Raw genomic sequence first — 230,686 nt, 5'->3', positions numbered from 1 at the left:
AATAGATCCTCGTTTGGTGATGGCTGTCATTTCTATTGAGTCAGGATTCGATGTTCAGGCGCAGTCACCTAAAAATGCGCAAGGTTTAATGCAGCTGATTCCTGCAACCGCTGAGCGCTTTCAGGTAAAAAATACTTTTGATGCAGAAGATAATATCAGAGGAGGTATGGCTTACTTGCGCTGGCTGCTGGCTTTTTTTAAAGGCAATGTTGCGTTGGTTGCTGCCGCCTACAATGCGGGGGAGGGGGCTGTTGAAAAGTACCGTGGCATCCCTCCTTATCCAGAGACTCAGGATTACGTGCATAAAATTAAATCGCGATATAAAAAGACGACACATCCTTATCAACTGAATATTGTAAATAGGTACTCATTTGTTACATTGTCGGCAAATGACAGCGATTAATTTCGTATGTATAGGTATTGGATTTACACTGTTCTTGATTTTATATCTGCTCCGTGGTTTTTGAGTGCTGTTCGTATAAAGCGGCTAACAGGTCATTTCTATCATTGTTTCGCAGTTCGGAATATTTAAACCGGAATAATTTAGAAATTAACTGGAAATATTTATCTACTGAGAGAAAAATATGAGACGAACAAATCGCTTGAGATTATTTTTCTTTTTCATGTTAATCATGGTTACATTACTAATTGTAATTTCAAAAGATGTGTATACGCAAGACTGGCGATCCGCTAGTCGTGCATCGGTTGGGCTGGCGCCAGATCCAGCAGTAACCCCTGAAGCACTGATACAGGTATACGGTGCAAGGGCTTTTAGCTGGCGTGGCTATTTTGGTATTCATACATGGATTGCGGTAAAACCGACGCAGGCGACAACCTATACTGTTTATGAAGTAATTGGGTGGCGTCAGCGCCAGAATCAATCAGTTGTTGTTACCGAAGATCGTATACCAGACGGACGTTGGTATGGCAATGTGCCAGAAATTCTGGCGGAGAAGCGGGGTGATGGCGTTGATGCCTTGATTGCAAGGATTGATGCAGCTGTTCGTGATTATCCTTATGCGCGTGAGTACACCATGTGGCCCGGTCCGAATTCAAATACTTTTACTGCCTGGGTTTCGCGTTTACTTCCTGAGCTTGAAGTTGATCTGCCTCCTACTGCGATTGGGAAAGATTATTTGGGGAGTAAGCTTATAGGGTTGCCGCCTAGTGGCAGCGGTTTCCAGTTTTCGCTGTATGGATTGCTGGGCATGTTGACGAGTGATATCGAAGGTTTGGAGATTAACTTACTTGGTTTGACGTTCGGGGTGGATCCCAGTCCGTTTGCAATCAAATTGCCGATGCTGGGACGTGTTGATTTAGTCGCACAAAATACGCATGATCTAGAAGAAAGGGTAATCGGTGATTCACATTCACAATTTCACTGATAAAACAGAGTTAGACGATTGGATTGTCGTATTTATCTGCCCAGATTAAATAGTCCAATAGTTATTGCGTGCTGGATTGTTGTTATCAAAGTATATCGTTGTGGGAAAGATATTTGTTTTTGAAGTATTGCATGTTATGTAATGTAATGGTTATCGGCAGTAACCGGGGCAGAATTTTTCCTTATCATCGCTAATGGTTTTGGATCTACGTGCTTTCAATTTTAAAGCGAAGTCGTAACTTGGTGGTGGGAAGATAACTGAAGATATTTGATTGATAATTATTCCTATTCGTAATATAGTTATTAGCGACTTTGGCTGCCTTGATTATTTTATTTATTTCCTGGAAATTTGTAATGCTAATACCTCGTTCGGGTTATTGTTTTGTAACAACCTGTTGCTTAATCTTTCTATTGGTTGCGGGCACAGTTCATGCTGAGCAGGTAGTTGTTTATTCCGCGAGAATTGAGCAACTTATTAAACCCATGTTTGACGCCTTTACTGAGGATACCGGTATCGAGGTTAAATTTACAACAGATAAGGAAGGGGCCTTGCTTGCCAGGCTTAAGGCAGAAGGAAAAAATACACCCGCTGATATGTTGATTACGGCAGATGCAGGTAATTTATGGGAGGCTGCGCGTACTGGGTTACTAAAACCGGTAAATTCAAAGATATTGGAAGCGAATATACCCGCGCATCTGCGCGATCCTCGGAATCAATGGTTTGGCTTGTCAGTACGTGCTCGTACAATTGTTTATAATACACAAAAGGTGAAGCCTGCTGATCTTTCTACATATGAAAATTTAGCCAATCCAGAATGGAAAAATCGGCTTTGTTTGCGCACTTCCAAGAAGGTATATAATCAATCACTGGTAGCTATGATGATTGCTGAACATGGCGAAGCTGAAACTGAGAAAATCGTCAGAGGCTGGGTTAGGAATCTTGCTACGGACCCTTTATCTGATGATACAAGAGCTATGGAATTTGTTGCGGCAGGGCGCTGTGATGTAACCTTGGTGAATACCTATTATTATGGTCGTCTGATGAAAAAAGAGCCTGATTTGCCTTTGGCGATTTTCTGGCCAAATCAGATGAATAGCGGAGTGCACGTTAATATTTCCGGTGCAGGTATTACGCAGCATAGTAGAAACGAACGCGCTGCAATCAAATTATTGGAATTTTTATCATCTAATAAAGCGCAAAATCTCTTTGCTGATATTAATATGGAGTACCCGGCTAATCCTGCAGTAGCACCTGATCCAACCGTTGCTACGTGGGGAGGTTTTAAGCAAAATTCCATGAATGTCGCAACAGCGGGAGAATTGCAGGCTGCGGCCGTCAAACTGATGGATCGTGTGGGCTATCGCTAAATATGCAGACTGAAAGTGAAGGATGAAACTCTGCGAGCAGGAATAGAAAGTAAAAAGACAAAAACTGGCTATTTATATTCTTTATCCCCTTTGTATCGTGTGATGATGAGCTGGCGGCTCGTTCCTTTTTTTATTGCTGCTTTGGTGCTAGTCCCTATTAGTGTTATTGTTTCATCGTTTTTTACTCCTGCCAGTGATATCTGGCAACACCTGGTAGAGACAACGTTGCCGATTTTACTAGCTAATACTTTCTGGCTAGGATTAGGTGTTATTATGGGCACCGGGTTGTTGGGAGTTAGTCTTGCTTGGTTTACAGCAGTATACGAATTTCCGGGGCGGGAGTTTCTCTCATGGGCTTTGCTGTTGCCACTTGCGATGCCTGCCTATGTGACCGCATTTGTCGCTTTGGGGCTATTTGATTATACCGGCCCAATACAAACAACATTACGTGCCTGGTTCGAGGCAGATCTGCATTGGTTTCCAGATGTACGCAGTAGGTTAGGCGTTATTATTATTATGACGCTGGCATTTTATCCCTATGTTTATCTGTTGGCTCGTAATGCTTTTCTTACTCAGGGTAAGCGCTCATTGGAAGCAGCCCAATCATTAGGTTTTAGCCGTATACAAGGATTTTTTAAGGTTGCATTGCCAATGGCGCGTCCTTGGATAGCGGGTGGCATGATGCTTGTCTTAATGGAGACCTTGGCTGACTTTGGTACTGTTGCAGTATTTAATTACGATACATTTACTACGGCCATTTATAAGGCCTGGTTTAGTATGTTTTCCCTGTCTGCTGCATCTCAGCTTGCTTCCTTGCTAATTATTATTGTCTTCATATTAATTTTTCTGGAACAGCAATTTCGCTTACGCATGCGTTATGCTGAAGCTAAGAGAAGTCAACGTGCAGATCGGATTCAGCTTACTGGCTGGCGTGTTTGGTTGGTAATGAGCATTATCTTGGTGGTCTTGTTTTTTGCATTTTTGTTACCGGTGATACAACTGAGTATTTGGGCCGTACAATCATTTGTACAGAGTTTTGACCACCGCTACTTAGAATTTCTTTGGCATTCATTACTGTTGTCTGGGCTTGCTGTTTTAATTACTTGTTTAGCTGCGATACTCATGGTTTATGCTACGCGTCGTTATCCCGGTAGTGCGATATATTTTGCGGTACGTATAGCTACGATTGGTTATGCATTACCTGGCGCGGTATTGGCAATAGGTGTTTTTGTACCTATTGTCTGGCTAGACAATCAGTTAAATGAATTGATTATGGAGCTATTTCATATTGAAGCTGGATTATTGATTCAAGGTACACTTGTTATCATGTTGATTGCCTATATGATACGTTTTCTGGCAGTTGGCCATTATCCCATAGACGGTGCAATGCAACGCATTACGCGCAGTATCGATGAAGCCGCGATGGGATTGGGTCTGCATGGATGGCCGATGATACGAAAAATACATTTGCCAATATTGAAAACAGGTATTTTTACGGCAGCCACACTGGTGTTTGTAGATGTCATGAAAGAAATGCCGATTACCTTGATGACGCGTCCTTTTGGCTGGGATACGCTTGCCGTTCGAATTTTTGAAATGACTTCGGAGGGAGAGTGGGAGCAAGCCGCATTACCTTCTATCACAATTGTGCTGGCAGGGTTGGTGCCAATCATACTGTTTATGCGACAAACTGAGAAATAATAGTATGAGTAGAATCTTACTTAAGCTTGAACATATCCGCCATACCTACGGCAAACAAGTTGTAATTAATGACTTATCATTGACATTGAAAGAGGGCGATATTGGTTGTTTGTTAGGTCCAAGCGGATGTGGTAAAACGACGGTGTTGCGCTGTATCGCCGGATTTGAGGCAATATCGGCAGGAGAGATTCTACTGAATGAGATGAGAGTAAGTAGCGCAGCTTCGTTTTTATCTCCAGAACAAAGACATATGGGTATGGTTTTTCAGGATTATGCTTTGTTTCCTCATCTTACGGTTGTTGAGAATATCGGTTTTGGTCTGCATCGTATGCTTAAGGCAGAACGTGAACAGCGTATAGCTGAGTTGCTAAAAATAGTAGGCTTAGTGGATGTGCCTAGCAAATATCCACATGAATTATCTGGCGGCCAGCAGCAACGTGTGGCGCTTGCGCGTGCTTTGGCTCCTAGACCTGATCTTCTGTTATTAGATGAACCTTTTTCCAATCTGGATGTGAGCTTACGTGAGCGTTTAAGCTTGGAAGTTCGTGATATTTTAAAAAATCAAGGTATGACGGCTATTTTAGTAACGCACGATCAGGATGAAGCGTTTGCTATTGCTGATGAAATAGGTGTCATGTATGAAGGTGAGATCCAGCAATGGGATACTGCATATAATCTTTATCATCGACCGGCTAACCGTTTTGTTGCGAATTTTATTGGCCAGGGAATATTTGTTCCTGGAAAAATAATTGATTTACAACAGGTCGAGATTGAGTTGGGTGTTTTGAAAGGTGAGATTTCACATCAACCTGTATCAGATTGCGATGTATACAAAAAAGGCGGTATTGTGGACGTATTGCTCCGCCCAGATGATATTGTTCACGATGATACGAGTCCTTTGCAGGCATCGGTGGTACATAAGGCTTTTCGTGGTGCGGATATTTTATATACATTGCGCCTGGCTGACGGTGATATTGTATTATCACTGGTACCCAGTCATCATAATCATGCTATCGGTGAGAAAATCGGAATTAAGCTGGAAGCAGATCATGTGGTTGTATTTAATCGATTTGAATCGTAATCCACTTGTTTAATTTCATATAATTGGAACATCAGCTTTAACTAAAAATTTAAATTGAATCACGGAATTTATCATTATTTTTTCTTCTCTGTTGTCCACAGAAGAAATGATGCTTCCCTTTTATCTGTTTTTTCTATAGCATACTGAGCTAATAGGTTTTATACTCAGTTGCTACAACATTATTCTTACTCATTCCAGCTGAATTAGATTCGGGATAATGTTGTGGCATGTCGCTATCTTTACTAGATTATTAAAATGAGGTTTATATGAGTCAGCATATTCATTACGTTACCGATGCTACTTTTGATACGGAGGTATTGCAGTCAGCTGCTCCCGTACTGGTAGACTACTGGGCAGAGTGGTGTGGTCCATGTAAAATGATAGCGCCGATATTGGATGAAATAGCGGGTGAATACGCTGATCGTCTCAAGGTAGCGAAGCTTAATATCGATGAGAATCAGGATACACCACCGAAATATGGCATTCGTGGTATTCCGACATTGATGTTGTTCAAAGGCGGGAGTATTGTAGCAACTAAGGTTGGCGCTCTGTCAAAATCTCAATTAACTGCATTTATTGACAGTCACATATAAGTCAAATTAGCCTTGCAGACAAGCGAATATGTCGGCTAAATAACCTGATAAAAGCCGTAACGTCTGTTTTAATCATCCCGTCAGCAGCAACTTTCCTCCCAATGTTGTTACCTTTCATGTAAAGTTTTTATTATCTACGAGCTTCTTCATGCGTTTATCTGATCTTAAGCATCTTCATGTTACTGAATTAATAAAAATTGCTGTCACTAATGAAATTGACGGCGCTAATCGTCTGCGAAAACAGGATTTAATCTTTGCACTGCTTAAGAATCAGGCACGTAAAGGTGAAAGTATTTTTGGTGAAGGAACCCTGGAAGTTCTACAGGATGGTTTCGGTTTTTTACGTTCGCCCGATACGTCATATCTTGCGGGACCTGATGATATCTACATTTCTCCTAGTCAGATTCGGCGCTTTAATTTACATACGGGCGATTCGGTGGATGGTGAAATTCGTCCGCCCAAGGATGGCGAGCGTTACTTTGCATTGGTAAAGGTTGATAAAGTAAATAGTGAGTCTCCAGAGCATTCGAAACATAAAATCCTGTTTGAGAATCTGACGCCGCTATTTCCAACTGAGCGATTGATGCTTGAACGTGACATTAAAGCGGAAGAGAATATTACGAGCCGTATCATTGATTTGATAGCTCCGATTGGAAAAGGGCAGCGTGGTTTGCTAGTCGCCAGTCCAAAATCAGGTAAAACTGTGATGCTTCAACATATTGCCCATTCGATTGCGGCTAATCATCCTGATGTTATTTTGATGGTGTTATTAATAGATGAACGTCCCGAGGAAGTGACTGAAATGATTCGTTCAGTCAAAGGTGAAGTGATTTCATCGACCTTTGATGAATCAGCCATGCGGCATGTGCAGGTAGCAGACATGGTAATTGAGAAGGCTAAACGATTGATTGAGCATAAAAAGGATGTCGTGATATTGCTTGATTCAATCACACGCTTAGCGCGCGCATATAATACGGTGGTGCCTGCTTCTGGAAAAGTATTGACAGGTGGTGTTGATGCACATGCATTGCAACGTCCTAAGCGTTTCTTTGGTGCTGCGCGTAACATCGAGGAAGGTGGTTCCCTGACCATTATTGCTACTGCATTGATTGATACTGGTTCGCGTATGGATGATGTAATCTATGAGGAATTTAAAGGTACCGGGAATATGGAAATTCATCTTGACAGGCGTATGGCTGAAAAGCGGATCTACCCTGCCATTAATGTTAATCGATCCGGTACACGTAGGGAAGAACTGTTGATTAAACCAGATGATCTGCAAAAGATCTGGGTGCTGAGAAAATTATTGTATCCTATGGATGACATGGATGCGATGGCATTCCTGCTGGATAAAATTAAAGCGACAAAAAATAACGCTGATTTTTTTGATTCAATGCGTCGGGTATGACTGTAAATTGTTGTGGTTGCACCCGTACACACATTAAAGGATAATATCGGGCTTCTGTAACCTGCACTTGCGGGATAGAAGTAACTTAAGGATACAAAACATGAAAACAGACATTCATCCAGATTATCAAGAAATAACCGTAACATGTAGTTGCGGCAGTGTTTTTAATACACGTTCGACTATGAAGAAGCCATTGAATATTGAAGTATGCTCTATCTGCCATCCGTTCTATACAGGTAAACAGAAAATTGTCGATACTGCCGGTAGAGTTGAGAAGTTCCGCCAGAAATATGGCAATCAGATGCCAAAATAAACAATCGCTTAATTTGTTTTATATTATTGACGAACTTCTCAGTGAGGACATCCATGGTGTCTGATCCCTGTTATGCTGATGTTATTCCGTCGAAATAAGTATGTCGTTTATATGAGCTATTGCGACGTACTTTTAAATGGCAACCATCCGCATCAGTAATGTACAGCTAACCAGATGGTCTCATGATCTGGATCTGTCCAGTCGACTTTATGTTTTTTATGAGGGGGAATACTAACAAAATCTCCCTCATTGAGATGCATCGGTGCTTCGTTTTCAAAAGAAAGTATTGCCCTACCTTTCAAAACTAAAATCCATTCGCTTTTTTCCTGATCATACCAGCCGAATGCTGGAGATCTGTGGCCTTTTGAAATAATCCTTTCTATTTTTACGTCTTTATTTTTCACAAGTTGCTCAAATAATTCCTGCTCAGGATGATAAGGTGTCGCTGCATATATGTTCTTTGGTTTCATTATTGTTTAGCCTTATAAATTGAGAGAGTGGAGCTTGGTTATGATGTATTATTTTGGATCATCATACTGGCCATTAGAAGATTGATATGAGAGATGGTGTGAGTATATCGGATGTGTGATCGTGGTTTGTATTAAACCGGAATAATAATGATTTTTTGGTTAGTCCATGTTCTATTCTCATAGGAAGAATCGGTTTTTCTATATTACCAAAGCGTTGTTGGATAGTCGTGAGCGTAATCATTTTATTTGATCATGAGATTATTTTGCACAAAAATGCAGTTTTTTCTTATTTGGTTCTGATGCTTGTTGCTCTTCCGTTACGAAGAGATTGGTTTTTTCTTTGATGGGATGAGAGAGATTTTTATTAGCTATGAAAATAATGGGTTGTCCGTGCGGCAGTAGAGAAGTAACGATAAAACGGCCGAGGATCGATCGAGGGTCTTCTTGCGGGGATAATAACAAAAAATATATTGATTGTTGTGGACGCTATTTAGATGCCGGAGAGATTGCTCTCACGGCAGAAGTATTGATGCGCTCGCGTTACACGGCCTATTCATTGGGCCGTGAAGATTATCTACTTGCGACTTGGTACCATAGCACACGTCCAGCTCTCTTTGAACTGAAAAATGGATCATGTAACACATGGCTGGGATTAGAAGTGAAGCGTCATGAACAATTGACGCTGGATTATGCAATCGTGGAATTTGTGGCGCGCTACAAGGTGAATGGTCGTGCTTGTCGTTTGCATGAAACCAGTCGTTTCGTGCGTAAAGTGGGGCAGTGGTTTTATGTCGATGGAGATATCGCCTGAGATCGACGGATATAGTTATGAATTCGATTACTAGCTGCTGAGTTGCTGTCACTTTTGAAAGGAACCTTCCTGATCTAAATCTGATTGTCCTGGCGCGACAGCGTTTTAGAAGGTGTTATGAGTAATGCTTCTTTAACGGTGGTTGTAGTGCTTGTCTATTTACAACCCGTATCGGATGATAATTTATCTGGATTGTCAATGCGAGTCACCAACAATTGATCTACCTTATAGGCGTCGATATCGACTACTTCAAATTTAAACCCGGCATAGTTAACAAAGTCGGTGCGCTTGGGAATTTTACGCAACATATACATCATAAAACCAGCAATTGTTTCATAGTTCTGGCTGTGGGGAAATTCTTCAATACCGAAGGCACGCATAACATCCGTAATGGGCGTCACGCCATCGACCAGCCAAGAGTTGCTATCACGGGCAATGATCTGTTCTTCACTTTCATGCAATGACCAGGCGCCCATTACTGCGCGTTGCAGATCATTGGTAGTCGCAATACCAACCACTAAGGCATATTCATTCATCACTACTGCAAAATCGGCACGGCTATTCTTAAAATACTCCATTGATTCAGATAAACTTAAGGTATCAGGAATGATTAGACAATTATGTACCAGCGAGTTATCTTTGAGTGTGATTTTTTCACCATTAATGACCCTGATCAGCAGTTCTTTGGCATCAACAAATCCTCTAATCATGTCAAGTTGACCATCACAAACCAAGAATTTTGTATGTGGTTCCTCAGCAATTTTACGTTTGATATCGGCTTCACTGTCTTGTAGTAGAAAGTAAACTAAGCTCTCCCTCGCTGTCATGGCAGAAGTGACGGAAACGGTTTGCATTTCAAATGCATTCTCCATTATTTGCTGCTCACCCTTATCCAGTACGCCCGCTTCAGCACCTGCATCCATTACGGCATAGATATCATCTGAGGTGATTTCATCGTTACGCGTTGTTTGTATTCGAAATAAATGAAATATTCCTGTTGCTGCGCTATTAAATAACCAAACTAGCGGTCTGAGCACAACAATGCACCCCATCATGGGGCCAACAAGAGTTACCGCCACACGTTCAGGAATCGCCATGGCAATACGCTTAGGCATAAGATCAGCAACTAAAATAAACAAGCTGGTTACCAGCGTGAAGGAAAGAACAAAGCTTAACTGTGTTAGCCAGGGGTCATTTAGCCATGGTACGAGTAATATGTGAAAATAGGGAGTGAATGCTGATTCGCCCACAATGCCACCCATAATCGCTACGGCATTGAGTCCAATTTGTACAACAGTAAAAAAATTGCCCGGATGTGCTTGTAAATGCAATACTTTCTCTGCTCTAGCATCGCCTTCATCCGACATTTGGCGCAAACGAATTTTTCGAGAGGCTGCCAGTGCAATTTCTGACATGGAAAAGAAGCAACTGGTACCGATCAAACCCGAAATAATTATTACGTTATCAAAAAAGTTCATTTAACACCTTATTGGTCCTAACAATCTCGCTTGAGCAGTATAGCGAGCACCTGCAATTTGAAATATCATTTCTTGGTCATTTGCTTACACAAGAAAATCAGCATTGCTTGATCGGTTAAGGACTTCTCCTCTCGTGATACGACAATGGTAAACAATAATGTATGATGCCAGCATATGAGACATTGATTATATCCGCTTATCCTTTGTCGCTATATGCTAATTGGCTGTTTCAAAATACCTTCGAGTCCTGTCGCCTAATTTAATTGTTCGCGCTTTGATGTAAAAGATTGGCTATTTTTAGAACCGTAGTCTGAATACTGCGTAAGCAGTGATTAAATTAGTGTGGCAAGTGGATTATCGTATCTGGCGAATGGCGTCAGGTGCGATACTGTTATATTTAGTAATGATAATGTGCGCCAATACCGAGATATTCAACTTTATCAATATAAAATTGGCCGGTGGGGGAGTTGCCGTTAAAATATTCCAGCAAAAATTGCAGTTTTCTGCCAAATATCTGAAAGTTTTCAAATTGAACGCCGGCTCTGGCAGAGATATCTGTGTTCCAACTGTTTTGTTCATGATTCTTGAAATCAACGGCTAGTATGGGTTTCATTTTTGCAAAATGGATGCGCCATGGGCTATTGAATTCAACACCGTATTGAATTGACCAGGGTTTAATTGTTGAGGGCTCTTTGTGGAAGATGCCGCCCCCGCCGCCATAAATACGTATTCCGTATGGCAAGTCATACGAAAGTCTGAGATCCATCCCTTCATAGCTTAGATTGATACGCTGCAGGTCAGTCTGAGTGCGCAGTAAGAATTCATCTCCAAGATGCGAACTCTGATGATAAATACGTGCAAAGGCAGAAAATTTACCCGTTCGCATGCTGGAATAAATCGATGCAATAAAGTCGCTGTTGATCAGGTCAGATGATTCTGCGTCAAGATTAAAATCACTGAAAACAGCAGCTTGAAGGCCAGTTTCCCATTGTACGGTGGATTGATCTAAGGTGGCACGATAGAATGGGATCGTTTCACCAAAACTTACCGATCCATTATTATTTCCATCCAGATTATTTCCAACATAATTACGATAAGCAGCTGAAAAATGTGCCCATCTCGGATCAGCTAACAATGGTTTGAATAGATGGCCTGTAGGTAGCAGGCCTGTCGGAAAAAGTACTGAGTCTGTCGTCGCGAGGCTGACGGGCACTTTTAAATCTTCTGTTGCTAATGGAGGCTTGCCAATTGGTGGGTTGGCAGGGTCCAATAACTCTACTGCAATTACACCAGGGATTGCTGACAGTATTTGTAGCACCTGAGCCTGGTTTTTAGTTGTTAAAACACCATCTGGTATAGTGATGACCCCATTATTTACAACTATGGAAGAAAGATCCAGTGTGAAATCACGGCTGAGAGCTCCAGCTGCATAACCGGCGATATAAACATCATTGGGTATCACCGCATTGGAAACGGAAGGCATCCATAAGATAACCACTGTGAAGAAGATAATAAACCGTACCGTATTCTTTTTAAACATGCTTCCCTTGTCTAATGTTTTTAGTCAGTGTATCGCTTGTAACAAAGCAGCCATCATCAGTTTTTTCTGTAACAGTTATAGTAGTGAATGGAGCATTCAGTATTGGTACACGCAGAGATAATTGTTTTAATACCTATTGCAAATCAATATTGTCAGTTATCAGTACCATGTTTATTGTACTGCATGCAATTTCCAGTTGCTAAGGGAAAAGGCAGCCGTTTTCGATATCAGTCTGCTAAAGGTTGGTTGTGATTAAGTTTTTGGCCAACGTATAAATTTCAATGCAGACCCAAACCGGGACCCGAATTTTCATTAGAAAAGCACACATTGTTCTGATGGCGGTTTATCTCGGTGTTTATTCCTTCGGAGATAAATCTGTATTAAGAAATTCAGTGTACTCTAACGTAGTGTCGCGCGTTGTAAGCTGATTTATTGACTTTATTTGGCTGACGGTCGTTGTTATAAATATATAGAACTGTAAAATAAAATATTGCCTGAGTTCGTGAACTTACCTGAGTCTACGGGTTGGTTAAAAAAGATCAGTTTTTAAAAATCATGCCGATAATTCTATTTTTGTTTTACAAAAACGAGGTTCTGCAAGAATATCAGAAATACAATAGGGCAATACCCTGTTGTAACCTGCTTACAGCAGTTATGTATAGGTTTTTTGAAGGAAAGAAACCTTTGCAAAACTCTAATGGCTTAAAAAATCAATTATTTATAATCAATAGGATAGGACTTCTGGCAGGGGATTTTGCAAAGGTCCCAGGAAATATACCTATTCTTGCTGGTGAATGACCTATTTTAAGACCGCTGCATAACTGTGTTTTTAAGCTGTTCTGATTACTTGCAGCATTGATAAATCAAACACTTAAAAATCTTGCCCAACCCGAGATAACCAGTTATGCAGCGGTCTTATTTTGAGAGTTAATGCATCATTATGAAATTTATTACGTTACTATTATTGCTATTCACTCCAATAATATCTTCTGCAGAGAATTTTCTGATCAATAGTAATAAGCTATTTGATTTTGCTGAAAAATCCTATCCTGAATATTTTAGTCCTGCTGGCGTGACAACGACTACCTTGGACCAGTATCTAGTCCGTTATTATCCAGATACTGATAACTATATCGGCACTAAAGGCGAAGAAGTCTATGTTTATGGAAATATTTTTAATGGATTGTTGAGATCGGGCGTCATTTCGGATCATATTGAATTAGAAGCTGATGGGGATGAACTATTAGCTCAATTATTTGCAAATATTCAAGGTGATGTACAAGTTTATGGTAATGGTGTTGTCGTTTCTATTTTATCGGATGATCTTGTTGGCAGCCGACATCAGAGATTTATCGTTGAATTAAAATCAAAACAAACACTGTTGATTGCTCATAATATAGATTTGGCTCCAAGAATTGATACGTTATCTTTAGATGACCAAATTGAATTTTATGGTGAATATGAATGGAATGATAAAGGCGGCGTTATCCATTGGACGCATCATGATCCTGAAGAAATGCATGTGAATGGTTGGATTTTTCATAATAATATTATCTATCAATGATTCGATATTAGAAAAATTTTTTCAAATAGCTCGCGCCCATTTTCTAACTTTTTATTTCACCGAGAAAAACAAAATTACAACCGATAAAGGTGCGCTATCGTTATTAGATTTGTAATACTTGTATCAATAAAAAACAGGTTAGGTGAGACTACAGCTTTTCAATGAAGAAGATTGATACGTTTGTGCTCAATGTGCTGGGCTGATAAGGCTTTTGATCTCAAGCCGGTGAAAATAGTGCTCGCTGATATGAACCCAGATTTTCCATTAGGAATTTCCCAATAACGAAAAACTAATGGAATGAATAGCCTACATCAAAACAATCAGGAAGAAAAACTTGCAAATTAAAGCAACCATAATTTAGAGAATTCCAAATGTATTCAATAGGTTCTCCTAATGGAAAATTTGGGATGAAAAGCGAGGACGACGGATTAGCAAAACTGACCATCGAGCTGGAAGTAATCAAGAGCGCAACTGAACGGCGTTATAAAGCAGTTAAAAAAGTTTTTTCCGCTGAATTTTTCATTATTAGATTGTTGCCACAAGATGCAGGCCAGGAAACAGGAATGACTGATTTGGATTGCAGGATATCGTTATTAACAGCAATTATCCGGAATCAAACAAAATTAGTTTTGAGTTTTTACTAAAGCGTTACGTTTGAAACTACTGGATAAGACAAGCGGCTTCGGAAAAGAATACTTAAAACTGCCGATGAGTGAGATTCAGATCAGATACAGCTAGAAAGAGATTGCCGATATTTAATCTGTGTTTGCACATGCTGTTGCAGCATAAAAATAGATATTTTCAATAGAATGTCCAGATTTGCACCAAATTAAATTGGCTCCCCGACCAGGGCTCGAACCTGGGACCTGCGGATTAACAGTCCGTCGCTCTACCAACTGAGCTATCAGGGATCTGGAAAGGTTGTTATCATAGCGTGTTGAGTTACGTTGGTCAACCTTCTTGTACATATCGGTATTACATGTGTTTCAAGAATTCAAATGGATCGTTTTTTCCTAAAAAATAGGGGTAGTGCCCATTTACCATTGATCCAATTTTGGAACCATGAAACTGTAGCAGTATGGTACCTTGTTGCCGGATTTCTTATTCCTGATAATCCATTGCGGTATATTAAGAGATCTGCCAGTATTCGCATGATTATTTGCACCAGATGAGTTAGATTGCTATTACCAATTTGAACAATACAATTATGTTATTCAACAATTAGATATGGATGCTTCTTTTTCGAAAGATCGGCCACAACCCGATCAGGTGTTAGTGGATATTGCACGTTATGTAGTGAATCATCGTATTCAAAGCAATTATGCTTATGATATCGCACGTAATTGTTTGATGGATACATTAGGGTGTGGCCTGGAGGCGTTATCCTATCCAGCATGCACTCAATTATTAGGACCCGTCGTGTCAGGAAGCGTTGTACCTAATGGTGCCAGAGTTCCCGGAACACGGTTCCAACTTGACCCAGTACAAGCTGCATTTAATATTGGCACAATGATTCGCTGGCTTGATTTCAATGATACTTGGCTGGCTGCAGAATGGGGGCATCCATCGGATAATCTGGGTGGAATACTAGCAACGGCTGACTGGCTTTCACGTAATGCACGTACAACTGGCGGAAAATTATTGACGATGCATGATGTGCTAACCGCAATGATTAAAGCACATGAAATTCAAGGCTGTTTAGCATTGGAAAATAGTTTCAATCAAGTGGGGCTGGATCATGTATTGCTGGTAAAAGTTGCTTCTGCGGCAGTTGTGATGCATTTGCTGGGCGGTGATATGAATCAGGTTATCAATGCGCTCTCTCAGGCGTGGGTGGATGGGCAACCACTGCGCACTTATCGCCAGTTCCCCAATACGGGTTCGCGTAAATCCTGGGCTGCAGGTGATGCGACGAGTCGCGCAGTATGGCTCGCATTAATCACCCTTAAAGGTGAGATGGGTTATCCTTCCGCGCTAACGGCCCAAACCTGGGGTTTCTATGATGTGCTATTCAGAGGGAAACCATTCCGTTTTCAACGGCCAATTGCTCAATGGGATGCTTATGTAATGGAGAATATCTTATTCAAGGTTTCATTTCCTGCTGAATTTCATGCTCAAACAGCGGTGGAGTGTGCGATGCAGTTACATCCACTGGTAACAGCACAAATAGACCATGTTAAAAAAATTACGATCCGCACTCATGAAGCCGCGATACGTATTATTGACAAACAGGGGCCACTGAATAATCCGGCTGATCGCGATCATTGTATGCAATATATGGTTGCTATTGCATTGCTATTTGGCCGGCTTACCGCAGTTGATTATGAGGATAAGATGGCTGCCGACCCGCGCATTGATCAATTGCGTGAAAAAATATTCTGTATGGAAGATCAACAATTTACTCGGGACTATCATGATCCAGGGAAGCGTTCCATTGCCAATGGAATCATAATAGAATTAAAAGATGGCAGTACTCTGGGAGAAGTTGTGGTGCACTATCCTGTGGGACATAAGCGGCGTCGTGACGAAGCGATTTCATTGTTGGAGACTAAATTTAAAGCGAATCTTGCCCGTTGTTTTCCGTTTGAACAACAACAAGCGATCTTTAATTTATGCCGAGATGCAAAAAAACTGGAGGTAACGCCAGTGGATGAGTTTGTCGATATGTTTGCAGCCGGATGATAAGACGCTTTATTACCAGGAGGGCGGTGAGATACTAAAACGAGTTGCATACTTGATCGCAAGATCATCGAATGTATGCATATCGTCACAGAAACGATGGTATGCAAATAATAGATTCCACATTTCTTCAATTCCTGAGCTACTGTCGGCTGTCTTTTCCAGATTATCGATAAAGCGAGCAATCCCTGTTATTTTTAATCGGATACGATCATGCGGTAGTTGGGTGAAGAGATTTGTTAGTGCCTTGATGCCACTGATATCAGTACTTTGTACGCGGGAAAAATCTAATACAGCGCCATCCCGTGATGTGCAGGCTTCAAGTATCGCTGGAATTTCTGGTAGTGATTGACATGTAATTCTTTGGGGTATTTCGAAGGTTATATCGGATGAATCCGGGGGTTGTTTTTCTTGACCAAGCTCGGCGAATATGGGGGTTTTGAAACAATTTTCATATCGACTCTTCAAGGCGCTAAAGTCATTTATGCGATTGGTGCCCAGATAAAATGAAGCTAGCAATTGCCAGCCCGCCTCCTTCATAACGTTAGTTTCCAGTGCTTGTTCAAGAGTACGAATAGAGGTTTCAATTTCGGCCGTAATCTGTCTGATCAGATCTGTTGAGTCGGGAGGGAGTGCTCCTGGTGAAGTAAAATCCAGTGCAATCTTATTTGCTCTCATCATGGCTACTACTAACCTGGAAAAATTATTCTCATCAATCTTTAACTCGGTTTATTTTGACTACTTCTTTAATGCGTCTCAGGCCTCGCATCACTTGCGCAAGATGTAATCTATTTTTGGCTTGTAGAATAAAACGCATGGCCGTATAGCCTTCTTCGCTTTCCATAATAACATCGTCAATATTTGAATGGGCTTTAGCAATTTCTGCCGCAACTCTGGCTAGTACGCCTCGTTTATTAGCTGTAACAACTTTTATGCCGACTTTGAAAATCCTGTCGATATCTTTGCCCCAGGTTACGCCCAGACAGTTGTCTGCATTTTTCCGACTGTTAGCAATAATTGGACAATCATCGGTATGAATGATCAATCCATGATCTTTCTTGATAAAGCCAACGATGATATCTCCTGGGATCGGATGACAGCATTTGGCAAACTGCACTGACATACCTTCCGTGCCGAGTATGGTGATAGGCCCATTTGTTTCGTTTCCATCAGAAATAGATTCTCCTGGATTTGCCAAACGCTTTGCAGCAACGACAGGCAACTGCTTGCCAAGCGCCATATCGGCCAGTAGTTCTTTTTTGGATTTAACGCCGCTATCGCGGACTAGCTTTTCCCATTGCGCTTCATTGATGCTCTCCGGATCTGTTTTGAAGGAAAGTAGTGCTTGATTTAATAGGCGTTCACCGAGCTTAATTGATTCATCATATTGAATTGTCTTGAGAAAATGGCGAATATGCGAACGTGCTCTGCCAGTAGCAACATAGGTAAGCCAAACAGGGTTAGGCTTGGCGTAAGGAGCGGTGATAATTTCTACTCGATCGCCATTTTTGAGTCTGTTGCGTAATGGTGCATTTTCGCCGTTGATTTTAACGGCTACGCAACAATTACCAACATCGGTATGTACTGCGTAAGCGAAATCCACCGCTGTTGAGCCTCTCGGCAATGTTAATATCTCTCCCTTAGGGGTGAATACATAGACGTCACCCGGAAATAGATCAATTTTAAGATGCTCTAGGAATTCTGAAGAATCAGCAGAGTCGCTCAAGGTTTCCAATAGGCTTTGCAGCCATTGGTTGGTTTTCATGTATAGATCATCAAGATCCGCATCGGAGCTTTTATAGAGCCAATGCGAAGCAACCCCGGCTTCGGCAATTCGGTGCATCTCTGCAGTACGAATCTGTATTTCTATCGGGAGACCATAGGGTCCGAATAATGTATTGTGTAATGACTGATAGCCGTTGGCTTTAGGAATGGCAATATAATCTTTAAATTTTCCCGGAATGGGCTTGTATAAACTGTGCAAAGCTCCCAGCGCTACGTAACATGAGGTAATATCCTTCACAATAACGCGGAACCCATAAATATCTAATACTTCAGAAAACGTTAAATGTTTCTCTACCATTTTATTGTAAATACTGTAGAGATGTTTTTCGCGTCCGCTTACTTTTGCATCTAATCCTGCTGTTTGAAGACGTGATTTAATGGCTTCAAGTATTTTTCCTACGATTTCTCGGCGATTACCGCGTGCTGCCTTGGTCGCTTTGATCAGTACCTTGTAGCGCGTAGGGAAAGAATAACGAAAACCCAGTTCCTGCAATTCTTGGTAGATATTATTAAGGCCGAGTCGATGCGCAATGGGCGCATATATTTCCAGAGTTTCACGTGCAATACGGCGTTTCTTTTCTGATCGCATCACCTCAAGTGTTCGCATATTATGAAGTCGATCAGCTAACTTGATCAGTATGACGCGTACATCCCTCGCCATTGCTAGCAGCATTTTTCGAAAATTCTCAGCTTGTGCATCAGCATGCGTTTGAGATTCGATTTTGTCTAACTTAGAAACACCATCAACTAATTCTGCTACTGGTAGGCCAAATCTCTCACTGATTTCAGCTTTGGAAATGTGGGTATCTTCTACTACATCATGCAGCAACGCAGCAGTAAGTGTGCGTACGTCAAGATGTAGTTTTCCGAGTATTCTTGCTACGGCTAGAGGATGAGAAATGTACGGTTCACCAGATTTTCGGAATTGCCCATAATGTGCTCCTTGGCCAAATGCATAGGCACTCTTAAGTTGGGAAACATCCTCTGCCTTAAGATATTTAGAAGTTTCAAAAAATAGCAGCTCCGCCTCAGACATAGCGAGTAATTAATTTGGCAGGTATTTAACAGAGATCAGTTTTTTTTTCATTTCTTAATATAAAGTTTTTATCAATGCTAATTTTAAATTAAATTATGAGTTTCTAGTTAGTGTATAAGGATGTGATATTGCTGTGTTTATCTAAGATCCTATAAAATAGTTTCGAGGTAATCAAAAATACAATATTGTGTAAAACGATTAAATAGCTAATTGTAATTATCGATAGCGCTATCAGCATCTTCCGATCTGGGGCCGGTGTGCCAACATATTCCTCTGACTAATAGAATTGTCTGAAATTATATATTTTTAGAATTAAGTATATCGATACCTATCTTACCTTGGGCTATCTCGCGTAAAGCTAATACAGTAGGTTTGTCGCGATCAGACTCCACCATAGGAGTAGAGCCTATTGCAAGTTGCCTTGCTCGGGTGGTGGCAACCAGGGTCATATCAAATCTATTTGGAATTTTTTTTAGACAGTCGTCAACAGTAATACGTGCCATAATTTTATTCTATGATAGGTTAACTAAATGAGATTACAGTATATCAATTATGATGTGGCTTTTATCAAGTTGGCTATTCAATAAATAGCTGCATGATCAAATTATTGATGAATATTTTATTCAAGTTGCGCAATCAATCTATGATGATTTACAAGTTGCCGTGCTTTTTTTAAGCGTTCTGCCCGTACAATACAGACAAGATCACTGACGGCTTCTTCCAAATTCTTATTGATGATAACATAATCAAACTCATGGATATGTGTTACTTCTTCGCATACAGCAGCGAGTCTTTTCTGCATAACTTCAGGACTATCCTGTCCACGCGCCATTAAACGTGTTGCGAGTGTGTCTGCGGATGGTGGCAAGATAAAAATTCCGACTACCTGATGGAAAGTTCGCCGTACTTGCTGGGCACCCTGACAGTCGATCTCTAGCAAAATATCATGACCCGATGCCATCGTTTCATTAATCCATTTTTTTGAGGTGCCGTAGAAATTCCCATAAACCTGGGCACTTTCTAAAAACTCACCCTGTTGCAACATCTGTCTGAAAGTATCTTTGCTGATGAAATGGTAGTCTCGCCCATTGACTTCTCCTGCGCGGGGTGGGCGCGAAGTATGAGAAATCGATAAGTTAAGATTGAGGTCATTCTTTAACAGTGCTTTGACTAGACTGGTTTTTCCTGCGCCAGAAGGCGCGCTAATAATAAATAAATTACCTGCTATTGTAGTCATATTAATTCGCTATGTATGTCAGTGGATGATGTCGCACTGAATGTAATGTAGCTTGTATTCGGTTTTCTAATATTTTAATAGTATTGTTTTCTCTGGTGCGATATTTTTACAGTTACCATGAAATAAGAGCGCGCTATTTTTTGATTGCTGGATGATTCATCTGAAAAGCAACTTGATCTGATATGCTCTAGCTCGATCTTTATTATCTATAATGCATAGAATCGAAAGAATCCTGTCGGTTTTTGAGTGAGAATTTTTTCGGTTGACGTTATTTACAGTTGGTTCTATCGACATTGATAGAGAAAATGTGCTCGTTTTATTTGAGCTGATATTATCCCAGTCTGAGAGAAATGCTTGATAATAGACTATCAGCGTAAGCCTTGTTTTTCGAGATAGCGTTGATGGTACTCTTCTGCTGGATAAAATGTGACAGCCGGCAAGATTTTCGTTACGATTGGTTCTTGGTAGCGTTTATCTTGCTGTAAGATTTGCAGAGAGAGTTTTGCTGCTGTTTCTTGTTCTGGCGTCAGAAAAAATATAACAGAGCGATATTGTGTTCCAACGTCCGCACCCTGTCGATCCTGAGTAGTCGGATTATGACAATTCCAGAATACATCGAGCAATTCTTCACATGAAATTTCTAATGATTCATATGTTACCTGTACGACTTCAACGTGTCCGGTTCTTCCTGTACAAACATCAGGATATGTAGGGTATTTGGTATGTCCGCCTGAATAGCCGCATATAATATTGCTGACGCCTTTTAGCCGGCGAAATGTTGCTTCTACACCCCAGAAACAACCTGCTCCAAAAATTATTTTTTCTACCATGAGTCTAATGCGATGCCTTTGTGATCACTGTTGGATGGTGTCTTGTGGTGTTCCATTTATTTTCTCACTGGTTAGATATTGACCATCAACAACTAATGTAGGAGCATCCGATAATTTATACTGTCGTGACATTTGTGTTGATTTAGCAACCTGGTTTTGTACCGTAAAGGAATTATACGTATGAATAAGTTTGTCTTGATCGATACCTTGTTCTTTGATCCAGTTAAATCATACAGATTCTTCAGCTAAATTGGTTTTTTTTCGACATATGAATACGATGTATTGTGCTGACGAATTAATGTCTTAAAATAACAATAGCATTATCAAGACCGCTGCATAACTGTTATCTCGGGCTGGATAAGATTTTTAAGTGTTTGATTTATCGATGCTGCAAGTAATCAGAAAAGCTCAAAAACACAGTTATGCAGCGGTCTTTTATCGTGTATTTTCGCGAACTTTGATAAAATTGGCCTTTATGCCATTTTTCTGTAAGGATGTGCGAACCTGATTAACTTCATTTACGTCTGTAAAAGGTCCGATCCGAACTCTATGCCAGATTCCTTTCTCTGATAAATCTGCAGATTGGATTGATGACACCATGCCGAGTAATGCAAGCCTTGCTTTTAGATTCTCCGCTTCCTCTGCTCTCTTAAAGGATCCAACTTGAAGAAAATAGTTTTCTACTGAGCTATTTTGACTTTTAATTGGAGGCGGTTGTTGTACTGCTTCTTTAAATTCCTGCTCCGTGACAGGCTCCTCAATACCTGGCAGTATTTTGTAAAAATCAAATCTAAGTTTTTCATCGACTTTGGCTACTTTTTCTTCAGGGGTAATAGAGGGCTGTATTTTAGATGGCGCTTTACTGATGTCTTGTTTTGTTGATGGGCTATCGGTTAGTTTTTCATTGGATAGAAATGGACTAGGGGCCTGACTCAGGTATATCCATACACCGATAGCGCTTATAAGACCCATTGCATAACCTATAAAAAGCCCCCAAATCAGCGAGCTCCCATTTTTACTGGTTGTCGATGACTTGCGGGATTTGTAATCTCGGCTCATGGGAATCCTTATTTATTAATCTGGTTACATTTTCTCTGGAGCATTCACACCTAATAGCGCCAGCCCATTATTCAATACTTGCCGTATTGCAATAATCAAGATCAGCCGAGCATGTCGGAGTGTAATGTCAGACACCAGAAAACGTGTTGCATTATAATAACTATGAAATTCACTCGCTAGCTCTCTGAGGTAAAAAGCAATCAAATGCGGAGAAAATTCTTTTGCGGCCGCTTCTACAATATCCGGGAAATCAATTAGCTTTTGCAGTAGTAATAATTCGGCAGGACTTGTGAGTGCTTCGGTGTTGGTATGGGCCAGTATGCTTATATCCTCATTCCATTGATCCAGTACGCTACACACTCGAGCATGGGCATATTGTACGTAATACACTGGATTGTCGTTACTCTGTGATTTTGCGAGATCCAGATCAAAATCAAGATGCTGATCACTTTTACGCATGACATAAAAGAATCGTGCTGCATCTTTTCCTACTTCCTGGCGTAACTCTCGAAGTGTCACAAAATCTCCTGAACGAGTGGACATGGCTGCTTTTTCCCCATCTCGGTAGAGCACTGCAAACTGTACCAGTGCAATTTCTAGCTTTGCCGGGTCCAGTTCCAATGCCTGGAGTGCGCCCTTTACCCGCATGATGTAGCCGTGGTGATCTGCACCCCATACATTGATAACTTGTTCAAAGCCCCGTTCAAATTTATTGAGATGATAAGCAATATCAGATGCGAAATAAGTAAACTGTCCGTTTTCTCGTTGCACAACCCGATCTTTCTCATCACCAAAATCAGTTGAGCGAAACCATGTAGCACCATCCTTTTGATATAGAAGTTGCTTTATTTCGAGTAAATGAACAGCATGCGCTACCAGGCCATTGTCAAACAGTGACTGCTCAGAAAACCAGATATCGAATTCCACACCGAATTCCATTAAATCGTTACGACAGTCACCTAATTGTTCGGTAAGTACAAAATTATGTATGTATGCGTAATCTTGTCCCAGCAGCTTTTTTACATGGATAATTAATCGGTCTAATTGTGCATCCAAGTCAATCGCCGTTGTAGTCGCTATATGAGAATTCTGTAACCATGATTCAGACTGATGAACGTAGCGTTTTCCATGAGCTTGCTGTATGAGCCGTGCCATATTCCGAACGTATTCACCCTGGTAGGCATTTTCCGGGAATGGTATTTTAGAATCGTAAAGTTCCATGTAACGTAGCCAAGTGGAAAGTGTCAAAATGTCCATTTGACGTCCTGCATCGTTAACATAATATTCACGTGTGACAGAAAAGCCAGTGGCAGTCAGTATGTTAGCAAGGCTTGCACCAAATGCTGCGCCTCGTCCATGACCGACGTGTAATGGCCCAGTTGGATTAGCTGAAACAAATTCTACTTGAACTTGTTTTTTCTGACCAAAGTTGCTGCAACCAAATTTATCGCCACTTTGCAGCACGTAATGTGGAAACTGTTGTTTGGCAGCAATCTTGAGAAATAAATTAATAAATCCTGCTCCCGCGACCTCAACCTTTTCCAGATAAGGCGAGTCTGGTATCGCATCAATTAACAGGTTAGCGATATCACGAGGATTCTTACGTAAGGATTTTGCTAATTGCATGGCCAGATTACAGGAATAATCACCATGACTAGCCTGTTTAGTACGAGCCAGTTCAATATGTACCGATAAGTCTGGTGGTATTATTTTTTCCGCAGCGTGATGTAGAAGTTTGGCAAGATGAGCTTTAAAATTAGATAGATCTGGCAGAATCATGGTAGAAAATTGTCTATATAGTTTGTATTATGATGAGATTGGAAGAAATTATATTTATCATTTTTCGCATGATTAAAGATATCGCTCATGTCTTCTTTATCTAAGTGTTGATTTTATTCTGCCTACTGAGTGGGCTTAATTGAATGACAATGAACAAATGAATGTTAATCAGAAGAGGCTGATTTTATCGTTGCTTGCTGGCGATAAGTTTCAAATAAACAAATTCCCGCGCTGACTGAGACATTAAGACTTTCTACGCTTCCGAGCATGGGAATGCGGATTAATTGGTCGCAGGTCTCCCGTGTGAGGCGTCGCATGCCTTCGCCTTCTGCCCCCAGTACCCAAGCGATTGACCCACTTAGTGTAACAGAGTTTAGATGATTATCTGCATCCGCCGCGGTTCCGACTATCCATATGTCGCGTTGTTTTAGTTTTCTTAAGGTCCGCGCCAAATTGGTGACGGCTATGTAGGGCACCGTATCAGCTGCACCACTGGATACTTTGTGAACGGTAGCAGTCAGCCCAACTGCTCGATCTTTAGGCGCGATTACTGCATGGATACCAAAAGCATCCGCTACGCGTAGGCATGCGCCTAAATTATGTGGATCCTGAATGCCATCTAATACGAGTAGCCGGGCAGGTTCGGATAGTGTATCCAAAATATCATCAATGTCGACATAAATTCTTGTTGTATCAATAGTTGCGGCGACGCCTTGATGATGTCTGGCTCCAGCCATATTTGTGAGTCTTGTATTGTCACAGGAGATCAAGCGAATTCCCTGGGTTTCTGCAAGTTTTATTAGGTCCCGTGTACGCTGATCATGACGTGCAGAGTCAATGAATATTTCCCTGATACTATCCGGATGTTGCCGCAGGCGACTAACGACAACGTGGAAACCAAAGATTAGGTGAATATTAGACATATTTATTTATATTTAAACGTGAGTACTTAATTCAACGTAAGAACGATGCTTGACGAAGGGCGATATGGTGTGAATTATAGAAGTTTATAACAATTGTGTTCTGATATTTAATATGGATTAGCGATATATACTGGTAGATAGATGAAATCTCACGGAACGGTTTTAAATCGTTTCTTTTTTTTGGTTTCTTTTTTAAAACCAGATTTGTCAGCGGTCTGGGTTGTTTCGGATAATACAAAATCAATTTTGCTGGTTTCCAGATCTACGCGTACGAGCTTGACACGCAGCCGGTCACCAAGGCGGTACTGCTTGCCGCTACGTTCGCCTTGTAATGTATGTTTAGCAGCATCAAAATGAAAATAATCGCGGGGTAGCTCAGAAATATGTACGAGTCCTTCCACATAAACATCAGCTAATGCGACGAATAACCCAAATCCTGTGACACCGCTGATAATTCCATCAAAATGTTCCCCAATTCTATCCTGCATATAGAAGCACTTTAACCATGATTCGACATCACGGGTCGCCTCATCAGCACGTCGTTCAGTTTGTGAGCAATGTTTACCTAATTCGTGCCAATCGCCTGGCGAATACTGATCGCCATTTAATACAGCTTTAATCGCACGATGTACCAGTAAATCTGGATAACGACGAATAGGCGAGGTGAAGTGTGTATAAGATTCGTATGCTAATCCAAAATGACCAATATTATCAGGGCTGTAAATAGCTTGTTGCATAGATCTTAACATCACGGTTTGCAGTAGTTGTGCGTCAGGTCTATCTCTTATACTCAATAATACTTTGGCATAATCCTTAGCGCCAGGTTTATCTCTTCCGCCTAATCGTAAGCCAAACTCTTTAAGAAAATTCCGCAATGATTCAAGTTTGTCTGGGGTTGGCCCTTCATGAATACGGTAAATAGCGGGTTGGTTGTGTTTTTGTAGCAGGTTTGAAGCACATACATTTGCAGCCAGCATACATTCTTCGATAATACGGTGAGCGTCAGTACGTTGTACGGGTTGAATTTTCTCAATTTTACCCTCGTCATTGAAGATCATTTGTGTTTCAATCGTTTCGAAATCAATCGCACCACGCTTTTTCCGTGCTTTTAATAGTGTTTTATATAACTTGTATAGTAACTGTATATGCGGGAGAAGCTTTATGTTTTGCTGTGCTTCTTTTCCTTTTGAATTAGTTAATATCGCTGTGACTTTATTATAAGTCAGCCGTGCGTGCGAGCGCATAATCGCAGGATAGAAACGATAACTAAGGAGTTCACCATTGGATTGGAGGTGTATTTCGCAGACCATACAGAGGCGATTTCTCTGCGGATTAAGCGAGCATAGTCCATTGGAGAGTATTTCCGGCAACATAGGGATGACTCGTCTTGGAAAATAGACTGAGTTACCTCGCTCGAATGCTTCCCGATCAATAGCATCATTACTATGCACATAATGACTGACATCAGCGATGGCAACGTATAGTTTGTAATCCTTGCCGACGCTCTCACAATATACAGCATCATCAAAATCACGTGCTGTTTCGCTATCAATTGTTATCAATGGCAAATGACGAATATCTTCTCTGTCAATGAGCTCTTTTTTTAATAATCGCTTGGGAAACTTTACAGAAAGCTGTTCTATTTCCGGTGAAAATTGATGAGGTAGATCATGTTTGCGTAACGCAATTTCAATTTCCATCCCGGGTGCTGTGTAATCACCCAAAATCTCAATAACATGGCCGATAGGCTGAATTTTTCTGCTGGGTTGCTGGATAATCTTTATAATGACGACTTGTCCGGCTTTTGCATGCAGAGATTCTTCCTTGGGTATGAGAATATCCTGACTGATACGCCGATTTTCTGCGACTACAAACAAGATGCCATGATCAATATGCAACCGACCAACCAGTTGTGTATTGACGCGCTCTAAAACCTCTACTATGGTTGCTTCTTTTCGGCCACGCCGGTCTACACCTATTTCACGTACCACTACACGATCACCATGTAATGCCTTATGCATTTCCTTGGCGCTCAGAAATAAATCGGTATTACCATCATCTGGCAGCAAAAAACCATATCCATCGGCATGGCCTTGCACTCTTCCTTTGATTAAGGCAAGTTTCTCCATGACACAAATATCACCCTTGCGATTACGCATTATCTGACCTTCACGTACCATTGCAGCCAGTCGATGACGAAAGATCTCATGTTCCTCTAAGGTAATGTTCAGGAGTTTTTGCAATGCCTGTTCGGTAATAGGGATACCTTGTTCTTTCATGATCTGTAGGATATATTCTCGGCTAGGCAATGGGTTGCCATAACGTTTCTTCTCACGCTCAAGATAGGGATCCAGATTGCGCAGTTTATATTTCTTCTTAATTGACAAAACAGTGATTTCCTATAGAATGGCGAACTTCCCGCCATCCTAGATAGACTAGACAGGATGCGGGTGTATATGTGCCCAGATGGCGGAATTGGTAGACGCGCATGGTTCAGGTCCATGTGCCTTCGGGTGTGGAGGTTCGAGTCCTCTTCTGGGCACCAGCTTTCATTATTTGTGATACGCTGAATAATAAAAACAGCTTTTAAACGCCTGTATCAGGAACGATACCGATCAGAGCGACACTGCTATTTCTTGATATTCTGGACAGTTAGAATATCGGATATCTAATTATTTCTTATTTCAGTATCCAGCTTATATCACACTCCCCTCCATATTTCTATCGTTCAAGGAATGCAAGAGAAAATCCGCTTGCGCTTAAAGTAACCTGCGCTTACGCTTAAAGTAACCTGCTTAAGCATTTTTCTTTATAACGCCTTTATATCATAGTCTTTCAAGTAAAGATATTGCACCACTATGGTATTCTAAACCTTTTATTCTTTGTTTCAATAGATGATTGGTATCTGACTGGGAACATGTAATCTTAAGATCGTATAAGGGATAGATCGATCGAATTAAGGTGTATCAAGCCAGGTTTGTTATATTGAGCAAGTTCAATTGATCTCGGAAAAGATTTTTGACTATATGGCATGGGGAGAGCAGGGCTCATGTATTGAGACTTTTGCAAAAGTCCTCTCCAGAAGTTTTCTACTATTGATTATAAAGGGTTAATTTTTAAATTATTGGGGTTTTGCAAAGGTCTCGTATTTTTCATGTAATCTGGATTCGGGCTTTGATACATTACTTATAATCCTGACAGTTCTTTATTAATAGCGACTAAGCTTAATAATAATACTGGCGCCATTCATTTCATTCTGACTAATTGATAGTTCGCCAGCATACACATGAACAATATCGCGGACAATCGCAAGTCCAATGCCGTGACCTGGTGTTGATTGATCTGCACGCACTCCTCGTTCAAGAATTCTTTTTACTGCATTTTGCTGAATACCAGGGCCATCATCCTCTATCCGAATAATAATTTTATCTTGCTGATATTTGGCAGAGAAATGGATAACACGGTGACACCATTTAAAGGCATTATCGACGAGATTGCCAAGCAACTCCATTAAATCTCCTTCGTCAATACGTAAATTAATCGTATCATCTACTTCAATTTTTATTTCAGGATGCTTGCTGTAATGTGCTCTTTTAACGGTGTTGATGATTCGATTAACGATTGGGCGTAACGTAATTAAGCGTGTTCCAGGAGAGCTTCCGGCTGTTGCTGCTCGACGTAAATGATATTGGATGATATTGTCCATACGATGGACTTGCTCATTGATAGCCGTTCTTTTTTTCTGTTCATTATCTCCTTCAATATTGATTATTCCATAAAGAATGGTCAGTGGCGTTTTAAGACTGTGTGCCAGATCGGCTAGTCCATTGCGGTAACGTTTTTGTTGTTTGCGCTCATGGTTAATTAAAGAATTAATGCTATCCGTCAGTAGCTTCAGTTCGGGTGGATAAATACCTTTCACATTTTTCTGTAACCCAGATTCAATTGCAGCGAGTTCAGTGGAAACCTGACGCATAGGTTGTAGGCCCCAGCGTAATACCAGCATTTGGGTAATTAATAGTAGCAACGCCATCACACCAAGCCATCCCCAGAGATCCTCACGATAACGTTCAATCTGAGCATCAAATAATGTCATATCCGTAACGACATTGAAAGTCAGTGGGTAGACGTTGGTTTCTGTTGTCCAGGCTACGCCGAAGCTGTATATGAAATGTGCTTTTCCATCAATTTCTACCTGTTTAAAGTTTCTGATTCCTTGTTTTAGTGGTCTTTGAGCCGGTATTGATTTATTTAAAGCTGAAACAGATTGCCAGGCAATGGTTTGAGCCTGGTTCATGATGAATGCATAAGTTCCGGAATTCGGTCCGCTCAACTCAGTGTCAAGTAGATGACTGGGCATATGCAAAACACCCGTTTCATCAACTTCTGCGTCACCCATTAATAAGAGTGCCTGTGCAAGCATGCGATCTTGCACGCCTAAACGAGCGCTATCATAAAACGCACGATCTAAGGTTAAAGCAATGCCTACGATAAAGATCAACAGAACCAGCGTAGCACTTAATAAAATACGCTGATTTAAGGACATCATACTGTGTTTTTATGATTTGATTTAAAACGATAGCCGCGACCACGCACCGTTTCGATAGGATTAAGGTTCCCGTTTGGGTCAAGCTTGCGACGTAGTCGTCCTACCATTACTTCAAGCACATTGCTGTCGCGGTCTTCATTGTGAGGATAAAGGTAGTCTGTCAGTACCTGTTTAGAAAGAATTTCTCCCTGATAGCGTATCAATTGTTCGAGCAAGCGATATTCAAAAGTAGTTAAATCGATTTCGCTACCTGCAACGGTTACTGATTGAGTATCGATATTAACCAGGATCGAGCCGTACTGCAATTGCGTATTGGATGTACCCATCGAGCGACGTAACAGGGCTTTGATTCTCGCCTGTAGTTCCTCCATTTGAAAAGGTTTGGCTAGATAGTCGTCAGCACCGGTTTCCAAACCTTTGACTTTATCTTGCCAGCTATCTCTTGCTGTTAAAATTAATATTGGTAATATGCTGCCTTGTTCGCGTAATTTCCTTATAACTTCTAAGCCTGATATTCCTGGTAATCCGATATCTATAATAACCGCATCTATTGGATATTCACTGGCAAAGAATAATCCTTCTTCTCCATTATTACAGGTATCTACCATATAGCCATCCATTTCTAATTTCTGGCGGATCTGTACTTGTAACTGAATCTCATCTTCAATAATTAGAATGCGCATCTTATATTTCTTGGAGTTTGAGGTAACAGATAAGAATAGGAACAGGGTAGGGGGTAGTTTTACTGGGGCAATATACCGCGGTCCGTGTTCTTCCCATCAATGAGAAGACACAATGGTTCCATCAATGGCGTGTATCATAAGAATATGTACACTACCTTGATGACTGAGTATTTTGATCCGATACATGTTATCGATACGGTTTGCTGCTAGCACTCGACCTTTTATATGCTGCTGCGCGATAGTGACCGCTTTTTGCTGAGAAATGCCCGATTGATGGCTGCTGGCTAGTAAAATATTATTTTTTTCATCCGCTACGACGTATGGCGTGAAACTGGTCGTTAGAACAACGATTAATAAGATACCTCGAAACATACTCATGATAATGCGACCTGTCGTACAGATATGAAGAATATGGAGGACTGGTCGGTAATGAGCAATTGATCATTGCCCATTACCAGGCTCCATTATCAATAGCGTAACATAAAGCGCGCATTTCCTGTATCTATGCCCAGCATAACATTGGGAGGATAACCATAATATTCTGGGGATGGGCCTGAATACTGGTTATTGGTATAAGTGCGATTATCAATATATCTTGGCTGAGAATTGATATATCTGGGTTGTTGATAAGCTGGCCTTGGTTGTGGGGTGGATTGATAGATGTATGTGTTATATTCGTAGTGTTTGTGCTGTTTGTGTTGTTTGTGACGCTTACGATGTTTGTGTTTGTGATCGTGTCTATGGTGGTCGCGATCATATCTATGATGATCATGTCTATGATGATCTCTTCCCGCCGTGGCAGTGACTGGGATCGCCGTAATTATGCCCGCTAATACCAACATTAAAAGCGTTTCTGGAATCCTTTTTTTGATTATCATTATGATATCTCCATCATTCATAGTGTTTATTTGCTCAGGCCTATTCCTGATGATGGGTATGCTACACAAGTAATAATGAACGTAAGCTGAACGGAGTGATTAGAACCGGAAATACAGAAATAAGCGGAATTTGATTGAGAGATTGAGGAAATATAGGCACAGAAACTGTGCCAGGAGAATTGAATCAATTGCAATATTTGCCAATCAATACAGACTTTGATTGGCGTCCCCAAGGGGATTCGAACCCCTGTACTCACCGTGAAAGGGTGATGTCCTAGGCCTCTAGACGATGGGGACTAAAGGATTTTAATCAGTGATCGTATTTTATCTACCACTGGCGATAACTGGTGGAGATAAGCGGGATCGAACCGCTGACCTCTTGCATGCCATGCAAGCGCTCTCCCAGCTGAGCTATACCCCCTGATCAAAGGAAAAGGGATTATACTGATGCGGTGTGCTAATGTAAAGTCAAGATCAGTCAGGAAGACTACTTATTTTCTTTTTCATGCGGTGAAGTGTCTCTTCTTGACCCAATAGATCAAGTACCGCATCTATTGAAGGCGTCTGTGCTTCACCCGTTATTATGACTCTTAGTGGCATTGCTAACTTAGGCAGTTTAATACCATGTTCTGTTGCGGTTGATTTAATTTCATTGTGGATAGTTTGGCGGTTCCATTTAATAGTGGCAAATCTTTTCATCAAGTCCGTTAATACAGGTTTTACCTCCTTATTCAAATGTTGTATCTTAAGTTCATCTGAGGGCTCCAAAGAACGAAAGAAGTAGACCGCTGCATCAGCAAGTTCCTCGATAGTATTGACTCGTTCCTTGAGTAAATCAACTACCAGTGATAAGTCGGGCCCTGCTTTGATATTACATTCATCGGCTTCAAGAAAGGGTACAGCTAGTTTTGCTAAGCGGGAATTATCTGCTGTTTTGAGGTATTGCTGATTTAACCAGCATAGTTTTTCTGGGTTGAATCTTGCGGGTGAGCGATTGATCGATGTTAAATCAAACCATGCGATCAGTTGTTCTTGACTAAATATTTCTTCGTCACCATGAGACCAACCCAGTCTTGCTAAATAATTAATCAGTGCTTCAGGTAAATAGCCATTATCACGATACTGAGTTACTGAAACTGCGCCATGTCTTTTGGATAAACGCTCACCATCAGTGCCCAATATCATGGGCACATGCGCATAGTATGGTAATGGTGCGTCTAATGTCTTGAGGATGTTAATCTGGCGCGGCGTATTGTTCACGTGATCATCGCCACGAATAACATGGCTGATATTCATGTCAAGATCATCCAGCACTACGCTGAAGTTATAGGTGGGAACGCCATCACTCCGTATCAGTACCAAATCATCTAGTTCATGATTGGCAACGGCGATTCGACCTTTAACCAAATCATTAAATACGACATGACCCTCTCTGGGGTTTTTGAATCGAATGACCGGTTTAACTCCGGTAGGGGGTGTTTTTTTTGAATCACGCCAGCGGCCATCATATCTTGGCTTCAGACCTGCAGCTAATTGTTGTTCGCGCATCATATCGAGCTCTTCCTTGCTGGCGTAGCAATAGTAAGCCTGATTAGTTTGTAATAACTGTTCTGCTATTTCTTGGTAACGTGCTAATCGTTGCATTTGGTAGAGCGGACCTTCATCATAATCAAGCCCTAACCATGCCATGCCATCAAGAATTTCTTGAGTGGATTGTTTTGTAGAACGTTCAAGATCGGTATCTTCAATTCGTAGAATGAATTTCCCACCATGCTTGCGCGCATAGGCCCAGGAAAATAACGCGGTACGGGCACCACCAATGTGAAGATAACCAGTTGGACTAGGTGCAAAACGAGTACGTATCATCATGATGAATGTGTCAATGAATGCGAGTTTAAAGAGTAGGACAGTTTACGCGATTCTGGAATAGTAGTGTTTTTCTTGGCCATTTCTATAATGTGAATGTGCAAATTAATATTGGGAAATAGTTCTTGTTCAAAGAATTAATTGATTCGTAGATGATATTACTTAATGGAATGATGATGCGGGAATTATTATCTGAGTATTAAAACTATCCGTAAATTCAACAAATTATACCTTATTTAAATTTTCCATTTTTATCTATGATTACCCGGTTTCATATCCTACCTGATCGTTAAACTGTATTATCTGGCTTATTTGTCTGGTTTATGTGAATTCAACAGTAAGCTAGCTTGATAGATTTTGTTTTTTTTATGTAACAATTAGTGTGCAGTTTTTAAGTAATTTATGTTTGTTTGGCTGTGATATCGCGTTGGATAGTCAAATTTTGATGATTCTGGGGGATGTTTTAATCACTACTGGATATTAACGCAATTGAATCGAGACCTTTGCAAAGCTCCTATAGTTGAAAAATTAGCTATTTATAATCAATAGTCAGAAAACTTCTGACGAGGGCTTTTGCAAAAATCTCGGATCATTGAGGAGATATGGATGAAAAATATTAGCTTGGTAAATGGCTGGCGAGTTTGCGTCATGTTTTCTTTATGTTTCATGAAACAAACTGCTTTCCTTGGGCTACTTTCTCTTACTTCGTTGAGTCATGCTCAACTTGTTCAAACTATCAAGCAGATCAAACCAGCTATTGTTGGAATAGGGTCCTATCAAAAAATGCGTGCTCCACCGGTTAATTTCTTGGGGACAGGTTTTGTGGTTGGAGATGGTATTCACGTGGTTACCAATGCTCACGTTGTGCCGAATAATTTAGATAGGGAGAGGATGGAATCATATGTTGTGATAACGGGTAAGGGAGAAAATCCTGGTCTTAGAACTGCAACGATAGTTGCATTGGATAAAGAGCATGACCTGGCTTTGTTGAGAATAGAGGGTACTGCTTTACCTGCGATGAAACTTGGAGATGCAGATATGATTCGTGAAGGAAGAATGATGGCATATACCGGATTTCCGATAGGTATGGTGCTTGGATTTTATCCTGTCACACATCAGGCGATCATCTCTTCTATTACACCGATTATATTGCCTGCGCATAACTCACGACAGCTTGACGCAACAATGATTAAACAATTAAAGAAATCTCCATTTATGGTGTTTCAACTGGACGGTATTGCATATCCCGGCAGCAGTGGTAGTCCGCTTTATGATTCCGAGACAGGTTTGGTATATGGTATTGTTAATATGGTCTTTGTTAAGAATAAGAAAGAATCGGCACTCAGTAATCCAAGTGGCATAAGCTATGCTATTCCTGGAAATTATATTAAGGATTTGTTGAGCAGACAAAGATTGTGAAAGTGGATCGGTGCTCAATTTGTGACTGTTTGGTGGCTCTTGTTGTAATTGAAACTAGATCGATGAGAGATTAAAGTATTGAATGAATGGATAAGTAAAAAAATAAATTTGTATTAATAAACAGGAGTGATAAGAGAGAGTGTTTGACTCATAGGGAGGAGAAAACATGCAACCGATTACTGTGGCGGTAGTAGACGTAGATCAAAAGAAGCGTAAACAACTAGAACAGTTTCTACGGCAAGATAGGCAAAATATAGCAGTACTCACAGATCTGCGATCCAATCAAACGAACATGACGAGTGCTCGCAGAATCCAGTCGCGCGCCAATATTAATCTAGTTGAAGATACAGTAACAAGGATCAAGAGATTGAGGCCGCAAATTCTATTGGCTAATGTATCCTTATTATTAGATAAGTATTGTGGTTTATTGGCTGCTCTGCGCGATAATTGTCCAGAGACATTTGTGGTTTTATTAATTGATGAAACGGTCGAAGAAAAACAGATTCTAAAAGCATTGGCTAATGGTGCGCGTGGTTTTCTAAATTATGGTGTAGATCTTCTTGGTTTCTCAAAGGCGGTATATGCAGTTGCACAAGGTGAGGCATGGATTCCACGTAAGATGCTGGGAAAGATTATGGATAAGATACTGTGCGTATCTCATGAGAACTCAATTGAGAGTGCATGACGATAATCTGCCGTAATCTGATATTGGGAAACTGTTGTTGTAGATGCTGCAGAATTGAATACAGAGAGAAAAGCTGTTGTATTTATTCCTGATGAAGCGTACAGATAAGATATGGTGAGCATTTAATAGGAATTTTACAGGGGCTCATTTTGATTCTGCTTGCAAGTTCGCGAAAAAAAATCCTTACTGGTTGGAAGCAGGGGTTACTTGGTTATTCTCCTATATTTTTTGCAGTTAGTCTCGATATACTTAAAGATAAATTAGTAAAAACTAAACCCGATGTCCTTTTGCTTGATTATAGTTTGCCGGGGCTAGATGCTCAGAAGGATATTGTAGGCCTTGCAAAGTTAAATACTAAAACGAAGGTTGTTGTATTTAGTCCTGAACTTTCGGATGAAATGGAATGGGAGTTGTTCAAGTCAGGTATAAAAGGCTGCTGTCGGGATGATATTCAATCAGAGCAAGTCAGATATGCTATTAAAGCCATTCAACGAGGCGAATTATGGGTTAGACGAACACTTTCTCGCTATATGCTGACTGAGTTAGTTGAAGTGACTCAAGAGAAAAATCGGATTGAACAGGCTGTTAATGAATTGCTCGCTAATCTCACTCGGCGTGAATATGAAATTGCTATGCTTGTAGGACGTGGAGAAAGTAATAAACGGATTGCCCGCCAGTTGGCTATTACTGAACGAACTGTAAAGGCACATTTAACTGAAATTTTTAGAAAACTGAATATCTCTGATCGACTCAGACTGGCACTTATCATGAAAGATACAGTCATGTCATTGAGTCAATCCCAACCAGATCCTCATAATGATCCCCCATCTGTTGCATAACTATCTTAAAGGTTCTTTGACTAAACGAATAATGTGTTTGGGTTCGGAAAAAATATTGTGAATGTGTTGATTGAATGGATGGTCTAATATACTTGGATAACGCAGTTAAGAGAAAACATTCTTAACTGGAGGAAAAAGGGGTAACAAGAAAGCAGTGCTCAAAGGAATTCAAATTAGATGCAATCAGCCTGGTTCTGGATCAGGGATATACAATAACGGAAGCGGCACGCGGCTTGGATTAACGCTGATATGCTAAAGCGCTGGATTAAAAAATATGAGGCAGATGATGATGGGCAATCGTTCAGAGGCAATGGGAAGTTGGCGCCAGAGCAGCAAGAAATTCGACGTTTGAAGATACAGATCAAGCAACTCAAACTGGAGAGGCAAATATTAAAGTAGGCGTGGTCTTCTTCGCGAAAGAAACGAAGTAAAATATTTGTTTGTCACCCAAAAAAAGAAGCTCTGCCCGGTTAGCTTGATGTGTCAACTCATGGGCGTGAGTTGCAGAACCTATTACAAGAGATCTTTGCAAAACCCCAGTAATTGAAAAATTAACCATTTATAATCAATAGTAAAAAACTTTTGGCGAGGACTTTTGCAAAAGTCTCTATAATTATATTTGACGCGTTCGTAATCGGTATGAGGCATCGTGTCATGAAAAAAATACTCGGGGAGATTCGAGACATAGCGAAATCCAGCAATAATACATACGGTAATCGCGGAATAAGAAAGGTGCTGAATGCTTTGGATTATCCGGTTGGTCGCTGGAAAACTCGAAGCCTGATGCGAGGGCTGACCCGCAAGCGAGACATCGGAAGCAGTATAAGGTGACAACTAGCAGCAATCACAAGCAGCCGGTGTTCGAGGAGTATGATGTTACAAACCAGAATCAAGCCTATGTTGGCGACATGACATGCACCTAGACACAGGAAGGATGGTTGTATCTGGTTGTTGTCATCAATTTGTTTTCCAAGAAGATTGTTGGTTGGATGGAGCATGAGTTCAAGAATGAAAACGAGGTTAGTATGTGATGCGTTGAGAATGGCTATTTGGCTGCGTCAATCGTAAGCTAGATTGATTATGTATTCGGATCGCGAATGGCAATATGCCAGTAAAGAGAATACCGGAGGCTACCGAAAGCCCCTAGCTTAATCGGTGGTATGAGCCGTACTGGAGATCGTTTCGATAATATTGTAACAGAAAGTTTTTTCGGCGGCCTTAAACAGGAACCAGTCCAGTGGCAAAACTATCAAACCTGTTATGCAGCACAGCAAGGTGTATTGCAGCTTATTTCTGTATTTTATAATGTTCATCGGCTGTATTCATGCCTGGGATATAAAAGCCCAAATCAATATGAAGCAGAAACTGAAAAAAGTTGCTTATGCTTAACTGGATTGTCCAGAATTAGTTGATCACGTCAGAGTGTGTAAGTCCGGTATTTTGATTTGTTAAGCGTCGTAAAAAATAGAATGGAATATAAACGTTATTTCAAAATACGAATCGGGGAGAAGTATATTGCTGAAAATATATAATCATTATATCTCTAGATTTGCAGCTCTACTTGTTTGTATGGAGTTGCTGCTGTTGATAGCTATGTTTTATTTGGGGATAAATATCCGCTTTATGGACTGGAATGAATCTTCATCTATTTCATTCCTTTCATTGCTTCCACAGGCGATAACCTTTGTTTTTGTCATGATTTCAAGCATGGCATTAATGGGAATGTACCAACTTGATTCACAGCTAGATTTTAAGGCTATTTTATTTCGTCTGATGCCCTCGATGGTTTTGGGTTTTGGTCTGATGACATTAATATTCTATTTGATACCTGAGATCTATCTGGGTCGCGGCGTCTTGATTATCATAATGTTTCTTTCTTTGTTTGGCGTACTGCTAGTGCGGTCTCTTTTGTTTAAATGGCCGAGCATGGGAATGCTGCAACACCGCATCTTGGTGTTGGGTATAGGTGGTAGTGCAAATGAATTGATTAACCAAACAAAAAATATGGATTATCGTAAATCCAAGATTGTTGGTTTTGTTCCATTCTATGATGAGGAGCGTTGTGTTCCAGATTCCGTGGTATTACCTAAGAAAGATTCTTTAATGGCATTGATTAATCAGTATAGTGTAGCGGAAATTATTATCGCGACACAGGAACGACGTGGGGGAAATTTTCCTATTCAGGAATTACTGGAATGCAAGATGCATGGCATTAAGGTGACTGATATTGCTGCTTTTTTTGAGCGTGAGCAAGGACATATTCGGATGGATTCTTTTCATCCAAGTTGGCTAATATATGGGGGAGGATTTGATCAAAGCCTTTTGAGATCGAGCATCAAGCGAATTTTTGACTTGGTTGCCAGTGGAATTTTATTGATCGCAACTTTACCTATTATGTTGGTTACTATTTTTTGTATTCTGATTGAAGATGGCTTTCCAATTTTCTACCGGCAAGAAAGAGTCGGCAAGGGAGGGCGAACATTTATGATCTTGAAGTTTCGTAGTATGAGTAAAAATGCGGAAAAAGATAAAGATCCACAATGGGCTATGGCAGATGATCCAAGGGTAACTTGGGTGGGTAGAGTGATTCGTAAATTGAGAATTGATGAATTACCTCAGATTGTTAATGTATTAGAAAATGATATGAGTTTTGTTGGCCCTCGTCCGGAACGGCCTTATTTTGTTGATATTCTTTGTACTAAAGTGCCTTATTATAATATTCGACATAGCATTAAACCGGGAATTACTGGTTGGGCGCAAGTCCGCTATCCGTATGGGGCCTCAGTAGAAGATACTATAGAAAAACTTCAGTACGATCTTTATTATGTGAAGAATCATAGCTTATTTCTTGATGTTATTATTCTGATTCACACTGTTGAAGTCGTTATATTAGGTAAGGGTGGGCGATGAGACCAGACGTCCATCGTACTCGATAGTCTGATTTACTTTCTTTTTCTTATTTCTCCGAGTGACCGCTGGAATCGATCAGATTCTAAGAGATGAATAACGTAATATGCTGACGAACATTGCCACAATTAGTTATGCGATAGCAGCGATAGCCTATTTATTTTTATCAATTCTTTTGCTGACAAGCTGGCGTGGACGTCTCTATGGCATGATGTTGACAGTTGCTTGTTTATTTTCTGCACTTTGGGCGACGGCACTTGCGTGCCAAGCTGCTTGGGGTTATCCAACCTCGTATTTTACTAATATTCTGGAAATACTGCGTAATGCGAGCTGGTCTGCTTTCCTGATACTGGTGTTAGGACCTTTCCAATATGAGGCAAATAATACATCTCATCTAAAAACCAGATCTTCAGTAGTTATCATTGCCTTATTTTATCTTGTTTTTTTTATCATCGCGCTTTTTTCTTATAAAGCAACATACCCACTTTTCGATGGTGCTATTACTTTTTTAGGTAGTAGCATAGGTGGTGTAGTAATGGCGATTATTGGCGTGATATTGATTGAGCAATTTTACCGGAATACGCCTATTGAGAACCGTTGGGGAATAAAATTTATTTGTTTGGGTATTGGTGGCGTCTTTATATATGATTTTTATTTGTATAGCGATGCATTGCTGTTTCGAAGCGTAAATGTAGATATTTGGGCTGCACGCGGAGGAATTAATGCTTTGATTGTTCCGCTGATAGCTATATCTGCTGCACGTAATCCAAGATGGGCCGTTGGGATTGCTGTGTCACGTCACATTTTGTTTTATTCGACGGCTCTATTTGGAACCGCTATCTATCTGCTTGTCATGGCGGTTGCTGGTTATTATTTACGTTTTTCTGGAGGAAGCTGGGGAACCGTCCTGCAGATGACCTTTCTATTTGGTGCGGTAATATTGCTTATAGGCATACTATTCTCCGGCACGATAAGATCTTGGCTTAAGGTATTTATCAGCAAGCATTTCTTTAGTTATGAATACGATTATAGAGAAGAATGGCTACGCTTTACACGTACTCTTTCAGAAGGAGGACATGATTTGAGAGAACGTGTAATTGAGGCTTTGGCTCAGCTGGTGGAAAGTCCTGGTGGTGGCTTATGGTTAAATCGAGAAGCGGATAATTTTGAATTGACAACACATTGGAATATAGCTGTGACAAATCAATCTGAGGCAGTCAATAGTCCATTTTGCCAATTTCTGGAAAATAAAGAATGGGTTGTTGATTTGCTGGAATATAACGCTAATCCAGAAAAATATGCAGCCATTATTTTGCCTCAGTGGCTTCATGATATACCTAGAGCATGGCTTGTAATTCCGCTGATTTTACATCGGAAGATGCTGGGATTTGTCATACTGTTAGAACCGAGAAGCCGGATAAAGGTAAATTGGGAGGTAACGGATCTATTGAAGGTGGCGGGTAATCAAGCTGCAAGTTATCTTGCGCAAGATGAGGCAACGAGGGCGCTTTTGGTCGCCCGTCAGTTTGAATCTTTTAATCGTATGTCTACGTTTGTAGTGCATGATTTGAAAAATTTGATTTTTCAATTATCACTGCTACTTTCGAATGCAGAGAAACATAAAGATAACCCTGAATTTCAGAACGATATGATTCAAACAGTAAATCTTTCGATTAATAAAATGAAGCGACTGCTGGAGAAATTGAGTAATGTTGGTTCTACAGAGGAATCGACACCGCTTCTCTTAGATCAATTGTTATTGGGAATTGTGGAGAATAAATCAGTTTTTGAGCCAAGACCTGTTCTTGAAGTGTATGATCACCATTTAATCGTATCTGCCAATCGATCACGCTTCGAACGAGTATTAGGCCATCTTATTCAGAATGCAATTGAAGCAACGCCCAAAAGTGGTCAGGTTCGGATTCGATTAATGAAACAGAACAAGCATGCAATAGTTGAGATCCAGGATACGGGACATGGCATGAGTGAAGAGTTCATTAGTGATCGGCTTTTTAGGCCTTTTGAATCCACTAAATCAGCAGGTATGGGTATTGGCGTTTTTGAAAGTCGGGAATATGTCAATGAAATTGGCGGGCGGCTAGAGGTTACGAGTACAGAATCGATTGGCACAGTGTTTCGTTTGGTGTTACAACTTCAGCAACAGGATTGTACAATGAACACAGTTACTTAAAAAGTTTGCCAGATTGTATTGTGATTTTATACCGGATAGTAAGAGGTTTAATTAATCGGGGAAGATGTCGTATAACAGTTTTTGAACGCGCTTTTTTCTTTATAAGTAGCATAAAAAGCGGAATATTGATTATGTTCGGTTGGACAATTATAAGTAGGTAAGTGTATGCAGGTGAGTCAGACTAAAAAAAAACTATTAATTGTTGAGGATGACCTGGGTTTACAGAAACAGTTACGTTGGAATTTCGATGCTTATGATGTGTTATTGGCAACAGATCGTGAAAGTGCGCTGACTCAGATTAGACGACATGAACCAGCAGTTGTTACTATGGATCTTGGATTACCGCCTGATCCAGATGGATCATCCGAAGGATTGGCTACGTTACAACAGATACTGGCGCTTTCGCCCGATACCAAGTTAATTGTGCTGACTGGAAATCAAGATCACACCAATGCTTTAGAAGCGATTGAAATGGGTGCGTATGATTTTCATCAGAAACCGTTTGATCCAGAAATGTTGGGGTTGGTTGTAAAAAGAGCATTTTATTTACATGCATTGCAACAAGAGAATCGCAACTTATTGTTGGCCCAAGGAGATTCTACTATTGCCGGTATTATTACGCGCGACGCCGTTTTGATTAAAGCGTGTCGTAATATAGAGAAGGTGGCTCCCTCAGATGCAACAGTCATGCTACTTGGTGATAGTGGTACAGGGAAGGAGGTTTTGGCCCGCGCCCTTCATCAATTGAGCGCAAGAAAAAAGAAGCGTTTTGTCGCAATTAATTGCGCGGCTATTCCTGAGACACTTTTGGAAAGTGAGTTATTCGGGTATGAGAAAGGTGCTTTTACTGGTGCCATGAAGCAGACATTAGGCAAAATTGAACTGGCTAATGGGGGCACTTTTTTTCTTGATGAGATAGGTGACTTACCTATGTTGCTTCAGGCTAAGCTTCTGCGTTTTTTACAGGAAAGAGTAATAGAAAGAATCGGGGGGCGTGAAGAAATTTCTGTGGATGTACGTATTGTATGTGCAACGCATCAGAACTTAAAAAAATGATAGAAGCTGGACGTTTCAGAGAGGATCTTTTTTATCGGCTTTGTGAACTTGTTATTACAATACCTCCTTTAAAGGATCGGGTAGGCGATGCTGTACTATTGGCACATCATTTTAAGAATAAATTTTGTATTAAAGAAAAACGCGCTGCGTTGAGTTTTAGTCAAGAAGCATTAGCTGCAATTGATCAATACTCGTGGCCAGGTAATGTGCGTGAAATGGAAAATTGTATCAGGCGGGCTGTAATTATGGCTGAGGGGCCTCAAATCGGCGTTAATGATCTTGGAGTGCAGGCGACTGAGACGGAAATGGAACCGATTAATCTACGTCAGATACGTGAAAAAGAAGAATGTAGAGCTTTAGTAAAAGCTTTGGCAAGGGTAGACGGAAATATTGCTCAAGCGGCAAGATTATTAGGTGTCAGTCGTCCTACCATTTATGATTTAATGAATCGCTGCGGTTTTAAATAAACTGATGCATTGTCTTACTATTTCCTTTTTAATAAAGATAATTATTGATGACTGATTTAGTACATGAGTTGATTGCTGAATCCGCTGAGCGCACGCCTGACGCGGAAGCGTTAGTGTATCAAGGCCACCGAATGAATTATGTCACCCTGGCTAGCGAAGTTGATGCTATAGCGGGCGGCTTGTCTAATAGGGGCCTTAGCCAGAATGAACGAGTCGCGGTTTATCTGGAGAAACGCCTAGAAGCTGTTATTGCGTTATTTTCTGCAGCAACAGCGGGTGGCGTATTTGTCCCCATTAATCCACTTCTCAAATCAGTACAGGTAGCCTATATTCTGACTGACTGCAATGTGAGAGTTTTGGTAACTTCGGTCGAACGACTAAAGTTACTTGTGACTACTTTAATAGCTTGTCATGATCTTCATACTATCGTGGTAGTCGGTGCGGAGGATAAATTGCCAGTTATTTCTGGTCTGAATATCGTGAGTTGGGAGGATCTTCGCTCTTCTGATAGGAGTTATAAGGTATATCATCGTATTGACAGCGATATGGCTTCGATCCTTTATACTTCAGGCAGCACGGGTAAGCCAAAAGGGGTTGTGCTTTCCCATCGGAACATCATAGCAGGAGCTAAAAGTGTTTCCAAATATCTGGAGAATAAACCGGATGATCGGATTTTGTCAGTACTTCCATTGAGCTTTGATTATGGATTAAGCCAATTAACGACTGCATTTTATGTTGGTGCCACCAATGTTCTGATGAATTATTTATTACCGCGTGACATTATTAATGTTGTGGAGGAAGAAAATATCAGTGGTCTTGCTGCTGTTCCGCCACTATGGATTCAGTTAGCACAATTAAATTGGAAAACAATTTCATCATTACGTTATATTACCAATTCCGGTGGCGCAATGCCGCGGGCTACACTGGATTTGCTACGTCTTGCACTGCCTGATACAAACGTGTTTCTGATGTATGGTCTCACAGAAGCATTTCGTTCAACATTCTTGCCGCCAGATGAACTTGATAAACGTCCTGATTCCATAGGCAAAGCTATTCCTAATGCAGAAATACTGGTTTTACGCGAAGATGGCTCACACTGTGCTCCTGGTGAGCCTGGAGAATTGATACATCGTGGACCATTAGTGTCCATGGGGTATTGGAATGATGCTGAGAAAACTAAAGCATGTTTTAAACCACTTTCATCACGCCAGACTGGATTGACTATTCCTGAATTGGCAGTATGGTCTGGTGATACGGTACGCATGGATGAGGAAGGCTTTCTTTATTTTATTGGTCGGCGTGATGAAATGATTAAGACCTCAGGGTATCGTGTCAGTCCTACCGAAGTAGAAGAAGTGATTTATGCAACAGAATGTGTAGGAGAAGCCGTCGCAATTGGTGTTCCTCATCCTGTGCTGGGTCAGGCTATTGTTGTAATCGCAACCGCTCGTGAAGGGGTGAAGCCCGATGTAAATGTGCTGCTAGCGGCTTGTAAGCATCAACTACCTGCTTTTATGCTACCTAGTTTTGTTGATATCCGCGAGGGGAATCTTCCGCGCAATCCAAATGGTAAAATTGACCGGAAATATTTATTTCAGGAATTGCAGCAAATTTTTATGGAAAATAATTCGTGAAAAAAGCGCATCCAAGGCATGCCCTTTTAAACCAGTTTTCATTACATGATGATTGTCTCCAGATTGGCGGCATGGAACTTACCCGGTTAGCACAACGCGTAGGTAAAACACCATTTTATGCCTATGATAGACAAAAGGTCACGGAACGGATTAGATTTCTCCGTCAGCATTTACCTGCCGAGATCCATCTTCATTTCGCAATGAAAGCGAATCCCATGCCCGCAGTCGTACAACATTTAGCGAGCTTAGTAGACGGGATCGATGTTGCGTCAGCAGGAGAAATGAATATAGCACTTGATACAGTAATGCCCCCCGAAAAAATTAGCTTTGCTGGACCAGGAAAAAGTGAATTTGAGCTTTCCTGTGCGATAGCAGCAGGTATTGTACTGAATATCGAATCTGAACAGGAAATGGAGCATATTGCTAGATTGGGTGAACATCTGGGTATTTGCCCTAATGTAGCTGTTCGTGTGAATCCTGATTTTGAGCTGAAATCTTCTGGCATGAAAATGGGGGGAGGGGCCAAACAGTTTGGTGTTGATTCGGAGCGTGTTCCGGCTATGCTGGCTCGAATGGGTAAGATTGGCCTAAATTTTTTAGGCTTTCATATTTTTAGCGGCTCACAGAATCTAAAAACCGCTTCTATTCAGGAAGCGCATGAGAAAACATTACAACTTGGCATGCGGCTTGCGAATAGTGCTCCAGCGCCTGTTCGTATATTAAATATTGGCGGAGGATTCGGCGTACCTTATTTTCCTGGAGAGGAGGCGCTGAATTTAGCTGCTATAGGTGAAAATTTGCAGCATTTATTACTGAAAGTAAAGCAACAGCTACCCGAATCTCGGATAGTAATTGAGCTGGGTCGTTATATCGTAGCAGAGGCGGGTATTTATGTGTGTCGTGTATTGGAACGGAAATTATCAAGAGGCCAGGTATTTTTGGTGACAGATGGTGGATTACATCATCATCTGGCTGCGTCTGGTAATTTTGGACAGGTCATTCGTAAAAATTACCCCGTTGTCATTGGTAACAGAGTGCACAATAGTGAGCGAGAAATTGTATCGGTGGTGGGACCACTTTGCACGCCATTAGACTTGTTGGCGGATCAGATGGAAATGGCTAGGGCAGATATTGGTGATTTGGTTGTGGTGCTGCAATCAGGCGCATACGGGTTAACGGCGAGTCCGACGGCATTCTTAAGTCATCCAGTACCGATTGAGGTATTAGTTTAAGAGATTGTGAATGCTGGCGGTTATGGTATGCCAAATAGAGAAGAGTAGAGGGATAGATTGTTTTGATTGTGATGTATACAATGAGTCGCTATTGGTTAATAGTGGAAACACTATAGGAGACCTTTGCAAAACCCCAATAGTTGAAAACTAATTCTTTGTAATCAATATTATAAAGCTTCTGATGAAGACTTTTGTAAAAGTCTCTATAGATTTGTTATTTTGTGCGCCCACCGATGTATAACTTGCTTAGGTACTCAATGAATGCGTATTACCTGTCGGATTCTTTCTGGTTCATATTCATTTGGAATTAGAAAATAAATTAGATATAAAATATCGAGAAAAATAAGGAAGTCATTATGAGTGGATTGTGTGGCTGGATAGGACACGATGGAACTGCCGTCGAGAATCGGCAACTTATTGAGCAAATGCTCAAGCCAATTGTTCGATTTGATAGCAGCAACGCTCAAACACTGATTGGAGCGCGTGCTGGGTTAGCTGTTGCTGCTAATAATAATGGTATGCATTTGTATCAGAAGGCAGGCATTTTGGTTGGATTATGGGGCCATGTTAAGTTTCAGGATGCTAGTTTGAACCAGCTCATACGGACTGAAGGTGTTGCTAAAATATTGGCGGATAACTGGCAAGTAAAGGGAGAAAAGATTCTAGCAGGCCTTGTGGGAGAATTTTCTCTTTGCATATTGAATGAAGATAGCGGAGAGGTTGTTTTGGCAGTTGATCGTATGGGAACACGATCACTTGTTTATCAGATTTCGAGAGAAGGGTTGGTCTTTTCTTCATCGACGGATTCGATTATTCAGCACCCATTGATACAGCCAGAGATTGATCCACAGAGCTTCTTTAATTATGTTTATTTTCACATGGTACCCGGCCCAGGCACGATATATAAAGGTCAGCAGCGCCTTCTATCTGGCGAATATCTGGTTTTTCAGAAGGGAACAGTCAAAATTGGGCAATATTGGAAGGCAAATTTCAGTGAAATGGAGAGTTGTTCATTTGCTGAACTAAAACAAGATTTTCACGATTTATTACGGTCGAGTGTACGTGAAGCTGCAGGTAATCAATCGGTGGGTGCATATCTTAGTGGCGGGACTGACAGTTCCACCATCGCAGGTGTGTTAGGAGAAGTAAGTAATGAGCCCGCTCGAACCTATTCAATTGGTTTTGAAGCGCGTGGTTATGATGAAATGGAATATGCTCGTATTGCAGCCCGACACTTTGCCACTCAACATCATGAATATTACGTGACACCAGATGATGTGGTAGCTGCCATTCCTCATATTGCGGCCGTTTTTGACCAACCTTTTGGTAATGCTTCAGCTATACCTGCCTTTTATTGCGCGCGCATGGCTAAAGCGGATGGGTTAGATAAATTATTAGGTGGTGATGGCGGAGATGAGTTGTTTGGGGGCAATGTGCGTTACGCAAAGCAATATTTGTTTTCTCTGTATGAATATTTTCCTCCGATGTTACGTGAAAAAATTATTGAACCGCTATTCCTGAAAATGGCGGGCGGTATTAATCCATTACCGATACGTAAGGTGCGCAGTTATATAGAACAGGCGAGATTGCCAATGCCCGCGCGTATGGAAACATATAATTTGCTTGGTCGTTATGGTTATCAGAAGGTTTTTACACCGGAATTTTCTGCAAGCATTAATTCAGAGCAGCCATGCATTCTGATAAATGATACTTATCGTCAGGTTCACGCAAGCAGTTTGATCAATCGGATGTTAGCTTTTGACTGGAAATTCACATTAACAGACAATGACCTACCTAAAGTAATTAAAGCCTGTGAATTAGCGCAGATGGAAGTGGCTTTTCCATTGATCAGTAATGAAATGATAGACTTTTCTGCACGACTAGAGCCACGACTTAAGTTAAAAGGAACAAGGTTGCGCTATTTCTTTAAAGAGGCATTACGCGGATTTTTGCCAGACGAGATTCTCGCTAAGCAGAAACATGGTTTTGGTTTGCCTTTTGGGATTTGGCTTCAGGATCATAAACCTTTACAGGATTTGGCGGCGGACAGCTTGATTGATTTGAAATTACGTAACATAATCAGTCCAGAATTTATCGATAAGCTATTAAGTCAGCATTTAAATGAGCATGCCAGCTATCATGGCACCATGGTTTGGGTGTTAATGATGTTGGAACATTGGCATAAGCAACGTTAAATGCGCGGGAAACGGTATTCTGTTTAGTTATGGTATATTTAAAGAAAGCGCAGAGAGGTTATGCTGAATCCGGACATGGCGAATAACTGGGTATGATGCTTAATTACTGGGTTTGTAAAATTAACACATTAATCAAGCAGAAATGAGCAAGTTTGTGTTTGTATATCGTTGATATGGCATCCCTGCCTGTTAAGATATAAAATTTTCGGATTTCTTTTAAGTTTGGCTGATTGATATGATGAAAATAATACAGGCAGTTTATAATGAACGATATATATACCGCTTTCAATGAATTCTTCGAGCTGGTTATGGCTGACTCGGAAGAATTATTGAAGGAGGTCTATCGCTTACGTTATCAAGTGCTGTGTATAGAAGAGCGTCTGCCTGGGTTTGATTCATCACGCTATCCGTATGGATTAGAGGAAGATGAATATGATCGTCACTCATCCCATATTCTATTGCGGCATCGTTCGTCAGATTCCTTTATTGGCACGGTTCGTTTGATTCTTCAGGATCCTTTAGATCCGGGTAAGCCATTTCCAATCGAGCTACATGCTCAGATAGATTCTGATATCGTTGATATCAATCATTTGCCGCGCCAGCATGTCGCCGAAATTTCCCGCTTTACCATTGTTGGCCAATTCTCCAAACGAAGAGCTCAGTATGCTAGTGTAGATGCCGAGCTAAGGACGAAAGGCATAACGAACCGCCGGCGCTTTCCCAGTATTTGTGTGGCATTAATTGTCGGTATTGTACGTATGTGCGCTAAGCACAATATCAGTCATTGGCTGTCCGTAATGGATCCGGCGTTGAATCGGTTGCTGAGCTGTTATGGCTCGGATCTTCATCCTATCGGGCCGCTTATTGATTATCACGGCATACGCCGACCCTACTATATTAAACTGGTAGATGTATTGGATAGAATGTACGAGAATCATCGTGAGATTTGGGAGCTGGTTACTGATTACGGTAGAATTTTCTCTCTTCCTATGAATGATGTAAAAAAATAGCACTTTAAGAAAATTATAATTTTATTACATCAAGCTATGTGGGTGTATTACTAATACAGTTTAGGGCGGATTAGTGACATAATTTTTCCCCGAATATTTGTATTTTGTTCACTGAAGAAGAGAACAAAAAAATGATCTTAAAATTTGATGTATGGATAGAGACCTTTGCAAAACCCCAATAGTTGAAAAATTAACTTTTTATAATCGATGGACGAAAACTTCTGGCGAGGGCTTTTGCAAAAGTCTCGGATAATCAGACGACTGTCAGTTTTTGATCTCCCGCTTCATTCCTCGCCGCTGTGCAAATCAGATGCACGGCTCTCTGGGCAAGTATCTGATGATTGCACTATCTAGCCATTCCTCTCCAAACGCCTTGGCGGCCAAGCAAATGAGTCTCAAGTAGCGCCCATACTTCGTCTGATATATCATGCCTGCGGTGTGAATGTGTCATATGAGATTTTTTCGTTTTTATAAGAGCCTCATATTTTTCATAATTAAATTTCTTATCCCTTAATAAAAACTTCAAGTAAATGTGGGTAATATATTGTTTAATATAGCTTTATTTTTGTGTATAAACTTCTGCTTATTTAAGCTAACGTGTGTGAAAGAAGTAGAGAAAATTATGGCGGGACGATGACGAATGTGTTTTGCCGATGCATTGTCCAGATATTTATTTTTTTCTATATACAAAGCGCTGCGTGTAACGTTTGGGCAGATGGTCAATATGAAGTAATTATTCATCCAGATGTTAGCGATAAGAATCTGTCTATAAAATCCTTGCGTGCTATTTTTGGTATGCGACTGCACACCTGGTCAAATGGAGCCATGATCAGAGTTTTTGTGATGTCCGATGATGCTTCTCTGCATCAGAAATTTTGTAAAGAAAAATTGAATATATTTTCTTACCAGCTTCGTCTGGCTTGGGATAGATTGGTGTTTTCAGGCACCGGCCAGGCTCCAATCAAAGTAAATTCAAGTGAAGAAATGCTTGCAAAAGTTGCTAACACACCTGGTGCAATTGGTTATTTATGGAAAGCAGATATTAATAATGATAGAGTTGATGTACTCCAGATTCAGTAACAGCATGCTCGGCCATTATAAACGAATAATTAGTCCGATTACTATATTGATTATCTTGGGGAGTTTTTCCGTCCAGGCTGAAGATCTCGATAAATCTTTCAAGGATACTGGTTTTGTTAGCTCAGCGATAGAATGGCTGCGTGAGGCAGAACGCCAAGGCGATCTGCAGATTCATGGGTTTGCGAGCCAAGCATACATAAAAACATCAGGTAATGATGTTTTTGGCGATAGTGACAAGAAAGGTAGTTTTGGTTTTACAGAAATTGGATTGAATGCTTCGTTACGGATTTTACCCAAATTACAAATTTCGGCACAAGCGCTTTCTCGTCGTGCAGGTAAAGGGAATTCTGGGATTCCTCGTCTTGACTATGGCTTTCTTGATTATCGGTTAATCTCACGCGAAACAAATCAATTTGGTTTGCGTATTGGCCGATTAAAAAATCCGTTGGGTTTTTATAATGACACGCGTGACATGGCTTTTACGCGGCCGAGTATTTTATTGCCACAATCTATTTATTTTGATCGTACACGTAATCTCGCACTTTCTTCAGATGCCGTACAACTTTATGGAGAAACTTCTAGTACAAATATTGGCAATTTCTTTTTTCAATTCGGATTTATAAGACCAATAGTGGATGATAAAGATACTGAGCTGGCACTGCTCAGTAATGATAGGCCGGGTGACCTGACACCGAAATTATCATATATTGGTCGTGGCTCGTATGAAAGTAATGATGGGCGGTTGCGTTTTTCTGTTAGTGGTGCACAAGTTAATATTGGTTATGATCCTGGTAAGTTTGACGCAATCAGTGCAGGATCAATTCAGTTTTCTCCTTTCATCTTTTCTGCACAATACAATACTGAACATTGGAGTTTGACTTCTGAGTATGCACTGCGACATTTTAAATATAATAATTTTGGAGTAATTCCAGATACAGATTTTTTTGGGGAAAGCTATTACTTCCAAGGTACCTATCGTTTTAATCCGCACTGGGAAGGCGTTTTGCGCTACGATCTCCTTTTTACAGATCGGGAAGATCGGGATGGGAAAGAATTTGCTTCAAGGTCTGGTCAACCAAGGTACAGTCGTTTTGCAAAGGATATCACGGTAGGTTTGCGTTGGAATATCACACCTGAGTTTATGTTGCGTACCGAATATCATCGCATTAATGGGACAGCCTGGCTTTCCGTTCTGGATAATCCTAATTCTGTAGATACTCGTCAGCACTGGAATCTTTTCTCCGTTCAGGCTTCTTATCGTTTTTAAGTACAAATTCTGATGAAACAAAATTCTGTAGAAGTTATAGCTGAATCCTATCCTATTGGTAATACTAAGGATAAGGTATTTCTTAGTTTGAAGTGGAAAATTTCACTACTGAGTAGCTTAATCCTACTAGCGATTGTGATGTTGTTTTGTATTGTGAGTTATTGGGGATTAATCGCTGACTTTGAGAATCAACGGGATATAGGGTACAAACGTTACGCAAGAGAAGTTGATCGGTTACTTGAAGATACTTCGCAAGATTTGCATAGGGTAGCGGAAATGATTCCATTTTTAGATGGAATGGGTGCGGTTTTGCTCAAGGGTGATGAAAGTGAAATTGGTGAGGTATTTGATCGGCACTGGACATTGTTACAATTTCATAATGGGGTTGAGTTTGTTCGTTTCTATAATCAGTCAAACCAACTAGTAGCGAATTGGGGGGGGGTTGAATCCGCTGTAGATAACAATGATGAAGTATTGGATTGGGTTGCTCGTGTGAATCATCAGGAGGTACCGATTAATCCCTTGGTTTGTGGAAAAAGCTGTATGCAATACACCATTGCTCCTTTATTGGTGGAAGGCCATAAGGCCGGGGTGGTGATGATTGGAATTTCTTTAGCTGATGCTCTCTTGGCATTTAGGAAAGTATCGGGTGCTGATATTGGTCTGTTTGTAAGAAATCCGAATGGTTTATCCAATCAAAACGATGACAAACGAATCTCGCAGTGGGGTGTTCGCATAACGGCTCTTACTAATAGGGACGAGAATCGTAAGATCCTTGCTAAGGTCGTGCGGGAGTATCCGGAAATTAGTAAGTTAAACGATGGTGTTCAGGTTAAATGGAATGAGTTGTATAGACAAATCAAGTTATTTCCCTTAGCTGGTTCTGTTGCGACCGATGCTGGATATTTAGTGGTTATTACTGATGTGACTGCCGCGGTGAATAATATTCACGAATTGATATGGCAGATAGCCATAATTGGTTTATTTGGGCTCATATTTTCTGGAGTTTTATTATACGTTATTTTTACGGGATTATTATCTCGGCTAAAGGATGTGGCTTTTACATTACCTCTTCTGGCGAACGGTAAATTTGAAAGTTTTCGTTCGACTCTTTTTTCTGCTGAGTTGAAAAAAAAATTCAGAGATGAAATTGATATGCTCTATGAAGCCGCAATGACTCTATCACTTCAATTAGAGAGGCTTGAAAACGAGGTTTCTTCGCGAACCAAAATCTTGATTCAGCAAAGAGATGAGTTGAGTAAAGAGCGGGATTTTATTGCACATTTACTTGATTCCGCTCAAGTCATTGTGCTGACACAGGATTTGAGCGGGAAAATAATTTCATTGAATACGTATGGAGAGATGCTGACGCACTATACCGAAGGAGAATTAAAAGGTGTTCCTTTTTTGAGCATTCTAGATCCTGGAGGCGGATTGCGAGATTTATTTGTTTGCTTTGAAGAAATACGTCGCGGACAAAAAGCACAATTCCGACATGAGGCAATTACTTATTGTAAGGATGGATCAACTCGTCATGTTGTTTGGATGCACTCCCGCCTTACCTGGTATTCCGAAGATGGTCCATCAGTCCTGTCGGTAGGCCTCGATATAACTGAATATAAACGAGTAGAGGGACATTTGGCTTGGCTGGCGGATCATGATCCATTAACTAACTTGTTTAATAGACGCCGCTTTAGTGAAGAGTTAGAGCAGATATTAAGCCGGGCTGGTAGATATCGCCACTCTGGTGCACTGTTATTTTTTGATTTGGATCGATTTAAATATATAAATGATACAAGTGGACATCAAGCCGGCGACACCATACTCAAAATGGTTGCAGGTATATTGTTTCATGCGGTTCGTACTGACGATATAATCGGTCGCCTGGGTGGAGATGAATTTGCAATTATATTGCCTGAGATCAATGGAGAGGGCGCACTTGTTGTTGCAAGAAAAATTCTTGATCATCTCGGTGAGGTGCAAATAACCATAAACAATCGAACACACAAAATATCGGCTAGCATTGGTATTGCACTTTTTCCTGAGCATGGAAACAATGTGCATGATTTGTTAGCTGCCGCGGATCTCGCCATGTATCATGCTAAGGATACGGGACGTAATGCTTGTTACTTATTTTCAAGTAATGATCGCAGTCTTGAACGTATGCACACACTGGTATATTGGAAGGAACGGATTGAATATTCCCATCTACATGACAATTTTCTACTTTATTTACAACCTATTATGGATATCCGTAGTAGAAATATTACGCATTATGAAGTGTTATTGCGTATGCGTGATATAGATGGCACGATACTTCCTCCCGCAGGTTTTATTCAGGCTGCAGAACATACCGGGCTCATTCATGCCATTGATCATATGGTATTGCGTAAAGCGATTGCACAAGCAGCTGCAATTAATCAAGGTGGACATCATGTCAATTTCTCAATTAATTTATCTGCACATGCATTCAATGATTCTGAGTTATTGCCTATATTAAAGCAAACGCTTGCTTATCATGACTTAGATCCAAGAACTTTAATGTTTGAAATTACAGAAACGGCTGCGCTGGAGAACTTGCCGAGGGCTCGTGGACTCATGGTTGAAATCAAGAAACTGGGGTGTGGCTTTACATTAGATGATTTTGGTGTCGGTTTCTCCTCTTTTTACTATTTAAGAGAGCTTCCTATTGATGCAGTTAAGATCGATGGATCATTCATTCGAAATTTAACAGACAGTAAGGATGATCAGATTCTGGTAAATGCCTTGTGTAGCGTAGCGAGGGGATTTGGTAAGAAAATTACAGCTGAGTTCGTTGAGAACGAGGGGGTGTTTTCTTTGATTGAGAAGATGGATATAGATTATGCGCAGGGTTATTTTATTGGCAAACCAGCGCCTTATAATAAATTTTTTGATGAAAAAACCAGGTAAATATCAGTAGAATTCTGAATTTTCTTAATAAATTGATAGAATGTAGGCTATAAGTCTTATAGTATGATACGATTATTCTAGGGCAGATTGTTGATTTCAATCCTAATGTGGCCCAATCATCGTTCCCCCCGTGCTCTTAATCATCAAGCCGTGTGATTGAATCTGTTTGCTGATAGAATTAGAGGGATGCCCAGCCAGTCGTCGATTATCCGGTAGAGACCTTTGCAAAACCCCAATAGTTGAAAAATTAATCCTTTATAATCAATAGCCAAAAACTTCTGACGAGAACTTTTGCAAAAGCCTCGTAATATTTCTCAGCCAATGATGGCATCAATATTTATCAACACACTGCCTTGTCTCAACGCTGTTTCAATTTCAGTGACTCAAAGAGACCTTTGCAAAACCCCAATAGTTAAAAAATTAATACTTTATAATCAGTAGTATAAAACTTCTGGTGAGGACTTTCGCAAAAGTCTCTCAAAGTTTATTTTTATTCTTGTTATTTCATTATTTATTCAGCTAAGGTGGGAAGGTTTCATGCTGTTTTGTTTGTATGAAAGGATGTCAGCCTATTTTTAAGCTAGTCCTGATAAATATTTATTGCTCATTGTCTTGAAATTTTAGTTAATAGACCCTATTATTAGCACTCGTTAGCAGTGAGTGCTAATATTGATTTTTTGTATCGTTATCGTGAATATCTTTGAATTAATTTAATCGTTCATACGTACGAAGTACAAATTATTTTACAAATTCCGAATTATTAATTTTCTAATGGGAGAAATAGGCATGAAAATTCGTCCTTTACATGATCGTGTGATTGTCAAACGCTTGGAAGAAGAACGCAAGACCTCGTCAGGTATTGTTATTCCTGATAGTGCGGCAGAGAAACCTGATCAAGGTGAAATTATGGCGGTGGGTAAAGGTAAAGTGGGTGATGATGGTAATGTGCGTGCACTGGAAGTAAAGGTGGGTGACAAAGTATTGTTTGGTAAATATTCTGGACAATCAGTAAAAGTTCAGGGAGAAGAACTCTTGGTCATGCGAGAAGAAGATATTATGGGCGTAATTGAAGGTTAATCTTTTCAATTGATAGCTTAAACAATAACTTGGGTAATTAGGAGAAAGATTATGTCGGCAAAAGAAGTGAAATTCGGTGATTCAGCTCGTCACAAGATGGTGGCAGGGGTTAATGTTCTGGCAGATGCGGTCAAAGTTACATTAGGACCAAAAGGTCGCAATGTTGTTCTAGAGCGTTCTTATGGTGCTCCCACAATTACAAAAGACGGTGTTTCGGTAGCAAAAGAAATCGAATTGAAAGATAAGTTCGAAAACATGGGCGCACAGATGCTCAAGGAAGTGGCCAGTAAAACATCAGATGTAGCGGGTGATGGAACCACTACAGCGACGGTACTGGCGCAATCTATTGTTAAGGAAGGTATGAAGTTTGTCGCTGCCGGGATGAATCCAATGGATCTCAAGCGCGGCATTGACAAAGCAGTGACTGCGGCAGTTGAAGAGCTCAAGAAACTTTCTAAACCATGTGCTACAGCAAAGGAAATTGCACAAGTCGGTAGTATTTCCGCAAATTCGGACGCCGAAATTGGTAAGATCATAGCTGATGCGATGGGCAAAGTTGGTAAAGAAGGCGTGATCACGGTAGAGGATGGTTCTGGCCTGCAAAATGAGTTGGAAGTGGTTGAAGGTATGCAGTTTGATCGCGGTTATCTCTCACCTTATTTTGTGAGTAGTGCGGATAAACAAATTGCGTTGTTAGAAAATCCTTATATCTTATTACATGACAAGAAGATTTCTAATATTCGTGATTTGCTACCGGTATTGGAGCAAGTGGCTAAGGCAAGTAAACCACTATTGATCATTGCTGAAGATGTTGATGGCGAAGCGCTGGCTACTTTAGTTGTGAATAACATTCGAGGTATTCTTAAAACCTGTGCGGTTAAAGCACCTGGTTTTGGTGACCGTCGCAAAGCAATGTTAGAGGATATTGCAATTCTTACGGGTGGTACTGTAATTGCCGAAGAAGTCGGCTTGTCTTTGGAAAAAGTCAAACTAGAAGACTTGGGACAGGCTAAGCGTGTAGAAATTGGCAAAGAAAATACGATTATTATTGATGGTGCAGGTGACGCAAAGGGTATCGAAAGTCGTGTTGGGCAGATTCGTAAGCAGATCGAAGAAGCGACCAGTGACTACGATAAAGAAAAGCTGCAGGAACGAGTAGCTAAGCTTGCCGGCGGGGTGGCTCTCATCAAAGTAGGAGCAGCTACCGAAGTAGAAATGAAAGAGAAGAAGGCACGTGTTGAAGATGCGCTGCATGCAACACGCGCAGCAGTAGAAGAAGGTATCATTCCAGGCGGTGGTGTTGCGCTGTTACGTGCTATTACGGTGGTAAGCGGAACTAAAGGTGATAATCATGATCAGGATGCAGGTATTAAGATTGTGTTGCGCGCATTAGAAGAGCCACTGCGTCAGATTGTTACAAACTGTGGCGATGAGCCTTCAGTCGTTGTTAATAAGGTTATTGAAGGTAAAGGTAACTTTGGTTATAACGCTGCTACTGGTGAGTATGGTGATATGGTCAATATGGGTGTGCTGGATCCAACCAAAGTTACACGTTCAGCTTTGCAAAATGCTGCTTCGGTTGCAAGTTTGATGTTGACGACTGATGCAATGGTAGGGGAATTACCTAAAGAAGAATCTGGTGGCGCTGCTGGTATGGGCGGTATGGGCGGTATGGGCGGTATGGGCGGTATGGGCGGTATGGATATGTAACATACTCAGACCAAAAAACCCTGGTTTGCTAACGGACCGGCAAATCCTGTTTTGGTTACAGGATTTGCCGGTTTGGTATGTTACGGAAATTGATATTGATCTGCTTTTTATTTTTTTATTATTTGTTTTTGATATGGCAGATAAAGTATCATACTTCAAACAGTGCGTCTAAATTTGTTAGAATATACTGAGTTTGAATTCTGTTTGGCTTATTCTGGGCTTATTCTGGATGGTCAAGGTGTGAATGGCGAAATCAGAATGATGAAATTAGAAAAATTAGAATGTAGATGGGTCAATCTTTTTACAAATGCTGAGTTTTTTAATCGAGTTGTAATCCAATATATATCAAATAGTTATATATATTATTGCACGCCAGGTAATAAGAAGCAGGCTGAGAGAACGAGTGTATATTTAAATACTAATTTATTGAATACATGCTAGTCTTTCTCTATCAGATAATCTGTGATTAATGATTTGCTGAGTATTCTAAACGGATACGGGCCAGCGAATATTATATGCGATGCATTTATTCAAAATCTGAATTGTGATTCGAGTAAGATCAAATATTCCAGAGGATAAATAATTTACGTTACTGTCTTTTGGAGAAATCATTTGTTGCTTGAACACTTTCAGGTTCAGGATAAATTAGAAATAAACTCCGATATTACCGATCGAGACTTTTGCAAAAGTCCTCGATAGAAGCTTTATACTATTGATTATAAATGGTTAATTTTTCAACTATTGGGGTTTTGCAAAGGTCTCCGATCATCTTCTGATGGAATTGAGGAAGAGAGTTCGATATCAGATTAGTCAACATTTACGAAAATGTATATATCAAATTAATTTTGACGAAATAATATCAGGTTGTCAGAGAAGGAAAGGGTGGTTTCTTGCTGAATATTAGAGTTGGCGATCAGAGTTATGGAATAAACAAAATAATAGTTTCTCATAATGAATGTGAACGCGATGTTTCTGGTTAATTCTGTAAGCATATACTGAAAATTTATCAACGCACAGTTTTAAGTATGAATAAAATTAAGGGCTATTCAGCAACGAAAGATCTACTGAAAGATCGTGTAATTCTTGTTACCGGCGCTGGCCAAGGATTGGGTCGTGCTGCAGCATTAACATACGCTGATTATGGTGCAACTGTAATTTTACATGGACGTCAGGTTGAGAAGTTAGAACAGGTTTATGATGAAATTGAAGCAACAAATAAAGCACAGGCGATTATCTATCCGCTTGATCTAGAAAAAGCTGAGGACAAAGATTTTAAAGTGATGGCTCAGGCAATTGATCAGCAATTAGGTCGATTAGACGGTATTTTGCATAATGCAGCATCTGTTTCTGGCTTGAGTCCACTGGAAAATCAGACGCTTGAGCAATGGCGATCCATGCTACAAATTAATTTGATTGCACCATTTGCATTGACGCGTGCTTGTTCCCCGTTACTTAAAGCTTCTCCTGATGCTTGCGTTATTATGACTGCTACTACTTTTGGCCACAATCCGACTGCTTATTGGGGCGGATTTGCCGTAGCAAAGGCCGGCATTGAAGCATTGGTAAAAATTCAGGCAGATGAATGGGAGGTATTGCCAGATATACGTATTAACGCACTTATTCCAGGCCCTGTTAATACGCCTCAGCGTGCTAAAACGCATCCAGGTGAAGTCAAAGATACATTGATTCAGCCAGAAGATCTGATGCCCGCCTACTTGTATCTGATGGGACCAGATAGTAAAAAAATTAGTGGTCAGATAGTGTTTTGTCAAAGTAATGAATGGTATGACTGCGACGGTTTGTAGAAAAAGGTATAATTAAAAAGTTGAAACTGAGATGTTGAGACGAAGGTAGTATGCGAAAGTGGCGGAATTGGTAGACGCACCAGATTTAGGTTCTGGCGCCGAAAGGTGTGGGGGTTCGAGTCCCCCCTTTCGCACCATGGCAATAAGTAAATAATTGCAGTAATTTTATGACCAAAAATTCTGGTTGCTGTAATTTCTAGTTGTTGCAATATTAAATATTGAGAATTAGTCAGGAAATTTAATGCGATCAAATGTAGAAAACTTAGGTGCATTGAAGCGCCGTCTTGATATCACGGCTTCTCAAGAGAAAATCCAAATAGAAGTCGAGAAACGCCTAAAGCGTTTGGCAAAGACAGCTAAGATACACGGTTTCCGCCCTGGAAAAGTGCCATTAAAAATTATCGCGCAGCAATATGGTTTGCAGCTTCAACAAGATGTCTTGAATGACATGTTGCAAAAAGAATTTGATGATGCTGTGAAAGAACTGAATTTACGTATTGCAGGTTATCCTCATTTTGAGGCAAAGCAAGCAAGCGAAGAAGAGACTCAATATACATTTAGTGTGATATTTGAAGTCTATCCTGATATTGTACTTGGTGATTTAAGTCAGAAAAGTATTGAGCAACCTTTAGTACAAGTGAATGCTGATGATATTGACAAAACGCTAGAAATTGTACGTAAGCAACGAGTGGAGTATAGATCCGAGGCGCGCCCAGCTATGAAATTGGATCGGGTTAATATTAATTATCACGGTGTTATTGATGGTAATGATATTGCTGATGGCAAAGCTGAGAATGTTAACTTGATTCTGGGAGAGGGTAAGTTTCTCAAGGATTTTGAAGAATCGCTGATTGGTATGGATGTGGGACAAAATAAGTCATTTGAAATTACTTTTCCAGAAAATTATCATGGTAAAGAAATTGCTGGTAAAACAGTCACCTTTGAGGTGAAGATCAACGCAGTGGAAGCTCCGGTATTACCAGAAATAGATGCTGAATTTGCTAAGTTGCTGGGAATTGAAGGTGGTAGTATTGAAAAAATGAGAGAAGAGATTCAGTCGAATCTGGAAAGAGAAGTATCGAAACGAGTGAAGATAAGACTTAAGGAACAAATAATGCAATCTTTACTGGATACCACTCAGATTGAAGCGCCTAAGTTTTTAGTTGACCAGGAATTAGATCGATTAATGCAGAATACTCGTGATGATCTTGAAGCACGTGGTATGAAAACTAAAGAGATGCCTATATCGCGGGATTTATTTCAAGATAAAGCGGAATACCGTGTAAAGTTGGGTCTAATCCTGGCGGAATTAGTGAAGATTCATGAGTTGAAAGCACAATCGGAGCAAATTCGCAGAGTTGTGGAAGATGCCGCGCAAGGTTATGAAAACCCAGATGAAGTTATTAAATGGCATTATGCCGCTTCAGAACGGCTTAAAGAAGCTGAATCAATTGTACTGGAAGATAATGTAGTGAACTGGGCGTTACAAAAAGTTAAAGTGGTGGATAAAGCGATAACATTCGACGAATTGATGGGGATATCCTGATATGGTGCAGCAATTCGAACTACAGCGTGATTTAGAACCCAGGAATCTGGGTTTAATACCAATGGTCATTGAAACAAGCGGGCGAGGAGAACGCGCGTATGACATTTATTCTCGTTTATTAAAGGAGCGGGTGGTTTTTTTAGTCGGCCCGGTTACTGAGGCATCTGCAAATTTAATCGTAGCACAGTTTTTGTTTTTGGAATCAGAGAACTCTGATAAAGATATTCATCTTTATATTAACTCACCCGGTGGTTTGGTATCGGCTGGATTAGCAATTTACGATACCATGCAATATATTAAGCCTGATGTGAGTACGTTGTGTATGGGGCAAGCTGCAAGTATGGGGTCATTATTGTTGACAGCGGGGACAAAAGGGAAACGCTTTTGTTTGCCAAACTCGCGTGTGATGATTCATCAGCCAATGGGGGGGTTTCAAGGACAGGCTTCTGATATTGAAATACATGCGAAGGAGATTCTATATCTTAAGGCTCGTTTGAATGAAATTATGGCAAAGCATACGGATCAGTCTGTTGATGTCATTGAAAAAGATACCGATCGAGATAATTTTTTAAGTGCGGCAGAGTCAGTAAAATATGGACTCGTTGATGCAGTATTAACTCATAGAGATAAAGATACGAGTTAATTTTGTATAAACAGGTAAATGATATGACGAAGTTTTATTTGGAATTTAATTTCGAGTACATAAATTCGATGAAAGCGGGATAAAAAATATGTCAGACAAAGCTAGTGGTGAGAAACTGCTTTACTGTTCTTTTTGTGGCAAGAGCCAACATGAAGTAAGAAAGCTTATTGCCGGTCCTTCGGTATTTATTTGCGACGAGTGCATTGACCTTTGCAATGATATTATTCGCGAGGAAATGCAAGGCGATGAAGCGACTAGACTAGTGAAATCAGATTTACCGGTGCCGCGTGAGATATGTCAGATATTGAATCAGTATGTAATCGGACAGGAGCCAGCTAAAAAAATTCTATCAGTAGCAGTTTATAATCACTATAAACGATTGAGAAATGTAGCTAAAGTTGATGATACAGATGATATTGAGCTTTCAAAAAGTAATATCCTGCTAGTTGGGCCAACTGGTTCGGGTAAGACATTATTGGCACAGACATTGGCGCGACTTCTAGATGTGCCATTTATAATGGCAGATGCTACTGCTCTGACTGAAGCGGGTTATGTCGGAGAAGATGTAGAGAACATTATTCAGAAATTATTGCAGAAATGTAATTATGATGCAGATAAGGCTCAACGTGGGATTGTTTATATTGATGAAATAGATAAAATTTCACGTAAATCGGATAACCCATCCATTACTCGAGATGTTTCAGGTGAAGGTGTACAGCAGGCACTATTAAAACTAATAGAGGGAACAGTTGCATTAGTTCCACCTCAAGGCGGACGTAAACATCCTAATCAAGAGTTTGTCCAAGTTGACACTACCAATATTTTATTTATTTGTGGTGGTGCATTTGATGGTCTTGATAAGGTGATTCGGGCACGATCGGAAAAAAGTGGCATTGGTTTTGGAGCTGACGTAAAGAGACACAATAATAAAGATATCAGTAAGATACTGAAAGAAGTGGAGCCCGAAGACTTGGTTAAGTTTGGCTTGATTCCAGAGTTTGTTGGCCGATTGCCGGTGGTTGCGACATTGGAAGAACTAGATGAGTCTGCTTTGATTCAAATTTTAACTGAGCCAAAGAACGCTCTGGTTAAGCAGTACTGGAAAATGTTTAATATGGAAGGAGGGGTAGATTTAGAGTTTCGTGAGCCAGCGCTTAAGGAAATCGCTAAAAAAGCGTTAATACGAAAAACAGGCGCGCGTGGTTTACGCTCAATTCTTGAGGAAATACTATTGGATATTATGTATGACCTCCCCTCTCTCGAAAATGTCACCAAAGTTGTAATAGATTATAATGTAGTTAATAATGATATTAAACCAATCTTGATTTATTCAGATCAACCGAAAATGGCTAAAAACGCTAAATAGCTAATTTATCAGTTGCTCAATATTTCTATGCGCCTTGATAAGCTATTTCAATCTTTATTATTTAGACGAGCCTTGACTAAAATCGAAGAGTAATTTTATATCTAAAGATAGATCAATTCTGTTTGATTATTTTAGTTCGATGAATGTGATTTTGTTGTGTATCAGTATTTTTTATCTTGAATTTTCTTATGATATCCACATATTCATCTTAATCAGTAATTTTATAAATGAGCAGCTATGACTTCTACGGTTAACGAATCTGAACAACTAGAACTTCCACTATTGCCGTTACGTGATGTGGTCGTATTTCCACATATGGTGATTCCCTTATTCGTGGGGCGGCATAAATCTATCAAAGCGCTGGAACTCGCTATGGAGTCGGATAAAACTATTCTGCTTGTAGCGCAGAGGATTGCGGCGAAAGATGATCTTAAGCCTGAAGATCTCTATGATGTATGTAGCGTTGCTAATCTGTTACAAATGCTAAAGCTACCGGATGGAACTGTAAAGGTGCTAGTGGAGGGGAATTATCGTGCCAAAATCTTAGAGGTTCTTGATTCTGACACTCATTTTTCTGGAAAAGCATTGCAAGTATCGCTTGATACTGTAGGTAATCCTGAAATTGAGGCTATGCGTCGAGCGATATTGACGCAATTTGATCAATACGTAAAGCTGAATAAGAAAATTCCTCCGGAAATTATCACCTCGCTTGGAGGAATTGATGAAGCGGGGCGCCTTGCGGATACTATTGCTGCTTATTTGCCACTTAAGCTTGAACAAAAACAGGAAGTTTTGGAGATTTTTGATGTACCAAAACGACTAGAACATTTACTGGGATTGTTGGAAGCTGAATTGGATATACTTCAGGTAGAAAAGCGTATTCGTGGCAGGGTCAAACGCCAAATGGAAAAAAGTCAGCGTGATTATTATCTCAATGAACAGGTTAAAGCAATCCAGAAGGAGTTAGGTGAAGGTGAAGATGGCGCTGATTTAGAGGAAATTGAAAAGAAAATTAAATCAGCTCAGATGCCAAAAGAAGCCCGTGCTAAAGCTGACGCAGAATTAAAGAAGTTACGTTTAATGTCTCCTATGTCAGCTGAAGCAACAGTAGTTCGCAACTATATTGACACATTGATCGGACTGCCATGGAAAAAGAAAAATAAAATAAGTAAAGATCTTAAGGTTGCTGAAACTATTCTGGAAAAAGATCATTATGGTTTAGAAAAAGTCAAGGAACGTATTGTTGAGTATCTAGCAGTACAACAACGTGTAGATAAGATGAAAGCGCCGATTTTGTGCCTTGTTGGTCCGCCTGGCGTAGGTAAGACATCTTTGGGACAGTCAATCGCTCGTGCTACGAATCGGAAATTTGTGCGTATGTCATTAGGTGGTGTACGAGACGAGGCAGAGATACGTGGACATCGTCGCACTTATATTGGGTCTATGCCAGGTAAGATTCTACAGAATATGGCTAAAGTGGGCGTCAAAAACCCGCTGTTTTTGCTGGATGAAGTAGATAAGATGGGAATGGATTTCCGTGGTGATCCGTCTTCTGCTCTACTGGAGGTGCTTGATCCTGAACAAAATGATTCATTCGTTGATCACTATGTCGAAGTCGAATATGATTTGTCGGATGTAATGTTTGTTGCAACCGCCAATACATTAAACATACCACCTGCCTTATTGGATCGATTGGAGGTTATTCGGCTGTCAGGGTATACAGAGGATGAAAAATTAAATATCGCTACACGTTATTTATTACCTAAACAAATGAGTAATCACGGTATCAAGAAAAATGAATTAACGGTATCTGAATCCGCATTACGTAATATTACGCGTTATTACACAAGGGAAGCAGGCGTACGTGCAATGGAACGTGAAATATCAAAAATTTGCCGTAAGGTAGTGAAAGCATTGTTACTTAAAGAGGGAAATGGCAAGATATCAGTTACCTCACGTAATCTTGATAAATATCTAGGTGTTCGCCGCTTCACGTATGGTACTGCAGAGGAAAAAAATCAGGTTGGACAGGTTACTGGTTTGGCGTGGACTGAAGTGGGTGGAGAACTGTTAGCTATCGAAGCAGTGGTACTGCCGGGAAAAGGAAAGACAATCACTACTGGTAAATTAGGTGAAGTAATGCAGGAATCGGTTCAGGCGGCGCTTTCAGTTGTTAGAAGCCGTTCTCAAGCGCTGGGTATTTCGGAAGACTTTTATCAAAAAAATGATATTCATATCCACTTGCCGGAAGGTGCCACACCTAAGGATGGGCCAAGCGCAGGTATTGGTATTTGTGTTGCGATAGTGTCAGTTTTAACAAATATTAAGGTAAGAGCAGATGTGGCAATGACTGGTGAGATTACCTTGCGTGGGGAGGTACTGCCGATCGGAGGCCTCAAGGAAAAATTACTTGCGGCACATCGAGGTGGTATTAAGAAAGTTCTAATTCCAGAGGAAAATGTTAAAGATCTGATTGAAATTCCAGAGAACATAAAAAATCAATTAATTATTAAATCGGTAAAATGGATTGACCAAGTTCTGGATTTGGCATTAGAGCATAAACCAGAAGCACTTGTAGCGCCCATTACTTCAACACCACTCCAAACGGTAACCGAAGATAAAGGCCCTGATACGGTTATTAAACACTGAATTATCTCGATTTTTTGCCAACTATCTAAAGACAACTGGGTAGTTGGCTGCTTGGCTTTTACAATGCCTGATTTTGATTATTCTCAGTCTGATGGTAGCGAAGATGGGTTCAGCTGGAGTGATGGTTTCAGGTTGCTGCTTTGATATACCTCCGGTTTTTTGCAGGGTAGTCATAGAAGGCTATTATGGGGTTTTACCTTTGACATTTTTTTCGAGATATTAGCCGTTTTATGTGCCCAGTAACGTTGCTGATTGGCTTCAGGACGGAATTTGGTTTAGTTGCGGTTTTTTACCATAAACCCAGCAGACAGTCACTGATAACTAATTTTGGTTGTAAGCCTGCGGCTACGTTGTTTCAACTTGAATAATACTTTTCTACATTCAGTTTTAATGATTCTGTCATAATCTTATTTTAAATAAATAATCTTGGTTGCTGATAACTCGGCCGCATTGCGGCCCCCAGCAGATGTTTCAGTGCCTTGGAAAAATCATCTGTTCAGATACCTCTCAGATATCACGAAGATAAAAATTTTTTATATTTTGAGGGACTTTTGCAAAAGTCTTTACCAGAAGCTTTCTACTATTGATTATAAAGAGTTAATTTTTCAACTATTGGGGTTTTGCAAAGCTCTCTCTGGGTATGTTTCGAATATGATGTTATCAAGCTGTTGCCAAGCTTGATAATTGACTTAAAATAATCTCGAATTTTAAACATTTTGATTGAGATATGTCTGAGTTCTGCTTGAATTACTCTGCTCTGGCTTATTTAGTTTAAAACTGTTACCTGCTGTCATAACGATAACGATATTTTTTGAGATTTGATCTGCGAAGATTTTCGCCAGCAGATTACACTGCTTTTTCTCCGGTCATGCGGAAAAAATGATCATAGCTCCCGTAGCATTTACAGTATTGAGCCCATTTACTTACTACGATTATCTTCCATGTTCGGCAGGTAGCAAAGATCTTATACTGGTCCAGTCTTCTTTTATTGAATCATCTCAACTCATGGTAAATCCTTCGAGACCTTTGCAAAACCCCAATAGTTGAAAAATTATCCATTTAAAATTAATAAGTTGAAATTTCTTTCGAGGGATTTTACAAAAGCCTCTGAGAGTCTTTTGTCCGAACATCTAGGGGCATTCTTTATTGTTAACTTCTCTATATATTGAGAATAGTGATCTGTTTTCTTCAGATTATTGTAAATAAATAGAAACCCAAGATGTTCAAGCAATATCCTTACCTATGAGATGGAAATTTTATGACAAATTACTTGACTTTAATCCCCAAGGTCGACTAGCCTGTCGGATGTAGCTAGCTGGCGAGCAAAATTTGCTTGATCAGGTATAGTTATCAATTTGAAGTGATGGATATCAATTATCTTTTATGACTAATTGATATTAAAGATAAAATACTGATTGTTTAGTAATAGTTTTGATTAACAGGAAGAAACAGGAGGAACAAATATGGCAACAACAATGGGAACAAGTAGCGCGGCCAGCGCAAAAGTTGACTATGACATGACAGAATGGTACGACTCAAAGTATTATAAAATCGGTCTAGGGACAATGCTTGCTTTAGCGACTTTCTGGATTTGGTATCAACGTACATTTGCTTATTCACACGGTATGGATTCAATGGAGCCGGAATTCGAACGCGTCTGGATGGGACTGTGGCGCGTACATATGACCGTTATGCCATTATTCGCGTTAGTTACTTGGGGTTGGATTCTGAAGACTCGCGATACCAAAGAGCAGTTGGATAATCTGGATCCGAAACTGGAAGTCAAGCGTTATTTCTATTTTCTGATGTGGCTGGGTGTCTACCTGTTTGGTGTTTACTGGGGCGGTAGCTTTTTTACTGAGCAAGATGCATCCTGGCACCAAGTTATTATCCGTGACACCAGCTTTACCCCAAGTCACGTTGTAGTGTTCTATGGTTCATTCCCGATGTATATCGTTTGTGGTGTTGCTTCATACCTATATTCAATGACCCGTCTGCCACTGTATAGCCGCGGCACATCATTTCCGCTGGTTATGGCAATTGCAGGCCCACTCATGATTCTGCCAAACGTGGGTCTTAACGAATGGGGTCATGCTTTCTGGTTCATGGAAGAACTGTTCAGTGCACCATTGCACTGGGGTTTTGTGATATTGGGCTGGGCTGGACTGTTCTCAGGCGGCATTGCAGCACAGATCATTACGCGTTATTCCAACTTGACAGATGTGATCTGGAATAACCAGAGTAAAGAAATTCTCAATAACCGGATTGTTCCTTAATCTCAGGTTGTGATGGATATCCTCGTATCGTGTTTTGTTGAAGTGAGGATATCCGGAAATTGTAATGACGTTAGTTTGTATTTGGGGGAGAAGTCAATACAAACTAACGGTGTAGTAAATCGTAGTAAAAAGTAGTAAAGGAATCATCATGTTTTTAAATTTAATATCACACGAAACAATCGAAGGGAGGATCTAGTGAGCAGAACAGACGAAATTTTAAAGGCAGCAAAAATGCCGCCTGAGGCGATCAAGATGTCGAGAATGATCGACGCGGTATATTTTCCAATTTTATGTATCCTTCTGGTCGGAACCTATCACATGCACTTCATGCTATTAGCTGGAGACTGGGATTTCTGGCTTGACTGGAAGGACCGTCAATACTGGCCTGTGGTTACCCCGATTGTCGGAATTATGTATTGTGCGGCAATTATGTACTATCTGTGGGTTAACTATCGTCTGCCGTTTGGCGCGACACTCTGTATCGTTTGTCTGCTAGTAGGTGAGTGGCTGACACGTTACTGGGGTTTCTACTGGTGGTCACATTACCCCATGAACTTTGTGCTGCCATCTACCATGATTCCTGGCGCGCTGATGCTGGATACAGTCATGTTGCTGACACGCAGCTGGTTGGTTACTGCATTGGTTGGTGGTGGTTTCTTTGGGTTGTTTTTCTACCCAGGTAACTGGCCCATTTTTGGACCAACACACTTGCCTGTAGTGGTTGAAGGTGTATTGCTCTCATTGGCGGACTATACTGGTTTCCTTTATGTTCGTACTGGTACACCTGAATATGTACGATTGATTGAACAAGGCTCGTTACGTACCTTTGGTGGACATACGACCGTGATTGCCGCATTCTTTGCAGCCTTTGTTTCCATGCTGATGTTCTGTGTATGGTGGTACTTTGGCAAACTTTACTGTACAGCGTTTTACTATGTTAAAGGTGCAAGAGGCAAGGTGTCCATGAAGCACGATGTCACTGCATTTGGTGAAGAAGGTTTCGCAGAGGGGATTAAATAATGAGTATAAAAAACATATTTAAGTTGGGCATCATTGGTCTCTATGGAGTGGCGTATGGTGTAGCAACACTGGCATTAACAGTAGTATTAGATGTTTCACCCGTAGCGGCACACGGCGAGCGTTCGCAAGAACCTTTCTTGAGGATGCGTACCATACAATGGTATGACCTGAAGTGGGGTCCTCAGACGACTAAAGTGAATGATATCGCTACGATGACAGGTAAATTTCACTTGGCGGAAGATTGGCCACGTGCAGTTGGCAAGCCTGAACGTGCGTTCTTCAACGTAGGTAGCCCTAGCCCTGTGTTTGTACGTTTGAGCACTAAGCTGAATGGTGAACCTACCTTCATCGCTGGACCACTTGTCATTGGTCGTGACTATGAATTTGAAGTCAAGCTGAAAGCGAGAATTCCGGGACGTCACCATATGCACGCTATGGTGAACGTGAAAGACGCTGGTCCGATTGCGGGTCCTGCATCTTGGATGAACATCACCGGAAGCTGGGATGACTTTACCAACCCAATTAAAACACTGACAGGCAAGACCATTGACACAGAAACATTCAATCATGGCAATGGTGTATTCTGGCATGCTTTGTGGATGGGTCTGGGTGTTTTCTGGATTGGCTACTTTGTAGCACGTCCGATGTTCCTGCCACGTAGCCGTGTATTGCTGGCTTATGGGGATGAGTTGTTGCTGGATCCGATGGACAGGAAAGTTGGTTTGGCGGTAGCAATACTGACCTGTGCAATCGTCTGGGGCGGCTATCGTTATACAGAAACCGTACATCCTTATACCGTACCGATTCAAGCGGGTGAGTCTAAAGTAGCACCGTTGCCAATCGCACCTAATCCGGTAGCGATTAAAGTGACCCATGCTAACTATGACGTGCCTGGTCGTGCATTACGTGTGACCATGAGCATCACCAATAACGGAGATACCGGTATTAATATCGGCGAGTTCACCACAGCAGGTGTTCGTTTTGTTAATGCGCTGGGTCAAGAGCATCTGGATGCGTCTTATCCGAGAGAACTGGTGGCGACCGGTTTGTCGATGAATGACGACTCAGCAATTGAACCAGGCGAAACTCGTGAAGTTAAAATGGAAGCCAAAGATGCATTATGGGAAGTTCAGCGTCTGATGGCTCTGTTGGGTGATCCGGAAAGTCGTTTTGGTGGTTTGTTGATGACTTGGGACGAAGAAGGTAATCGTTACATCAATAGTATTGCTGGCGCAGTTATACCGGTATTTACTAAGCTTTAATCTAAGGCCGGAATAAAGAACCGGTATGTCACCGTCGCGAGACAGAGATGTACCGGTTTTTTGTATAAGAATTGGCGGAAGATAACTGCAACGTTGATGAAGTTATTTGAAATATCTAGGTATTTTAAGTTGTTAGATTATTGCTGCTTATAGGTGATGGGGATCCATAGGCTAACAAATGAATTCCTATATATTCAATACACTATGACAGTATTTTAATTATATAGGCTGGTTTTTTTCATTTGTTTCAGAAAAAGAGGCAGCATTAAGCCTATTCCATCAAGCAGAATAAGGTCTGCTTTCGTCATGCCGGATAGAGGATGGAGAGAAGATGTCTTACGGAATTTCTGTTTATTTATTGATCAGGTACATTGTACGGAATTTAAATTGTTGTGCGCCTTTAATAAAAATTTATCGTAATGGCGTTTTAGCTCACTATATTACAACTCAAACCAAATAAGAATATCTGGAAAAATAAGCTATCCAAAAGATTGTTTGCTGTACTTGGGTATTCAGTTTAAAGAATCTAATTTCTGGAAAATTTTCCTTGGATGTGCGTGGGATGACGCTCAGAGCAATTATTACATAAGGTACAACGGCAGATTGCAAATAAGCAGATCAATTGGTTTAACGAATCGGATTTATGTACAAACGTTACCGTGAGCAGATAAAAAAGGAGGAACGAGGGCTGTTATTTCGTTCAGGAAAACTGCCTCGGAGTATCGGACAACGAGAAATATGGTGCAAACTAAAATCTAGCGCCAGTACCAATTAACTCAGCGGAAGTTATTTTGTAGGAGAATTTTACTGGGTCCAGGCTATCTAGCAACAGATCGTCTATTTCAGCGTGGGGAAACATAAAGAATGGTAGCGTTCCAGCAATACTATCGCGCGATAAGGTGATATCTTCAGCATGATTAAATGTTAGCCAGTTCATTTCCCAGAAACCAAAAAGATTTTCTCTTAATGAAGTTATTTTTGGATGATTCGGAAGCAAATTTTCCTTCTGAATTACTTCACAGACATCAGCAGGATCTACCGGTATCCAGCCTAAATCATGGAGATAAAATTCAGCGCGACAATGCTGTGCCTTGCTAATATCACCAAAGCTACCTAAACTTGCGTGTACCTTTGATTCGTTTAGCCGAATGCCATATTGATGACGTGCTGGGATACCCATCGCGCGTGTTAACCCAACAAATAGTGAATTCAGGTCAGCGCATTTGCCGCTAAGCATATTATTTGATAGCATGAATTCGATATCACCTTTCCCGCGGCCTGGAACTGTTTCATCATGGCGGGTGTTATCTATAATCCAATCAAAAATGGCGCGTGCCTGTTCTAGGGCTGTGCGGGCACCTGCATTTTGGATAATTGAAACAGCTGTTTTTCTGACAATGCCATCAAGCGGCATTTTTTTGGCAGGATGGAGGAAACGCTTTATATGTGATGGCGTTATAGCTTTGCCGTTTGTAACATGATTCTTTAAATCTGTAGAGCGATCTGTTGTCTTGATGATGCTGTTGACTGTTACGCTTCTTGGTCCGGAACCATGCCATTCAGCAGTAAAAACAGGGAAGGTTGTTCCATTGATATGACTGAATTCAGCCTTTTTGGCATTGCCATTCCAGACACTACCTTGGGTGAACTGAAAAGCGGTATCGTTTGTGTCTGGCAAGGGGAGCCAAATGCGTGCTTTTTTCCCCATAGCAGGCAGATCAACTTGATAGGTCAACCGATAGCTGTTCCATTGCTGTAAACTTGTTTGTTGAGCTGAAAATAATGAAGTCGTAGGAAAAACTAACGGACTGGCACTGACCATTTTAATAAAATCCCTGCGCTTCATGAATTTCTCTCGCTCTAAATAATCATCAATTAGGTAATCACGCTTACCTGCTAATTTTATCTTACCGCTTGCTTAAGTCAATGCCATTTTAAATTATGACTATACTATCGACCAATTATTTGCCTGCGATAAAATTAGAGACCGGAACCAATGTCACCCATACAGTTCTTTGGATGCATGGTCTCGGAGCAGATGGGAATGATTTTGTTCCCATTGTCAAGGAACTTAAGTTATCGCCAGAAGTACATGTCCGTTTTATATTTCCTCATGCACCTGCTCGCCCGGTAACCATTAATAATGGATTTGTAATGCGTGCCTGGTATGATATTTGTCGTTCCGACCTGAATAGTCATGAAGACAAGCTTGGTATACGTGATTCGCAGAAAGCAATTGATGCGCTGATTGAACGAGAGATTCTAAATGGTATTGCATCTGAACGTATCATATTGGCTGGTTTCTCGCAGGGTGGTGCGATGGCATTACACGTTGGTTTACGTCATGAAAAAAAGTTAGCGGGTATTATCGCCTTATCATGTTATTTACCACTTGCAGAAATGCTTTCGGTTGAAGCACATCCGGCTAATGCTTCTGTGCCGATACTTATGATGCATGGTACTCACGATTCGATTGTGCCGATTTCGCAAGCCAGAATGTCAAGAGAATTATTACTTGCCGCTAATTATCAGGTGAAATGGCATGAGTATACAATGGAACATTCTGTGTGTATCAATCAGATTGAAGATATCAGTACTTGGTTAAACTGGATATTGCAGCCACTATAGGGTAAGTATCTTGGCACATATTATTATGCTTAAATTAATAACGTTCAGAAGTAAGCTTTATGCCTAGAAAAAAGATTAATGGGACTATGCTTCACTATGAGGAGTCTGGTACAGGCCCTGAAACAGTCATTTTTGCACATGGCTTATTATGGAATAATCGCTTGTTTGACAGTCAGGTTGCAATGCTTAAAGATCATTTTCGTTGTATTACGTTCGATTTTCGTGGTCAGGGTCAGAGCGCAGTGGCTGAATCTGGGTATGATATGGATACCTTAACAGATGATGTTGTTGCTTTAATTGAATCAACTAATTCTTTTCCTTGTCATTTTATAGGTCTATCAATGGGAGGAATGATCGGGATGCGCTTAGCGATACGGCATCCTGAATTATTAAAATCGCTGGTTCTTATTGGTACTTCTGCTGATTCTGAGCCAAAAGAGAATTTAGGTCGTTATGCGCGGCTTAACTTCATTGCACGCTGGTTTGGTTTTGGATTGATTGCAAAGCAGGTTATGCCTATCATGTTTGGGCAGAAATTCCTGAAAGATCCGGCGCGAATTCAGCAAAGAAATGAATGGCACCAGCATCTAATGGCTAACCATCGCATGGGTGCTACTCGAGCAGTCAAAGGCGTTATTGCTCGGGCTGCTGTCTATGAGCAATTGGATCGGATTACGATACCGACTTTAATCATGGTTGGCGATCAGGATGTTGCGACCTCCCTTGTTAAATCTGAGCGTATGCATGCACGTATTCAGGGATCTCAACTAAGAATAATTTCTGGTGCTGGCCATACTGCGACTATTGAAGAACCCGAAAGTATTAATATAGCATTAAAAACTTTCTTACTTGGTTGATGATGTTGTTATGAAACTCGCTACATGGAATGTTAATTCACTAAAAGTTCGGTTGCCACAGGTACTTGATTGGTTGGGTGCCCACCAACCTGATGTATTGTGCTTGCAAGAGACTAAGCTACAGGATGAAAATTTTCCACGAGATGAAATTGAAGCTGCGGGATATCAATCAGTGTATGTGGGGCAAAAAACTTATAATGGCGTTGCAATATTGAGCAAGCAGACAGGTAGTGAAGTTGTTACCACTATACCTGGTTTTGATGATGCGCAAAAAAGGATGATAGCTGCAACCTATGGTGATATACGAATAATCTGTGTTTACGTTCCTAATGGCGAAAACGTTGAGTCGGATAAATATCAATATAAGTTGAAATGGTTACCTGCTCTGACCCAATGGCTGCAGAATGAGGTACTTCATTATCCAAGGCTGGCATTGCTGGGAGATTTTAATATCGCGCCGGATAATCGGGATGTATATGATCCGGAAGCGTGGGCAGGACAGGTGTTATGTAGTCAACCGGAACGTGATGCTTTTTATAAATTGTTGAGTCTGGGACTCGTTGATAGCTTTCGTTTATTTGATCAGCCTGAGAAATCATATACATGGTGGGATTATCGTATGATGGCATTCCGCCGTAATCGGGGAATGCGAATAGATCACATTATATTAAGTAACGAACTCGCTCGTATTAGTACTGCATGCTTGATTGATAAGGCTGTACGGAAACTGGATCGTCCATCAGATCATGCGCCAGTAATCGTGGAATTATCAAAAGAATTAGAGTATTAAAATAATACGCTCTAATATTTATTGAGAACTGGATGAATGCTGAAGTTCTTCATCGAACTTTTTTAGATTCTCTTCACGCATACTAATTTCTTCTTTGAGTCGCGTCACCCTATCAAGATATCGCTGGTAATTTCTTTCGCTACCTAAACGATCGGGCATTCCATTATTGTATTCTCGTTTTATTTCTTCTAAGCGACTACTCTCATTAGAAATTTTATCTTCAATCGCTTTACGTTGTTCTTCAGATCTGGATAATTCTGTTCTTCTTTTTATTCTCGAATCTACATCTCCCGAGTCGATGGCTGGAACAACAACGATTGGGGGCAGATTGATTTCTTTTGCATTTTCTGAGCGAATATTTGAATAAGTAATATTACCCTGCTCATCGACTTGCTTATAGATTTCAGATAATGCCGAGCAAGAAAGGGTAGCTAACGTGATGAATACTATGCTGTTGATTCTCATGGGCCACTACTATTTAAATCTTTAACAAAAACCTTATAAATGGGCAAGTTCCTTTTTCAGCGCTTTTACATTTCTCTCGTGTGCTAATATTTTGTCCTTTATTGTCTGTATTCTTTTTTTATATTCGATTGTTTCATACTGAGATTGGTTTATGTTAGTTTCAGAAAATGCAGGATAGTTTCTGATTTCGGATAGCATTCTTTGAGTGTCAGCTAGCAGTTTTGTTTCGATAGCGAGTTCATTTTCCAGAATTTTCCGGCGCTTAGAGTCTCGCTTTTTTTGTGTGTCCGTACTCACCCTGGGAAAGTTCACCGATATTCTTGTTTTTTTAGAGTTGGAGGTAGGGGAGGATGGAGAAACCAGGAGTTTTTCTCCATCTTTTATTGACGTGTTAGAGTATGTGATGTGTCCATTCTCATCAATATGTTTGTAGATTTCGGCGTGAGCATAGGTCATGGGAACAAGACAATATACTAATAAAATTAAAATCAGGTTTCTCTCCCCCATGCTATCTGACTAATATATTTTATAAGATATAAATTCTGGCTGCTTTTGTCGAAGTGAAGATTTGAACGGAAAGTAATTCTATCAATCAATTTTAGCTGAAAAAATAAAGTAAAAGCCAGTAATCTGATGCTATTTAAAGACTGTAATACATATCAAACTCAACTGGATGGGTGGTGGTGCGTAACAGAGTGACTTCTTCCATTTTTAAATCAATGAATGCATCGATCATATCATTGGAAAATACACTGCCTCGGATTAAGAAATCGCGATCTTTATCTAGGCTTTCCAAAGCTTCTTCTAATGATGCACAAGAGTTTGGAATTTTTGCTGCTTCTTCGGGCGGTAGATCATATAGATTCTTATCCATGGGATCACCTGGGTGTATCTTGTTCTGGATTCCGTCTAATCCGGCCATCATGAGCGCCGTGAATGCAAGATAAGGGTTGGCCATAGGATCTGGAAAACGCACCTCAACTCGCCGTCCTTTAGGGTTATTAGTATGAGGAATACGAATAGCTGCAGAACGATTACTCGCTGAATAAGCCAGATTGACGGGTGCTTCAAATCCAGCAACTAACCGTTTATAAGAGTTAGTGCCGGGATTGGCGATAGCATTTAAAGCTTTAGCATGTTTAATGATACCGCCAATATAGAACAATGCCATTTCAGACAGACCGGCATAACTGTTGCCTGAAAACAAATTTCTGCCATCTTTCCATATTGATTGGTGTACATGCATCCCTGATCCATTATCGCCAACGATAGGTTTGGGCATAAAAGTCGCTGTTTTTCCATATGAATGAGCAACATTATGTATTACATACTTGAGTACTTGATTCCAGTCTGCACGTTTTACTAAGCTATTAAAACGAGTTCCGATTTCACATTGGCCAGCTGTCGCTACCTCATGATGATGCACCTCAACACCGATCCCCATTTCTTCTAAAGTGAGGCACATGGCAGAACGAATATTTTGCAGAGAATCAACCGGTGGAACCGGGAAATAACCGCCTTTTATAGCAGGCCTATGACCGATATTTCCACTCTCATACTTAATAACCGAGCTCCAGGCTGCTTCTTCGGATTCGATTTTTACAGAACAGCCGGACATATCTGTATGCCAATAAACTGAATCAAAAATAAAAAATTCAAGTTCAGGGCCAAAATATGCGATGTCACCAATACCGGTTGACTTGAGGTATGTTTCGCCCCGCTTGGCGAGTGAACGGGGATCACGACTGTAGCCTTTACCATCAGAAGGCTCAACGACATCACAAGTGATGAGTAATGTTGCCTCATCCATAAATGGATCCATTTTTGCGGTATCAGGATCGGGCATAAGCAGCATGTCAGATGCCTGAATACTCTTCCAGCCCGCAATGGATGAGCCGTCGAAAGGATGGCCATCTTCAAATTTGTCTGCATCAAGAGCATGGGCAGGAACTGTTACATGCTGTTCTTTCCCATTAGTATCCGTAAAACGTAGATCAACAAACTTTACTTCATTGTCTTGAATCATTTCCAAAACATCAGTTACCACCATTTCTTTCTCCAGACTATGATTGCAAATTTTATAAGCAAAATAAAAAGTATGACCCGGTTAAATTATATCAATACATAACGGTTTCATTGCTTGAAACAAGCTATATGGAATTGATTAGACTAATTTGATTGTGTCATTAGCATACTGACATTTTACTGTACTATCGTTGAATAAGTTTAGTTGATTCCTGAAATAATGGGATCATGTTTAACATTTAATTTGATTAGCATTATGCTAAGAGATGCGGAGACATACAGTTTATGTCAAAGAAGATTGGCCTATTTGCTGGCCTCAGTTTTTTATTGATAACAATTTTATTTCCAGCTCCAGTCGGCATGCCGGTTTCGGCTTGGCATACAGCAGGTATCGCGTTTTTGCTGGCCGTTTGGTGGGCAACAGAGGTTTTGCCAATTCCAGTGACATCATTATTGCCTATTTTGTTGTTTCCTGCATTAGATATTATGACAATTGAGGATAGTACCGCGCCATATGCAGCCCCGACGATTTTTTTGCTGCTGGGCGGATTTATTATTGCAACGGGGCTTTCACGATGGAATTTACACCGCAGGCTTGCTCTAAACATTCTGGTGCGCGTAAAAGAAAGTCCAACCATGCTTATTGCTGGCTTTATGGGTACAACTGCGCTGATTTCCATGTGGATCAGTAATACAGCTAGTGCCATTATGATGATCCCGATTGCAATGTCTTTAGTGAATGAAATTTTTAAAGATGATACCAAGAGAAATCAGGATTTTATTCTGTGCTTAATTCTAGGTATTGCTTATTCCGCCAGCATTGGTGGTCTTGGAACGATTATCGGCACACCACCAAACTTATTTGTGGTTAGCTTTATGAAGCAAACATACGGCATCGAGATTAGTTTTGCTGACTGGATGATGTTTGGTATCCCGGTTGTTGTAATTATGGTAGGCCTTGCGTGGTGGGTGCTAACAAAATGGGCTTGCCCTTTTGACTCAAGAAATGTTCATATCTCAAAGTATCTGATTTTGGATGAGCTAAAGAAAATAGGGAAGCTGACTCAAGCTGAGAAACGTATTACATTAGTGTTTCTGTTGGTTGCTATTGCCTGGATTATACGTGTTCCTGTTCAGCAAAATTTCTATATCTTATTATGGTTGAATGATGCGATGATTGCCGTTGGTGGTGCGGTATTGATGTTTATGATTCCATCAGGTCAGATACAAAAGAAACAAGCGGCATTGCTGGACTGGGAGAGTGCAAGCAAAATACCTTGGGGTGTTTTACTATTATTTGGTGGGGGACTCAGTCTTGCTGCGGCAATTAAAGATACCGGGCTTGCTATTTGGATAGGAGGGGGCTTATCGGGTTTTGCTGAATGGGAGCTAATATTAATAATGTTAGGACTGGTTACCCTGGTTATATTTCTGACAGAACTGACCAGCAATACGGCTACAACGGCAACATTACTACCGATTCTGGGTGCGTTTGCGGTTACATGTGGTATTGAGCCAATGCTATTGTTTGCACCCACAGCGCTTGCAGCAAGCTGTGCTTTCATGCTGCCTGTTGCAACTGCTCCCAATGCCGTTGTTTATTCAACGGGAAGTGTGACCATTGCTCAGATGGCTAGCGCCGGCTTTAAGCTAAACCTTGTTGCAATTGTGATTATAACCACATTATCCTATTTATTAATTCCTATATTATTTTAATAATCAGTTAGTTTCGAATTTGTTTTCCTTGAAGATGTACGGCTTTTGGATGATATTGTGGCGAATAGGAAATTGCTCTTCTTATGGGTGACAGGCGAGACGATCGCGCATATTACAAAGAGGAGGATTCTATTAAAGAAATCTGCGCCCTTTGATAATAAAAGGCGCGAAGAATTTTAATTCTAGGATAGAAAATGCTTGACGTTGTAAAGAGCAAAGTAATTAAAACAGTTATCTAACAATTATCACTGTTCGAGCAGTAGATTAACCATAAACGTAAAAAACATCTAGAAATTCTATATTGCGATGGGTAATAGCGCTATTTCCTGTCAAATTCAAATCGCTGTGATAACTTGTTGTACAAATACAACATAATTGTTGCTTACCTTGGAGAAATTGTTTGTTTCTCTTGCAGCACTCATCTGTGTTGGGCACAATCCACTCAAACCTCCCGATTCGGGAGGTCGGAACAGCGGGGTGCATTCCACCGGAGTGTAGATGGGCTAATATGACGACCCCCAGTCGTTTTAACATTAAAGGAGAACTTCCGTATGAAAAAGAATCTTATTTCGTTGGCAGTAGCCGGTGCACTCGCAACTCCGATGGTTGCGCTTGCACAGGATACGAATGTGACAATTTTTGGTAGTGTTCAAGCTGAATATAGCACGGTTGATATTGAAGGCCATTCCAGCCAGGCACTGATTGGTGATGATACCAATCGTTCAAGATGGGGACTGCATGTCATCGAGAATTTAGGCGGTGGTTTGAAAGCAAAGGCTCATATCGAATATGGTCTGAATACCGGAAGTGGTAATTTGGGTGTCGCGCGTGAACGTTGGGTTGCGCTTGCTAATGATGGTTGGGGTGAAGTGAAATTTGGACGTGTTCAATCGCCATTCAAGGATTTTGCAGGTGGTATGACAATTGACCCATTTGCTTATACCAGTTTGCAGGCGGGCGGTAGTGGCGGCACGATGTACTCACCGGCTAACGGTCTGGGTTCAGCTGCAAATGGCTTTGTGAACAGCGCTGGCCGTTATGATTCACCAACAGTAGAAGGTTTTGCTTTTTCAGCCCTGTTGATGCCAGGTGATGCAAATAAGTTAGATCCGACTTACTTAGGCCCTGGTGCTGCCAACCCACTTAATCCTGCCTTTAGTTCCGGCAGTACTAACAGTGGTGGCGAGGATGGTGAATGGGATTTCCAGATTGCTGCTAAGTATCAGGCTGAATTTGAAGGACACGGGTTTGATGTGTTTGGTGGTTATTCAAGAGATAACGTCAGTACTCGTCAGAGGGCTTTAATTGGTGGTGATATCGATGATGAAGAAGTATGGCGTGGTGGTGCTTCTTGGAGTTTTGAGAACTTCCGTTTAAGCGGGCAGTATGAAAATATTAACAATGCAGTGGGTGCTGCAACTTGTACCACAGCAGCTTCTTTAGGCTCTATAGGTGATGGCCGCGGTCAGTGTAATTCAGCAATGAACCTCAATGGTGATGGCGAGATCTGGTTTGCTGGTGCTGAATATACGCTGGGCAATACGACATTGGTTGCACAAGGTGGTATGACGCATGCGAAGAAAGTTTCTGGTTTTGCAGCTAGTAAAGATGCCAGAAGTTTCACGGTTGGTGCTATTCATCATCTGAGCAAACGTTCTAGTTTATTTGGTGGTTACCAACGAGTTGATGTGCGCGATAACACACCCGGTGTAAGTGATTCTGATCGTAATACCTATACTGTAGGGGTACGTCACAACTTCTAATCTGATTTAGATAAAAAAAGGCACCAATTGGTGCCTTTTTTTATGGATTAAAATAACTGGAACAAAGCGGATTCTATTTGCTTATTTTACATAGAATTGACCTAAACAGGCTTGTCACGTAGAGTTAATACGTTTAACTTTGTTAGAAAGAATTTTTCGTTCTAAATAAAACCAATATGATTTTAAGGGAGATCCAGTTGTTATGAGTATGAAAAAATGGACCGATGAAGAGCTTGCTTCAACGCGTGACAAGTTGGATGCATGGAATAGTCGGCACAGCAGTTCGGGCTGGGGACCTAAATTATGGTTATTGACTGCATTTTTAGGTGCCTTTGCTATTTCAACTGGGTTTGCCTTTATTTTTTTTGATGGGGTAACTGCACTGAGTATCATTCTAATGGTTCTTGGATCAGTGACTTGTTTTTCCTGGTATAAGAGTGAGAAACAACGTAAAGACAATATCACCTTCCTTGCTGAGATTAATAAAGAGATCGACCATCGCAGAAAACGCACCGAACCAAAATCGAAGACTAAGAATAACGAGGATACAAAGATAGATAAGAAAACCGAAAATGAATCATCTCAATAAATAAGCTGAATTCATTGAGATAATGTCGTGACAAGATAAAAATATGAGATGAAATGTTTGTAAAAAGATTTGCTATGGCACATCTTAGAAATGATATTTAAGACAAAATATGAAATTGCTAGAGCCGTATTTGTCTGGATAAACGGGTAACTGGGGCGGTGTAGTAAAAAAATGGTCCTTTATTTGCAAATGTTATTCTGAATTTTGCATACAGGTGTGATGTAACGTGATTGCGCCCAGAGAAAACCGCAATATCTAATAACGAAAGTATGGCGAATTCTTACATATTAAGCTATTTGGATAGGTATTCTGTGACTGCGTTAGTCAGAATAGCCAGGAATTTTATTGAAAAGGCATCATGCTTCATTTAGACCCTGAAGACGCCGCCCTTTTTAAAATTTTCTCTCAGTTTATATGGGTTCAGGGCGGACCCTTAGCACTCATTCTTGACGTAGAGGATGAAGTTTATACGAAACAGGGCATTACTTCATTAACATTAAGACACTTAGAAAAAATTGGCTTAGTAATCGTTGATCCAAAGGGTTATGTGAAGGGAAAATTTGGGAAACATACGCGCTTATTTTATAACGGCAAACCGACTAAGATAGAATTTCCGAATAAAGCGAATAATTATTTGAATCTAGGTTATGTTCTCCTGACTGATCCTGGAAAAAAACTAGTGATGACTTGTGGAACTTCCAGAAATCAAACGTTCTATGAATATGTGACCCGACAATGGTTTGAGCAAGGATTAATTTTGTCATCCATACAACTGAATACCTGTAAATAATAATAATTAATTTTATATTTTTACAGGAGGTGGATTGAGTATTGTATGCAAATAATGGCCGGTAAAACTTGCTTTGTTTGCAGCAACATCTTCTGGCGTACCCTCAGCTATTATCTGGCCCCCTCCATCGCCACCTTCAGGACCCAGATCTATGATCCAGTCGGCTGTTTTGATTACATCGAGATTATGCTCAATGACTACGACGGTATTCCCATGATCGCGCAACCGGTGTAAAACCTTTAATAATAGATCGATATCCTGAAAATGAAGTCCGGTAGTCGGTTCATCAAGAATATAAAGTGTACGCCCGGTATCACGTTTGGAAAGTTCTAGTGATAGTTTTACTCGTTGAGCTTCACCACCTGAAAGTGTTGTGGCTGATTGTCCCAAGGTAATGTAGCCCAGGCCGACATCCAATAGTGTTCGTAGCTTTCGTGCGATGACGGGTACTGGATTAAAAAAGTCGTATGCATTTTCTACGGTCATTCGTAGGACTTCGTTTATATTTTTACCTTTGTATAGAATTTCAAGCGTTTCACGATTATAACGCTTACCATGACAAACATCGCATGTTACATAGATATCCGGCAGAAAATGCATTTCTACTTTGATGACGCCATCTCCCTGACACGCTTCGCAGCGCCCGCCTTTAACATTGAATGAGAATCGGCCTGGCGCATAACCCCGTTCACGTGCCTGGGGTATACCGGCAAACAGTTCTCTGATGGGTGTAAATAAACCGGTATAGGTAGCAGGGTTGGAACGTGGTGTGCGGCCAATTGGACTTTGATCCATATTAATTACTTTATCAAAAAAATCCAATCCTGCAATATGCTGGTATGGTGCAGGTTCAGCATTACTGGCGTAAAGATGCCGTGATACAGCGCGATGAAGTGTCTCATTGATAAGGGTCGATTTACCGGAACCAGATACGCCTGTAATACAGACAAATAGCCCTATCGGTAGATTGAAGTGAATATTTTTTAGATTATTTCCCGATGCGTTATGAATGCTGAGCATGCGCTCGCTTTGGGGTTGGGTGCGTGTTTTGGGTGATACGATACTTAATTTACCAGAAAGGTATTTTCCGGTTAATGAGGCTTCATTTTCTCGAATGCTGTGAGGGCTGCCTTGGGCAACGACTAATCCGCCATGTTCACCGGCCCCGGGACCCATATCTACAATATAATCCGCTAGCTGTATCGCATCTTGATCATGTTCTACTACAATGACGCTGTTACCTTGATCACGCAGATCCTTAAGTGTGTCAAGCAGGCGTCCATTATCGCGCTGATGTAAACCGATAGAAGGCTCGTCCAGTACATACATTACTCCAGTTAATCCTGAACCAATTTGACTGGCGAGCCGTATACGTTGAGACTCACCTCCAGATAAGGTATCGGCAGAGCGGTCTAATGATAAATAATCGAGTCCGACGTTATTAAGAAATTGTAAACGACTGGAGATTTCCTTAACGATCCTATCCGCGATAGATTGCTTATGCCCGGATAGCTTTATTTCATCAAAAAATGATTTGGCTTGTTTTAAAGGTAATGCATTAATCGTATAAATAGCTTGCCCGCCAATCTGTACATGACGGGCTGCTCGACATAAGCGGGTACCTTTGCATTCTGGACAGGTCTGGGCATTCAGATATTTCGCGAGTTCTTCACGTACCGCCTGCGATTCCGTTTCTTTATAGCGTCGTGTCAGATTGGGGATAATGCCTTCAAAAGAATGCGTTTGTTGATATTTACGGTCCTTTTCATCAGGGTATGAAAAACGAATCTTCTCTTTACCGGATCCATTCAAAATAATATTCTGGATACTTTTTTCTAATTGCTCAAATGGCGTTTCCAGATTAAAGCCATAGTGTTCTGCAAGATTAGTTAAAATATGGAAATAGAATTGATTGCGTCGATCCCAGTTTTTGATTGCACCCGAAGCCAGTGATAAATGAGGAAAGGCAACGACACGTGCCGGATCAAAAAATGTGATTTGCCCCAGGCCATCACACTGATTGCACGCTCCTAATGGATTGTTAAAAGAAAATAACCGTGGCTCTAGTTCTGATAGTGAATAACTACAGACTGGGCAGCTGAATTTAGCAGAAAAAAGATGTTCATGGCCGCTATCCATTTCTACCGCCAGGGCACGTCCATTGGCATGGTGTAACGCGGTTTCAAATGATTCAGCCAGTCGTTGCTTGACATCCTGTGATATTTTTAATCGATCAATTACTACTTCCACTGTATGTTTTTTGGTTTTTTGCAGTTTGGGTAATGCATCGATTTCATATACAACATTATTGACACGTACACGAACAAATCCTTGTGCGCGTAATTCATCAAATAAAACCGCCTGTTCACCCTTACGCTCGACAATCAGTGGTGAGAGAATCATTAAGCGCGTATCGGCAGGTAACTGTAATACATGATCAACCATTTGAGAAACACTTTGTGCAGCCAAAGTAGTGCCATGTTCTGGGCAGTGTGGTTCGCCAACTCTGGCGAAGAGTAAACGCATGTAGTCATAGATTTCTGTAACCGTACCCACAGTGGATCGCGGATTGTGTGAGGTTGCTTTTTGCTCAATGGCAATGGCGGGGGAGAGCCCTTCGATCGAATCGATGTCTGGTTTTTCCATCAGCTGTAAGAATTGCCGAGCATATGCAGAAAGCGACTCGACATAACGTCGCTGACCTTCGGCATAGAGCGTGTCAAACGCAAGTGAAGACTTACCCGATCCAGATAGCCCCGTAATGACAACAAGCCGGTTACGCGGTAGATCAAGATTAATGTTTTTGAGGTTGTGGGTGCGTGCACCCCGAATTTTGATAAATTCCATTGGCTATCTATGTATGAGTCAACCTGCTAATATACCCAACTTTCCAGAAAACTCACAATTTGATTCATGTCTGCCTCATTATCCTCTGAAAAAATGTCTCCAACAGAATTACGCGCTACGGTTGGTTTGGCTGGTATTTATGGCTTGCGTATGTTTGGATTATTTATCATTTTGCCGGTATTTGCTTTCTATGCGGAGCATTTGCCCGGTGGCGATAACTTTACACTGATTGGTATTGCGTTAGGTGCGTATGGACTGACCCAGGCGATTTTACAAATCCCTTTTGGTTGGCTATCGGATCGTATTGGACGTAAACCCGTAATCTATCTGGGTTTGATTTTATTTGCCATCGGTAGTTTTACCGCGGCAATTGCTGTTGATATTTACTGGGTAATTTTAGGTCGCGTTATACAAGGAGCCGGTGCGATTTCAGCGGCAGTAATGGCGCTTGCGGCTGATCTTACTCGGGAAGAACATCGGACTAAAGCGATGGCTGTCATTGGTATGACTATTGGCACTACTTTTGCTGTTTCATTGATTGTTGCGCCGGCGTTAAATCAATTAATTGGCGTGTCAGGAATCTTTGCCATGACTGGTGCGCTGGCATTGTTAGCAATCATAGTTGTACACAAAATTATTCCTGATCCACTGATCAGTCGTTTTCATTCTGATACGGAAGCATCCGCATCGAAGTTCAAAAATGTATTGAGTAATATTGAATTATTACGTTTGAATTATGGTATTTTTGCATTACATGCAACACTCATGGCGTTATGGCTGGTTATGCCGTTATCGTTACGTCAGGCTGGATTAGAGGCGGATGATCATTGGCAACTCTATCTGCCCGTTCTGCTGATGTCTATGGTATTGATTATCCCAGCGATTATTTATGCTGAAAAGAAAGCTAAACTTAAAACAATATTTATTGCAGCAATAGCGTTATTACTGCTGGGGCAGATTTCACTGGCACTTACAGCCGATTCAATATGGGGTACAGCCATAGCGCTGCTGGTTTTCTTTACCGCCTTTAATCTATTAGAGGCGAGTTTACCATCGCTCATTTCCAAAATTGCACCGGTTGGTGCAAAGGGTACCGCGATTGGTGTCTATAGTAGTACCCAGTTTTTGGGTGCTTTTGTAGGGGCAACAGTAGGCGGTTATCTGTATGAGCATCATGGGAGCAACGTATTATATATATTTTGCGGACTTTTATTGTGCATATGGCTGATGTTTGCTGCGACTATGAAAGCGCCTGCTGCCGTACGTTCCAAAATGTATCATGTGAAGGAAATGGATGTTGGCAGAGCGAGTGGGTTATCTCGAGAACTGGCAGCATTGTCTGGCGTGTATGAAGCTTTGGTGCTGGCAAATGAACGAGTTGCCTATTTAAAAGTTGATTTAAAAGGTTTTGATGAAGAGAGCGTCGTTAAGCTACTAGGAGAAAACACATAAATGGCATCAGTCAATAAGGTCATACTCATTGGTAATTTGGGTAAAGATCCAGAAACCCGTTATATGCCAAGTGGCGAAGCCGTCACCAACATTACTTTGGCAACGACAGATATCTGGAAAGATAAAAATGGTGAAAAACAGGAAAAAACGGAATGGCACCGAGTTACATTCTATCGAAGACTGGCTGAGATTGCGGGCGAGTACTTAAAAAAAGGTCGCTCTGTCTATGTTGAAGGACGGCTAGAAACACGAAAGTGGACAGATAAGTCAGGAGTCGACCGCTATACTACCGAAATTATTGCCAGCGATATGAAAATGCTGGGTAGTAAATCAGATGGTGGTAATTTCAAACCAGCGGATAAAGAAAATGGCAGTACTGCTCCAAGTCAATCTGCTCATGGCAGGCAGGGAAGTGGGTTCGATGACCTGGATGATGATATTCCTTTTTAGGAATACATGATTTAAAAATTTGATTTATTCTCTGATAAGTCTACTGAAAACTCCGTATTACGGGGCTTTATTTGTTTTAAATGACTGTAAAAAGATTGTAGTTTAGTTTGTAGAGTTAGTGCAATATAAAAAGAGGCCTTTGCAAAACCTCGATAGTTGAAAAATTAGCCCTTTATAATCAATAGTAAAAAACTTCTGGCGAGGGCTTTTGCAAAAGTCTCTGGCTGGCATCGAACTCATGCGCATGATTCGCAAAGGTCAGATGATGATGGAAGGGGCTAAAAAATTATTTTTTTGCCGAACAATTTTACGCATTAGCAAGATAATTGTGTACCAATCCAGCTGTACATCCGATAAAGAAGACCGCTGCATAACTGTGTTTTTGAGTTTTTCTGATTACTTGCAGCATTGATAAATTAAATACGCAGATTCAATTTCGAAGTGCAACGCTTAACGGTGATTTGATGTAGCGAACCGTCTTTCCGAAGAATACCTCAAACGGGGTTCTGAATCCAAGCACTTTGCGTGATCTATGGTTGAGTCTATCCACCGCCCATTGCACTTGTTCTTGAATAGCCTCAACCAATTCCATTCCCTTGGGGAAATACTGTCGCAGTAGCCCATTACTGTTCTCATTCAAGCCACGCTCCCATGAATGGTAGGGATGGGCGAAATAAACATCCGCATTGAGTTCCGCCGCGATGGTTTGATGCTCCGCGAACTCTTTCCCATTGTCGAATGTCATGGTGTAGCACTTCCCTTTGTGAGGGCGCAGTAGCCGCGTTACTGCCGCCGTCACACCCGACGCATGTTTGTTGGGAACCTGGGCTGCCAGAATGTAGCGCGACTTCCTTTCGGCCAATGTGACCAATGCGCCTGGGTGGTTCTTGCCGATTACGGTGTCGCCCTCCCAGTCGCCTATGCGACTCTTCTGTTCCACGATCACCGGACGTTCGTCAATGCCAATCCGGTTCTTGATTGTGCCTCGGCGCTCTTGACCACTCGCGTAACGTTTCCTGCGCGGCTTCTGACAGCGCAAGTGCCGCCACAGGTCGCCACCACGGCGCTTATCTGTATAAATGTGCAAGTAGATCGATTCATGGCTGATTGGCAACCCGCCTTCCAGAGCAAGCCGCTGTGACGCTTGTTCCGGACTCATGTCCTGTCGAATCAATCGCTCAACTTCCGCCCACTCCAACAATGAGTGGCGCTGTGCATTGGCGTAATTCTTTCGACGTTCGTCCTGCAATTCCTGAGCCTGCTTGGGATGCCAACCACGTCGACCCTTGTTCCGTCTGAATTCCCGAGAAATCGTCGACTTGTGTACGCCCACTTCATCCGCAATTTGTGATTGGCTCAAACCTGCCTTCTTCAAGCCAGAAATCTGGTATCGTTGCTCTCTGGCGAGCTGCTTGTAGTGATTCATCTGTGCTCCTTTTACTTGGTCGTTTAAGTAGCTCCGATACTACCGCAGCTTGCCTATAAACTTCCTTACAAAAGTTGCACTTCAAAGTTGAATCCGCCCTTTATTTGATGAGAGAAAAGGGTATGGATATCGATGCCGTCACTGACATATTGAATTATAAGTCCGGTTTGCTGGGTGTTTCGGGTATCAGCGATGATATGCTCGAACTCTTGGTCGATGGACAACTCACATACTGTAGAAGTTATTGATTTATTTGTGTACTGTGCAGGCCGAAAATTGGGTTCATTGGTCGCAGCTCTGGGCGAATTAACCAGGACCATAGTTTGCATTGTTTGTTGGAGTACTTAGAAATATCCTTTTGATCGCTGTGCTTTTTCTTTAGGCCATAGAAGAGAAACTAGAGCCAGACTAATTTCAAATTGTAAGGAGCAATAATTGATGAAACCGGAAGCCCAATTAATTGACCAAGTGAGCCCTTTGTCTACTGAAGAGTTACGCAAAATCAACGCTTATTGGCGTGCGGCAAATTATTTATCCGTTGGTCAAATCTATCTATTGGATAATCCGCTATTAAAACAACCCTTAACGCTTGAACACATCAAACCAAGATTGCTCGGCCATTGGGGCACCACGCCGGGTCTGAATTTTATTTATGTGCACTGCAATCGTATTATCAAGGAACAAGATTTAAGCGTCATTTATATCACAGGCCCCGGTCACGGTGGCCCGGGCCTGGTGGCTAACACTTGGCTGGAAGGAACGTATAGCGAGGTCTATCCAGATGTGGCGCAAAATGAAGCGGGTATGAAAAAGTTATTTAAACAGTTTTCATTTCCCGGGGGTATCCCCAGTCATTGTGCGCCGGAAACACCGGGGTCAATTCATGAAGGTGGAGAACTTGGTTATTCTGTTGCACATGCCTATGGCGCTGTGTTTGACAACCCTGATCTGATTGCTTGCTGTGTAGTTGGCGATGGCGAGGCAGAAACCGGTCCGCTTGCTACCGCGTGGCATTCAAACAAGTTTTTAAACCCGATTCATGACGGCGCGGTACTGCCTGTTCTGCATTTGAATGGTTACAAAATTGCCAGCCCAACGGTGTTGGCGCGTTTAAGTCACGAGGAATTGGAGAGCCTGTTCATTGGTTATGGTTATAAACCTTATTTTGTTGAAGGATCAGATCCCGAGATCATGCACCAGCGTATGGCGGCCACGCTAGATATTATTATTGCAGAAATAAAAACTATTCAACGCGAAGCACGTAGGAACGGCGTTGCTGCCCGCCCGTGCTGGCCGATGATTATCCTGCGTAGCCCAAAAGGTTGGACCGGCCCTAAGAAAGTCGATGGCCAGAAAACGGAGGATTATTGGCGCTCGCACCAGGTGCCGTTCGCCGAGATGGCGACAAAACCGGAACACGTCAAGTTACTTGAACAATGGATGAAGCGTTACAAACCAGAAGAGCTATTCGACGAGAGCGGCGGACTGATACCGGAACTGCTGGAATTGGCGCCCAAAGGCGTGCGCCGAATGGGTGCTAACCCGCATGCTAACGGTGGTTTGTTGCTCAAGAATTTAAACATGCCGGATTTTCGTGATTATGCTGTCGAGGTATCCAAGCCTGGGCAGGTAATGGGTGAAGCGACCCGTGTAATGGGCACTTTGTTGCGGGATGTCATGCAGCTTAATGAGAACACCCGTAATTTTCGTGTTATGGGGCCGGACGAGACTAAATCCAATCGTCTCGGTGCTTTGCTCGAAGTAACTAATTTTACCTGGATGGCGGGAACACTACCAGAAGACGAACACCTTGCGCCAGATGGTCGCGTAATGGAAATTCTGAGCGAACACACCTGCCAAGGTTGGTTGGAAGGATATCTGCTTACCGGTCGTCATGGCTTGTTCTCTTGTTATGAGGCATTCATCCACATTGTTGATTCAATGTTTAATCAACATGCGAAGTGGCTTAAGGTGAGTAAAGAAATTCCCTGGCGTCAGCCCATCGCTTCATTAAATTATTTATTGACTTCCCATGTCTGGCGACAGGATCACAACGGTTTTTCACATCAGGACCCCGGTTTCATTGACCATGTTGTCAATAAGAAAGCTAATATCATTCGTGTTTACTTGCCACCCGATGCCAATACGTTGTTGGCTATTACTGATAAATGCTTGCGCAGCCGCGATTTTATCAATGTGATTGTCGCAGGTAAACAACCGCAGCTGCAGTGGCTAGATATGGATGCTGCGATTAAACATAGTATGGCAGGTATCGGCATTTGGGCGTGGGCGAGCAATGATCAAGACGCCGAACCGGATGTGGTGATGGCTTGTGCAGGCGATATCCCTACCCTAGAAACGCTGGCTGCGGTGGATTTATTGCGCCAGCATATTCCAGATATCAAAATACGCGTGATTAATGTCGTGAATTTGATGGCGATGCAACCACAGGAAGAGCACCCCCATGGCCTGTCAGGCAAGGATTTCGACGCCTTGTTTACCATCGACAAGCCGATTATTTTTGCTTACCACGGTTATCCTTGGTTGATCCATCGGTTGACTTACCGTCGCAACAACCACAAAAATTTACACGTGCGTGGATACAAAGAGGAAGGCACCACCACCACGCCATTCGATATGGTCGTACTCAACGATTTGGATCGTTTTCATTTGATCGGTGACGTGGTCGACCGGGTGCCAAGACTCAGCCGTGTCGGCGCATATGTAAAGCAGTTTGTCCGCGACAAGCTCGTTGAGCACCGCCAATACATCACTACCTACGGCGAAGATATGCCTGAAATCACCAATTGGAAATGGCCTTACTCATAATTTACAAGTGCTAACAAACATTTAACCCGTAAGGTGGGGGGTATAAATCGGTTCTGTCGCATTAAGCGAGGTCACCGATGCCTTGACTGTCAACATTGAAAAGATGATGAGGCTACATGCTGGTTGTAAAAGGAATGGGATTTCCGATTGAGGTAATTTTGGTCTGCATTCGCTGGTATGCGGCGTATCCGTTAAGTTGTCGGCACCTGGAATAAATGATGGAAGAGCGAGGTGTATCAGTGGATTATTCTACAGTGAGCCGTTGGGTGATCTGGTTTTTACCATTATTGGAAAATATTTTCAGAAAATATGAAGTGGCCTCCTTTAACTAGACAACCTGAAGATAAATTAAGCTCTAACATGGCTGGTTAATCAAGCTCAGGCAGCTTGAGGAATTGCATACTTCTGATAGTAAACTTCATCTGGTGTTAGATTATCAAGACTTTGATGAAAACGTTCTTGATTGTACCAGTTGAACCAAACATTTAAACTTTTTCTTACCTCCTTTAGGTTATTGAATTCCTGGGTATATAAATGTTCGTATTTGACTGTACGCCATAGTCGTTCAACAAAAATATTGTCATAGCAGCAGTCCTTGTCATCCATGCTGATCTGTATACCATTGGTTTTTAGTATTGATGTAAATGCCTCACTGGTAAGCCGCACACCTTGATCACTATTCATGATTTTCGGACAGCCATGATCCTGGATGGCAGCTTCCAAAGCCTGGACACAGAAGTCAGCGTCCAGTGTGTTGGATAAGCGCCAGCTCAGTACTTTACGCGAATACCAGTCCATAATAGCAACAAGATAGCCAAAACCTTTTTCCATCGGCACGTAAGTGATATCAGTCGCCCAAACTTGGCTGGGACGACTAATGGAGACTTTTGCAAAAGCCCTCGCCAGTAGTTTTTTACTATTCATTATAAAGGGTTAATCTTTCAACTATTGGGATTTTGCAAAGGTCTCTAATGGGTCTTACTTTTGAGCAGATAAGGATATTTCTTGTGCTGCTTGGCCGGAATACTGGTTTTGGGCTTTGGTGCTGTGCTAATAATGCCCAGCATCTTCATCATTGAAGTTGCTTTCTTGCGGCCTATCATCATCCTCTGGCGCCTGAACCACGTGGCATAACTGCGTGAACCATACTGTGGTGTTTTCAAATACTGCTCATCCATTTGACGCAACAAGATTAACTCACTCCCATCTGTGGGTTGTGGCTGATAATAATACGACGAGCGTGCAACACCCAGTAAATGGCATTGACGCGATTGACTTAGTTTCTCGTGGTGCTCGATCATTGTTTTGCGCTCAGCAACACTTAATGATCGAGCTTTCTGGCTAAAAAATCGCGTTCCACCGTCAATTGCCCAATCACGCGATGTAAATCGTCGGCACTATGACCATTCTAAGACCTTTGCACAACTCCCCCGTCAGCGCGATAACCGACTAAAATAGTGACAAGCAGAAGACATTTGGAGCAAGAGATGCAGATAAGTTTTGGAACACTGGAATTGGCACAGCGATTGAGACGAGACAGTGTGCTAATGAAGATTGATGTCCTGATTGACTGGCAGGAGTTACGTTCGAAGCTTACAGGTTTATACAAGCGCGAGTTATCGCATGGTGGAGGACGGGAACCATTTGATAGGTTAATGATGTTCAAGGCGATCCTGCTGGGACAGTGGCATAGTTTGTCGGATGCTGCGTTGGAGCAAGCACTGTATGTTCGGATTGATTTTCTACAATTTTGTGGTTTGTCCTTGTCGGATGCGATACCGGACGAAACCACCCTGTGTCGGTTTCGCAACCGATTGGTGTCCGGCGATCGGTTAGACGATCTGCTAGCCTCGATCAATGAACAGCTTCAATCACACGGATTGATGATCAAAGGCGCAATGGGAGCGGTAATTGATGCCACGCTGATTGAGTCAGCGGCACGCCCCAAAAAGGTTATCCTGCTTGAGGTGGATGCCGAAGGTAAGGCTGTTCAATTTGAGGATGGCAGCCAACCGGGAATCACTTTTATTGAAGAACAAAGCGCGGATCCGGATGCGACCTGGCTAAAAAAAGGCAAGAAGTCGCAATTTGGCTATCGCAGTTACCTGGTAGTGGATTCGCAAGACGGCTATGTGCGCGGAGTTCACACTGCCCCTGCCAACCAGAGCGAAATGATACATTTCGAAGCAGCTATCGAGGGTGCGCACATCGAGGCAAATCGGGTATATGCCGACAAAGGATCAGCCAGCAACGCCAATCGGCAGTTTCTAAAAAATCACAAAATCAAGAGCGCAATCATGCATCGTGCGTACAAGAACAAACCACTCTCGGCACGCCAGAAGCTGGCGAATAAATTGATCAGCAAAAAACGCTATATTGTTGAACAGTGTTTCGGCACGGCCAAACGTCTATTCGGGATGGGACGCGCCAGTTACTTCGGCACGGCGAAAGTCAACGCCCAAGTTATGCTGAAAAGCATCTGCATGAATTTAAAAAAAGCTGCCAACAAAATTTTCGTGGACAAGCCACCAAGGGGAGTAGTCCGTCTAAATGCCACATAAAGGGAGAAAACTTCCTTTAAAAGGAAGAAAAGCTTCACTTTCTGCCAAAATAACACGCATAACAAATGTCATTTGGACATTTCTCCCATTATCACAGCAAATTTACGCGGTTGTGCAGAGGTCTTATTCTTATTATTGGCGTCACTATTCTTGCCAAACAAATCACTGGCTTTTTCAATCAAATGACGTTTCCAGCTATTAATCTGCGTAGGATGGATATGATAACGAGCGGCTAGTTGTGGTACCGTTTCTTCTCCACGTATTGCTGCCAAGGCTATTTTGGCTTTGAATTCTGTTGAATATTGCATACGTTTCTTGCTCATGATTATGTCTCTCTATTTATTTCATATCAGAGCTTAACAATTTGTCCAGTTTTGCGGTACCACTTCACCAAACGCTTCTTTGACAAAGCTATGCAAGCCAATGGCGTTCCTGAAAAGATCAAGATGGATAAAAGTGATGCCAATAAAGCGGCGATTGGTGAGATCAATGTCAGCAAGGAGATGTCCATGGTGGTTCGTCAGTCAGGTAAAATATCTCGATAATATTGTGGAACAAGACTATCGAGTGTCGAAGCGAGTGACGAAACCAATGCTCGGATTCGAATCTTTTCAATCAGCTAGAAATATTCTAGCTAGCATCGAACTCATGTACATGATTCGCAAAGGTTGGGTGATGATTGATAAGATATCTTTTGCTGAGCAATTTTATGCATTGGCAGGATAAATCCGTCTAGTTATAAAGGGATGGCATGTCAATTTATCTGAAATATGCGTTTTGCGTTTAATACAACGGAACCCATTATTTTACTTTTCCGACCGAAATAAACTCCTGAGAAGAAACTGTTATCTATTATTTATATCAGCAGGCTGATTCTTATTTCAAGCGTGATTGCCTAGCAATTAATATATCCGATATTTAATCTTATTATTGTATTAAAATGTTCCCTTTGATTCTGAAATAACAGAATCCGGGTACTGAGGAGATGACATAAACTCAACACTATTTATACGTCCACCCACCGTTTCGGCTAAATGTCTGAACTCTGTTGCAAGAATATCCTGATGAACAATGAATATCTGCTTGGCACCAGATTTAAAGTTAACAATGATTCCCATAATGTCATTCCTGATTAATCCTGTTGATCTGAAAATTCAGTATCTGGATTGATTAATATTGGCTCTACCAAACCGGATATTGACTAGTTGTGGTCATTCATCGACAGTAGGAATTTAAACTTTAGGTATACTTGGGTTCATGCTAGATAGGCTGATTGTTTCTCAATCATTAAATAATGTAGTCACAAAATGAGGAGTATGAGATTCTTATAAAAATAAAAAATCTCATATAATACATTCACATCGTAGGCATGATGAGATTTTTGCAAAAGTCCTCGTAAAAAGCTTTCTACTATTGATTATAAAGAGTTAATTTTTCAGCTGCTGGGGTTTTGCAAAGGTCTCGATATATCAGACGAAGTATGGACGTCGTTTGAAACTTATTTGCCTGGCCACCAAGGTGTTTGGGGGGATAATCAGAGATAACCGCCAGTTCATTAATGTCGTTTTCTGGATTATGCGCACGGGCGCACCGTGGCGGAATTTGCCGTCGGATCATGGGAGTTGGAAGAGTACGCGCAGCCGTTCTATCCGTTGGTGCGGCAAGGGCATTTGGCTGTGGATGCGCATTGGTATGTCGGCCAGAGTTTTTATTACACAAGGCACCACAACAGCGGATTGCACGCGGGTTGATGGTATGATCAAAGGACTTGATGCGGAATTTGTTGGTGGATTGCGGTTATGACAGCAGTGCAATTATTAAACAGACAAGGAGGGAAGGCATGGAAATCGTAATCCCCTCAAAGAAGAGCCGTACAGCACGAAGGTCTTACGACAATGAGCGTTATAAATTACGACATCTTGTTGAAGATGCTTCCCTTAATCTCAAGAGATGGTGTGGCATTGCCACAGGATACGTCAAAAATATTGTTTCATTCCTCGTCGCTGTACAAGTCAGATGTATCACTCTCTGGGGAAGCATTTCATGACTAAGTTATCTAAAAAATAAAACAATAAGTGACACCTATCTCAGAGTGTTCCGGTATATGGCTATGGCTGAGGTCTTATAAGACATTTGGGTCAGAATCAACCCAATCCCGATCTGTATTGATTAGTCTGAATTGGTATTGACGTGCCAGCGTGTGGACATTCCTGCGATCATGTGATCATTGACATGGCAGTGAAATAACCAGTTGCCAGGTGAGCGGGGAGTCATGTCTACTGAAACCATACTGGCAGGCAGTACTTCAATGACATCGGTACGGTGTCCATGTTTAAGGACGGTCTGAGCGTGCCAGTGTACAGTATGATTATCGACTTCATTACCCAACGCGACGAGATGCCAGCGTACGCGTTCATTCAGATTGGTTTCGTAGCCTTTAAGATTGCCAAAAATACGACCGTTGATGGTGTGTTTAAGACCACTTTCTTCATCATTCTCTTCATTAAAGATCATAAACAGAGCAGTAAATTCCTGATCTATATCCTGAGGTTTAAGGTCGGAAGCAGAACGTGCGCGATCTTTTTGCGTAACAATGATGGTGCCGACTAAACCGAGGTTCATTTCCTCTTCGGCCATGACATGAGAATGATATAGCCAAACGATTGATGAAGGATCGTCGGGCCCCGGGCCTGCATCTTTGTCTACAACCCAAGTATAGGTATAACTTTCGCCGGGCGGTATGCTGGCACCTTTGCCCCCATCGGCTCCTTCGCTGTCCTTGTCATATAACACACCATGTGGATGCATAGAAAGTGCTCGATCTGTTTTGTTCAGAAAATGAACCTTTATGGTATCACCGACCACGGCCCGTAATTGAGGCCCTAGAATTCCCATCCATTCTGGTTGTGATACCGGCTGAGTATAAGTGCTATCCGTATAGCCAATATACCGGTACTTTGTGTATATGCGTGTTTGCCCCCAAACGCCCAATGTTTCATCGGGATTAATAAGATTTTTCTTTGAAGGTGCATAATCCCAGGATAATTTCTCTGCCGCAACCCAGTATTCTCTTGTGGCTGCTTCGAGTGGCAATGAGAAAAAGATCGCAATAGAAAAAATAGCCAGAATACGGCTGGCATGATGGAAATTCATTTTTTCTCCTATTCAATAGTTGCAACAATAATGATAAGCCGAATAGCTTATTAGGCCTCATAGGACTGAGAAATTAATGTTGGAGTTGGGATATTGAGTTTTCTGACAGAATGGGTTGTTTTGTAGCTATCATGGCTAGTATTTCTATTCCTTTGCGGAAAGTCGCTATTTCGGATCGCTCTAACAATGCACAAGGTTTTCCCGAATGTCTACAGTAATGTTGCACTGTGAGATAAGCGTCGTGATTAACGCAGTCAACAGGACAGATAACCATGTTGGTATAGGCTAATAGCTTGAATAATCGCTCTATATTGTCACTGGAATTTCCGTGAAAAGATAAAAAAATACCACCAGAAGTTTCGACTAAATAACGATATCGTGGGTACAGTGCAGCGCGTCCGCCTACGCATAAGACAGATTTTCCGGATAATCGCTGATGATGATCATATCCAGACGGATTCTGCTTGGAAATGTCATTATTTTTTATGTGTGTTGTTGCCTTGATCAGCGATAATGGACTTGTAACGGAGGCCGATTTTCTGGACGCCCTGTTTATTTCAGAGACTGGTTTTATAACATCATAGCGCTGTTTTCTGAATAGCCGGGGTATATGGGTGGAATCGAAGTGATTATGGCAATTGTCATTAAAGATAGTATGGTACAAATGACGGTACAGTCGATCTGCGCCACGCAGGCAAGCAGACAAGAGATTGTCTGTATGTGTTGTGTTGGGAAGGTGGATTAAGGAAACGATACTCAAAGGAGAAATCACACTTAAAGTTGATTTTTTCAGTATTCTCATAATCCAGGTCCCAACAAGTCAGCAATAAAAAAGTAGCTGGCTTGCCGACATAGGCTGGCTGGCTAAAATGCCGCTGGAGTAGGAGGAGGAAACCCAGCGGCAGCTAGAAACTATATCTGGCTTTGTAACCAGTTTTGGATACCGATTTTCTGCATCACATCCTGCTGCGTTGCCAGCCAGTCAATGTGCTCTTCGGTATCTGTTAAAATATCTGCGAAAATTTCCCGTGAAACATAATCTTTTGCCACTTCACAGGCCGTGACTGCGTCGACCAGTGTTTTATGTGCGGTTGTTTCCAGCTTAAGATCGCAAGCGATACATTCTTCGGCGGTCTCACCAATCATGAGCTTACCTAATTCCTGTAAATTGGGCAGGCCTTCTAAGAGTAAAATCCGTTCAATTAATTTATCAGCGTGTCTCATCTCTTCACAAGATTCTTCGTATTCATGCTTGGCTAAGCTGTTGAATCCCCAGTTCTTGTACATGCGTGCATGAAGAAAATATTGGTTGATAGCGGTTAATTCATGTTGTAACTGGCGATTTAACCAGTTGATGATATCTGCATTACCTTTCATTTTGCCTCCTCAGGCGGAAATCTCGTGTATACGAGTGGGTTTAGAAGGAGAGTGTCGCGTCAGCATTTTTTTGTGTCAGCGTTTGTTCTAGCACCATTTTCGCGTGACAAGCACAAACACCACACTGCTCGGCTACACCCAAGCAGGTTCTCAAATCTCGCATTCGGCCAGCGCCTTGCTTAATAACAGCCTCACGAATTGCGTTATCTGTGACTCCTTTGCAAATACAAATATACATGATTAAGCCCTAAAGTCCATTATTTAGTCAGAATTAACTTACCGTTACGTGTCCGGCGTAAACGATATTGCTCTCCTTGATGCTGGATAAATATCACATCATTATTCAAAAACAGGTGATCGCTACGAATAGATCTGTTTTTATCCATTGCAATAAACTGGGAAGGATTGCTCATGCTTAGCGAGGCTATACTTGAATTATTCATCATTGCATTACCCTTAATATAGTTAATGAGAATGATTCTTATTATAATTATTTTTTTATAAAATGCAACGTTTAATCTAAAATTAATTACGAATTGGTACGCGCTGAGCAATTGCGATTACTTTAATCGCGTTGTTAAACTAATTGGATGAGTGTTGACTACAGGACACAGAATGAAGCGGGCTAATTTGATATGTGTGTTTCTGGAAGCGTAATTGGTTATTAATTCAGGGGGTGAGATTAACGACTAATTGTTCGAAGAATGGGATTGATAATGTGAATCTGCATACGGCATTTAAATTAAAGAAGCATCTATTTTTAATATTCTAAGGGCAGGACATGCTCAGCTCGCCTGCCAAGTGAACGATGCAGTAATGTCGTCAGCAACAGAAACTCGCCGAAGTCATCTACCCCGTTCCGGGGTAGAGACAGCAGGAATCCCCTGTTTTTAGGCGAGGGGGGATGCCAATTAAATCATTAAGGATTTTTCAAGCAGATGGCACCGGAAAACTTCATGTCAATACTAGCCAAGCAGTTAATTGTGCCTTTAATCTGAATCTCGCCACGTTCTACATCGGTAAATATTCCCCGACCGGTTCCAGGCATAGGAACAGACGTTTCTTCAAAAGTGCCCGAAATTGCCGTTTGTGGTAAGTCAGGCGGACAAGACTGTAGGTTAATGAATCCGGTTGTATTCAGAGTAAGCTGAGAATGGACTGTGTCTCCGGTCAATGGAGAGGTGACTTCATCATCGCAGACAAAGGTATGGATAAAATTAATTGAACCGTTATTAACAATAGCGCCCTGACCGAATATTCCACATTTCATCTTATCTTTATGGAGATTGAGATGTGCTGTTCCCAGGGTTGCGCCAGTTTGTAGAATATTATTAAAGATTTTTCCCTTGACAGGTGTGAGTGTTTCATCACTGTTACAGATTGCACCTTGTGCAATTAAAGGTTGCAGCATAACGGACACGAGCAACCCTATCCAAATGAAGGTATTACGATTATTGTTCATTTTGTGCTGCCTTTTGTTGTGATTAAAATACTGAGTGTACATGAAATGAGATTATCCCGAAATATCTGAAAAATTAGACCATTGTTTAATAACTAATTGATTATTATAGCTAAATTTGTTCAGGTTTATGTTGTCGAGGCAGCTTATAAGCCGTGTGAACAAAGGGTTTAAGTCATATCGTTATGCTACCTCAAGCATGGAAACAAGGAATAAAGTGGTGGTTCTATCGTGGCGTGTCGCGTTACAGTGGTGTTGCTTGAGGAATCCCAGGTATTGCTCGATGCCATTTCCATTTTTATAGCGTTTCTTATTGTGGCTGATGGGCATTTTTCGGTTTTAAGGGGGTGGAACAACTAGCGCTTGTGTTTGGCAGGCAACAGAGACTCCATACGGGTCCCGTCTTTTTTCGTTAAATTATCCTGGCTCATGGGAAATCCTTCATAAGCTGTTGAATCATATTAGAGGTAGATTAAGAATTTTTCATCTGCACGACCCGATTAGGTGGCGTCATGTCTTGGTTTCGCTCGGAGATTCGGTGGTGCTATCTCAGATTACCGATGCATGCAATTTCATGGGTAACTTGGCTTATTAAAGCAGGTTAATCGGTATTTTGAAATATGCAACCCCATTTGTTTCTGCCGGGGGCATTTTTCCTGCTCTGATATTGGTCTGAATTGAGGGAAGCAAGAGGGTTGGCATATCAAGCATGGTATCCCGTGCACGACGCATCGCTACAAATTCATCTTCGCTGATGCCATCATGGACATGAATATTATGCATGCGCTGTTGCTCTACGGTGCTTTCCCACTGAGCTGCCCGATTTTCAGGGGGGTAATCGTGACACATGAATAACCTGGTTTCTGGTGGATACTCAAGCAGGTTACGTATAGATAGGAATAATTGATTTGCATCTCCGCCAGGGAAATCTGCTCGTGCGGTACCGATATCTGGCATAAATAAGGTGTCACCAATAAATAGGGCATCACCAAACTGGTATACCATATCGGCAGGTGTGTGGCCGGAGACTGAAATGGCTTTTGCGTTTAATTTCCCAACCTGAAATCTTTCATTATGGCTAAATAAATAATCAAAATGTCGACCATCCGGTATAAACTCATTACCAAGGTTGAAGATTTTTTTGAAGGTTTTTTGTACCGCCGGGATTTTATTACTAATTGCAATATAGCCATTTAATTGGCTCTTGAGATAATCAGCTGATGAAAGATGATCGGCATGTGCATGTGTCTCAAGAATCCATTTCAAAGTCAGTCGCTGATCTTTTATAAATTCAATGAGCTTGTCTGCAGATAGGGTATGTGTTCTGCTGGATTTCGGATCATAGTCCAGTACCGGATCAATAATAGCGCCGCTCCCACCCGGTTCATCAAAAACAATATAACTGACGGTGCAAGTAACAGAATCATAGAAGGCATTAATATTGGGTGACATGTTGTGCGCTCTTTATCCTTGAAGATTAATCTGGTTTGTCAGTTGCTGATCCGAATAGCCATCGTATTTTCCAAGTTCGTATTGCAATGGAAATAGTTGCATTTTAATGCATCTGAGTAATTCCATGTTGTTACTGGCTGACTAATGCGCCAGAAATATAAGTTAATCGGGAATGTTATGTGATGCTTGCCAGTTATTGGTCTGATGGTGATTCATGATGCGGCATAAGAAAAAACTGATAGTAGTCGATGACAAGCGCGAATTTATTTGTCGTAGTGAGTGAGCGCTGAAATAGCCAGAATTATGGAAATAATATTTAGCACATTACTGTGCAGATACGGATAAAGATGTGGTAACAATTGGCATGATAGGAATTACGATATGATTTTGAGAAGGACGGAAATTAATTGATTTTAAATCTAATTATCTAATACGGGAGAGAGGATAATGCGTGTAGTTACGACTGAATTTGATAAACAAGGTGACGTATTCATAAGGCGTGTCTTTCAATTACTGAAGCGAATTTTTGCATCACGTGGCTTAGAAAAATATACTGCAACCTTATATCACTCATCAAAACATGAAGATGCTGATAAAAGTGGCGGAAGCGACAAACAAGAATCGACCTCGGCAACTTGTAATTGGGATAATCTATTCGATGTTGTTGTGATTGGCGGGGGAGCAGCTGGTATCGGTGTTACAGCGAGTCTTTTGAAGCGGCGGCCATCTTTGCGTATTGCCATCGTTGAGCCTTGTGATAAGCATTATTATCAGGCGGCCTGGACACTGGTTGGTGGTGGTGCATATAACATTAACGAAACCGTGCGGGATATGTCTGAGGTTATTCCAAAGCATGCTCAGTGGATTCAGATTGCAGCGATTGGTTTCGATCCGGATGCTGATCTAGTTCATTTAGCTGATGGGCGGGCGATTGGTTATCGGCAATTAGTCATATGTCCTGGTCTTCGCCTGGCATGGGAGAAAATTGAGGGATTGGAAGAAACCCTTGGTAAGAATGGGGTAACTTCAAATTATCGCTATGATTTGGCACCCTATACCTGGTCGTTAGTAAAGGAACTGAAGGCAGGAAAAGCGATATTTACTCAGCCATCCATGCCGATTAAGTGCGCTGGAGCACCACAGAAAGCAATGTACCTTTCATGTGATTATTGGTTATCTCACCATCTTTTGGACAAGATTGAGGTTGAATTCGATGCTGCGGGCGCAGTACTTTTTAGTGTTGCTGATTTTGTACCGTCTTTAATGGCATATGTGAAACGCTATCACGCTAAACTGATGTTTAACTCGAATCTGGTGAAAGTAGATGGTCCCAATAAAACGGCTTATTTCAACGTTAAAGATGAACACGACAAGATTACATGTGTCGCTAAGCCGTTTAATCTGCTGCATGTAACGCCTCCTCAGATAGCGCCCGATTTTGTCCGTAACAGCCTTCTGGCGGATGCCAATGGCTGGTGTGAAGTGAATCAGGAAACGCTGCAGCATATTCGTTATTCCAATATTTTTTCATTAGGGGATGCTTGTTCATCTCCGAATTCGAAAACGGCTGCTGCAGTTAGAAAACAGATTGTTATTGTTGCAGAAAATCTATTGGCAGAGAAAGAGGGCAGAGATTTGGTCGCGATATATGATGGTTATGGCGCATGCCCACTTACTGTGGAGAATGGCAAAGTGATACTGGCTGAGTTCGGGTTTGGCGGTAAATTATTGCCGACTTTTCCGCTCGACCCTACTGTGCCCCGAGCCCTGGCCTGGATGCTCAAGATTAAGTTTTTTCCATGGTTGTACTGGAACGGGATGCTCAAGGGCCGAGAATGGCTGGCTCGGCCTGCTAAATCGGATTGAGTGAACAGACCTGATAAGCTGGGTGATTCGTGTTTTATGGACTCATTGACCTGCTGGCATAACGTTGTGCTGGCAGGAATTGTTCCCGTCATTGTGTGAATGATGATGCGTTGCGATTATCTTACTGGGAGAGGGATGTTGGAGTAATGGTTAGATCCCGTCTGCTGAGCATTTTACAGGGCCGGGATGATTGCAACGTTTTGTCATATCGCCAATCTGAGTACCGTTCGAGATGCTTGTCAAAATAATACAACTGCTGATCTATCGGTGAGAACGGTTGTCAGTTCAAAATAATTCTACTTAGTGCTTAGTAGCTGTGGTCGCTATATCTCTTTGAGAGAGATATGGATGATGACATTATTGCATCGAATCGCTTATTAGATTCTTCTCTGCCTTCGAAAATAAAAAGAAGACGCAATATCATGTCAGTTTCTATCCATGATATTGCGCGGATAAATCACCGCCTGTTCCAAATAGTTTATCTTGTGTTCTGAAAAAATTATTTACACTATGAATGATAATCGTTATTATTCGCATTAATAAGTAGGCTGTTGCAAGAATTGGGTGCTGATTAAAGTTGGCTATTACACGGTTACGGCGCACTAACAACAAACCTGTCGGAATAAACGGATAAAGGGATATCATGGATACGTCTATTTTACTAAAACAGCTGGTACCAAAGGTATTTTCACCAGAGGAATCGGTAGTCGCGAATAACTCCCCAACGATAGCGATGTCTTCATCTATAAAAAGGCATGCCAAGCTTTGGGAATTGAGTGAGACCTATCATTGTCCCATTATCGGGACTTGTTTATCCATCAGTGATTTGGAGAAATTCGCGCGCTCATTTAATTTTACTGCATCATTGCGTAATGAATTTGCGCTGCATGTTGAAACTGTGAACCGTGTTAGTACACGTAATGAAGTGTCTAAAGCAATTCATAAGTTTTTAAATAAAAAATATCAAACTTATGTTACCGATTTTGAGGTAGCCAGAAGCGATACCGATGTGCTGGCCTTATGGAGAAAATATAGCATACATGGTGAAGTGGCGGGTGCTTTGTGGGCGGGATTTACTCATAAAGCAGCCAGTAATGAAACCCGAAAAATAATCTATGCAGATATGCATATGTTATCTCATCAGGTGGGTGCGGGTCAGGCCACCGATATGCGCCGATTAGCCAGATTGGAGAAGGAAAATACTGAAATTAAATTTGCCCTGAAGCAACAGCAACAACAGCAAACTCGTAATGAAGTTAGATTACGCAAACAATTACATGCCACCGAGAGCGAACTAGAAAACCTGCGTCAGTCTGGAAATGAGGTAGCGGTACTACGGGCACGGATTGCTGCGCTTGAATCCGGAGTGGCGATGGTTGAGATGGGGCAACGTTTAATGAGTCTGACGATGGCGAATGAACAGCTGCAGATGACATCAGAGCGGGTTAGTACGTTAGCAAAATTACTTGAAACAACCAATAATAAGGCGGCCATACTATTGCGCGAACGTAATATGCTGGTTTCTGAGAAAAAAACGCTGGAGCAGTTTTTGCTGACAAAAAATACGCCTGATGAATCCAAACGTAAATCATTATTGCCTCATATGCACTCAATGCGAAATAGCTGCATTCTTTGTGTCGGTGGTCGAATTACTTTACTTCCACAATACCGTATGCTGGCTGAGCAGCTTGGGATTCGTCTCATTCATCATGATGGCGGTCAACAGAAAGCACTTTCGCGTCTACATAGTATGGTAGACAGCGCGGATGCGGTTATTTGTCCTACTGATTGTGTCAGTCACGCCGCCTATTATCAGCTAAAGCGGCATTGCAGGCGAACCGGTAAACGTTGCCTGCTGTTTAAGGGAGCGAGTGTCTCTGGTTTCACCACCGCCTTGGCAACATTATCTTCTGACCCAACCAATGTCAGTAGAAGTGCCATTAAATGTGTACCAGAAATAATAGAAAAATAACTTTGCTTGCGTTATTTTAGGTTTGAATGTAAGTTTCGAGATAGTCCTGTCTTATAATTAATATTTCAGTGTAGCCTTAATCTTAGCTTCCATATCTGGTTGCATTCCTGCTGTACGGCCTTCTTCAAAAGCAATGTCTGGCGCGATATTTTTACTGATGCGATAGGCTGTCCAGAGTGCACCGGCTCGATTGCCTGAAGCGCAATGAACCAGTACAGGTTTTTCTGCTTTTTCAATCATATCTGAAAAGATCACTAACTGGCGATCACTGATGCCTGCGCCTGTAACCGGTATATTGATATAGCGCATACCGGTTGATTCAACGGCTATCTTTTCATCTTCAATACCTTCTGCTTCCGTACGTAAATCAATAACGGTTTTAACACCTTGTTCAGCCAATGCCTTTACGCCAGTGTTGCCGACTACACCAGAAGTGGCAATCTGTGATGTGGCGCGATTATAATTCTTGATCGTATTCACCTGGTTACCAAAAGGTACCTGATTAGTGGCATGGGCTGTGCCTGCAGATAGCACAACAGTTAGTAACGTCACAGTAGCGATAGTGTATCTCATGAAGATCCTCATTTATTATGCTGATATTGAAGAAATAGGCTGTAAAGATTGATTATAGTTTATCTGATGGCCTATGCCAGATATTTTAAGAGATAATCGTTGTGGGTATAGATCAAGTTATTTTCTATATTCGAAATAATGTCATTGTATCCAGTCTGATCCTGTTAGTAATAGGCGCAAGCAATACTAAACTTACATTTACTCATGATGCGTTGAAGCAGAAACACGAGCTGTTTAATGATGAAATGGGGAGAAATAAATGATAAAGCGAGTACAGCTATCCGAATCAATTAAAAACTGGGCGTGGCACAGTGATTCACCACAGGAGGTGTTGGCAATATTAAAGACCGATCATGCGGGTCTTAGCCGGGAGGAGGCTGCTCATCGGTTGGAATCCTATGGCCCAAATCGGTTAAAACCGCCGCAACAGCGAAGTGTAGTGGTTCGATTTCTATCGCAATTCCATAATGTGCTGATTTATGTATTACTGGTGGCTTCGGCGATAACTGCTTTTCTTGGGCACTGGGTCGATACCAGTGTAATTTTAGGCGTTGTTGTCATTAACGCTGTGATTGGCTTTATCCAGGAAGGTAAGGCGGAAAAAGCACTGGATGCGATTCGTCAAATGCTCTCGCTGAATGCTGTGGTGTTACGCGATGGCAAACGTAAACAAATTCCTGCTGAAAAACTGGTTCCTGGTGATATCGTATTGCTGCAATCCGGAGATAAGGTGCCTGCCGATTTGCGATTATTATACTGCAAGAATTTACGCATTGAAGAGGCGGCACTGACGGGTGAGTCAGAGGCAGTAGACAAGTCATTTGAAGCCGTCGCAAAATTGGCTGCCATTGGAGATCGATTTTGTATGGCGTATTCAAGTACCTTGGTTGTTTATGGCCAGGGAACAGGAGTCGTGGTTGCCACTAGCAATGATACTGAAATTGGGCGCATTAGTATGATGCTGGCACAGGTGGATAAATTGATTACGCCGCTGATGCATCAAATGGCAATATTGGGACGCTGGCTGACTGTTGTGATCTTAATTCTGGCCAGTAGTATTTTTATCTATGGGTTGTTATTAGATAGTTATAGCCTGGATGAAATATTTTTGGCTGCAATTAGTATTGCTATTGCAGCCATCCCGGAAGGATTGCCCGCTATCATGACGATTACGTTGGCACTGGGAGTGCAAAGCATGGCACGGCGTAATGCTATTGTTCGCCGTTTGCCTGCGGTAGAAACACTGGGTGCTGTAACCGTAATCTGTACCGATAAGACCGGCACTTTAACTCGAAATGAAATGACCGTTCAGCGCGTTATAACGGCTGATTATCTGTTGGAAGTCAGTGGCGTGGGCTATGCACCAGAGGGTGCTTTAAGCCAGAATGGTAAGGAATACTTAATGGATGATTGTGCCGGAATGCTGGATTTGTTCCGGGCAGGGCTGCTTTGTAATGATGCCTCATTACATCAACATGATAATGAGTGGGTGCTGGAAGGTGATCCAACGGAGGGAGCGCTTGTTACGTTGGCAATGAAAGCAAAACTCGATCCGGTAATTGAGTGTGAATCTTATCCACGCATCGATGTGATTCCTTTTGAATCGGCGCATCGCCTGATGGCAACATTGCATCATGGCAAGGGTGAACAAAGTGTTGTTTTTGTCAAGGGTGCGCCGGAGGAAGTGCTGGCAATGTGCAATTACCAGCGTAGTTTTAATGAAAACCATCCATTAGATTTAGACTATTGGCATGCCGGTTTACAGGAAGCTACTGCATCCGGTCAACGCATGCTTGCCATCGCGGTCAAATTGATTGGAGCTAAACAGCAATCACTTGAATTCTCCGATATCGAGACCGGTCTAACCCTACTGGGTCTGATTGGAATTATAGATCCCCCACGTGAAGAAGTCATTGTTGCAGTGAATCAGTGCCATTCGGCAGGTATTCGTGTAAAGATGATTACCGGTGATCATCGCGTGACTGCCTGCGCTATTGGCGCAAAGTTAGGCATCGGTGATGGCCAGACTGTGATGAGTGGCGCTGAATTAGATCATATGAATAGCGCACAGCTGCGCGAGGCCGTCTCAAAGGTAGACATTTTTGCGCGGGCGAGTCCCGAGCATAAATTACGTTTAGTAACTGCTTTGCAGGACGATGGCGAGATTGTAGCCATGACTGGTGACGGAGTGAATGATGCACCGGCTTTAAAGCGAGCCAATATCGGCGTAGCCATGGGACAGAAGGGCACCGAAGTAGCAAAGGAAGCGGCTGAGATGGTGTTGACGGATGATAATTTTGCTTCTATTACGCACGCGGTAGAAGAAGGGCGCACTGTTTATGACAATATCAGAAAAACGCTTGTCTATATTCTCCCGACCGGCGGGGGTGAAGCAGGTATTATGATTCTGGCTATTTTCCTGGGTATGGCGCTGCCCATTACGCCAATACAGATATTATGGGTGAACATGGTTACGACAGTAACACTGGCTTTATCGCTTTCATTCGAACGACCAGAAAAGGGAGTCATGCAGCGCCCGCCGCGTGATCCGAGCGCGTCTATGTTATCTGGCTTTCTGGTATGGCGTATTGCTTTTGTTACGATATTAATGGTTGGTGGTGGTTTCGGTTTATTTCTTTGGGAAATGCTTGATGGGGGCAGTGTTGAATTGGGTCGAACAATCGTTGTTAACACACTGGTGATGGGAGAAATCGTTTATCTGTTTAATTGTCGCTATTTACTGGCTCCGGCATTTTCGCGCGAAGGATTATTTGGCAATCACTATGTTTTGCTTGCAATAAGCCTATTACTGATTACCCAGTTGCTCTTTACCTATGCGCCGATTATGCAGCAGATATTTGGAACCGTTGCATTGGACGCCGTAATGTGGGGGCGTATTTTTGCATTTAGCCTATTTTTGTTTGTAGCCGTAGAGGTTGAGAAATATCTAATCCGGTGTAGCGGCTTCAGTAATCCGTGATTGTGTCAGGTGATCAGCATGCCTATGCTGATCATTAATTCTATCGATAAAACTATTCACCACCATACAGATAAAGTACATAGCCATTCAATAGATAAAATGCGAATAGACTTAAACTAACCCAGTCCCAGCCGACACGCATAAATAAACGTGTATTGGGTCGATACACTAATCCAATAATAATGACACCGCTCATGATTACAGCAGACATAGCAGAAAAAGCATGCAATGTGGAAATATTCGCCAATAACGGTTCCTGTAGAAAAATGATATCTTCCAGTGCCAGGATAACAATATTGAATAGATTACTCCCCAGTAAATTGGCAATGGCCATATCAAATGCGCCAATACGAGATGCGGCTATGGTTACAGCCAGTTCTGGTAGAGAGGTAATCCCTGCGATTAATAGTGTGCCTACAAAGGTTTCATGCCAGCCCATCACTTCAGCCAATTGTACGCCGATAAAAGGTAAATAAATGCCAGCAGTCATTACGATGATGGCTGATAAAACATAGCGGAAACTGGCTTGATGCAGTGTGATATCGGGATAGCGCCCAGTTGTCATCAGTTCAACAAATTGTGATGTTTGTGTGCGTTCATGCATAAATAGCGCGCGTATTGCGATAAGATAGCACGCTATAATAGCTGGCGTATAAACGCCGATATGCGTAGTATATGATGTCGTTATCTTATTGGTCAGCAGTATATTCAATCCCACGAAACCTATCAGTACGATTCCGAATGCTGCGGAGAGTATATGGCTCTGACTGGCGCGGCGGTAGAGTGATTCACCGCGAATCAGAGAACTCAGTACAGTAAAAATGGCCAGATTAAATACGCAGCTACCGAGCACGCTGCCAACGGCAATATCTGGCGCATCAGCAAGTATCAATGCGCTGATGCCCGTAATTAATTCAGGTAACGAAGTAACCGTAGCAAGCAGAATTAGGCCAGCCCAGCTGCCGGACAAGCCGGTCTTGTCTGCAATGACATCAGCATGATGGACAAGTTGGGTACCTGCAATTCCAATAAATAATGCGCAAATTGAAAACTCAAACCAGATGATCAGGATATTGACGGACATGATGTCTGAATTGTATATCAATCGGTTAGATATTCAGTCAAGAAATCATAAGTGAACGGGGTAGCGTGCACTTTTTTAGATGGCAGAGTTAAAAACCTGTTAATCCAAAATTAGTTTTTTATTTCAGGTATGCGATATTGCCACGCTGCTATTATGCTGATTCAAGCATCAATGCCCAGATTATTCATTGTTTTACTTGATAGAGTATTTTATTAACGTCGCCCGTCATACCATATTGGCAGGTGTTTTTTATTTTGTAGTGATCGACGCGGATTTAATATACAGTGCAAAACTTGCTTGGCTATTTCCAATTCAGAATAAAGCTGTATTTTACGTGATGATGTTTCCAGCGGATGCTTTCTTAAGATGAAAAACTTCAGATTACGTTTGCGCCCCCATTTTTTTAGCTGACGACTCAGATCGATTTCGTCCGTAGCGTAAAGTTTTTGATTAAATCCGCCTACTTCACGAAATGCATCAGAACGGCACACAATGAGTGCACCCGATGCCCAGCGAAACAGGATTGATATCCTTGTCCATATTTGTAAAGTGCAGTTTGTCCACCATGGTAGATTCTGCATGCGCATGGTGCTGCCGCAACCAACACTTTTTCCATTCCCGATCATCTGTACAATATCTGCCATCATGCCAGGATTTAAAAGACTATCAGCATCTACAAATAGTAGCCAGTCACCAGAAGCTGCTGCTGCACCGGTATTACGCGCCCGCCCGATTTGGTTAATTGGCTCAAAAATAACACGCGCTCCTTTTCGTTTTGCCAAAAGAGCGGTGCTATCGGTGGAATTGTTGTCTACAACAATAACTTCAGAAGTAAAACCAGGGTAATGATTAGCCGCAAGTGATGTTGCAATAGACTGTAGACATTGTTCAATCAGACGCGCTTCATTGAACGCCGGAATGATAATTGAAAGATGCATGGATAATAATAGATTTAGATTGATAAATTATAGTGACTATTATCCTCGAAAATGGGAAAGATAAAAAAATAATGAGTGCTGTTTTGAGATAATGAGGTTATTGCTAAATAATATTGCTTGGTAAGGCAAAGCGAAACAATGTGGATACCCTCGAGGATTTCTTAATTCTGTTATGGCAGGAATGGCCATGTTGATTGAATGTTGGTTTGTTAACCGATTGATATTTAGAATTAATGATTATTTTGATTAATTCAGGTCTTGGATTATTTTATATTTCAATGAATTTGTGTTGATTTATTATTTTATTAGGTGTAGTGTTTTTTAGGAGAAGAAAATTATTTTTCTTCTTTGGTATCAGGCTAATCTCATCAATCGAAGTAGGAGAACTATGATGAGCTACTATCCACCTCTTTCTGCTCAGTTTCTAATTGGTGCTGTCCAGATTTCTCGTCCAGCTGCGCCTAGGAAGGTGACTATGGATTCATCGGCTTTAGACGTGATGACGGATATGAGGCGCGTATATGCTGCGGTAATCCAGCCTTATGTAACCATGGAACTGGCTAATACGTATATGATACAGCGTGGTATACGCTCATTATTTGTGATGAATCAGGATCATCTTCTTGAAGGTATCATTACTGCAACTGATATTCTAGGTGAGAAGCCATTGCGCTTTATCCAGGAACGACGTATTAAGCATAGCGAAATACTGGTGTCGGATATAATGACTCCACTTGAGAAACTGGAAGCGATTCCTATCGAAGAAGTAGAAAAAGCTAAAGTTGGTAATGTTGTAGCTAGTTTGCGTGATAGTGGTCGGCAGCATACTTTAGTGATAAGGCGATGTGTTAACGCTACAGCGACGATATGTGGTATTTTCTCACTGACCCAGCTTGAGAAACAATTGGGTGTTGCCATTATTCCGACTAATCTTGCCAGAACTTTTGCAGAGATTGAAACGAGGCTGATTGCGAATTAATGAAGATAATGGTATTTCCTGGCGCCATATAGTCTGGGACATTTGCAAAAACCCTCGTCAGTAGTTTTCGACTATTGATTATAAAGGGTTAATTTTTAAACCACAACAATTGTTTTTATTAATTTAAGAGAAGCTGAAAATTTCTGATTGTGCGTCAGTTTTTTAAGAAGGTGTAGCTGATTAGCTTAAGCACCCAATAAATTTGTTGCAGACCTTTATGTTTCTACTCAAATTTGCTATCTAATCCTTCTTCAGCAATTTCTGCTGCGCGTAATAGTGCTCTTGCTTTATTTTGCGTTTCAATCCATTCATTCTTTGGAATGGAATCAGCAACGATGCCAGCCCCCGCTTGTACATGTAGCTTGCCATCTTTGATAACACCCGTACGAATGGCGATAGCCAAATCCATATCGCCGTTAAATCCCAAATAGCCTACGGCACCAGCATAGATACCCCGTTTGGAAATTTCTAATTCATCAATAATTTCCATCGCACGAACTTTAGGTGCGCCACTGACGGTACCGGCTGGAAAAGTAGCGCGGAGTACGTCCATCGCACTTAAGCCAGGCTTAAGCTTGCCGTCTACATTGGAAACAATATGCATGACATGTGAATAATTTTCAATGCGCATATTTTCGGTCACTTTGATCGTGCCGGTTTGTGCGACACGTCCAATATCATTGCGGCCCAGATCCATTAACATAACATGCTCGGCCAACTCCTTTGGGTCGGCCAGCAAGTCTGCTGCCAATTCAGCATCTTCCTGTATGTTTTTTCCACGCGGACGTGTGCCGGCAATTGGACGAACGGTAACCGTATCTTTCTCAAGACGCACTAGAATCTCTGGAGAAGCACCCACGACATGAAAATTATCGAAATGATAATAAAACATATAAGGTGATGGGTTGAGGCTGCGTAATGCACGATATAATGCCAGTGGTGATGCATCATAGGATTTACTGGTGCGCTGTGATAATACTACCTGCATAATATCACCATCAAAAATATACTGTTTAGCGCGTTCTACTGCAGCTATAAAATCAGTTTCAGCAAACTCGAGAATAGTCTGGCCATGCTTGACCGGTTTTTCAGCCGGGATTTCTAGTGGTTGACGGAGCCGTGAGAGCAATGCTTTCAATCGATCCTGACCTAACTGATAGGCTCCTGTAACAGCCGGATCAACATAAACAATGAGATAGAGTTTGCCGGAAAGATTATCTACTACAGCCAGTTCTTCAGATAACAACAAGAGTATGTCGGGGGTATCCAGTTTGTCGGTATGAGTCTGGCCAGTAAGTTTGTGTTCAATATAGCGTATCGTATCATAGGAGAAATAGCCGACTAAACCGCCACAAAAGCGGGGCATCCCGGGATAGGGCGCAGCTTTGAATCGCGTCATATAGGATTCAACGAAAGACAATGGATTATCAACTTCTATTTCTTGTGATTTCTTATCACTTATGACACGGATAGAGTTGCCCCGTGCTTCAATACGGGTTGCTGCTGGTAAACCAATGAAAGAATATCGCCCAAAGCGTTCGCCTCCTTGTACCGATTCTAATAAATACGAATAGGGTTGATTGGCGAGTTTAAGATAGACTGACAGGGGTGTATCAAGGTCGGAAAATGTTTCGAGTATGACCGGTATGCGGTTATATCCTTGTGCCGCCAGGTTATTGAATTCAGTTTCAGTCATGTTTTAACTCCACAAAAATAAACAGGAAAAAGAAAAATAAATGGATGTCTATACACATCCGTAAGTGAAATGTGTGTGAGAAGAACGCCATCGCCGACTTATTGTTCCAGTTCCCGTATTTTTGTGGTTCACATTATAGTTTTTTGACCAGTTTCGCAGCATCATAAAGCGATTCCACTATCGCGTCACAATCGAGCTTATGCACATCCCGTCCTTCATTGTAACCATAGGGTACACAAAAAACATGACAGCCTGCAGCACGCGCAGCGATAGCGTCATTGAGTGAATCGCCAATTAACAATGCTTCGCGAGGAAGAACATCAAAATAATTACAGATATGCAGCAGTGGCATTGGGTCAGGTTTCTTTTTTGGTAAACTGTCGCCTGACAGGACGATTTCAAACTGATCCAGTAAGCCAGTAGCACGCAGCAATGGTAAAGTAAACACTTCGGATTTGTTGGTAATACAGGCAAGTCGTAAACCCGAGCTCAATAAACTGCTGAGACCATCAATGACACCTGGGAAAGGATGTGTTTTTACACATAAATTTTCCGCATAATAATGTTGGTATATTGGCAAGGCTTTAGCCAATAATGCGGCGTCTGGTTCGCCATTTGTATCACCGGTCAGTGTACGTTTTACTAATCTTTCTATGCCTTTTCCGATATATGACTGAATGATAGTGGGCGATAATTCGGGTTTACCCAGTTCTCGTAACATCATATTAGCGGCAAGCGCCAGATCGTCAGCTGTATCCAGTAATGTACCATCCAGGTCAATCATGACGACCTTAATTGGTAACGGAAATTCGATTTTATCTACCGTTGTATTGGCGTAACGGAAAAGATTATTATTCATGGTAGAAAATAAGATAGATGAAATTGAGTCAAAATTTTCTTTGCAGAAAGAAGAGCTATACAACTATACTTTTGCTAGCTCGGAGCGCAATGCAGCTATGACGGTATCATAATGATGTGGGTCACTGTCTTTGCCTGCATTGTATATGGCTGATCCTGCAACAAAAGTATCCGCACCTGCGCGCGCAATTTCAGCAATATTCTCAATTTTCACGCCGCCATCAATTTCCAGCATGATATCTTTGCCGCATGCGTCAATACGTTGTCGTACTGCCTTGAGTTTCGCAAGGGCTTCAGGAATAAACGTTTGTCCACCAAAACCGGGGTTCACTGACATAATCAATACCAAATCCAGTTTGTCCAGTACATGGTCAAGGTAATCGAGTGGTGTCGCTGGGTTAAATACGAGACCGGCTTTGCAACCTTGTTCTTTAATGAGTCCAATGGTGCGATCAATATGCTTGGATGCTTCCGGATGAAATGAAATAATATTAGCGCCTGCTTTAGCAAAATCGGGAATGATGCGATCCACTGGTTCTACCATCAAATGTACATCAATGATCGCTTCAGTTAATGGGCGAATTGCTTCGCATACGAGTGGGCCAATGGTAAGATTGGGCACATAGTGGTTATCCATGACATCAAAATGGATAATGTCCGCGCCAGAATCAATAACAGCGGTGATTTCTTCACCTAACTTAGCAAAATTTGCTGAAAGAATGCTTGGTGCAATACGATACATGAGTGACCTCTCTATAATCAAAGGTGCTATTCTACCTGTAAATGGCCTTTACGCGTTAATAGCGCGCGTTGCTGATACGGCTAATCAGGGCAAGCTGGATTGTTTCTCTTTGATACAATATAAAAAATAGTGTGCAATATCGATATGACTGAAAGTAAAAAATATGAAATTGATGTGACCATCCGTACCACATACCTTCCTGATCAATCGAATGAAAAGATGGATCGGCATGTATTTGCTTATACCATTACGATTGCTAATATGGGTACAGTGGCAACACAGCTGATTAGCCGCCACTGGATTATTACAAATGGAGATGGCAGTGTGCAGGAAGTGCGTGGTTTAGGTGTTGTTGGTGAACAGCCTTTGCTTAAACCGGGTGATAGCTTTGAGTATACGAGCGGGACCGTTATTTCCGCATCGGTCGGATCCATGAAAGGCAGTTATCAGATGGCGGCAGAGGATGGTTTTCATTTTGACGTTGCTATTCCTGAGTTTATTTTGAGTGTACCAAGAGTGTTGCATTAGTTTTATTAGAAATGTGGACGCTATCTTATAACAAGGTTTAATCGTGCGATGACCGGCACACTTTATCTTATTCCAACGCTATTAAGTGGTGAGGATATTAACTGGGTTATTCCTAGTACGGTTCAGAAGCATATTGCAGATATCAGTTATTATATTGTTGAGCATCCGAAAACAGCCAGACAATTTCTGAAATGCATTAATTGTAATTTACCGTTGCAGAAAATTCATATGGAAATTCTGAATGAGCATACTCAATCCCATGAACTGCTGCCTTTACTTGATCCATTGCTGGCTGGTCATGATGTAGGCATTCTATCTGAAGCAGGCTGCCCTGCAGTTGCTGATCCTGGTGCAGAATTGATACGACTTGCTCACCAACAGAATATCCGGGTGATGCCTTTAGTGGGACCATCTTCTATCTTGCTAGCATTGATGGCCTCTGGATTAAACGGCCAGCGTTTTTCTTTTCACGGCTATTTGCCTGTGGAAAGAGATGTTCGGGTTAAGAAAATTATTGAGTTAGAGCAGCAATCCATAGCATATGATCAGACTCAGATTTTTATTGAGGCACCTTATCGAAACCAGAGGTTGTTGGAGTCATTAATTAAAACTTGTCATGATAATACTGATTTATGTATTGCTGCTAATCTTACATTCGTCAGTGAATATATCGCCACTAAAACAATTAAAGCGTGGAGATGTGCATTACCTGAAATCAATAAAATACCCGCAATTTTTCTATTTCATGGAAAATAACTGAATGGGTATTGGAGCTAAGAAAACGAAAAGAAACGATTGCACTGACGATTATTTGAATTATTTTTTCTGAATAAATTCGATTTTGTATCCATCTGGATCTTCCACAAAAGCAATGACAGTCGTGCCGTGTTTCATGGGACCAGCCTCTCGTGTTACTTTTCCACCCAGTTTCTTGGTTTCTTCGCAGGCCTGCTGTGCGTTCTCAACCTCAATGGCAATGTGTCCAAATCCTTCACCTATTTCATATTGAGTGATATCCCAATTATGAGTCAATTCGAGTACGGTACCGTTGGCTTCATCTTGATAGCCAACGAATGCAAGGGTGAATCGGCCATCAGGATAGTCCTTGCGGCGCAATAATTTCATTTTTAATACTAGAGTATAGAAGTCGAGCGATTTTTCAAGATTACCGACTCGTAGCATGGTGTGTAGGATACGCATCTATATTTTCACCATTTCAAAATCTTCTTTGCGCGCACCACATTCAGGACATGTCCAATTGATCGGTACATCTTCCCAACGCGTGCCGGCGGGGATACCTTCTTCCGGAGATCCTTCGGCTTCGTCATATATAAAGCCACAAATAAGACACATATAACGGTTGTAAACATGATTCTCTTCAGTCGGCATGATAGATAGGAGCCTCTTTTTAGGTTAAAATAGCATTTTACGGTATTAATGCATGTTACAGCCACCCCCTATTGTACTTTCTTTTGCCGCAAACGACCCAAGTGGCGGAGCCGGCATTCATGCGGATATTCTTACGATTGCCAGTCTGGGTTGTCACCCTTTGTCGGTAATTACGGCTATTACAGTACAAGATACAGTCGGTGTAGAAGATATACTGGCACTTGATCCGGAATGGGTAGCGGACCAGGCACGAGCGGTATTAGAAGATATGCCTGTGAATGTTTTTAAAATCGGACTATTGGGCAGTGTCGAAATTATAGCGGCGATTGCTGAAGTGATTTCAGATTATCCCGATATCCCGTTGATATTAGATCCAGTCCTTGCGTCGGGTCGTGGTGACGAATTGGCTAACGAAGAGATGGTACAGGCTATGCGTGAATTGTTGCTTCCGCAAGTGACTATTCTAACACCCAATAGCTTGGAGGCTCGGCGTTTGGCGCAGGATGATGATGACGATGATTCATATCTGCTGGATTTTGATCAGTGTGCAGAAAGGCTTTTACAAATGGGCTGCGAGTATGTATTGATTACCGGTACGCATGACTATACATCTCGGGTTGTCAATACACTGTATAACTCTGACGGTATTGTACGTTCGGATGAATGGCAAAGATTAGCCGGTTCTTATCATGGATCAGGATGCACATTGGCATCTGCTATCGCTGCCTCAATTGCGAATGGATTATCTGTCGATGAAAGCGTGTATGAAGCGCAGGATTTTACCTGGCGGGCATTGAAAGCGGGTTTTCGTCCAGGTATGGGGCAGCATTTACCAGACAGGCTTTTTTGGGCAGATGATGAAAATACGGACTTGAATAAGGATAAAAGTTAAGGTAGCTGCAAATGGTATGCCCTGAAATCGGCGGATTGTACGCCATTACACCGAATCAGATCGATACAGAAGGCCTGTTGATAATGACTGAGCAAGCACTTGCTGGTGGTGTTCGTCTGATACAGTATCGTAATAAAGCAGCGGGTACTGAATTGTTACGCGAACAGGCGCATGCATTGGCTCATCTTTGTCAAAAATATAGTGTTCCGCTGATTATTAACGATCATCTTGGTCTTGCTATTGAAGTGAAAGCGGCTGGGCTGCATATAGGTCAAACGGATATTTCTATTAGAGAAGCACGATATTGGTTGGGCAAGAGAAAAATTATTGGCGCTTCTTGTTATAATTGCCTGGATTTGGCTATTAGAGCTGAAGTGCAGGGCTTTGATTATGTGGCTTTTGGTGCATTTTATGCTTCAGTCACGAAGCCAGAAGCAGTGCCTGCTTCAATCGATTTGTTGCATCAAGCAAAGAAAAGACTATTGACACCTGTTGTTGCCATTGGTGGAATTAATTTAATCAATGCTGAGATCTTAATAAAAAATGGGAGTAATGCCATAGCGGTTTGTAGCACTTTATTTTGTGCACAAAATATACAATCTACCGCTAAACAATTTTCACGATTATTTTATTAAAGTAAAAATCTGCTAGATTTTTACAATCTGGGCTGGCGAGGGAATAGGTAATCATCTCTTGATCATCGGAAACACCGTTACTATTGATAATGCAGTGTTGAGATAATACCCGCGGTTTTCCCTATGTACATATTAAATTGGTTTTTATCGGAGCTGCTTCCAGATGCAATCCACTATTTTTAATCATACTGACGAGTTATCAAATGACTTCACGTAATCATCAATTGTTTGAGTTGTCTCAGAAATATATTCCCGGTGGCGTTAATTCACCTGTGCGCGCCTTTAAATCAGTGGGTGGTGAACCCATATTTTTTCAGAGGGGACAGGGAGCTTATGTATGGGACGTAGATGGAAAGGCTTACATCGACTATGTGGGTTCTTGGGGGCCATTAATTCTAGGTCATGCACAAACAGAGGTAATCAACGCAGTACAAACAGCCGCGCAGAATGGCTTAACTTTTGGTGCGCCTACTGAAGCAGAGTTGAAAATAGCGGAGCTGATTTGTCAATTAATCCCTTCAATCGAACAAGTTAGGCTGGTCAGCTCGGGCACTGAGGCAGGGATGAGTGCTATCCGTCTGGCGCGCGGTTATACAGGTAGAAGCCATATTATTAAATTTGAAGGGTGTTATCACGGTCATGATGATGCTTTGCTAGTGAAGGCCGGTTCTGGTGCCTTGACTTTTGGTCATCCTAGTTCTGCCGGTGTTCCTGCGGAAACAGTAGGGCATACTATTGTACTGGACTACAATGATCGAGCTGGATTGGAAAAAACATTCGTTGAGCATGGTGATAAGATTGCTGCGGTTATTGTTGAACCGATTGCGGGTAATATGAATCTGATTATGCCGGAATCAGGTTTTCTGGCTACTTTGCGTGAATTATGCACCCAGCATGGTAGTGTGCTGATTTTTGATGAGGTAATGACGGGTTTTCGTGTTGGTCTGAGTTGCGCTCAGGGTCTTTATCAGATTAAACCGGATCTCACTACGCTGGGTAAAGTGATTGGTGGTGGTATGCCAATGGCAGCCTTTGGTGGAAGGCGGGATATTATGCAATGCCTGGCACCGTTGGGGCCAGTATATCAGGCAGGAACACTTTCTGGTAATCCCGTTGCTGTTGCAGCAGGATTGGCTACTTTGAAACAGGTACAAGCAGTTGGGTTTTATGAGAGACTTGCGAGCAAAACTCAACAGCTTACGGAAGGTATTGTTGCTATCGCAAAAAAGCAAGGGGTTGCTTTTTGTGCTCAGTCAGTGGGTGGAATGTTCGGACTCTATTTTAGGGAGAAAATCCCAGCCAGTTTTTCTGAGGTGATGGAGTGTGATAAAGATGCATTTAATCGATTTTTTCATGCCATGTTAAATGAGGGTGTTTATTTTGCACCCTCGGCATTTGAGGCGGGTTTCGTTTCCTCTGCCCATGGCGATATGGAAATCGATAAGACGCTAGTTGCAGCAGAAAAGGTATTTGACACTTGGTGAGTTTCGTTTCGGTGTGATAACAAAAAGGCAGCCATGGCTGCCTTTTTGTTATCTGTTAGCAATTAACTAGAAGTTGGTAGAAGTTAGCGCAGTTTGGAAATATATTCAGCTACGGCTCTCTTCTCTTTTGAGCTCATGCGGGTAACAATTGTCTGCATGACGTGGCCATCATTGGCGCGATTGCCATTACTGAACGCCTTTAACTGAGCCGTTGTATATTCAGCATGCTGTCCTGCTAGAGCAGGATAATGGGGTGGAATGCCAGAACCATTAGGAGAATGGCAACTCGCGCACGCAGGGACACCATTTTCCAAATTACCGCCATGATAAATGATTTTCCCTGCTTTTAGTAATGCTTCATTCTGAGCTATATTACTTGTACTTGGCTCTGTTTTTTGTTGAGCATAATAAGTGCCAAGACTCTTCATGTCTTCCAGTGAGAGTGCGGCGACCATGGAAGTCATGACAGGACTGTTACGTTTTGCTGGCGATGTATCCGTTACCTTAAAATCAATCAATTGCTTGGTAATGTATTCTGCATGTTGCCCAGCTAAGATAGGATTCAACGGGATGAAACTGTTGCCGTCAGCATTGTGACAGCCCGCACAAACACCGGCCGCAATATCTTTACCTTTAGTAGCGTCACTATTAGCAGCTGTATTGTTTTCAGCGAAGATTGGAGCAGATAATGTCAGAGCAATGACTACTGCCGTATTCATAAATATTTTCATGTTTTGCATTCCATTTTCTTTAGGGCTTCCGAAAACTTGGTACTGATAGGATCAACTGTGCATTTTAACAAGGCGAGAGATTATTAACAACAAAAAAACCGTTAACATGTGTAGCTGGAATCCGTATTATTGAAGGAACTTGTCTTTTTTATTTGTATTGAGTGTTAGAGGTGCTTTTATTATCTAGATCATTGCACAAGCGCCATAATTATTTCGCTCTGGAGGAGCTTGTCTGTTGCCTGTGAATATCGATTATTTTTGGCAAGAGTACCTGCTGTATCCGGAAGTAAGTGCATTTTTGTTGGGTAAGATGCTAAGGTAACGGTTGTTATTTTATATTGAATTAACATATTCAAGTTAAAGTATATGTTTGCTGAATTTATGAATTATCATTGTTACATTTATTTCTTCGCTGATTTTGCAAGCATTGTCAAAATGTTATCATATAATTGTTGACTATTTAGCTAACTAAAAATCATTATGACAGTACATATAAAATCGTTACAAGAAATAGAAAAGATGCGGGTTGCGGGTAGACTTGCTTCAGAGGTTTTAGATTATATTGCTCCTTTTGTTACACCTGGAGTTACGACTGGTGAGCTTGATGGGTTGTGCCATCAGTATATGACTGAGGTGCAAAATACAATCCCTGCACCCCTCAACTATGCGCCACCGGGACATTCGCCCTATCCAAAATCGATTTGTACTTCAGTAAATAATCAGATATGCCATGGCATACCCGGCAAAAAAAAGCTGAAAAATGGCGATATTGTCAATATTGATGTTACCGTTATTAGTAATCGTTATCATGGTGATACGAGCCGCATGTACTACGTAGGCGAACCATCAATTCAAGCCAGACGCTTATGCGAATTAACCTATGAAGCAATGTGGCGAGGTATAGATGAGATTAAACCCGGTAAACATCTGGGAGATATTGGCTACGCTATTCAGAGGCTGGCCGAAAGCGTGGGATATAGTGTGGTGAAAGAATTTTGTGGTCACGGCATTGGTTTAAAGTTTCATGAAGACCCACAAGTACTTCACTATGGTCGTATTGGTACTGGTTTGCGGCTTGAGCCGGGTATGATTTTTACGGTTGAGCCTATGATTAATGCTGGTAAAGCTGCTATTCGCCATTTACCTGATGGATGGACTATTACAACTAAAGATAGTAGCTTGTCAGCGCAATGGGAGCACACTGTATTAGTTACTGAAGATGGATATGAGGTGCTAACCCTTTCTGCTGATGCCCCGCCAAAACCAATATATCGTTTTTCCAGCTAATAATAAGAGGCCTTCGTATAAATCGTATTTTGAAAATTTTTGTGCTGGTATATGACCGATAAAATTAATAACCTGAAAATACCAAGCTATCGAAAAAATCAGTTATGCAACGATTTTTATAATTAGCTATTTGCATCAATAAGTGTAATGTTATAGATATCATTAAAAAAATAGTACGTTCTGATACTGCTTAATATTACGCCCTAACTAGATATAAGGTCTGACAGAGTGATGCGTCCCGATAATCGTAATCCTGATCAAATGCGTCCCGTACAAATATTTCGCCACTATACCAAGCACGCTGAAGGCTCTGTGCTAATTGAATGTGGTGATACCAAAATTATTTGTACGGCCAGTGTAAACGAAAAAGTTCCTCAATTTCTTAAAGGCAAAGGACAGGGCTGGTTGACTGCTGAATACAATATGTTGCCATGCTCCACCGGTGAACGTATGCAACGTGAAGTAATTAAGGGGAGGCAATCCGGCCGTACGATGGAGATTCAACGATTGATCGGACGCGCATTACGCTCGGTGGTAGATATGAAAAAGTTGGGTGAACGGACGATTCAAATTGATTGTGATGTTATTCAGGCAGACGGTGGTACTCGAACGGCCAGCATTACCGGTGCATTTGTGGCGCTACATGATGCAGTAGATAAGCTATTATGCAAGCAATTAATAGAGCATACACCCATATTGGACCATATTGCAGCCATCTCGGTTGGTATCCATAAGGGTGCGGCCGTACTCGATCTGGATTATCAGGAAGATTCTTCCTGTGACACGGATATGAATGTGGTGATGACAGGGAGTCTGGGCTTGGTCGAAGTGCAAGGAACGGCAGAAGGAATCGCTTTCAGTCGAGAGGAACTGAATATCATGTTGGATAAGGCACAGCAGGGAATTAAAGAATTGGTCGCAATTCAGAAAACTGTGCTGGCAGTAAGTTGAATGAGTATGCATGATATAAAGAAGCTTGTTATTGCGAGTAATAATCAAGGTAAATTAAGTGAAATAGGCGCTTTGTTTGCGCCACTAGCTATTGAAGTGCTGCCACAATCCACGTTCAACATTAATGGGGTGGACGAACCCTATCACACCTTCATTGAAAATGCTTTGGTCAAAGCGCGTCATGCCAGTAGATGTTCTGGTTTGCCTGCCTTGGCGGATGACTCAGGGATTTGTGTTAATGCATTAAAAGGTGCGCCGGGTGTTATTTCAGCACGTTATGCTGGTGAACCTAAATCAGACAAACGCAATAATTTAAAGTTAATTAAGGTACTCAAAGATCAATCGGATCGAAGTGCCTATTATTATTGTATTATGATATTGGTCCGGCATGCAGAGGATCCTCAGCCGATGATTGCTGATGGTATCTGGCATGGTGAGATTGTTTTACACCCACGGGGTGAAAGTGGGTTTGGTTACGATCCTTATTTTTTTCTGCCCGGATCGGGCAAGACTGCGGCAGAGTTGTCCTCAGACCAAAAAAATTTGATCAGTCATCGTGGTAAGGCACTGACACGGTTAATTGAAAACTTTAGATGAAAATAGATTGAAGCACAATGATGAGGAATAAAACAGCCTCGAAAAAAATGCATACACGTTTTCCGGAATAATAGAACGTATACTTGCGGCTCAAAAAATCGAGTATCTGAAATATGAAATGAATGTATTGATACCAGATAAACATATCCGGGAACTAAAGACTGGTTTTCATATTCAATGTATTGTAGGTATACATCCATTACTGTAGCGCAGCAAATCATAAATTAGAAATATAACTAAACAAAACTTGTAAGAGGATTATTCTGATGAAAACACGCGCTGCGGTTGCCTGGAAAGCTGGGCAACCGCTTGTTATTGAGAATGTTGACCTGGAAGGTCCCAGAGCGGGTGAAGTATTAGTTGAAATTAAAGCAACCGGTATTTGTCATACTGATTACTATACCTTGTCAGGGGCTGATCCGGAAGGCTTGTTTCCTGCTGTTTTGGGTCACGAGGGCGCTGGTATCGTTGTTGATGTCGGACCAGATGTAAGACATCTGCGTAAAGGGGATCACGTGATTCCGCTCTACACACCAGAGTGTCGTGAATGTAAATTCTGTTTGTCACAAAAAACTAATCTTTGTCAGGCGATTCGTAGCACGCAGGGGCGCGGTCTCATGCCGGATGCAACTTCACGTTTTTCTCTCCATGGAAAACCACTCTTTCATTATATGGGTACTTCTACTTTTTCAAATTACACTGTGGTGCCGGAAATTGCGCTGGCAAAAATTCGCGAAGATGCGCCTTTCGAAAAAGTATGTTACATCGGATGTGGTGTTACTACAGGTATTGGCGCGGTATTATTTACAGCTAAAGTTGAAGCCGGCAGTAACGTAGCTGTATTCGGCCTGGGGGGCATCGGTTTAAATGTAATACAGGGCGCAAAAATGGTCGGCGCTGACAAAATTATCGGTATTGATATTAACTCGGAGCGAGAGGCCATGGCGCGTGAATTTGGCATGACGCACTTTATTAATACTAATGAAGTTCCCGATATTGTAGATGCGATTGTTCAGCTTACAGATGGTGGGGCCGATTATAGTTTTGAATGTATTGGCAATACCCAAGTTATGCGTCAGGCGCTGGAATGTACCCATAAAGGTTGGGGGCGGAGCATTATTATCGGCGTGGCGGAGGCAGGTGCGGAAATCAGTACACGCCCTTTTCAGCTTGTGACTGGCCGGAAGTGGGAAGGCTCGGCTTTTGGCGGGGCGCGTGGACGCACGGATGTGCCAAAGATTGTCGACTGGTATATGGAAGGAAAAATTAATATCGATTCATTGATAACGGATATTTTGAAGTTGGAAGATATTAATGAGGGATTTCGCTTAATGAAAGCGGGTAAGTCCATCAGATCTGTGGTGGTTTATTAATGAAAGCAGTATTGGAGACGGTTAGTCAGCATCGTTGTTTTGATGGTATGCAAGGCTTCTATCAACATCATTCCGAAATTATTGGTTTGCCCATGCGTTTTTCGGTATATCAACCACCGCAAGCGCAATATAGTTCTGTCCCCGTATTGTTTTTTTTGGCTGGTCTTACTTGCACAGAAGAAACTTTTATGATTAAAGCAGGTGCGCAGCGTTATGCTGCCAAATATGGATTAATGCTTGTAACAATGGATACCAGTCCGCGTCAAACAGGGCTTCCGGGGGAGAGTGTGGATTGGGATTTGGGCGCGGGCGCAGGATTTTACCTGGACGCTACTGTAGCGCCGTGGTCGCAATATTACCGTATGGAAACCTATATTACACAAGAATTACGAGAAATAGTTCTTGCGCAATTTCCAGCAGATAAAGACCGGATCGGTATTTTTGGACACTCTATGGGCGGTCATGGCGCTTTGACTTTAGCACTCAGAAATCCGGAAATATATCAGTCTGTATCTGCTTTTGCTCCAGTTTCTTCCCCTATGTCTTGTCCGTGGGGACAGAAAGCATTTACTCATTATCTCGGTGAGACGTGTGAACGCTGGCGTGGTCACGATGCGACCGCTTTAATTGAAGATGGTTGCCATCATGCATCCCTACTGCTGATTGATCAAGGTCTGGATGACCCATTTCTGAGTGAACAACTGCATCCGGATCGCCTCGAAATGGCTTGTAAGAAAGCGAAACAAAAATTGATACTACGTTATCATGAAGGCTACGATCACGGATATTATTTTATCAGTACTTACATAGCGGATCATTTAAGACATCATCGAGATCTCTTGAACAGTTCCCATTAGGCCGGCTTAGTAATCAATCCATCGCGTAGTCGTTTCTGCCAGTCTTTCATCCAATCAAGAAAATCGTCGGCTAAGAGAGGGCCGGAGATGAAATATCCTTGGGCAAGGTTACATCCTGTTTCACGTACAAGTTTCCAATCATCCTGGTCTTGGACGCCTTCAGCTACAACTTCCATATTCAGTTGCCTTGCCAGGGCCAGGCTGGCGTCATACATTGCGCGCAAAGTTTCATCGGCCCAAGCGCGGTGCACAAAGCTCTGATCAATTTTGAGCTCATCAAAAGGAATGTCACGTAACTGAGCGAGTGAAGAATGCCCTGTCCCAAAGTCATCTATTGAAAGACGAAATCGTTTTAATCGGAGTCGAGTCAGAATTTCGAGCGGGATTCGAGTGTCTCCCATTAGCTGACTTTCAGTGACTTCCAATACGACTTTCTGGGGTGGTACTCCTGCTTGAGTGACAAGATTAACTACTAAATCCTGGAAGTCCAAAGAGGTTAAATTATCCATGGATACATTCACAGCTACCCGGAACATTAATCCGGCTTGATGCCAAACTCTAGCTTGGGCGAGGGCATTGGTGAGAACCAGACAGGTCAGGTCATTGATTAAATCATGTGCTTCTGCAACAGCGATAAACTGATCAGGTGTTACCAGACCATCATCAGAATGCTGCCACCGCACGAGTGTTTCTACGCCCGCCACCTCGCCCGTAGCTACCACCACTTTGGGCTGATAATAATTGATCAGTTCTCGATTCGTGATGGCGGCCCGTACTGCCTCCATGCTATATGTTTTTTTCTTTTGTGGCTGATTGTGGTGTAAAGAAGGGGGTACCCATTTCTTTATTAATGCAGTCAATGCCTGGGGTTTTACCGGCTTATGTAAATAGCCCAACATGGGTATCTCATGAGCATGAACGAGTTTCTCGGCCGTTTTCAATATGCGTTCATCTTCACCGCTGACCAAAATGAGACTGCCTGCATAATGTCGCTCAACTAGGTGACGTACAAACTCAATTCCATCCATTTCTGGCATATTAAGATCCAGCAATATTACGTCAGGTTGTGTATCTGGATTGCCGATCTGTTTAAGTGCATCGCGCCCATTGTCACAAAAATTAACAGAAGTGAATCCCTGATTTGAAAGCATACGAGACAATAATCCGAGCATGAAAGTATCATCATCAAGTATCAGAATCTTAATTTCAGATAGTTCAGGCATAACATTCTTTTTCTTCGAGTGATAGGATAGATATCATGAAAAACCATGACTCTGAGTAAATTATTAGGAGATAATACACCGAATGTTCTTTATTCTCAGAGAAATTTGGGAATTAACGCTATATCAGAATGCATTGCATTTCATTGTTGTGAGTGATATTCCTTGGATATTTGATTTGCATGCTTCATATCGTATGGTGAAAAAATGAAAGCAAGAGGAATTCTGTAATCTGATTGAAATTATCTGGAATTTATAGTATGTCTTTCTATACAACTGCCTATAAAGTCTATAAACAAGATAAGACCGCTGCATAACTGGTTATCTCGGGCTGGGCAAGATTTTTAAGTGTTTGATTTATCAATGCTGCAAGTAATCAGAAAAGCTCAAAAATACAGTTATGCAGCGGTCTTAAGATAGAAATGCATTAATCGGTTCTAATGCAGAAATTAATTAGAAATAAAATACCCATTTAGTTCCATTTTAAATATAGGTGCCGATCTTTGTATTGATGAAGTAATTATGCTGGTACTTAGGCCTGGTTGCCATACTGCTTAGAGTTGATATGATTGATACGTTAACATATTGAATATGTGAAATTTTTTTAATTTTTCATAATGATCCACGACAATATTTGCTGACCGCTTTAACGGATAGATTAATTTTTTATCTACTTCATTGGTATTCAATATTTTTAATATAATAGAAGAATTCATGTTTTATTTATAGCGCATCATATTCAGATTCTGTATTAATATCTGTTGTATTTTTAATACAATGGTGAGTGCACTTCATATTTTGACAAAAAGGAAACTCGAGTGAATGCTCTATATATTAGTATTATGAGACGATCGACTTGTTTCATTATCATATTATTATTTTTTATTTTAGGTGGTTGTACGACTTATCCGCCGCTGACCGATACGATGGGAAGTGTTTCTCACGATTATCTGGTTGGTCCGGGGGACACTGTAGATATTATTGTTTGGCGTAATCCCGAGGTTTCAATGTCGGTGCCGGTTCGCCCAGATGGAAAAATTACCACACCACTGGTAGAAGACTTGCCAGCCAGCGGAAAAACATCAACAGAGTTGGCCCGTGATATTGAAGGCGCATTATCTAAATACATTCAACAGCCAGTTGTGACAGTGGTCGTGACTCAGTTTGTTGGGCCATTTGGTGAACAAATTCGCGTTATCGGTGAAGCGACGCAGCCCCAGGCTTTACCTTATCGTGAGAAAATGACATTAATGGATGTTTTAATTGCAGTGGGTGGCATTACAGATTTTGCAGCAGGCAATAGAGCTAGAATTATTCGAAATGTAGATGGAAAGCAACAACAATTTAGTGTTCGGTTGAATGATTTAATCAGAGATGGCGATATATCAGCGAATGTGCCGATGTTTCAGGGTGATGTACTGGTAATACCCGAGAGTTTCTTCTGATAGTTGTATTTGTGATCAAATTTAAGATAGATAGATCATCTCATAGAGGGAGTAACTACTAAAATGGAAGAGCTGATAACCCAACTATACGTGTATTTAAAAGGTATATGGAAATATCGTTGGGTATCGATGATTATTGCCTGGATTATTGCTATTACAGGGTGGGTAACCGTTATCAATCTACCGGATAGCTATCAATCTTCGGCTAGAATTTATGTTGATACACAAAATATTTTAAGACCGCTCATGGCTGGTATGACAGTTTCTCCTAACTTGCAACAACAGATCTCTATAATCAGTCGTACGTTAATCAGCCGCCCAAACGTAGAGAGAATTATACGCATGGTCGATCTGGATATTAAAATTGTGAAGGAAGCTGAAAAGGAGAGATTGGTTGCTGAATTGATGAAAGAAATAAAACTGGGTGCTGCTACCGGAGGCGATAATATCTTCACTATTTCTTATGATAATAAAGATCCATTCCTTGCAAAGGATATCGTTCAGTCTTTGCTCACCATCTTTGTAGAAGAGGGGCTTGATGGAAAGAAGGATGATTCTTCATCAGCACTACGATTTATCGATCAGCAGATTGCAGCTTATGAAGAAAGATTGGTTACGGCAGAAAATGCCTTGGCAAATTTCAAACAAAGAAATATTGGATTGCTACCTGGGCAGGGCGGCGATTATTATTCTCAACTGTCAATGGCTACGGATGAACTTAAGAAAGCACATCTTGCATTAAAAGAAGCTGAAAAGGCACGTGATGCAATCAGAAAGCAAATTAGTGGTGATGAGCCTGTTTTGATGTTGGATCCATCTTCTTTGGCACCTGAGTCTATTGTAAATCCTGAACTTGATGCGCGCATTAGGGTGCTCAAAGAAAATCTGGACACACTCCGGCTCAATTACACAGAACTGCATCCAGATATTATTTCAACAAATCGTTTAATCTCGCAGCTCGAAGAACAGAAGAGAGAGGCACTAAGATTGGCTTTGCCTGGTAACGATTTCGGTAAAAATTACAGTCCCATGTTGCAGCAGTTGAATGTTGCATTAACAGATGCAGAAGCAATCGTTGCTTCTATGAATGCTCGCGTGGAAGAATATACTGCGCGTTACAGCCAGTTAAAATCCATGAGTAAAGCCATACCGGAGGTGGAAGCGGAGTTCACTCAACTTAATCGTGATTACCATGTAAATAAAGCTAATTATGAGAAGCTGCTTGAGCGTCGTGTTTCTGCAGAAATGTCCGGTGAATTAACTTCTAATTCAGGCTTGCTGTCATTTAAGATCATTGATCCACCAAAAGTTCCCGAGATACCCACAGGCCCTGATCGTACGAAATTATTTACTTTTGTATTTTTAGGCGCATTATTAGTCGGAGTCGGCGTTGCGTTTATTATCAGTCAAATTCGACCGGCCTTTCATAGTTCTAATGATTTGCGTGAAGTTACTGGAATAACCGTTCTGGGTGCTATACCGATGGTTTGGACTGATCAGCAAAAATTAAAAAGTAGAAATCGCCTCTACATATTTGGCTTTTCATTGTTATTCTTGTCAATTTTATACATGGTTTTAATCCTGTATGTAAAGCAGATAATTCAGCTCGTTGCCAAGCTGCCATTTTAGATTCTGCATATGTTTCTACATATGTGTGCTTTAAATAATAATGGATTCATGGATAGACGCCATTGGGAGATAACGTGAGTATTATTGAAAAAGCAGCCGGAAAAATCGAAGCAGAAGCGCGTATTGATACGAGACGGGTATCGCATGATGTTAATATCAAGTCTGATATCAAACAAAGACCGCCCTTAGATAACGAAGTTCTTGAAAATGAGGTTAAGCAGGCTCAGCTGCATTCTTCCGTTACCAAGTCTGCTGCGGAATCAGTGCAGGTCACCATTGATCACGATAGATTGCATCAACTGGGTATCGTTACACCCAGTCAGGGGAAAACACAAATTGCTGAGCAGTTTCGAATAATCAAGAGACCGTTACTTACAAAGGCAGTTAAGCAGAATGGCAATCCTGTAAAAAATGCTAATTTGATTATGCTCACTAGCGCGCTTGCTGGGGAGGGGAAAAGCTTTTGCGCTGTAAATCTGGCGATGAGCATTGCTTCTGAAATGGATCATCGAGTTTTATTGATAGATGCGGATGTGGCTCGTCCTACCGTGCCAAAAATCCTGGGAATTGGTGCTAAAAAAGGTTTGCTAGATATCCTTCTGAATGAGAAGCTTGATGTCGCTGATGTAATGCTTAAAACCAATGTTGAGAAGTTGACAATCATTACTGCGGGAAGTCCGCACTCACATGCGACCGAGTTGTTGGCAAGTCATGGAATGAGCGTGTTACTCGATGAACTATCACAACGCTATCATGATCGGATTGTGATATTTGATTCGCCTCCTATTTTGTTGACCAGTGAAGCACGTGTTTTAACCGCTAGAATGGGGCAGATTGTTTTAGTAGTTGAAGCTGAGAAAACGACGCAACAAGCAGTCAAGGAAATGCTTCGGCATATTGGATCGCATGACAATATCAATTTAATTTATAACAAAGCGAAGGCATTTTCAGGTGAGGAATATTATGGGTATTATTATTCATGAGATTAACCGAAGATAGTTATCAGGGCCAAGATTTATTTTTAATCGTTTGTCCTACTATCATTGCAATATTTTTGTTTTTCTCATCTGTTGCTGATGCGGCTGAATGGAGCATTGATCCAAGGCTGAATATAAGAGAAACATATACTGATAATGTAAGATTAGGGAGTGGGTTTAGAAGAGCCGGTAGCAAGCCGGATGATTTTATTACACAAATTAATCCTGGTCTATCATTAACGGGTTTAGGGCGACGTGTGAATGTCAATGCATCTTACACAATGAATAATCTTATCTATGCTAGAAATAAGGATCTAACCAGAATAAGACACCAGCTTAACGCCAAAGCAACAACGGAAATCATTGAAGATCTGTTCTTTTTAGATGGAAATGCTTTAATGTTTCAGCAAAACACCACATTATTGGGACCGCAAGCCATTGATAATACTAATGTGACAGGCAATAGAACCAGCATTAGAGCCTATAACATAAGCCCTTATTTGCGTCATCGATTTCAGAACTTTGCTTCCACCGAGTTACGCTATGCGCATGGCATCGTTGAGTCGGGTACAAATGGATTACGTAATAGTCAGCGGGATAGTGTTTTATTGAATTTAAATAGTGGTGATTCTTTTAAAATATTCACTTGGGGCTTGAATTATAGTTATCAAAAAATCCATTTTGACGGTAATACGATTCGTGCTGGTCGGAATGTGGAATTAGAGCGTTCTGTTGCCAATTTTCGTTATAACATAACGCCTCGATTTGGTTTAACGGCAACAGGAGGCTATGAAAGAAATAGTTTTGTTTCAACCAGAGGAAATCCGTCGAGTCCTACCTGGTCGGTTGGCTTTGCCTGGTTGCCGAGTGAAAGAACGGATATCAGTGCAAGTGCCGGGCAAAGATTTTTTGGTGATACTTACGCAGCTCAAGTCAATCATCGCACACGTTCGACAACATGGAGTGCGAGTTATAATGAAGATATAACGACTTTTAATCAACAGGCACAGCTTGGCGGGACATCCGGTACAAGTGCGATCGATACATTACCTGTTTCCGGTTTGTCGAACACTTTCTTGTCATCGGATAATCTTCTGTCAGCTAATAATTTCTTAACTAACCGGCTTTTTCTACAACGGCGCCTGCAAGCTTCTGTCACTGTAAATGGGGTCAGGAATACCCTTTCTTTAAGAGTATTTAATATGTCACGTAAAGCATTTTCGCCGGCCGATCTGGATATCGATCTGGTTGGAATAGAAAATCTTTTGTTGCTTAACAATACGAGGCAAACGGGCGGCAACGTGTCGTGGAGTTACCGATTTTCTCCTCGCACTAGTGTCAATATGAATGCCAGCTTTATTCGATTTAAATTCTTCTCCGTTAATCGAATTGATGATAATCAAATTCTGATGATGAGTCTGATAAGGCAGATTCAGCCCAATTTAATGGGTGTGTTTCAATTACGGCGTATTCAGCGAGATTCTAACCGACAAGGGAGTGACTTTAATTCGAATTCTGTTATAGCATCTCTAAATATGAACTTTTAGTGGGAAAATTGATGTACGAATCATATTATGGTTTCAGAGCTAAGCCATTTCAATTAAAGCCCGATCCGGACTTTTTCTTTAGTAGCAAGGGGCATAAACGTGCTATGGCCTACTTGGAATATGGCTTATCTCAGAAAGAAGGGTTTATTATTATTACTGGGGAGATCGGGGCAGGTAAAACAACGCTCATGCGTAATCTTTTCAGGAAAATTAAAACGGAAAAGATTGTTGCAGCACAGATCGTTAATACTCATCTTGATGCATCCGATATCTTGAGAGTGGTCGCAGCTGCTTTTGGTTTGTCTTACATAAATGTGACTAAGGCTGCACTATTGCTGGAGCTAGAGCAATTCCTTCGTCAGTGCGATCAGCAGGGTAATCGTGCATTGTTAGTGGTCGATGAGGCCCAAAATCTTTCTGGGCATACATTGGAAGAATTAAGAATGTTATCTAATTTTCAAACTGATGATCGACCTTTGTTACAAACTTTCTTACTTGGTCAACCAGAATTCAGAAAAATATTATTTGGTAATAACATGCAGCAGCTACGGCAAAGAGTGATTGCTACATATCATTTGGGACCTATGAGTGAGTTGGAAACAAGGGCCTATATCGAGCATCGTTTGAATGCGGTTGGTTGGCAGGGTAATCCCGTTATTAGTGATGATGCGTTTATTATGATCCATGAATATACTGAAGGAATCCCAAGAAGAATCAATTTACTGTGCGATCGTATGTTGATAATGGGGTATTTGGAAGAGTTGCGGGATTTTGGTGGTGCGGAGATCCGCGATGTAATTCAAGATTTCCAACAAGAATCCTGCTTTTCTGCGGCTGATTCGAATGAATCCGGTTCGCTTACAGGTACGTCTGATAAATAACTTCGATCAAATATATTAATCCGAGATCTGTATCAGCTACTTGTGAGCGTGGAAAAAAGAAAGTAGTTCCTATGCAAAACTTGTTTAAATAAATCGTGTTGTTATCCGATAACAGAGTAGCTTTAAGTAGGATGAGGCTAATGTATACGGATTCATATTCTGATTCTGCTAATTATTTGAGTGCGATGAATGAAATCTAAGCTTATATGTAACGCTATGACAGTCGATGTGGAGGATTATTTCCAGGTTTCGGCCTTTGCATCCCATATTCCAAGAGAATCGTGGGAAACATTGCCGTGTAGAGTTGAACGTAATATTGATCGTATTCTTTGCTTGTTTGATGAAAAACAGATAAAAGCTACTTTTTTTACTTTGGGTTGGATTGCACAACGTTATCCGGCCATGATAAGTCGTATCGCTGCACATGGTCATGAGCTGGCCAGTCATGGTTGGGCGCATCATCGTGTCTCAGATCTTAAACCCGAAGAATTTCGTGATGATATTATTCGCAGTAAAGCAATTCTAGAAGATATTGGTGGTCAGATTGTGGTCGGCTATCGCGCACCCAGCTTTTCGATTAATAGCAACAACCTTTGGGCATTAGATTATCTGGAAGAAGCGGGTTATCGTTATAGTTCGAGTATTTATCCAGTGCATCATGATCATTATGGCATGCCGGACGCACCTCGTTTTGCTTTTTATCCGAGAAAGAATGGTGGGCTGCTTGAGTTGCCTGTTTCAACCGTATGTTTATTCGGTAGGAATATTCCAGTAGGAGGAGGAGGTTACTTTCGGTTCTGGCCTTATTCACTATCTCGTTGGTTTATACAGAGACTTAATTTGACTGAAGCTCACGCCGCAATTTTTTATTTTCATCCTTGGGAAATAGATGATGACCAGCCTCGCCAGGTGGGTATTGGCTTAAAGACACATTTTCGCCATTACCTTAATCTGCATCGTATGGAAGGAAGGATTAGAACGTTGATTCGTGATTTTAATTGGGGGCGTATGGATCAGATATTTCTGAAAGAAGCAATATGAATCACTCGCCTGGCCAGTTGAATGATGTGTCTGATATTGATTTGGTTACTACTGCACCATCTGTACATCAGTTGCTGTCAGAAGATGCTGATAAATGGGATGATTTTGTCTTCACTTGTCCGACTGCAACTTTTTTTCATCGAGCAGGCTGGAAAGAAGTGATTGAACGTGCTTTTGGACATAAAACCTGGTTTCTTTACGCGGAATCCGAAGGTAAAATTCAAGGGGTGCTTCCCTTAGCTGAGGTTGATAGCTATCTTTTTGGACATTCTTTGAGTGCATTGCCTTTTTGTGTCTATGGCGGTATTGCTGCAGTTACCAATGTTGCCAGAGAGGCACTGGATCATGCTGCTCAGGAACTTGCCGCTCAGCTAGGGGTGGATTATTTAGAGTACCGAAATCTGGGGGTGTTTCACTCAGAATGGCCGAGCAAAGATTTATATGTCACTTTTCGTAAAGCAATTGATCCTGATATTGAGAAAAATATGCAAGCTATTCCACGGAAACAACGTGCAATGGTTCGCAAAGGCATTAAGGCCGGGTTGCAGAGTATTGTAGATCAGGATATCGAGCGTTTTTTCTTGGCCTATGCTGCTAGTGTGCATCGGCTGGGCACGCCGGTATTCTCGAAAGATTATTTTTCCTTACTGAAAGAAATATTTTCTGATGATTGTGAGGTCATGACGATCATTAAGGATGAACGGACTATCAGTAGTGTAATGAGTTTCTACTTCCGTAACGAAGTATTACCCTATTATGGTGGTGGAATAAATGAGGCAAGAGACCTGGCTGCAAATGATTTCATGTATTGGGAATTAATGAGACGTTGCTGTGAGAAGGGCATCAAAATATTTGACTTTGGGCGGAGTAAACGTGATACCGGTTCTTATCATTTTAAGAAAAACTGGGGGTTTGAACCACAACAACTTTAAACTTTACTATGAATACCAGCTTGTCAAAGCTAAGACGATACCTGATCATAATCCATTGAACCCTAAGTATCAGTTTTTTATTAAAGCATGGCAGAAGCTGCCGCTTCCATTAGCGAATCTGATTGGTCCGCATATTGTGAAGAATCTGGGTTAGATTATATATATTATGCAGGAGTTACTTTATTTAACTCATAGAATTCCTTACCCACCTAATAAAGGTGACAAGATACGCTCTTATCATGTACTCCAATACTTGAGCCAGCATTATCATGTTCATTTGGGAACTTTCATTGATGATGCAGAAGATTGGAAACATCTGGATAAGATAAAAGACCTTTGCGGTGAGACCTGTTTCATTAATCTTAATCCTAGAATTGCTCGTATACGTAGTCTTTCCGGGTTGTTTACAAATAGTCCTTTGACTTTGTCCTATTATGGAAATAAGGAATTGCGGGCATGGGTCAATACGCAGCTAGAAACCCGTTCCATCGATAAAATTGTGATCTTTTCATCAGCCATGGCGCAATATGTGCGTGATGCTCAATCTGTTCTTCGCATTATCGATTTTGTTGATATAGATTCCGATAAATGGAAGCAATACGCGCGTACTAAATCTTGGCCTTTCAACTGGATTTATCAACGTGAATCCAATGTATTACTTAATTACGAAAAACAGATTACTCGAGAATTTAATAGTGCAACTTTTGTTTCTGAGAGAGAAGCTGCGCTTTTCAAACAACTTGTGCCGGAAATTGCAGATAAAGTTTCTTATTTTAATAATGGTGTTGATACTGATTATTTTTCACCACAGAATAAGCATCCTAACCCTTACTTAAATGATACCCGTGTTCTTGTATTCACTGGCGCCATGGATTATTGGGCAAATATTGATGCTGTAACATGGTTTGCACATCACGTTTTTCCAGTTATTTATTCTCGTTTTCCGCGCATACAATTTTATATTGTTGGCAGTAGACCAACTAACCAGGTTAAAGCGCTGGCCGCCATTCCGGGGATCATCGTAACGGGCTCAGTGGTTGATGTCAGGCCCTACCTGATTCACGCATCTCTGGCCGTAGCACCGTTACGTATTGCTCGTGGGGTACAGAATAAAGTATTGGAGGCGATGGCGATGGGGAAAACTGTTATTGCTTCTCCACAAGCCATGGAAGGGATACATGCTTTACCGGGCCGGGAATTATATGTTGCCGGCGACGAAAATGAATTTATACGTCAGATCATGATATTACTTACGGGGGAAATAGATGCTGCTATGGGATGTGCGGCCAGGATGCGTGTTTTAGCTGACTATAGTTGGTCAAAGAATCTAGCGCGAATAGATGAATTACTCGTTCAGTCATTAGAGGTACCCGTAGCATGAATACATCAGTCTTATCCGAACATACTCGTGTTGCTGTAGCCGAAAACAATTTAGGTCGGTTAATTTTGATTGTTCTGATCGCCGTCGTTGGGATTCTGGCTATTTATCATCAAACGACCTGGTCAATGGTTTCCGTGTGGTATCGCTCTGAAACTTATGCACATGGTTTTTTGATTTTACCATTCACTATTTACATGATCTGGAACAAGCGTCACTATCTGGCTACCCTCCAGTATCAGCCTAATCTCTGGGCGTTGTCAGTCTTTTTTTTACTGGGACTGGGGTGGGTTGTTGCGGCGCTGGCGAGTGTGCAAGTACTCGCTCAGTATATCCTGGTTGCAATGGTGCCGGCTGCAGTATGTGCGATATTAGGGCATCGCTTTTTTATGGCGACTGCTTTTCCCTTGGCGTATCTTTTTTTTGCCGTTCCTTTCGGCGAAGTGCTTATTCCGCCTTTAATTGATTTTACAGCTAATTTCACAGTTAGTGCATTACGATTAAGCGGTATCCCCGTTTATCGTGAAGGTACCTTTTTCTCAATTCCCAGTGGAAACTGGTCTGTAGTAGAGGCTTGCAGTGGCTTACGTTATTTAATTGCATCCATGACACTTGGAACTTTCTATGCCTATTTGACTTATCACAGTTTAAAGCGTCGATTCATATTTATTGTTCTTTCGATGATTATTCCTATCATTGCTAATGGAATTCGTGCTTATCTGATTGTAATGACGGGCCATTTAAGTGATATGCGCTTGGCTACGGGCGCAGATCATCTGGTTTATGGCTGGCTTTTCTTTGGCATAGTCATGTTATTACTATTCGGGATAGGATCACTGTGGCGTGAAGATAATGAAAGTAGCGTGGTTAAAATTAACCCATGTCCAAAAAATGGAATTACCACCAATGATGGCATTTTATTTAAAAAAACCATCTTAATGGCTGGTACAGTACTTTTTATTGCTTTGATCTGGCCAAGTTATGTCGTTTATCTGGAAAAACAAGCTGTACATGATAGAGATCCCAAAATTGAAATTCCGATCGCATCATCAACATGGGTTGTTCATTCGAATCCCGTCTCTGATTGGGAACCTGTATATGTTGGCACGCCTGCCAGGTTTCAGCAAAGTTATCAGTATGCGGACCACTTAATCAGTCTTTATATTACTCGTTACTATAATCAGCAACAGGGAAATGAATTAATTAATGCTGGGAATTTTCTTGTGCAGGAGAATGGTGCGGATTGGAAAAATATTAGTGAAACGAAGCACTCAATTACGCTGGGTTCAAGAAAAATAGTAATTACCCAGAACCAATTGTATTCGAATTCGGTTAAATTATTAGTTTGGAGGTGGTACTGGCTGGGTGATGATGAAACTACGAATCGTTATCTTGCAAAGGCAATGCTTGCGAAAAACAAATTATTTGGCAATGGCGATGCGGCTGCTGAGATTATAGTTGCTTCGCCCTATGAATATACACCAGATGAGGCGGTTCTGGCATTGCAGGCATTTTTGGATGATATGTTGCCTGTCATTGAAGCTGCTCTTCGTAATGTGAATAATGATTAGCTATAAATAGTTCTTTCAATTTCACCTGACATTTTTTCTGATTAATTTAGACTTGGATGAAATGAAGCATACTAAAATAGTCGTATTTACTGGTGATCTTTCATATTCTGTGCGTAAAGGCATTCTAGTCATTAATCAGTCGATTCCGAACTTGACATGGTTAGTTGTCATCCATGCGCCGGTTAAAAAATCTTGGGAATTATTAGGAAATCAATGGCGAAATTTACATCGTAATGGCTTGAGGTGGATTCCATATCAGTTAATTGACATTTGTCAGCGTATTTTTCTGAAAAAACCACCACTGATTAGTACTGAGTCACCTGGATACCGATATAGCCTGGAAGCTTTTAAGGATAATAGAAACATAATATTACTAGTGGTATCTGATATCCATGCACAGGAAACCTTAGACGCTATTCATCAATTTATTCCTGATTTAGGGCTATCATTGGCATCACCGATCCTTAAAAAGGAATTGTTTTCAATACCCAGGCTTGGCACGCTTAATTTACATAAAGGAAAGCTGCCGGAATACCGAGGAATGCCTCCCGCATTTTGGGAGCTATGGAATAATGAGGATGCGATTGGCTGCACCATTCATTGGGTAGATGAAAAATTAGACAATGGTGCTGTAGTAAAGGAGCAGGTTATTTCAAGACAGACTTATTCCACATTAAAAGGCTTACAATTAACGCTTGACCAGGTTGGCATTAACTTAATGGGTACGGCGGTAAGGGCGGTTCTCACAGAAAACATACATACTTCTCCCCAATCTGATAGCGGGAAAGTGTACAGGAAACCGACCTTAGCACAGATAGCATGCCTTGAACGGAAAATGCGGACAAAACTTGCCATGCCAGGGTCTACACTAAGACGCTGGTTAAAGAACAGCTTTTTTCTTGTGCAGATTTACTGGCAGCGTATGTTGCCACGGCTTTTCAAAAAGCCAAAGATAACTGTACTGCTATATCATCGAGTTACTGATTGTACCCGTGACAATCTTTGTGTGGGAATTGAACAATTTGACCGGCAGATGGCTTTGTTAAGGCGCCACTGTAAGGTATTATCAATACAGGATATTATTAATCGTTCCTGCATTGAATCATCATCAAAACCGGTTGTTTGTGTTACTTTCGATGATGGTTATCTGGATAATTACGAAAACGCCATTCCAATTCTTATAAAGCATGGTATTCCGGCTGCGTTTTTTGTATCCACAGGTATCATATATAAGAATGGTATTTTTCCGCATGATTTGAAACGGAAAAATAAAAAACTTCCGGTGATGACTTGGGATCAATTGCGGATGATGCACCAGGAAGGATTTACTATTGGCTCACATTCTGTTAGTCACATAGATTGTGCGAGCGAAAATGAAGACATCGTGTTTTCTGAGCTGACACAGTCTTTAGCGGATATCAGGAAGGAGTTGGGAATACACGATGTGATATTCGCTTATCCTTATGGTGGTCGCCAGCATATGACACAACAACGACTTCAGTTAGTGAAAGAGATAGGTTATACAGCCTGTTTATCTGCTTACGGAGGAACCAATGACGGTATGGTGGATCGCTATAATATATTACGCTGTGGCATTCACTATGAATTTTCGGATTCGGCGTTTCTTTATCGCTGCCATGGGTTTTAGATGATTACGCCGCAATCACCTTTAATTTTGCATGTTATACATCACCTTGTGATAGGCGGTATGGAAAATGGGCTGGTTAATTTGGTAAATAAATTACCTGCTTCTTGCTTTAGACATGCAATTGTCTGTATTGATCATAGTTCTGATTTTAGTCAGCGTATTATTCGTAAAGATATTAAGGTATATGCTCTGAATCGTTCGGAAAGAGGAATTTGGCCGGTTAGGCGAGATCTGTTTGGATTATGTAAAGCATTAAAACCCAAGATTGTGCATACGCGCAATCTTTCTGGGTTAGATGCATTACTGCCCGCTCGCTTGGCTGGTGTACGTTATTGTCTCCATAGTGAGCATGGCAGAGATGTCAATGATCTGAAAGGTGATAATCAGAAGTTAAGACTACTCAGACGCTTACATAACCCATTAATTAATCAATTTATTACGGTATCGAAAGACTTGCAGCAATATTTGATTAATATTGGAATCAGATCTGAGAAAATTACTCAGGTTTATAATGGCGTTGATACGGAAAGATTCTCCCCAGCTATGAGTAAGCCGCAAAGATTGTTACCTGAGTTTCTTTTAGGGTCTGACAAAATTATTATTGGTACAGTCGGAAGAATACAGGCTGTCAAAGACCAACACGCTTTATTACGGGCCTATCAGGGTTTGCTGGCAAAATACCCTGATCTTGGCCAGAAAGCCTATCTGGTTATAGTGGGTAACGGACCATTGCTTGGTGACCTGAAGGAAAAAGCGATTTCTCTTGGGATATCTCATCGTGTATGGTTTTCTGGAAGTCTGGATACTATTCCTGAAATTTTAAAGACATTTGATATCTTTGTCTTGCCTTCTTTGGCAGAGGGTATCTCTAATACTGTTCTGGAAGCAATGGCAACAGGCTTGCCCGTCATTACTACCAATGTAGGTGGAAATGTTGAGCTGGTTACTGAGGGGTTGAATGGGCGTTTCTTTAGACCGGGAAATATCGAACATCTAAGTGAGTTGATAGCCGAATATACCGCCGATAAAGCACTTTTGAAAAAACATGGTCATGCGGCCCGACAAGCTGTACTGACGCATTTTAGCTTAGCCGCAATGATATCTGGGTATCAAAGAATTTATGAAGCTAACTGCTGATATGAAATAAAAAAAGAAAAGGGGAAGGGTATGTGTGGCATTGTTGGCTTGTTTGATATGCGTGGTAAAAACGAAATTGATCGGCAACAACTCGGACGCATGAATCAGACTCAACTGCACCGTGGGCCTGATGAGGGGGAAATTTATACTGAACCCGGTGTCGGTTTAGGGCATCGTCGCTTGTCTATTATGGATGTTTCTACCGGACAGCAACCGCTTTTCAACGAAGATGCTAGTGTGGTGGTTGTTTTTAATGGTGAGATCTATAATTTTCGGGAACTTAAGGAGGAGCTGCTGTTATTGGGACATCGGTTCCGAACACACTCGGATACTGAAGTAATTGTACATGCCTGGGAAGAATGGGGTGAGCATTGCGTCGATTATTTTCGTGGCATGTTCGCATTCGGTTTGTGGGATCGGAATCAGGAAATTCTTTTTTTAGCACGCGATCGTTTGGGAATAAAACCGCTCTACTATGCGGTACTTGAGAATGGCTTATTTATTTTTTCTTCTGAACTGAAAGCATTGCTTGCACATTCTGATTTTGATCGGACAATGGATCCGTATGCGATTGAGGATTATTTTGCCTATGGATATATCCCGGAACCAAGAACCGTATTTAAACAGGCACTGAAGCTTTCTCCAGCTCACACCCTGAAAGTAAAATGTGGACAGGTTTTGTTAAAACCACATCAATACTGGGATGTTCCATTCGTGCTGCATGATTCAATGGCAGTAGAAGAAGTACAGGAGGAATTGACGATTCGTTTGCGGGAAGCCGTAAATCTGCATTTAATGACTGAGGTACCTTTGGGTGCTTTTCTCTCGGGTGGCGTTGATTCAAGTGCTGTAGTAGCCATGATGAGTGGCTTAATGAAAGAACCAGTCAATACCTGTTCAATTTCTTTTGGCGACCCGGCTTTTAACGAATCCCGATACGCACAAATGGTAGCAGATCGCTATCATACCCGGCATCATATGGAACAGGTAGAACAGGACGATTTTGATCTGATTGATAAACTGGCATCAATATATGATGAGCCTTTTGCGGATAGTTCAGCTATACCGACCTATCGAGTTTGCAAACTGGCTCGAGAACGAGTGACTGTTGTTTTGTCTGGAGATGGCGGTGATGAGAATTTAGCCGGTTACCGACGTTATCGCTGGCATTTATATGAAGAGCACTTACGATCTTTATTATCTTCTGGTATCCGAAAACCTTTGTTTGGTTTGTTGGGAAATATTTACCCCAAGGCTGATTGGGCACCTAGAGCATTTCGTGCGAAAGCAACCTTTGAAGCGTTGGCCAGAGATTCTGTAGAAGGTTATTTTCACAGTGTTTCTATTACAGGGGATAAAATGCGGCAACGTTTATTCACAAATTCCTTTAAACATAGCCTACAGGGCTATCAGGCAATAATGGTATTGCGGGATTATGCGAATAAATGTCCTACGCAAGACCCCTTATCTCGCGTGCAATACCTGGATATGAAAACGTACCTTGTGGGTGATATTTTGACCAAGGTAGATAGAGCCAGTATGGCTCATGCGTTGGAGGTAAGAGTTCCTCTGCTTGATCATAAACTGGTCGAGTGGATATCTGGACTGCCACCTGCACTTAAGCTAAATGGCGGTGAAGGTAAATATATTTTCAAGAAGGCATTGGAACCCTATCTTCCAAACGATATCCTTTATCGAGATAAGATGGGTTTTTCTGTACCTTTAGCAAGTTGGTTTAGAGGTGCGTTGAGCCAGAGAGTTCGTAAGGCAATACTTGGCCCAGTTTTGACTGAGACCGGTATTTTTAATATGATTTTTCTAGAAGAGATGCTTGACCAACATCAATCAGGAAGGCGCGACTATAGTGCCCTTTTGTGGGCATTATTGATGTTTGAGTCTTTTTTACGTAATGTGCTCTATGGAGACAATATGCTGGATTATGGGAAAGGATTTGGAGTAGCTTGATTATACTGATTCTTTATATATTTTTGATTGCAGGTCCAATGGCTTTTTAACCCAGATTTTCCATTAGGAATTTCCCAATAACGAAAAACTAATGGAATGAATAGCCTACATCAAAACAATCAGGAAGAAAAACTTGCAAATTAAAGCAACCATAATTTAGAGAATTCCAAATGTATTCAATAGGTTCTTCTAATGGCTTCCATTAGGAAATTCTCCTAATGGAAAATTTGGGTTTAATATTGCTTGATTATTTCCAGGTACGTTTATTTTAGAATCGATCAGCTTTTTAAGGGTTTATACAGGAGAGGAATTTGAATGGGAAATAAATCGAATGGTCATAGCTGGGATCCCAGTAGGCATTATAAGGATGTTAAAGTAGCAAAAGACTATGATCGAATCCGTTTCTCAAGCTTATCGGGACGCGTATTTAATAATCAAGAGAAACAGATCATTCGGGAATGTTTTCAAGATTTGCCACGTGATACGGTTGTTTTGGATTTGCCGTGTGGTACGGGTCGCCTTGCGGATATACTGCTTGAATCTGGTTTAAGAGTGCATGGTGCAGACATTTCAGATGAAATGCTTGTTGTCGCAAATGAGCGCTTGGCAAATTATGGTGAATTTTTTACGACTGAAGTAATCGATGCATTTAAATTGAGTGGAAAAGAACCTCAATTTGAAGCAGCGTTATGCGCGCGCGTTTTGATGCATTTTCCGCTTCAAACACAAATTGAATTTTTACGAGGGGTGGCATCCATTACGCGTAAAAGAATAGTGATTAATCATTCCTTGAATTCTCCTTATCAACGCTTCAGGCGTTGGATAAAAAAATTACTGGGTCATCCAAGATCGGCAAATTATCCTGTTTCAAATAGCGAAATTAAACAGCTGTTAGCTGAATCAGGATTTGTTGAAGTGAAGCGTAGGCGAATTAACTCTTTAATTAGTGAAGCCGTATATATTATTGCGGAAAGATCCACTGAATGAAGCAGTTTGTTTCGCGCTGGCTTTGTAGGAGTTATGCCTTTTGGGATCTGGCGTGTTATGCCTGTGATAGTCATGATGGCTGGGATATATCGTATTGCGACTGGCGTAATAATTCAATTGTCGCAATTGCAACCTGTCGACGGTGTCATGCGAAGCAGTTTCTAAAAAAAAACCGTCGCTTCGGGGTTGAGCATAACGGTGATGCCAGATTGGGGTATGAGACACTGCGTCTGGTACACAGCCGATACGTAAATATGCCGCCTTTTTTATTACCCCAGGCTTATCGCTTTTCATTTGGATCTTCCGCATTCTCAATGGAATATATTCATGGGGTCAGCATGGATGAAAAGATACGACAGGCAGGAAAAATAGAAGATTTTAATGACTGCTTGCGACTATCCGCAGCGTGGTTACGAGAATTACATCATGCTCCACTTTCCAATGACACAGTAATTGGAAACAATCCTGCAACAATGCTACAAACGCTTGAAAAAGATTGTGATTTGCTGATAAATCGGAATAAAGCGGTAGTGCAGGCATTGATATTAATGCGGGATGGTTTGAGCTGCCTTAATGAGAAAACGATAAAATACGTACCGCTACACGGTGATTTTAAGGCGTCAAATCTAATATGTACGCCACAAGAAAAAATATATGGTATTGATTTTGTACTAGCTTTCAGAAATTCTGGAGGAATGGATATCGCTCAGTTCTTTATTGATATGCTTCTTAATCGACGTGCTATAAAGACAATGACTAGTGCCAGTGGTGATTTGGAACAGATTTTAGATGTATTTTTAGAATCTTATGGTGATAATAGTCAGAAAAATAAACGACATATTGCCTGGTGGTTATTGTATTTTTTATTTTCTCGTTGGAAGGCAGATCTGAATAGTTTTAAGTCTTCGTTATTCGCAGTCAGAGGCTATGATCGAGTGCTTTCTGACATACTGAAGGTGTATGGTATCTAAAGTTATGTGTAGTATGAATTTCCCAACTTATTTGCAAATGTGTTCAAGTAATCCTTGGCTTGCCATTTCTACCATATCCAATACATTCTCAAAGCCGTGAAGTCCGCCATAATAAGGGTCTGCGATTTCTCTACAGGAATGGGAGTGCTGACAGTATTCCATTAACAAAGCGAGTTTATAATTGTATTGTATCGGACAGCGTTCCTGAAGTATGGCAAGATTAGCATTATCCATCGCAAGAATATAATCAAAATCAATAAAATCGTGTGGTTGGATAGCTCGTGCGCGTAATGCATGCATGCTGTAACCACGTTGCAGTGCCGTATTCTGTGCGCGTTGATCAGGCGGCTCACCAATGTGATAGGCATGCGTGCCGGCAGAATCGACATAGATTTTATTTTCTAAACGACTATCCTTGATTTTCTTCCTGAATACGGCATCTGCAGTAGGTGACCGGCATATATTACCCATACACACGAAGAGAACCTTAATTATCTTACTTTCTTTAACTGTCATTATCGCTCTACTCTATAGCGTGCTGTGAATTTAGTATATTATACCGTGTTCTAATGGGCTGCTGTTTTATTACATTTCTGGATATTCAGAGATAGATACTATCATTCATCACTTGTAAGATAATAAAATTGGTTTTTCAGGTATTTCAAAATAGCTCTGTCGAGTAATCCGCATTATTCCTTTAAATTAATCAACGATTCTGTTTAATCAATAAAGTGACAAGATAGATGCTGATTAATTCTGGGAATCCAGATTCATGAAGATTGTGCTCAGACGATCAGTGAAATGTTGAATTTGCGACTGGTTAATGGGTCATGTAATATTGCATGCCTTCGTTTATGACAAGATTAAGCTAGCCTAACGACACGCTTCTTTCTTTATATCTCAGGGGTTTTTATATAACTATGCGACCAATATTGAAATCTAGCAAACTTGCCAATGTCTGTTATGACATTCGTGGTCCCGTGCTAGAGCGTGCCAGACAGATGGAAGAGGATGGTCACCACATTATAAAGCTTAATATTGGTAATCCTGCGACATTTGGTTTTGATGCGCCTGAGGAAATTTTGCAAGATGTCATTCGCAATCTGAGTGCTGCTTCAGGTTACTGTGATTCCAAAGGATTATTTGCTGCGCGTAAAGCGATTATGCATTACACGCAAGAGAAGCAAATTCGTAATGTACAAATGGAAGACATTTATATTGGTAACGGTGTTTCCGAATTAGTTGTCATAACCATGCAAGCTCTCTTAGAGGATGGCGATGAAATATTGATCCCGGTGCCTGATTATCCACTATGGACCGCTGCGGCTGTGCTCTCAGGCGGCGTAGCACAACATTATTTATGCGATGAACAATCGGGCTGGTTGCCTGATCTGGATGATATTCGCGCTAAAATCACGTCTAAAACGCGTGCCATAGTTATTATCAATCCTAATAATCCAACCGGTGCACTTTATCCAAAGGATTTATTGTGTGAAATAATTGAGATCGCTCGTCAGCACCAGCTCATTATTTATGCAGACGAGATTTACGATAAGATATTATATGGCGATGCAGTGCATACTTCAGTTGCTTCACTGGCAGATGATGTATTGTTTATTACATTTAATGGATTGTCGAAAAATTATCGTGCTGCAGGATTTCGATCTGGATGGGCCGTTGTTTCAGGCGAAAAGAGCCATGCTCAAGATTATATTGCAGGATTAAATATGTTGGCTTCAATGCGTTTGTGTGCCAACGTTCCATCACAGTTTGGAATTCAAACGGCACTGGGTGGTTACCAGAGTATTTATGATTTGACTATGCCTACCGGGAGACTCATGCGTCAGCGTGATGTGGCTTGGAAATTGCTCACGGATATTCCTGGTGTTACCTGCTTTAAGCCTCAAGCGGCATTATATTTGTTTCCGCGATTGGATCCGAAAATCTACCCCATCACAAATGATCAGCAGTTTGTGCTTGATCTATTGTTAGAAGAAAAGGTTTTACTGGTGCAAGGCAGTGGTTTTAATTGGCCATTTCCAGATCATTTTCGTTTGGTCTTTTTACCAAATGTTGATGATCTTACGGAGGCGATTGATCGTATTGCCCACTTTCTCCAACGTTATCGTAAGCGTCACGGAACATGATTTTGGTATTTTTAATAGCTGTGCATATTTCATAATGGCTTGTTTTATCAAATATTACACATTTTTATCCGTCTTTTTTTTTAAAATTTAAAATATGAAACCCATTAATATTGGTTTGTTAGGAATAGGTACAGTAGGTAGTGGCACGTTTGCCGTCCTTAAGCGTAATCGAGAAGAGATTGCGCGTCGTGCAGGGCGCGAAATTGTTATTAAGATCATTGCAGATCGTGATTTAGAAAAAGCGCGCTGTCTAGCAGGTGATGGCATTGTTGTTACTGATAATGTTTACGAGGTCATTGAGCACCCTGATATTGATATTGTGGTAGAGCTGATAGGGGGGCTGACGATTGCCAGAGAATTAATACTTAAAGCTATCGCACAAGGTAAGCATGTTGTTACTGCCAATAAAGCATTGTTAGCCTCATACGGCACAGAAATATTTGCGGCGGCACATGAGAAAGGAGTGATGGTTGCATTTGAGGCGGCAGTAGCAGGGGGTATTCCTATAATCAAGGCATTACGGGAGGGACTTACAGCTAACCGGTTGGAATGGATCGCGGGTATTATCAATGGTACTGCGAATTTTATTTTGTCAGAAATGCGTGAGAAAGGCTTGCCATTCGAAACCGTATTAGACCAAGCAAAACAGCTTGGTTATGCCGAAGCTGATCCTGCGTATGATATTGAAGGTATTGACGCTGCGCATAAGATCACGATTATGGCAGCGATTGCGTTTGGTATTCCCGTGCAATTTGATAAGGCTTATATTGAGGGAATCACGAAACTGACTCGAGAAGATATCCGTTATGCAGAAGAACTGGGATATCGTATAAAATTATTAGGGATCACTAAGCGTGTTAGCAGCGGTATCGAGCTGCGTGTTCATCCTACCTTAATTCCTGTCAGACGATTGATTGCTAATGTGGAAGGTGTGATGAATGCAATCGTTGTTAAAGGTGATGCAGTGGGTACTACCTTGTACTATGGTGCTGGTGCCGGTGCTGAACCAACTGCTAGCTCTGTAATTGCTGATCTAGTGGATGTAACACGTATGCACACTGCCGATCCTATGCATCGGGTTCCTTCACTTTCTTTTCAGCCCGACTTACTATCAGATACGCCCGTTATATCTATGGACGAAGTAGAGACTTCCTATTATCTGAGGATGCATGCAGTCGATCAGTCAGGCGTGCTTGCAGATATCACGAGGATACTGGCCAATTTCGATATCTCCATCAATGCCATGATACAGAAGGAACCTGATGAGCATGAAGATAAGGCGAGTATTATTATCCTGACTCATTTAACAATAGAGAAAAATATTAATGCGGCTATTGCCAAGATTGAGGCATTGCCTGTGATAATGGGCCAGGTAATACGCATTCGTATAGAAGAATTAAATAATAAATGAAGTTGAGAAAATGATAAGTGTGTTATTTTCAAGGTGAGCATCTTTTATGATGCTTCCATTTATTGCGATACGATTGGAAAAGGTATTTGTGGAGCCGATGGCGTATTTTAGTCTATTGACTTATTAGATGAGGATGTAGCTTGAAAATATTCGTTCTTTACACATCTAGTTTTCATGATAAGCAATGGGACTTGATAACGGTGACCCATCGTGATTTTTAAAATGGTTAGTACGGATATAATTGCTCTTGTTCCGTATCATTCTATTTTCCAGGATTATTATGCACTATATTTCTACCCGTGGTGGAATGCCACCAAAGTCTTTTTCTGACATACTTCTGAGTGGTCTGTCCCCTGATGGTGGATTAGCTATTCCTGAGCTATATCCACGAATCGATGCTGCTGAGCTGGAAAGATGGCGTAAGCTGAGCTATCAATCACTTGCATTTGAGATATTGACCCGCTTTATTGATGATATTCCAGAGACTGATTTACGCGGTATCATTGAGCGTACTTATACGCCCGAGTTATTTGGTAATGCTGACATTACTCCCCTGAAAACATTGGAGCCAGGGCTACATATTCTGGGTTTGTCTAATGGACCTACGTTGGCATTCAAGGATATTGCGATGCAATTACTTGGCAATCTTTTTGAGTATGCACTGGAGAAAACGGGTGATGCATTAAATATTCTTGGCGCGACCTCGGGTGATACTGGTTCCAGCGCAGAGTATGCGATGCGTGGAAAACAACGTATTCGCGTATTTATGCTTTCTCCATTGGGGAAGATGAGTCGCTTTCAGACCGCTCAGATGTTTTCCTTACAGGATCAAAATATTTTTAATATCGCCATACGTGGTGTATTCGACGATTGTCAAGACATCGTTAAAGCGGTTAGTAACGATCATCAGTTTAAACAGAAATACCATATTGGCACGGTTAATTCCATTAACTGGGCCCGTATCGTAGCTCAGATCATCTATTATTTTAAAGGTTATTTTGCAGCGACTCATTCAAATCATGAGCAAGTTGCATTTGCAGTGCCTTCCGGAAATTTCGGTAATATTTGTGCAGGTCATGTGGCACGCATGATGGGCTTGCCCATTAAGCAGCTAATATTGGCGACTAATGAAAATGATGTGCTGGATGAATTTTTTAGAACCGGGATTTATCGTCCTCGTGCTACCATGGAAACGCATCATACAAGCAGTCCGTCGATGGATATTTCCAAGGCGTCTAATTTTGAACGTTTTGTTTTTGATTTAACTGAAAGAAGGGCAGACAAGGTTGCTGAGTTGTGGCGAGGGGTGGATAGAGGAGAGGCCTTTGATCTTTCCGCCACCCCCTTCTGGGACAATATACGCCGCTTTGGTTTTGTTTCTGGTAGCAGTCATCATGCGGCACGTATTGCTACGATACGAAAATTTTATCAACAATATAATGTAATAGTAGATCCACATACTGCAGATGGTTTAAAAGTTGGACTGGAACATCGCGAAACAGATATCCCACTTATTTGTCTGGAAACAGCACAACCAGCAAAATTTTCTGAAAGTATTGTTGAAGCTATTGGATGTGAGCCGGATTGCCCGGCTGGTTATGATAATTTAGAAAATCTATCACAGCGATATGATGTAAAAGATGTCGATATTAGTGCAATTAAAGCTTATATTGCGGAACGATGCGAATAAATTTAGCCTAGCTGCTCTTGCTTAAGTTATTGTGCTGCAAAATTAAATCTATTATTCTTGATCGTCAGTTTGTTAACCAACTCATCAGGAGGCCGTTATGAGATTTTCAATCTATCGCTATGATCCCGATAAAGATAGTGAACCCTATATGCAAGACTATGATATCGAGTTGGGGGCAACCGATAAAATGTTGTTGGATGCATTGATACGGATCAAATCTGTAGATGATAGTTTAAGTCTGAGACGTTCTTGTCGTGAGGGTGTGTGTGGTTCTGACGGGATGAATATTAACGGTCGTAATGGATTAGCTTGTATTACTCCGATTAGGAGTTTAAAAGAGCCAATAGAAATACGCCCATTACCAGGACTGCCTGTTATTCGTGATTTGATTGTAGATATGAGTCAATTTTTCAAGCAATATCACTCAATCAAGCCTTATCTAATTAATAATGATCCGCCGCCGGAAACTGAACGGCTTCAGTCACCTGAAGATAGAGCTAAATTGGACGGGGCCTATGAATGTATTTTATGTGCATGCTGTTCCACGGCATGCCCTTCATTTTGGTGGAATCCCGATAAATTTGTGGGGCCTGCAGGATTATTACAAGCTTATCGATTTCTCGCGGATAGTCGAGATCAGGCGACCGCTGAACGACTGGACAATTTGGAAGATCCATACCGTTTATTTCGCTGTCATTCGATTATGAATTGTGTGGATTCTTGTCCCAAGGAGTTAAATCCAACCAATGCTATCGGGAAAATAAAAGATATGATGGTTAAAAGAATGGTATGAAGGAACTCGAACGTGCTCGCTGGCGCTGTCGACGCGGGCTGCTTGAATTGGATATTGTTTTGCATCGTTTTATGGATGAGTACTACATTCAGCTGGACGAAACGGAATTGAAGCAATTTGAAAATCTATTATTGCTTTCCGATAATGATTTGTGGGATATGATTACTGCCAAAAAGATAATAGAAGATCGTAATTTGCAGTCAGTTTTAGGACTTCTGCAAAAGAGCTAATCTGGGTATGATGGGAATTTACAGCATAAACGAGATATTGGGGTAATAGTTTGTTACTGATATCGCTTGTAATGAGAGATAGTCCTTGCTCTGATAATTTTCTGATCTGGCTGTAGATATGGATTCTCTTATACTGAGCAGTGCTTATTAACAGATTAAAATGCAATAAGTGGAGAATGACATGGTACAAAAAGGTACAGCAACCTTAGATTTTGGGAAGGGTGGTCAATCAATAGAACTTCCTGTCATATCTGGTACTATGGGACCAGATGTAGTAGATATTCGTACACTGCATGCTAAGAGCGGTATGTTTACTTATGATCCTGGCTATATTTCTACTGCTAGCAGCAGCTCTGAAATAACATTTATTGATGGTGACGAGGGAATATTGCTGTATCGTGGATATCCGATTGAGCAGTTGGCAGCACAATGCGATTTTATTGACGTCTGTTATCTGCTGATGAATGGTGAATTGCCCACAAGTGAGCAAAAAACTTCGTTTGATAACACCATCAAGAATCACTCTATGCTGCACGAGCAGCTGGTTAAATTTTATACGGGTTTTCGACGTGATGCGCATCCAATGGCATTAATGGTCGGTGTGGTTGGCGCATTGTCTGCGTTTTATCACGAAGCAATGGATATTACTAATGCTGCGCATCGCGAGCAATCCGCCTTTCGCTTGATCGCAAAGCTGCCAACGATTGCTGCTATGGCTTATAAGTACAATATCGGCCAGCCTTTTATCTATCCTCGTAATAATTTAAGTTATGCTGAAAATTTCTTGCATATGATGTTTGCGGTGCCAACGGAAGAATATAAGCTTAACCCTGTCCTTGTACGCGCTTTGGATCGGATTCTGATCTTGCACGCTGATCATGAACAGAACGCTTCTACGTCTACCGTACGTCTGGCTGGATCCAGCGGCGCCAACCCCTATGCCTGTATTTCGGCAGGCATTGCTTGTTTATGGGGGCCAGCACATGGCGGTGCAAATGAAGCCTGCTTGAACATGTTAGAAGAGATTGGTGATGTTTCACGGATTGATGAATACATCCAACGTGCTAAAAATAAGGATGACCCTTATCGATTGATGGGGTTTGGTCACCGAGTGTATAAAAATTTTGATCCGCGTGCAAAACTGATGCGGGAAACCTGCCATGAAGTATTAAATGAATTGGGTTTACAGAATGATCGTTTATTCAAATTAGCGCTTCAACTGGAGAAAATAGCGCTTGAAGATGAATATTTTATTTCCAGAAAGCTCTATCCGAATGTGGATTTTTACTCGGGTATTGTACAGCGTGCGCTGGGAATCCCGACCTTTATGTTTACTGCTATCTTTGCCATGGCGCGCACTGTAGGCTGGGTAGCTCAGTGGAGTGAAATGATTTCCGATCCGAACCATAGGATAGGACGTCCTCGCCAACTCTATACTGGAATCACCATGCGCAATATCCCTTCAGCTGCATTACGTAAATAGCTTTATTTCCAAGTGGGGCTGCCGGCCATGAATAAGCAATTATTCGAAGATTCCCTGTTATTTGGTTCGAATGCACCTTTTATTGAGGTGCTTTATGAAAAATATCTGCATAATCCAATGTCAGTAACGCCGGCCTGGCGTAATTATTTTGACAGGATTCAGGATACACAAGAGACGATTACAGAGAATCAATCACGTGATGCAATAGTGAGACCACAACTCATGTCTCATGTTGATCAGGATTATAGTTCAGAAGTTATACGTATTGATACGAATGACCGCAAACAGATCGCGGTATTGCAGCTGATCAATATGCATCGGTATTTAGGCGTGCGTCAGGCCCAACTGGACCCCCTCAGATGCATGGAAAGACCAGACCCTCCAGAGCTTGACCCATTCTATTATGGATTGGCTGATCATGATATGGACACGGTATTTAATACGGGTTCGTTAGTGGGTCCCGATTATGCAACGCTACAGGAAATATTACGGTTATTGCGGCAAACTTACTGTGGTACGGTTGGTGTTGAATATATGTATATTGCTGATGTTGAGCAGAAACGTTGGATACAGGCTCAACTGGAGGGAAAACGCTCTCGACCTAGTTATTCTCCAGAGTATAAACGCCATATTCTGGAGCGACTGAATGCGGCAGAAGGCTTAGAGAAATACTTGCATACCCGCTATATGGGACAGAAACGTTTTTCGGGAGAAGGTAACGAAAGTCTGATCCCACTGCTGGATTGCTTGCTGCAGCGTGCAGGTCAAATGGGTGTACAGGCAATTGTGATGGGTATGGCCCACCGTGCAAGGCTGAATGTATTGGTTAATACCCTGGGAAAAATGCCTGCTGATCTTTTTCGGGAATTTGAAGAAGACCATATAGAAGAACTCCCTTCGGGTGATGTTAAATATCATCAAGGATTCTCCTCAGCAATTATGACTCCTGGAGGTATTGTTCGTTTAGCACTTGCCTTTAATCCTTCGCATCTTGAAATTGTTAATCCGGTTGTCGAGGGTTCGGTGCGGGCTCGTCAGTATCGATTGAACGATAAACTCGGTAACCTGGTATTGCCCGTATTACTTCATGGCGATGCAGCCTTTGCCGGGCAGGGCGTTGTGATGGAAACACTCAATCTATCACAGACACGAGGTTATGGTACGGGAGGTACCGTCCATATCATCATCAATAATCAGATTGGTTTTACTACTTCTGATTCTAGTGAAAGTCGTTCTACACTTTACTGCACTGATGTAGCAAAAATGATAGAGGCGCCAATTTTTCATGTTAATGGCGATGATCCAGAAGCAGTGACTATGGTGACCGAGATTGCGCTGGACTTTCGAATGCGGTTTCATAGAGATGTGGTAATCGATATGGTATGTTTTCGTCGTCTTGGCCATAATGAGCAAGATGAGCCCATGGTGGCCCAGCCAGCAATGTATAAAATTATCAGGGAACATCCTGGTACACGTAAGCTTTACGCAGATAGACTGGAAGCTGAAGGTGTGATTCAGGCGGGTGAAGCGGATGATATGGTGCAGGCCTATCGCAATGCAATGGATACAGGAATTAATCCCAACAAAAGTGTTTGTTATAAATATAAATCACCTTATTCAGTAAATTGGGCCCCCTTTCTGAAACCGACTAAGTGGAATCAGAAGGTAAAAACAGGATTACCTATAAAAGAACTGAAATATCTGGCACTACGACTGACTGATATTCCGGATAAATTTAAATTGCATGCCCGGGTCGAGAAGATTATCGATGACCGCCGCTCGATGGGCGAAGGGACACTCCCTCTTGACTGGGGTATGGCAGAAAGCTTGGCTTATGCTGCACTCTTGCAGGATGGTTATCCGGTACGTATTTCAGGACAGGATTCCGAACGGGGTACATTTTTCCACCGACATGCTGTTTTACATAATCAAAGCCCAGAACGTGAAGATGATCGTATTCATGTTCCTTTGTACTATATTTCACCTAAACAAGCCGATTTTGCAGTGATCAATTCATTGCTGTCGGAAGAAGCTGTATTGGGTTTTGAATATGGTTATGCTACAGCTCAGCCTAATGAACTTATAATTTGGGAAGCGCAATTCGGTGATTTTTCCAATGGTGCACAGGTTGTCATAGATCAATTTATTGCCTCTGGGGAAGCTAAATGGGGTCGGTTATGTGGTTTGGTAATGATGCTGCCACATGGCTATGAAGGACAGGGGCCTGAACATTCCTCAGCGCGATTAGAACGTTATTTGCAATTATGTGCAGATTACAATATTCAGGTTTGTATTCCATCAACGCCTGCACAGATGTTTCATCTGTTGCGACGTCAGATGATTCGGCCGATCCGTAAGCCACTGATTATTATGAGCCCGAAAAGCATGTTGCGACATAAACAATCTGTGTCAAGTCTTAATGAGCTTGCTAGTGGCGTCTTTCAGCCCGTGATTTCAGAAATGGAAAAGCTGGATACTAGGAAAATCCGACGTGTTATTGTTTGCAGTGGAAAAATTTACTATGAGTTGCTGGCTTATCGTCAGGAGAAGAAAATCACGGATATGGCCATCATTCGTATTGAGCAACTTTATCCATTTCCACACGAGGATTTTCAAGCTGAAATAGAACGCTATGCTGAGGCAGACGAGGTGGTTTGGTGCCAGGAAGAACCCGGTAATCAAGGAGCCTGGCATCGGATTCAACATTATCTTTTACGACACACGCGGCCAAATCAGGTTCTTGGTTATGCGTTGCGTCCTTCATCTGCATCACCGGCTGATGGCTATCTAGCAAGACACAAATTCAAACAGAATGAATTAATTGTAGCCGCATTCAGAGAGAAAATTTAGAGAGAGGAAAATACTATCATGCTAGTTGAAGTCAAAGTACCTGCGTTATCTGAATCAGTGGCGGAAGCAACGTTGGTTTCCTGGCATAAGAAACAGGGTGAATATGTAAAACGAGATGAAAATTTAATTGATGTTGAGACCGACAAGGTTGTCCTCGAGCTACCAGCACCACAGGCGGGTGTATTGATAAAAATTATTAAGGATGATGGTGCAACCGTGGTAGGTGGAGAGGTCATAGCTAAAATAGATACCGACGCGCAGGCTGAGATCGTATCCGAGCCGACTGAGTCGTCTGTTGCGCGTACGGAATCATCGCAATTAAAGTCTGCGGCTACAGCAGATGAACATGATGATGCCCTGATCGCTCGAAATACCGATAAAAATATGCCCGTGATGATGCCGGCAGCGAAGAAGATCGCGGCAGAAAGTGATCTGGAAGCGACAGAAATAGACGCAATTAGAGGTACAGGACGGGGTGAACGTATTACTAAAGAAGATGTGCAGGCGTATGTGCAGAATAAATCTGACCGGTCTTTAAAAGATCAGGTAGCGTCGGTTCCGGTTGATACTGATGAATCAACGGGTGAGCGTGTTGATAGAAGGGTGGCTATGTCGCGTTTGCGAATGCGCATTGCGGAGCGCTTGGTGCAGTCTCAAGCTACTGCGGCCATACTCACTACTTTTAATGAAGTCAATATGCAGGCGATTATTGACTTGCGTACGCGTTACAAGCATGAATTCGAAAGAGAATATGGTGTAAAACTTGGCTTTACCTCATTTTTTGTTAAAGCCGTTGTTGCGGCACTGAAAAAGTTTCCTATTATTAATGCTTCGGTAGAAGGTCATGATATTATTTATCATGATTATTATGATGTTGGCATTGCTGTTGGGAGTCCACGTGGTTTGGTCGTGCCTATTATTCGTGATGCGGATCGTTTATCACTTGTCGAAATTGAAAGGCAAATAGCTGATCTTGCTAAACGTGCTCAGGATGGTCGACTGACTATTGAAGAGCTGACAGGGGGTACTTTTACCATTACCAATGGGGGCGTATTTGGTTCAATGCTGTCTACTCCGATTATTAATCCGCCACAAAGTGCCATTCTGGGTATTCATGCAACGAAGGAGCGTCCTGTCGTTGAAAATGGCCAGATAGTCATTCGGCCTATGAATTATCTTGCACTATCTTATGATCATCGGATTATAGATGGCCGCGAAGCAGTATTGTCGCTCGTTGCAATGAAGGAAGCATTGGAATATCCGATGAGCCCGCTGCTGGAATTGTGATAAATGAGATTGATGTATTGAGACCTTTGTAAAAGCCCTCGTCAGAAGTCTTAGTATATTGATTATAAATAATTAATTTTAAACTATTGGGGGTTTGCAAAGACCTCGTGTCTTGGAAATCAATTGGCTTGTTATCCTTGATATGCGTGGAAAGTGCGCGGGCTTGATCGATCGGGACGCATAAGGTTTTTTAGCAATATTGCGATTTTGTATCGGATGGATGTTTGAATTTAATAAATTATCTGGATATTTTTTTCCTGAAAGTGGACAGATAAGGATTGTAGTAAATCATCGTGTAGGCTTACTTTCCAGTGAGAACCTAGTTCAAGTTCACAAACCGCACTTTGATTTTGATAAACGATCGAGATAGGGCAGTATAGGCGCTCATTATTTGTATTGTTTTTATCGAGACCAGGGGTATTATTCTGATCACAGTAAGGCGTGAGTAACGCTTTCAGCCTGGAAGTCGGAGTTAGGGATAATTGATCGCAATATAATTTGATCTGTTTGGCATAGCGCGAGCGGGCGCTTGCGAGATCATATAATTTCTCGGCTGTGATTCTTAACTCGTTGTTATTATCATTATTATAGCCTCTATAATTGATTTTAGCTTCTACTATGAGGAGCTGGTCTTCTTTCAATCGGTCTCGGTTAACACTGAATAGCTCGTTAAAAACAACCAATTCTATACGCGTATTGCCATCATCAAGAACAATAATACCCATTCTTCCCCGACGAGTCATTTGTGTGCGCACAGAGTAAACAATGCCGGCCAGAAGTTGCGATTCTCGTTGAGAATTTAGACGATCTAGTCGAGTAGGTATAAACTGTTTGAGTTCTTCCGCATAGGTAGTAAAAGGATGTCCGCTTAGATAAAAACCCAGCCCTAGTTTTTCATTTTGTAATTTTTCTCTGTCGGACCACTGGACTATGTCATTTAGTTGAGGGCGCAATAATGCGTTTTCACCATCCGTAAACAAGCTAGTTTGACTAACTGTGCGACTAATCTGTTCAGCTGATTCGATGATAATGTCAATGGATGCCAGCAAACTGGCACGGTTGGGATTGCTGGCATCAAATGCACCAACGCGAACGAGCGATTCCATGACACGCCGATTGACAATACGTCTGTCTACCCGACAACAAAAATCGAATAAATCAGTAAATAACCCATTCTGATCGCGTTCTTGGGTAATACTTGCAATGGCTGTTTCACCTGTTCCTTTTACCGCTCCCAGGCCATATCTGATCGTGTTCTTATCGACGGGTATGAAGCGATAGCTGGACAGATTGATTTCTGGTGGGAGAATGATAAGTCCATTGGACAGGCTATCTTCAATGAATGTATGTACTTTGTCGGTGTCATCCATATCAGCTGACAAAGAGGCGGCCATGAACTCGGCCAGATAATGTGTTTTAAGATAGGCAGTCTGGAATGCGATTAAGGCATAAGCGGCGGCATGAGATTTATTAAAGCCATAACCTGCAAATTTCTCCATCAAACCAAATAGTTCGATTGCCTTTTGCTCGGTTAAATCGTTAGTCATTGCACCTGAAACAAAGATATCGCGCTGTTGTGCCATTTCCTCAACTTTTTTCTTGCCCATCGCACGGCGCAATAAATCGGCACTGCCAAGGCTGTAACCGCCGATTACCTGTGCGATCTGCATGACCTGTTCCTGATAAATCATCACTCCATAGGTTGGACTCAGTATGGGTTGCAAACGAGGATCAAGATACTCAACTCGTTTTCCATGCTTGCGTTCTATAAATTCGGGAATGAGATCCATTGGTCCTGGGCGATATAATGCTACCAGCGCTATAATGTCCTCGAAACAATCCGGCTTTGCCTTCTGCAATAGATCTTTCATACCACGTGATTCGAACTGAAAGACGCCAACGGCATTGCCTTGTCGCAGTAATGCATAAGTTGCGGCATCATTTAATGGCAGGTTTTCCAGTGTAAAAGGTTCCGTACGCGGTGTGGTGAGGGTATGATGACGTATTGCTGAGTCTTGCTGCCTGATGTACGCGACTGCGCGATCCAGGATTGTCAGAGTGCGTAATCCAAGAAAGTCAAATTTTACCAAGCCAATTTTCTCAACATCATCCTTATCTAATTGGCTAACAACTGAGTCGCCCGATTCAGTGCAATATACAGGACAAAAATCGGTAATTTTTCCTGGTGATATTAATACCCCGCCAGCATGCATGCCGACATTACGGGTAAGTCCTTCAAGATTTTCGGCGAGCTCGAGCAGATTACGCACATCTTCCTCTTCATGTGCGCGTTGATTTAATTGTGGCTCTACGGCACGCGCTTTTTTTAATGTCATGCCCAATTCAAACGGTACTAATTTTGCTAGCTGGTCGACAAAATTATAAGGTAAATCGAGTACACGGCCCACATCACGGACCACTGCTTTTGCTGCCATGGTGCCAAATGTGACAATCTGTGAGACGCTTTCAGTGCCATAACGTTGCTTGACATATTCGATGACGTGTTCGCGTCTGTCTTGGCAAAAATCAATATCAAAATCTGGCATCGATACTCGTTCTGGATTGAGGAAACGTTCAAACAATAAATCGTAACGCAATGGATCAAGATCAGTAATGCCCAAAGAATAGGCAACCAGAGAGCCTGCTCCGGAACCCCTGCCGGGACCAACCGGCACATTATTCTTCTTAGCCCAATTGATGAAATCAGCCACAATCAGAAAATACCCGGCAAAGCCCATTTGTATAATTGTACTCACTTCAAAATCTGTTCTTGCGCGATATTTAGGCCATTGTGTGCTACGTTCATTAGCATCTGGAAAGCGCGCTTCGATGCGCTCTTTTAATCCGATCAGCACCTGATCGCGTAAGTAGTGTTCCAGACTTTCATTATTAGGAGTGGGGAATAAGGGTAATTGATTAACACCTAGCTTCAGTACAAGATTGCAACGTTTTGCGATCTCTACGCTATTGACAAGTGCAGCGGGAATATCTGCGAATAAGGTAGCTATTTCTTCCTGTGTCTTGAAGTATTGTTGCTCAGTAAAATTTTTTGGACGTCGTCGATCCCCCAATACGTAACCCTCTGCGATGCATACGCGTGCTTCGTGTGCTCTATAGTCATTTGGATTTAAAAACTGTACTGATTGGGTTGCGACGACAGGTAAATCCAAATTTGATGCTAGCATGAGCGAATGCTGTACGAGTGCCTCTTCATTGAGGTAGCCATCTCTTTGTATTTCAATATAGAAGCGCTCAGGAAACAAATCTGCCCACTGTTGGGCCTGTTCTACGGCTTGTGACAGGTTATTCTGCATTAGAAGCTGGCCGGTATCACCAAAACGTGCACCTGATAAGGCAATCAGTCCATCGGTTCCATGTTCATTCTGATCAAACCATGATCGCTTGATTTCAGCTCTCCCACGATATTGGTTTGTGCGATAAGCATTGGATAACAAGCGACATAGCAATAGATATCCGGAATAGGACTGACAAAGAAGCAAAAGACGTGCAGGTTTATCACGATTAACTTCATTGCTAATCCAAACATCGCATCCAATAATCGGCTTTATCCCTCTTCTGCAGGCACTCTGGTAGAATTTTACGAGACCAAATAGATTGGAAAGATCAGTCAGCGCCAGTGCTGGCATACCGTCCGCAGTTGCTTTTGAGACAGCTTCATCAATACGGATAGTGCTGTCCAGAATAGAGTATTCGCTATGTAATCGTAAATGAATAAAAACAGGATTGATAGACATGATGTTACAATTCAAAATGGAGTAGTTGATTTTCTGTATGTTGCAGCAAACAAGATGCGGTTATTTTGATATCGCATCACTGTCGGCTTATAGACTGGTCATCACTCAAATTCCCTGAAAACCAATATCAATTTTACACCATGTTGAAAGCTCCTGAACTTTTACTACCTGCTGGCTCATTAGAGAAAATGCGTGCCGCTTTTGCTTTTGGCGCGGATGCTGTTTATGCGGGTCAACCACGTTATTCCATGCGCGCTCGTAATAACGAATTTGATCTGGAACGACTTGAAATAGGTATTGCTGAAGCGCATGCGATGAATAAAAAGTTTCATGTCGCTAGTAATATCATGCCACATAACGCAAAGATTAAAACTTATGTGGCAGATATGACACCGGTGATTGCCTTGAAGCCGGACGCACTGATTATGGCTGATCCAGGATTGATTTTACTTGTGCGAGAGAAATGGCCCGAGATTCCTATTCATTTGTCTGTCCAGGCGAATACGGTTAATTATATGGGTGTAAAATTCTGGCAAAAAATAGGCTTGACACGCGTGATTTTGTCACGAGAACTCTCACTTGATGAAATTGCACAAATTCGGGATCTCTGTCCGGATATGGAGATAGAAGTATTTGTTCATGGTGCCCTGTGTATTGCTTATTCTGGACGTTGCTTATTATCCGGTTACTTTAATCACCGGGACCCTAATCAGGGGACCTGTACTAATTCATGTCGCTGGGATTATAAGGTTAAATCAGCCGAGGAAAATGCAAGCGGTGATATCCAGCCGACAGAAAAAATTGATTTTGACTTTAACCAGGCACTCATGCAATCGAACAGTCAGTCAGATTTTACAGATCAGGGCGCTGGACGTGAAACATTTCAACGTCATCCTGCTGCTGATCAGGTCTATCTGATAGAAGAAAAGGAGCGGCCTGGTCAGTTGATGCCTATTCTGGAGGATGAGCACGGTACCTATATTATGAATTCCAAAGATCTACGGGCAGTAGAACATGTTGAGCGATTGGTCAGTATCGGCATAGATTCACTCAAAATCGAAGGTCGTACCAAATCGCTATATTATGTTGCACGAACTGCACAGGTTTATCGTCAGGCTATCGATGATGCGCTGGCAAAGCGACCATTCGATCCATCATTGCTGGGTGAGTTGGAAGGGCTGGCAAATCGTGGCTATACCGATGGCTTTTATCAGCGACACCATACTAATGAGATGCAAAATTATCTGCGTGGACATTCGGAATCAAATCGCAGTCAGTATGTCGGTAATATCACGGGTTTCGATAAAACCAGTGGTATGGCTGATGTATTGGTAAAAAATCGTTTTGAGGTGGGTGACCGCTTAGAAATTGTTCATCCTTCCGGCAACCAGATTATCGAATTATCACACATGCAAGATAGCAATGGTAATGCGGTTAGAGTAGCGCCTGGAAGTGGCCACCGAGTTAAAATCCCTTTGCCCGGTCAGATGGATAATGCATTTGTGGTTAAGTTTTTATGATTAGTAGAGAATGATGGCAATATCTTATTGTTTTAATCAGATTCATTTTTTACTTTCAAAGCGGCCCCGCATTCATGGTAAAAGAAACTGATAACACGTTTAGGTAACCAGGTGAGTTTGCCAGGGAAGGGTGCATTCATGAAACCAGCGTGTCCTCCTTCTTCAGGAAATTCTAATGTCACAGCAGAAGAAACATCTTTCTGTGTGGGCAATACGGAAGCGGGCATAAATGGATCATTCCGTGCATTAATAACGAGTGTGGGTACTCGAATATGTTCGAGCCAAGGCTTACTGCTGGATTGTTGCCAGTAATCTTCTGTATTACGGAAACCATGTAATGGTGCCGTGACGGAGTTGTCGAATTGATGCAACGTGGAACAGGCCAATATCGCATTGGCATCAAGCAGTCCAGGGAAACGATCCAGTTTTTCCAATGCTTTATATTTTAAAGTGCTGAGAAAATGGCGTGTATATAACTGATTAAATCCTGAGTCTAGCGCGGAGCCGGCCGCAGTAAGATCCAGGGGAACGGAAATCGTGACTGCGCCTGCTACTAGTTTGTTTGCGTGTTCGCCTTGTTCTCCCAACCACTTCAACAAGACATTGCCACCTAAAGATACACCGATTGTATACAGTGGTTGATTTGAATCCAATAGACCATTCTGCTGCACAATACGTTTTAGTATCCAGTCAACTTCAGCGGAATCTCCGGCATGATAGGCGCGTGGTAATCGATTAGGTACTCCAGAGCAACCACGAAAGTGTATGACGATACCATGCCAGCCCAATTCTTGTAGTGAGCGCATAATATTTATCGCATAGTGACTGCATGATCCCCCTTCAAGTCCATGAAAAAAAACAACGAATGGATTGCCACTAGTTCCATCTACCCAGTCAACATCTATAAAGTCACCATCATTGAGTTCCCAGCGCTCTCGTCTATAAATAATTGTTTTTGCTGGTTTCATTAAATATGGATAAATCGTTTGTACATTTCCTCCGGGTAGCCAGGTTGGTGCAATATAAGGTTCGGTGTGTAATGGATATGGAATTATTTTCATATGAATTCTGAGAGATATAATGGGGTTAAGCTATCTTAAATCTGTTGGTCACGAACGGTAGTATAATCTATTGATTTTTATTGATATTAAAAATATTGGTTATTTCGATAGATTGTAGAGTATTTGAGCATGCTTTAGGCATACTGATTCATGAAATGAAATTTTTGCAAAAGCGCCCACCAGAAGTTTTCTGCTATTGATTATAAAGGTTTAATTTTTAAAATATTGGGGTTTTGCAAAGGTCTCAATCAATATGTCGGTGGTGTACAAAGCGAATTGATAAGGAGGTCTTTTACGTAAATAGGCAGTCTATTCGCCAAATTGAGACTAGTCATGTTTGTGGACATATCTCAGGAAAAATGTCTCTATAATCCGATTATGGGAATGTGCTTCCTGCGATAATTACTACGATCGAGAGTAAATCTGATAAAGAGTCTCTTCAATACGGTTGAGACGATGTTGGCTGAGGCAAACTTCTAAGGATGAGCGGAAGAACACGGTAGAGACGTACTTCAATTCGTTATGATGGGGGCTTCAAATAATGAAATGGGAAGGAATCTTTATCCGTTAGAACGAATATTAACTTTTCAATATATTTTGCTTTTTCATGCGCAACAATTATATTGAAATAAAGCGATGCGTCGGAGTGTTGCCTTGCATTACTTGTCTGATCGTACAATTCTCTACAGTCTGTCTTTATACAAACTGTAGAGAATAAATAGCTATAACTGTCTAATTAAGGAACAATCCGATTATTGAGAATTTCCTTGCTTTGGTTATTCCAAACAACGTCTGTCAGGTTGGAATAACGTGTGATGATCTGTGCTGCAATGCCTCCTGCAAACAATCCAGCCCAGCCCAATATCACAAAGCCCCAGTGCAGTGGTGCGCTGAACAATTCCTCCATAAACCAGAAGGCATGGCCCCACTCATTAAGCCCTACGTTTGGCAAGATCATAAGTGGTCCCGCAATTGCCATAACCAGCGGAAATGATGTGCCGCGACTATATAGTGGCAGACGAGTCATTGCGTATAGATATGAAGCGACACCACAGACAATGTACATCGGGAATGAGCCATAAAACACGACTACATGACTTGGGGTAAAGCTAGTATCCCGGATAATGACTTGGTGCCAGGATGCATCTTGTTCAGTAAAGAAGCTACCACCCCAATAAACACCAAACAGGTATACACCCAACCACATCATCCAATAGAAATATCGTTTGATCTCCAGCTTTGGATCCAGATTATCTAACTGTTCCTGGGTATCGCGAGTCTTCCAGATCCAACCCCAGGTTACCAATGCAAATAGTGGCATGATAGTCATATGAACACGCCACAATCCCATCCACACACGTTCGAATTCCGGTTCCATTGAATCCATGCCATGTGAGTAAGCAAATGTACGCTGGTACCAAATCCAGAAAGTCGCTACACAAAGCATTATCACTAAGCCGATTTTATAGTACTTCGAATCGTACCATTCCGCCATGTCATAGTCACCCTTAGCGCTTGACGCGCCACTTGTTTCTGTTGCTATTGCCATTTTACTGTCTCCTCTACTCAAATTTAATTGAAAATCGAGAGATGTGTTTAAACCCAGAATTCGTAAATAATTCGGCTAAACACATAAAGCTGAGAGGTTTGTTTTAAAAAAAAGTTCCGATTATTTTTAGATTAGATTAAATAAATAGGCATGCCTGGAGATTAGAAGGTTTTTTTGTTGTGATGGGAATAAAATATATTATTTTCAGTTGTTTATAAACATACCCTGGAAAAATCCCATAATGGTAATGGGTTTTTATGTAAAAATGCTTCTTTCGCTGTTGCAGATGCCCATGGCTATGAGTAAATAAAATACTTTCTTATTCCCCATTATGGAGAAGAAAATATGATGATTTTAGTTTGGGTATGGGAGTATCGGTCTGCCAAGATAACCTGACATATAATTAGGGACTTTTGCAAAAATCTCAATTAATTCCAGCAGCATATTTGGATTGAGTAAATAGGTTGCTTCGAGTTTGGTGGCAGAGGGTATCAGGAAGGATGCGGATCGATGAGATCATGCATTGGTGGAGTGGGTATAAGATGGTCGTGGTCGGGCGATTCCAGTGCGGAGATTCAAAATATTTTAGATAATGAAAAAATATCTGGAAGAGAGGCTGGTTGAGCTTTTTCATGAAAATAATGAAAGCAGCTCAGTGTATAATTATTTTTTTGTCTTATGAGTATTTATAAAAATGCCTAGAACGGGTGCATTGCTTCCACTATCGCGCGAACATCATGCTTCGCTAGTGTTGGCACGTACTGCTCGACGTGCGGCGGATAGTAAAAATATGACGGCTTGCTCGGCAGCAATGATCGAGGTAGAAAACCATTGGCATACGCTGCTGGCCACACATTTTGAAGAAGAAGAACGATTAATGCGGCTTGCGGTAGATGTTCTCGATTCTGAATCAGTTCTGCGTATTTCCGCTGAGCACGCTGAACTTCGTATGCTTGCCTGCGGGCCCTGCCAGCTTGGGCCTGTTGCGCGTTTATATCGATTTTCTGATCTTATTGTGACTCATGTGCGTTATGAGGAACGTACACTATTTCCACAGTTGCAGTTATTTCTTGGAAAAAATGAAAGACGATGCACAAGCTAATGATTTCGGTGAGACATTGTCAGGTTTTTTACGCTGATGCTAGCTAGGCTTGAGTTGCAGTTATCCCGAATCAGGTGCGGATGAGGGAAAGTTAGAACGGAAATGGTTTGATAAAGACATTAATTCGTGTGCCGTATACTTGGGTATTAGTGTGCGATGATGGAAGAAGCGATGACGAATATAAGGTATCTTTTATTGCCGTACGATTAAACTTATTTTTATCATAGAATGATCGTATTCTGCCTTCTGTTAATCGCTGCCTAACATCCGGAGGATTTGAAAAGGCGGCTATTTTAGTGTAGGGTGTTGATTATTCATGGTATTAAAATAGGTGTAATCAAATAGATAGAATCGTATTTGTGTGTCATCCTCTGATCGATAGCAATATGGATTAATATTCTCGAGACTTTTGCAAAAACCCTCGCCAGAAATTTTCGACTATTGATTATAAAAGGTTAACTTTTCAACTATTGGGGCTTTGCAAAGGCCTCTTATCATTAGATCTTAGAATAAATAGATATTTATGAAATTAAAAAAAATGATGAAGAATTTTGTTTTTATTTTATTGGGTATCGCGGTATCTACTTTGATATCGACTCATTTTGTTAAAGATAAATCAGTTTACGGTTATATAGAGCCGGTTACGTTGTTGCCGGATGCGATTCCGGTCATGGCAAAACTAGATACCGGTGCTGTCACAGCCTCCATTTCTGCAAAAGATATTCATATTTATAAAAAGAATGATAAAGAATATGTAAAGTTCGAGGTTTCCCATCCGGATATTCAACAGGCGCCGGTTTATAATCTTCCTGTTGTCGGTTTTTCTAAAATTAAGAATCGTGCGAGTGAGGGAACCATGGAAGAAGGAGAACTGGAAAGTTATGATTTGCGTCCGATTGTGAAAATGTCGATTTATTTTGATGGGGAGCCGCATAATGTGAAGGTTAACCTGATTGATCGTTCGCATTTCTCAACCCCTATGCTGCTGGGTAGAAAGATTTTAGAAAAACTTAATGTAGTTGTGGACGGAGCTATAGAGAACTCGATCTGATTGAATCAAAGTAGCCTGAATCAGCTATGATATATTTTATGGCTTAAGATGATCAGATCGTGACTTGAAGAAGTATGCCGACGTTTTGTTAGTCAGTGCTAAAGACCGCTGCATAACTGGTTATCTCGGGCTGGACAAGGTTTTTAAGTGCTTGATTTATCAATGCTGCAAGTAATCAGAAAAGTTCAAAAATACAGTTATGCAGCGGTCTTTGCTATCGAGTATATTTTTGATATGTGTTAACGTCGTATTTCTCTCCAGACTACTCGTAGTCATCTGAAAGTTATTTTAATTCTAGGGTTATTCATTCGTGGCAGCTATTATTTCTCCTGCATCCATACTCGGTTCACAGTCACCCAGATTAAAAGCGCTGCCGCCTCTGAGCCTTTATATTCATATTCCTTGGTGTTTAAAGAAATGTCCTTATTGTGATTTTAACTCTCATGAAGTTCGTGGCGGAGATAGTGGAATACCGGAAGATGAATATATCTCTGCACTGATTCATGATCTAGAAGCTGCTTTGCCAAATATCTGGGGACGTAGTATAGCCAGTATATTTTTAGGTGGAGGGACGCCGAGCTTATTGAGTGCGCAATCTATCGATACCTTACTTACTGCGGTAAGAACATTACTGCCATTGGAGCATTTTGCTGAAATTACAATGGAAGCTAATCCGGGCACATTTGAGGCAAAAAAATTTGCAGATTTTCGTGCGGCGGGCATCAATCGCCTTTCCATCGGTATTCAGAGCTTCAATCCTGGACACTTGCGCAAACTAGGGCGCGTGCATAATGATCTTGAAGCATATCGTGCTGTTGATATCGCATTGAAAAATTTTGATAATGTGAATCTTGATCTGATGTATGCATTGCCTGGTCAGACTCTAGAAGAAGCGCGGTCGGATATTGAAACTGCCTGCACTTTGGGTGTTTCTCATATTTCTGCCTATCATCTGACACTGGAGCCGAATACCTTGTTTCATCGCTATCCTCCACCGTTGCCGGATGATGAGTTGTCAGCATCGATGCAGGCGACGATTGAGCAATTAGCCGCAGACAGTCGCTATATTAACTATGAGATATCTGCATTTGCGCAACCGGGGCGGGAATCACGTCATAATATGAATTATTGGTTATTTGGGGATTATCTGGGTATTGGAGCGGGTGCACATAGTAAAATTAGTTTTGTAGATAAAATCGTGCGGCAAATGCGTTTTAAGCAGCCCAAGGAGTACCTTGCCAAGGCGGGGCGAATGAATACGATTGAAGATCCACCTATACAAACTCAGCATGAGCTAGATCGTGCTGATCGGGGGTTCGAGTTTATGATGAATGCATTGCGGTTAACCGCGGGCTTTGAAACAGAGATATTTTATGAACGGACAGGCCTGCCAATCACAACGGTACAACAACCGCTTATGGAAGCCGAGCGGCGTGAGCTAATTTTGCGTGATCACCAGCGCATTGTTCCCACTATGAAGGGCAGGCGATTTTTGAATGACTTATTGCAGATTTTTTTGCCGGAGGAGAAGGCTAATAGAGAAATGGTAATAAGTTACTTGGAGAACTCTGCAAAACCCCAATAGTTGAAAAGTTAACCTTTTATAATCAATAGTCGAAAACTTCTGGCGAGGGCTTTTGCAAAAGCCTCGCATTGTCTCAAAACCATATTTCTGATAATAGTAATCTGCCATTTGTAATTATGCATGGCCTACTAAGAAATAGCACAGTTTACATTCCGATTAGATGGAATAAGATATGGTTATCTAATTTTTCTGGAAGACCAAATCCCATACGTTATGTCCTAACCGTAAGCCCCGCTGCTCGAACTTGGTCAGCGGCCGGTAACTGGGTCGAGGTGCGTAGTCTGTAGCCGTGTTAGTGAGTTGTGCCTCACTACTTAATACCGTGAGTATTTGTTCGGCATAATGCTCCCAATCAGTTGCAATATGGATATAACCATTGTTTTTTAAGCGTTGGCATAAGAGCGATATGAGCTTAGGCTGTATCAGACGACGTTTGTGATGTTTTGCCTTTGGCCATGGATCAGGAAAAAAGACATGTATTCCATTCAAACAATTGTCCGGTAACATGTGTTGTAATACAGCAACGGCATCATGTTGTATGATACGGAGATTATTCAATCTAAACGTCTCGATTTGGTTGAGCAGGCTGCCTACGCCTGGGGTATGGACTTCGATAGCAAGATAGTCATTGTCAGAATGGGTCTGAGCAATAACAGCGGTACTTTCTCCCATTCCAAATCCGATTTCCAATATTTTAGGCGCGTTTCGATCAAAAATCTGATCAAGATTGATTAAGTTTTCCGTAAATGAAACACCGTATTGGGGCAGCAATATCTCACAGGCACGGCGCTGTGCGTTGGAAATACGGCCCTGACGAAGAACGAAGCTGCGAATAGATTGCGTCATGGGTAAATAAAATGGCGGAGTAGGCGTAAGAAAAATTAGACTGTTTTATCTGCTACTTGAGTATGTGAGCGGGCAATAACCCCATCGATTGGTGAGCTGGGACTGGCGCTATAAAGCTTCTTGGCCATGCGTCCTGCACGATAGGCCTCACGTCCTGCTTCGACCGCCTTGCGCATAGCCGAAGCCATCAAAACTGGATGCTGCGCGGCCGCGATCGCGGTATTCATTAATACACCGTCACAACCTAACTCCATCGCAATCGTTGCATCTGATGCTGTGCCTACGCCAGCATCAACTAGCACCGGAATCTTTGCATTATCAATAATAATCTGCAGATTCCATGGGTTTAGAATGCCCATGCCAGAACCAATCAATGAAGCTAACGGCATGATTGCGACACAACCAATTTCTTCCAATTGCTTAGCAATTATTGGGTCATCTGAGGTATAAACCATCACTTGAAAATTTTCTTTTATTAAAATTTCAGCAGCTTTAATGGTTTCTACCATATTTGGATAAAGGGTCTTTGGGTCACCCAATACTTCCAGTTTTACCAGATTGTGACCATCTAGCAGTTCACGTGCCAATCGCAGCGTGCGGACAGCATCTTCCACAGTGTAGCAGCCGGCAGTATTGGGCAATAATGTATATTGCGAAGACGGTAATATGTCAAGTAGATTAGGTTCGTTGGAGTGTTGACCAATATTGGTACGTCGGATTGCTACGGTAATAATTTGTGCGCCACTGGCATTAACAGCCGCGCGAGTCTCGGTGAAATCTTTGTATTTGCCAGTACCGACCAGCAGCCGAGAGGTGTATACCTTATCAGCAATAATGAGATTATCCATGAAATCCTGTAAAAAAGTCGAAAGTATTGTTCGCTAGAATTTTATGATCAAACAAGGTAAGTTAGCCCCCTCCGACCGCAATTACAACTTCGAGTTGATCGCCATCAGCCAGTAGCTGTTCGGAGAACTTACTGCGCGGGATTATTTCTCCATTACATTCAATAGCAATTCGCTTATCGCGCAATGCTAACTGTTCAATTAATTGAGTGACGCTTATGGGGGGAGCAAAATGCTGAGGCTGACCGTTAATAATGAGTTGTATCATTTCTAAAATATACCTTGAATCGGGTAAATTGCGAAGTGCTAATGATTTTGGTGGATTAATTTTATCATGCGAGCGTAGCTGAATGGTAGAGTAGCACTTTTTCAAGTTTAAAAAGAGGGCTCGGTTTTCTTCATTCGTTCCATTTTTTTAATTTTAATTTCAGATCGCATAGCAAGATTGTTCACGATAAAGTAAAGTCATGAGTTGTGTCATGCGATATAACAGATTACACTTCTATTCCAGTTTGGAACTTTGCACCCTGGCTTTATAATCTTATTATCCTAATAGAGTCTTGCCGCATGGAAGCGAAATTACAAAATAAACGCCCCAAACATCTAAATCTCTTTAAGATCAGACAGCCTTTGCCTGCTGTTATTTCAATTCTGCATCGTGTCAGCGGTATCCTACTTTTTTTCCCGGGCATCCCGCTATTGCTTTATGGTTTACAAATGATGCTGGATTCTCGGCACTCTTATGAGGTTTTAACAAATTATTTGCATAGTCCGACTATTAAAGGTGTGCTGATTTTTTCATTATGGTTTTTTCTTCATCATTTGTGTGCCGGTATTCGTTTTCTGGCGCTAGATTTACATTATGGTGTTATGTTGAGGCCGGCACGTATGAGTAGTAAGCTGGTATTAGTGTTTGGCATCATTCTTACCTTGCTGATAGGATTCGCAATATGGTGAAGCATGCAAGTCGTATTGTAACGGGCGCACATTATGGTTCAAAAGACTGGCTGGTACAACGAGTATCTGCTGTATTGATGATAGCGTATTTACTGTTGCTGGGGATGGTCGTGACAGTGATATCTCCGCATGATTATACGACATGGAAGACTGTGTTTAATAACCAGTGGATGCGTATCGCTACCTTTCTCTTTTTTGTTTGCCTTTTCTGGCATGCTTGGATTGGTGTCCGTAATATTCTGATGGATTATATACATGTTACTGCTATGCGTTTGACTTTGCAGATACTGGTTATTCTGTCATTGCTATTTTATCTGATATGGTCTGCTGAAATCTTATGGGGTTGATGTGGCAATAACAAAAAGAAAATTTGATGCAATTATTGTTGGTGCTGGTGGAGCAGGTATGCGCGCCGCACTACAACTATCAGAAGCTGGGCTTAAGGTAGCGGTGTTATCCAAGGTATTCCCAACACGTTCACATACGGTTGCGGCACAGGGAGGAATCGCTGCTCCGTTGGGGAATGTTACGGAAGACAACTGGCATTGGCACATGTATGACACGGTCAAGGGTTCCGATTATTTGGGGGATCAGGACGCTATCGAGTTTATGTGTCGTCACGCAAGTGAAGTAGTCTATGAACTGGAACATTTTGGTATGCCATTTGATCGTTTGGAGAATGGCAAAATTTATCAGCGTCCTTTCGGTGGGCAGTCTCAGAATTTTGGCGGCGCGCAGGCAACGCGTTCTTGTGCAGCGGCTGATCGGACAGGGCACGCACTGCTGCATACACTTTATCAACGTAATGTAAATGCAAACACTCAGTTTTTTATTGAATGGATGGGGTTAGATCTGATTCGCAATGAGCAGGGTGATGTATTGGGCGTTACGGCGCTGGAGATGGAAACGGGTGAAGTAATGATTTTGCAGGCCAGGGCTACGCTGTTTGCGACCGGTGGTGGAGGCCGCATTTTTCAGGCCAGTACCAATGCATTCATTAATACAGGTGATGGCCTAGGAATGTCGGCCCGTGCAGGTATTCCACTGGAAGATATGGAATTCTGGCAATTTCATCCGACCGGTGTGCATGGTGTAGGCGTATTAATTAGCGAGGCTGTACGTGGCGAAGGCGGTTATTTACTGAACAAAAATGGCGAGCGCTTTATGGAGCGCTATGCGCCTCATGTTATGGATTTAGCCAGTCGCGATGTGGTTTCGCGCGCATTAACCATGGAAATCAGGGAGGGGCGTGGTTGCGGCGAGGATGCCGATCATCTGTTGCTGAAATTGGATCATTTGGGTGCAGATGTAATCAAAGCACGTTTGCCGGGTATTCGTGAGATCGCTATGAAATTCGCTCATGTAGACCCTATTTACGATCCTATTCCGGTGACACCGACTGTTCATTACATGATGGGGGGGATTCCGACTAATTTCCATGGTCAGGTTGTTATTCCTTATAAGACCGGACCCGAAGAGGTGGTGTCCGGTTTTTATGCGGTTGGGGAGTGCGCCTGTGTTTCTGTACATGGTGCAAATCGTTTAGGAACAAATTCATTGCTGGATATTGTGGTATTTGGGCGGGCAACAGGCAATCGGATTATTGAAGAACTTAGAAAAAGTCCTCATCATAAACAATTGCCAGCAGATGCAGCTGACAAGACACTCGCTCGTTTGGCACGTCTGAATCATCAGAAAGACGGTGAGAATGTCGCGCAGGTGGGCGAGGCATTACGTAAAACCATGCAAATGTATTGCGGTGTCTTTCGTTTTGCTGATATGTTGGCGCAGGGTGTGACAAAAATTAATGAAATAGCAGAACGCATTACAAGTGTGGAAATCAAAGACAAGAGTCAAGTGTTTAATACAGCTCGTATAGAAGCACTAGAGCTGGATAATATGAAGGAAGTTGCAATGGCAACTATGATTTCGGCTGAAGGGCGTTGTGAAAGTCGTGGCGCTCACGCTCGTAATGATTTTCCTCAGCGAGATGATAATAAATGGCTGAAGCACACGCTATATTTTAGTGAGGATAAGAGGCTGGATTATAAACCAGTACGATTGAAGCCGTTAACTGTTGAATCCTTTCCGCCTAAAGCCAGAACTTACTAATGGAGATTGCTGTTGTTTTATGTCCATAACGTTGAATCATACGATCGTGCCTGTATTCGATAAGATTGAATCTGCCAAATTTTACTCAAGAATATTTGACTTTGAATATATTGGTGAATTCGGACACTTTATTGTGGTACGTGTGAACGATACGCTTACTTTGGATTTTTCCTGTAAAGAACAGTTTGATTCACACCATTATGCGTTTAAAGTGACTGAGCAAGAATTTGATAGGATTTTTCATCGCCTTGAGAATGAAGATATTAAATACGGGAGTAGTCCATATGAATCTGAAAATATGAAGATTAATCATAATTACGGTGGCCGTGGTGTCTATTTTCGTGATAGTAATGGGCACTTGCTCGAGATTCTGACTGTTGATTATGAAATTTCCTGATAAATTTCCGTTTTCCTAATATTGTCTGATTAATATCTCTGCATATTGAATAATGCGATTAAGAAGGTAGTTGTCTTCCCGGAATATTGGTTCTTTTTCTGTTCTGTTTAATTTGGCTTTTAGTAATAAAAATTAATGAAATCAAGTATCTCAGTACCATTACGGATTGGATTGATTGGCTTACTTTTGTGCTTATCATTAGTGGTGGAGGCAGAGACACGCTATGTCAGTGATCAGTTTGAAATTACGCTAAGAAGTGGACCGAGTGGCAAGCATGCTATACAGCGTATGATTCAAAGCGGAGCTGCTTTGGAAATAGTGGAGCAGGATCCTGAAAAAGGTTATACCAGGGTAAAGACGAGTGGCGGCACAGAAGGATGGGTGTTGAGCCGGTATCTAATGACTAGACCGGCAGCAAGAGATCAATTGGAAAAACTGAGGAACCAGTTGACGAACAGTGCCGCTAAGGGTAGCAGCATGCGTGCTCAACTAATTACTGTGAAGAATGACTATGATAGTGCAACGACGCGCATTATTGATCTCGAACGAGAAAACAAACGATTAGAGAGTGAACTGGCAGAGATAAAACAGACAGCTGCAAATGTTCTTGAAATAGAGATGAGAAATAAAAAATTGGGTAAGCAGTTGATAGCAGCCAAAACGCATATCGATACCTTGCAGCGGGAGAATAGCGAGTTTAGTAGCCGTCAAGAGAGAGATTGGTTTGTTGCTGGTGCGTTGGTGTTATTCGTGGGCTTGCTACTTGGTTTAATTCTTCCTCGGATTCGCTGGCAAAAACGCTCTCGATATGGCGGTTTTTAGGAAATCCTGCCTCATTCACCGAAATAAAATTGCACTGGGGTGATGAATACGTATTGAATAGTGATCCTTCTTTCGCGATATCCAGCCACGAATTTCTAATGATTTTCCCAGATAGGTTTTTAATTCGGGAAATAATGGAAGACTGTCATTGGCAATACGAATATCCATTTTATGATTAAATATGAGTCGGCTATATTTCCGGCTGTGCTTTATTGATTTTGCTATACCGGTATAGCGTTGCCAGCCATTAGTTTTCTCTGAGATTTGAGTAAGCGGGCGAGGTTTGTATGCTGAGATGGACCAGATTCCCAAACCCAACTCCTCTGCTCGTTGTTGTGCTTTAAGCATGATCCCGGCATGACGTAAATTGGGTGGAATCAGGTTTAATACGGCTAGCCCGTTTTCCACTAATGCCGTATTAAGATGCTGGCCATTGGGTAGATACACATGTGCGAGTAATCGTTTGTATCGGTCATATTTTTCTTGATCAAATTCCAGATACACTTTTTTGTTGCGTAATTGTCTTTGCAGCCACTTTTTTGCAGCTATCCCGCCTGGCTCGCTTTTCCGGTATCGGCTTTCAATTTCGGGGGTATTGATACCTAGTAGGCGCACCCGTTGACCATTTTCAAGTACAATCGTGTCCCCATCATATATTTTAGTAACTTGATGCAGATACCGATATGTTTGGGGGGATAGTTTGATTTTTTTTGATTCAGTTGTTGCTATATCAGAATAAGTAATTCTGCCTTGAGGGTCTTCGTTACGATAAATATCTCTAGCAAAAGCAGTCTGTGATATGAGACTGCAAATGATGGTGCCTATTACATAATGTTTCTTTATAAAAAACATAAAATTTTCCTTGTTAAGCCATTATTTTTCTACGCTGGGGAAGCGAGTACCCTGAGTAAGAAATCTAATAGATGACTGTATAAAATGCTTGTCAAAGAAAAATATGGCAAAATGATATTATTTGGTGATTTTAAAAAATGTTCGAGAATTGTAGCAAGCTTTATATCGCTTATTATTAAATTCGGTCGAGTTTAGAAATCGTAGTTGGTAGATTTGAGCATATTTTTTCTGATGGCAGAGCAGATATTTGCATATCTTGAAATGAAATTATTATTCTGATAATAGTTTCAACGCATTCTGTATCCCAGGAATAGTAATCCATCATCTGATGAATTGGCCAATCATGTAAGCTGCTCATTTATGAAATTGTTTATGGCTCCAGTATAAAAACTAATAAATAAAATCCTGTGGCCTGAAGCAGTTGTATGACCTGAGCGAAAATAGAAGAGAATATTTTCTGGAATAAATTAGATTAAGTCTGCACAAACCGTTTTTGTTCGCATTTTGTTTGAGTGAAAATAGGTATTGTGCAAAGGGAGAGTTGTTTTTAATGGAAATCGATAACGTAATCGACGCGGCCTTTGAGCCAATATCAAATGCAGTAGCTTCTGTTATTTTTTATAGTATCTCGATAATGGGCCTGGAGATTCAGCTGATTCTGGTGTGGCTGGTTGTAGCTGCACTTTTTTTTACGCTGTATTTTAATGCGGTCAATCTGCGTTATTTCAAGCATGCCATCGATGTTTTACGTGGGAAATACGATAATAAAAATGACGATGGAGAAATTAATCGTTTCCAGGCATTAATGACCTCCCTTTCGGGGACAGTGGGGCTGGGAAATATTGCGGGTGTTGCAGTAGCCATTTCTGTCGGTGGACCTGGTGCCGCATTTTGGATGGCTGTTATGGGTTTGTTTGGTATGTCTACTAAGTTCGCCGAGGTGACATTGGGTGTAAAATATCGCTTACACGCTTCCAGGCATCATCCAGAAACGATTTCAGGCGGACCCATGTATTACCTGCGTCATGCTTTCGAGCAGTACCACAGCCCACATTTGGGTAAGTTTATGGCCGGATTGTTTGCGATATGTTGTATTGGCGGCACAGTGGGGGCAGGCGCCTTGTTTCAGGCGAATCAAGCTTATCAGCAGGCGTTGATTGTAACGGGCGGAGATACTAGCTTGTTGTTAGATAAAGGCTGGTTATTTGGTTTATTCATGGCAATTCTGGTTGGATTGGTCATTATTGGTGGAATTCGATGGATTGCAGCGGTCGCGAGCCGGGTTGTTCCCGCTATGGCAGCTATCTACATTGTTGCTGGCTTTGTGGTTATCGGATTTCACTATACTGCTATTCCTGATGCGTTGCAGACTATTTTTGAAATGGCGCTCTATCCAGAAGCTGGACTTGGAGCAATGATGGGTGCTTTATTAATGGGTGTGCAGCGTGCTTCGTTCTCTAATGAAGCTGGTCTGGGCTCAGCGGCTATTGCGCATAGTGCGGTCAAAACGAATGAACCGATTAGCCAAGGCATGGTTGGGATGCTTGGACCATTTATTGATACCGTCATCATTTGCATGGTAACAGCACTTGTTATTGTTATTTCTGGAACATACGTCGAAGGTGGTGGAATAGAAGGTGTGGAGTTGACATCTCGTGCGTTTGCTACGGGCCTTTCATGGTTTCCCTATGTTTTATCACTGACAGTGTTTTTGTTTGCTTATTCGACTATGATTTCATGGTCTTACTATGGATTAAAATGTGCGACCTATCTTTTTGGTGAACGAGATGTTGTGGAAGGCATCTATAAGATCGTGTTTTGTTTGTTTATTGTTGTTGGCGCCTCAGCTCAGCTATCAAATATTATTTTATTTACCGATTCGATGATTTTTGCTATGGCCATTCCTAATATTATTGGACTGTATATGCTTGCGCCTGAAATCAAGAAAGATCTAAAAGCTTATTCTCTGAATATTAAAATGAGATAAAAGAAGTATTACACTTGCTGCAAGATAGGCTGAATTAAACTAAAACTTTATTAAATCAATAAATAACTCCCATAAAAGAATGACTCATGAAACTTTAGTTGAAGTTAAAAACCTGAACTTTTCTTATGGCTCACGTGCAATTCTAAAGGGTGCCAATATGACTATGCCACGGGGTAAGGTTATTGCCATTATGGGTGGTAGCGGTTCCGGTAAGACGACATTATTGCGTTTGATTAGTGGTGCAGTGAAGCCGACTGTGGGCTATGTCAAATTTGACAACCAGATCGTGCATACGCTCAACAGAAACGCACTGTTTGAATTACGCCGCAAGATGGGGATGTTGTTTCAGTTTGGCGCATTATTTACTGATTTATCCGTATTTGATAATGTGGCTTTTCAAATGCGAGAGCATACCAATTTACCTGAGTCTATGATTCGTGATCTGGTACTAATGAAACTGAATGCGGTGGGTTTGCGTGGGGCGCAGCATTTGATGCCGGTTGAGCTCTCAGGTGGTATGGCAAGACGTGTGGCATTAGCACGTTCAATTGCACTGGATCCGATGCTTATTATGTACGATGAGCCATTTACAGGTCTTGATCCGATTTCTTTGAGTGTCATCGGAAACCTGATTCGACGTTTGACCGATGCACTGGGCATGACATCGATTATCGTGACGCATGACGTGCAAGAGTCTTTAAAAATAGTTGATTATGTGTATTTTATAGCAGATGGTGTGATTGCTGCAGAGGGAACGCCTAAAGAAGTCAGTGAGTCAGTTATTCCTTTTGTACATCAGTTTATACATGGCGAAGAAGATGGGCCAGTGCCCTTTCATTATCCGGCGCAGGCATACAAAAAGGACTTGGATTTGGGAGAGTATTTTGCCTAGACGTATTATTTCCGGTATTCAGAATTTTGGCCACCATGTAATAGAGAGTACCTGGAGGCTAGGCTATGCTAGTCGTTTTTTCCTACTGGTGCTATTAAAATCTTCTACCAGCGCCCGCCGTTTTGGTTTAGTTGCGCGCGAACTTTATTTTACGGGCGTATTGTCACTCATTATCATACTTGTGTCAGGCTTGTTTGTAGGTATGGTACTGGGTTTGCAGGGCTATGAAACATTACAGAAGTTTGGTTCTGAAACTGCAGTCGGTTCATTAATAGCATTGTCTCTGGTACGTGAGCTCGGACCAGTAGTCGCTGCACTCTTGTTTGCCAGCCGTGCGGGTTCTGCTATTACAGCGGAAGTGGGTCTGATGAAAGCGACCGAGCAATTGGCAGCAATGGGTATGATGGCAGTGGACCCCATCGCGCGGATTGTTGCTCCTCGTTTTTGGGCTGGTGTGATTTCAATGCCGCTTCTGGCTGCGATGTTCTCTGTTATGGGTGTATTTGGTGGTTATTTAGTTACGGTGGTCTTTATCGGTGTGGATGAAGGATCATTCTGGTCACAGATGCAAAATGCGGTAGATTTTAGGTTTGACGTAATAAACGGCGTCATTAAGAGCTGCTGCTTTGGTATAGCAGTGACAGCCATTGCAGTCTTTGAAGGATATGATGCGCCGCCTACAGCAGAAGGGGTATCGGGCGCAACTACGCGTACTGTGGTTACTTCATCATTGGTAATTCTAGGACTTGATTTTATTTTGACTGCTTTCATGTTTAGAGGAGTTAACTGATGCAGCGGACGACCATGGATTTATGGGTGGGATTGTTTGTTCTTTCTGGAATAGGTGCATTATTAATACTGGGCCTAAAGGTAGGAAATTTGAGTACTTATGGTACCGGGCAGGGTTATACGTTGACAGGGAATTTTGAGAATATCGGTGGGCTGAAAAACAGAGCGCCAGTAAAAAGTTCAGGTGTTGTCGTAGGGCGTGTAACTGCTATCCAGTTTAGTCTTGAAACTTATGATGCAATGGTGACTATGACTATAGATAGCCATTATCGATTTCCCAGAGATACCTTTGCGAGTATATTAACATCGGGCTTGTTGGGCGAACAGTATATTGGTTTATCACCCGGTGGTGATGAAGTGATGCTGGCGGATGGTGATAAGATTATGAAAACCAACTCGGCAATTGTGCTGGAAGAAATGATTGGTCGCTTTCTATTTGATAAAGCGACCGAGGATGATGCTTTTTGATGAAGAGCATGAAAGTCCGACATTAACTGGTTATTTTTAATTTGCTGCATGATATTGAAAAAGATTGATGAGTAAACTATGAAAAAGTATTTTGGGATAATGATGTTGGCAGTTGTTCTTTTATTGGTATTTCCAGCATGGGCGAAGGAAGTGATGGCTCCTGATATACTAGTAGATGAAACTGTACAAGAAGTGATGGATATTATTAAGCAGGATAGTGATATCAAATCTGGAAATAAAGATAGAATTCTTGATTTGGTGGAAAACAAGATACTTCCTCATTTTGATTTCACGCGCATGACTCAGCTGGCTATGGGAAAGAACTGGGCCAAGGCTGCATCTAATCAACAAAGTCAGTTGATTGAAGAATTTCGCACCTTATTGGTCCGGACTTATTCCAACTCGTTATCGGGTTATCAAAACGAGATTATCACAGTTAATCCGATTAATGATTTGGGGAATAAAACGGATACGATGGTGAAAACCCGGGTAAATCAAGGTAAAGGTAGACAGCCTGTACCGATTAATTACAGTATGGAAAAAACGGCTGAAGGCTGGAAAGTTTATGATGTGACCGTAGCAGGAGTCAGCTTGGTTACGAATTACCGTGGCTCTTTTAATAGTCAGATTAGAAAAGGCGGTGTTGAAGGATTGATTAAAACATTAACAGAAAAAAACCGTTCGTTGGAAGGTAAATAGGGAATGGTTATAACCTAAGGCAGCCTGTAATAACTTAAAATGATTCTATGTGAAGATAATAAGATTAAAATCAAAGGGCCGGTAACGATAAACAATGTGATTACTTTGAAAGAGGAAGTCATTTCCTTATTTGTTGATAGTAGTCATTTGGTTGTGGATCTGGAGAATATCCTTGAAGTGGATTCATCTGTGGTCAGTATGTTATTGGAGTGGCTACGTGAATCCAATCGACGGAAATGCCGATTACACTTTGTTAATGTACCAGAAAACATAAGAAGCCTTATTCAACTGTATGGTGTTTCAGAATTCTTGCCATTGGGTCTCAATAATAAATTGACTGATTAACTAATTCATATATCTAATTATGGAAGCCTGTAATTAAAGCTTTTTCTATTTCTTCGTGCCATGATTCCAGCAATTGAAGTCAAACAGGTATATAAACACTTTGATACGGTATGTGCGCTGTCAGATATTCATCTTGAAATTAAAAAAGGTGAGTTTTTTGCTTTGCTGGGCCCAAACGGTGCAGGGAAAACAACGCTGATTAGCATTATTTCGGGGTTATCGCTGGCGAGCGCTGGAACCGTCAGTGTAATGGGATATGATGTTGTTACTGAGTATCGTGAGGCCCGACGTATGCTGGGTGTTGTTCCGCAGGAACTGGTATTTGATCCTTTTTTTACGGTACGTGAAGCATTGGTTATTCAGTCTGGTTATTATGGCATTAAACATAACCATGATTGGATCGATACAATCATTCATAACCTGGATCTGACTGATAAAGCGAATACGAATATGCGAGCGCTATCAGGGGGTATGAAGCGCCGCGTATTGGTTGCCCAGGCGTTAGTGCATAAACCGCCTGTTATTATACTGGATGAACCCACTGCGGGTGTAGATGTCGAATTGCGTCAGACACTCTGGAATTTCATTAAACAGTTAAACCAGGATGGTCATACAATTGTATTAACCACACACTATCTGGAAGAAGCAGAGGCACTGTGTCATCGCGTAGCAATGCTGAAGCAGGGAAAAATTGTAACACTAGACAGTGTGCAAAATCTGATTAGTCATACGGCTCATGATAACCCGGGATATTCTGTGCGTTTGAGATTATCACCCGATATACTGCCGCCAAAACTAGAGAAACAAGTAATTAGCTGTGTCGATGGCTGTTATATTCTTAAAATTGAAGATTATTTTCAGATTGAGCCACTATTAGCACTATTGCGCGAAACGAATATACAGATACTGGAAATGCAGTTACTACAACCTGACCTAGAGGAAGTTTTTGTTAATATAATGAGAAAGAACGAACTTGAATTAAAATGATTGGTTTTTTCACACTCTTGAATAAAGAGCTGCTCCGTTTTTGGAAAGTCGGCTTCCAAACGATACTGGCGCCGATAGTATCCACCTTACTGTATCTATTAATTTTTTTTCATGTGCTAGAAGCACGCGTAGAGATTTATCCTGGTGTGGCTTATACCCTATTTTTAATTCCTGGTTTGATTATGATGTCTGTGCTACAAAATGCTTTTGCTAACGCATCATCGAGCCTGATTCAATCAAAAATCAGTGGTAACATTGTTTTCGTCTTGTTGTCACCCTTATCTTATCGGGAGATATTCTTTGCATATATATTAGCGTCGGTCGTGCGAGGCCTGATGGTGGGCGCAGGTGTTTATTTAATAACTTTAATTTTTTTTGACCTCCCATTGTACTTGCCATTATGGATACTATTGTTTGTGATAATGGGCAGCGCTTTGCTAGGTGCATTAGGAGTCATTGCCGGCATCTGGGCAGAAAAATTTGATCAGCTCGCCGCTTTCCAGAACTTTATTATTATGCCGCTGACATTTTTATCGGGTGTATTTTATACGATTCATTCATTACCACCTGTCTGGCAACATTTATCGCATCTTAACCCATTTTTCTATATGATCGATGGATTTCGCTATGGTTTCTTTGGTGTCTCGGATATTTCACCTTATTTTAGTTTAATGATTGTAACAGCGTGTTTTGTAGCGATATCGGCTCTGGCGATACAAATACTAAAAACAGGCTATAAGTTGCGACATTAGGTTCTGCTTTTTAAACTGGTATATCAAAATAACATGCTGAGAGGTCTATGCATGAAGGAGATTGAATGATTACAGCTGAAGATATTAAACATTATATTGAAACGTCTTTGCCATGTGAGTTGGTGAAAGTGGAAGGAGACGATGGTCACCACTTCAATGCAGTTATTGTGAGTGCCGAATTTCGTGATAAAAGCGTAATTCAACAGCATCAGCTTGTGTACACTTCACTTGGGGATAGAATGAAACAAGAAATTCACGCATTGTCAATGAAAACGCTGACACCTGAACAGTGGTCGGAAAACATTCAGCATGACTAATGCAATGATATTTATGAACTTATAACGTCTGAGCCCAACAGATGGACTCCTGCTGTTCCCAGGAACCCATCTGTTGTTAAATGAATGGCGTAATAATATTAATCGGTATGTTAGTACGTTATTGAACCTGTTTTAATAATGCCTGAGCATCATTAAACCTTGGAAAATTCTTGTCTGAAACCAGTAATTTTTCGAGAATGTCCCGCGCCTTAGTTCTATCGCCTGACTTTACTAATCCGAATGCATGATGATATTGAATCTCGCTTGCTTCTGGTGCCAGAAAAGCTGCTTTTTCTAAGAGCGGTAAAGCCCGAGTTATATTTCCTTCTCCTACCAGAATCCATCCTAGAGTATCTAGAATCGCAGGTGAATTAGGGGCTTGCTTATAGGCTCTCTCTGCATATGCTAGTGCGCGAGGATCCTTTTCCTGCTGATAGAGCCATGCTAAATTATTGAGTGTTGATGTATGCTCTGGGTATTGTTTTAGAATAGATTGATATTCCTGAACCGCTGCATCAAATTGTTGCTTTTCCAGATAATTTTCTGCGAGATATAAACGAGCAATTGAATCACCTGGATATTTATTTAACCATTGGTTTAGTCTGGAATTGGCTTCCTTTTCTTTCCCTGTTTGACTTAATGTTGCGTGTAGTTTGACGATTAATGGACTGCTTGGGGCGATAAGAAATGCCTGTTCATATGCCTTCAAAGCACGCTCAGGTTTTTTCTGTCCCATTAGCAAGTCACCTTCGAGTATATAGCCGATAGGCAGCTGATTATGCTCTTTCTGTATTTTCTGGGATATGCTGAATGCTTCATTTTCATTTTTATTCTGCACAGCAAGTCTAAATTGCAGCACCTGCGCATCCAGATAATCGGGTTGCATTTTTAAAGCTTTTTTCAGGGCAATTGAAGCGGCCGATTGATTCTGCATAGCAGCGTGAATAGTGGCTATCTTTAGCTGAGCAGCAGCAGACTTTGGTAAATTGACAGCGAGCCTTTCGTAGCTTTCTAGTGCTGCAGACTGATTACCATTGGCAAATTGTGCCTGTCCCAGAGTTTCCAAGACACTCGGCTGGTTTGGATAAGTCCCATACAATTTCTGGGCAAGGGTAAGTGATTTTTTCTTTTCACCTAGGTGTAGATAATGTGTGGCAAGTTGTATAGCCGGTTCCATAGCATTCGGATTCTTGCTGCTTGCTAATTCCAGCCAGTTCGTTGCCTCGTTAATGTTACCCTGGGACTGAGCAAGGTCAGCTAATGCATTCATGGCCTGGATATTTTTTTCATCCTTTTTTAGAATCGCTTCAAAACGTTTCTTGGCAGCATCCGGATTCTTTTCCTGAATATCTAGTCGTGCTAGATTTTTGATTGCAGGGAAATAATCCGATTGAATTGAGAGTGCCCGATTAAAGCTGATGCGTGCATTGGAGAAGTCTTGCTTACCTAAATAAATGCCCCCCTTTAGATTTTTATAAAGAGGATTATCGGGCTCCTCTTTTTCAAGTACTTTTACTGTAGATAAGGCTTTATCAAATTCTTTTAAGCGAAGGTGGGTTAGAGTCAGCAGAATAGCGGCTCTGGGAGAGGCTGTATCTAAATTCTTTGCGAGTTCCAGTTCTGCAATAGCGTGATTACTATCTCCCAGCGCTAATTTACTCATACCGAGGGCAGTGTGGAGTGTTGCATTATCCGGTGCAAGTTCATTTGCCTTTTCGAGGTATGCGGTCGCTTTTGTAAAATCTTTGGCCTGCATATAGGCTTCTCCAGCCAGAGCTAATAATTGAGGATCCTCCTGCACGATATCAAGTGTTGGGGTCAGAATATTAATTGCTTGCTGTGTTTGGTTGCTTTTTAGTAGGATAGCTACCATTAATTTGCGTGCATATAGATTACCCGGAATTCTTTTTAAGTATTTTTCTAGATACTGTTCTGCCTGTAATAACGATCCTAAGGAGAATTGCGCGGCGCCGGCAAGCAATATACTGGGTAAATGTTCTGGTGCGACATTGAGAATTTGTTGTGTTGATGCGAGTGCATCAGATTGCCTTCCCTGGCTAAAATCCAGAAGTGCTTGAGTATAAATGACCGATAATGCATTGGATGATATCTTGCGTGCCGCATCAATGCTTTTTGCTGCCGCATCAAATTCTCTTGTACCGATTTCTATGATGGCCCGGTTAATATAAGCTGAGAAATAGCCAGGTTCTAATTGAATAACCTGATTATAAGCTGCCAAGGCTTGTTCGATTTTGCCTTGAGCACGTAATAAATCAGCTTTGAAAAACCAGGCATCCGCGTTATCCGGATTCTTGGTTATCGCCTGTTCAGAAAATTTTATCGTCATCTCTGGATTTTTCTCAGAAAGCGAATAATTAGCGAGTCCGATTAACGCACCGGGAGAGTCGGGTTCTTTTTTAAGTATCTGTTCAAAGACATTCCTGGCATCCTGATATTTACCTAATGCCAGAAATGCATTGCCACGCAATAGTAATAATTCGGTTGGATTGTTCGTGGCTGAAAGCATTTCTGTTTTATCCAGTAATTGCTGGAATTCACCAAGATTAAATAATACTTTGCCCAAGTCAGGTAATACCTTGCCAGGATCGCTTCCGAGTCTCAGCGCTCTACTTAATTCCTTTTCTGCTGCTTTATGATCACCTGTCTGGTTATAGATAGTGCCGAGAAGATAGCGTGCCTCTGAATTATCGGGATCTTGTTGCAAAGCATTTTTAAGCTGAATAATGGCTGCTTTATCGTTTCCACTCTGTTGGTATTGTGTGGCTTCTGAGATTAGTACTTGGGTATCCTTGGCCTCACTACAGGCGACTAGACTTCCACTAATGAGTAGAATCGGAATCAAAATAGTGAATAAATTTTTTCTAAAAATGCTAATGTTGATGCTACGCATGTAAATACCTCTCTTTTTGTCTATGCTATGAACTTTATAGATTCGATTCAGATAATTCCAGCACTTATGAGTGTCATTATCTATCTTTTTTTCGATAACTCTGTTATTTATAGCACATAAAAGTGATATTTTATTTTAGATATCATTGCTTAATAACACGCTAATTATCAATAATCAGCTATCTTGGCAATGGTAAGTCGATAGAGTCAGCGCGAGCGCTGTTCTTCAGTACAGTATCCATTGATATCGTTTCGAATTTATATTAAAAAGTGTGTTTGTGGAAATGTATACGAAAAATTAGTGGAGAAAACAAATAGATATGGATACAGTCGCAGTTGTTGGATTGGGTTATGTGGGGCTGCCTCTTGCAGTTGAATTTGGAAAGAAACAGCAAACAATCGGTTACGATTTTTCTATTAGTAAGGTCGAGAGCTATCAGCGGTATATCGATCCAACCGGTGAGGTTGCATCGGCGGATTTACAGCAAGCAAGCAAGCTGGTTGTGACGTCTAGCCCAACTGCATTATCTCAGGCGGACTATATTATTGTTGCGGTACCTACACCTGTGGATCTTTCCCATCAACCTGATTTTAAAGCACTGATTAGTGCAAGTGAGAGTGTTGGTGAAAATATGAAACGGGGTGCTATTATTGTCTACGAATCCACCGTATATCCTGGGGTGACGGAGGAAATTTGTATTCCGGTATTGGAACGGTGCTCAGGCATGACATGGAAGGAAGATTTTCACGTGGGCTATTCGCCGGAGCGGATTAATCCTGGTGATAAACAACATACTTTGACTACTATTCTTAAGGTTGTGGCAGGCGACAGTGAAGATACATTAGAGAAGATAGCACGACTATATGAGCGCATTGTGACTGCTGGAGTATACCGTGCATCCAGTATCAAGGTTGCGGAAGCCGCCAAAGTGATTGAGAATACGCAGCGTGATTTAAATATTGCGCTGATGAATGAGTTAGCGATTATTTTTGATAAGCTGGGAATTGATACATTAGAAATTTTAGAGGCGGCGGGGACTAAATGGAATTTTCTTCCTTTCCGTCCCGGTCTGGTCGGTGGACACTGTATCGGGGTAGATCCCTATTACTTAACGCATAAAGCAGAAATGGTCGGTTATATTCCTCAGGTAATATTAGCCGGACGCCGTATTAATGACAACATGGCAAAGTTTATTGCAGAGCAAACGATCAAGCAAATTATCAAGGCTGGTTTCAATGTTCTGGGAGCTAAAGTCAATATACTTGGACTGACTTTTAAGGAAAATTGCCCGGATTTAAGGAATTCTAAAGTTATTGACGTGATTCGTGAGCTTCAGGATTATGGCGTTGAAATTCACATCCATGACCCTGTCGCAAATTTTAAAGAAGCCTTACATGAGTACACGATGGAAATTGAATCATGGGAAAGCCTTCCGCAGGCTGAAGCGATGATTGTTGCGGTTTCTCATCGGGAATTTACCATGAAAACTATTGCAGATCTCCAATCTAAGCTTGTTCAAAATGGTTGTTTCATTGACGTTAAGTCACAGTTTGATCAGACAGCATTTCGTGCGGCAGGTTTTAATGTTTGGCGACTCTAATTTGATATTATCGGGAATTGGCTAAGTATGACACGATATCAAAATATTCAACGACACCTGAGTGAAAATCAGTATTGTTGGTTAATCACCGGTGTTGCTGGTTTTATTGGATCTAATTTGTTAGAAACGCTGTTGAAGCTGAATCAGAGAGTGATTGGGTTAGATAATTTTTCAACGGGCTATCAATATAATCTGGATCAGGTTGAAAGTCTGGTTGGGGCGGCCGCCTGGGCTAATTTTAGTTTTTTGAAAGGGGATATTCGTCATTTGGAGGATTGTAACAAGGCCTGTCAAAATGTTGACCTCGTGCTACATCAAGCTGCCCTGGGATCTGTTCCGCGTTCAATTGAAGACCCAATTTTAACGCATGAAAATAATATTTCCGGATTTCTGAATATGCTGGTAGCCTCTCGGAATGCTTCAGTGAAACGCTTTGTTTATGCTGCATCCAGCTCAACTTATGGTGATCATCCTGATTTACCGAAGGTAGAATCGGTGATTGGACAGCCGCTTTCCCCGTATGCAGTGACCAAATATGCTAATGAACTTTATGCAAATGTATTTACACGTTGTTATGGCACTGAATCTATCGGATTACGTTATTTTAATGTATTTGGCCCAAGGCAGGATCCAAATGGTGCTTACGCTGCCGTAATCCCACAATGGATTGCAGCACTGATAAAAAATAAAACATTGTATATTAATGGGGATGGTGAAACCAGCCGGGATTTTTGTTTTATTGATAACGTGGTCCAGGCTAATTTGCTTGCAGCATTGGCTGATGACTCGGAATCGGTTAACCAAATCTATAATGTGGCGCTCAGTGAACGTACGACACTGAATCAGCTTTATGAAATGATGCGTTCAATATTGATTGAGCGCTTTCCTCACCTTCGTGATCATCGGCCCGAATATGTTGCTTTCCGAGAGGGCGATGTTCGTCATTCTCAAGCCAGTATTATCAAGGCTCAGGATTTACTGGGTTTTGAACCGACCCATCCCATTGATGACGGGCTTAAGCATGCTATGGATTGGTATACTGCTAATCTTTCATAGATCCTGCATGCTTGCTTGTATTTAGCTTTGGGAATGGGGTTCGTTTAGGGTCATTGGCACTCTAACTGGCTTTTTACCTTTTTATACTCGGGGTATTGTTGGAATTATTCTGGATGTTTTGGAGCGTTGCCTGACTATATTCAGGGATGCCTTACCGATTTCCGGGACTTATGGTTACTTTGGTATTCATCCCTTTGGCAAGAGTCATCGCCAGTTAGTTTTCCGAAAAACTATTTTTATTCTCATGAGCAAGCCGGCTAAGGTGGAGGGTTATATTTCAGAAAACGAAATTTCACTGCTGTGTAGTTTATAGTGAAGCTGGATACGTCTTCTGTACACAAGCCACAGGCAATCGCGCTGTTTGTAAATTAATGAGTCAGAATGTTTCGAAACAAATGAAGAATAAAATCGAGCTTCAGCATAAGCTTTATATTAATCTATAATTTCATCATGAAACCTTTGCTTTATACATTTCGCCGTTGCCCATATGCAATTCGTGCCAGATTGGCAATCAAGATCAGTGGTGTTGAAGTAGATATGCAAGAAGTCAGTTTACGTAACAAACCTAAAGCATTGCTGGATTGTTCTCCAAAAGGAACTGTACCAGTCCTGAAGCTTGCTGATGGACGTATTATTGAAGAAAGTCTGGACATCATGCAATGGGCGTTATCGATTCATGATCCAGAAAGCTGGATGGATAAAAGTGGTGGCCTGTCTGCAGAAGCAAAATCCTTGATTGATCAGAACGACGGATCTTTTAAATATTTTCTTGACCGTTATAAGTACGCAGACCGGTTTCCAGAAAACTCTGTGAGCTATTATCGCGAGCAAGCAGAGAGATTTTTGATGGCACTGAATACCCGTTTGAGTCAACATTGCTATTTAATAGGTAATCACCCGACACTTCCCGATATGGCTATATTTCCATTTGTTCGCCAGTTTGCTCATGTTGATCATGGCTGGTTCTATGCATCCAATTACAACTATTTAATTAATTGGTTAGACGCCTTGTTGGAATCAACGTTATTTAATACAGTTATGCAGAAATAAATAAAGATCCCGTTTGGCAGAAATATACTTATATTCGGCTAGGCAATGATCTGGCTCTTTAATCGTTAAACGGCTGGATTATTTCTCGTCAAATATATCCCGCCGTGTCCCTTGTTGACTTGTTGTGCTGGATTATTGATTCGAGACCTTTGCAAAATCCCAATAGTTTAAAAATTAACCTTTTGTAATCAATAGTATAAAACTTCTGGCGAGGGCTTTTGCAAAAACCTCTCTTAAATTGGTATCATGAAAAAAATTCATCCCGCAGATTTAACGCGACGTCTTGTTAACCTTCCCAAGCCGACCTATCCAGAAGATCTTCCGGTAATTGTGCGCCGACAGGAGATAATGGATGCGATTAAAGAAAATCAGGTGGTTATTGTTTGTGGAGAAACAGGTTCAGGTAAGACAACACAATTACCGAAAATCTGTCTTGAGCTCAAGCGAGGTGTTACGGGACTAATCGGCCATACGCAGCCACGGCGTATTGCAGCCCGTACGGTAGCAAAGCGAATTGCTGCTGAACTGAATAGCCCGCTTGGTCATACTGTTGGTTATAAGGTACGGTTCTCCGATAAAGTCAGTGCGAATACGTATATTAAACTCATGACGGATGGGATTTTGCTGGCTGAAACGCAAAGCGATCCTCTGCTACAGGCTTATGACACTTTGATCATTGATGAGGCGCATGAGCGTAGCTTGAATATTGATTTTCTGCTTGGATATCTTAAGCAGTTATTGTTGAGGCGCCCGGATTTAAAACTTATCGTAACTTCCGCAACGATTGATGCACAACGTTTTTCCAGACATTTTAATGATGCGTCAGTAATTGAAGTGACTGGGCGGATGTATCCGGTAGCCGTGCATTATCGCCCTGTTACTGCTGAAGATGATGAAGACTCGGATAGCCAGCAGGCCATTCTTGATGCGATAGCTGAAGTGATGCAAATTGGCTCGGGAGATATACTGGTGTTTCTTCCGGGTGAGCGAGAAATCAGAGAAACTACCGAGGCATTACGTAAACATCATTTTGGCAGAATGAAGTTGGGTCCGGCTGATATATCAATCTTGCCATTATTTGCTCGCTTGTCATTTTCTGAGCAAGAGCGGGTATTCAAGACGGAAGCGGTACGCCGTATTATATTGGCTACCAATGTGGCAGAGACTTCATTGACTGTTCCTGGTATCCGTTATGTGATTGATACAGGCTGGGCGCGTGTCAATCGCTACAGTTATCGCAATAAGGTAGTACAGCTACAATTAGAGAAAATCTCCCGTGCTTCCGCTAACCAGAGAGCCGGACGTTGTGGACGGATAGCAAGCGGTGTGTGTATTCGTTTGTATGCGGAAGAAGATTATCTTGCTCGAGTGGAATTTACCGATCCTGAAATTCTCCGCTCTTCATTGGCCGCAGTGATTCTGCGTATGAAATCACTGAAAATTGGGGATGTCGAGAGTTTTCCGTTTATCGAACCGCCTTCATCGCGCATGATTGCGGATGGTTATCGATTATTGGCCGAATTGGGCGCGGTAGATGATAACCGGCAATTGACACGTATCGGCTGGCAATTGGCCAAATTTCCGATTGATCCAAGAATTGCCCGTATGATATTGGCGGCAAAAGATGAAAATTCTTTGAATGAAGTGCTTATTATTGCGTCTGCATTAAGTTTACAAGATCCACGTGACAGGCCATTTGAACGACAGGATGCTGCTGACAGGGCGCATCAGTGTTTTCAAGATGAGCGTTCTGATTTCTTGAGTTATCTAAAACTATGGGTGTTTTTTGAAGAATTATTGCGAGATAAGAAATCTCATCGTAAGCTGGTCGCGCAGTGTCAAGAAAAATTTTTATCCTATCGTAGAATGCGTGAATGGCGTGAAATCCACGCTCAGCTGCATGGATTAGTCATGGATTTAGGTCTTAAACCCAATCAAGTTCCAGCTGATTATGTTGAAATTCATCGTGCATTGTTGGCTGGGTTACTGGGTAATATTGGCTTTAAAACCGAGAAAGAAAGTGAATATCTTGGTGCCAGAGGAATTAAATTTTCTATTTTTCCAGGTTCGGTATTGAAGAAAGGAAAATCAAAATGGATTGTCGTTGCTGAATTGATCGAAACGACAAAACTTTATGGACGTTGTGTTGCAAAAATTGATCCGATATGGCTGGAAGGTATCGCAGGTCGTTTGTGTAAGCAACATTATTCTGATCCTCACTGGGAAAAACAACCGGCACAGGTGATTGCTTATGAACGTGTGACGCTCTACGGGCTCCCCATCGTGCCAAAAAGGCAAATACATTATGGGAAGATCAATTCACAGGAATCACGAGAGATCTTTATCCGAGGGGCCTTGGTAGCAGGTGAGTATGTGACCCCAGCATTATTCTTTGAGCATAACCGAAAGCGTATTAGTGAGATAGAAGAATTGGAACATAAAGCACGGCGCCAAGATGTATTGGTAGATGAGCAGGCTATCTTTTCTTTTTACGATGCAATTGTTCCGATGGAAATCTATAACGGTGCAGGATTTGAAAAATGGCGCAAGCAGGCCGAGCGGGAGAATCCGCAGCTGCTTTATCTTAGCCGCACATATTTAATGCGTCATGAAGCCGATCGTGTTACTGAAGCACAGTTTCCCGAAAATATGCAGTTGGATGGTAAAGATGAATTACCACTGAGCTATCGTTTCGAGCCAGGGCATGTGCTGGATGGTGTGACGGTTAGTGTTCCGCTGCCATTACTTAATCAGCTTGATGCGAAGCAATTTGACTATCTGGTACCGGGATTGATTCGTGAGAAGATCACCTGGCATTTTAAAGCGCTACCAAAACAGATACGCCGTTATTTAATACCCTTGCCAGAATCGGTTACCCAATTTCTGCAAAGCCTGCAAGTCGGTGTCAATGCCAGTGCACTAAGTGATCTATTGGCAACCTTTGTTTTAAGGAAGACCGGTACCTCAGTTCCAGTGGATGCCTGGACAGACAAGGATCTGCCGATACATTTATTGATGAATTTCAAGGTGGTAGATGATGCGGGGGAAGAACTGGCAATGAGCCGTAATCTTGTGCAATTACAAGCGCAGCTCGGTCAGGTGGCACAATTAACCTTTTCTCAGCCGGATTCCGGCGAACAGGTGAGTATTGAACGTGACAATGTGATGCGTTGGGATTTTGGTGATTTGCCTGTTGAGATTATTTTTACGCGTATGGGTAAACAGTTGACTGGTTATCCGACACTACTGGATGAAGAAGACAGTGTTGCGATTCGCCTGCTCGATACAAGAGATGCTGCTGAAGAATCTATGCGAGCTGGGATGCGGCGATTATTGTGCTTTGAACTCAAGGATAATTTAAAGTACCTGGACAAAAAATTGTCTGGGCTAAAACAAGTAACGTTACAATTCACCGCTCTTATCAGTCCGGATGTACTTAAACAAGATATGCTAACCGTCATTGTTGATCGCGCTTTTATCGGGGAAGATGTATTGCCACGCAGTGAACACCTGTTTACAGTGCAGAAACAACGCGCGCGTGCACGTTTGCCCACTGTAGCTGAGGCATTAATTTACTTAATGCAAAATATCGGCAATGAATATCAATCATTCAGAGAGCGTTTATCGGGAGTAGGAAAAAATCATCAGAGATTAAAAAGTGAGTTAAGTATCCAGTTGGAAAATCTTATTTATCCCGGATTTCTCGGTGCTACACAATGGGAACGGTTACAGCATTTTCCGCGCTATTTAAAAGGAATGTCTATGCGTCTGGATAAATTTTCCTTAAATCCAGTGCGGGATGAACGCCATGAATCCGATATTGCGTTGCTATGGAAACAATATATACAACGCCTGGAGAAACACCGTGAGGTAGGGGTCAACGACGCCAGTCTGGCTGAATTTCGTTGGCAGATCGAGGAATTGCGCATTTCTTTGTTCGCCCAGGAATTGAAAACGCCATATCCGGTATCGGCTAAGCGATTACAGAGACTATGGGAAAAAATCAGAGGATAGATGCTTTACAAGTGCCGTTTTCTTGGATGAGCTATTTTTTTATGAATTGCGGGATATCATTCTTAATTATGACGAATCATGCAACCTACTGTACTGATTGATCAACATCGCCATACAGCGATCATTGTGGCGACAAATCGCAAAAAACAGCTTGTAATTAAGTTGGGAAAAGGCAAGCTTACGGTGTCATCTATTTCAACAAAAGAAATTAAGGCACAAGGTTATACTGTGAGCGATTATCCACCTAAGCTGGCAGCGCAGTCCTATTTGTATCATGGTGCAGGTGTGAGCGACCGTGCCAAACGCTACCTCGAAGAAATTGCCAATGGAGAGTTTCCGGGTATGCTGGTATTGGCATAAGCTATTTTTGCTGGATTAGATGCAATCTTTAATGAGGTATCGATCAGTAAATAAGCGGGGAAACAGCACGCTATTTTGTAATGTGGATAGCGCCCCTTTATCCTACACTTCTACTCTTATTTTCAGTAATGTCTATCTGGAACCTTCGCAAGAACTATTCCTATTATTTTAATATATTGATTTACAAAGATTAATAATTTGTAATAACGGTTTTGTGAGAATGCTGTCTTTATTTTTATCCTGTCATTATCGGGATAGAAGTATATCAAAACGTAGGTAGATGATAGGACAAGCGATTATCTGCCAAAAAGGAATCAGGGAATAAAGCGGATGTTTTTTGTGTGCCTGTTTGTCAGGAGAGTTGAGTCCGTCTTGGCAACTAATTAGAGGTTAATCACTATGGATGTTTCAACACTGGTTATTGTTGCAGTGCTGTGTATTGTACTTGTTTATGGCGTTTTCATTTATAACAATCTGGTACAGTTAAAACATAATGTATCCAAGGCTTGGGCGAATATCGATGTGTTGCTAAAACAGCGCCATGATGAATTACCCAAGCTGGTTGAAACGTGCAAACAATATATGCATTACGAGAAAGATGCTTTGGAGGCGATTATCAAGGCCCGTTCGGCGGTTTCCACAGCTCGGCAAGATTCAGACATCAAGTCATTGGGTGTGGCAGAGACTCAGCTACGTCTGGGTCTGGGTAATTTATTTGCACTGGCTGAGTCATATCCGGAATTAAAGGCAAGCGAGTCATTTCAATATTTACAATCCCGCATTACAGGTTTAGAACAAGGTATTGCGGATCGTCGGGAATTCTATAATGAATCAACCAATCTGAGTAATATTCGGATTGAACAGTTTCCTGATGTGCTGGTTGCGCGCAAGATGGGATTCAAAGCTTTTGATCTATTGGAGTTTTCAGAAGTGGAGAAAACGGATATTGATATGAATATGCTATTCAGATGAATGTAAGTTCATGGCTGGTTACGCTCAACGGTGATGAAATCACATTATACTTGATTGCGGCATCTGCGATGATGTTAGCGTGTCTTGGCCTGGTATTTTACTATTTAAGACGAGCACGCCTGATTGAGGATATGCCAACTTCAAGAATCCGTTCAGCAGCACAAGGTTATGTGGAGTTAATTGGCACCGTGTCTCGTAGCGAAATGGCAGAAATGGTCGCGCCGCTTTCCGGTATACCTTGTGTCTGGTTTGATTATAAGGTGCAACGGTATAGACGCGCCGGTAAAAGTGGTCATTGGCATACGATTACTCAGGGGACGAGTAAGCAATGCTTTCAGATTGATGATGGGACGGGCACTTGTAGTGTTAATCCACAAGGTGCGGAAGTGATTACGGAACATTCGCGTACTTGGCATGGTGACAGTGAGATGCCTCGATATCGTGTCAGAAATAATAATCCTATACTTCGAGTCTTACGCGGACATCGCTATCGCTACATTGAAAAATTTATCTACATCCATGACGTGGTCTATGCGCTTGGTCACTTCCAAAGCTCGGGAGGAGGTCGACAGATACCGAGCCACCACGAGCTAATGGGAGCGGTGATTCGAGAATGGAAGCAGAACTACCAACAGCTATTGCAGCGTTTTGACAGCAATAATAAGGGTGAAATAGATTTGCAGGAGTGGGAACAAGTACGGCAGGCGGCGAGTAAGGAAGCAGAAATCCGCCATCGTCGTTTATCTAACATGCCAACGACCTATACGCTGAGTAATACAACGAATAAGCGACATCCTTTTATCATTTCGACGCACAGTCAGAGAAAATTATCTGAAAAATTTCGCTGTTATGCTGTAGTCTCCTTGATTACTAGCCTGTTTTCTGGGTATTTTCTGATTATATTAGCTGATAAGCTTTAATTTTTATCATTAATACGATTATTGATGTAACAGCCATACCGATAGATTAATTCTATCTTATATGACCATTCTATATCCTCGGGTATTATATAATGGAGGCGTTTAAACAAACCAGTGGACGAGGTGCTATCTATGTAAGCTCCTTTTCTAACCCAATTATCTGTTATTTTTAAATTGTGCCATTTCTCTGATAAATTTACGAGATTAGATGCATGATTATTAATTATAGAATAAATTTTTAAAAAACAAGAAGTAATAATGGAAATATATAAAATTCATGTCGGTAGAGAGTAACGATTCAGTTTTTCTGAGTAAAATAGAATTTAAATTAAATATTCATTTTTTTATTCAAGTATTGGATGCTATTCCGGACTTGGTTTTTATCAAAGATCGTCAGCATCGATTTATTTTTATAAATAAATCACTCGAGCAATTTCTTGGTTTTTGTCGTAATGAAATGGTTGGCAGGACTGATGATCATTTCTTTCCTAAAAACCAGGTGAAAATTTTTAAAGAAGTGGATGAACGAGTTTTTCAGGAAAGAAAGGTTACTATTAATGAAGAGGAGATAACTGATTCAAAAGGAAAAATAAGTATTTTAGAAACAAAAAAAAATGTTTTTGAAACAATTAATGGTGAACTGATTTTAGTCGGCGTTATAAAGGATATAACCGTATTACGTCATACACAGCTTACTTTAGAAGAGTCTAATAAAAAGCTTTTTAAAAAGGCATATATTGATGCATTAACTGGCTTGCCTAATAGAAGATATTTGGGAAGCTGTATGACGTTGGCGTTAGAAAAAGCAAAGCAAAATAATTGCTCATTTGCTGTCTTATTTATAGATCTGGATAGATTCAAGATAGCAAATGATACTTTTGGTCATGATGTGGGTGATGAGCTGCTGATACAAGTCAGTCAGCGAATCAAGCGGGCAATTAGGAAGAATGATAGTGTTATAAGAATGGGTGGAGATGAATTTGTTGTGTTGGTTAATGATTCTTCAGAAAAAAGTGTAATTCGTATCAGCAAGTCAATCGAAAATGAGCTGATGCGCGATTTCGTGATTCAGGGCCATGTCATAAATATTGAGGCAAGTATAGGCATTGCTATTTATCCCCAGAATGGGAGAAGTATTGATGCATTACTTAAAATTGCTGATAGTAATATGTATATCAATAAAAAGCGGCATAGGTGAATGAATAAATGTGGGTTGTATCTATTACTCTAATTTAGAATTATTTTAGTTTGCCATTCGACTGTGAGTTATTCTGAGCGCCGCGCTATCTATTTACATACATTTTTTCCATTTAGGTATCTGCTGGCCTAGAGCTTATACCAGTAATATTCATATTCTCACCATCTGCCCGTTGAGGCTTTTGCCAAAACCTTCGACAGAAGTTTTAGTATATTGATTATAAAGAGTTAATTTTTCAACTATTGAGGTTTTGCAAAGGTTTCCCGCTATATAAATTAGCGAGTGGATCGTTTCTGTGATGGCGATGAGGTTGGCTCGCAATCGGTATGGAAGGGATGAATGACTTCCTGTCAATTTTCTCATTTCGGGTCTTGTTACACCAGTTTTTAGCTATTTATACCTGCAGTAAGGTGTTGGACTAAATCGATATTTTCTTAGGAGACAGAGATGAGCTCAGTAAAATATATTGCCTGGTTTGATGAGCTACGTATGACCGATACGAATAGTGTGGGAGGGAAGAATGCCTCGCTGGGTGAGATGATTAGCCAGTTATCTGGAGCCGGTGTACGGGTGCCGGGTGGTTTTGCTACCACAGCTAATGCGTATCGGGACTTTCTTGCACAAGATAACCTGGCTCAGCGTATTGAAGAAACCCTAGCATTATTGGATGTGAGTGATGTTGCGTTATTGAGTCGAACAGGTACTCAGATTCGGAAGTGGATTATGGGGATTTCTTTACCACAACGTCTGCAAGAAGAAATCAGCGCCGCTTATGAAAAAATGCTGATCAGTGCAGGAACACGTAATATTTCCGTAGCGGTGCGATCATCAGCTACTGCTGAAGATTTGGTGGATGCTTCGTTTGCAGGACAGCAAGAAACATTTCTGAATATTACTAGCCTGGACAGCTTATTGACAGCTGTTAGATCTGTATATGCTTCGCTCTATAATGATCGTGCGATTTCGTATCGTGTTCATCATGGGTTCGCACATGCTGATGTAGCGCTATCGGTTGGGGTGCAACGGATGGTTCGAAGTGATCTGGGTGCTTCAGGTGTTATGTTTACACTGGATACTGAATCCGGATTTGATCAAGTTGTTTTTATTACGGCATCCTATGGGCTTGGTGAGGCTGTTGTTCAAGGCATCGTAAACCCGGATGAATTCTATGTATATAAACCTACATTGAAACAAGGTAAGCCTGCCATACTTAAACGTAATCTGGGTACAAAGCTGATTCAAATACAATATGCTGAGAATGATGGCACGCAACGTACGGTGAGTACTCATGATGTGGACGAAACCAAACGCGCCCAGTTTTCGATCACAGACAAGGAAGTAGAAGAATTGGCCCGTCATGCGTTGGTTATTGAGGCGCATTATCAAAGGCCTATGGATATTGAATGGGGAAAAGATGGCCTTGATGGCAAACTTTATATTCTGCAGGCTCGACCGGAGACGGTACAGTCTCGAGCCAGCTTGGAACGGTTGGAGAGCTACCAGCTAAAAAATAAATCAGAAATTCTGGTCTCTGGATATGCGATTGGTCAGAAAATAGGGAGTGGGCGGGTACGCTTGATCTTGAATCCCGAGGAAATGTCGTGCGTAGAAGAAGGAGATACCCTGGTAACGGATATGACGGATCCGGATTGGGAGCCCGTAATGAAGCGCGCAGCAGCAATCGTTACGAATAGGGGCGGACGTACTTGTCATGCGGCGATTATTGCGCGTGAATTGGGTATTCCAGCTGTTGTCGGTTGTGGTAATGCGACCAGCGTGCTGGCTGAGAGGCGGATGGTCACTGTTTCCTGTGCAGAAGGGAATATAGGTAATATTTATGACGGTGCACTAGAAGTTGAAATCACGGAACTGGTATTAGACTCCATGCCGCAATCGCCTGTCAAAATCAGTATGAATATTGGTAATCCAGGTTTGGCATTCGATCTACGACGGATGCCAAACGATGGCATCGGTTTAGCGCGACTAGAATTTATTATTGCCCGTATGATTGGGGTTCATCCCAAGGCTATACTCGCTTATCCTGATATTCCAATAGAGCTGAAGCAAGCCATCGAAAAATGTAGTATGGGATATAGTAACCCGGTGCGTTTTTATGTTGATAAGCTCACAGAATGTATTGCAACGCTGGCGGCTGCGTTCTTTCCGAAACCGGTGATTGTGCGTTTGTCAGATTTTAAATCTAATGAATATGCGAATCTTGTTGGTGGAAAAGATTATGAACCCAGCGAGGAGAACCCGATGCTCGGTTTTCGAGGCGCTTCGCGTTATATTGCTGAAAGCTTTCGCGATTGTTTTAGATTGGAATGCGAAGCGCTTAGAAAAGTTCGTGATGAAATGGGTTTAACCAATGTGGAAATTATGATTCCATTCGTACGAACATTGGCTGAGGCTAGGCAGGTTATAGCATTGCTGGAGGAGAATGGTCTGAGACGGGGTGAACAGGGCTTACGTTTGATCATGATGTGTGAAGTTCCTTCCAATGCATTACTTGCTGACGAATTCCTACAATATTTTGACGGTTTTTCAATCGGCTCAAACGACCTTACCCAGCTCACCCTTGGACTCGATCGTGATTCCGGCCTTGTCTCGGCATCTTTTGATGAACGTGATCCAGCGGTCAAGGTTTTGCTGCGCTTGGCTATTCAGGCATGTTTAAAAGCCAATAAATATATTGGTGTTTGTGGACAAGGACCATCGGATCATCCTGATTTGGCTAATTGGCTAATGGAGGAAGGCGTTCAGAATCTTTCGCTTAATCCTGATAGTGTTATGCAAACCTGGTTATATCTGGCTAATCAAGCCGATAAAAAAAGATCACGCTAATAGAATAATGACGGATATTGCCTAAGGTTTTTTACCCGTGTAAAAGGCTGGCTCTTTGAAAAAAACAGTGCCAGCTGTTATCGGGACCCGGGGTTCGTATTGTTTGAAATATTTGAAAAACTCAACATAATCAATAGCATAAAACTTATGGCGAGGGCTTTCGCAAAAGTCTCCATCGATCTTATGCCGCCATGTTATAAAATACCGGACGCCATGAAAATTAGCAGGAGCCCCTGCTCTTTAAGGATGGGAAGCGTGTCAGGCGGAATCAGTGATAGAAAAAAACGCCTCAACTTCAGATAACTGTCGGGTACGTTTCATTGGTGGCAAGCTTTGCCAGATCTGTTTGCCATAAGACTTGGTGGTAAGGCGCGGATCACAGATCATGAGCACCCCCCGATCATTTTCATCACGAATCAATCGCCCTGCACCTTGTTTCAGGTTGATGACAGCGCGGGGTAATTGATACTCCATAAAAGCATTTCGCCCTTCACTATTGATTTTTTCAATACGTGCCGAAAGTACCGGGTCATCGGGTGAGGCAAAGGGTAACTTGTCAATGACAACCAGTGATAACGCTTCACCCCGCACATCGACACCCTCCCAAAATGATTGGCTACCGATTAGAATTGCATGATCTGTCTGCCGAAAACGCGCAAGCATGTCTGAACGCGAGCCTTGGCTTTGCAACAATATAGGGAAATCGTATTGTTCTTGTTTTAATGCAGTCAATAATAATTCATATACGCGTTGCATCGCTCTTAGACTCGTACATAAGAAAAAAGCACGACCCTGGCTGGCCCGCAAGACAGGCATAGCTGCTTTGACTACATAATCAGTATAGAGCTTGTTACTGGGTTCTGGCATATTGGGGGGAACATAAAGCAATGCCTGCTCGGAAAAATTAAAGGGACTATCCCAGCAAACGGATTGAGCCATTGCCAATCCCATTTCATCGTTATAATGAGAGAAATTCTTTTTAATGGATAAGGTAGCCGAAGTAAATACCCAGGCACGTGGCGATGCAGTTAATTGTTTATTGAAAATCTCTGCAATTGATAAGGGTGTGGCATTAAACTGTAGTGTGTGACTGAATACCTCCAGCCAGCGAACAAACTTATCTGTTTCGACTTGACTGTTCCAATGTTTGATACGGTTTAAGAGATCAGTTGCACGCTGCCAGCAGTTTTCTAATCCTTCGGAACGTTCTGCCTGATTTTTTAGCATACCTGTTAGTACCACCAGTTTATCCACCAGGATATCCAATGCCTTACCAAAATCAGGATTTCGTATAACCGCAGCGAATGGGAGGCGCGTATTCTCATGCGTAATGGCCAGACGTAAATCGCGCGCCGCTTTTTCCATTGAGGCAATGGTAATAGGTAGATCCGTAAAATCTCCGGCGTTTTGTAATGCTTCAACTTTAACATCTCGTGCAAGATCTAATAATTGGCCGGTGCTAATCGATTCTCCGAAAAATAGGCGAGCCGTTTCCGGCAATTGATGTGCTTCATCAAAAATGACTGTATTGCAGGCGGGCAACAACTCTGATAAGCCTTCGTCCCGCAGCATGACGTCAGCAAAAAACAAATGGTGATTAACCACAAGAATGTCTGCGGATAACGCTTTTTTACGTGCTTCCATTACGAAGCATTTTTTGAAGCTCGGACAACTTGAATTAAGGCAATTCTCTCGTGTAGAGGTTACCTGTTGCCAGATTTCGGCATTTTCCGGTATTTTGCTGAGGCCGCTTTTGTCCCCATGTTTGCTGATACTTGCATAATTCGCTATTAAGCCCAGAAACCGTACCTCATCTCGACTGGAGAAACGGGCATCCTGGCTTTGTAAAGTTTTTTCAAGATGGTAATGACATATATAATTAGCCCGTCCTTTTAGCAGTGCAACAGTGACGGGTACCTTAAGTGCCGCCCGTACCGTTGGAAGATCACGGCTAAAAATCTGATCCTGTAGCGTTTTGGTTCCTGTAGAGATGATTACTTTGCCCCCGGCTAACAAGGCAGGCACCAAGTAGGCAAAGGTTTTACCTGTTCCTGTACCGGCTTCTGCGACAAGAATACGGTTGTTCGCTATGGTGTCAGCAATTGTCTGCGCCATTTGCAGTTGTTGTGTGCGTGGACGATACCCCACTATAAAGCGGGAAAGTACGCCGCCGGCAGAAAAAATTGAATCAAGATTAAGCATAAAAAAATAGTAATGCTAAGGAAGCATGGTTCATGTATTTTGATTTTACAGTGTGATAGGGCTCGAACGAATCAATTCAGGCAGCAATCGATCCGAAGCGGTCATTGCTCAATTTAAATGGATGTGTTTAACAAATAGGCAATTATTTTGACGATATGATTTTTCCGGAAACTATTCTGGTTTTTATAAAATGCCGGTTTTTAATCTGTAAACTCGGCGAGGCAAGTAAAATGCGGCAGGCTTATCGGTATTCTAGCAAAGTATATTGCTTGTTACGCAGCAGTCATTCTAACTGGGCCAGTTTGTCGTACTTGTACAGAAATGAAAAGTAGGATATTAAATCCATTGTAGAACAGTTGGATATCACTTTTGAGTTGATTGTATTTAGCGAAAAATGAACGATAGTGGTCTGGATGATATTGAGATAATATACCTGGATTCCAGATGCAATATTTTTATGGATAATTTGGAGCTATTTTTTTCTTGTGCTTTAAGCATTGTCTTAATGTGAAATATGAGCAGAGAAATAGTACAATAGCCTGTATTCATCATGTGTACCTGCAAATGTGTTTTCTCGAGAAGGTATCCACCATTTTAAAAATCCGTCGGATTCCAATCTACATGTGAGGAGCGAATACGGGTTAATGCGTCGGTGGACTACTATCATCTATGCGATAACAAAAATTGAAACGATGGCAGTGATTTCTCTTGCTCGTGCGTCGTCTAATCTTGAATTAGATAAACGCCTAATAATGACAAAAATCGGAATAATAAAACTGGAAATCGTGGGAATAATATTTTTGGATTGACCCCTTGCTTCCAGAATTAACATGCTAATGATGAAAACACAACTATTCCGATCTGCATCGTTTCTTTTTGTTTCTTTATTGATCTCATTAAATGTATTTGCTGATGAATCATCGCCTGAGCCAGGAAAAGAGTCGGATTCACTAACTCCGATCACCACACCTCAGAAAAAGCCGATATTTATTGATGCTGATCGTATCCATGGTTACTATAAACAAGAAATAGAGGCTGTAGGAGATGCGAAATTGCGTCGTGGGGATCAGTCTATCTCAGCTGATCGTATGAAATACTTTCAGGATACCGAAGATACTGAGGCCGAAGGCCATGTCCGCCTTGAACGCGCTAAAGATACTTTGGAAGGAACGGATCTTCAGTTAAATCTGGAAACAGAGACAGGTTATCTATCTCAACCGAACTACTATATGAGAGACGGGAGTGGACGTGGTACAGGTAGCATCCTGTTATTTGAAGGAGATGATAATTATCGGTTAAAACAGGGTAGCTATACTACTTGTCCAGTGGGTAATGATGATTGGTATATACGAGCCGATGATCTGGAAATTAACAACGATGAGGAGGTTGGTACCGCCCGTAATGTCAGTGTTCTCTTCAAGGATGTACCGATATTGTATTTGCCCTGGATGAGCTTTTCATACAATGGCAAGCGGAAAACGGGCATGCTGGCACCTATTTTTGGCAATACGGCTAGAAGCGGGGGTGATCTGGCTCTACCGTTTTATTGGAATATTGCGCCAAATATTGATGCAACTATTGCGCCGAGATTGATGACTAAACGTGGCATTATGGTGAATAACGAGTTGCGCTATATGGGAAGTAGCTTTATGGGGCAAGTGCTGGCTGATGTCTTGCCGGATGACTTGGATACGAATCAAACTCGTTATGGTATTTCATTCATGCATTCTCAGTATCTGGGTAAAGGCTGGAGTAGTAACCTGAATTACAACAGTGTCTCAGATGATCTTTTTTTTAGAGATCTGGCTAATAATCTGGCGCAAACCAGCCGAACAAACTTATTGCAGCAAGGCGTTGTATCCTACCATGGTGATCTTGGTGTGGGTGGGGTGCTTGGTTTTAGTGCGATGGTGCAACGATTTCAGACACTTCAAGACCCGCGTGCGCTGATTATTTCCCCTTATAAACGTTTACCACAGTTATCCTTGACTGCAATTAAACGTAATGTAGCGGGCATTGATTTTGATTTCAATAGTAGTTGGACGAATTTTTCTCACCCAACGCTGGTGGATGGTCAGCGCTTGACATTATTTCCCAATGTCAGTGTGCCTTTACGTAACGCATTCGGCTACCTTACACCCAAGATCGGATTGCACTACACGCGTTATAATTTGTCTTCTTCGACTGAATTAAGAGGTGAAAATACAGATCGAACTATTCCTATATTGAGTCTGGATAGCGGTGTTGTATTTGATCGCGAAACAGCACTTAGCGGCAAGACATTTATTCAAACCCTGGAACCCCGTGCTTTTTATGTCTACGTGCCTTTTAAGGACCAAAGTCAATTACCTAATTTTGATTCTGCTGAATCCGATTTCAGTTTTGCACAGATGCTGACTGAAAACCGATTCAGCGGTAGTGACCGCATTAATGATGCCAATCAGATTACATTAGCACTGACATCCCGTTTGCTTGAACCAGGAACGGGTATTGAGCGCTTACGTATCGCAATCGGTCAGCAGTTTCGTTTTATAGATCGTGATGTGACATTGAACTCGCCACAGGTAACCAGTGGGCGTGCGGATTTTATTGCGGCTCTTTCAGGGCGTCTTACACCGGAAATCAGTGCCGATACGAATATACAGCTTGATGAAAATGAACTGCGTACCGAAAAAATACGGACTGGTTTGAGTTATCAGCCTGAATTAGGTAAGGTGGTGAATCTGGGTTATCGCTTTACACGTGATGTATTGGAACAAGTTGATGCTTCAACGCAATGGCCGATATCCGGAGGTTTGCACGGTGTGGTGGGTGTTAACTATTCTCTTCGGGATGATAAAATTCTGGCCGGACTGGCTGGATTGGAGTACAGTTCTTGTTGCTGGGCACTGCGTGTTGTGCTACAGAGACTGACTACCGCTACACAAAAAACATCTACTGCATTTTTCGTTCAGCTTGAGTTAAATGGCTTGATGGAAATTGGCACGAATCCACTACGTGTACTACAACAAAATATTCCTGGTTATAGCAGTATTCATTAATAAATAAAACAAAGGTAAGTTTGTATCGATTGAGTTAATTGAATTCAATGAAGGCAAATTATTATTGATGGATCACATAACGTGCTATTTGATTATTGATTAGATTTATGCATATGAAATTGTTTTTCTATATTTTTGCTCTGATGACCATGTCAGTAATGACGACCGTTGTTGCACAAGACGCAGACGCCATTCGTGGTGTGGTTGCGATCGATCGGATTGTAGCGGTTGTGAACGAGGAGGTGATTACACAGCGGGAATTAGATGATGCCATTGAAGCGGGTATCAATCAGTTACTACAACAGGGTGTGCAGCCGCCTGATCGTGCTGTACTTGCGGATCAAATTCTTGAAAGTGTGGTTGTCAAGCGAATACAGCTGCAACGTGCCAAAGAGGTTGGCTTGTCAATTAATGAGAGTGAACTCGATGAGACGATTCACCGGATCGCTGAGGAAAATAAATTATCTGTACAGGAGTTTTATGACGTACTTGAGCGTGACAAAATAGATTTCAGTAGATTCCGTCAAGAGGTTCGTGATGAAATGATCATGGTCAGACTGAAAGAGCGTGAGATTAATAAACAGGTAAATATTACGGAGAGAGAAGTTGATAATTTTATCCGCACGCAGGAAACGTCCGCTATTGATAATGACGAATACCGGATTGCCCATATTCTGATACGCATTCCTGAACGGATGGACCCGGCTCAGATTGAAAAAAGGCGAGAACGTGCAGAAATGGCATTGGAAAGACTAAAAGAAGGCGCTGAATTTGCACAGGTTACCGCTGAATTTTCTGATGCCGCTGATGCCATGCAGGGCGGTATACTTGACTGGCGTCCGATTGCTCAGATGGGGCCAAAGTTTGCTGAATTACTGGCGCCTTTGCAACCAGATGAATTAACCCCAATCATTCAGAGTCCAGCTGGCTTTCATATTTTTAAATTACTTGAGCGACGTGCGCAGGAGGTGCCTGTTGTTATTATCGATCAGACTCATGCACGTCATATACTGATAAAAGTCAGCGAATTGACTGCTAAAAGCGATGCGATGGAGCAGATCATTCAGCTTAAGAAGCGTATTGATAATGGAGCCAGTTTTTCAGAAATAGCGAAGCTTCACTCTGAAGATGCTAGCGCCTCATCGGGTGGTGATCTGGGCTGGATTTCGCCGGGCGATACGGTTCCTGCGTTTGAGCAAGCAATGAATGCATTGTTGCCGGGGCAAATCAGTGAACCAGTAGAATCTCCTTTCGGGTGGCACTTGATTCAAGTGATAGAGCGTCGCACTCAGGATGTGAGTACTGAACGACAGCGACAAACTGCACATCAGGCGATACGCGCACGTAAAGCAGATGTTGTGATCCAGGATTGGTTGCAGCAATTACGCGATCAAGCCTATGTAGAGTATCGAATGGAAGATCACTGACCAAAATATGATGACAAAACTCCATTCTATTCCTACACTTGTTCTGACTGCAGGCGAACCGGCTGGAATCGGGCCTGATTTGTGTGTGCAAATTGCACAGCAAACATTGCCTTGCCGTTTAGTAGTCGTTGCGGATCACGAATTATTGCAGGCACGTGCCCGTTCATTACAGCTGCCTCTGGATTTGATTCAGGCTGAATCTTCCGCTGTCATGCCACATCAGGCCGGCAGTCTACAGATATTACATGTTCCATTAAGCCAACCCGTACAACCGGGTAAACTGGATCCAGCAAATGCCCGCTATGTTTTGGAAACACTTAAGTATGCCACTGAAGGCTGTTGTAGCGGTGAATTTGATGCACTGGTTACCGCACCGGTACATAAAGGCATTATCAATGATGCCGGTTTTACTTTTACCGGACATACAGAATATTTAGCACAATTAACGGATAGTCGAGTAGTCATGATGCTGGTGGGAGGCAATATGCGTGTAGCATTAGCGACCACACATTTGCCACTTAACACAGTTGCTACAGCCATTACTTTTGAGAAATTGGAAAATCAGTTAGGCATTATTTATCATGATCTGATTAAACGCTTTATGATTGCTGATCCTTGTATCGCTGTGGCAGGATTGAATCCACATGCAGGTGAGTCAGGTCATCTGGGTCGTGAAGAAATCGATATCATCATTCCGGTGCTTAATAAATTGCGCCAAGAGGGGATGAAGCTTGTTGGCCCTATGCCGGCTGATACATTATTCAATCCGCTACAACTCAATAATTATGATTGTATTTTTGCTATGTATCATGATCAGGGTTTGCCGGTACTTAAATATGCCAGTTTTGGGACAGGTGTCAATGTCACATTGGGGCTGCCGATTATTCGAACTTCAGTGGATCATGGGACTGCGCTGGATCTGGCCGCAACCGGCCGGGCAGATTCAGGTAGCATGCTGGCGGCTATTTCAATGGCAATTACATTAGCTGTGAATAAGAACCTGCCGATGTCTATTTCATGAGAAAGATTTTTGGCTAATCTGCGATTTCTTTTGATGTTGTCGTATATCGAGCTCCGCCCCCTGCGAGGCAGAGGGCGGAGAACTACGTTACTACGTTACTACGTTACTACGTTACTACGTTACTACGTTACTACGTTACTACGTTACTACGTTACTACGTTACTACGTTACTACGTTACTACGTTACTACGTTACTACGTTACTACGTTACTATCGCGATTTAAAAACATCATCGAGGATGACTCTGCTTTGTCCATTCCATTGCACATCCAAAAGATTGGAAAAACGAGCTATGATTTGGATGGCAACACCACCGGAAAACAAAGCCGCCCAAGCCAGTACCACGAAGCCCCAATGTAACGGTGCGCTGAAGAGCTCTTCCATGAACCAGAAGGCATGACCCCACTCGTTCAAACCGACGTTAGGCAGACTCATCACTGGTCCTGCTATGGCCATTACCAAGGGGAATGAGGTGCCTTTTGCATATAGCGGCAATCGTGTGTTTGCATACAGATAGGTCGCTATGGCCATGATGATATACATCGGAAATGCGCCGTAGAACAATGGTATATGACTGGGAGTGAAACTAGTGTCACGAATGATCACCTGGTGCCATGAAGCATCCTGTTCGGTGAAGAAACTTGACCCCCAGTAAACAGCGAACAGATAGGTGCCTAACCACATGAGGAAATAAAAATACCGCTTTATCTCCTGTTTTACCGTCAGGCTGGCCAGCTGTTCCTTACTGTCACGTGTTTTCCACACCCAGCCCCAGACGACAAGGGCTACAGTAGGCCAAAGTACCATGTGGAAACGCCAGAGACCCAACCAGATTCGGTCAAATTCGGGCTCCATTGAATCCATTCCATGCGAATAGGCGTATGTACGCTGAAACCAAACCCAGAATATGGCTATTCCCAGTATAGGGAGAAGACCCAATTTATAATATTTGGAATCGTACCATTCTGACATATCATAGGTAGTGCTGCTGACCTCTGTTCGATCCAATGCTTTATTATCTACTTTGTTTGTAAACACTTTAGTTGTAAACATAAAACCACTGACCTCCATCCGGTCCGATGCTTTAATTGTATAAAACATGAAACCAGTTCCTTTTTGCAAATAATCAAGAGTTTATGAATAAACTCAAGAATTAGAGACAAAAAAATCATCAGCCCATCTCTTTGGACTGACGAAACTTAAGACAACCCCAGTTACTCGCTAAAAGTATTTAAAGAACTTAATAACCCTTAACAAGTACTGGTTTTTAAAACTTTCATGGCTATTTTCCTCTCTTCTCAAACAATAAAAATTATCTGTTTTTTTACAGACACTTATTTGAGTTGTTCTATTCAAGAAAGTTCCTTTGAAAGGTATCTTGCATACTGAGCTTGTCTCGAAATAGCCTAAAATTAAAATTATTATCATATCTATTTGTTAATAATTAATGGGTTGTATAGTGAAAAACGGATAAATGGTGTGTTAAGAAACAGTCCCATACTGTCATGATTTGCGTCAGATTTTTTCAATAAATCTTGGTTGTTTTTCAATTTGGCAGATTTTTGGGCGGGGTGATGTATAACGCAGGCGCATGTTACGCTGCTTATTTTTTACGACTACGCTGATTTCTGACCAGCTGCACGATAGTTTTATAGGATGAGATCAAGCAGTGGTAGACTGTATGGCTGTAACAGAATCTCTACTTGCTAGACAGGTGTGAAATATCCGGCATTGATAGTTTAATCGGAATCTAAGCAAATGACGCGCCATATCCCTCGTAAACGTTTCGGCCAGAATTTTCTGGTTGATACACAGATAATATCGAATATTATCGATGCCATTTATCCACAACCAGGCGATCGACTGGTTGAAATTGGTCCTGGGCTCGGTGCATTGACTCGGCCATTATTACGATTATTGGATCACTTATATGTGATAGAGCTGGATCGTGATATTGTTGCTAGGTTAGAGAGTGAATTTCTCCCGGATAGATTGACCATTTACTCAGCCGATGCCCTAAAATTTGATTTTTCTCTCTTGGGAAACAAGCTGCGAGTAGTAGGTAATTTGCCTTACAATATTTCGACACCTCTCCTTTTCCATCTGAGTCAGTATTCAAAGTTCATTGCTGATATGCATTTCATGCTGCAAAAAGAGGTGGTAGCGCGCATGGTTGCTGAACCCGGTACATCGGAATATGGTCGGCTTTCAGTCATGTTGCAATATCGTTTTGAAATGGAGCAGGTTTTTATTGTTCCACCCGAATCTTTTGATCCTGTACCCAAAGTAGAATCAGCGATTGTGCGTTTGCTTCCATTCCGACAGCCGGTCATGACGAGCGGAAACGAGGTGCTCTTTGCCCAGGTAGTGGCGGCCGCATTCTCGCAAAGACGCAAAACGTTACGCAACACCTTGCACCACTATTTAAAGCCCGCCGATTTCACAAAACTTGAAATTGATTCGGGATTGCGTGCTGAAAATTTGTCGGTTGCACAATTCATTGCCATTGCACACTATTTAGCTCCACCGACAGATGATGTGCCGGTTACGCCCATAAGCGATCAATAGCAACAGGTGGCATAATGCTGCGAATGTGATGCGCACAGGATAGCCGTGAAGCCTGTTGCGCTATCTATTTCCGCTTTGGTGTGTACACCAGGCCATGCTAGGATGGCCTGGCACGGGTGTGAGGCTACTTACGGGTAAATGACCGCGCTATTCATCATTCTGTTGTCTGGCGGTATACTCGAGTTCATCCTGCTAAATTGAAATCGACTATATCCAGTCCTTGCCGATTAAGAAATCGGTGTAGAGTTTCTCTTCAGCACTCCCGGCTTGCGGTTTCCAGTCATAACGCCACTTGACCGTGGGCGGTAGAGACATGAGAATGGATTCGGTTCGCCCACCGGATTGTAATCCGAATAATGTTCCCCGGTCCCATACCAGGTTGAATTCAACATAGCGTCCACGTCGATATGCCTGAAAATCATGCTCACGTTCGCCAAAAGGAATGTTCAGACGTCGTGTCAGTATGGGCGTATAAGCAGCGAGTAAATGTTCGCCTACACTTTTGGTCAGATTGAAGCAGGTATTAAAGTCAGGTTGATTAAGATCATCAAAAAAAATACCGCCAATTCCCCGTGGTTCCTGACGATGTTTCAAATAGAAGTATTCATCGCACCATTTCTTATAGCGTGGGTAATAATCATCTCCAAAAGGTTGGAGCGCATTCCTGCATGTTTGATGGAAATGTATGGCATCCTCCGTATAGCCATAATAAGGCGTTAAGTCCATGCCGCCACCAAACCACCAGATAGGATCAGTACCTGCTTTATGGGCCTCCAGAAAACGTACATTCATATGGACGGTGGGTGCGTACGGATTGCGTGGATGGAGTACTAGTGATACCCCCATTGCTTCAAATGAACGTCCGGATAATTCAGGCCGTGCTGCTGTAGCAGATGCAGGTAATCCACCACCGAATACATAAGAGAAATTAACGCCGCCACGTTCAAAAACATTACCTTGTTCTATGACGCAGCTGATTCCACCGCCGCCTTCTGAACGTTCCCACTGATCGTGGTAAAAAGATTTGCCATCAATTTGTTCTAATTCTTTAACGATATTTTCCTGTAACTGCTTTAAAAATTCTTTTACATGCGTTGAATTCATTCAAACTCCAAATTTTGATACGATATATTTTATGATATGAAATGCGTCTGTCTATCACCGCAGACCGGTAATTTGCAAAACTTTTGATTCGTTAAAAGAGATTATGACAATGTTTATCCAAAATGCTTATGGCTTTTCTTGTTTGGTATGAAAGGGTATATTTTACCTATCGATGCAATTCTCTGAAAGAACTTCATTCGAAATGCAGACTCGATCATCAAACTCGGGCTTGGACAGGATCAGGAAAAGCGGGCGTTCATATGTTAGACTCACCAGATTAGTTTAATGAGAAAAAGAGCATGTCGGGTAATACGTTCGGTGAAATCTTTAGTGTCACTTCTTTCGGTGAATCACACGGCCCTGCGATTGGTTGTGTAGTGGATGGCTGTCCGCCAGGATTGGAATTATCTGTTGAAGATATTCAGCTGGAATTGGATAGACGTAAACCCGGAACTTCTCGCCATGTGACGCAGCGCCGCGAATCCGATACGGTAGAGGTTCTTTCGGGTATCTTCGAAGGTAAAACAACGGGCACGCCGATAGCGCTGTTGATTCGTAATGAAGATCAGCGCAGTAAAGATTACAGTAAAATCATGGATGTTTTTCGCCCCGGGCATGCTGACTACGTTTATTGGCAGAAATATGGGATACGGGACTATCGTGGTGGCGGGCGATCTTCTGCTCGTGAAACGGCCGTGCGGGTAGCAGCAGCGGCGATTGCTAAAAAATGGTTGTATGAAAAATTTGGCATAAAAATACGTGGCTATATGGCACAGTTGGGGCCTATTGTGATTCCATTTAGGCAATGGGATATGGTGAATCAGAATCCATTTTTTGCGGCTGATATCGACTGTGTCCCTGAGTTGGAAGCGTTTATGGACAAGTTGCGTAAATCCGGCGATTCAGTAGGTGCAAAAATCAGTGTTATCGCTGAAGGCGTCCCGGTGGGTTGGGGGGAGCCAGTATATGACAGACTTGATGCAGAAATTGCCTATGCCATGATGACGATTAATGCAGTGAAAGGTGTGGAAATCGGTGCGGGATTTGCCTGTGTTATGCAAAAAGGAACCGAGCACTCAGACGAAATGACACCAGCCGGATTTTTGAGCAACAATGCGGGAGGCATACTGGGCGGTATCTCTACCGGTCAGGCGATTACTGCTAATATTGCGATTAAACCGACATCCAGTATTCGTTTGGAACGCCGTTCGATTGACAAGAGCGGTCAGCCTGTAATTGTAGAAACGCACGGCCGGCATGATCCGTGTGTGGGTATTCGCGCAACACCGATAGCCGAGGCCATGTTGGCGTTGGTATTAATGGATCATGCGTTACGGCATCGTGCGCAAAATGCGGATGTGGTGTGCACAACGCCCAGAATTCCCGGCAACAGCAGCTATTAGAAGAATATTTTATTTCAGGATGAAACGAGAGCAAAATTAAAGGAAAACTCGGAACCAGAAGAAACCTGAGTGTATTGATTAGGAGTTTTAAAGGAAAATAATTTAATCGCTCGAGATAGAAATTGCTAATTTAATGACTTTTTCTTGACAAATGGCCTTAAATACACCATTATCGCCTCCGAAATCAGTTTGCAGCTATGTCTAGATCGTAGATGACGTAGAATGATTGTTGAATACAGCTTGAACGTGTGGAAAGAAAAGGATTCTGTACGCTTAATTATAATTAATAAGCGTATAGTAAAAAATAAAGAAAGTTCGAATCCCGCTTTTTACTTCAGTCTGATATAATCTCGTCTGTTAATTAGATGACTTGCTGAAAAATTAGATCAGGTTATGCTTAGCGCCCGTAGCTCAGTTGGATAGAGTACTTGGCTACGAACCAAGGGGTCGTGGGTTCGAATCCTGCCGGGCGCACCACAAGCGTAATCAATGACTTACTGCATTAATCTAACTAATAATGCAATGCTTAAGGCCAAGTAGCTCAGTCGGTAGAGCAGAGGACTGAAAATCCTTGTGTCGGTGGTTCGATTCCGCCCTTGGCCACCAGATAAAAAAAGCACTTAGATCATTTTTGACTAAGTGCTTTTTGTTTTATGAAGCGTGTAGTTGGTATGTTTAAAGGCATGGTTATATGTCTTAGATGTTTAGTCCCACGGTGTGCTGGTGTAACATATAACCAACTACGGAGGGATGATTTATGGGACAGATATTACACGGAAGCGCCCGCACGACAGCGGCGGTGCGTCGAGCGATACAATATAGTCAAGAGAGTCTGAATGTTCTGGCCAAGCGGCATGGGATTAATCCAAAAACGGTAGCGAAGTGGCGGAAGCGGGAATTCACCCACGATGCACCGATGGGCCCCAAAGAGTCGCACTCGACCGTTTTAAGTCTGGAAGAAGAGGCCGCTGTTGTGGCGTTTCGCAAACATACGCTTCTACCGCTGGATGATTGTCTATATGCCCTGCAACCAAGCATTCCGCATTCAACCCGCTCAAGCCTGCATCGCTGCTTTCAACGGCATGGCATCAGTCGGTTGCCGGATGTTGATGGTGACAAGCCAAAGAAAAAGTTTAATACCTATCCAATTGGCTACTTCCATATTGATATTGCCGAAGTTCGTACGAAGGAAGGTAAACTCTATCTTTTTGTAGCCATTGACCGGACATCAAAGTTTGTTTTTGTTCAACTCCAGAACAAAGCCAACCGCGACACGGCAACCGCCTTCTTGAAGGCCGTGATCGAGACTGTTCCCTACAAGATCCATACAATCCTGACTGATAACGGTATCCAGTTTACGTTCCCGGCGCGTTATCGAAATGGGCCAACGGCTCAGTATGTAACGCATATGTTCGATATGTGTTGTCAGATCAACGGCATCGAGCGCCGTCTCACCAAACCCAACCATCCCTGGACCAATGGTCAGGTCGAACGCATGAATCAAACCATCAAGGATGCAACTGTAAAACGGTACTATTACGACTCACACGATCAGTTGAAGGCCCATCTCCATAGCTTTGTGATGGCTTAAACTTCGCCAAAAGACTAAAAACTCTCAAGGGCCTAACGCCCTATGAATACATCTGCAAAATCTGGACAAATGAGCCAGATCGTTTTATCAAATAGCGCGTAAAACTTCGTCCTTCAGGGCGGAGATATAAGCGCACAGGCGAAGCCTGTTTAATGCGGTCTTTGCTGTTGTTCAATATATTGCTTAATAATCGAGAGTGGTGCTCCACCACAACTACCCGCAAAATAGCTTGGACTCCAAAGCATATTACCCTAAAGCTTATTTTTAATTTCGGGATAATTCTTTTTGCGAATAAGTCGGCTTGAAACGCCTTTCAAACTATTTACCAAGTTAGAAATAGCAATTTTTGGTGGATAGTTAACTAAAAGGTGAATATGATCATGCTCACCGTTAAATTCCACCAATTCTGCTTCAAAATCCAAACACACGTTTTTAAATATTTCTTCCAAATCAATTAATACCCTTCCGGAGAAAACATCTCTACGGTATTTTGTTACAAAGACCAAATGAACATGAAGATTAAAAACGCAATGTATTCCTGTTCTTACATCGTTATTAACTTGCATAGACCAATTCCTTTTTGTATAATTATAACCATGAAGCAGATTATACGCAAAGCCTTTAAATCTCGACTCAATCCAAATTCTGACCAAGTACAGAAGATGGTTGAGTTTGTAGGTGCTAATCGGTTTGTTTGGAATAAAGCCTTAGCAATGAATCTGTTCAGATTAGAGCAGAAACAGCCATTGCTTTGGTACAACGAGTTGTCATTTTGGCTAAAGCTATGGAAATACTCAGAAGATTATGGATTTCTAAAAACCGTTCATTCTCAACCGTTGCAACAAGCCTTAAAAAACTTAGAAAAAGCGTTCAAAGACGGTTTTGATAAAAAACAGCCTTTAAAACGGATTCCAAAATTCAAGAAAAAAGGTTTGAGTGACAGCTTCCGTTATCCACAAGGATTTAAGCTGGAGCAAGAGTCTAGCAAAGTGTTCTTGCCTAAAATCGGTTGGGTGAAATATCGTAATTCACGCCAAGTCATTGGTGACGTTAAAAATATGACGATTTCCCGTAAAGGCGGTTATTGGTACGTGTCGATTCAGACTGAGTACGAGACCGAGCTAAAGCGTCATAGCTCAACCAGTATGATTGGTGTTGATATGGGCGTTACCCGCTTTGCAACCTTGTCAGACGGCTCATACGTAGAACCTTTAAACAGTTTCAGAAAGTTATCAAAGAAACTGGCTTTTGAACAGCGTAAGCTGTCTAAAAAAGTCCGTTTCTCTGCTAACTGGAAAAAGCAGAAACAAATCATTACCCGACTGCATGAGCGTATTGCCAATGCTCGTTTAGACTTCTTACACAAAACCTCAACCGAAATCAGCAAAAATCACGCAATGGTCGTAGTTGAGAATTTAAAGATAGGAAACATGTCTAAGAGTGCCAAGGGCAGTGTTGAAAAGCATGGTAAAAACGTCAAAGCGAAATCGGGTCTAAACAAATCCATTCTTGACCAAGGATGGGGAATGTTCGTTTCGTTCTTGGAGTATAAACAGGCTTGTTCAGGCGGGGATGTATTGAAGGTAAACCCTCAATACACCTCTCAAACCTGCCCTAGATGTCAACATGTTAGTCGTGACAATCGCAAAAGCCAAAGTGCTTTTGAATGTACAGAATGTGGATTTAAAGCCAATGCCGACTTGGTAGGTGCCTTGAATGTACTTGAGCGAGGACATCGCTTGTTAGCCTGTGGAGTTGAAACGTTAGTTTCGTCTAAGAAGCAGGAACCAGTAGGCAGTAGCAATACAAACCTACTCTTAACGGCTTAATAAGTCGCTAGGAATCCCCTTCGTTTAGGAAGGGGAGGATGTCAATCAACTCCAGTGGTAATTTAGTTGCATCTAATGATGATGATTCGTCGATCGTCTCAGCATCATCAGGATTCAGCTGGGATGCTTTATTGTCCTTGGCACTGGGAGTAGATTCTTATACTGCTGTTCTTACGCAATTTGACAATGACCACATATCTGGTGATTTATTTGCGGGGATTTGGAGTGGTGCTGGCGTAACTGGTTTTATGGATGTTAGTGGTAGCCAACGAACTTCAGCATATGCATTTGATATATCTGGTGATTTTGTCACCAATGTTATCGCATCTAACACCAACGCGGTTCCAGAACCAGCAAGTATTGCTTTATTGGGATTTGGGCTGGCCGGATTTTCCTTTTCACGGAGAAGAAAACAGAAAATAAAGACCGCTGCATAACTGGTTATCTCGGGCTGGACAAGGTTTTAAGTGTTTGATTTATCAATGCTACAGGTAATCAGAAAAGCTCAAAAACACAGTTATGCAGCGGTCTTAAATAGCTTAATACAGCTATCCCCATCTTTCTAAAAACCTCAGCACATCCTGGGGTTTTTTATGGCAAACGAGAAAATACACCGTACAAATTTGAAAAAGCAGAGAGGATTAGATCTTGCAGAAGCACGCTGATTTCCCTCTGTTTTTTTGATAACTCGACTAACTGTCGCGTAATGCAACCCAAATTCGTCTGCAATCTGTTCAATGGTGTCAGTATGGTTCACGCAGTTATGCCACGTGGTTCAGGCGCCAGGGAATGATGATAGGCTGCAAGAAAGCAATTTCAATGATGAAGATGCTGGGCATTATTAGCGCAGCACCAAAGCCCAAAACTAGTATTCCGGCCAAGCAGCACAAGAAGTATCCTTAAAGGTTTTGGGCTATCTTGTTGTTATTATGGACTGGCATTCGCGTAAAGTACTGAGCTGGCGCTTATCCAACACACTGGACGCTGACTTCTGTGTCCAGGTTTTGGGAGCTGCCATCCAGGATCATGGCTGTCCGAAAATCATGAATAGTGATCAGGGTGTGCAGTTTACCAGTGAGGTATTTACATCAATGCTAGAAACCAATGGTATACAGATCAGAATGGATGGCAAGGGCTGCTACTATGACAATATTTTTGTTGAACGACTATGGCGTACAGTCAAATACGAACACTTATATACTCGGGAATTCAACAATCTAAAGGAGGTAAGAAAAAGTTTAAATGTTTGGTTCAACTGGTGCAATCAGGAACGTTTTCATCAAAGTCTTGATGATCTAACACCAGATGAAGTTTACTATCAAAAGTATGCAATTCCTCAAACTACCTGAGCTTGATTAACCAGCCATGTTGGAATCTTCAGGTTGTCTAGTTAATGGGGGCCACTTCAGTACCACTTCAGACAATTCTCAACTGACGCTAATGCCGGTTTGCTAAGGTGGTGAGGATGCAGGTAAAATCAGTTGCTTAGGCGTATATGCTTAAGTTTATACCGAGTTATTGAGAAATTGGCGGTATAGATAAAGCATTATTGATGGTTTTTTAGAAGGAAAATTTCAAATGAATGTTAATAAATATATGGTGTTGACTGTCGGTCTCAGTATTGCTTTGATTGGCTGTGGCAGTGAGGTTCCAGAACCAAGTACAATCAATTGTTCACCTTCAGGAATGGAAAAAGTGTTGCCACATTTTAGTAGCGAAGCTGAGCGACAAGCATTTATCGATGGATGTAATGCTTCCGGGAAAGAAGATACAGCGGTTGAGTAGCCGTTTAAATTCGGATTCGGTGGTAATTGTTTTATTGTGTAATCACCGGAGATAAGGTGCTTCGGATTGGGCTGAATCTGCTCTGGATATTATATATCCGGAGCAGATTCGGCTGATAATCATCGTGGTTCTTATATAGCGATATTTTACTGAGTAATTTCAGCATGGTAACGATACCTTAATTCAGGCAGTTTCTCGTTGAATGTCTTTGGATCAGGAACAGATTATAGCTAATATACGCACAAGGTTATCTAGGTTATCTATGTTCTAAAGTAGGGTTAGGATATGGGCAAAAGTTTCACAGGTTGTAGTTAACACAGTCAAGGCCACCTGCTCCTGGATACCATAACGTAACTCGTATTTGGTTTTGATGTGTTTCCACCGGTTCCCATATTCGCACCAGTAAGATTTCTGAGGTGGCATCCACTGATGGGGTGCTTTATCTGATTTGGCTTGATTCGTTGAATCATCGACTACGAGTAAATTTTCGAAATCATTGGCAAATGCGCTACGTTGGGCTTTTGTCCAATTGCTCGCGCCATGGCGGTGTGCATGGGCTAATGGCACGACATGATCAATATCCACGTCACTTGCTCTGGTAAACACCTTCCCAGTATAAACATCATACCATTGGCCATGTGTGACGGTGCAGCGCCGAGCATTCTTAAATCGAACAGGGGCCTTGCTGGTAGCGATCAGTATCTCTTGACGCGTGTTCTGACAATCACGATCTGAGTCGATCCAGTGTGGCCAGTCTTTGCGGCTATAGCGCTCCTCCTGTTTGTCTAATGCACAACCATGGAGCACGATTAGAATAGTGATCAGAAGGAATGATGAAAAAGTAGTTTTCATAATACGATTTAATTCGCTTTAGAAAATAAGTTGAGTGATCAATCGTCCCGTACCCGGCCCATTTTTTCAGAATGGATATAATGTGAGGACGCCGATCTGTGGATCGCTTTAAATCTGTTTTTATTTCAGCTCATTTTGTAGTCAGTAGATGATTGATCAGTGCATGGCATTAGTAGAAAATAAACAAAAAGGGATGGTATGTGTGGTATGGATAAAATAATGTAGATAAAAGCAGCTAATAAAGGCTATGCGTTCAATATCGTGATTTGTTCGTTAAGGCTGAATATGCTTTATACTGTAACTAAATGATTCTGGAGCAGGACTTGTAATGACCCGAAGCACTAAAAATCATCGGAAAAGTGTGCATTGCACGAAAACTAAAATAATTTTAATGTTGCCAGGGATTCTATTTTTCTTGATTGATGCCCAATCTTTCCATCCGATAGCGCATCGATCTGACCGTAATCCCCAGTAATTTAGCGGCAGCGGTGCGATTATACCTGCTTTTCTCCAGCGCTGTCATAATGGATTCTTTTTCTAATCTATCCAGATAATCTTGAAGTGGCAATCTGTGATCGGCAGGTACCGTCTGTGATGAAGCAGTCGTATTCTGAAAAGCCTCCATAGGTGTTAGCTGTAATTCATTTCGGTCAATTTTATCATCCGGACACAATGCTAGCGTGCGTTCCAGAATATTCTCAAGTTCACGTACATTACCCGGAAAATCATAACTGACTAATGCGGTGAGGGCCTCTTTGCTCAGACTACAAGGTGTTCTTCCATTTATCCAGCATAATTTCTTGAGAATAGCATTGGTAATGAGGGGAATATCCTCGCGCATTTCACGTAATGGAGGCATTCGTAATTCAATGACATTCAAGCGATAATAAAGATCCTGGCGAAATTTCCCGTTTTCCACACATTCATTTAATTTCTGGTGTGTAGCGCTGATAATGCGTACATCTATATTTCTTTCCTGTGTGTCTCCAATTTTTCTCACGCGTTTTTCCTGAATGACTCTTAATAGCTTGACTTGCATAGCCAGAGGTAAGTCGGCCACTTCATCAAGAAACAATGTACCGCCATGGGCCGCCTGAAAGAAACCATCGTGCTCTGTATTCGCACCGGTAAAAGAGCCTTTCTTGTAACCAAAGAATTCACTTTCCATTAAACTATCAGGAATTGCGCCACAATTTACCGGAATAAATGCTTGCCCGTGGCGGGCACTTCTTTCATGGATTAATTTTGAGGCTAATTCCTTGCCGCTGCCTGATTCACCGCTGATGTAAACAGATGCCTGGCTGCGTGATAGCTTTTCAATCGTTGTACGTAATTGCTGCATTGGGAGTGATTCGCCCAACAGGGTGCTTTGGCTGGATTGTGTATCAGAGGCGGTCGTTGCCGATTGCATGGGGGGCAGGCTTAATGCGGATTTAATCAGGCAACGCAATTGCTTGAGCGATACGGGTTTCGCCAGATAATCAAATGCACCGGCCTTGAGTGCAGCAACCGCATTCTCGGTGGTGCCATAAGCTGTGATTACGGCTACGGGTAAATCAGCATGTTGGTTGACGATATATCGTACCAGATCTAGTCCATTACCATCTGGCAGGCGCATGTCAGTGAGACATAATTGAAATGGGCGTGAGCGTAGCTGTATCTTGGCATCATCGATATTCATGGCGCTGGCTACTTCCATGCCCATGCGTATCAGTGTCAATTCGAGCAGTTCGACAATATCAGGTTCGTCATCGACAATCAGTACACTAGAGAGGGCAGCGGCATGATCACCGCGTGAAAGAGATGACTCTTTTGTGTCAGGCATGATCCGAATCGCTTTTGCAAATAATTTTGAAATGCCCACCAGTCGAGTTGTCCATATAGTCAAGTGAGGCATGATTAGCTTCACACAATTCTCGTGCAATATAGAGGCCCAATCCGGTACCGCTTGCCGCTGTAGTGAAGAAAGGTTCAAATAATTGCCTAAGTAATATTGGCGAAATACCTGGACCATCATCAATGATATCCAGATTGATATTGCTTTCGGCAGCATTCCTGGACAACTTGAGCTGGATACTGCCTTTTTTCTTAAGACAGTGGCGCCAGGCATTGCGGCATAGATTCCATAAAATCTGGTTTAAATGGCCGCTATCAAAACTGATCATCGTTTGTTCGTCTGCACTCAATATGAAAGTATCAATATCAATTCTTTCAGTCAGACAAAAATCGGCCATAAATGTATGTATAAAATACTTTGCATCAAGAATCTCTGATTGGGCGATATTCCGTCGATTCAGTTGTAAGACATCCTGTACGATTTTATTGAGACGTTGTGTATTATCGCGAATAATGCCCAATAAGCGCGGTTGAACGGGTGTTGGAGCCTGTTCTTCTTCTAATAGCTCTGCTGCGTGGCCGATTGCGGAAAGAGGATTACGGATTTCATGTGCAATATTTGCGGTTAATCTACCTAAAGCCGCGAGTTTTAATTGTTGTACCTGTGCCTGAATGTGACTCATGTCTTCCAGAAAAATAACGACACCTGTGCGACTGTTCTTTTTCACGGGTACAAATCGTGTTCGTACCAGTATATTACTGCCTGCTAATCGCAGAAGATCAAAATTAATATTGCCACCCCCACGCCAGGTTGCCAATCTGGTTGCCAGTATCGGGGCATAGTCAGCCAGCCTGGGTGGCTCGAGAATATCTGATGGATCTAGGCTGATTAGTTTTTCGGCATAAGAATTGTGCTGCCGAATATGTCCATTTTCATCAACCACTAATATGCCTTCTTGCAACTCTTGTATCACCAGCTGATTGATCTTGGACATGTTTTCCAGGTCATCCCCCCGTCGACGTGCCAGTTGTTCACTGGCCGTAACATGAATAGCCAGTCGATGAGCCAGCCATGCAACAGCAAAATAACCCATGCTGAGCAACCCCGCTTGCGTGTACTGAGCATGATAATTTTCGATATAGAGGAGGGAGTAAGTCTCTTGAGAAAGCACGCCAAGTGAAGCAATGGAAGCAAAAAAAAGCGCTAATTTACCCCGGCTAATCAGGCCAGCCCCAGCCAGAGAAACCAGTAATAGTACACCTAATCCGCTTTGTATTCCGCCACTTGCATACATCATAACGCAAATGAAAGCGATGCTGCTGCTAACCTGAAGCGAAAGTTGCCAATCAAAACCCGGGCGGCGAAGTTTGAGCAGGATGATGGATAAACTGCTGAAGAGGACGTGACCTAATGCCGCGTAAAGAAATAAATGGTAATGATATGAACCAAAACTGGTTAAATGAAATATCCAGGTAACAGTCGCTATTCCGCTTGCTATAACCAGTTGATAGATATTGAAATAGAATAGTGATCGCCAGAATTGCTCTGGATAGGTGGTTGTTGATGCACCAGAAAATGGTCGCCATAAGTTTAATTGCTTCGGCTGCGATGGCGAGATAGTCACGAATTCAAATTATGATTGTGAATGCTGATGATAGTGATCATCGCTGCAGAAGAATTTGTCCTGACGGGTAATACTTTCACTTTTGGGTAGATGCACGCCGCAATGAGTACAGCGCACCATATCCTCGATTGTATCGGGTAGTGGCTCGGTTTGTTTTTTTGCTCGTCGGCGGCCCTTGATCATCCAGTAAATGAATAATGCGACAACAATAATAAATAATAATTTTCCCAAATCGCCCCCTGTATTTATTAAGCTCGAATAACTTAGAAAATATGCCCATGTTTATGGGATTGTCTCGTAATATACGATTTATCCGTTTTTTTCTATACAGTTTATTAACAAATAGATGCAATAGGCATTCCAATTTTGGGCTATTTCGAGACAGGCCCTTTATTTATATAGCACGGATTATCATGAGACGAAACTGATTGTATAAATTTGGTTTGGTTGCCTGCACGACAAAAGAGAAATAATGAAATTTACAACATTAATTTTACTCATGCAATTCAGATAAGAAAGAAACCTACTGCAATGAGAGTAAGCGCTTCGTTTTAGCTCGTAGATATTGAAAAGGGAGACTAAGCAACGTGTCAGGTTATTTCTTGAGACTTTTGCAAAAGCCCTCGCCAGAAATTTTTGACTATTGATTATAAAGAGTTAATTTTTAAACTATTGGAGTTTTGCAAAGGCCTCAGTCGGTCTGTCGTTTATGGAAATTATGGGTATGGAGGCAGGATCAGAGGAGGCTTGGCAAATTTGTAACGGATGGCATTGATGGTTCTGAGTATGCGGGGTTCTCTGATTATTCTGGCTTCTATCACGCGTTTTCCGGGGAAATTCAGGAGTGAGATGCCAATCAATATAGTCAATAAGCCTTGTCCTGGTAGAAAAATCATGATGAAACCGGTTACTATAAAGAGAATGCCCATGATATTTTTAATCATTAATCCGATGATACGTAATACCAGATGATGGTTTTTCATCCAGTGGCGAGGCACGCGCGTATCAAAATAATCAGTTGATATATAAATGAGAATAAGTGGAATGACGATCAGAGAACCGATAAAGCTAATAATGGATATGAGGGTCAAGCCTATGAGTGTATTATTATCAATGGGAACCCATTGCTGGATTATTGCAAGTAAATCACCCATGGCGTATGCATTCTGATTAATTGAAATGGGAACATACAAACGTATTGCACCCTATTATTTGTTGGCAAATCAGAGAAGAGCAGATTGATCGCAGCATTTATCTTTATTTTTTTCACGAAAAAATATCAATAAGATTATCAGAGTATGGTAATAAAGTAATGGTCGGACGATAGCTATGAGTAACCTACATGATGCTGAGGAATGGTAGTTATTCCGGTTCATTCCCGAAGATTCCGGTTTGAGTCGTGCCAGGATTTTCGGGTGAGCAGTGGATAGCATCCTGAGCCGTTCAAGTGTGTTTTGATTGAGACGTCCTGCTGGCGGATACAGGCTACTGTAGTTGGCTGGTTACTCAGGATGGGATGAAGATTCATACTCGATAATCTGAGATGCATCCAGATGGGTAAACTGAGATCTTCTGAAGAATAGCCAATTTGCTCGCTTCCTGCTGATGAATAACAAACTGCCGAGGACCTTTGCAAAACCCCAATGATTAAAAAATTAATCTTTTATAATCAATGGCAGAAAACTTCTGGCGAGGGCTTTTGTAAAAGTCTCTGCCGATTAATCACTTTAAACACAGCGGGAAGCTGTTAATGTGGCCTCCTGCATATATTATAGTGTTATAAAGAAGACCGCTGCATAACTGGTTATCTCGGGCTGGATAAGATTTTTAAGTGTTTGATTTATCAATGCTGCAAGTAATCAAAAAAGCTCAAAAACACAGTTATGCAGCGGTCTTTAAAGTGATTTTAACAATTGTTCTTCTGAAAGTTTGAAGTCATGTAACATAGTATACTGTATCCCCTTGCACATTATATGATGCGGACCAGCGGTCAATAGCGTTTGATTCGCCTGTTTTTGCTAATTAAGCAATAATTGTGCATAGATTTTATGTGTGTGAGTTGAATCGAAATCGTGTCTGTGTCGGGACTCAATTCAGATGCTCGCTCAAAGTTACACACTGGATAAAATGAGAGGATAGATTTTCCGTATATTTTCCTAGCGCATAAATGTTATCCAGGCTACATTACAAGACTCGACAGGTGAGAATAATATTTTTGTCATCCAGAATTCTTTTCTTGTAATATAGGCCACATCTGACCTGATTTGATTCCATCTGACATTGGCAATACGAGTGCTCATTTAAGAAAAATATTTTATGGGTTGTCTGATAACGAGTGAAATATTTTTGTCTCTTGAGAATGGTGCACTTGCTTGTTGAATTCAGGTTATTAAATGAATGTGAATGGATGATTGAAAACGGGTAGTGGTGAGTTCTGCGGTCATTAATTTGTATATGAAGCCGTAGATATACTGCTTTTGCGGATTGTAGATGTGCTGGATAAGCAGGTTGGCTCATGTAAATACCTTGTAGCCGGTATATCAGTAATATCAAGCAATTTTAATAAGTTAATAAAGAGGATTTAGAAATGAGATTTACGAGGATTCTTAGGAGTAGCGCCGCGATCGCAATGCTGGCATTGGGAATAGGCTTCAGCTCCGCAATGGCGGCCGGGCCGGCACAGTTCAACGACAAGGGTGAACTGTTATTACCACAGAATTATCGTGAGTGGGTGATGGTGGGTACTCAGGTAACGCCAGATGAACTCAATGATGGTAAGGCGCCTTTTACTGAGATTCGAACAGTTTATATCGATCCCGAGAGCTACGCGCATTATAAAAAAACGGGTGAGTTTCGCGATGGAACAATGACAGTAAAAGAGCTGGTCAGTGTAGGCGATCGTAAAGGCCCAGGCAGCGGTAATGGCTACTTTATGGGTGATTATATCGGCTTGGAAGCTTCCGTTAAAGATGCCAAGCGCTTCGCAAAGGAACCCGGTTACTGGGGATATTACATCTTCTATGTACCGGATATGCCACTTGTAGCGGCTGCAAAACATCTGCCAACAGCGGAATGTGCGGCCTGTCATGAAAAACACGCAAGCCAGGATCTTGTCTTTACCCAGTTTTATCCAGTACTACGTGCAGCCAAGGCAACGGGTCTGTCCGGCGTTAAAGCACCGCATTAAGTATCATGGAAAACAATAGGCAGGACAACTGTTGATATCAGTCTTGCTGAGGATCGGGTTATCTATGACGTTGTGTCAACGTGTGTTGTTCGCACTGTCATATAATAGAAAAATCCACTGATACTTTGTATGAAAGATATCTAAGAGTATCAGTGGAAATGAATGCACCGGCAGATATTATGGGTGATTTGTTAATGGACCGTTGGACTCATTTCACGAAAAATTGTGTCGATTGCCAGCGCATCGAAACGATATTCACGGTTACAAATATCATCATTAATAACGACTTCGCCAAACTCCTGTAATATAGAATTTACCTCTTCTCGACCAAGTGAACGAAGCATTGAATGGATTTTTTCCCAATCTTCCCGACAGCCATAATTCACTATTTGCGGGTCAAAGACGCGTATCGTTTCTTCACTGAAGAGACGTGTCAGTAGTTCTTCCGCAGGCAGATTAACAGTCGTCTGGTGAGCGATTGTTGAGGCTAGCGCTTCGATACGCGCCCAGCCATCCAGATCTCGTTGGTCGGCTGTGGGTAGTTTTTGTAATAATATGCCGACGACAGCCTCCGCTGAAGCCGTAAGAAAAAGTCGCGTATGCAGTTGCTCTGACTGTTTGAAATAGCCCTCAAAAACTTCTGCGATATTACTGCCATCGAGGGGCACAATACTTTGATAAGATTCTCGCATGGAGGGCATATCCAGTGACATGACGAGTCGACCATGGCCAAGCAGATCTGGTATAGGTTTAGGTTCAACGAGATCACTGCATTTAGCCATGCCACGGATATGCAAATGCTCAGTACAATCGATAACTAGCATTGAGACAGGACCATTACCGTTGAGTTGAATGGTTAAGCGTCCGGATTGCTTGAGATTACTACCGAGCAGTAGGGTTGTGGCGCTCATTTCTCCCAAAATCTGTATGACCGGTGCCGGGTAGTTGCGATCTGCCAGCATTTGTTGCCAGACTGAATCAATACAGACAATCGCGCCACGGATATCCAGATCATCAAAAAGAAAACGTTGTAATAAGTTATTCATTGGTCAGTCTCTCAAGGTAGCTGGTGGGAAAGCTACGTGATATTCAGGTTCATTTATTTTATGGCTGCTAGAGTCATTATTTTCTCGACGCTAGCCAGTTATTGTAATTTGCATTACATTCTGCGTCTTCTGCAATTGTATCGCATTCATGCCGAACAGTTCTGATACCGCGCCGAATAACCTCCCATGCTCAATGTGTCTGCATAGTTCAAATTCTGCTGTAACATGGTGACGATTGTTATTGCTTTAGGTGTGTGTATTATCAAGATTGCGGATATGTAAGGAATAAATGCTTGATCTCTGAGAGTAATATAGATTATATTTTTCAATAGGGTGCGATAAATTACATAGATAGTTCAACCGATGGTCAGGCGATAGATATGATTTTAAGTGCTATCTTATTCGGAATGAGTTTATTTGGATAATGATAATTTCGACCATTGGGATTTGAAACTTTCTGAAATGGTGACGAGGTAAAATCTAATGCAACGTCTGCTTATTATACTGGGTTTGTTACTGTTACTGACGGGGCTGGTATGGCCGTGGTTATCTAAGTTGCCTTTTGGTCGTTTACCGGGTGATATCGTGATTGAGCGGGAAAACTTTACTGTTTATTTTCCACTGATGACGGGCTTAGTAGCGTCAGTGATATTGTCACTATTGTTATGGTGGTGGACTCGTAAATGAACACTCTGAATAGGATGAACACCTTTCATCAGGAATGAAGCGATTCAAATCAGAATGGTTTTTTCACCAGCGAGGTATTTTCTTCGTTTAGGGCGTGATGGAGATATTGATTTTCGAATGAAGGCCATTTTGGATGCTTCATTAGGCCAAAATCGCTGCGACAATTCCTGTAATGAAAATACCATCAAAAGTGCCCGCGCCACCAATGGATGCTTTTGGTGCACCCAGTTTTGGAATTTCTTTCAAGTGCAGTAGATCTGCACCAATTAGTACACCCAGGGTGCCGCTGATATAAGCTAATGATGCACTTTGTTCTGGGCCGAATACGAGTCCGACCAGGGCAGCACTGAATGGTGCAATAAAGATAGGCATACCGATACCCAGTCCGGGAATGGGACGACTAAAATAATAGCTGAGAATTGTGAGAGTAGTGATGCCGAGTAAGGTAGGTGGTAGTGTCAGGCTACTCTTTAGAAATAGATAAATGGAGAGCACAACGGGTATCAGGCAACCGCCAAGATTGACCGATATCTGAGTTTCGTTGTGGAATTTCTGTACCGGAATTCTAAGCACCCCCCAAAAGGTGGGCAATATAATTTGATTGGGAGGTGCATTACTTCTTATTCGCGCAATGGGTAAATTGATGGTGCTGCCAAATAATGAGAACAGCAGTACCATAAATCCGAGAGCAGGCGGCAACCCTAATTTTTCGAAGGCAAATGACAATATCCCGATTTGGATGAGTGCTAGCAGAAAAGCAAGCAGGAAAATGAAAAATAATAAATGGGTGGGTGAAAAATGATTTCTCATCCTTTTATCAGAGTCTCCGAGAAAGCTCGGCTTTCAGGCCGGGGAAGAGATGAGACGGTTTTGGTTTGTCGTCTCGGACAGTTTTATATCATACATTCAACGTTGCATTGTTGCATTATATGAGGCATGGACGTCAAATATGTTTACAAGTTTTGATTTTACGATAACTATGAAAAAAGCAGTATGCGGAATTATTGTTGCCCTGCCGATATTGTCATGGGCAGGAGCTGATTACGTTTATGTCGTTCGTTTTTCTCAAGGTGATATGAGTGGCTGGCAGGAAAAAGTTTTTATCGGTGAAACACGTTATGTGTTACAAAATGCTGGGGAACAACTTGCCCTGCGTGCTGACAGTCACGCCTCCGCATCGGGGCGCTATCGTAAAATAAATATTGATCTTGATAGCACGTCTATCCTGAATTGGATGTGGCGGGTTGACAACACATTGGGCGATATTGATGAGCGCACTCGTATGGGTGATGATTATGCCGCTCGCGTTTATGTTGTCTTCTCTAACGGATGGGCTTTCTGGCATACTCGTAGTATTAACTATGTGTGGTCAAGTAATCAGCCTGTGGGTGCTCATTGGCCGAATGCGCTTACCCCTAATGTACGCATGATTGCCATAGAGTCTGGAAACAATAAGCTTGGGCAATGGATTAAAGAAAAACGAGATGTACACGCGGATTTTCAGCACTTATTTGGCGAAGTATCCAAACAGGTTGATGCCGTTGCTATCATGACTGATACGGATAATACGGGTGGAACGGCGACTGCCTGGTATGGTGATATCTGGTTTTCTTCAAGATAGTACTCTTCTTGATGTTTTCGATATGCCCTGTGAAGTGGTACCGCAAAACTGGACAAGTTGTTAAGCTCTGATATGAGATAAATAGAGAGACATAATCATGAGCAAGAAACGCATGCAATATTCAACAGAATTCAAAGCCAAAATAGCCTTGGCAGCAATACGTGGAGAAGAAACGGTACCACAACTAGCCGCTCGTTATCATATCCATCCCACGCAGATTAATAGCTGGAAACGTCATTTGATTGAAAAAGCCAGTGATTTGTTTGGTAAGAATGGTGACGCCAATAATAAGAGTGGTCATAGTGCCGACGATTTACATCGCGTGATTGGGCAATTGACGGTGGAACGCGATTTTTTAGCCAGAAAGCTCGATCATTAAGTGTTGCTGAGCGCAAAACAATGATCGAGCACCACGAGAAACTAAGTCAATCGCGTCAATGCCATTTACTGGGTGTTGCACGCTCGTCGTATTATTATCAGCCACAACCCACAGATGGGAGTGAGTTAATCTTGTTGCGTCAAATGGATGAGCAGTATTTGAAAACACCACAGTATGGTTCACGCAGTTATGCCACGTGGTTCAGGCGCCAGAGGAGGATGATAGGCCGCAAGAAAGCAACTTCAATGATGAAGATACTGGGCATTATTAGCACAGCACCAAAGCCCAAAACCAGTATTCCGGCCAAGCAGCACAAGAAGTATCCTTATCTGCTCAAAGGTAGGACCATTAGTCGTCCCAACCAAGTTTGGGCGACCGATATCACTTACGTGCCGATGGAAAAAGGTTTTGGCTATCTTGTTGCTATTATGGACTGGCATTCGCGTAAAGTATTGAGCTGGCGCATATCCAACACACTGGACGCTGATTTCTGTGCCCAGGCTTTGGAAGCAGCCATTCAGGATCATGGCTGTCCGAAAATCATGAATAGTGATCAGGGTGTGCAGTTTACCAGTGAGACATTTACATCAATACTAAAAATCAATGGCATACAGATCAGCATGGATGGCAAGGGTTGCTACTATGACAATATTTTTGTTGAACGACTATGGCGTACAGTCAAATACGAACATTTATATACCCGGGAATTCAACAATCTAAAGGAGGTAAGAAAAAGCTTAAATGTTTGGTTCAACTGGTACAATCAGGAACGTTTTCATCAAAGTCTTGATGATCTAACACCAGATGAAGTTTACTATCAGAAGTATGCAATTTCTCAAGCTGCCTGAGCTTGATTAACCAGCCATGTTAGAGCTTAATTTATCTTCAGGTTGTCTAGTTAATGGGGGCCACTTCACTGTATGGGGGGTGTAGAAAATGAATCGGGTGAACAGATTATTTGATAATGAGGGTGACCGCCTGATTATCTCGATGAGTCGGAAACGATTTCTGTTTTTATGGAATTAACGGTCGGGGAGCAATGATGCGTAAAGTGGACGAAGTAGAATTTATTTCGCAGCTAATTGACATGCATACGATTATTGTACTGCGTAATGAGCAAGGCGCCGCAGAGTTAAATGGTGACGATTTTTTTGTCAGTGTCAGCGATCAATGGTTAACCATTTATCATAAGAATATCGATAGAAAGGAGAGCCGTAGTCACATCCATTTACGTAGAGGTCAGTATATATATGCAGAAGTAACCGAAGATGCTGAGTACACGCCATTTATTGCTTTTTGGACAAAAAAGGATAAAAGTGATGCGGTGGGTGCTGATAAGCATTGTGGTTTTGCAATCTATTTTCCTCCTTTTTACAACTGGCATAAAAACAGGAAAACAGTGATTGCCCAGAATCAACAATTCTATCAGGCTTGGGTTACGCAGTATGGGCGTCAATTTGAGATTATTCGTGGGCCGCTTTTACCACGGACCAATTGAAATATAAAACGAGTATGTAGCATGATGAAAGGATTAATGGGATTACTAGAGAGACCTTTGCAAAAGCCCTCACCATAAGTTTTTGACTATTGATTATAAAGAATTAATTTTTCAACTGCAGGGGTTTTGCAAAGGCCTCTAGAAATAAATACCGGAAGATTGTTTTCCGAATAAATAACCCGGTTTTTCTCCATCGGTTCTGACCTGAAAACGATTGCGATAATCTCATATGTGAGGAGAAGGGTGTACGGGTGGAATAGTTAACTAATGATATTGAATAAGGGGAATCCGGCATGGACTATCTGTATAAGCGTTTTAAAAAAGATCCGGCATTGCTTAAAGATAAGCTGAGCACATTGCAGTATCAAGTAACTCAACATGAAGGTACAGAGCCTCCATTCCAGAATGAATACTGGGATAACCAATGTGCCGGAATTTATGTTGATATTGTTTCGGGAGAGCCGTTGTTTGCCTCTCTTCATAAATTTGATTCGGGAAGTGGCTGGCCAAGTTTTTATCAACCGATAAATGAAGCAGTTATTAACCTGAAGAAAGATTCTAAATTAGGCTATCTCAGAACAGAAGTTCGTAGTCGATATGGAGATAGCCATCTGGGACACGTATTCGAAGACGGGCCCGCGCCAACGGGGTTGCGTTACTGTATCAATTCCGCTGCTTTAAGATTTATTAAAAGAGCAGATCTGTGCAGCATGGGCTATGGAGACCTTGAAATCTTATTTGAAAATAGAACCGGAAAATAAAAGATCATAAGAGAATCAAAAAAAACGATAATTAAAATTCTGTCCAGAAACCGTGAATACCTAAAGGATTGCTGTTGGCTTGTGCTTTATTTTTATTCTGAATAATTAATTATTCATATCGATAATGGGTTCTTTGCTGAATTTTCTCGGATTGTCGACCACTATCTTTTGCTCCTCTTTAGTTATTTCCTTTTCCGTTTTTTCGTTCATAACAATAATACTAATACGACGATTGACCGGGTTAAACGGATCGTTTTTATCGAATAATACAGCAGAAGATAATCCAACTACCCGTAATACCTTGCTGGCATCCATGCCTCCAGCTATCAGTTCTCTGCGCGATGTATTTGCACGGTCTGCCGATAGCTCCCAGTTGCTATAACCGACATCACCGAAAGGAAAGAGAGCCGCATCGGTATGTCCCGATAGGCTGATTTTATTGGGAACGTCATTGAGTGCCTTGCCAATTTCATGGAGTATGATTTTAGTATAAGGTTGTAATTCTGCTTTACCATTAGCAAACATGGGTCGGTTTTGTTCATCTACAATCTGAATGCGTAAGCCATCCGTTGTGATATCGACCAACAACTGATTTTTGAATTTCTGTAAAACAGGATTAGCATCGATTGCCTTATCAATCTTAAGCTTTAACTTGTTAAACCGGAGCATCTCGATACGTTCTCGTTCGGCTTGGGCAGCTTCAAGATTGATCACTCTGTTTTTCTCTTCGACAGCACCTTTTTGCACTTGGCCCGTGCGACGCGTCAGATCAGCACCCCCACCCTTGATCACGCTTGAACTATCACCACTGCCTGAACCGCCTGACAAGGCTACTTTCAAAGGTGTTTTGAAATAGGCAGCAATTCCTTCCAGGTCGCCTTGGGCAGTGGATCCAACTAACCACATGAGCAAAAAGAAAGCCATCATCGCCGTCACAAAATCGGCGTAGGCAATCTTCCAGGCTCCGCCGTGATGTTGGCCTGTGCTCTTCTTGATGCGTTTAATTATGATGGGCCGTTGTGTTAGATCATCAACCATATATTACCTCGTGTCGCAGAACCTATC

General features: G+C 41.7%; 192 protein-coding genes, 7 tRNA genes and 7 pseudogenes (1 of these 206 running past the window's edge). 137 read left to right on the top strand and 69 right to left on the bottom strand.

Annotated elements, in window-relative coordinates; all coding sequences use genetic code 11:
• From BUQ89_RS11830 to rpmE, 8 genes are all read left to right on the top strand, one after another.
• Positions 1-403: the 3' end of a transglycosylase SLT domain-containing protein gene (locus BUQ89_RS11830; RefSeq protein ID WP_028460834.1), read on the top strand. It extends 494 nt beyond the left edge of the window; only the last 403 of its 897 coding nucleotides appear in the window; its start codon lies beyond the left edge, outside the window; it ends in the stop codon at positions 401-403.
• A gap of 181 nt (positions 404-584) precedes the next feature.
• A complete protein-coding gene (locus tag BUQ89_RS11825) occupies positions 585-1,385 on the top strand; it encodes a DUF3750 domain-containing protein (protein ID WP_074202615.1) in 801 nt (266 codons plus the stop codon).
• Between the two features lie 353 nt (positions 1,386-1,738).
• The gene (locus BUQ89_RS11820) at positions 1,739-2,752 is read left to right on the top strand and encodes a Fe(3+) ABC transporter substrate-binding protein (protein WP_051537501.1); all 1,014 of its coding nucleotides are present in this window, start codon (positions 1,739-1,741) and stop codon (positions 2,750-2,752) included.
• 102 nt (positions 2,753-2,854) lie between these two features.
• Positions 2,855-4,453: an ABC transporter permease gene (locus BUQ89_RS11815; protein WP_028460836.1), complete on the top strand. Its 1,599-nt coding sequence runs from the start codon at positions 2,855-2,857 to the stop codon at positions 4,451-4,453.
• A gap of 4 nt (positions 4,454-4,457) precedes the next feature.
• Entirely contained in the window at positions 4,458-5,534 is a 1,077-nt protein-coding gene (locus BUQ89_RS11810; protein WP_028460837.1) for an ABC transporter ATP-binding protein, read from the top strand.
• 266 nt (positions 5,535-5,800) lie between these two features.
• Positions 5,801-6,127, top strand: coding sequence for a thioredoxin TrxA (gene trxA, locus BUQ89_RS11805; RefSeq protein ID WP_028460838.1), 327 nt, complete (start codon positions 5,801-5,803; stop codon positions 6,125-6,127).
• A gap of 148 nt (positions 6,128-6,275) precedes the next feature.
• Positions 6,276-7,535 (top strand): transcription termination factor Rho, encoded by a 1,260-nt coding sequence (gene rho, locus BUQ89_RS11800; RefSeq protein WP_028460839.1) that lies wholly within the window; start codon positions 6,276-6,278, stop codon positions 7,533-7,535.
• A gap of 100 nt (positions 7,536-7,635) precedes the next feature.
• Positions 7,636-7,848, top strand: coding sequence for a 50S ribosomal protein L31 (gene rpmE, locus BUQ89_RS11795; RefSeq protein WP_028460840.1), 213 nt, complete (start codon positions 7,636-7,638; stop codon positions 7,846-7,848).
• A gap of 152 nt (positions 7,849-8,000) precedes the next feature.
• Here rpmE and BUQ89_RS11790 read toward each other — a convergent pair whose 3' ends face one another.
• Positions 8,001-8,318, bottom strand: a complete 318-nt coding sequence (locus BUQ89_RS11790; RefSeq protein WP_028460841.1) for a cupin domain-containing protein — start codon at positions 8,316-8,318, stop codon at positions 8,001-8,003.
• A 370-nt stretch (positions 8,319-8,688) separates the two neighbouring features.
• On the opposite strand from BUQ89_RS11790, the gene BUQ89_RS11785 reads away from it, so the two are divergent.
• Positions 8,689-9,129, top strand: coding sequence for a YchJ family protein (locus tag BUQ89_RS11785; RefSeq protein ID WP_074202614.1), 441 nt, complete (start codon positions 8,689-8,691; stop codon positions 9,127-9,129).
• A gap of 155 nt (positions 9,130-9,284) precedes the next feature.
• Here the strand turns inward: BUQ89_RS11785 and paeA are convergent, their stop codons facing one another.
• Positions 9,285-10,607, bottom strand: coding sequence for a polyamine export protein PaeA (paeA, locus tag BUQ89_RS11780; protein WP_028460843.1), 1,323 nt, complete (start codon positions 10,605-10,607; stop codon positions 9,285-9,287).
• 397 nt (positions 10,608-11,004) lie between these two features.
• Entirely contained in the window at positions 11,005-12,147 is a 1,143-nt protein-coding gene (locus BUQ89_RS11775; RefSeq protein ID WP_036572585.1) for a DUF1207 domain-containing protein, read from the bottom strand.
• Positions 12,148-13,087: 940 nt separating this feature from the next.
• Here BUQ89_RS11775 and BUQ89_RS13310 point away from each other — a divergent pair.
• Positions 13,088-13,711, top strand: a complete 624-nt coding sequence (locus tag BUQ89_RS13310; RefSeq protein WP_083399495.1) for a DUF3465 domain-containing protein — start codon at positions 13,088-13,090, stop codon at positions 13,709-13,711.
• Between the two features lie 371 nt (positions 13,712-14,082).
• Positions 14,083-14,355 carry a hypothetical protein gene (locus BUQ89_RS11760; RefSeq protein ID WP_143772774.1) on the top strand — a complete coding sequence of 91 codons (273 nt, stop codon included), beginning with the start codon at positions 14,083-14,085 and terminating at the stop codon, positions 14,353-14,355.
• A 191-nt stretch (positions 14,356-14,546) separates the two neighbouring features.
• On the opposite strand, the gene BUQ89_RS11755 is transcribed toward BUQ89_RS11760, so the two are convergent.
• A tRNA-Asn gene (locus BUQ89_RS11755) sits at positions 14,547-14,622 on the bottom strand.
• A gap of 316 nt (positions 14,623-14,938) precedes the next feature.
• On the opposite strand from BUQ89_RS11755, the gene BUQ89_RS11750 reads away from it, so the two are divergent.
• On the top strand, positions 14,939-16,393 hold the full coding sequence (locus BUQ89_RS11750) for a bifunctional 2-methylcitrate dehydratase/aconitate hydratase (protein ID WP_028460848.1): 1,455 nt from the start codon (positions 14,939-14,941) through the stop codon (positions 16,391-16,393).
• Between the two features lie 12 nt (positions 16,394-16,405).
• Here BUQ89_RS11750 and BUQ89_RS11745 read toward each other — a convergent pair whose 3' ends face one another.
• The 10 genes from BUQ89_RS11745 to rnr form a co-directional block, all read right to left on the bottom strand.
• Entirely contained in the window at positions 16,406-17,071 is a 666-nt protein-coding gene (locus tag BUQ89_RS11745) for an STAS domain-containing protein (protein WP_143071205.1), read from the bottom strand.
• A 31-nt stretch (positions 17,072-17,102) separates the two neighbouring features.
• Positions 17,103-19,211, bottom strand: coding sequence for a RelA/SpoT family protein (locus tag BUQ89_RS11740; protein WP_028460850.1), 2,109 nt, complete (start codon positions 19,209-19,211; stop codon positions 17,103-17,105).
• A 296-nt stretch (positions 19,212-19,507) separates the two neighbouring features.
• Positions 19,508-19,714: a DNA-directed RNA polymerase subunit omega gene (rpoZ, locus tag BUQ89_RS11735; protein ID WP_028460851.1), complete on the bottom strand. Its 207-nt coding sequence runs from the start codon at positions 19,712-19,714 to the stop codon at positions 19,508-19,510.
• A gap of 116 nt (positions 19,715-19,830) precedes the next feature.
• Positions 19,831-20,448, bottom strand: coding sequence for a guanylate kinase (gmk, locus tag BUQ89_RS11730; RefSeq protein ID WP_028460852.1), 618 nt, complete (start codon positions 20,446-20,448; stop codon positions 19,831-19,833).
• A 368-nt stretch (positions 20,449-20,816) separates the two neighbouring features.
• On the bottom strand, positions 20,817-21,278 hold the full coding sequence (gene msrA / locus BUQ89_RS11725; protein WP_028460853.1) for a peptide-methionine (S)-S-oxide reductase MsrA: 462 nt from the start codon (positions 21,276-21,278) through the stop codon (positions 20,817-20,819).
• Positions 21,279-21,302: 24 nt separating this feature from the next.
• Entirely contained in the window at positions 21,303-21,482 is a 180-nt protein-coding gene (locus BUQ89_RS14295) for a thioredoxin domain-containing protein (protein ID WP_256205421.1), read from the bottom strand.
• A gap of 231 nt (positions 21,483-21,713) precedes the next feature.
• Complete coding sequence (locus tag BUQ89_RS11715) at positions 21,714-22,337, bottom strand: SPOR domain-containing protein (protein WP_028460854.1); 624 nt, start codon at positions 22,335-22,337, stop codon at positions 21,714-21,716.
• Between the two features lie 24 nt (positions 22,338-22,361).
• Entirely contained in the window at positions 22,362-24,116 is a 1,755-nt protein-coding gene (argS, locus tag BUQ89_RS11710) for an arginine--tRNA ligase (protein WP_028460855.1), read from the bottom strand.
• A 164-nt stretch (positions 24,117-24,280) separates the two neighbouring features.
• Entirely contained in the window at positions 24,281-25,039 is a 759-nt protein-coding gene (gene rlmB, locus BUQ89_RS11705) for a 23S rRNA (guanosine(2251)-2'-O)-methyltransferase RlmB (protein ID WP_028460856.1), read from the bottom strand.
• A gap of 149 nt (positions 25,040-25,188) precedes the next feature.
• Positions 25,189-27,426, bottom strand: coding sequence for a ribonuclease R (gene rnr / locus BUQ89_RS11700; RefSeq protein WP_051537502.1), 2,238 nt, complete (start codon positions 27,424-27,426; stop codon positions 25,189-25,191).
• Between the two features lie 73 nt (positions 27,427-27,499).
• Here rnr and BUQ89_RS11695 point away from each other — a divergent pair.
• A tRNA-Leu gene (locus BUQ89_RS11695) sits at positions 27,500-27,584 on the top strand.
• Positions 27,585-28,247: 663 nt separating this feature from the next.
• On the opposite strand, the gene BUQ89_RS11690 is transcribed toward BUQ89_RS11695, so the two are convergent.
• The 3 genes from BUQ89_RS11690 to BUQ89_RS11680 all read right to left on the bottom strand — a co-directional run bounded on the left by BUQ89_RS11690 (position 28,248) and on the right by BUQ89_RS11680 (position 30,649).
• Positions 28,248-29,588 (bottom strand): ATP-binding protein, encoded by a 1,341-nt coding sequence (locus BUQ89_RS11690; protein ID WP_028460857.1) that lies wholly within the window; start codon positions 29,586-29,588, stop codon positions 28,248-28,250.
• Positions 29,585-30,271, bottom strand: coding sequence for a response regulator transcription factor (locus tag BUQ89_RS11685; RefSeq protein WP_028460858.1), 687 nt, complete (start codon positions 30,269-30,271; stop codon positions 29,585-29,587). Before BUQ89_RS11685 ends, BUQ89_RS11690 begins: the two co-directional genes overlap by 4 nt.
• 96 nt (positions 30,272-30,367) lie before the next feature.
• Positions 30,368-30,649, bottom strand: coding sequence for a PepSY domain-containing protein (locus tag BUQ89_RS11680; RefSeq protein ID WP_028460859.1), 282 nt, complete (start codon positions 30,647-30,649; stop codon positions 30,368-30,370).
• Positions 30,650-30,891: 242 nt separating this feature from the next.
• Between BUQ89_RS11680 and BUQ89_RS14015 the strand changes: the two genes are divergently transcribed.
• The gene (locus tag BUQ89_RS14015; RefSeq protein WP_218612801.1) at positions 30,892-31,104 is read left to right on the top strand and encodes a hypothetical protein; all 213 of its coding nucleotides are present in this window, start codon (positions 30,892-30,894) and stop codon (positions 31,102-31,104) included.
• A 266-nt stretch (positions 31,105-31,370) separates the two neighbouring features.
• Here BUQ89_RS14015 and BUQ89_RS11670 read toward each other — a convergent pair.
• The 3 genes from BUQ89_RS11670 to gltX form a co-directional block, all read right to left on the bottom strand.
• Positions 31,371-31,446 (bottom strand) — tRNA-Glu (locus BUQ89_RS11670).
• 48 nt (positions 31,447-31,494) lie between these two features.
• A tRNA-Ala gene (locus BUQ89_RS11665) sits at positions 31,495-31,570 on the bottom strand.
• Between the two features lie 53 nt (positions 31,571-31,623).
• Entirely contained in the window at positions 31,624-33,015 is a 1,392-nt protein-coding gene (gltX, locus tag BUQ89_RS11660; RefSeq protein ID WP_028460860.1) for a glutamate--tRNA ligase, read from the bottom strand.
• A 606-nt stretch (positions 33,016-33,621) separates the two neighbouring features.
• On the opposite strand from gltX, the gene BUQ89_RS11655 reads away from it, so the two are divergent.
• The 11 genes and pseudogenes from BUQ89_RS11655 (at position 33,622) to BUQ89_RS11605 (ending at position 48,650) form a co-directional block, all read left to right on the top strand.
• Complete coding sequence (locus BUQ89_RS11655) at positions 33,622-34,434, top strand: S1 family peptidase (protein WP_342742987.1); 813 nt, start codon at positions 33,622-33,624, stop codon at positions 34,432-34,434.
• A gap of 166 nt (positions 34,435-34,600) precedes the next feature.
• Complete coding sequence (locus tag BUQ89_RS11650) at positions 34,601-35,119, top strand: response regulator transcription factor (RefSeq protein WP_051537505.1); 519 nt, start codon at positions 34,601-34,603, stop codon at positions 35,117-35,119.
• Positions 35,120-35,268: 149 nt separating this feature from the next.
• Positions 35,269-35,958, top strand: coding sequence for a LuxR C-terminal-related transcriptional regulator (locus BUQ89_RS14290; RefSeq protein WP_051537506.1), 690 nt, complete (start codon positions 35,269-35,271; stop codon positions 35,956-35,958).
• A 125-nt stretch (positions 35,959-36,083) separates the two neighbouring features.
• Positions 36,084-37,370: pseudogene (locus BUQ89_RS11640) on the top strand (IS3 family transposase).
• Positions 37,371-37,527: 157 nt separating this feature from the next.
• On the top strand, positions 37,528-38,868 hold the full coding sequence (locus tag BUQ89_RS11635) for a TIGR03013 family XrtA/PEP-CTERM system glycosyltransferase (RefSeq protein WP_083399494.1): 1,341 nt from the start codon (positions 37,528-37,530) through the stop codon (positions 38,866-38,868).
• Positions 38,869-38,971: 103 nt separating this feature from the next.
• Entirely contained in the window at positions 38,972-41,056 is a 2,085-nt protein-coding gene (gene prsK / locus BUQ89_RS11630) for an XrtA/PEP-CTERM system histidine kinase PrsK (RefSeq protein WP_028460864.1), read from the top strand.
• A gap of 171 nt (positions 41,057-41,227) precedes the next feature.
• Positions 41,228-42,579 (top strand): annotated as a pseudogene (prsR, locus tag BUQ89_RS11625) (PEP-CTERM-box response regulator transcription factor).
• 47 nt (positions 42,580-42,626) lie between these two features.
• Entirely contained in the window at positions 42,627-44,213 is a 1,587-nt protein-coding gene (locus tag BUQ89_RS11620; RefSeq protein WP_028460865.1) for an acyl-CoA ligase (AMP-forming), exosortase A system-associated, read from the top strand.
• Positions 44,210-45,445, top strand: coding sequence for a pyridoxal-dependent decarboxylase, exosortase A system-associated (locus BUQ89_RS11615; RefSeq protein WP_028460866.1), 1,236 nt, complete (start codon positions 44,210-44,212; stop codon positions 45,443-45,445). Before BUQ89_RS11620 ends, BUQ89_RS11615 begins: the two co-directional genes overlap by 4 nt.
• A 356-nt stretch (positions 45,446-45,801) precedes the next feature.
• A complete protein-coding gene (locus BUQ89_RS11610) occupies positions 45,802-47,640 on the top strand; it encodes an asparagine synthetase B family protein (protein WP_028460867.1) in 1,839 nt (612 codons plus the stop codon).
• A gap of 263 nt (positions 47,641-47,903) precedes the next feature.
• Positions 47,904-48,650: a PEP-CTERM/exosortase system-associated acyltransferase gene (locus tag BUQ89_RS11605; RefSeq protein WP_028460868.1), complete on the top strand. Its 747-nt coding sequence runs from the start codon at positions 47,904-47,906 to the stop codon at positions 48,648-48,650.
• A 352-nt stretch (positions 48,651-49,002) separates the two neighbouring features.
• On the opposite strand, the pseudogene BUQ89_RS14285 reads toward BUQ89_RS11605, so the two are convergent.
• A pseudogene (locus BUQ89_RS14285) lies at positions 49,003-49,101 on the bottom strand (IS5/IS1182 family transposase); the annotation flags it as partial.
• 374 nt (positions 49,102-49,475) lie between these two features.
• Here BUQ89_RS14285 and BUQ89_RS14005 point away from each other — a divergent pair.
• The 14 genes from BUQ89_RS14005 (at position 49,476) to BUQ89_RS11535 (ending at position 69,282) form a co-directional block, all read left to right on the top strand.
• Positions 49,476-49,730, top strand: a complete 255-nt coding sequence (locus BUQ89_RS14005) for a hypothetical protein (RefSeq protein WP_245813012.1) — start codon at positions 49,476-49,478, stop codon at positions 49,728-49,730.
• The gene (locus tag BUQ89_RS11595; RefSeq protein WP_028460870.1) at positions 49,711-50,997 is read left to right on the top strand and encodes a porin family protein; all 1,287 of its coding nucleotides are present in this window, start codon (positions 49,711-49,713) and stop codon (positions 50,995-50,997) included. The genes BUQ89_RS14005 and BUQ89_RS11595 overlap by 20 nt, the downstream gene beginning before the upstream one ends.
• A 12-nt stretch (positions 50,998-51,009) precedes the next feature.
• Positions 51,010-53,928 carry a bifunctional diguanylate cyclase/phosphodiesterase gene (locus tag BUQ89_RS11590; RefSeq protein WP_028460871.1) on the top strand — a complete coding sequence of 973 codons (2,919 nt, stop codon included), beginning with the start codon at positions 51,010-51,012 and terminating at the stop codon, positions 53,926-53,928.
• 786 nt (positions 53,929-54,714) lie between these two features.
• Positions 54,715-55,005, top strand: a complete 291-nt coding sequence (gene groES / locus BUQ89_RS11585; protein ID WP_028460872.1) for a co-chaperone GroES — start codon at positions 54,715-54,717, stop codon at positions 55,003-55,005.
• A gap of 51 nt (positions 55,006-55,056) precedes the next feature.
• Complete coding sequence (groL, locus tag BUQ89_RS11580; protein ID WP_028460873.1) at positions 55,057-56,715, top strand: chaperonin GroEL; 1,659 nt, start codon at positions 55,057-55,059, stop codon at positions 56,713-56,715.
• Between the two features lie 1,025 nt (positions 56,716-57,740).
• Positions 57,741-58,520, top strand: coding sequence for a YciK family oxidoreductase (locus BUQ89_RS11575; protein ID WP_051537507.1), 780 nt, complete (start codon positions 57,741-57,743; stop codon positions 58,518-58,520).
• Positions 58,521-58,572: 52 nt separating this feature from the next.
• Positions 58,573-58,657 (top strand) — tRNA-Leu (locus BUQ89_RS11570).
• A 104-nt stretch (positions 58,658-58,761) separates the two neighbouring features.
• The gene (gene tig / locus BUQ89_RS11565) at positions 58,762-60,066 is read left to right on the top strand and encodes a trigger factor (RefSeq protein ID WP_028460876.1); all 1,305 of its coding nucleotides are present in this window, start codon (positions 58,762-58,764) and stop codon (positions 60,064-60,066) included.
• Position 60,067: 1 nt separating this feature from the next.
• Entirely contained in the window at positions 60,068-60,709 is a 642-nt protein-coding gene (gene clpP / locus BUQ89_RS11560; protein ID WP_028460877.1) for an ATP-dependent Clp endopeptidase proteolytic subunit ClpP, read from the top strand.
• Positions 60,710-60,797: 88 nt separating this feature from the next.
• Entirely contained in the window at positions 60,798-62,075 is a 1,278-nt protein-coding gene (gene clpX, locus BUQ89_RS11555) for an ATP-dependent Clp protease ATP-binding subunit ClpX (RefSeq protein WP_028460878.1), read from the top strand.
• Positions 62,076-62,312: 237 nt separating this feature from the next.
• Positions 62,313-64,724, top strand: a complete 2,412-nt coding sequence (lon, locus tag BUQ89_RS11550; RefSeq protein WP_028460879.1) for an endopeptidase La — start codon at positions 62,313-62,315, stop codon at positions 64,722-64,724.
• Between the two features lie 1,463 nt (positions 64,725-66,187).
• Positions 66,188-67,000: a methane monooxygenase/ammonia monooxygenase subunit C gene (locus BUQ89_RS11545; protein WP_028460880.1), complete on the top strand. Its 813-nt coding sequence runs from the start codon at positions 66,188-66,190 to the stop codon at positions 66,998-67,000.
• A gap of 195 nt (positions 67,001-67,195) precedes the next feature.
• Positions 67,196-68,020, top strand: a complete 825-nt coding sequence (locus BUQ89_RS11540; protein ID WP_036574070.1) for a methane monooxygenase/ammonia monooxygenase subunit A — start codon at positions 67,196-67,198, stop codon at positions 68,018-68,020.
• Entirely contained in the window at positions 68,020-69,282 is a 1,263-nt protein-coding gene (locus BUQ89_RS11535) for a methane monooxygenase/ammonia monooxygenase subunit B (RefSeq protein ID WP_074202613.1), read from the top strand. The genes BUQ89_RS11540 and BUQ89_RS11535 overlap by 1 nt, the downstream gene beginning before the upstream one ends.
• A gap of 748 nt (positions 69,283-70,030) precedes the next feature.
• On the opposite strand, the gene BUQ89_RS11530 is transcribed toward BUQ89_RS11535, so the two are convergent.
• Positions 70,031-71,128: a transglutaminase-like domain-containing protein gene (locus BUQ89_RS11530; RefSeq protein ID WP_028462196.1), complete on the bottom strand. Its 1,098-nt coding sequence runs from the start codon at positions 71,126-71,128 to the stop codon at positions 70,031-70,033.
• A 95-nt stretch (positions 71,129-71,223) separates the two neighbouring features.
• Between BUQ89_RS11530 and BUQ89_RS11525 the strand changes: the two genes are divergently transcribed.
• Genes BUQ89_RS11525 through xth form a run of 3 tightly spaced genes read left to right on the top strand, consistent with a single transcriptional unit; the run spans position 71,224 to position 73,557 of the window.
• Positions 71,224-71,910, top strand: a complete 687-nt coding sequence (locus tag BUQ89_RS11525) for an alpha/beta hydrolase (protein WP_028462197.1) — start codon at positions 71,224-71,226, stop codon at positions 71,908-71,910.
• A gap of 59 nt (positions 71,911-71,969) precedes the next feature.
• On the top strand, positions 71,970-72,767 hold the full coding sequence (locus BUQ89_RS11520; RefSeq protein ID WP_028462198.1) for an alpha/beta fold hydrolase: 798 nt from the start codon (positions 71,970-71,972) through the stop codon (positions 72,765-72,767).
• Between the two features lie 10 nt (positions 72,768-72,777).
• Complete coding sequence (gene xth / locus BUQ89_RS11515) at positions 72,778-73,557, top strand: exodeoxyribonuclease III (protein WP_028462199.1); 780 nt, start codon at positions 72,778-72,780, stop codon at positions 73,555-73,557.
• Between the two features lie 18 nt (positions 73,558-73,575).
• On the opposite strand, the gene BUQ89_RS11510 is transcribed toward xth, so the two are convergent.
• The 3 genes from BUQ89_RS11510 to glnA all read right to left on the bottom strand — a co-directional run bounded on the left by BUQ89_RS11510 (position 73,576) and on the right by glnA (position 76,072).
• On the bottom strand, positions 73,576-74,022 hold the full coding sequence (locus tag BUQ89_RS11510) for a DUF4124 domain-containing protein (RefSeq protein ID WP_051537667.1): 447 nt from the start codon (positions 74,020-74,022) through the stop codon (positions 73,576-73,578).
• 33 nt (positions 74,023-74,055) lie between these two features.
• Complete coding sequence (locus BUQ89_RS11505) at positions 74,056-74,529, bottom strand: DUF4124 domain-containing protein (RefSeq protein WP_036573690.1); 474 nt, start codon at positions 74,527-74,529, stop codon at positions 74,056-74,058.
• Positions 74,530-74,662: 133 nt separating this feature from the next.
• A complete protein-coding gene (gene glnA / locus BUQ89_RS11500) occupies positions 74,663-76,072 on the bottom strand; it encodes a type I glutamate--ammonia ligase (protein WP_028462201.1) in 1,410 nt (469 codons plus the stop codon).
• Between the two features lie 260 nt (positions 76,073-76,332).
• On the opposite strand from glnA, the gene BUQ89_RS11495 reads away from it, so the two are divergent.
• The 4 genes from BUQ89_RS11495 to BUQ89_RS11480 all read left to right on the top strand — a co-directional run bounded on the left by BUQ89_RS11495 (position 76,333) and on the right by BUQ89_RS11480 (position 80,905).
• Entirely contained in the window at positions 76,333-77,763 is a 1,431-nt protein-coding gene (locus BUQ89_RS11495) for an SLC13 family permease (RefSeq protein WP_051537669.1), read from the top strand.
• Positions 77,764-78,314: 551 nt separating this feature from the next.
• On the top strand, positions 78,315-79,526 hold the full coding sequence (locus tag BUQ89_RS11490) for a porin (protein WP_028462203.1): 1,212 nt from the start codon (positions 78,315-78,317) through the stop codon (positions 79,524-79,526).
• A gap of 202 nt (positions 79,527-79,728) precedes the next feature.
• Positions 79,729-80,115, top strand: coding sequence for an ATP synthase subunit I (locus tag BUQ89_RS11485; protein ID WP_074202612.1), 387 nt, complete (start codon positions 79,729-79,731; stop codon positions 80,113-80,115).
• A 358-nt stretch (positions 80,116-80,473) separates the two neighbouring features.
• Positions 80,474-80,905, top strand: coding sequence for a hypothetical protein (locus BUQ89_RS11480; protein ID WP_051537673.1), 432 nt, complete (start codon positions 80,474-80,476; stop codon positions 80,903-80,905).
• Between the two features lie 12 nt (positions 80,906-80,917).
• Here the strand turns inward: BUQ89_RS11480 and uvrA are convergent, their stop codons facing one another.
• Positions 80,918-83,752 carry an excinuclease ABC subunit UvrA gene (gene uvrA / locus BUQ89_RS11475; RefSeq protein ID WP_028462204.1) on the bottom strand — a complete coding sequence of 945 codons (2,835 nt, stop codon included), beginning with the start codon at positions 83,750-83,752 and terminating at the stop codon, positions 80,918-80,920.
• A gap of 93 nt (positions 83,753-83,845) precedes the next feature.
• Here uvrA and BUQ89_RS11470 point away from each other — a divergent pair, with 93 nt between their 5' ends.
• Entirely contained in the window at positions 83,846-85,204 is a 1,359-nt protein-coding gene (locus tag BUQ89_RS11470) for an MFS transporter (RefSeq protein ID WP_036573701.1), read from the top strand.
• Positions 85,205-85,654, top strand: coding sequence for a single-stranded DNA-binding protein (gene ssb / locus BUQ89_RS11465; protein WP_028462206.1), 450 nt, complete (start codon positions 85,205-85,207; stop codon positions 85,652-85,654).
• Between the two features lie 430 nt (positions 85,655-86,084).
• Here the strand turns inward: ssb and BUQ89_RS11455 are convergent, their stop codons facing one another.
• The gene (locus BUQ89_RS11455) at positions 86,085-87,080 is read right to left on the bottom strand and encodes an IS30 family transposase (RefSeq protein WP_074202611.1); all 996 of its coding nucleotides are present in this window, start codon (positions 87,078-87,080) and stop codon (positions 86,085-86,087) included.
• 107 nt (positions 87,081-87,187) lie between these two features.
• Between BUQ89_RS11455 and BUQ89_RS14665 the strand changes: the two genes are divergently transcribed.
• Together BUQ89_RS14665 and BUQ89_RS11445 are read left to right on the top strand one after the other, a co-directional pair.
• Positions 87,188-87,328, top strand: coding sequence for a hypothetical protein (locus BUQ89_RS14665; RefSeq protein WP_143772771.1), 141 nt, complete (start codon positions 87,188-87,190; stop codon positions 87,326-87,328).
• Between the two features lie 190 nt (positions 87,329-87,518).
• The gene (locus tag BUQ89_RS11445; RefSeq protein WP_036573693.1) at positions 87,519-89,909 is read left to right on the top strand and encodes a phosphoketolase family protein; all 2,391 of its coding nucleotides are present in this window, start codon (positions 87,519-87,521) and stop codon (positions 89,907-89,909) included.
• 378 nt (positions 89,910-90,287) lie between these two features.
• Here the strand turns inward: BUQ89_RS11445 and BUQ89_RS13300 are convergent, their stop codons facing one another.
• Together BUQ89_RS13300 and BUQ89_RS13295 are read right to left on the bottom strand one after the other, a co-directional pair.
• Positions 90,288-90,833: an IS3 family transposase gene (locus BUQ89_RS13300; protein WP_083605156.1), complete on the bottom strand. Its 546-nt coding sequence runs from the start codon at positions 90,831-90,833 to the stop codon at positions 90,288-90,290.
• 44 nt (positions 90,834-90,877) lie between these two features.
• A complete protein-coding gene (locus BUQ89_RS13295) occupies positions 90,878-91,210 on the bottom strand; it encodes a hypothetical protein (protein ID WP_083605155.1) in 333 nt (110 codons plus the stop codon).
• Between the two features lie 186 nt (positions 91,211-91,396).
• Here BUQ89_RS13295 and BUQ89_RS11435 point away from each other — a divergent pair, with 186 nt between their 5' ends.
• A complete protein-coding gene (locus tag BUQ89_RS11435) occupies positions 91,397-92,470 on the top strand; it encodes an IS5 family transposase (protein WP_083399491.1) in 1,074 nt (357 codons plus the stop codon).
• Between the two features lie 68 nt (positions 92,471-92,538).
• Here BUQ89_RS11435 and BUQ89_RS11430 read toward each other — a convergent pair whose 3' ends face one another.
• Positions 92,539-92,793, bottom strand: coding sequence for a helix-turn-helix domain-containing protein (locus BUQ89_RS11430; protein WP_028460791.1), 255 nt, complete (start codon positions 92,791-92,793; stop codon positions 92,539-92,541).
• A 90-nt stretch (positions 92,794-92,883) separates the two neighbouring features.
• Between BUQ89_RS11430 and BUQ89_RS14415 the strand changes: the two genes are divergently transcribed.
• Complete coding sequence (locus BUQ89_RS14415) at positions 92,884-93,015, top strand: hypothetical protein (RefSeq protein WP_256205413.1); 132 nt, start codon at positions 92,884-92,886, stop codon at positions 93,013-93,015.
• Complete coding sequence (locus BUQ89_RS14660) at positions 92,960-93,196, top strand: DDE-type integrase/transposase/recombinase (protein WP_051537496.1); 237 nt, start codon at positions 92,960-92,962, stop codon at positions 93,194-93,196. The genes BUQ89_RS14415 and BUQ89_RS14660 overlap by 56 nt, the downstream gene beginning before the upstream one ends.
• A 209-nt stretch (positions 93,197-93,405) precedes the next feature.
• Here BUQ89_RS14660 and BUQ89_RS11420 read toward each other — a convergent pair whose 3' ends face one another.
• A complete protein-coding gene (locus BUQ89_RS11420; RefSeq protein WP_028460789.1) occupies positions 93,406-93,588 on the bottom strand; it encodes a hypothetical protein in 183 nt (60 codons plus the stop codon).
• Between the two features lie 321 nt (positions 93,589-93,909).
• On the opposite strand from BUQ89_RS11420, the pseudogene BUQ89_RS11415 reads away from it, so the two are divergent.
• Positions 93,910-94,517 (top strand): annotated as a pseudogene (locus tag BUQ89_RS11415) (transposase).
• A gap of 122 nt (positions 94,518-94,639) precedes the next feature.
• Here the strand turns inward: BUQ89_RS11415 and BUQ89_RS11410 are convergent.
• The 7 genes from BUQ89_RS11410 to BUQ89_RS11380 form a co-directional block, all read right to left on the bottom strand.
• Positions 94,640-95,623 (bottom strand): multicopper oxidase domain-containing protein, encoded by a 984-nt coding sequence (locus BUQ89_RS11410; RefSeq protein ID WP_028460787.1) that lies wholly within the window; start codon positions 95,621-95,623, stop codon positions 94,640-94,642.
• A gap of 73 nt (positions 95,624-95,696) precedes the next feature.
• Positions 95,697-96,425 carry a DUF2325 domain-containing protein gene (locus tag BUQ89_RS11405; RefSeq protein ID WP_074202609.1) on the bottom strand — a complete coding sequence of 243 codons (729 nt, stop codon included), beginning with the start codon at positions 96,423-96,425 and terminating at the stop codon, positions 95,697-95,699.
• Between the two features lie 110 nt (positions 96,426-96,535).
• Positions 96,536-97,000, bottom strand: a complete 465-nt coding sequence (gene bfr / locus BUQ89_RS11400; protein ID WP_028460786.1) for a bacterioferritin — start codon at positions 96,998-97,000, stop codon at positions 96,536-96,538.
• A gap of 40 nt (positions 97,001-97,040) precedes the next feature.
• Positions 97,041-97,238, bottom strand: coding sequence for a (2Fe-2S)-binding protein (locus BUQ89_RS11395; RefSeq protein WP_074202608.1), 198 nt, complete (start codon positions 97,236-97,238; stop codon positions 97,041-97,043).
• 19 nt (positions 97,239-97,257) lie between these two features.
• Positions 97,258-97,446, bottom strand: coding sequence for a hemin uptake protein HemP (gene hemP / locus BUQ89_RS11390; protein WP_245813010.1), 189 nt, complete (start codon positions 97,444-97,446; stop codon positions 97,258-97,260).
• 473 nt (positions 97,447-97,919) lie between these two features.
• Positions 97,920-98,462 carry a hypothetical protein gene (locus BUQ89_RS11385; protein ID WP_028460784.1) on the bottom strand — a complete coding sequence of 181 codons (543 nt, stop codon included), beginning with the start codon at positions 98,460-98,462 and terminating at the stop codon, positions 97,920-97,922.
• Positions 98,463-99,050: 588 nt separating this feature from the next.
• Positions 99,051-99,911 carry an MBL fold metallo-hydrolase gene (locus tag BUQ89_RS11380; RefSeq protein ID WP_028460783.1) on the bottom strand — a complete coding sequence of 287 codons (861 nt, stop codon included), beginning with the start codon at positions 99,909-99,911 and terminating at the stop codon, positions 99,051-99,053.
• Positions 99,912-100,358: 447 nt separating this feature from the next.
• Here BUQ89_RS11380 and BUQ89_RS11375 point away from each other — a divergent pair, with 447 nt between their 5' ends.
• Both BUQ89_RS11375 and BUQ89_RS11365 read left to right on the top strand, forming a co-directional pair.
• Positions 100,359-101,777: an NAD(P)/FAD-dependent oxidoreductase gene (locus tag BUQ89_RS11375; RefSeq protein ID WP_143071201.1), complete on the top strand. Its 1,419-nt coding sequence runs from the start codon at positions 100,359-100,361 to the stop codon at positions 101,775-101,777.
• A gap of 643 nt (positions 101,778-102,420) precedes the next feature.
• Positions 102,421-103,749, top strand: coding sequence for a DUF2325 domain-containing protein (locus BUQ89_RS11365; RefSeq protein ID WP_028460781.1), 1,329 nt, complete (start codon positions 102,421-102,423; stop codon positions 103,747-103,749).
• A gap of 57 nt (positions 103,750-103,806) precedes the next feature.
• Here the strand turns inward: BUQ89_RS11365 and BUQ89_RS11360 are convergent, their stop codons facing one another.
• On the bottom strand, positions 103,807-104,322 hold the full coding sequence (locus tag BUQ89_RS11360; protein ID WP_036572530.1) for a protein tyrosine phosphatase family protein: 516 nt from the start codon (positions 104,320-104,322) through the stop codon (positions 103,807-103,809).
• A 259-nt stretch (positions 104,323-104,581) separates the two neighbouring features.
• On the opposite strand from BUQ89_RS11360, the gene BUQ89_RS11355 reads away from it, so the two are divergent.
• On the top strand, positions 104,582-107,302 hold the full coding sequence (locus BUQ89_RS11355) for a cation-transporting P-type ATPase (RefSeq protein WP_036572527.1): 2,721 nt from the start codon (positions 104,582-104,584) through the stop codon (positions 107,300-107,302).
• 52 nt (positions 107,303-107,354) lie between these two features.
• Here the strand turns inward: BUQ89_RS11355 and BUQ89_RS11350 are convergent, their stop codons facing one another.
• Both BUQ89_RS11350 and BUQ89_RS11345 read right to left on the bottom strand, forming a co-directional pair.
• On the bottom strand, positions 107,355-108,386 hold the full coding sequence (locus BUQ89_RS11350; RefSeq protein ID WP_177183567.1) for a sodium:calcium antiporter: 1,032 nt from the start codon (positions 108,384-108,386) through the stop codon (positions 107,355-107,357).
• A 212-nt stretch (positions 108,387-108,598) separates the two neighbouring features.
• Entirely contained in the window at positions 108,599-109,324 is a 726-nt protein-coding gene (locus BUQ89_RS11345) for a glycosyltransferase (protein WP_028460777.1), read from the bottom strand.
• Between the two features lie 388 nt (positions 109,325-109,712).
• On the opposite strand from BUQ89_RS11345, the gene BUQ89_RS11340 reads away from it, so the two are divergent.
• Positions 109,713-110,303 carry a CBS domain-containing protein gene (locus tag BUQ89_RS11340; RefSeq protein WP_028460776.1) on the top strand — a complete coding sequence of 197 codons (591 nt, stop codon included), beginning with the start codon at positions 109,713-109,715 and terminating at the stop codon, positions 110,301-110,303.
• A 223-nt stretch (positions 110,304-110,526) separates the two neighbouring features.
• Here the strand turns inward: BUQ89_RS11340 and trpE are convergent, their stop codons facing one another.
• From trpE to rpe, 3 genes are all read right to left on the bottom strand, one after another.
• Positions 110,527-111,999, bottom strand: a complete 1,473-nt coding sequence (trpE, locus tag BUQ89_RS11335) for an anthranilate synthase component I (protein WP_028460775.1) — start codon at positions 111,997-111,999, stop codon at positions 110,527-110,529.
• 133 nt (positions 112,000-112,132) lie between these two features.
• Positions 112,133-112,858: a phosphoglycolate phosphatase gene (locus BUQ89_RS11330; protein ID WP_051537494.1), complete on the bottom strand. Its 726-nt coding sequence runs from the start codon at positions 112,856-112,858 to the stop codon at positions 112,133-112,135.
• A gap of 63 nt (positions 112,859-112,921) precedes the next feature.
• Positions 112,922-113,599 (bottom strand): ribulose-phosphate 3-epimerase, encoded by a 678-nt coding sequence (gene rpe / locus BUQ89_RS11325; RefSeq protein WP_028460773.1) that lies wholly within the window; start codon positions 113,597-113,599, stop codon positions 112,922-112,924.
• On the opposite strand from rpe, the gene BUQ89_RS14410 reads away from it, so the two are divergent.
• The 3 genes from BUQ89_RS14410 to BUQ89_RS11315 are packed head-to-tail and all read left to right on the top strand — an operon-like array spanning position 113,598 to position 114,883.
• The gene (locus BUQ89_RS14410) at positions 113,598-113,729 is read left to right on the top strand and encodes a hypothetical protein (RefSeq protein ID WP_256205415.1); all 132 of its coding nucleotides are present in this window, start codon (positions 113,598-113,600) and stop codon (positions 113,727-113,729) included. The two genes, rpe and BUQ89_RS14410, sit on opposite strands and share 2 nt — an antisense overlap.
• A gap of 14 nt (positions 113,730-113,743) precedes the next feature.
• Positions 113,744-114,127 (top strand): Co2+/Mg2+ efflux protein ApaG, encoded by a 384-nt coding sequence (apaG, locus tag BUQ89_RS11320; protein ID WP_028460772.1) that lies wholly within the window; start codon positions 113,744-113,746, stop codon positions 114,125-114,127.
• Between the two features lie 48 nt (positions 114,128-114,175).
• Complete coding sequence (locus tag BUQ89_RS11315; protein WP_028460771.1) at positions 114,176-114,883, top strand: SAM-dependent methyltransferase; 708 nt, start codon at positions 114,176-114,178, stop codon at positions 114,881-114,883.
• Positions 114,884-114,943: 60 nt separating this feature from the next.
• On the opposite strand, the gene gloA is transcribed toward BUQ89_RS11315, so the two are convergent.
• Positions 114,944-115,327 carry a lactoylglutathione lyase gene (gene gloA / locus BUQ89_RS11310; protein ID WP_028460770.1) on the bottom strand — a complete coding sequence of 128 codons (384 nt, stop codon included), beginning with the start codon at positions 115,325-115,327 and terminating at the stop codon, positions 114,944-114,946.
• Positions 115,328-115,516: a rubredoxin gene (locus tag BUQ89_RS11305; RefSeq protein WP_028460769.1), complete on the bottom strand. Its 189-nt coding sequence runs from the start codon at positions 115,514-115,516 to the stop codon at positions 115,328-115,330. It lies immediately after the preceding gene.
• 52 nt (positions 115,517-115,568) lie between these two features.
• Between BUQ89_RS11305 and thiD the strand changes: the two genes are divergently transcribed.
• From thiD to hemL, 3 genes are all read left to right on the top strand, one after another.
• Positions 115,569-116,408: a bifunctional hydroxymethylpyrimidine kinase/phosphomethylpyrimidine kinase gene (gene thiD / locus BUQ89_RS11300; RefSeq protein WP_028460768.1), complete on the top strand. Its 840-nt coding sequence runs from the start codon at positions 115,569-115,571 to the stop codon at positions 116,406-116,408.
• A gap of 11 nt (positions 116,409-116,419) precedes the next feature.
• Positions 116,420-117,043, top strand: coding sequence for a thiamine phosphate synthase (gene thiE / locus BUQ89_RS11295; protein WP_028460767.1), 624 nt, complete (start codon positions 116,420-116,422; stop codon positions 117,041-117,043).
• 203 nt (positions 117,044-117,246) lie between these two features.
• Entirely contained in the window at positions 117,247-118,527 is a 1,281-nt protein-coding gene (hemL, locus tag BUQ89_RS11290) for a glutamate-1-semialdehyde 2,1-aminomutase (protein ID WP_028460766.1), read from the top strand.
• 83 nt (positions 118,528-118,610) lie between these two features.
• On the opposite strand, the gene BUQ89_RS11285 is transcribed toward hemL, so the two are convergent.
• The gene (locus BUQ89_RS11285) at positions 118,611-119,258 is read right to left on the bottom strand and encodes a c-type cytochrome (RefSeq protein WP_051537490.1); all 648 of its coding nucleotides are present in this window, start codon (positions 119,256-119,258) and stop codon (positions 118,611-118,613) included.
• 480 nt (positions 119,259-119,738) lie between these two features.
• On the opposite strand from BUQ89_RS11285, the gene map reads away from it, so the two are divergent.
• The 5 genes from map (at position 119,739) to fghA (ending at position 124,323) form a co-directional block, all read left to right on the top strand.
• Positions 119,739-120,545, top strand: a complete 807-nt coding sequence (gene map / locus BUQ89_RS11280; RefSeq protein ID WP_028460764.1) for a type I methionyl aminopeptidase — start codon at positions 119,739-119,741, stop codon at positions 120,543-120,545.
• 231 nt (positions 120,546-120,776) lie between these two features.
• Positions 120,777-121,496, top strand: coding sequence for a ribonuclease PH (gene rph / locus BUQ89_RS11275; RefSeq protein ID WP_028460763.1), 720 nt, complete (start codon positions 120,777-120,779; stop codon positions 121,494-121,496).
• Between the two features lie 6 nt (positions 121,497-121,502).
• Entirely contained in the window at positions 121,503-122,093 is a 591-nt protein-coding gene (rdgB, locus tag BUQ89_RS11270; RefSeq protein ID WP_028460762.1) for an RdgB/HAM1 family non-canonical purine NTP pyrophosphatase, read from the top strand.
• 266 nt (positions 122,094-122,359) lie between these two features.
• Positions 122,360-123,466: an S-(hydroxymethyl)glutathione dehydrogenase/class III alcohol dehydrogenase gene (locus tag BUQ89_RS11265; RefSeq protein ID WP_028460761.1), complete on the top strand. Its 1,107-nt coding sequence runs from the start codon at positions 122,360-122,362 to the stop codon at positions 123,464-123,466.
• A complete protein-coding gene (gene fghA, locus BUQ89_RS11260) occupies positions 123,466-124,323 on the top strand; it encodes an S-formylglutathione hydrolase (RefSeq protein ID WP_028460760.1) in 858 nt (285 codons plus the stop codon). Before BUQ89_RS11265 ends, fghA begins: the two co-directional genes overlap by 1 nt.
• Here fghA and BUQ89_RS11255 read toward each other — a convergent pair.
• Positions 124,320-125,546 (bottom strand): EAL domain-containing response regulator, encoded by a 1,227-nt coding sequence (locus BUQ89_RS11255; protein ID WP_028460759.1) that lies wholly within the window; start codon positions 125,544-125,546, stop codon positions 124,320-124,322. The two genes, fghA and BUQ89_RS11255, sit on opposite strands and share 4 nt — an antisense overlap.
• A gap of 839 nt (positions 125,547-126,385) precedes the next feature.
• Between BUQ89_RS11255 and BUQ89_RS11250 the strand changes: the two genes are divergently transcribed.
• The 14 genes and pseudogenes from BUQ89_RS11250 to BUQ89_RS11185 all read left to right on the top strand — a co-directional run bounded on the left by BUQ89_RS11250 (position 126,386) and on the right by BUQ89_RS11185 (position 143,652).
• A complete protein-coding gene (locus tag BUQ89_RS11250) occupies positions 126,386-126,988 on the top strand; it encodes an XrtA/PEP-CTERM system exopolysaccharide export protein (RefSeq protein ID WP_036572518.1) in 603 nt (200 codons plus the stop codon).
• Positions 126,989-127,051: 63 nt separating this feature from the next.
• Positions 127,052-128,617 carry an XrtA system polysaccharide chain length determinant gene (locus tag BUQ89_RS11245; RefSeq protein ID WP_028460757.1) on the top strand — a complete coding sequence of 522 codons (1,566 nt, stop codon included), beginning with the start codon at positions 127,052-127,054 and terminating at the stop codon, positions 128,615-128,617.
• A gap of 74 nt (positions 128,618-128,691) precedes the next feature.
• A complete protein-coding gene (locus tag BUQ89_RS11240) occupies positions 128,692-129,600 on the top strand; it encodes an XrtA-associated tyrosine autokinase (protein ID WP_028460756.1) in 909 nt (302 codons plus the stop codon).
• Positions 129,597-131,141 carry a TIGR03016 family PEP-CTERM system-associated outer membrane protein gene (locus tag BUQ89_RS11235; RefSeq protein ID WP_051537489.1) on the top strand — a complete coding sequence of 515 codons (1,545 nt, stop codon included), beginning with the start codon at positions 129,597-129,599 and terminating at the stop codon, positions 131,139-131,141. Before BUQ89_RS11240 ends, BUQ89_RS11235 begins: the two co-directional genes overlap by 4 nt.
• 11 nt (positions 131,142-131,152) lie before the next feature.
• Positions 131,153-132,022 (top strand): XrtA/PEP-CTERM system-associated ATPase, encoded by an 870-nt coding sequence (locus tag BUQ89_RS11230; protein ID WP_028460755.1) that lies wholly within the window; start codon positions 131,153-131,155, stop codon positions 132,020-132,022.
• A 189-nt stretch (positions 132,023-132,211) separates the two neighbouring features.
• Entirely contained in the window at positions 132,212-133,063 is an 852-nt protein-coding gene (locus BUQ89_RS11225; protein WP_028460754.1) for an XrtA system polysaccharide deacetylase, read from the top strand.
• Positions 133,060-134,149 (top strand): annotated as a pseudogene (locus BUQ89_RS11220) (FemAB family XrtA/PEP-CTERM system-associated protein). Before BUQ89_RS11225 ends, BUQ89_RS11220 begins: the two are co-directional and overlap by 4 nt.
• A 12-nt stretch (positions 134,150-134,161) precedes the next feature.
• Positions 134,162-135,376 (top strand): TIGR03087 family PEP-CTERM/XrtA system glycosyltransferase, encoded by a 1,215-nt coding sequence (locus BUQ89_RS11215; protein ID WP_028460753.1) that lies wholly within the window; start codon positions 134,162-134,164, stop codon positions 135,374-135,376.
• A complete protein-coding gene (gene xrtA, locus BUQ89_RS11210; protein ID WP_028460752.1) occupies positions 135,373-136,944 on the top strand; it encodes an exosortase A in 1,572 nt (523 codons plus the stop codon). Before BUQ89_RS11215 ends, xrtA begins: the two co-directional genes overlap by 4 nt.
• A 61-nt stretch (positions 136,945-137,005) precedes the next feature.
• A complete protein-coding gene (locus BUQ89_RS11205; RefSeq protein ID WP_028460751.1) occupies positions 137,006-138,592 on the top strand; it encodes a polysaccharide deacetylase family protein in 1,587 nt (528 codons plus the stop codon).
• Positions 138,593-139,729 (top strand): TIGR03088 family PEP-CTERM/XrtA system glycosyltransferase, encoded by a 1,137-nt coding sequence (locus BUQ89_RS11200; protein WP_028460750.1) that lies wholly within the window; start codon positions 138,593-138,595, stop codon positions 139,727-139,729.
• Positions 139,730-139,759: 30 nt separating this feature from the next.
• The gene (locus BUQ89_RS11195; protein ID WP_028460749.1) at positions 139,760-141,694 is read left to right on the top strand and encodes an XrtA/PEP-CTERM system amidotransferase; all 1,935 of its coding nucleotides are present in this window, start codon (positions 139,760-139,762) and stop codon (positions 141,692-141,694) included.
• Between the two features lie 315 nt (positions 141,695-142,009).
• Positions 142,010-142,681 (top strand): methyltransferase domain-containing protein, encoded by a 672-nt coding sequence (locus tag BUQ89_RS11190; RefSeq protein ID WP_028460748.1) that lies wholly within the window; start codon positions 142,010-142,012, stop codon positions 142,679-142,681.
• Entirely contained in the window at positions 142,678-143,652 is a 975-nt protein-coding gene (locus BUQ89_RS11185) for a phosphotransferase family protein (RefSeq protein ID WP_028460747.1), read from the top strand. The genes BUQ89_RS11190 and BUQ89_RS11185 overlap by 4 nt, the downstream gene beginning before the upstream one ends.
• A gap of 27 nt (positions 143,653-143,679) precedes the next feature.
• Here BUQ89_RS11185 and BUQ89_RS11180 read toward each other — a convergent pair whose 3' ends face one another.
• A complete protein-coding gene (locus tag BUQ89_RS11180; protein WP_028460746.1) occupies positions 143,680-144,168 on the bottom strand; it encodes a low molecular weight protein-tyrosine-phosphatase in 489 nt (162 codons plus the stop codon).
• Positions 144,169-144,572: 404 nt separating this feature from the next.
• On the opposite strand from BUQ89_RS11180, the gene BUQ89_RS11175 reads away from it, so the two are divergent.
• The 8 genes from BUQ89_RS11175 (at position 144,573) to odhB (ending at position 155,543) form a co-directional block, all read left to right on the top strand.
• Positions 144,573-145,799: a pyridoxal phosphate-dependent aminotransferase gene (locus BUQ89_RS11175; protein ID WP_028460745.1), complete on the top strand. Its 1,227-nt coding sequence runs from the start codon at positions 144,573-144,575 to the stop codon at positions 145,797-145,799.
• Positions 145,800-145,893: 94 nt separating this feature from the next.
• Entirely contained in the window at positions 145,894-147,210 is a 1,317-nt protein-coding gene (locus BUQ89_RS11170; RefSeq protein WP_028460744.1) for a homoserine dehydrogenase, read from the top strand.
• Positions 147,211-147,490: 280 nt separating this feature from the next.
• Positions 147,491-148,900 (top strand): threonine synthase, encoded by a 1,410-nt coding sequence (thrC, locus tag BUQ89_RS11165; RefSeq protein ID WP_028460743.1) that lies wholly within the window; start codon positions 147,491-147,493, stop codon positions 148,898-148,900.
• A 97-nt stretch (positions 148,901-148,997) separates the two neighbouring features.
• Positions 148,998-149,693 carry a succinate dehydrogenase iron-sulfur subunit gene (locus tag BUQ89_RS11160; RefSeq protein WP_028460742.1) on the top strand — a complete coding sequence of 232 codons (696 nt, stop codon included), beginning with the start codon at positions 148,998-149,000 and terminating at the stop codon, positions 149,691-149,693.
• On the top strand, positions 149,690-149,923 hold the full coding sequence (locus BUQ89_RS11155; protein ID WP_028460741.1) for an FAD assembly factor SdhE: 234 nt from the start codon (positions 149,690-149,692) through the stop codon (positions 149,921-149,923). Before BUQ89_RS11160 ends, BUQ89_RS11155 begins: the two co-directional genes overlap by 4 nt.
• 181 nt (positions 149,924-150,104) lie before the next feature.
• Positions 150,105-151,406 carry a citrate synthase gene (gltA, locus tag BUQ89_RS11150; protein WP_028460740.1) on the top strand — a complete coding sequence of 434 codons (1,302 nt, stop codon included), beginning with the start codon at positions 150,105-150,107 and terminating at the stop codon, positions 151,404-151,406.
• Between the two features lie 27 nt (positions 151,407-151,433).
• Positions 151,434-154,256, top strand: a complete 2,823-nt coding sequence (locus BUQ89_RS11145) for a 2-oxoglutarate dehydrogenase E1 component (protein WP_028460739.1) — start codon at positions 151,434-151,436, stop codon at positions 154,254-154,256.
• Positions 154,257-154,274: 18 nt separating this feature from the next.
• Complete coding sequence (gene odhB / locus BUQ89_RS11140; protein WP_028460738.1) at positions 154,275-155,543, top strand: 2-oxoglutarate dehydrogenase complex dihydrolipoyllysine-residue succinyltransferase; 1,269 nt, start codon at positions 154,275-154,277, stop codon at positions 155,541-155,543.
• Between the two features lie 230 nt (positions 155,544-155,773).
• Here the strand turns inward: odhB and dnaE are convergent, their stop codons facing one another.
• Positions 155,774-159,298, bottom strand: coding sequence for a DNA polymerase III subunit alpha (gene dnaE / locus BUQ89_RS11135; protein ID WP_028460737.1), 3,525 nt, complete (start codon positions 159,296-159,298; stop codon positions 155,774-155,776).
• A gap of 140 nt (positions 159,299-159,438) precedes the next feature.
• Here dnaE and trhP point away from each other — a divergent pair, with 140 nt between their 5' ends.
• Positions 159,439-160,818, top strand: coding sequence for a prephenate-dependent tRNA uridine(34) hydroxylase TrhP (trhP, locus tag BUQ89_RS11130; RefSeq protein ID WP_028460736.1), 1,380 nt, complete (start codon positions 159,439-159,441; stop codon positions 160,816-160,818).
• Positions 160,819-160,850: 32 nt separating this feature from the next.
• On the opposite strand, the gene BUQ89_RS11125 is transcribed toward trhP, so the two are convergent.
• A complete protein-coding gene (locus BUQ89_RS11125) occupies positions 160,851-161,879 on the bottom strand; it encodes a YheT family hydrolase (protein WP_051537488.1) in 1,029 nt (342 codons plus the stop codon).
• A 736-nt stretch (positions 161,880-162,615) separates the two neighbouring features.
• On the bottom strand, positions 162,616-163,428 hold the full coding sequence (locus tag BUQ89_RS11120) for a methane monooxygenase/ammonia monooxygenase subunit C (protein WP_028460735.1): 813 nt from the start codon (positions 163,426-163,428) through the stop codon (positions 162,616-162,618).
• 694 nt (positions 163,429-164,122) lie between these two features.
• Between BUQ89_RS11120 and BUQ89_RS11115 the strand changes: the two genes are divergently transcribed.
• The 3 genes from BUQ89_RS11115 (at position 164,123) to hemW (ending at position 167,166) form a co-directional block, all read left to right on the top strand.
• Positions 164,123-164,530, top strand: a complete 408-nt coding sequence (locus tag BUQ89_RS11115) for a hypothetical protein (protein ID WP_051537487.1) — start codon at positions 164,123-164,125, stop codon at positions 164,528-164,530.
• A gap of 523 nt (positions 164,531-165,053) precedes the next feature.
• Positions 165,054-165,581 (top strand): putative ATP-dependent zinc protease, encoded by a 528-nt coding sequence (locus BUQ89_RS11110; RefSeq protein WP_074202607.1) that lies wholly within the window; start codon positions 165,054-165,056, stop codon positions 165,579-165,581.
• Positions 165,582-165,900: 319 nt separating this feature from the next.
• Positions 165,901-167,166, top strand: coding sequence for a radical SAM family heme chaperone HemW (gene hemW / locus BUQ89_RS11105; RefSeq protein WP_083399492.1), 1,266 nt, complete (start codon positions 165,901-165,903; stop codon positions 167,164-167,166).
• Between the two features lie 180 nt (positions 167,167-167,346).
• Here the strand turns inward: hemW and trmB are convergent, their stop codons facing one another.
• The 3 genes from trmB to thiS all read right to left on the bottom strand — a co-directional run bounded on the left by trmB (position 167,347) and on the right by thiS (position 169,125).
• The gene (gene trmB, locus BUQ89_RS11100) at positions 167,347-168,012 is read right to left on the bottom strand and encodes a tRNA (guanosine(46)-N7)-methyltransferase TrmB (protein WP_028460733.1); all 666 of its coding nucleotides are present in this window, start codon (positions 168,010-168,012) and stop codon (positions 167,347-167,349) included.
• 35 nt (positions 168,013-168,047) lie between these two features.
• Positions 168,048-168,860, bottom strand: a complete 813-nt coding sequence (locus tag BUQ89_RS11095) for a thiazole synthase (protein WP_028460732.1) — start codon at positions 168,858-168,860, stop codon at positions 168,048-168,050.
• A 61-nt stretch (positions 168,861-168,921) separates the two neighbouring features.
• On the bottom strand, positions 168,922-169,125 hold the full coding sequence (thiS, locus tag BUQ89_RS11090; RefSeq protein WP_028460731.1) for a sulfur carrier protein ThiS: 204 nt from the start codon (positions 169,123-169,125) through the stop codon (positions 168,922-168,924).
• 299 nt (positions 169,126-169,424) lie between these two features.
• On the opposite strand from thiS, the gene sdhC reads away from it, so the two are divergent.
• From sdhC to BUQ89_RS11065, 5 genes are all read left to right on the top strand, one after another.
• Positions 169,425-169,814: a succinate dehydrogenase, cytochrome b556 subunit gene (gene sdhC / locus BUQ89_RS11085; protein WP_028460730.1), complete on the top strand. Its 390-nt coding sequence runs from the start codon at positions 169,425-169,427 to the stop codon at positions 169,812-169,814.
• Positions 169,808-170,161, top strand: coding sequence for a succinate dehydrogenase, hydrophobic membrane anchor protein (sdhD, locus tag BUQ89_RS11080; RefSeq protein ID WP_028460729.1), 354 nt, complete (start codon positions 169,808-169,810; stop codon positions 170,159-170,161). The genes sdhC and sdhD overlap by 7 nt, the downstream gene beginning before the upstream one ends.
• A 1-nt stretch (position 170,162) precedes the next feature.
• Entirely contained in the window at positions 170,163-171,926 is a 1,764-nt protein-coding gene (gene sdhA, locus BUQ89_RS11075) for a succinate dehydrogenase flavoprotein subunit (RefSeq protein WP_028460728.1), read from the top strand.
• Between the two features lie 19 nt (positions 171,927-171,945).
• Entirely contained in the window at positions 171,946-172,323 is a 378-nt protein-coding gene (locus BUQ89_RS11070) for a VOC family protein (protein ID WP_028460727.1), read from the top strand.
• Positions 172,324-172,458: 135 nt separating this feature from the next.
• The gene (locus tag BUQ89_RS11065; RefSeq protein WP_028460726.1) at positions 172,459-173,145 is read left to right on the top strand and encodes a TIGR04211 family SH3 domain-containing protein; all 687 of its coding nucleotides are present in this window, start codon (positions 172,459-172,461) and stop codon (positions 173,143-173,145) included.
• A 15-nt stretch (positions 173,146-173,160) separates the two neighbouring features.
• Here the strand turns inward: BUQ89_RS11065 and BUQ89_RS11060 are convergent, their stop codons facing one another.
• Positions 173,161-173,997 (bottom strand): thermonuclease family protein, encoded by an 837-nt coding sequence (locus BUQ89_RS11060; protein WP_028460725.1) that lies wholly within the window; start codon positions 173,995-173,997, stop codon positions 173,161-173,163.
• Between the two features lie 550 nt (positions 173,998-174,547).
• Between BUQ89_RS11060 and BUQ89_RS11055 the strand changes: the two genes are divergently transcribed.
• From BUQ89_RS11055 to BUQ89_RS11015, 9 genes are all read left to right on the top strand, one after another.
• Positions 174,548-175,984: an alanine/glycine:cation symporter family protein gene (locus BUQ89_RS11055; RefSeq protein WP_036572508.1), complete on the top strand. Its 1,437-nt coding sequence runs from the start codon at positions 174,548-174,550 to the stop codon at positions 175,982-175,984.
• A gap of 79 nt (positions 175,985-176,063) precedes the next feature.
• Positions 176,064-176,876: an ABC transporter ATP-binding protein gene (locus BUQ89_RS11050; protein ID WP_028460723.1), complete on the top strand. Its 813-nt coding sequence runs from the start codon at positions 176,064-176,066 to the stop codon at positions 176,874-176,876.
• Positions 176,869-177,666, top strand: a complete 798-nt coding sequence (gene mlaE / locus BUQ89_RS11045; RefSeq protein WP_028460722.1) for a lipid asymmetry maintenance ABC transporter permease subunit MlaE — start codon at positions 176,869-176,871, stop codon at positions 177,664-177,666. The genes BUQ89_RS11050 and mlaE overlap by 8 nt, the downstream gene beginning before the upstream one ends.
• Positions 177,666-178,133, top strand: a complete 468-nt coding sequence (gene mlaD, locus BUQ89_RS11040; protein WP_028460721.1) for an outer membrane lipid asymmetry maintenance protein MlaD — start codon at positions 177,666-177,668, stop codon at positions 178,131-178,133. Before mlaE ends, mlaD begins: the two co-directional genes overlap by 1 nt.
• 78 nt (positions 178,134-178,211) lie before the next feature.
• A complete protein-coding gene (locus tag BUQ89_RS11035) occupies positions 178,212-178,832 on the top strand; it encodes an MlaC/ttg2D family ABC transporter substrate-binding protein (protein ID WP_028460720.1) in 621 nt (206 codons plus the stop codon).
• A gap of 39 nt (positions 178,833-178,871) precedes the next feature.
• Entirely contained in the window at positions 178,872-179,177 is a 306-nt protein-coding gene (locus tag BUQ89_RS11030; protein ID WP_028460719.1) for an STAS domain-containing protein, read from the top strand.
• A gap of 60 nt (positions 179,178-179,237) precedes the next feature.
• Positions 179,238-180,164: an ABC transporter ATP-binding protein gene (locus tag BUQ89_RS11025; RefSeq protein WP_177183568.1), complete on the top strand. Its 927-nt coding sequence runs from the start codon at positions 179,238-179,240 to the stop codon at positions 180,162-180,164.
• A complete protein-coding gene (locus BUQ89_RS11020; protein ID WP_028460717.1) occupies positions 180,161-180,916 on the top strand; it encodes an ABC transporter permease in 756 nt (251 codons plus the stop codon). Before BUQ89_RS11025 ends, BUQ89_RS11020 begins: the two co-directional genes overlap by 4 nt.
• A gap of 65 nt (positions 180,917-180,981) precedes the next feature.
• Positions 180,982-181,233: a BolA family protein gene (locus BUQ89_RS11015; protein WP_028460716.1), complete on the top strand. Its 252-nt coding sequence runs from the start codon at positions 180,982-180,984 to the stop codon at positions 181,231-181,233.
• Positions 181,234-181,351: 118 nt separating this feature from the next.
• Here BUQ89_RS11015 and prsT read toward each other — a convergent pair whose 3' ends face one another.
• The gene (gene prsT, locus BUQ89_RS11010; protein WP_028460715.1) at positions 181,352-184,144 is read right to left on the bottom strand and encodes an XrtA/PEP-CTERM system TPR-repeat protein PrsT; all 2,793 of its coding nucleotides are present in this window, start codon (positions 184,142-184,144) and stop codon (positions 181,352-181,354) included.
• A gap of 319 nt (positions 184,145-184,463) precedes the next feature.
• Between prsT and BUQ89_RS11005 the strand changes: the two genes are divergently transcribed.
• The 9 genes from BUQ89_RS11005 (at position 184,464) to ppsA (ending at position 198,158) form a co-directional block, all read left to right on the top strand.
• A complete protein-coding gene (locus tag BUQ89_RS11005) occupies positions 184,464-185,744 on the top strand; it encodes a nucleotide sugar dehydrogenase (RefSeq protein ID WP_028460714.1) in 1,281 nt (426 codons plus the stop codon).
• Between the two features lie 27 nt (positions 185,745-185,771).
• Positions 185,772-186,800 (top strand): SDR family oxidoreductase, encoded by a 1,029-nt coding sequence (locus tag BUQ89_RS11000; RefSeq protein WP_028460713.1) that lies wholly within the window; start codon positions 185,772-185,774, stop codon positions 186,798-186,800.
• Positions 186,801-187,250: 450 nt separating this feature from the next.
• Entirely contained in the window at positions 187,251-187,850 is a 600-nt protein-coding gene (locus BUQ89_RS10995) for a glutathione S-transferase (protein ID WP_028460712.1), read from the top strand.
• Positions 187,851-188,096: 246 nt separating this feature from the next.
• Positions 188,097-191,864, top strand: a complete 3,768-nt coding sequence (gene hrpA / locus BUQ89_RS10990) for an ATP-dependent RNA helicase HrpA (protein WP_028460711.1) — start codon at positions 188,097-188,099, stop codon at positions 191,862-191,864.
• A gap of 78 nt (positions 191,865-191,942) precedes the next feature.
• A complete protein-coding gene (locus tag BUQ89_RS10985) occupies positions 191,943-192,224 on the top strand; it encodes a hypothetical protein (protein WP_028460710.1) in 282 nt (93 codons plus the stop codon).
• Between the two features lie 399 nt (positions 192,225-192,623).
• Entirely contained in the window at positions 192,624-193,196 is a 573-nt protein-coding gene (locus BUQ89_RS10980; RefSeq protein ID WP_028460709.1) for a LemA family protein, read from the top strand.
• Positions 193,193-194,116 carry a GIDE domain-containing protein gene (locus BUQ89_RS10975; protein ID WP_051537486.1) on the top strand — a complete coding sequence of 308 codons (924 nt, stop codon included), beginning with the start codon at positions 193,193-193,195 and terminating at the stop codon, positions 194,114-194,116. The genes BUQ89_RS10980 and BUQ89_RS10975 overlap by 4 nt, the downstream gene beginning before the upstream one ends.
• Before the next feature lie 277 nt (positions 194,117-194,393).
• Positions 194,394-195,314 carry a GGDEF domain-containing protein gene (locus BUQ89_RS10970; RefSeq protein ID WP_028460708.1) on the top strand — a complete coding sequence of 307 codons (921 nt, stop codon included), beginning with the start codon at positions 194,394-194,396 and terminating at the stop codon, positions 195,312-195,314.
• A gap of 447 nt (positions 195,315-195,761) precedes the next feature.
• Positions 195,762-198,158: a phosphoenolpyruvate synthase gene (gene ppsA, locus BUQ89_RS10965; protein ID WP_028460707.1), complete on the top strand. Its 2,397-nt coding sequence runs from the start codon at positions 195,762-195,764 to the stop codon at positions 198,156-198,158.
• Between the two features lie 258 nt (positions 198,159-198,416).
• Here ppsA and yoaA read toward each other — a convergent pair whose 3' ends face one another.
• A complete protein-coding gene (yoaA, locus tag BUQ89_RS10960) occupies positions 198,417-200,360 on the bottom strand; it encodes a DNA repair helicase YoaA (protein ID WP_028460706.1) in 1,944 nt (647 codons plus the stop codon).
• Positions 200,361-201,196: 836 nt separating this feature from the next.
• Between yoaA and BUQ89_RS10955 the strand changes: the two genes are divergently transcribed.
• The 3 genes from BUQ89_RS10955 to pdxA all read left to right on the top strand — a co-directional run bounded on the left by BUQ89_RS10955 (position 201,197) and on the right by pdxA (position 205,849).
• A complete protein-coding gene (locus BUQ89_RS10955) occupies positions 201,197-203,401 on the top strand; it encodes an LPS-assembly protein LptD (RefSeq protein ID WP_245813006.1) in 2,205 nt (734 codons plus the stop codon).
• A gap of 113 nt (positions 203,402-203,514) precedes the next feature.
• Positions 203,515-204,828, top strand: coding sequence for a peptidylprolyl isomerase (locus tag BUQ89_RS10950; protein WP_342742983.1), 1,314 nt, complete (start codon positions 203,515-203,517; stop codon positions 204,826-204,828).
• 10 nt (positions 204,829-204,838) lie between these two features.
• Positions 204,839-205,849, top strand: coding sequence for a 4-hydroxythreonine-4-phosphate dehydrogenase PdxA (gene pdxA / locus BUQ89_RS10945; protein ID WP_036572537.1), 1,011 nt, complete (start codon positions 204,839-204,841; stop codon positions 205,847-205,849).
• 210 nt (positions 205,850-206,059) lie between these two features.
• Here the strand turns inward: pdxA and BUQ89_RS10940 are convergent, their stop codons facing one another.
• Positions 206,060-206,902: a methane monooxygenase/ammonia monooxygenase subunit C gene (locus BUQ89_RS10940; RefSeq protein WP_083399493.1), complete on the bottom strand. Its 843-nt coding sequence runs from the start codon at positions 206,900-206,902 to the stop codon at positions 206,060-206,062.
• A gap of 705 nt (positions 206,903-207,607) precedes the next feature.
• On the opposite strand from BUQ89_RS10940, the gene rsmA reads away from it, so the two are divergent.
• The gene (gene rsmA / locus BUQ89_RS10935) at positions 207,608-208,417 is read left to right on the top strand and encodes a 16S rRNA (adenine(1518)-N(6)/adenine(1519)-N(6))-dimethyltransferase RsmA (protein WP_028460701.1); all 810 of its coding nucleotides are present in this window, start codon (positions 207,608-207,610) and stop codon (positions 208,415-208,417) included.
• A gap of 207 nt (positions 208,418-208,624) precedes the next feature.
• Here rsmA and hemF read toward each other — a convergent pair whose 3' ends face one another.
• Positions 208,625-209,521, bottom strand: coding sequence for an oxygen-dependent coproporphyrinogen oxidase (gene hemF / locus BUQ89_RS10930; protein ID WP_028460700.1), 897 nt, complete (start codon positions 209,519-209,521; stop codon positions 208,625-208,627).
• Positions 209,522-209,820: 299 nt separating this feature from the next.
• Here hemF and aroC point away from each other — a divergent pair, with 299 nt between their 5' ends.
• The 4 genes and pseudogenes from aroC (at position 209,821) to BUQ89_RS10910 (ending at position 212,610) form a co-directional block, all read left to right on the top strand.
• Positions 209,821-210,924 (top strand): chorismate synthase, encoded by a 1,104-nt coding sequence (aroC, locus tag BUQ89_RS10925; protein WP_028460699.1) that lies wholly within the window; start codon positions 209,821-209,823, stop codon positions 210,922-210,924.
• A 400-nt stretch (positions 210,925-211,324) separates the two neighbouring features.
• Positions 211,325-211,401: transfer RNA gene (locus BUQ89_RS10920), tRNA-Arg, on the top strand.
• Between the two features lie 53 nt (positions 211,402-211,454).
• A tRNA-Phe gene (locus BUQ89_RS10915) sits at positions 211,455-211,530 on the top strand.
• Between the two features lie 151 nt (positions 211,531-211,681).
• A pseudogene (locus BUQ89_RS10910) lies at positions 211,682-212,610 on the top strand (IS481 family transposase).
• A gap of 54 nt (positions 212,611-212,664) precedes the next feature.
• Here the strand turns inward: BUQ89_RS10910 and tnpA are convergent.
• Positions 212,665-213,081, bottom strand: a pseudogene (gene tnpA, locus BUQ89_RS10905) (IS200/IS605 family transposase).
• Between the two features lie 30 nt (positions 213,082-213,111).
• Between tnpA and BUQ89_RS10900 the strand changes: the two are divergent.
• The 4 genes from BUQ89_RS10900 to trbK all read left to right on the top strand — a co-directional run bounded on the left by BUQ89_RS10900 (position 213,112) and on the right by trbK (position 216,129).
• Positions 213,112-214,344: an RNA-guided endonuclease InsQ/TnpB family protein gene (locus tag BUQ89_RS10900; RefSeq protein WP_074202606.1), complete on the top strand. Its 1,233-nt coding sequence runs from the start codon at positions 213,112-213,114 to the stop codon at positions 214,342-214,344.
• Between the two features lie 38 nt (positions 214,345-214,382).
• Complete coding sequence (locus BUQ89_RS10895) at positions 214,383-214,781, top strand: DVUA0089 family protein (protein WP_028462415.1); 399 nt, start codon at positions 214,383-214,385, stop codon at positions 214,779-214,781.
• A 471-nt stretch (positions 214,782-215,252) separates the two neighbouring features.
• Entirely contained in the window at positions 215,253-215,693 is a 441-nt protein-coding gene (locus tag BUQ89_RS10890; RefSeq protein WP_074202605.1) for an integrase core domain-containing protein, read from the top strand.
• Between the two features lie 229 nt (positions 215,694-215,922).
• The gene (trbK, locus tag BUQ89_RS10885) at positions 215,923-216,129 is read left to right on the top strand and encodes an entry exclusion lipoprotein TrbK (protein ID WP_036573983.1); all 207 of its coding nucleotides are present in this window, start codon (positions 215,923-215,925) and stop codon (positions 216,127-216,129) included.
• A gap of 267 nt (positions 216,130-216,396) precedes the next feature.
• Here trbK and BUQ89_RS10880 read toward each other — a convergent pair whose 3' ends face one another.
• The 5 genes from BUQ89_RS10880 to BUQ89_RS10860 form a co-directional block, all read right to left on the bottom strand.
• The gene (locus BUQ89_RS10880; protein ID WP_028462413.1) at positions 216,397-216,981 is read right to left on the bottom strand and encodes an HNH endonuclease family protein; all 585 of its coding nucleotides are present in this window, start codon (positions 216,979-216,981) and stop codon (positions 216,397-216,399) included.
• A 406-nt stretch (positions 216,982-217,387) separates the two neighbouring features.
• Positions 217,388-218,806 carry a sigma-54-dependent transcriptional regulator gene (locus tag BUQ89_RS10875; protein WP_028462412.1) on the bottom strand — a complete coding sequence of 473 codons (1,419 nt, stop codon included), beginning with the start codon at positions 218,804-218,806 and terminating at the stop codon, positions 217,388-217,390.
• Positions 218,799-220,442, bottom strand: coding sequence for a two-component system sensor histidine kinase NtrB (locus BUQ89_RS10870; protein ID WP_028462411.1), 1,644 nt, complete (start codon positions 220,440-220,442; stop codon positions 218,799-218,801). The genes BUQ89_RS10875 and BUQ89_RS10870 overlap by 8 nt, the downstream gene beginning before the upstream one ends.
• A 9-nt stretch (positions 220,443-220,451) precedes the next feature.
• Positions 220,452-220,673, bottom strand: coding sequence for a PP0621 family protein (locus tag BUQ89_RS10865; protein WP_028462410.1), 222 nt, complete (start codon positions 220,671-220,673; stop codon positions 220,452-220,454).
• Between the two features lie 485 nt (positions 220,674-221,158).
• Positions 221,159-221,596, bottom strand: coding sequence for a PGPGW domain-containing protein (locus BUQ89_RS10860; protein ID WP_028462409.1), 438 nt, complete (start codon positions 221,594-221,596; stop codon positions 221,159-221,161).
• A gap of 1,433 nt (positions 221,597-223,029) precedes the next feature.
• On the opposite strand from BUQ89_RS10860, the gene BUQ89_RS10855 reads away from it, so the two are divergent.
• Positions 223,030-223,629 (top strand): cytochrome P460 family protein, encoded by a 600-nt coding sequence (locus BUQ89_RS10855; protein ID WP_028462408.1) that lies wholly within the window; start codon positions 223,030-223,032, stop codon positions 223,627-223,629.
• Positions 223,630-223,820: 191 nt separating this feature from the next.
• Here BUQ89_RS10855 and hslO read toward each other — a convergent pair whose 3' ends face one another.
• Complete coding sequence (gene hslO / locus BUQ89_RS10850; protein WP_028462407.1) at positions 223,821-224,675, bottom strand: Hsp33 family molecular chaperone HslO; 855 nt, start codon at positions 224,673-224,675, stop codon at positions 223,821-223,823.
• Positions 224,676-225,158: 483 nt separating this feature from the next.
• Here hslO and BUQ89_RS10845 point away from each other — a divergent pair, with 483 nt between their 5' ends.
• The gene (locus BUQ89_RS10845; RefSeq protein ID WP_028462406.1) at positions 225,159-225,362 is read left to right on the top strand and encodes a DUF2905 domain-containing protein; all 204 of its coding nucleotides are present in this window, start codon (positions 225,159-225,161) and stop codon (positions 225,360-225,362) included.
• 141 nt (positions 225,363-225,503) lie between these two features.
• Here the strand turns inward: BUQ89_RS10845 and BUQ89_RS10840 are convergent, their stop codons facing one another.
• Positions 225,504-226,172: a DUF1614 domain-containing protein gene (locus BUQ89_RS10840; protein WP_028462405.1), complete on the bottom strand. Its 669-nt coding sequence runs from the start codon at positions 226,170-226,172 to the stop codon at positions 225,504-225,506.
• A 139-nt stretch (positions 226,173-226,311) separates the two neighbouring features.
• Between BUQ89_RS10840 and BUQ89_RS10835 the strand changes: the two genes are divergently transcribed.
• The 5 genes from BUQ89_RS10835 to msrB all read left to right on the top strand — a co-directional run bounded on the left by BUQ89_RS10835 (position 226,312) and on the right by msrB (position 229,621).
• Positions 226,312-226,983, top strand: a complete 672-nt coding sequence (locus tag BUQ89_RS10835; RefSeq protein ID WP_245813004.1) for a DUF3047 domain-containing protein — start codon at positions 226,312-226,314, stop codon at positions 226,981-226,983.
• A gap of 97 nt (positions 226,984-227,080) precedes the next feature.
• Positions 227,081-227,362 (top strand): IS3 family transposase, encoded by a 282-nt coding sequence (locus BUQ89_RS10830; protein WP_074202475.1) that lies wholly within the window; start codon positions 227,081-227,083, stop codon positions 227,360-227,362.
• Between the two features lie 20 nt (positions 227,363-227,382).
• The gene (locus BUQ89_RS10825) at positions 227,383-228,210 is read left to right on the top strand and encodes an IS3 family transposase (RefSeq protein ID WP_074202604.1); all 828 of its coding nucleotides are present in this window, start codon (positions 227,383-227,385) and stop codon (positions 228,208-228,210) included.
• A 191-nt stretch (positions 228,211-228,401) separates the two neighbouring features.
• Positions 228,402-228,860, top strand: a complete 459-nt coding sequence (locus tag BUQ89_RS10820; RefSeq protein WP_143071299.1) for a hypothetical protein — start codon at positions 228,402-228,404, stop codon at positions 228,858-228,860.
• Positions 228,861-229,153: 293 nt separating this feature from the next.
• On the top strand, positions 229,154-229,621 hold the full coding sequence (msrB, locus tag BUQ89_RS10815; protein ID WP_028462496.1) for a peptide-methionine (R)-S-oxide reductase MsrB: 468 nt from the start codon (positions 229,154-229,156) through the stop codon (positions 229,619-229,621).
• A 105-nt stretch (positions 229,622-229,726) separates the two neighbouring features.
• Here the strand turns inward: msrB and motB are convergent, their stop codons facing one another.
• Positions 229,727-230,659 (bottom strand): flagellar motor protein MotB, encoded by a 933-nt coding sequence (gene motB / locus BUQ89_RS10810; RefSeq protein WP_028462495.1) that lies wholly within the window; start codon positions 230,657-230,659, stop codon positions 229,727-229,729.
• Between the last annotated feature and the right edge of the window lie 27 nt (positions 230,660-230,686).

It is taken from the genome of Nitrosomonas cryotolerans ATCC 49181 (assembly GCF_900143275.1).
GTDB lineage: Bacteria > Pseudomonadota > Gammaproteobacteria > Burkholderiales > Nitrosomonadaceae > Nitrosomonas > Nitrosomonas cryotolerans.
This window is presented reverse-complemented; position numbering and strand designations above follow the sequence as displayed.

Excerpts from the sequence above, each read along its gene's own strand:
- BUQ89_RS11825 (WP_074202615.1), top strand. The coding sequence starts at position 585 with ATGAGACGAACAAATCGCTTGAGATTATTTTTCTTTTTCATGTTAATC.
- BUQ89_RS11820 (WP_051537501.1), top strand. The coding sequence starts at position 1,739 with ATGCTAATACCTCGTTCGGGTTATTGTTTTGTAACAACCTGTTGCTTA.
- BUQ89_RS11815 (WP_028460836.1), top strand. The coding sequence starts at position 2,855 with ATGATGAGCTGGCGGCTCGTTCCTTTTTTTATTGCTGCTTTGGTGCTA.
- BUQ89_RS11810 (WP_028460837.1), top strand. The coding sequence starts at position 4,458 with ATGAGTAGAATCTTACTTAAGCTTGAACATATCCGCCATACCTACGGC.
- trxA (WP_028460838.1), top strand. The coding sequence starts at position 5,801 with ATGAGTCAGCATATTCATTACGTTACCGATGCTACTTTTGATACGGAG.
- rho (WP_028460839.1), top strand. The coding sequence starts at position 6,276 with ATGCGTTTATCTGATCTTAAGCATCTTCATGTTACTGAATTAATAAAA.
- rpmE (WP_028460840.1), top strand. The coding sequence starts at position 7,636 with ATGAAAACAGACATTCATCCAGATTATCAAGAAATAACCGTAACATGT.
- BUQ89_RS11790 (WP_028460841.1), bottom strand. The coding sequence starts at position 8,318 with ATGAAACCAAAGAACATATATGCAGCGACACCTTATCATCCTGAGCAG.
- BUQ89_RS11785 (WP_074202614.1), top strand. The coding sequence starts at position 8,689 with ATGAAAATAATGGGTTGTCCGTGCGGCAGTAGAGAAGTAACGATAAAA.
- paeA (WP_028460843.1), bottom strand. The coding sequence starts at position 10,607 with ATGAACTTTTTTGATAACGTAATAATTATTTCGGGTTTGATCGGTACC.
- BUQ89_RS11775 (WP_036572585.1), bottom strand. The coding sequence starts at position 12,147 with ATGTTTAAAAAGAATACGGTACGGTTTATTATCTTCTTCACAGTGGTT.
- BUQ89_RS13310 (WP_083399495.1), top strand. The coding sequence starts at position 13,088 with ATGAAATTTATTACGTTACTATTATTGCTATTCACTCCAATAATATCT.
- BUQ89_RS11760 (WP_143772774.1), top strand. The coding sequence starts at position 14,083 with ATGTATTCAATAGGTTCTCCTAATGGAAAATTTGGGATGAAAAGCGAG.
- BUQ89_RS11750 (WP_028460848.1), top strand. The coding sequence starts at position 14,939 with ATGGATGCTTCTTTTTCGAAAGATCGGCCACAACCCGATCAGGTGTTA.
- BUQ89_RS11745 (WP_143071205.1), bottom strand. The coding sequence starts at position 17,071 with ATGATGAGAGCAAATAAGATTGCACTGGATTTTACTTCACCAGGAGCA.
- BUQ89_RS11740 (WP_028460850.1), bottom strand. The coding sequence starts at position 19,211 with ATGTCTGAGGCGGAGCTGCTATTTTTTGAAACTTCTAAATATCTTAAG.
- rpoZ (WP_028460851.1), bottom strand. The coding sequence starts at position 19,714 with ATGGCACGTATTACTGTTGACGACTGTCTAAAAAAAATTCCAAATAGA.
- gmk (WP_028460852.1), bottom strand. The coding sequence starts at position 20,448 with ATGACTACAATAGCAGGTAATTTATTTATTATTAGCGCGCCTTCTGGC.
- msrA (WP_028460853.1), bottom strand. The coding sequence starts at position 21,278 with ATGGTAGAAAAAATAATTTTTGGAGCAGGTTGTTTCTGGGGTGTAGAA.
- BUQ89_RS11715 (WP_028460854.1), bottom strand. The coding sequence starts at position 22,337 with ATGAGCCGAGATTACAAATCCCGCAAGTCATCGACAACCAGTAAAAAT.
- argS (WP_028460855.1), bottom strand. The coding sequence starts at position 24,116 with ATGATTCTGCCAGATCTATCTAATTTTAAAGCTCATCTTGCCAAACTT.
- rlmB (WP_028460856.1), bottom strand. The coding sequence starts at position 25,039 with ATGTCTAATATTCACCTAATCTTTGGTTTCCACGTTGTCGTTAGTCGC.
- BUQ89_RS11690 (WP_028460857.1), bottom strand. The coding sequence starts at position 29,588 with ATGATGTCCTTAAATCAGCGTATTTTATTAAGTGCTACGCTGGTTCTG.
- BUQ89_RS11685 (WP_028460858.1), bottom strand. The coding sequence starts at position 30,271 with ATGCGCATTCTAATTATTGAAGATGAGATTCAGTTACAAGTACAGATC.
- BUQ89_RS11680 (WP_028460859.1), bottom strand. The coding sequence starts at position 30,649 with ATGAGTATGTTTCGAGGTATCTTATTAATCGTTGTTCTAACGACCAGT.
- gltX (WP_028460860.1), bottom strand. The coding sequence starts at position 33,015 with ATGATACGTACTCGTTTTGCACCTAGTCCAACTGGTTATCTTCACATT.
- BUQ89_RS11655 (WP_342742987.1), top strand. The coding sequence starts at position 33,622 with ATGAAAAATATTAGCTTGGTAAATGGCTGGCGAGTTTGCGTCATGTTT.
- BUQ89_RS11650 (WP_051537505.1), top strand. The coding sequence starts at position 34,601 with ATGCAACCGATTACTGTGGCGGTAGTAGACGTAGATCAAAAGAAGCGT.
- BUQ89_RS11635 (WP_083399494.1), top strand. The coding sequence starts at position 37,528 with ATGGAGTTGCTGCTGTTGATAGCTATGTTTTATTTGGGGATAAATATC.
- prsK (WP_028460864.1), top strand. The coding sequence starts at position 38,972 with ATGCTGACGAACATTGCCACAATTAGTTATGCGATAGCAGCGATAGCC.
- BUQ89_RS11620 (WP_028460865.1), top strand. The coding sequence starts at position 42,627 with ATGACTGATTTAGTACATGAGTTGATTGCTGAATCCGCTGAGCGCACG.
- BUQ89_RS11610 (WP_028460867.1), top strand. The coding sequence starts at position 45,802 with ATGAGTGGATTGTGTGGCTGGATAGGACACGATGGAACTGCCGTCGAG.
- BUQ89_RS11605 (WP_028460868.1), top strand. The coding sequence starts at position 47,904 with ATGAACGATATATATACCGCTTTCAATGAATTCTTCGAGCTGGTTATG.
- BUQ89_RS14005 (WP_245813012.1), top strand. The coding sequence starts at position 49,476 with ATGATCAGAGTTTTTGTGATGTCCGATGATGCTTCTCTGCATCAGAAA.
- BUQ89_RS11595 (WP_028460870.1), top strand. The coding sequence starts at position 49,711 with ATGTACTCCAGATTCAGTAACAGCATGCTCGGCCATTATAAACGAATA.
- BUQ89_RS11590 (WP_028460871.1), top strand. The coding sequence starts at position 51,010 with ATGAAACAAAATTCTGTAGAAGTTATAGCTGAATCCTATCCTATTGGT.
- groES (WP_028460872.1), top strand. The coding sequence starts at position 54,715 with ATGAAAATTCGTCCTTTACATGATCGTGTGATTGTCAAACGCTTGGAA.
- groL (WP_028460873.1), top strand. The coding sequence starts at position 55,057 with ATGTCGGCAAAAGAAGTGAAATTCGGTGATTCAGCTCGTCACAAGATG.
- BUQ89_RS11575 (WP_051537507.1), top strand. The coding sequence starts at position 57,741 with ATGAATAAAATTAAGGGCTATTCAGCAACGAAAGATCTACTGAAAGAT.
- tig (WP_028460876.1), top strand. The coding sequence starts at position 58,762 with ATGCGATCAAATGTAGAAAACTTAGGTGCATTGAAGCGCCGTCTTGAT.
- clpP (WP_028460877.1), top strand. The coding sequence starts at position 60,068 with ATGGTGCAGCAATTCGAACTACAGCGTGATTTAGAACCCAGGAATCTG.
- clpX (WP_028460878.1), top strand. The coding sequence starts at position 60,798 with ATGTCAGACAAAGCTAGTGGTGAGAAACTGCTTTACTGTTCTTTTTGT.
- lon (WP_028460879.1), top strand. The coding sequence starts at position 62,313 with ATGACTTCTACGGTTAACGAATCTGAACAACTAGAACTTCCACTATTG.
- BUQ89_RS11545 (WP_028460880.1), top strand. The coding sequence starts at position 66,188 with ATGGCAACAACAATGGGAACAAGTAGCGCGGCCAGCGCAAAAGTTGAC.
- BUQ89_RS11535 (WP_074202613.1), top strand. The coding sequence starts at position 68,020 with ATGAGTATAAAAAACATATTTAAGTTGGGCATCATTGGTCTCTATGGA.
- BUQ89_RS11530 (WP_028462196.1), bottom strand. The coding sequence starts at position 71,128 with ATGAAGCGCAGGGATTTTATTAAAATGGTCAGTGCCAGTCCGTTAGTT.
- BUQ89_RS11525 (WP_028462197.1), top strand. The coding sequence starts at position 71,224 with ATGACTATACTATCGACCAATTATTTGCCTGCGATAAAATTAGAGACC.
- BUQ89_RS11520 (WP_028462198.1), top strand. The coding sequence starts at position 71,970 with ATGCCTAGAAAAAAGATTAATGGGACTATGCTTCACTATGAGGAGTCT.
- xth (WP_028462199.1), top strand. The coding sequence starts at position 72,778 with ATGAAACTCGCTACATGGAATGTTAATTCACTAAAAGTTCGGTTGCCA.
- BUQ89_RS11510 (WP_051537667.1), bottom strand. The coding sequence starts at position 74,022 with ATGAGAATCAACAGCATAGTATTCATCACGTTAGCTACCCTTTCTTGC.
- BUQ89_RS11505 (WP_036573690.1), bottom strand. The coding sequence starts at position 74,529 with ATGGGGGAGAGAAACCTGATTTTAATTTTATTAGTATATTGTCTTGTT.
- glnA (WP_028462201.1), bottom strand. The coding sequence starts at position 76,072 with ATGGTGGTAACTGATGTTTTGGAAATGATTCAAGACAATGAAGTAAAG.
- BUQ89_RS11495 (WP_051537669.1), top strand. The coding sequence starts at position 76,333 with ATGTCAAAGAAGATTGGCCTATTTGCTGGCCTCAGTTTTTTATTGATA.
- BUQ89_RS11490 (WP_028462203.1), top strand. The coding sequence starts at position 78,315 with ATGAAAAAGAATCTTATTTCGTTGGCAGTAGCCGGTGCACTCGCAACT.
- BUQ89_RS11485 (WP_074202612.1), top strand. The coding sequence starts at position 79,729 with ATGAGTATGAAAAAATGGACCGATGAAGAGCTTGCTTCAACGCGTGAC.
- BUQ89_RS11480 (WP_051537673.1), top strand. The coding sequence starts at position 80,474 with ATGCTTCATTTAGACCCTGAAGACGCCGCCCTTTTTAAAATTTTCTCT.
- uvrA (WP_028462204.1), bottom strand. The coding sequence starts at position 83,752 with ATGGAATTTATCAAAATTCGGGGTGCACGCACCCACAACCTCAAAAAC.
- BUQ89_RS11470 (WP_036573701.1), top strand. The coding sequence starts at position 83,846 with ATGTCTCCAACAGAATTACGCGCTACGGTTGGTTTGGCTGGTATTTAT.
- ssb (WP_028462206.1), top strand. The coding sequence starts at position 85,205 with ATGGCATCAGTCAATAAGGTCATACTCATTGGTAATTTGGGTAAAGAT.
- BUQ89_RS11455 (WP_074202611.1), bottom strand. The coding sequence starts at position 87,080 with ATGAATCACTACAAGCAGCTCGCCAGAGAGCAACGATACCAGATTTCT.
- BUQ89_RS14665 (WP_143772771.1), top strand. The coding sequence starts at position 87,188 with ATGAGAGAAAAGGGTATGGATATCGATGCCGTCACTGACATATTGAAT.
- BUQ89_RS11445 (WP_036573693.1), top strand. The coding sequence starts at position 87,519 with ATGAAACCGGAAGCCCAATTAATTGACCAAGTGAGCCCTTTGTCTACT.
- BUQ89_RS13300 (WP_083605156.1), bottom strand. The coding sequence starts at position 90,833 with ATGAATAGTAAAAAACTACTGGCGAGGGCTTTTGCAAAAGTCTCCATT.
- BUQ89_RS13295 (WP_083605155.1), bottom strand. The coding sequence starts at position 91,210 with ATGATCGAGCACCACGAGAAACTAAGTCAATCGCGTCAATGCCATTTA.
- BUQ89_RS11435 (WP_083399491.1), top strand. The coding sequence starts at position 91,397 with ATGCAGATAAGTTTTGGAACACTGGAATTGGCACAGCGATTGAGACGA.
- BUQ89_RS11430 (WP_028460791.1), bottom strand. The coding sequence starts at position 92,793 with ATGAGCAAGAAACGTATGCAATATTCAACAGAATTCAAAGCCAAAATA.
- BUQ89_RS14415 (WP_256205413.1), top strand. The coding sequence starts at position 92,884 with ATGCAAGCCAATGGCGTTCCTGAAAAGATCAAGATGGATAAAAGTGAT.
- BUQ89_RS14660 (WP_051537496.1), top strand. The coding sequence starts at position 92,960 with ATGTCAGCAAGGAGATGTCCATGGTGGTTCGTCAGTCAGGTAAAATAT.
- BUQ89_RS11420 (WP_028460789.1), bottom strand. The coding sequence starts at position 93,588 with ATGGGAATCATTGTTAACTTTAAATCTGGTGCCAAGCAGATATTCATT.
- BUQ89_RS11410 (WP_028460787.1), bottom strand. The coding sequence starts at position 95,623 with ATGAATTTCCATCATGCCAGCCGTATTCTGGCTATTTTTTCTATTGCG.
- BUQ89_RS11405 (WP_074202609.1), bottom strand. The coding sequence starts at position 96,425 with ATGAGAATACTGAAAAAATCAACTTTAAGTGTGATTTCTCCTTTGAGT.
- bfr (WP_028460786.1), bottom strand. The coding sequence starts at position 97,000 with ATGAAAGGTAATGCAGATATCATCAACTGGTTAAATCGCCAGTTACAA.
- BUQ89_RS11395 (WP_074202608.1), bottom strand. The coding sequence starts at position 97,238 with ATGTATATTTGTATTTGCAAAGGAGTCACAGATAACGCAATTCGTGAG.
- hemP (WP_245813010.1), bottom strand. The coding sequence starts at position 97,446 with ATGATGAATAATTCAAGTATAGCCTCGCTAAGCATGAGCAATCCTTCC.
- BUQ89_RS11385 (WP_028460784.1), bottom strand. The coding sequence starts at position 98,462 with ATGAACAATAATCGTAATACCTTCATTTGGATAGGGTTGCTCGTGTCC.
- BUQ89_RS11380 (WP_028460783.1), bottom strand. The coding sequence starts at position 99,911 with ATGTCACCCAATATTAATGCCTTCTATGATTCTGTTACTTGCACCGTC.
- BUQ89_RS11375 (WP_143071201.1), top strand. The coding sequence starts at position 100,359 with ATGCGTGTAGTTACGACTGAATTTGATAAACAAGGTGACGTATTCATA.
- BUQ89_RS11365 (WP_028460781.1), top strand. The coding sequence starts at position 102,421 with ATGGATACGTCTATTTTACTAAAACAGCTGGTACCAAAGGTATTTTCA.
- BUQ89_RS11360 (WP_036572530.1), bottom strand. The coding sequence starts at position 104,322 with ATGAGATACACTATCGCTACTGTGACGTTACTAACTGTTGTGCTATCT.
- BUQ89_RS11355 (WP_036572527.1), top strand. The coding sequence starts at position 104,582 with ATGATAAAGCGAGTACAGCTATCCGAATCAATTAAAAACTGGGCGTGG.
- BUQ89_RS11350 (WP_177183567.1), bottom strand. The coding sequence starts at position 108,386 with ATGTCCGTCAATATCCTGATCATCTGGTTTGAGTTTTCAATTTGCGCA.
- BUQ89_RS11345 (WP_028460777.1), bottom strand. The coding sequence starts at position 109,324 with ATGCATCTTTCAATTATCATTCCGGCGTTCAATGAAGCGCGTCTGATT.
- BUQ89_RS11340 (WP_028460776.1), top strand. The coding sequence starts at position 109,713 with ATGATGAGCTACTATCCACCTCTTTCTGCTCAGTTTCTAATTGGTGCT.
- trpE (WP_028460775.1), bottom strand. The coding sequence starts at position 111,999 with ATGACTGAAACTGAATTCAATAACCTGGCGGCACAAGGATATAACCGC.
- BUQ89_RS11330 (WP_051537494.1), bottom strand. The coding sequence starts at position 112,858 with ATGAATAATAATCTTTTCCGTTACGCCAATACAACGGTAGATAAAATC.
- BUQ89_RS14410 (WP_256205415.1), top strand. The coding sequence starts at position 113,598 with ATGAGTGACCTCTCTATAATCAAAGGTGCTATTCTACCTGTAAATGGC.
- rpe (WP_028460773.1), bottom strand. The coding sequence starts at position 113,599 with ATGTATCGTATTGCACCAAGCATTCTTTCAGCAAATTTTGCTAAGTTA.
- apaG (WP_028460772.1), top strand. The coding sequence starts at position 113,744 with ATGACTGAAAGTAAAAAATATGAAATTGATGTGACCATCCGTACCACA.
- BUQ89_RS11315 (WP_028460771.1), top strand. The coding sequence starts at position 114,176 with ATGACCGGCACACTTTATCTTATTCCAACGCTATTAAGTGGTGAGGAT.
- gloA (WP_028460770.1), bottom strand. The coding sequence starts at position 115,327 with ATGCGTATCCTACACACCATGCTACGAGTCGGTAATCTTGAAAAATCG.
- BUQ89_RS11305 (WP_028460769.1), bottom strand. The coding sequence starts at position 115,516 with ATGCCGACTGAAGAGAATCATGTTTACAACCGTTATATGTGTCTTATT.
- thiD (WP_028460768.1), top strand. The coding sequence starts at position 115,569 with ATGTTACAGCCACCCCCTATTGTACTTTCTTTTGCCGCAAACGACCCA.
- thiE (WP_028460767.1), top strand. The coding sequence starts at position 116,420 with ATGGTATGCCCTGAAATCGGCGGATTGTACGCCATTACACCGAATCAG.
- hemL (WP_028460766.1), top strand. The coding sequence starts at position 117,247 with ATGACTTCACGTAATCATCAATTGTTTGAGTTGTCTCAGAAATATATT.
- BUQ89_RS11285 (WP_051537490.1), bottom strand. The coding sequence starts at position 119,258 with ATGAAAATATTTATGAATACGGCAGTAGTCATTGCTCTGACATTATCT.
- map (WP_028460764.1), top strand. The coding sequence starts at position 119,739 with ATGACAGTACATATAAAATCGTTACAAGAAATAGAAAAGATGCGGGTT.
- rph (WP_028460763.1), top strand. The coding sequence starts at position 120,777 with ATGCGTCCCGATAATCGTAATCCTGATCAAATGCGTCCCGTACAAATA.
- rdgB (WP_028460762.1), top strand. The coding sequence starts at position 121,503 with ATGCATGATATAAAGAAGCTTGTTATTGCGAGTAATAATCAAGGTAAA.
- BUQ89_RS11265 (WP_028460761.1), top strand. The coding sequence starts at position 122,360 with ATGAAAACACGCGCTGCGGTTGCCTGGAAAGCTGGGCAACCGCTTGTT.
- fghA (WP_028460760.1), top strand. The coding sequence starts at position 123,466 with ATGAAAGCAGTATTGGAGACGGTTAGTCAGCATCGTTGTTTTGATGGT.
- BUQ89_RS11255 (WP_028460759.1), bottom strand. The coding sequence starts at position 125,546 with ATGCCTGAACTATCTGAAATTAAGATTCTGATACTTGATGATGATACT.
- BUQ89_RS11250 (WP_036572518.1), top strand. The coding sequence starts at position 126,386 with ATGAGACGATCGACTTGTTTCATTATCATATTATTATTTTTTATTTTA.
- BUQ89_RS11245 (WP_028460757.1), top strand. The coding sequence starts at position 127,052 with ATGGAAGAGCTGATAACCCAACTATACGTGTATTTAAAAGGTATATGG.
- BUQ89_RS11235 (WP_051537489.1), top strand. The coding sequence starts at position 129,597 with ATGAGATTAACCGAAGATAGTTATCAGGGCCAAGATTTATTTTTAATC.
- BUQ89_RS11230 (WP_028460755.1), top strand. The coding sequence starts at position 131,153 with ATGTACGAATCATATTATGGTTTCAGAGCTAAGCCATTTCAATTAAAG.
- BUQ89_RS11225 (WP_028460754.1), top strand. The coding sequence starts at position 132,212 with ATGAAATCTAAGCTTATATGTAACGCTATGACAGTCGATGTGGAGGAT.
- BUQ89_RS11215 (WP_028460753.1), top strand. The coding sequence starts at position 134,162 with ATGCAGGAGTTACTTTATTTAACTCATAGAATTCCTTACCCACCTAAT.
- xrtA (WP_028460752.1), top strand. The coding sequence starts at position 135,373 with ATGAATACATCAGTCTTATCCGAACATACTCGTGTTGCTGTAGCCGAA.
- BUQ89_RS11205 (WP_028460751.1), top strand. The coding sequence starts at position 137,006 with ATGAAGCATACTAAAATAGTCGTATTTACTGGTGATCTTTCATATTCT.
- BUQ89_RS11200 (WP_028460750.1), top strand. The coding sequence starts at position 138,593 with ATGATTACGCCGCAATCACCTTTAATTTTGCATGTTATACATCACCTT.
- BUQ89_RS11195 (WP_028460749.1), top strand. The coding sequence starts at position 139,760 with ATGTGTGGCATTGTTGGCTTGTTTGATATGCGTGGTAAAAACGAAATT.
- BUQ89_RS11190 (WP_028460748.1), top strand. The coding sequence starts at position 142,010 with ATGGGAAATAAATCGAATGGTCATAGCTGGGATCCCAGTAGGCATTAT.
- BUQ89_RS11185 (WP_028460747.1), top strand. The coding sequence starts at position 142,678 with ATGAAGCAGTTTGTTTCGCGCTGGCTTTGTAGGAGTTATGCCTTTTGG.
- BUQ89_RS11180 (WP_028460746.1), bottom strand. The coding sequence starts at position 144,168 with ATGACAGTTAAAGAAAGTAAGATAATTAAGGTTCTCTTCGTGTGTATG.
- BUQ89_RS11175 (WP_028460745.1), top strand. The coding sequence starts at position 144,573 with ATGCGACCAATATTGAAATCTAGCAAACTTGCCAATGTCTGTTATGAC.
- BUQ89_RS11170 (WP_028460744.1), top strand. The coding sequence starts at position 145,894 with ATGAAACCCATTAATATTGGTTTGTTAGGAATAGGTACAGTAGGTAGT.
- thrC (WP_028460743.1), top strand. The coding sequence starts at position 147,491 with ATGCACTATATTTCTACCCGTGGTGGAATGCCACCAAAGTCTTTTTCT.
- BUQ89_RS11160 (WP_028460742.1), top strand. The coding sequence starts at position 148,998 with ATGAGATTTTCAATCTATCGCTATGATCCCGATAAAGATAGTGAACCC.
- BUQ89_RS11155 (WP_028460741.1), top strand. The coding sequence starts at position 149,690 with ATGAAGGAACTCGAACGTGCTCGCTGGCGCTGTCGACGCGGGCTGCTT.
- gltA (WP_028460740.1), top strand. The coding sequence starts at position 150,105 with ATGGTACAAAAAGGTACAGCAACCTTAGATTTTGGGAAGGGTGGTCAA.
- BUQ89_RS11145 (WP_028460739.1), top strand. The coding sequence starts at position 151,434 with ATGAATAAGCAATTATTCGAAGATTCCCTGTTATTTGGTTCGAATGCA.
- odhB (WP_028460738.1), top strand. The coding sequence starts at position 154,275 with ATGCTAGTTGAAGTCAAAGTACCTGCGTTATCTGAATCAGTGGCGGAA.
- dnaE (WP_028460737.1), bottom strand. The coding sequence starts at position 159,298 with ATGTCTATCAATCCTGTTTTTATTCATTTACGATTACATAGCGAATAC.
- trhP (WP_028460736.1), top strand. The coding sequence starts at position 159,439 with ATGTTGAAAGCTCCTGAACTTTTACTACCTGCTGGCTCATTAGAGAAA.
- BUQ89_RS11125 (WP_051537488.1), bottom strand. The coding sequence starts at position 161,879 with ATGAAAATAATTCCATATCCATTACACACCGAACCTTATATTGCACCA.
- BUQ89_RS11120 (WP_028460735.1), bottom strand. The coding sequence starts at position 163,428 with ATGGCAATAGCAACAGAAACAAGTGGCGCGTCAAGCGCTAAGGGTGAC.
- BUQ89_RS11115 (WP_051537487.1), top strand. The coding sequence starts at position 164,123 with ATGCCTAGAACGGGTGCATTGCTTCCACTATCGCGCGAACATCATGCT.
- BUQ89_RS11110 (WP_074202607.1), top strand. The coding sequence starts at position 165,054 with ATGAAATTAAAAAAAATGATGAAGAATTTTGTTTTTATTTTATTGGGT.
- trmB (WP_028460733.1), bottom strand. The coding sequence starts at position 168,012 with ATGACGCAATCTATTCGCAGCTTCGTTCTTCGTCAGGGCCGTATTTCC.
- BUQ89_RS11095 (WP_028460732.1), bottom strand. The coding sequence starts at position 168,860 with ATGGATAATCTCATTATTGCTGATAAGGTATACACCTCTCGGCTGCTG.
- thiS (WP_028460731.1), bottom strand. The coding sequence starts at position 169,125 with ATGATACAACTCATTATTAACGGTCAGCCTCAGCATTTTGCTCCCCCC.
- sdhC (WP_028460730.1), top strand. The coding sequence starts at position 169,425 with ATGGAAGCGAAATTACAAAATAAACGCCCCAAACATCTAAATCTCTTT.
- sdhD (WP_028460729.1), top strand. The coding sequence starts at position 169,808 with ATGGTGAAGCATGCAAGTCGTATTGTAACGGGCGCACATTATGGTTCA.
- BUQ89_RS11070 (WP_028460727.1), top strand. The coding sequence starts at position 171,946 with ATGTCCATAACGTTGAATCATACGATCGTGCCTGTATTCGATAAGATT.
- BUQ89_RS11065 (WP_028460726.1), top strand. The coding sequence starts at position 172,459 with ATGAAATCAAGTATCTCAGTACCATTACGGATTGGATTGATTGGCTTA.
- BUQ89_RS11060 (WP_028460725.1), bottom strand. The coding sequence starts at position 173,997 with ATGTTTTTTATAAAGAAACATTATGTAATAGGCACCATCATTTGCAGT.
- BUQ89_RS11055 (WP_036572508.1), top strand. The coding sequence starts at position 174,548 with ATGGAAATCGATAACGTAATCGACGCGGCCTTTGAGCCAATATCAAAT.
- BUQ89_RS11050 (WP_028460723.1), top strand. The coding sequence starts at position 176,064 with ATGACTCATGAAACTTTAGTTGAAGTTAAAAACCTGAACTTTTCTTAT.
- mlaD (WP_028460721.1), top strand. The coding sequence starts at position 177,666 with ATGCAGCGGACGACCATGGATTTATGGGTGGGATTGTTTGTTCTTTCT.
- BUQ89_RS11035 (WP_028460720.1), top strand. The coding sequence starts at position 178,212 with ATGAAAAAGTATTTTGGGATAATGATGTTGGCAGTTGTTCTTTTATTG.
- BUQ89_RS11030 (WP_028460719.1), top strand. The coding sequence starts at position 178,872 with ATGATTCTATGTGAAGATAATAAGATTAAAATCAAAGGGCCGGTAACG.
- BUQ89_RS11025 (WP_177183568.1), top strand. The coding sequence starts at position 179,238 with ATGATTCCAGCAATTGAAGTCAAACAGGTATATAAACACTTTGATACG.
- BUQ89_RS11020 (WP_028460717.1), top strand. The coding sequence starts at position 180,161 with ATGATTGGTTTTTTCACACTCTTGAATAAAGAGCTGCTCCGTTTTTGG.
- BUQ89_RS11015 (WP_028460716.1), top strand. The coding sequence starts at position 180,982 with ATGATTACAGCTGAAGATATTAAACATTATATTGAAACGTCTTTGCCA.
- prsT (WP_028460715.1), bottom strand. The coding sequence starts at position 184,144 with ATGCGTAGCATCAACATTAGCATTTTTAGAAAAAATTTATTCACTATT.
- BUQ89_RS11005 (WP_028460714.1), top strand. The coding sequence starts at position 184,464 with ATGGATACAGTCGCAGTTGTTGGATTGGGTTATGTGGGGCTGCCTCTT.
- BUQ89_RS11000 (WP_028460713.1), top strand. The coding sequence starts at position 185,772 with ATGACACGATATCAAAATATTCAACGACACCTGAGTGAAAATCAGTAT.
- BUQ89_RS10995 (WP_028460712.1), top strand. The coding sequence starts at position 187,251 with ATGAAACCTTTGCTTTATACATTTCGCCGTTGCCCATATGCAATTCGT.
- hrpA (WP_028460711.1), top strand. The coding sequence starts at position 188,097 with ATGAAAAAAATTCATCCCGCAGATTTAACGCGACGTCTTGTTAACCTT.
- BUQ89_RS10985 (WP_028460710.1), top strand. The coding sequence starts at position 191,943 with ATGCAACCTACTGTACTGATTGATCAACATCGCCATACAGCGATCATT.
- BUQ89_RS10980 (WP_028460709.1), top strand. The coding sequence starts at position 192,624 with ATGGATGTTTCAACACTGGTTATTGTTGCAGTGCTGTGTATTGTACTT.
- BUQ89_RS10975 (WP_051537486.1), top strand. The coding sequence starts at position 193,193 with ATGAATGTAAGTTCATGGCTGGTTACGCTCAACGGTGATGAAATCACA.
- BUQ89_RS10970 (WP_028460708.1), top strand. The coding sequence starts at position 194,394 with ATGTCGGTAGAGAGTAACGATTCAGTTTTTCTGAGTAAAATAGAATTT.
- ppsA (WP_028460707.1), top strand. The coding sequence starts at position 195,762 with ATGAGCTCAGTAAAATATATTGCCTGGTTTGATGAGCTACGTATGACC.
- yoaA (WP_028460706.1), bottom strand. The coding sequence starts at position 200,360 with ATGCTTAATCTTGATTCAATTTTTTCTGCCGGCGGCGTACTTTCCCGC.
- BUQ89_RS10955 (WP_245813006.1), top strand. The coding sequence starts at position 201,197 with ATGATGAAAACACAACTATTCCGATCTGCATCGTTTCTTTTTGTTTCT.
- BUQ89_RS10950 (WP_342742983.1), top strand. The coding sequence starts at position 203,515 with ATGAAATTGTTTTTCTATATTTTTGCTCTGATGACCATGTCAGTAATG.
- pdxA (WP_036572537.1), top strand. The coding sequence starts at position 204,839 with ATGACAAAACTCCATTCTATTCCTACACTTGTTCTGACTGCAGGCGAA.
- BUQ89_RS10940 (WP_083399493.1), bottom strand. The coding sequence starts at position 206,902 with ATGTTTACAACTAAAGTGTTTACAAACAAAGTAGATAATAAAGCATTG.
- rsmA (WP_028460701.1), top strand. The coding sequence starts at position 207,608 with ATGACGCGCCATATCCCTCGTAAACGTTTCGGCCAGAATTTTCTGGTT.
- hemF (WP_028460700.1), bottom strand. The coding sequence starts at position 209,521 with ATGAATTCAACGCATGTAAAAGAATTTTTAAAGCAGTTACAGGAAAAT.
- aroC (WP_028460699.1), top strand. The coding sequence starts at position 209,821 with ATGTCGGGTAATACGTTCGGTGAAATCTTTAGTGTCACTTCTTTCGGT.
- BUQ89_RS10900 (WP_074202606.1), top strand. The coding sequence starts at position 213,112 with ATGAAGCAGATTATACGCAAAGCCTTTAAATCTCGACTCAATCCAAAT.
- BUQ89_RS10895 (WP_028462415.1), top strand. The coding sequence starts at position 214,383 with ATGTCAATCAACTCCAGTGGTAATTTAGTTGCATCTAATGATGATGAT.
- trbK (WP_036573983.1), top strand. The coding sequence starts at position 215,923 with ATGAATGTTAATAAATATATGGTGTTGACTGTCGGTCTCAGTATTGCT.
- BUQ89_RS10880 (WP_028462413.1), bottom strand. The coding sequence starts at position 216,981 with ATGAAAACTACTTTTTCATCATTCCTTCTGATCACTATTCTAATCGTG.
- BUQ89_RS10875 (WP_028462412.1), bottom strand. The coding sequence starts at position 218,806 with ATGCCTGACACAAAAGAGTCATCTCTTTCACGCGGTGATCATGCCGCT.
- BUQ89_RS10860 (WP_028462409.1), bottom strand. The coding sequence starts at position 221,596 with ATGGGTGATTTACTTGCAATAATCCAGCAATGGGTTCCCATTGATAAT.
- BUQ89_RS10855 (WP_028462408.1), top strand. The coding sequence starts at position 223,030 with ATGAGATTTACGAGGATTCTTAGGAGTAGCGCCGCGATCGCAATGCTG.
- hslO (WP_028462407.1), bottom strand. The coding sequence starts at position 224,675 with ATGAATAACTTATTACAACGTTTTCTTTTTGATGATCTGGATATCCGT.
- BUQ89_RS10845 (WP_028462406.1), top strand. The coding sequence starts at position 225,159 with ATGCAACGTCTGCTTATTATACTGGGTTTGTTACTGTTACTGACGGGG.
- BUQ89_RS10840 (WP_028462405.1), bottom strand. The coding sequence starts at position 226,172 with ATGAGAAATCATTTTTCACCCACCCATTTATTATTTTTCATTTTCCTG.
- BUQ89_RS10835 (WP_245813004.1), top strand. The coding sequence starts at position 226,312 with ATGTTTACAAGTTTTGATTTTACGATAACTATGAAAAAAGCAGTATGC.
- BUQ89_RS10830 (WP_074202475.1), top strand. The coding sequence starts at position 227,081 with ATGAGCAAGAAACGCATGCAATATTCAACAGAATTCAAAGCCAAAATA.
- BUQ89_RS10825 (WP_074202604.1), top strand. The coding sequence starts at position 227,383 with ATGATCGAGCACCACGAGAAACTAAGTCAATCGCGTCAATGCCATTTA.
- BUQ89_RS10820 (WP_143071299.1), top strand. The coding sequence starts at position 228,402 with ATGATGCGTAAAGTGGACGAAGTAGAATTTATTTCGCAGCTAATTGAC.
- msrB (WP_028462496.1), top strand. The coding sequence starts at position 229,154 with ATGGACTATCTGTATAAGCGTTTTAAAAAAGATCCGGCATTGCTTAAA.
- motB (WP_028462495.1), bottom strand. The coding sequence starts at position 230,659 with ATGGTTGATGATCTAACACAACGGCCCATCATAATTAAACGCATCAAG.